Genomic DNA, 230,686 nt, shown 5'->3' on the forward strand with positions numbered 1-230,686 from the left:
TTATAGGTATCACGCAGGGTGTCGCAGACGGTCTTAGCAAATTTTTTGAAGCGTAATACGTTCAGGAACGCCGTATAGATAGCGACGGAATCCGGGTCCTGGGGCAGATCGAAACGCGGCAGGCGTATATCAGGCAGTTTTAGCCTGGCCGCTCGTGCTTTTTCGATCTCAGCATTGATGCTTTCGATAACTGCTTTGCTTACGAGCAGGCGCCGAAGGACGGTCCTGACCTCAGTCCCTCTATCATCACAACTATTCAAGCTGCAATTACGCCGTTCCTCATTTTTCATCTCGTAAAACAGCAGAAGTATTTTATCTTGCAGTAAATCTCCCTTTAACGACGAAGTGTCTGGCACACTCTCAGGAAAAAGCTCATAAATCTGTTCGTTTAATTTTTTAGCTTTTTCAAAAAGTGAATAATCCTCCTCACCAGGTTGCAGCTCATAAGGACGGCGAGATACCAGACTCACATCATCCGGTTCCATGATGAGGTATCCTTCCGACGTGATGCCGATACCTCTGGAAAGATGTATTATCCCTTCCCCATTCTCTATTTCACAGCTAATCTCCAGCCCACAGACGATGCCGATACCGATGAGATTCGCGCGTGTCAGGCGCCCCTGCTCATCAAGGTATGAAAAGAGCTGATTCAAATGCTTATTCGAAAGCACCTGATTGGGCTTGAAAATCGGATAATTGACCTGTTCAGGTTTCACAAGGCACCCCCTCAGCTTCCTAAATTGGTTTTTCCCAGGCGCACCGGGTTCCTGTCATTCCCTTCATCAAAATCGTGGAGCGTAGCTGCAGGATAGATACTTCTCAATCTGCTCAGCAGGTCCGTAACCACCCAAAGACGGAAAGAAACCACCTTGTAGGCACTGTAGCGGTCATTGAGCAGCGCTTTAATTAATTCTGCAGTACCGGTCTTGAAGTCCAGATCAGGGCACAGGGTTACCGCAGCGGGCGCAAAATCGGTAAATTCTTCCAAAGCCTTGCCGGCCCTGATATTTTCTTCCATCCAACTATAGAAAGCCCCTCCATAGCCTTGTAAAATAGCGGCTGCGCACCTGCAAACTGCATCCTTTTGAGCGGGCCCATTCTCATGAGGAGCAAGTAGGTTGCTTTTGAGGACTGCCTCGACGCGTTCCTGCAGATTTTCTTCAATCCAGTCGATTTTGGCGTTGGCTTCGAGCCATTTCATCCATGCATCCTCAAACCGCTCATATAGACATCCGTGCAACGAGATATGCCGGAAATGCCTGACCATTTTTTCAAGGACCCCGGGCCAGATGGTATCTGAAAATGCACTGCATGGCATATCGGCAAAGCACAATTTCGCGCTAAATTCCGCCTCAAGCGCTTTATAAAGAGCATCGGCGTGAAAATAATCGAGGGTTTTGCCGTGATACCATTCTCTGAAGACCGAGCTGAATGCTGAATATACATAAGCGGCACAGTCGCAAGCCGCTGCTGTATCGGACGGCATCGCGCCGCCTGTCCTCTTAGCATACTTGCTCAGGAATTCTGCCAACTCCTCGATGACCGGGTCGCATGGGTTTTCGATAAATCCGTCGTTGCCGATCCAGCATATCCTGGAGAGAAGGTGCGACGGCGTCTCCTGCCGTATTGTGCGATCGGCAAAATTCCGCATTTCAAGATTTGCGCCGTACGGCTCTGTCCAGCCGGCCATCACGAAAGTCAGCCGGAATGAATAAGGGTCATCGTCGCGGCATGCGTCGGAAGGGTCCTCCGTTCGCGAAATCAACAGAGCATCTCCGGGGAATTTAGGCCGGAGCAAAAGGTGCTCCACGACGATGAATTTCAGGTCCGGACAACCCAGGAGCCGGCTGATACGCCTCTGGATACCAGGGACGATTTCCCGTGATATAGGACCTGTATAGTTAAACGATTTTCCGCGATCGCGGCTGATTTCCGGACACTCCTTGAGAAACGAGATTTTATGCTGAATCAACTGATCGGGCGCCATCCGCCGACCCTGCAAATCGTTCAACAAAAAAATGTTCTCGCAGAACTGCTCGCCGAATCGGGCGATGATGTGGTCGAGAAACCGGTTCCGGCGCTCCTGGAATTCTCGCGGTGTTTCGGCCATAGCCTCTAGCGCGGGCCTATCAAGCCTATCGGCTATCTCGTCATAATCCCTGATTATCCCGTTCAGCTCGCATATGAAATAAGTTCGGCTTACGTTCTGATTAAGCGAAAACAGGTCCGTTGCATTAGCAAGTTGCGAGAAGGCGTTTGCCAGGAACTGTTCGAATGGCATGAGATACGCCCTCAACTGCCTGGCCTGCGCCCGGCGTTTATCGGAAGCACTCGAGGGGAGCCCCTCAGGGCCGATACCGTAGGCCGAGGGCAGGCTGTACTGCAGCGGATAATACTCTTCGACGCAGCGGCATTTGCCTTCAGGGAGAGGCAGGTCTTGTGGGGCGTTTTTTATTTTGGGGCGTTCGGCCTCACCGCGTAGCTGCGTTAATGTATCGCACGCCTCATCCATTCTGGGCAGGAATGGGAGTCCGTTTTTGTAAAACAGGAACCTCGATGCGTTAAGATTAAACCTGGGCTGATGCACTTCACTTATATAGAGAAGCCAAGATGCATTCGCCTTTCCGGCTTCAAAAAAAGGCTTGCCGTCCTCCGTCCAGGCCGGATCGGCTGCACCGCACATGACATTGCCTTCATGGTCGAACTTGACTAGCTGCATATTATTTACCGCTAACACGCCGTCGATGTCCATCAAACGATTGATTATATCGGAAACGCGAAGCACGGTTCTCAGCGATGCCGATTCAAGGTCGGCCGCCCTGATAAATCCGTTTTTAAGCGGCGGCCCGTTGAATATCTCCTCGACCGCCTCGCCAGCCTCCATCAGTTCGCCTAAAGAATAGAACGGCACTGTCGGGCTGAAATACCGTTCGAGTTCGAACCAGATATGGGCCTGCACCTTTTCGATGTCGGCATCCGGCTTTAGTTCAATATCCGCACAAACGCCGACTTCCTCGATGCCTACGACCTTGATCCGGCAATAATCCTCCCCGAGGTTCCGGTGCTCGTGAAGGCATTTACAGGCTTCTTTTATGGCGCCGGCGGCTGCGTCTTGTTTACTTTTGTAACGGCGGATTACCCCTGCAGGGGTCTTGTCTGCCAGGAAATCAATCAGGCCGGAAACGGTAGTCTTGCTTCTGATGAAGTCGTCACCGAAAAGACGCAGTGTCGCATTCCAGGCTACGACTTTTTCGTAGCCGGGCTGCTTCTCGATCAGCTCAAAATCCAGATAAAAGACGCTACGCCAGTGCTCGCGAAGGTATTTGTCCCGGTCATTTTCCTCCAGCTGCGAATCAGCGAGCAGGTTATATGTTTTAGCAGCTCCAAGACTTGACACCTTCAGTTCAAACGAATCTTCTTTCTCAACCTGCCATTTGGCAAGTCCTTCCATGCCCCATTCGGGAAACCGAACCTCCATCATAAAAGAGTGCCGGATACCATCATCGTCCCAAATGAAAAATCCGAGTTCTATCTTTCTGTCATTCAGGTTCCCGAATTCCGGATCTATTTCGAGCTCCAGCAGTATATCGTACAGGCCTTGAGGTTGCGCCCTCTCGGGCCAGCAAGTGTTGCGCGCGCATTCATCGCAGAGGACCCATGCATTGCGCACTGAGTCAAGGTCGATGAGCAAACGACGGAAGTCGTCCGGGCTCCAGGGGTTTACAGTCAATATTTCCCCTGCCGTAAAAAACGGCTGGTCCGGAAAAGGCTGGTCCGTGCCGCCAGAATGCGTGCGGCTTGCCAAGATGTCTTTGATGTCCCAGCCAGTTCGATAAGCAAGCTCTGTAATCGCGTAACAAAGTGATTCGAGAATGGTTATGCCGGGGTCATGCGCGTTGTAATCCGTCCAAAAGCTACTCCCCATTTCCTCTATGAAGCGTATGCCTTCCCGCCGGAGAAAGTAATAATCCTCGGCGGGCTTCAAAAGGGAGTGTTTGGATATTGATACAGGCGTCTGGCTCATGCTTCACACTGGCATTTCTCGACTGAAGCTCCCGCCTCAGCTGATTTTATGGCCTTGATATCATGTTTACCTGCCGAGACCAGTATCGACACTCCCTTGGAGGCCCTGATTTCATCCTTTGCTTCCATTTTATCGTTTGAAATGTGGAATAGCCGGAAATCGGTCAAATAGTCCACGTATTTCAAACTTTCAATAAAATCTATCAGCGCAGATTTACGGATGCTCCTGCCGAACAAAAGATCGCTGCCGTCGCGATAGGCCCACGGTGACAGGTATCGAATGACGTCATCCTGTATTTTGCTAAGATGGAAGCCTTCATCGAGGCCCTCGCGAAATTTGACCTTACAACTGACTTCAAGCTCCTCGAACTCCGGGTTTCTTACATGTATTCGATGGGGCTTTATAAAACAGGAAAGCCGTTTTTTCAAAAAGAAAGCAATCTCGTCCAGCAGTTTCAGACTTGTAAATGGGCGTAACGGATCACGGAGGTATTGAAATCTCTGGTCGGGGACAGTGATGATAGTGACATGCCCGGGCGCAAGCTCATTGTATATGCCCGCGCCGCTTTCGTCCGGCTCATACCTTGTGTGGTTAAGGCATTTGACCCTGTGGATCTGAGGAAAGGCCTCCAATATCAGACGCTCGTAATCCCACATGGTTATGGCCCGCTCTTTATGGCGGAGTCTCTCGCTCACTCTTGTATAGAATGCCGCCTGCGTTTCCTTGCCCCTCCCTCCGAACGAGTCGAAAGGCTGCATGATATTTCTAACAGAGGCGTCGGTCTGGTCGAGCCCGGTGATTGTGCCAGCCTTCAATAGTTTGGCCGTGAAATCCGGGGCATTACCCTTATCAATGAAAGTGGCCTCCAACGCCTGCGCGGCCACCAGGCGCAGTCGGCACACGGAATCTGTTTTAGACGCAACGGCCGCCTTAATCCAATGCATTCCGGCGGGCAAAAAAGTGTTCTGATCCGAAGCATCGCGCGGCACGGCAAAAGTGATGACGCCGGAATTGAGAAGCTCTGAAGTCCTGTCATCTATTTCACTTTTATCAAAACCGGCCCACTCGTTATTGCGCAGATAACTCCAGCGTATGTGCGGCCTGGGCTTTACAGATAATGGATCGGCGGTCCCGTCAACCACCTGAAAAAGGAGAGCGAGATTCTGGGGAGGCTTGAGGCCGGTTATGCCTATGTAAAATTCGGCCGCGTCATTTTCGTTGCCTATAGCATCCGGTTGAAAATCGAATTGAGGAAGGAGATAGACTTTTCCGGCCGAATGAGGAGACGGGTGCTGCTCGGCATGGCCGAATGGGGCAAGGTGAAAAAAACTGGCACTTCGTTTCGCAAAATCTTCAGCCGAACTTGAATCTATCATATGCGAAGCTTCATAATCAATCCAGAGCCCGCTCACAATCGGACCGGCCGGCGGAGGTCCTGGATGTATTATCGGGTTGCCTTGCTTGTCTTCTTCTCTCCGCAGATGTCTGATCAATTCACTTTGATATTCATTTTGGCCAAAATCGGAACTTAACTCGAAACGGAGAAAACCATGCCTTGAAGCTGTGCTATAGTATTCATTAGGAGAAAAATCCGGCTCTAGAAGAACGGGAATATCCTGTTTTTTCAATAAATTGAATACTTCCGACATATCGGTCGATTTGCCCAATTTAATTTCGTCTGAAATGGACTCCCACTCGCCATTTTTTAAAAACTTAATTTTCAGACCGGTGTCTTTAGAAAATGGCTTGGGGGCGGCTAACCAGGACACACCAACGGAGGCGCTCGTTATTTTTTTTTGGAAGACCTCTTTTGAGCCGATAATGAAAGCATTACCGGCCATAGGAGACGGGCCGAAGGGCTGAAATGGCTTCGAGGCATCGACAGGGCCAAAGTCGTTGGAAATAGCAACCGATTTAAGACCATTTACATTTACTTCGAGTTTGATCTCGGTTACGCTAATGTCCTTGAGTTGCTGGTATATATATACCTCCCGATGTCGTAATTTAATCAGTACCATCGGAAGGGTGGTCGGGAAATCGTACCCATGCGTTTTTGCAGTATAAGGGACCACAGGCGGGGTTTCGCCTGATAATATGATTTCAAAACTTAGGGTCTTTTGCTCCAAAGCAAATACCTTTACCGACCCTTTGACCCATTCCTTTTCAGCTGTAAACAGGCAATCAATATCGATACCATCCTCGGTGTCCCCAGTGATATTAAAATTTTTGTCAGTATCTGGTTCTATTTTGAAATTGAGAGTAATTTTTCGCATCCCTTCCGCCATAAGCAAATAATGCGAGGCAACGGCGAAACCGATTTCAGCTTCCGGCATCCTGACATCCGAAATCGCACCGCCCTGATATGGCTTATTGTGAAACGGATGCCAGGAGAGGTCCGGCGATGACAGTTCCGCGCCTTTCCCGTCATCTGAATTTGCTAAAGGCGCGGCGTAAATCCTTCCGTCACTGTGACGGTAAACAGTTTTCAGGGCCGCGACCGCCGCCTTATTCACGACTAAGTCGCGGTCATTGGCGAAAAAAGCCTCTATGCCAAGGTCGTCCTTCCCTGCCTTGAAGAGTTCGCCCGCCTTGACCAGGTGCGCCGGCGCGTGCCGCGCCAATTCGACAAGCAGATGCACTCTGGCGGGTTCGGCCGGTTTCTCCTTGAGCCGGAGGACTTCGCGATAATAAAAATCCAGGTGCCGGCCGGTCAGGGTATTCATCTCCTCGCGCGCGTATTCGAGCAACCGCAGAAAGGCGAGAAATAACGTATAATGCGGCTCATGGTTGTTGCTTCCCGTGATCGTTTTTTCCAGCTCCTGTCCTGCTTCCTTCACAACACGGGCATATGCCTTTAGGAACCGATTGAAAATCGACGTGAAAAAATTATGCATCGAGACATGGTTTGCCCGCTTCAGAATATTATTTTCCGGACCGTATACTGAATCGGCAGGCGAAATGTTGTTTACATAGTCGCTCCAGCTCGAACGACCAGCCTGCATCCAATCCTTTGACAAGCCCTGCCGATATATTTCGCTAAAGACAGATGTAACTTCGCCCAAAATAAGAACCCCGGGATGGACGTCCGCTATCAGGCGGTCAGGCTTTTCAAGGTCCGCCTTGTAGTAGGAAATAAGCCTCTCAAAAGAGGGGGCCAATTGACTTTTAATGAGATTTTGAAGGACGCCTTTGAGACGGGTCTCGTCTGGCAATCCATCCTTCAAGGAATCCAGCTGTTTTGCAAGAGTACTCACGCAGCTGAACAGGTTTCCAAGGCATTCTTTTGCCTTCTCCGAGTCCGATTTGTCGTCGAGATCTTTCAAAAAATCGAAATACCCTTTTATGCAGGACCTGTAATACTCCACATCCTGCACCGCGGCAACTGCAAGCTGGACGGACATATCCTTGCTGAAAAAAGGCTGCCAATCGCCTTCATGGCTATTGCCTGTATTGTAAAATCTCAAAAAGGCCGAGTATGCCTTTGCAAACAAAATCCTGTGCGCGATCGTACGCTCGTCCGGCCGTGCGTAAGCGGGATCCAGGGCCGGAGAATGCCGCTCTTCCTGGCTCGTACCTTCGCGAGCCGGTTTCAGTTCGTCGATAATCTGCTTGAGTCCACCGTTACCACTCATTTGCGGCCTTTATCTGGCAGAAGGTTAATTGTCGCAGCAAGGTCGATATCGGTACCCTCCAGCCTGTAATATGGGTAAACGAAATTGAATCGGGAATTGGTGGTTTTCACACGATACATGACCTCTATAAGGACCACCCCCTGCATTTCACGGCTAGCATCAAGCCGAACGCGCTCGAGCCGGATACGCGGCTCGTGATAAAGTATTGCGGATTCAATATTATCGGCCATCATGGTCTTCATTCTGGTATCCAGGTTTTCAAAGACCAACTCTTCCAGATTGCAGCCGTATTGCGGCAGCATTACCCGTTCCCCGGCAATAGTACTGAGCAGGACCTCAAGGCTGGATGCGATATCCGCCTCCTCCTCAAGCATTTCCACACGTGCGAGGCTGCGGTCGAAGGTGGGAGGGAAAGACCACCCTCGGCCCAGGAATCCACTGCTCATCTCCACTACCCTCCAATCAGAACAGTAGGCGCGCCGGGTGGGATTATCCCGCCGCCTGCAGCGGTCAAATCCCCGACCCTGGCGGCGGGCAGCCCGCCTATCATCACCGTCATTGAGCCTTTGACAATGGTATCCGCTCCGCAAGTGTCCCCGAGGCGAGCTGCAGGAAGACAGCCTATCAATACGGTTGGAGCGCCAGGGGGTATAATCGGCGTCGGCACACCGGATGTCGCCGTGCTTACTATCATGTCCGTTACGCGCGCAGCTGGTAACATGTCCGATCCTCCTGGTCAGTTGATCTGCACTATGCCGCCCTGTATGACTGTATTAGCGCTGCCTTTGACGGACGTGCTAGCCCCGGAAACTTCTGCGCTGGCGCTACCGGCGGCCTTGAACGCGATTTGAGCCTTAAGGTCCATGTTCACGCCCTCTATTTTGACGTCTTTAGCGGCCTTCAAGGTCAGGTCTTTGCAGCTTTCTATTTTGACCCCGCTGCTGTCGAGCGTAATCTTGTTCCCGTTCTGGTCTTCTATGAAGATACCTTTTCCATCCTCGGAAAGCGTCAACCTGTTACCGGCGGGTGTTTCCAGCAGAACGGCCTTTTTCTCATCGTCGAATATGAATTGCATTTTTTCCCGGCTTACGTAGCCTTTCCGGTGGTTGCCGTCTTTTGCCGGTTCTGGAGACGGTTTGGCGCCGCTGTGGCACATCCCAAGAACCACAGGGTGACGCGGGTCGTCATTGAGGAAACCCACCACGACCTCATCTCCGATATCAGGGCGGAAAAAAGTGCCGCGTTCATTTCCGGCGTCCAGGGTGGCTATCCGTGACCAGATGCCCTCAGCCGTATCACTAATCACCGGGAGGCGGACCTTGATGCGGTCCTGACCCTCCGAGTCATTTTCCAGCGCCGTTACTATTCCTATTTGCAAGCCGCTCACACCCGGAAGCAGGCCCGCGGCAGGGAGCGGGCGCAGGTTATGGGAATTCGCGAAAAGTTCGGTGCTCAACCCGAACTGTACATCCGTTTCCCAGCTGCCGTTTGCGAGTGTATGACGGACACCGGAGACGTAAAGCTTCCCTTGAAATCGTTCACCGATGCCGACGACTTCAATGATTCTACCGGGCAAAACACCCCCAAAGCCTTGAAATCTCACCCTGCCCCGAACTCTGGACAGACGCTCCCTCATCAGCATGCCATCTGCCCATGCCTGCAGCTCTGGTCCGCTGAGTTTGCCACCGTGCCTTACCGTGTGTGTATCCGCATCGAGAACGTCGGCCAGGTCGGCAGGCGAGAGATTGCCACTTCGCGGCGTAGCAGGCTCATTCGCATCCACCTGTACAAGTTCCTGTCCTGCAGGGTCCCAGCTGCTAGCTTCTATGCCCCTGCTTTGAAGCCTGGCGTCTATCTCAGCATCCAGCTCCAATACCGTTGCGCCGTAGCGGACATTAACGGCCGGCTCGTCTTTAAGTGAGGGGCGGGCAACGGTTACCTTTCCGTCGTTTACGAGCACCACTTGCCCGTTGGCTTCCGCGCGGCACAAAAGGAAATCCCAATCCGTGGAATCATATTGTGTGACTTCCTTCAAGGCCGGGAGCGTCGTCTCAACGTCTTTTTGCAAGCGGTATGAGCCTATTATCTCGTCAAGGATGTCACTGTCCTTCTTGTCGATAAAATAACGGTTTTTTGCGCTGACCGTCATCTTCACGGCTTTATCCCGGCATTCAACTGTAAGGGAGCTGCCGTTTTTGCGTATTTTGATGCTGTTTTTAACGACGATCCCCTTGAAAACCGGCTCGTTCTGGGAGCAATAGCCGAGTTGGATCTCGATTTTCCTGCCTGGTATGAAAAAATCGCTATCGCTCGCCTTGAAAGTGGATTTTGCTGCTTCACCATCAAGCAGCTGGATGACGGCAGCAGGAACGCGGTTGACCTCCTTCGTCACTGAAATCGCCAGAATATGGAATTCGCCCGGAATTTCCATTCCATCGACCAGGATAGTATACGTGCATACATCAGGCGTCGCTGGTGATGGGATTATCGATTCATTTGTTGCCATTATCTGCCGTCTTAGCGATGGGCGGAAAAGCAATTTCCATTCCCGGTGGCAGCAAACGGAAATTTTCAATGCCGTTTGCCTTCGCGACATCCATATAGTATTTCGGATCACCGTATATCCGGTAACACATGAGCGGGAGCGTATCTCCTGCACTGACCCGGCGAAGATGGGTCAGGTCAGGAGATTTCCTGTCCTCCCATAAGGCGCGCTTCTTTTCTTCGATGCTTCCCTTGAATCTTGCCTTCGCAACCGCGCGGATAGGCTGCCCGTCAGGATTGAAGAGCTTGTACGTGATTCCGAGTTCTACAGCCCTTCCCTTGAATACCAGGTTCCCCCATATCAGTTTGAGATGATACGGCTCATGTGAATCGCCCTGGTACTCGGTGAGAATCTTCCTGAAATGGTTTACATTATCGAATATTCCAGCCTTATTCGGTCTTCCGTCTATCAGGCCCGTGTTGTCGAACAGGAACTCAAATGTAAGTTCCTGAGGCGACGTAGATATGAATTTTGATTGTGATCCGCTTGTCCCCTGCCCCTGTTCCTCAGAGGTCTCCACCTTGTATTCCATCGTATAGGTCTCAGGGTTAACCAGCGCCTCGAAACTGTCCCGCGCATCCATTTTGGAGCCTGTCTCGGCTTTTTTAGAATCTGTAAAAGCCAAAATCAGCACCTTCTCCAATTTTCCAGTAGCAGCCCTCTCTGCTTTTTCCATTTTGTCGCTTGCAATCATCACCGTTCCTTTTTGGCCAGAAGTATCGACAAAACCTGCTCTACGCATTCGGAGACTATGGCGTCTCTGGTCTCGTAAATACTTGAGCCGATTCCACCGGAAAAAGTGCGGTTTTCGACTTGATTTTTTCTTCTGGACGCATCGACCGTAACACGTATATGAAGTTCTTTAATTTCAATGGGCATACAAGACCTCTTTTGTTGCGGCCCGGACGAAAAGTATGAGAGGAGATACTTCCTCTACTGGACCGCGAAACATCGATATGAAAACTCCAGGGTTTCGACTACGATCGAATTTTCATTCGCGTTAAAATCGCTTACAACCCATTTTTTAGGGACGGCATGTGCGATTTTCCAGGTGCGAAGGGGCTCGCTCTTTTCGTTCATAAGGATGATAGTTACATCTGAAGGCTCAAAATCCCGGTCGCGAAATGCCCTGAGGCACCACTCTATTACAGAGGAGTCCGTCAGCATCCCGCGCTTCAGCATCAGATCAGGGTATTTAGTGCGCACGGGGAGCTTGTGGACAAAGCGGTTCTCTCCACCTTCCTTGTATTCCTCGATCTCGTATTCCATGGACAGCCCTGAAACGGACTGAAAGCGCACATCATTCCTGTTCTTGCTTATGCTGAATTCCACTTTATAGTAGAACCCCCATGGCGGATAATGCTCGTTCATCACGGCGCCCTTAGACCTTCATCAATTTAAGGCCTTCATGGGCTATTTCGATGCTCTCTATCGCGGCCTCATTGGCATCTGATTTGAAATCAGGGGCGGTGACTTTTACCGGGAAGCACCTTACGGCCGACCATGCCGCCACAGGCTCGTGTCTTTCGTTCAGCAGCCTTATTGTCACATCGCGCCGCTCATTGACCCGTTCGTTGGCGATTTCATCCAGCCACGCATTGAAGTCGAAATCGCGCTCGAATTTCCCGCGTTTCATGGTTATATTATTATTTTTGACCAATCCGGGCATGGCGATCTTGTTGAAATCCTTGCTGTCGCTGTGCCGGTATTCGATTTTCTCCCTCTCCATGACAAGCCCGGTCACCTCAGTGAAACTGAGCTTTGCGCCGCCCCAATCAACCTGAAAATGGAATCTGGGTAATGGATACTCCTGCGTCATGGCCATCTCCCTTTCTTAATAGGATTCGATCAGTTCATCCGATTGTATTTTAAGTACCATCACGACTCCGCCATTTTATGGGAAAACCTGAGGACGATGAATTCAGCGGGGCGGACGACGGCCATTCCGATTTCCACTATCATGCGTCCTTCGAGAATATCCAGGGTTGTCATCGTCTTCCCTAGCCCCACGGCGACATAGAATGCATGTTCCGGTTTTACGCCCTGCAGGGCGCCCTGCCGCCAGAGCACGGTCAGAAAGTTCTCTATCATAGCCTGCACACGCACCCAGGTATTGGCATCGTTCGGCTCGAACACGAACTGCTCGGTTGCCTTTTTTGTCGACTCTTCTACGAAATTGAAGAACCGCCTGACGTTGACATAGCGCCACTCATTGTCGTTCCCGGCGAGGGTACGCGCGCCCCAGACGAGAGTCCCCTTGCCTGTAAAGGCGCGGATGGCGTTTATGGATTTTCCGCCGTTTGGATCTATATTGAGAGAATCCAGTTCCGAAGCGGTAAACATGTCTTTAGGACCGACGATTCCGCTGATGCTGACGTTCGCGGGCGCTTTCCAGACACCCCTGGTGCGGTCCACGTAGGCATAGACACCGGCAACAGCACCTGAAGGAGGAATAATCGAAGCCTTGTTCTGGATTCCGGTGATAATCGTCTTGTATAGAGGAAAATTGGAAATCAGGCCATCGTGCTTGTCCTTTTCCAATTTTCTGGCAGCGTCCACCAGGCCAAGCCAGGCCTTGCTGATCTTATCGAAAAGTGGCCGGAGCAGTCCAAGCACTTCGTCCATATTAGCCTGGTCGCTTTCTGTATCCTCCAGGATTGCCGAGGGGGGCGTAGCGTTAAGTCCATCCCATTCATTTGCTGAAAGCATAGTTGCATTATATTGTGGTTCATACCCATCTATATTGACGAGTTCTTTATCGTAACTGATTAATTCACTGAAGGGTTGCGCCAGAGATTCTATAAGACCACCTAATGATCCTCTCAAAGGTTCGTTCTTAAGGGCGCTACTGCTGGTCCCAATCAGTTCGTCAGCTTTCCTTGCGATGCCGAATAAAAAATCAATTAGTTTCATAAAATTTGCAACTGTTTTACCTGAAAGATAAACACTTTCGAGATCGGTAAATTTCTCCCTTAATGTTCGAGTACCTGCGAGTAAGCTTGAGACAGCACCGATCTTCTGATTATCGGATATGACGTCTTCATATTCCGAAATCAACCCCTTAATTTTTGTATCGTCGGTCACGCCCGATAAATCGATCCGTGTTTCCCCGATTTTGATTACGTCCTTGAAATCGCGATAGGTAACGTCTTTTGGGAAGCTGGCTTTCAACCACGGGGAATAAGCCATTCCGTATTTCAGATCCTTAATGCCGATACCAGGCCGGAAATTAGCGCCTTTAGAATCATCCTCTTTTACATGGAACAGGCAAACCCTGTCCATCAGCCTGCCGCACTGGTCCAGGGCCTTCATGTAAATTTCATAAAAATCCGCATCGAGTAGCGAGTTATCGGGAAAAACGAGTATCGTGGGTTCATCTACCGCTTCGAGGGCATCAATTCCTTTTCCTGTGCCGATGAAGTCATTTTTTGTCTTGGAGGATGGATTATCATAGCTGCCCGTGGAAACGATGTAACAGTCGCCTCCGCCATTTGCGTAGAACAAGCGGAGACTGTCATACATGTAAAACATATTTCCGACTGATGCCGATTTGAAATTACGGCTGTCATCCAAAATAACTTCAGTAACGGATGGGGCGGAGCCCACCCCAAAATAGGCCTCATACTCGGCAATGGAACCTATCTTCGTGGGCACGTTAATAAGGTCTCCGGGCGCGACCTTTTCGGCCTTTTGCGTATATCCTATAAACGCAGGTATCGCCGTCTCGACCGGCGCGATGGAGGGTGGGAACTTCGGTATCTCTTCGATGTAAACACCCGGCATTTTGTACGTTGTAGGCATCCTTTTACCTCCGTTTTAAAAATTTGGAAAATTCATACAAAGATCTCCGAGACGAGCCTAGTAACCTTCCCCGCGATATCCATTCCCTCAGCCTTGATCTGGCACAATGATGGCTTTTGCCTTGTGCCTGCATTTCCGAAACGGGTTAAAGGTAGCGGTTCGGGTGTTTCAAAAACGACATGGCCGGTTCTCTTGTTAATATACTTCCAGACGGTCGAACGGTTTTTGAAGCGGACCTGGAAAACAGGATAGCTCGCCTTGGGAAACCCATCAGGTCCGATCAAGCTGAAATCATCGTCATCTTCACGCATTGCCGCCAAACGGATGAGAGCAAACACATTCTCAGGTATGTCTTTAGACAGCATTATTCCTCGAGCAGGTGCCCCGACGAGCCCGGCGGGCGGTACAATGCGAGGCACATCGCCCTGATTGACAAATACAGGCATATTGCCGACTGTGGGTTTAATTCCCGGGAGAGGGCGTCGGGCTGGTCGCCGGTCAACTGATGCAAAGCATTATCCGACAGGAACAAGGATTCCGCCTGGTCATCTGCGGCGAGCGATGGAATCTCTCTGGAGAGAAAAAGGGCTTTTTGGGCACCTTCGCCCCTTTTAACACCGGTCATATTTGATAAGACGGGCACATGTTCTTTGAACCTGTTGGTCTCATTTTCTCCTCGGTGATACAATTCATGGACCCTTTGAGGTCGAAGCGTCAAAGCCGTATAGTTAAAAAACTCGACATCCTGCACCGTCACGACGCATTCGAATTCTGCATGGCAAGGAATTTTGGCTCTATCTGGCGCTAATACTATGCAGCCCAACTGCGTCTCCTTATAGACGCACCCCAGGCCGCTTAGAGCCCTTGAGGTGGAATCGGTAGGCGTGACTGCGAGAAAGGAGCGCATATCATAGGACAACAGGCGCCTCTCTCTTTGCTCCTTTTCCAAAAGATCATATATGGCGCTGCCTTCATCCAACCAAAAATGATGAAGCAGGCGTATTTCGAATAATCGACTGTATCCGGTAGTAATCCGTTCCGGCATATCAAACTTTACCGATCCTTATGATAGAAATCCCTGACAACTTGCGTTATCAGGCCTTTTTCGCCCTGCACGGCCTCGAATTTCAAGTCCAACATCCTCATCATGTACAAGGCGAAAGGATACTGCTTTCCTCCCAGCGTACCCCATAGATGGTTGACTTCCTCCATGGTCGGGGAATACAGGTCAAAAATGAATTTGAAGGTTTCCAATCTATCGAGCTGATTAAGCGGGTGGGTCGTTGTGGCTATTGATTGAGGAGCCACATCGTCCTGGGTAAATACATTTCTGAACTGAAAATAACGAATGGCCCTCGATAATACGAGCAGCGCATTGGTGTAATTCGAATGAGTAGCTGCCACTAAAATCAGGAAATTAAGGAAAACAGGCGGATTTTCATAAGTGGCTTTAAGTGCAGCTTCATTTCGTGTATAGTTCGGTAGATTCTTCAGGGTTCTTTCTTCTCTGATATTAACGATCGATAAATATAGCTTCTCTCTTGATAAGCCGCTATTGCTCGCGCCTGAAGTAAACCCTTCAGCTAAATTTCCGAGCGCCACCTGGTGGGAGCCAGCCCCGTAATTTTCAGCAAGATGCGCATTCAACTCGTTCACAACGATATTCAATGCATGTGAAATCATAATGGCATGAATAAGGCCCTTATCAAAGTCTATAAAGGCTGCACCGCCCCCGTTAAAATTCAATCGTTTAAAAAAAAGTATTTAGTTATAGCCAATTTATTATATTTTTTATTTATTTTGTCAAGAAAAGTTTTTAATTGTTTCACGATTCAGGAATTCAGAATTGAAAACTTAAAAAAAAAGATCATGTTTATAAATTTAACGAATTCACTTATGAACCAGTTTATTTACTGTGTATGTATTAAATTGCAAAAGCTTTAAAATACTCTGAATAATAGAATCGTGTCGACGGCTTCACAATATCGACTAAATAAAAAACATAGAGCCTTCTTGCCTCTGGATCCGCCACAATTCTGCCGCAATCCGGTCTTGATTTGTGTTTGTTTTAAGGCCAATTAAGGTTGCTTCGGCCCGATTCAGGTTAATTCGCTAGAATGCTTATGGAATTGAGTTTGACGAAGCCGGGTATTTTTCGATTCGGGATTCCAGGAATCTTCCCGAACGCGGTGCTCCCAGTCTGTCACCAAATTGTAACCGAATCTACCTTAAGAGGCATAAAAGGACAGAAAGGGCGGAATATACGGAATGGGTCTAAGGGCCTGAAAAGGCACAGAAATTCAAAAATGTGCAGGTATAAGGCCTAGTTACATTTTATTATCAAAACGAACTCTCAAGGCTAAAACCGGGGTTCGAATCCCCGTAGGACCGCCAGAAAAATCAAGGGGTTACGCGCCTGCGTAACCCCTTTCTCTTTTCCAGTGCCACCAAATTTCGTAACCAGTTTGGCATTGCAACTAAAATAACCTTTTAAAATCAGCGTCCACGCACAAAAACAGGAAGTTCATTAAGCACTTCCTCCAGCTAACTCCATTTAGCCCACGTATACTTGCCGAAAAAAGGTGCTGGGAGCGCGATGTGATATCGCGCCATTCGGCCCTCGAAGGCTCAAATTCCCGTGAATGGATCCTCAGACTTACGTTATCTGCCCCCAGTTAATGTACCGCTTCCAAAGTTAGATTAGTGCAAAAAGGCGTTAGCGTCGCCTTTAGTGCTTAGTTGGTTCCGGCCAAGTATGGAATTCCGATGCTCCGTTACGCCAGGCAAGGCACCAGGGGAAAATAAAATCGGCTCTGTATCGAGAAAGGGAGCCAAGAGTATCACTCCTTGAACATCGCATCGAGCCTCTGAAGCCTTTCAGGCACCATCTGCATGGGCGTGCCTGTAAGTATTCCGCTTACTGTCCTGAAAGGCTTGCCTATGTGCATGCCCTTGCCGTCGATTAAAAACTCGCGGATGTCCTTGTCGTGCATCGACCCGCGCATCTTGAGGACCGTGAGCCCACGGAGCATTTCGCCGTACATCTCGACGTAGCGTAACAGTATTATGGAATCGGTTATGGTCGATATGTGCGCCTCGGTTATAGAGGTGCCGCCGATAAGGTTCGATGTCGTTGCGGTAAAAAGGCCCGCCACCTCCTGGTGCTTTATGAACGAGGTCAGGCTTATGACGAACTCGCGGAAGCCCTTTGTGGTCGATACCCGCTCCAGGGCCGAAAGGCTGTCCACCGCGACCCTGTGAGGCTTGAACTCCTCCATTATGTTTTTTATGCGGATCAGGAGGTCTTCGAGGCTCGTTGCCTCCGGGTACTCGCAGGCTATCTTGAGCTTGCCCTCTGCTTCCATCCTGTTGAAGTCTATGCCCCAGCCTATGGCGTTCCTCATGAGCTGCTCGCGGCTCTCCTCGAAGCCCAAAAGCAGGCACCGCTCGCCGCTCGTGAACCCGCCCTTCATGAACTGCGTTACGATAAGGGTCTTGCCCGCGCCGGTCGCCCCTGACACGAGGACGATGGAGTCGCGGAAAAATCCGCCACCGCACATCCTGTCAAGCTCGCTCGAACCTGAGGTGATGCGCTTGTAGGAAGACTTCTGCTTGAGCTCCAGGGCCGAAAGGGGTATTACCATTATGCCCTGGTGTGGGAATATGGTGAAGGGGAACTCCCCTTTCTGGTGGTATGTGCCGCGGAACTTGAGTATCTCGACCGTCCTCCGACGTTTTTCGTCCTCAAGGACGTTCCTCAAAATGACGACGCTGTCGGCAACGAACTCCTCTATACCGAAGCGCGTGATGCCGCCGTATTCCTGGTTTCTCTCGGCGGTCAGTACGGCGGTGACCTTCATCTTTTTAAGCGCCACCGAAATCCTGAAGAGCTCCTTTCGCACAAGCGAGGAGTCGGCAAACTGGTTGAATACCGCCCCGAGCGAGTCCATCGAGACCCTGGAAGCGCCGATATTCCTCACCGCGTGCTCGATCCTCGCCAGTAGCGCTCCGAAATCGTAAGACCCGCTTTCTATCTGGTCACTTGAGGGCTGGGGAGAGGCGTCGACGAACGCCCATTTCCCCTCCTTTTCCAGCCTGCCGATGTCCCAGCCGAAACTCATCATGTTCTTCCGGATGTCCTCCGGGGACTCCTCGAAGGTCACGAATACGCCGTGCTCGCCTTTCTTGTATATGCCTGCGGAAAGGAACTGCGTGGCAAAAATGGTTTTGGCGCTCCCGGCGGTCCCTGCGACCAGGCATGCGCGCCCCCTGGGGATGCCGCCGTCGGCTATGAGGTCGAATCCCTCGATGCCGGTTTCGATCTTTTCAATGGCTTTCTTCGATTTCCTGCTCGTATTTTTGGCCGCCATTATGCGCACCTCCCGGATTTATCTACTTTACATGCTGGAGATCCAGGCCTAGCAGCACTTTTTCGCTATTCGAAAGGTCGCCTATAATTCTACGCAAAGGAGGCGGGAGCTCTTTTATAAGGGTGGGTGTCGCCAGGATCTTCTCGTCCTCGGCCAGCTGCGGCTGCTCGAGAACGTCGATTATCTGCAATACGTAATTGTCCTTAAGCTCCTCGGAACAGATATGCTGCAGGTTGGATATCGCCTTTTGAGACCTCGATGTCTTCCCTGTGATGTAGAGCTTGAGTTTTATCTTCATTCCGCTATCCTCTGGTCTGGATTGAAAAAGCGTGATTTTGATAATACATCGTCATGAAACCCATGAGTTCCAGGACAGTCATTTGCGCCTCTTCCACGTAAGTCCCGGACTTAAGCTGGTTTGACGACTTGAACTTCTCATACAGGGCTTCGCGGTGCATGTCAAGAATGTCTTTCGGCCCGGCCCTCAGGAAGCCCAGCCTCTCGGACATGGAGCGGAGCTTTCCGGAGATGTCGTATTCGACCTTATATGCGCGCTGCTCAAGGGCCATGTCCAGGATGTCGCTGTATTCCCTTACCAGCCCCTTGTAGATAGAGGGTTGATTTTCCTTGACGGATGCAAGGCCGAAGGCGCTTGCCGTTACCGGCGTAGAATTCGAAGAGGCAAGGCGGTCGAACCCGTCCATCGCCCTCGTGCGGTTCTCAAAAGCCCTGTGCCGCTCCACCTCGGCCATGAGCCTCTGCCTTTCTATCGCGTAGCGGAGCGACCTCACGAGCAGGGCGCTCGGGAGCCGGTTTTTCACGAGGTAATCCTGAGCGCCTTTCTTCAGGGCTTCCATCCCGGTCTTTTCGCTCATTTTGTCGGTAAGTACTACTATCGGTGTGTTGCCTGCTTTTTCGATGCACGCCATCAGCGCTTCAATGCCTGAAGAGCCAGGCAACGCCAAATCCAGCAATATCACATCCGCTTTCTTTCGGGAAAGGTGCCTGAGCCCGGCTGAGATCGAGCCCGCCGCGTGGACCGAGAACTTGACATTCTCGGCCCTGGAAAGCAGTTCCTTGATGTGCGCTGCATATAAGGGAGAGCTCTCAATCAGCAATGCCGAGATCTTCTCAAATTTCATTATCCACCAGCCCTGCGGGGCCGCGGCTTCGCGGCCCGCTTACAAAGACACGTACTAATTCAGCACCTTGTGCAGAACGGAGCTGAAGCTTTTGATGGTATAGGGCTTCAGGATCACATCGGAGAAACCGTACTCCTTGAAATTCGCTATTATAGTGTCGCTGGAATAGCCGCTCGATACTATCGCTTTCGCGTTGGGGTCTATTTCGAGGAGCTTTTTTACCGCCTCCTTGCCTCCCATGCCGCCCGGCACGGTCAGATCCATTATCACCGCATCGAAAGGCGCTCCGGCCTCAAAGGCCTGGCTGTATTTCTCCAGCGCCTCGAGGCCGTCGCCGGCCGTGGCAACCTCGCACCCCATGCATTCGAGCAGCTCTCCTGCCACTTCCCTGATGATATCCTCGTCGTCCATCACGAGGACCCTTCCCCTGGCCTTAAAGATGCTAGCCGATTCATCGGTCTCCCGCTCTGTTGACGCAGAAGTCGAAATCGATGCAGGGATGTAGACATTGAAGGTGGTCCCTTCGCCGGGACTTGAGCTGAAATCTATGTGCCCGCCGTGCTTCTTTATTATTGAATAGGTTATCGCCAGCCCCAGGCCGTTCCCCTTGTGCTTGGTAGTGAAATACGGGTCGAATATCTTCTGGAAGTACTCCTCCGGAATGCCCGCGCCCTGGTCTTTAATGGATATTTTCACATAAGCGTCTCCATTGAGGCCGGAAGCTTCGGGTAAAATGTTCTCACAGCAGACGCTTATGATGCCTCCATTCGGCATGGCCTGCGAGGCATTCAAGACGAGGTTGTGTATCACCTGACCTATCTGGCCAGGGTCCGCGTCCACGGGCCACAGTGTGGCGGGGATGACGAACTCGGAGAGCGCCTTCGAACCGCTGAGCGCGAATGTGGCGGCTTCGGTTACGACCTCCTTGATGACTATGGTCTTTTTTACGGGCTCTCCGCCTTTTGCGAACACAAGAAGCTGGTTCGTGAGGTCAGCGGCCCTTTTTGCGGCCCTTTCGCTGTCCGAGAGTATCTTGTAAGCCCTGTCGCCAGGGCTCAATAGTACCTTCGCCAGTGAAATGCTCCCGGTGATGCCAGTAAGCAGGTTGTTGAAGTCGTGGGCTATGCCGCCTGCGAGGACTCCAAGAGAGTCGAGCTTCTGGTTTTTAATGATCTCTTCCTCTATCCTCTTCCTCTCAGTGAGGTCGAGTATCGTCCCTATGATGCTTACGACCTTGCCGGACCTGTCCAGCTTCGGCTGGGCGTGACAATGCACGAACCTCTCCTTGTTGTTCGGCTGGACAATCCTGAAATCAAGGCTGCAGGTCCCGGCATGGGTGGCCTTTACCATCATGCGCCGTACCGCCTCCCTGTCCTCGGGGTGGACGGTCTGAAGGAAAGCATCGAGAGTTTCTGAAAACCCCTCGCTCATGATCCCGAGGATGTTGAATATCTCTTCAGAGCACTTTAAGGACGAGCCTGCAAGGTCCCATTCCCAGCTGCCGATATGGGCAATGTGCTGCGCCTCTGCAAGGCTTTCTTCGCTTATGTGCAGGGCGTCTTCGGCTTTTTTCCGGTCGGTTATATCATTGAGGTATGCTATGTAGGAAGGAACGCCGAGGCATGTCGACCTCTCGGCATACAGCTCGGCCACACCGTAATCCCCATCATTCCGGACGAAATCTATCTCTATTTTTGAACCGTCGAGAGGGATCCCGAATTCCTTGCCGAGAAGGTCCTCCGCGTTCCGTCCCAAGAGGGCTTCACCGGCAGGATTTACGTACCTTACGGCGCCATCCGAATCGAGGACTATTACCCCTTCGGAAGTCTTTTCAACGATTTCTTTGAAAAAAAGAGCATCCACGCTGAGTCTCTCGAAAAGCGGAATATTACCCTTGGGGTATTCTGAAAAGGCTCGGGCTTTGTTTTAAAAGCCCGGGACAAAATATTTCTGTGCTATTAAATTTACCATCATCACAAAATCCGCTCAAGGATTTTTTGCTACGTAAGGGCTTGAATTAAATAGTATTACCTTACTCTTTTAATCAGTTTTTTTGATAGTGTGCGATGGTTTTCCATTCCGAATTCCACCTATATTGGAATACGCGGGATGCCACAAATTTTCCGATCAAAACGGACTCTCAAGGCTAAAACCGGGGTTCGTCAAATTTGCAGGACAGCAAATTTGGACTTCGAGCGAAGCGAGAAGCCCAAAGGGCCGAGCCCATGGATGGGCGAGGTCAATCCCCGTAGGACCGCCAGAAAAAAGGGGTTACGCTATGCGTAGCCTTTTTTTACCTGCTGTCACGAAATCTTTTCGAGCAAAATCGAGTGCACATCTTATTCCGGCCATCTTTCGCTGCATATTTTTTTGCAATGAGATGGCCGGGTTCGCTTATAAGTACTCCGATGAAGGTACTCTTCAGGACGGAATCGATATCCGGCTGCAAGGGCCGGAGTACGTGCATAAAAATGAAATAAGGGGCCGGCCCACAAGGCCGGCCCCTTATTCCGTTCTTTCACTCTATGCTAAGCGTTGGCGCCTCCGGCGTTGTCGTAACGCTTGTCTTCCCTCCGAACTGGAACGCGCCCCTGTCCCAGATGCCGTTGCTCCCGCGTGCGATACCGAACATGTCTACATCGAAAGGCGATGAGAGCTTGAGTCCCGACGTCGTGGACGCCTTCAGCCTGTAGTCCTTCCCGGCATAGTTCACGAACGGGTTGATGGAGGATACCTGCGCATTGGACTCGCCGTGACTGTTGCTATCAAACCAGTTGTAGTTATGGCTTCCCCTTATTGAGCGCGGGTTGGTGTTGTAGAACAGGTTATTCTGGACGACAACATCCGAGAGGTTGCCTATCGGGAATATGGAAGCCGCATCCGACGGGTTCGAGTCGTTGATGTTTACGAAGGTGTTATTGAATATGCGGGCGTTCTTTATAAGCATCCACGAATGGCTCCAGCTGCCTACGGCGCCGTTGTTCGCGGTATTGCCCCAGTTCTTCGTCCACTCGAATACGTTGCCGTAAATATAGAGGTTGCTCGAGACGCTCTGGGCGGCTGAGGACACGACGCCGCCGAATATGAGCCCGCCGGTACTCTTCCAGTCAAGCATGTGATTATAGCGGACCGTGACATTACTGACCTGCCTTGCTGAAAACAGCTCGGAGTGGTTGGACGAGCTCCAGTTTATGCCATTCCTCTCCATCCTGTTATACTCGAAGAGGATGTTGGACCACTTGATCGGATAGAAGATGGTCCTCGCGGAGTCATGGAGCCAGCAGTACTGGATTATAAGGTCATTGCCGCCGCTGATGGCATATATCAGGTCTCCAGTGGCGCTTGTTGTAGATGCGCCGACCAGGTTATTGAAGTAAATTTCGGCATGGCGTATCCTTATGCCTGTGACGTTGCCGATGGTTATGAGCTTGCCGGTGCCTGAGGCCGCAGCCGTTATCTTAAAGCCATGACCAGAGGTCCAGGACCCGGGCCCTCCGCCAACCCTGCCGTCAAGGTCGTAGTAGCCCGTCGTGAACTTGAGATTGCCGAAGGTGGCCGTCCCTGCATACGCGGAGTTCCAGCCGGTGTTTGTCCCGTGGTCGGCCGCGGTCGCCTTCCTAATGTAGATATAAGTAGACCCGGCCTGAGCGTCATCAAAAGTATAGCCGCCGTAAGAGCCCGCGGCTATATAGTAGATATCGCCACGGACTAGTGTGGCTGGAAGCTTCGGCAACGCGTTGGCCCAGTCTGAGCCGTTCCCTGTGGCGCCCGCCCTTACATAATGGACGGCGGCGTCAGCCAGGGTCGGCACGGCGCTCAGGACAAAAAGCGCCAGGACGATAAAGCATTTCTTCATAGTGACAGCCTCCTTGCTGATGAATCGAAAAAAAATCTTTTTATGCAGGAAAGGATACAATAGAGTAGTCCTGGAAAATGTGATTTAAATCACCATATTACGCGTTTAACTTGAGGAATATTATTAACGGGACCCCATATACTTACAATTCAATTCAGTCTTCTTCAATGCGGCAAGGGACCGGACATTAAAGCATCCATGAAAATCATATCAGGCTCTGCTTCGGGCATCGGTGCCATCTAATGAGCACAGTAGGGACAATTTCCCTTTTAATTTATACAAAATACCGTGGCCGGAAAATATACTCCCCCTGACAAACGTGTCGAATTTTCATACACGATTTCACAGGATTTCACTCTTTTTATCCTTATGGAGAGAAGGGACATAACAATTTGGAAGAAGGAACTCGAATGGATTGCCGCCCGTGGGGGAATGGCACTGCTTAACACGCATCCCGATTACATGAACTTTAACGGAAGTAAGCTCGGTATTGAAGAATACCCTTCTGACTATTACAGAGAATTTCTAAGTTACGTAAAATCTCGCAATGATGGCGAATACTGGCTGGCCCTACCCGTGGAGGTTGCGCATTATATGAAAAATATGCCCTAATTCGAATCCTCGTAACAGTTTCAGGCCATATACCCCGGAATTTCCCCCTACGCCTGGTTCAGTATCTTCCTTATGGCGTCCATGTGCTCCCGTATCCTCTCGGCCGGAACATAGGCCTTTTTCGTGACGAACGCCGCGTCTATCTCCGCTATGAAGCGCGAAGGCAGCTGCGAAGAGGTCTCCTTGCCGCTCGTGCGGTGCTTGGCCGAGGTGAGGAAGAGGAGCCTCCTTGCGCGGGTCATTCCCACGTAGCAGAGCCTCCGTTCCTCCTCTTCGGTCTCCTCGTCGATGCTCCTCTTGTGCGGGAAAAGACCCTCCTCCATGCCCACCATGAAGACGACCGGGAACTCGAGCCCCTTGGCCGAGTGGATGGTCATCAAAGTCACCCTGTTGTGCTTGTCCTCGACCTGGTCCGCGTCGCTCATGAGGGACACGAGATTAAGGTAGTCGGCAAGGCTCGCCTTCGGGTGCGCCTCGACGTATTTCTTGACCGACGCAACGAGGCCCTGCAGGTTCTTTACGCGCACGTCAGCCTCCTCAGTCCGTTTCCTCGCCCAGAAGTCCTCGTAGCCGGTTAAGTCGAGCACCCTTCCGACAAAATCATGGAGAGGCATACCCGGCATCTCCTCGCGGAGCATCTCGAAGGTGCCTATGAAGTCGCTTGCGTCCTGGTTCAACGCGCCCTCTTTTCTGGCCTTTCGGAAGGCCTCGTAAAGGGAGGCGTCGTGGGCGTCGCTTATCCTGTGCACCTTTTCAAGCGTGGCCTTTCCGATGCCCCTTGGCGGCACGTTCACTATCCGGAGGAAGTTTAGCGAATCGTCGGGGTTCTGTATGGCCTTCAAGTAGGCAAGGCTGTCCTTTATCTCGCGCCTGTCGAAAAACCTGAAGCCGCCGATTATCGTATAGGGTATGCCCTCCTCGAAAAAAAGCTCCTCAAAAGGCCTCGACTGCGTGTTGGTCCTGTAAAGGATGGTACAGTCCTTGAACTTCATGGCGGGGTCTGAAGCCTTGAGCCTCTTTATCTCCTTCACGACAAAACGGGCCTCTTCGTCCTCGTTCAGGCATTCCTCATACGTTACGGGCTCACCTTGCCCGTTCCCTGTCCAGAGGTTCTTTTCAATCCTGTCCTCGTTATTCATTATGACCGAGTTGGCGGCCCCGAGGATGTTGCTTGTAGAGCGGTAGTTCTGCTCGAGCTTGATTACGACGGCGTCCTTATAGTCTTCCTGGAACTTGAGGATGTTTTCGATTGACGCCCCCCTCCAGCCGTATATGGACTGGTCGGGGTCGCCGACCGCGCAGAGGTCCGCCTGCCCGGAAGCAAGAAGCCTCGTCATCGTGTACTGAGACCTGTTGGTGTCCTGGTACTCGTCAATGAGTATGGAAGAGAACCTGTCCCGGTATTTTCTGAGGGCCGCCTCGTTTGTATTCAAAAGCTCGATGGGCTTCATGATGAGGTCGCCGAAGTCGACCGCGTTCATGGCCCGTAGCTTCCTCTGATAGGCGCGGTATATCGGAGCGATTGCGTCCCTCAGGTCCGATTCCCCTCTCCTCGCGTACTCGTCGGGCGAGAGGCAGTTGTTCTTGGCAAGGTTTATCTCCCAGAGGACGGTCTTGTACGGCAGGTCCTTGTTGTTCATCGAGAGCTCGGACATGACGTAATTCACGAGAAGGAGCTGCTCCTCCTCGTCGTAGATAGTCAGGCTGGATTTCAGCCCGAAATGCCTCGCCTCCTCCCTTATAATCCGGAGGCCGATGGTGTGGAACGTCCCCGCCCAGATCCTTTCGGCCCTCTCTCCTATGAGTTTCTCAAGCCGTTCCTTTATCTCCTGGGCCGCCTTGTTCGTAAAGGTGACCGCCAGGATGCTCTCGGGCCTGACCTTCTTATCCAGTACGAGATGGGCAATCCGCGAGGTGAGGACTTTCGTCTTCCCGCTCCCGGCTCCGGCCAGAACAAGGAGAGGGCCTTTTCCGTATCTAGCCGCCCTGAGCTGCAGGGGGTTAAGGGATTTCAGGTAACTCATTTCAGCCTTTCCAGTAAAAATGATGAATGCGTCTTATTGAGGCATCGAATGCGCCTAAACCTGGCCTCTGCCCGAGGCCGCATCATTTCGCGACTCAAGCTCTTCCCATCTCGAATAAAGGGCCTTTAGCTCCGCTTCTATCTCCCCGGCCCTCGTCTGTGCCTCGGCGGTCTTCTGTCCTCCCTGCTTGTAGAAGCCGGGGTCCGCCATTGCGGCGTATAAGGAATTCTGCTCGGCTTCGAGCGCCTCTATTCTGCCGGGCAGGTCCTTAAGCTCCCTATCCTCCTTGAAACTGAGCTTTAATGGCTTCTCCTTTTTCGGCCTCTCCTGCCTTTCCTTCCTCCCGCCCTTTTCCGGAATGGCGGGAGGCCTCTGGCTCAACCAGTCGTCGTATCCGCCTACGTACTCGTTCAAGCCGCCGTTCTCGAATACGATAGTGCTCGTGACGGTGTTATTGAGGAATGCCCTGTCGTGGCTTACTATGAGGACCGTCCCGGCGTACTCGACGATTATATTTTCAAGCAGGTCGAGAGTTTCGATGTCGAGGTCGTTAGTCGGTTCGTCCATGACAAGGAGGTTCGAAGGTTTCGAGAATAGCTTCGCGAGCAAAAGCCTGTTCCTCTCGCCGCCCGAGAGCGCCTTTACCGGGGTCCTCGACCTCTCCGGCGAGAAAAGGAAGTCCTGGAGATAGCCGATCACATGCCGGGGCTTCCCGTATATCGTTATTGTGTCGTTCCCTTCGCCGACGTTCTCCTGGACCGTCTTTTCCCCATCGAGCGCGGCCCTGTGCTGGTCGAAATAGGAGACCTCGAGGCGGCTCCCCAGCCGTACCGTGCCCGAAGCGGGCTTGAGCTTTCCGAGAAGAAGGTTGATGAGAGTGGTTTTCCCGGAGCCGTTAGGGCCGATTATGCCGACCTTGTCTCCCCTCATTATGACGGTCGAGAAGCCTTCTATGGCCGGGCCCTTTCCGTTCCCGTACGAGAAGCTTACGTCCTTTGCCTCTATTACGAGCCTTCCTGAAAGCTCGGCGTCCTGCGATCTTATCCTGGCGCTCCCTTCGAGCTCGCGCCGCTCCCTGCGGCGCTTTCTCATCTCGATCAATGCCCTTACCCTGCCCTCGTTCCTGGTCCTCCGGGCCTTTATGCCCTGGCGCACCCAGGCCTCTTCCTCCGAGAGCTTCTTGTCGAAGAGGGCGTTCTCCCGGGCCTCGGCGTAAAGGAGGGATTCCTTGCGTTCGATGTACTCCCCGTAGCCGCATTGCCAGTTGATGAGCCGTCCCCTGTCGAGCTCGATTATCCTCGTCGCCGCCTTCTGCATGAGCATCCTGTCATGGGTGACGAAGAGCAGGGTCCCCCTGTAGCCGAGGATGAAATCCTCGAGCCAGCTTATGGACTCCATGTCGAGGTGGTTTGTCGGCTCATCGAGGAGAAGGATATCCGGCTCGGCCACGAGGGCCCTGCCGAGAAGCACCCTTCTCTTGTATCCTCCTGAAAGCTCCGAGAACTCCGCCTTGTCCGGGAGCCTGAGCCTGGAGACGACAGCCTCTACCCTCTGGGCGGCCTGCCAGGAGCCCTTTGCCTCCAGCTCATGGTGGACCCTCTCAAGCTCGGCCATGGCCTTTTCCCCTCCGCCATCGAGGGCGGAAAGGGCGGCGTGATACTCCGCCAGAAGCCCGTGTATGTCGCCGAGGCCGCCTGTGATAATGTCGAAGACGGTCCCTTGCAGGTCTTTCGGGACCTCCTGGGACAGGATAGCCGCCTTAAGCCCGGGAGCGCGCGTTATCTCGCCCCCGTCCGGTTTGAGCTCGCCGCTCAAAAGGCGCATGAGGGTTGTCTTCCCCGCCCCGTTACGCCCGACCAGGCAGAGGCGCTCGCCTCTCTCAATCTGCAGGTCGACCCCGTCGAGGAGCATGGGGTTTCCGAACCCCAGCTTCAAATTTCTAAGGTTTATCAGTGCCATCATCCTCTCTGCAATATAGCGACCATGCCGGACCCTTAATACTAAACTCAGCTAGAATCAAAGACAAGCCCAACCTGCAGGATATGCAAAAAATTTTGAGGGTTAGCGCTTAAGGCATTCCGCTCTGAAACAGGTGAAAAGGCATGCTAGAAAAACGGGGGCATGGATTCCGCAAGTAGCTGATTTTTAAAATGTTTTTTGCCGAGGACGGCATATGGTAAAATTTAGATAGTTGAAAGATACTTTCAGAACTCCAATATCATGGGCCTGCAAAAAGGAAATAACGAAAAAGAGCTCCAGGAAGCCATCGGCAGGCTCGGCCTGCACGATCACCTGTGCCTCATCTACGAGACCAGAGAGGAGCAGTTCTCCTCCGTAATCCCGTTCATCCGCATCGGGCTCGAAAGGGGCGAAAGGTGCGTCTACATAATAGGCGAAAACACCGTTGAATCCGTTCTCGATGCAATGGAACGGGACGGGATAGATACTGCCGGCGCCCTTGAATCCGGCGCCCTGGTGATTGCCGCTGAACGCGAGGCTTATCTCCCTCATGGCTATTTCGACCCTGACCTGGCGATCCGGTTCCTCAAGGAAAATACCGACACGGCGATAAAGGCGGGCTACTCCGCCCTGAGGGTGACCGGCGAGATGACCTGGGCACTCGGTGACTACCCCGGCGCGGACCGACTTATCGAGTACGAGGCCAGGCTCAACTATTTCCTGACGGATGAGCGGGCGCTTGCGATCTGCCAGTATAACCGGAACCGCTTCAAGCCCGAGATCATCCTGGATGTCATAAAGACCCACCCTGATGTGATTTACGGCAACATCGTATGCGATAACCAATTTTACGTGCCGCCTGATGAATTCCTTAGGCCGGGTCAGCAAGGGCTGGAGGTCGACAGGCTGCTTGGAGCTATTTCGTCCAGGGCAAAGCGCACTGCTGAGCTTAAAAGGACCAATGCGCTTTTGCAGCGCGAAATAAACGAGCGCAGGCGCGTAGAGGAAATGGCCAGGGAATCCGAGGAAAAGTTCAGGATAATAGCGGACAACACCTATGACTGGGAATTCTGGCTTGGCACGGACGGCAATTACATCTATGTGTCTCCCTCTTGCGAGCGGATATCAGGCCATTCCCCGGGCGAATTCCTGGCCGACCCAGGACTGCGGATGCGCCTTATTCATCCTGAGGACAAGCCCGCCTTCATGGAACACCTGCATAATGTCGAAAAAAAGGAGCCCGGAGAGGTCGAGTACAGGATCTTCCGTCCGGACGGGAGCATACGCTGGGTCGGACACGCGTGCCAGCCGATTCATGGCAGGAACGGGGAATTTCTCGGCACTCGCGGCAGCAACCGCGACATTACCGAAAGCAAGCTTTCCAGCGATGCCCTTGAAGCCAGCGAACGGAAATACAAGGCCCTTTTCGATTCCATGCTGAACGGGTTCTCGCTCCATGAGATCATACTCGACGAGGACGGCAGGCCTTGCGACTATCGCTTTCTTGACGTAAACCGCGCCTTCGAAGAGCTTACCGGGCTTAGGAAAGAGGATATCGTGGGTAAGAGGGTGCTTGAGGTGCTCCCCGAAACCGAGCGTTACTGGATCGACATTTTCGGCGAAGTCGCCATAAACGGCAAGGCCGCCCATTTCGAAAATTACTCCAAGGAATTCGGCAAATACTTTGAAGTGGTCGCCTACAGTCCTTTTAAAGGCGTTTTCGCAACCGTCTTCGCGGACATAACTGCCCGCAAGACTGCCGAGGAAGCCCTGAGGCGGCACAAGGAGGAGCTGGAATCTCTTGTAAAGGACAGGACTGCCGAGCTGGTTTCGGCAAACGCGTCGCTTAGGAAGGAGGTCGCTGTAAGGATGGGGGCAGAAGATGAACTCCGAAAAGCTGTAGACGCCCTGGCTCGCTCCAACAAGGATCTCGAGCAGTTCGCCTACATAGCATCGCACGATCTGCAGGAGCCCCTCCGGATGGTATCTGGCTTTTTACAGCTCCTCGAATCAAGGTACAGGGGCAGGCTCGACGAGAGCGCGGACATGTATATCCATTATGCCGTGGACGGCGCCAAAAGGATGCATTCGCTAATTGAAGACCTTCTGCATTATTCGCGCGTGGCCACGAGGGGAAAATCATTTGAGCCGTTAGACTGCAATCTCGTTTTCCAGAAAGTCCTTCAGAGCCTCGCTTTCATGATAGAAGAGAGCGGGGCGGTAATCGAGAACACCCCACTGCCCGTACTCGCCGCGGACGAATCGCAGATTTTCCAGCTTTTCCAGAACCTGCTCAGCAATGCAATAAAATTCAGGAAACCCGGCGAGCCTCCGCTGATACGAGTTTCCGCCGAGCTTAGAGACGGTGAATGGATATTCTCAGTCCGCGACGAGGGAATCGGGATTGACCCTGAATACAAAGAGCGCATATTCACGCTCTTCCAGCGCCTGCATGGAAAAGAGTACCCCGGCTCTGGGATTGGACTCGCGGTCTGCAAAAGGATCATCGAGCGCCATAACGGCAGGATATGGGTGGAATCGGCGCCGGGCAAAGGGGCCGAATTCCTCTTTACCATCCCGGAGGAGATAAAGGACGAGAAGCGCAAGGCGGCTTGAATCAGCCGGCCTTTTTTTCCCTCTCCCTCAGCCTCTGTATTTCCCTTCTCAGGTCCTCCACTTCCATGTCCCTCTCGAAGTGCAGCATCCTGTTAAGCCTCTCGATCTCTTCCACCCTCTTCTTGAGCTCCAGCTCAAGCCTGGACCTCTCGATCGCGTACATGATGGAGCGGTAGAGGAGGCGGCCGTCTATCTGCCCCTTTACCAGATAGTCCTGGGCCCCTTGCTTCACGGCCCTCATCCCGAGCGCCTCGTCGGCAAGGCCGGTCAGCACTATTATAGGCGTCCCGGCTGCATGGGTCCGCATCGACCTGAACGTAGCGATGCCGTCGCTGTCCGGGAGGCCCAGGTCGAGTATGATCAGGTCGAACGAATTCCCGGCGACTTCGATAATGGCCCTGTTCAGGGTACCGGCCGTGGAAAATGAGGACTGCGGATCGAGTCCCCCGGTCTCCAGCATCTCGTGGAGGAGGCGCAGGTCTCCGGGGTTGTCCTCGACTACGAGTATATTCAGGCCGCTCTTCCCTTCTTTTCCACTCCCCATTGCTTTCCCTCGATGGCAGCTTTTATCGAAATGGATTATTTATTAATTTTAGCACAACATGCCTGGACTTAAAGGCCCCGCCGGTTTCAAAAAAAAGCCCCGGAATCAATCCGGGGCTTTTTTTAGCTCAGGATGCAAGCGTGCCGACTCAGCCCACGGTCGGGACCGGGCGCTTGCCGTGCTTTTTGAAGGACTTCTTGAGATGGTGCTTCTTGTACTTGTTATACGAGGCATTGCCCTTCTTGTGCTTCTTGGACTTGCTGAACTTCTTCTTGCTGTCATGCTTGGACGGCTTGCAGATGGCATTTTTCTTGTTGCTCTTCTTGTGCTTTTTATGCAAAGAGATCTTTTTCTTGCTCTTCTTGCTGAAATGCTTTCCGTCAGGCTTGCAGCAGCCGTTATAGTTGCCGTTCAAGTAACCGTTGCCCACGCCCTTTCCATATATCCAGCCCTTGCCCTTGCTTATGCCGTTATTCTTCTTGTGCTTCTTCTTGCCATAGGAATTGCCGCTCATGTTGATTTTCTTCTTGGATTTTTTGCCGTGCTTGAGGAATGACTTCTTGTGCTTGAAATCCTTGCCCTTGCTATAAGAGCCGTTGGTGTTCTTGCCATACGAGCTGCCCCACGTGGCGCCGCCGGCGCTTGCGGGCGCCACGTAAGCAAAGAGAGACCCGATTGAGAACAGGAGTGCTGTAGATACGGCAATAAGAAACTTGCCCATAGTATTCCCTCCTCTTTTTGTTTTCAGCGTCTTCTGTGCTTATGTTTCAAAGCCTAATCACAAAGGAACTCTGGTGCAAGTAGATTGAGGGAAAATGCTCCGCGCTGTACGTGAGAGGGCCTTGGGACATGTTGTAAAACGCTTGCCGTTGGCGAGGATACGGCCTGCCAGGATGGATGGGAAATAAAAAAAAGGGCGGGCTTAAAGCCCACCCCTATGATGCGGTAAATTGCGTGCTATTGCGGAACCGGTCTGGCTCAGCCGAAGAAAATCTGGGCGGTCCGGAGCATCTCGAGGTCCACGGTCTTGAGCTCGGCGGTAGCCTCCTTCAACGAGACGTCCACGACCTTATTCCCCTGTAACGCTACCATCCTCCCGTACTTGCCGTCGTGAACCATCTCGACTGCCTTCACGCCGAAGCGGGTAGCGAGCACCCTGTCGTAGGCGGTCGGCGTGCCGCCCCTCTGGAGATGGCCGAGGACCACATACCTGGACTCCACGCCGAGCCTCTTCTCAATTTCGTTTGCGAGGAACTCCCCGACCCCGCCCAGTCTTGCGTGGCCGAATGCATCGAGCGCCTTGTCCTTGGTTATCATTCCGCCGGCCCCCTTGGGGTAGGCGCCCTCTGCGGCCACTATGAGGCTGAAGTATTTGCCTGCCTCCCTGCGCTTTTTGACGTATCCGCAGACCTCGTCTATGTCGAAGGGCTGCTCTGGGATGAGTATCACGTCCGCGCCGCCGGCCATGCCGCCGTACACGGCTATCCACCCGGCGTGCCTCCCCATCACCTCTACGACCATCACCCTCTGGTGCGCCTCGGTCGTCGAATGGAGCCGGTCGAGGGCCCATGTCACTATGCTCACGGCCGTATCGAAGCCGAAGGTGAAGTCGGTTCCCGAGAGGTCGTTGTCTATGGTCTTCGGCACGCCGACCGTATTGACGCCCTTCTCATGGAGCTTCGAGGCAACGCTCAGGGTATCGTCGCCCCCTATGCAAACGAGGGCGTCGAGCCTCAGCTCCTTCAGGTTCCTGAAGAGCTTCTCCGCGTCCTTCGGGTCCTTGAGTGGGTTCGTCCGCGATGTGCCGAGGATGGTCCCGCCGAGCGGCAGCAGGCCCGAGACCGATTCCCTGGTGAGCTTCACCGTCTTCGGCTCGACGAGCCCCCTCCAGCCCTCGCGTATCCCCGTGAACTCGTGCCCGAGCTGAAGCCCCCTCTTTACCACCGACCTGATGACCGCATTAAGCCCGGGGCAGTCGCCGCCCCCGGTAAGTATGCCGATATTCATCCGTCCCCCTCCGTTCTGCATGATTCGATTTGCGCGCCTTTCGAACTACCCGCCACCTCTAAGCACTTTATGCTCATGATGCGGCATGCTGGACCTGTCACGCGGACCCTGCAAGCGGGAGGCTCACGATGAAGGTGGAGCCCTTTCCGGGCTCGCTCTCCACGTCGATAGAGCCGCCGTGGGCAAGCGCTATCTCTTTACAGATGCTCAAGCCCAGCCCGGCCCCGTGCACGTCTCGCGTCCGGACCTTGTCCACGCGGTAGAACCTGTCGAAGATGTAAGGGAGGTCCTCCCTGGCGATGCCTATTCCGGTGTCACTGACCCTGAAGACGGCATTGCCGCCCTCCTCCCTCAAGGAGAGATCTACGTTTCCGCCTCGGGGCGTGTACTTTATAGCGTTGTCGATGAGGTTAAAGACGAGCTGGCTTACCCTCACAAGGTCGCCTTTAACGGCGAGCGGCTTATTCTCAATAATATCCAACTGTATCCCGCTGTCAAGGGCGCGCCTTTTAAGCTGGTCATGCCGTTCGGCGACGACCCTGTCGAGGCTCACTCTCTCCTCAGCAGTGGCCCCCTTTTCAACGTCCATCTTCGCGAGGTCGAGGAGGTTTCTGACGATATAGCTCATCCTGTCTATCTCCTCGAGACTCGATTCCAGGACCTCCCTCATATAGGCGGTGTCGCCCTTCGAGCGTAGCGCTATCTCCATCTCGCCCTTTAATATCGTAAGCGGGGTCTTGAGCTCATGGGAAGCGTCGGCCGTGAACTGCTTTATCTGCTTGAAGGAATTCTCAAGCCTTTCTATCATCTCGTTCATGGTGGCCGTGAGCCTGCCTATCTCGTCCTGGGGCCCGGCCGCGGGTATGCGCTCATTGAGGTTCTCGGCCTTTATCCTCCTTGCGGCCTCGGTTATGGTCGCAACCGGCTTAAGCGCCTTCTTCGCGAGGAACGAACCCACTGCCGCCGCAACGATGACCGAGGCGAATATGGCGGAGATGAGGATGTACGCCATGGAATGGAATATCTCGTCCATTCCCTCGAGGGAGGACCCCACCTGCACAATCATCACGAGCCCCTTGTCCCCGGCCATGACCGGCTTCGTCACGACCCGGACAGGATACCTGCCGACATTCCTTACGACCTCGTAGGTCGTGGCCCCGCCCATTGCGGCGTGGTAGGTGCCCTTCGTAAGCGGGAGCTTGAAATTATCGAGGTTTGAGGACTTTGCGACCAGCTCGCCGTGAGGGTCGAGCACCTGTATGAAGTTGCCGGTCGTCCTTACGCCGAAGAACCTGCCGAGGATTATGTCGAAATCCCTTGGCAGGAATATCTCGCCGGACGGCCTTATGATGGTGTGCGTCATCATGTTGGCGACCGAGCTTATCTGGTCGTCCATGCGGTAGATGAATATCTTGAGGAGCGAGTACGAGAAGACCGCGCCGAAGGCTATGAGGCTCACGAAAAGGAGCGAGGTGTACCAGAGCGTGAGTTTTGTGCGGATAGAGAGGTTCATCAAAATGCTTTCCCCGCCCCGGCAAGGGCGGGACGTCCAGAGCCCCTATTCACCGAGCTCCTTGAGCCTTGAGAGCGAGTTTATGACAATTTCCTTCCGCCTTATGTCGATTATGCCCTCTTCCTTGAAGCTCTTCAGGAGCCTTATCGACGTCTCCTGCGTTATGCCGAGGAGCTCCGCTATCTCGAGCCTGGAGAGCGTGAGGTTCAGCTTGACGGCCCCGTCCTCCTTGACCCCGTAGTCGGTTGCGAGGGTGTAGAGGAGGTGCGCGAGCTTTTCCCTGGCGTTGAGGAGCCCGAGGCGGCTTATCCTCTCGTAGGCGCTGTTGAGCTCCTTGCCTAGCGCTATGATGAGCTTCCGGGCGATGGCCGGCTCGGTCTCCAGGATCTTAAAGAGCGCGTGCCGGTCGATGTAGCAGAGGTCGCAGTCCTCCATCGAGACCGCGGTGTTCTTGTAGGTGCGCGCGTTATAGAAGACCTCGAAGCCGAGGAGGTCTCCGGGGTTCAGTATCTTGATTATATGTTCCTTCCCCGTGGAGGACGACCTTACGAGCTTGACCCTGCCGGCCCTGAGGATGTAGATGCCGGTGCAGTCGTCGCCTTCCATGAAGACTATGCCGCGCTTCTTGTAATTGTTTACGACTACGGCTTCCTTGAAGGCCTCGAGCTGCCTTTCGTTCAAGCCGGTGAAAAGGGTGTTCTCCCTTATATGGCACCTGCAGAGCGCGCAGACCGATTCCTTGTCCAGCGTGGTTTTCATTGCACCGACCCCGTCCCGAAATAATCGCCTTCCAGCGCCGCGACCCTCCCTGAAGAAAGCTCCCTGAATGGGAAATCCCCCCTGTACGGCACGACCGCAAGGCTCACGTCCTTGCCTTTCATGTCCCTTATAAGCTCCACGACCTCGCTGTCCGATATCGGGCCGCCGGTCTTCCAGTCGACCGTCTGGAGTTTCATGAGGACCCTCGCGGGGTCGCCCACCGTTTTGATCGCGTCCTCGGCCATCTTCGCTATCATCTCCCGTATCTCGCCCTCTGTCTTTTCGAGCTCCTCGCCCATCTGCCTGTGGTATGCCATTATCGAGAAATAATCGAAGTCCGCCCTGAGCGCGGCGCTTAAGTCCTGTGAGAGCCAGGCAAGAGCGTAAGGCGGGTTCGTGACGCTCTCGTACATCAGGTTTATCGCGAATGCTGTACCCGGCCTCCTTTTCCTTACCGCCTCCTTCAAGCGCCCCGCGACGTCGAGAAGACGCCTGTTCTTCCACGTGGCCCATTTCCAGAAGAGCGGGGTGTAATGCACGGCCTCGGAGCCCGGCACGCGCGCATAGAGCTCCTCAGGGACGAGCTCTGCGCCGAAGTCCTTTCTGAATAAAGCCGCAGCGTGCGGCCCGAGCCCCTCGTTGTGCTTGAAGACCATGTCGTCCTGAAAGAGCACTCCGTCTATGTCGTTAAGCGCAAGGTCCGAATAAATCCTTTCGAGCCTCTCGACGGCCGCCTCGTTAAAGAGGTCCAGCCCCTTGCACCTCGCGTAGGCCCTCGCCGGGAGGTCGTATGACACGCACGCGAGCCCCTCGTCGTCCTCTATCCCGTAGTCCGCGTACCGGGTGGTCATCCATGCGAAGACCTTGAGCCCGTTGGCGCGCGCAAGCTCCGTAAGCCTGGGGAGTATGTCATCCACTACCGGCGCGTGCTCCGTTTCGAAGTACACGCCCTGCTTCCCCGAGGGGCTGGCTGCGGGGTAGTACCTGTCGCCGCTATTATGGAATACGCGGAGGATGACGGTATCGATGCCTGAGGCCTTCAGGGCCGCCATCTCCTTATCGACCTCGGCGAAGGTCATGCCCTCGAAACGCATGACCTGGACCGCCCTCAACCCGGGCCTTTTCTCCCTGAGGACGGGTCCCGGCCGGGCCGGAGGAGAAGGACGCTTAAGCTTCTCGACGGCTTCCGTCATCTTTATTTCAGCTACTATCGCGAAAGGGCTTTCCGGGAAATTCGAGATGTAAAGCTTCCACTGGGATTCGGCTTCATTGTACCTGCCAGCCCGCATGTAGGCCTCGGCCATGCTGAACTGCGCCTCTGGAATGAGGGGGCTTCCGGGGAAATTCTCTATGAACCTTCCGAGCTCCCTCAGGGCGCCGTCGTAATCTCCCTCGTCCATCAGGAACCTGGAGTAGTTGAACTGCCCGACGTCCGTAAAGTATTTATTTGAGCCCGCACGGGCATCCTCCGGCACTCCGGGGAAAAGGGAGGCCAGGAAAAAGACCAACGCCGCTATCGCGGCCGCCCCGCTCGAACACTTCTTCAATCGCCGCTCCCGCCCCGCAAATGTGGGTTTTATTATATCAAATCGGGCCCTTCCGGGCCACAGGTAAAGAGAAGAGCCCCTCCAGGGCCTCTTTCACCGTTGAAACGCCGTCGAGGACGATATCCCCGTGCCCCTTGAGGCCCTTCAGGCTGTCCCTGGGCATTATGCACCTTTTAAACCCGAGCTTGGCGGCTTCCCGTATCCTGGGTTCGACCTGGCTTATGGCCCTCACCTCTCCGGCGAGGCCGACTTCCCCGAATATGACCGTGCTCGGCTCGATTGGCGTATCCATGTAGTTGGAGGCTATTGCGGCAAGGACGCCCAGATCGACCGCAGGCTCCTCCAGCTTAAGCCCGCCCGCAACCTTGATGAATATGTCGTGGTTAGCGAGCTGCACCCCGGCCTTCTTTTCAAGGACCGCCGCAAGGAGCATGACCTTGTTGTAATCCACTCCCACGACCGTCCGCCTCGGCATCCCGAAAAGCGTCGGGCAGACGAGCGACTGCACCTCCACGAGTATCGTCCGCGTGCCTTCGAGGCTCGAGACCACGGCCGAGCCTGACGCCCCCTCGGGCCTTTCGGCCAGAAAGACTTCCGAGGGGTTCGACACCTCCCGGAGCCCCTCCTCCTTCATCTCGAATACGCCTATCTCCATCACGGAGCCGAACCTGTTCTTTACCGCCCTCAATATCCTGAAGGCATGCCCCCGCTCGCCCTCGAAATAAAGGACGGTGTCGACCATGTGCTCGAGGACCTTGGGGCCCGCTATGGCCCCCTCCTTGGTGACGTGCCCGACAAGAAAGACCGGGACTTCCATTGATTTCGCGGCGGAGGTCAACCGGGCCGATATCTCCCGCACCTGGCTTACGCTGCCGGGAGAGGACTCGAGCGCCTCGGAGTAGATGGTCTGCACGGAGTCCACCACAACGGCGGCGGGCCTTACCTCCCTAAGCGCCTCGATTATCCTTTCTAGGGATGTCTCGGGATAGACCAAGAGGTCCCCGCTTACGGCCCCGAGGCGCTCGCCCCTTAGCCTTATCTGCCTGGAGGATTCCTCGCCCGTAACATAGAGGACCTTGAGCCCCTTCCCGGCAAGCGCGCTCATCGCCTGAAGGAGTATGGTCGATTTGCCTATGCCCGGGTCGCCGCCGATGAGTATCGCCGAGCCCGGCACGATGCCGCCCCCGAGCACCCTGTCGAACTCGGCTATGCCGGTCTGGACCCTGTCCTCTTCGGTTATGCGGAGCTCGGAAATCGGCTCCGGGCGGCCGGATGACTCAGGACGCCTCGGGCCGGACTTCCTCTGAGGCGCGGCCTTTTCCTCCAGGAATGTGTTCCAGCCTCCGCAATCAGGGCACTTGCCGAGCCATTTGTGTGACGTGTTCCCGCATCCCTGGCAGGAGTATATAGTCTTCTCTTTGGCCATCTCTTCCTCTGGAAACGGGCTTTCGGCAAATTACTAAACGGCAGGCTTACAGATTGACAAAGACTGCAGTTTTGCTATCATATCCGGGTCAAAATATGGAAGCCAGGGAAATGCCTGCAGAAACCGACAACTACGCCACCATACTAATTGAACTCATAAAGGCTGTCAAGATGCACAATTTCTATCCGCAGGGGCATCCTCAGCTCGAGTCCGTAATCGAAAAATCCTTCCTGCACCTTAAAAAAAGCATAGACAAGACAGGCGAGCTCAAGTGGCGCGTTGACCAGCGCGGCTTTTATTTCGGCAAGGTCCCCTTCGGCGCCGGGAACCCCGAGATAGGCGCAATGGCCAAGAAGCTCTTCTTCAGGAAAGTAAAGGAGATAGCCTTCACGCCTGGGCTCAGGCCGTCGGACTTGAAGGTGTTCATATCCGCGGTGAACACTGAGCCCGAGGAGATACAGGCCGGTGGAGGCGTCGAAGCTTTCTTCGCTCGTCACGGCATAGAAGGCATCCTCCTAAACGAGCAGCACTACGAAGACATAAAAAAGCTCAAGGCCGAGCTTAAGGATAAGGAAGAGGAAAAGGCCGTCACCGACGACCATGCGAAGAAGGCCGGAGCCTCCGAACAAAGCAAGAAGGAAGAAGAAGAAAAGAAGCAGGAAGAGGTCCGGGATGAGCCGCTTCACGAGCTCGTTACCCGGCTTAAGGCCGAGGACGACCCGATAAGGTATAACGACCTCGCCGTTAGGATAAGGGAAAAGCTGGAACTCCTCCTCATCGACGGGAAGACGGACGAGGCTTTTCCGGTCCTCATCGTCTTCCACGAGCATTCGGAAAAGCATTCCGGGAAGAGCGACGCGATAGTGGAGGCCGCCCTTGAAAAACTCAAGGGGCTTCTGACTCCGGAGACCCGCAAGTATCTCGCTGCCAAAGCCGGCTCTAACGACGAGGCAAACCGGTGGGCGGTGCAAGGAATGCTCCTCGCGGCGGGCTCGGACGGCGCCAATGCGCTCCTGGACGAAATAATAACCGCCCCGGAGGCGGCGGCAAGGAGAAACCTCTTTAACGCCCTCGTGCTCTTCGGGCCGGAGCTCCGCCCGCTTGCCGAGGCCAGGCTGGAGCACCCGGAATGGTACGTCACAAGGCAGATGGCCGCGCTCCTGGGCGAGATAGGCGGCGAGGAGGCCCTGCCAGCGCTTGAGGCCGCGTACAACAACCCCGAGCCGCGCGTGAAAAAAGAGGTACTTAAGAGCATGGTCAAGATAGGCGGCGGCCGCGTAACCGATTTCATGGTCAAGGTGCTTAGCGAAGACGACCAGTCCATAGTCGCTCAGGCCATAATCTCGCTCGGGGCGTTGAAAGACGCCTCGGCAGTTGACGCGCTCAAGGACATAGCTTTCAAGCGGGAAGGTTTTGCCGAGCCCTCCGATGCCGCGAAGGAGGCTGTAAAGGCCCTCGGCATGATAGGCGACCCGAAAGCGGTCCCGCACTTGAGGAAGATACTCTCCAGGAAGGTCTGGTTCGGCAGGAAAGCGAACGAGGAGATGCGCTCCATGGCCGCCCTGTCCCTCGGCATGATAGGCACCCCCGAGGCGATAGAGGCGGTGGAAGACGTTTTCGCCCACTCGGCAGGCGAGCTCTTCATGGCTTGCAAGCGGGTCCTTGACGGAAGAGGTAAAGAGAGATGAACGGAGATAACAGGGAAAACATTCTCAAAAACATCAACGCGGCGCTCAAGAGCAGGAAGCTTTACCCGGCAGGCCACCCGGCGACCACCGCTCCGGTGGCGAAGACCTACGCCCTGCTCGTAGACGAGCTGCAATCCAGGAACAATCTGGTTATCGCCCTGGTGAACGAGGCGCTCCTCTACGAGGAGGACTTCATCCAGGACGCCGAGAAGCTCTACGCCGACCTAATCCAGCACATGGGAGCGAAGAACATCGACGCCCTCATCTTCGAGAAAGGGCTTTCGGAGAAGGAGATGGGCTCGCTCTTCGAGATAATGGCCGGCGCCGACATAAAGGGCGCGGAGCTCCAGAATGAGATGTACAACAAGGGCGTTACCCACATAACGCTCAAGTCCATGCCCATTGGCAAGCGGAACATTCTCGAGATATACAACGGAGCGGTCGAGGTCGTAAAGAACGTCATGGGCGAGGTCCGGATGGGGAAGATCCCCAAATCCGAGCCCGTCGAGAGCATCATAGGCGAGATGACGGACTCGGTCCTATCGGACCCGAACGCCATGATCGGGCTTACGATGATAAAGAACTACGACAACTACCTTTACAACCATTCGGTGAACGTCTCCATCCTGTCCCTTTCGCTCGCGAAGTTCATGGGTCTTTCGGACCAGGAAGTACACGACGCGGGGGTCGGCGCGCTACTCCATGACATCGGCAAGACCGGCGTCTCCGAGCAGATAATAAGGAAGCCCGGTGGGCTCAGTTCCGAGGAATGGGAGAAGATAAAAGAGCACCCTCTGCTCGGCTCGAACATCATAAAGAGGATGGCGGGGATGAACGAGGCGGTCGGCAGGATCATATACGAGCACCATATAAAGTACGACCACTCGGGCTACCCGCAGACCACCTCGAGCCTCCATCCCCTGAGCCAGATAATCTGCATATGCGACGCCTATGACGCGCTCACGACCTTAAGGGTCTACCAGAAGCCGCACGACCCGTCCGAGGCCATACGGATACTCACGAACTTCTCGGGCAAGCACTTCAACCCCGAGACGTTGAGCGCGTTCGTCCGCATGATGGGCGTCTACCCCGTGGGCACAATGGTAAGGCTTTCGTCGAACGAGGTCGGCGTGGTAAAGAAGCTCAACCAGGACGCCCCGGAAAGGCCGGTAGTGAAGGTGCTCTACGGGAGCGACGGCGTGGAGGCTGCATCTCCTTACGAGCTCGATCTCCTCTCGAACAGCTCCCTTGATATAGTCACGAACGTGAACCCTTCCTTTACGGCTACCGACCTCGAATCCTTTTTCGAGAGGGAGGCGACGGAGGGCTGATTCCGTATCGCGGCATAAATAAAAAAAGGCAAGCCGGGCGGCTTGCCTTTTTTTTACATTTATACGATGGCCTTATCTGTCCATCACCCCGAGCCCCCTGAGGGCAATCGACTTCATCTTCAGGTTGCCGTTCTTCGCAAAGTGCAGTAGCGCGTCTTCGGCTCTCTTGTCACCTATCATCGAGACCGCTTCGAGAGCGCGCTCCACCACACCCGGGTCCTTGTGCTTGAGCGCGTGCACCAGCGGGCCGAGGAGCCTCTGGTCCCTGAACCCGGAGAGCGATTCGATAGCGGCCCTGACCACTACTTCGTTCTCGTCCTTAAGGGCCTCTACAAGGGCCTGAAGGGTCGAGTGGTCGCCGAGAGAGCCCAGCGCCCTCGCCGCAGCGGCCCTGACGTCCTCTGAAGCGTCCTTCAGGGCTCCCGTAAGCGCCCCGGCTATTTGCGGGCCCCTCAAGTCGGAGAGCGCGTAGATGACTCGTATCTTCTCGAGCATGGCCCCCGCGGAGAGCTTTCTAAGGAGCTCTTCGAGCCTGTCTCTCGCCTGGAGCTTCTCAAGCGCCCACGCGGCCGATTTCCTGACCTCCTCGTCGGCCTCCTTTAGCGCGCCGATGAGTACCTCTTTACGCCTGTCCATGCGCTAATCTATATCAGAACGGAAATCAAGTTGCAAGGGTTACGTCAGCCCACCTTGAGAAGTCCTCTATCGCCCTAGCGGCCTGCATCTCCCTCCTAGTCTTGCCCTCTATATATGGAAGGAGGCCCATATTGGCGTTCATGGGGGAGAACTCCCCTTCCTTTCCGGAGATGTAACGCATGAGCGCGCCCGAAATGGTAGTTTCTGGCGGGCAGACTAGCGGAAGCCCCCTTGCGGATCTCAGCGCGTTTATCCCCGCCAGGGCCCCTGACATGGCGGATTCCACGTAGCCTTCAACGCCGGTAATCTGCCCCGCGAAGAAGAGCCCCGGGGATTTCTTGAGCTCCTCGCCGCATGAGAGGAGCCTCGGGGAGTCCAGATAGCTATTTCTGTGGAGCTTCCCCAGCCTCGCGAACTCCGCCTTTTCGAGCGCTGGTATCATCCTGAATATTCTTTTCTGCTCCGGGTACGCGAGCCTCGTCTGGAAGCCGACCATATTATAGAGCGTGCCGTCCCTGTTCTCGCGCCTTAGCTGCACGACCGCAAAGGGCCTCTTTCCTGTCCTGGGGTCTATAAGGCCGACCGGCCGCATGGGGCCGAAGAGGAGGGTCCTGGGGCCCCTCTCGGCCATGGCCTCGATGGGCATGCAGGCCTCGAAGCTTTCCATCTTCTCGAACTCGCGCGCCCTGGCCCTGTCCGCCTTTACAAGCTCTGCATAGAAGGCCTCGTACTCGCCCTCGCTAAGGGGGCAGTTGATGTAATCGCCCCCGCCCTTCCCGTAGCGTGAGGCGAGAAAGGCGCGTTCCATGTCAATCGATTCCGCATACATTATCGGCGCGACCGCGTCATAGAAATTGAGCCCTTTGCCTACGAGCCCCTCAAGCGCCGTTGCAAATGCGTCAGAGGTGAGCGGGCCTGTCGCCACGACCAGCGGACGGTCTTCCGGCAGTTCCTTTACCTCTCCCCTTTCCACTTGCACACCGGCCCGCTGAAGCTCGGAAGTTACGAATTCCGAAAAAGCGCTCCTGTCGACCGCCAGGGTCTTCCCCGCAGGCACACTCGTCGCCTCGGCGGCCCTTATTATGAGAGAGTCGATTGCGCGCAGCTCGGACTTCAGCACCCCCGAGGCGTTATCAAGGCTGTCGGATTTAAGGGAGTTGCTGCAGACAAGCTCGGCCAGGGTGGGCAGGTTGTGCGCGGGAGAGAACCTATCCGGCTTCATCTCGCGGATGACGGCCTTCCCGCCGAGCCTCGATACCTGCCACGCGGCCTCGCACCCGGCAAGCCCGCCGCCTATTATGGTGATATTCCCGCTCACATGCCCTCCCCTGCCATTCAATTATAGTAACCCCCTGCCCTCTCCTCTTCAAGCCCATTTATGAGAGCACGCCCCCCACGGGCACTTGCGGCCCGCGTTTTTTTGTGATAGCTTCTCAAAATGGACAGGATGGTAAGGGCCCGCGTAGTCATAGAAGGCCGCGTGCAGGGAGTAGCCTTCCGCGCGAGCATGGTCGAGGAAGCAAGACTCCACGGCGTAGCCGGATGGGTAAAGAACAACCCTGACGGCACGGTCGAGGCCGTGGTCGAGGGCAAGGAAGGGCCGGTAGGCAAAGTGCTCGAATGGTGCCGCCAGGGACCGCCGCTTGCGCGAGTCGACGATGTGCGCCTGAATTGGGAACCGTTCAAGAACGAATTCGACGATTTTACAGCCCTTACTAGATACAGCACATATTGAGGACGGAAAGACGAGGCTCGCCATGATAAAAGACAGAGAGGGGAAAATAAAAACGGCAGGGTTCCGGATGATGGCGTTCCTGCTTGTCCTCCTGGCCGTCGCCTATGGATGCCATCCAAGGCCCAGAGCAGCCATGTACCTTGCGCCGGACGAAAAGGGGCCCATGGATTACAAAGCCGTGGCAGGGGCCGGAATAATCGAGAACGGCTATATGAAAGTCGCCGCACGCCAGGTGCGGAAAGGCGAGGAAGGCTCGGCCCTCCTTGCGAGGCTACTGGAGGAAAACTTCATAATAATAGACCTCGTTATCCAGAACACATCCGAAAAGACGATAATCTACAAACCGAACCTCACTTCGCTTACGAACGACGCGATGGACTTCCTGAGGCCGCTCGATTATACCGACCTCTATGATTTCGGAGAATTCGACGCGCTCGATGAGATACGCGGGAGGTTCTACGACCTCGACGTTACGCTAAAGCCCGGCCAGAGGTCCTCGCGACTCCTCATATTCAGGCCCGTATCCAAGAACGCAAAAAAGGCCGCCCTCAATATAGACGACTTTTACCTCGGGACCGACACGCTGAGGCTCACCTTCCCATTCTCGTTCAAGGCGCGTACTCTTTGACCTTATCCGCGCTTTTATCCACGGCCTGCTTTGTCTTCTCTATCGTCTTCTGGACGGCCCCCTTGGCGTTTTCGGCCTTTTCCTTGACCGTTTCGGCCGTATCTGTTATGGCCTCCCTTGCCTCCCTTGCCGTGTGCTTAAGCCCCTCCTCGTACTTCTCAAGCCTTGCCCCCGCCTCTTCGGTCTTGCTGCCTGCGAGCCTCAAATACCCAGGGCCGCCGAAATAGAGGAACGCGGCGATTGCGATTATTCCGAGCAGGAAACCGAACAGCACTTTTTTCATTCTTTGTCCTCCCTTGATTCCGCCCTGATCGCGAGGGCCGCCTTATAGACCTCGGCCCTTGGAAGGCCGAAGTCTTTTGCCACGGCCTTTACGGCTTCGTTGAGCTTCGCCCCGGATGAAAGGAGTGTTTCGAGGGCCGGAATGAAATCACCTTTGGCCTTTTCACGGGTCCGGACGGCTATGGTCACCTCACCTTTTACCTCCCTTTCCCCGAGTTCGTCCATGACCCTGCTCACATTTCCCCTTATTATCTCCTCGTGCACCTTCGTAAGCTCGCGTCCTATTGCTATTTCCACCTCCCCGAGCGCCTCCATCATTATCGCGAGCGTCTTTTTAAGCCTCCGGGGGGATTCGTAAAAAATGTAGGTGTGAGAGCCGGAAAGGCCCGAAAGGAGATCCTTAAGTGCGCCCTCCTTTTCCGGGAGAAAGCCCTTGAAGGTGAATTCATCGGTTGGAAGCCCCGATACGCTCACGAGTGAGATTATGGCCGAAGGGCCCGGCACTGGCACCACTTCGATAGCGTTCTCCAGCGCGAGCCTCACGACCCTGAAGCCAGGGTCGGATATTCCGGGCGTGCCCGCGTCAGAGACGAGCGCGACATCCGTTCCTTCCTTTAGCTTATCGAGGAGAAGACCCGCCTTCTCCCGTTCATTATGCTCGTGGTAGCTCGTAAGCGGGGTGTCTATCCCGTAATGAGTGAGGAGCTTTCTGGTGTGCCTTGTGTCCTCGGCCGCTATCAGGCCCGCTTCCTTCAAGACCCTTACTGCCCTGAAGGTCATATCCTCGAGGTTCCCTATCGGGGTAGCGACCACGAAAAGCCTTCCCTTCCTCATTTCCTCCTCTCGAAGACAAAGGCCGAAGCGAAGGTAAAGGCGATTGCGAAGACCGAGACGAAGACGATATCAACGAGCATGGGGAACTCCGGCGCAAGCCGCCCGGTTCCGGGCAGCAGCACGTGCTTGAAGGAATCAACGCCGTAGCAGAGCGGGTTTACATATGCGAACACCTTTATATACGGCGGTAGCGACCCTACTGGATATAACGCGCCGCTCAGGAAAAACATCGGAAGCACTATGAAATTCATGATCACGTTAAAGCCTTCGAGCGAGGCAAGGAACGAGGCGACGAAAAGGCCTAGGGCCGTTATGGCGAGCGCGACGAGGGCCATCAAAATGAGCATGGCGAGAAAATCCAGGACTCCCACCCCGAGCCCGAGGAATGGAGCTATTAATAGCAGGGCAGCACCCTGAAATAACGATAGTGTTGTGCCTGAAAGGAGCTTCCCGAATACTATGGTGACCCTTGAGACCGGGGACACCAGCATCTCCCTCAAGAACCCGAACTCCCTGTCCCAGACGACGGATATGGTCGAGAATATGGAACTGAAGAGTATGGTCATCCCGACTATGCCGGGGAGTATGAACTGTATGTACTCGACCTCCTCGGTATCTATGAGCATGGTAAAGCCCGAGCCAACGATGAAAAGCCAGATAAGCGGTCTCGCGGCTGTGACGACGAGCCTTCCCTTCTGGCGGAAGAACCTCTTGAATTCCCTTAAGGTTATGACGTAAATGGCTTTATATGCTAGCATTTCCTGACTCGCTACCCCCGGAGTCTCTGTTGTCCGCCGTTCTCCCTTATTTCCCTGCCGGTAAGGTTTATGAAGACGTCCTCCAGGCTCGGCCTCTTCAGGTTCACGGAGACGACGCCCACGGAAAGGGCCTCGAATAGCCTAGGTATGAACTTCTCGCCGGTCTCTACCGTAAATGCGAGCCCGCCTTCGAGCCGCCTGGGGCTGAGGCCAAATTTGTCGCCTATCTCGGAGGCGGCGGTCCCGTCGTCGGTCGTCCGGAGGTATATCGTATCGCCCCTCAGCGCCCTCTTGAGCTCATCGGGGCTTCCGCAGGCGATTATCCGGCCCCTGTCTATTATGGCGATCCTGTCGCAGACCTCGGCCTCTTCCATGTAATGGGTGGTCATGAATACGGTATTGCCCTCGGCCCTTTTAAGGTCCATTATGAACTCCCAGACATGGCTCCTGGTTTGAGGGTCGAGCCCCAGAGTGGGCTCGTCGAGAAAGAGGACCTTGGGCCTGTGGAGGAGTCCCCGCGCTATCTCAAGCCGCCTCTTCATGCCGCCCGAGAATTTCCTTACGAGGTCGCCGCTGCGCTCGCTTAAGCCGACCACATCCAATATCTCCCTTATCCGGGCCTCCGCGAGCCTCTTCTCCATGTTGTACATGTAGCAATGGAACTTGAGGTTCTCGTATGCCGTAAGGTCGTTATCGAGGGTTATCTCCTGGAAAACAAGGCCAATGGATGAGCGGACGCGGTGGGCTTCATTCCTGCAGTCGTGCCCGTTCACGAGGGCTGTCCCGGAATCGTAGCCGAGGAGGGTGCAGAGGATGTTTATGGTCGTCGTCTTTCCCGCGCCGTTAGGTCCGAGAAAGCCGAAGGTCTCGCCCTCCTCCACCTCGAAGGAGACGCCGCTTACGGCCTCGATCCCGTTATACCTCTTTACGAGGTCCTTTACCTGGATTATTGACATTGATTGAACGCACCCGCCGAATATCCGGCGGATTATAACATAAATCCCGGGGTAAGGTCGGATTTATTAGCTTTATTGAGGGATAGGGGATCCGGGCTTGCATGCTTTAAGCGAAAAGCTGAAGGTGGAGCCTGCACCAGGGGCGCTCTCCACGTGGAGCCTGCCGTTATGCCCCTGGATTATGTGCTTCACGATGGCGAGGCCGAGGCCGGTCCCGCCGAGCTCCCTGCTCCTGGCCTTGTCCACCCGGTAGAAGCGCTCGAATATCCTCGGTATGTCGGCGGCCGGTATGCCGATACCGGTGTCCTTTACCTCTACCCTCACGCTCTGGCCGTCCGAGCCCGCCGTCACGGTCACCAGCCCGCCCGAGGGGGTGTACTTTATGGCGTTATCGAGGAGGTTCACCAGCACCTGTTCGAGCCTGTCGTGGTCGCCGAGTGCCTTTGGGAGCCCCTCGGGTATGCCGGTCGATACAGTTATGGACTTGTCCCTGGCCTGCTTCTCGAACGCCGGTATCATCGAGAGCACGAGGTCTTTAATATCCACCGGGGCGGAGACTATGGTCATCTGGTGGGATTCGAGCCTGGAAAGGGTAAGCAGGTCGTCTATGAGCCTCGACATCCTTGTCGCGTGCCTGTCGATAACGCGGAGGAATTCCTTAAGCGTCTCTCCGTCATCCATGCCGCCGTCAAGGAGGGTCTCTGAGTAGCCCTTTATGGAGGCAAGCGGGGTCCTTAGCTCGTGCGAGACGTTCGCGACGAAGTCCCTTTTTATCGTCTCTACCCTCTTCTCCTCGGTTATGTCCTGGAGGAAGAGGATGAGCGAGAAATCCGCCTTCTCCTTTATCGGGACGAGCCTTGCGCTGTAGAAGACAGGGCCCTCGCCTATCTCCATGCTCTCGGGGATTGCGCGCCGCTTCTCAAGGAAGCCGGTCACGGCCTTAAGGAGGGCCGCGTTGGTCATGAACCCGGAAACGTGCTTCCCCTCAACACCGCCCTCGACCGGGAAGAATTGAAGGAATGACGGGTTTGCGTAGAGCGCCGAGCCGTTCCGGTCCAGGACAAGGACGCCTATCCTCATCTCGCGGGCGATGGTCTCTAATATAAGGTATTTGCCCATGCGGCGACCCTACTCCTCCCTGAACCTGTATCCCACGCCTCGCACCGTCTCGATAAAGTCGCCTGCCCTGCCGAGCTTCGACCGGAGCCTTCTCACATGGGTATCGACGGTCCTCGGTATGACGAAACAGTCCCTGCCCCAGGCCCTGTCGAGGATGGCGTCCCTGCTCAAGACCCTGCCCCCGGCCTGCATGAGCGCGGAAAGGAGACGGAATTCGGTAGTCGAAAGTTCTACAAATCTACCCTCGACAGAGACTTTGTGCTTCGAGAGGTCGACCGTCAGGCATTTGAATGCTATGACCCGGCCCTCTTCCCCGTCTCCGGGCCGCTCGGACGTCCTCTTGAGGACCGCCTTGACCCTGAGTATCAGTTCCCTGGGGCTGAAGGGCTTTGTTATGTAGTCCTCGGCCCCCAGCTCGAACCCGATTACCTTGTCTATCTCCTCGCCTTTTGCCGTGAGCATTATGACCGGTATGCTTTTGGTGGAATCAATGGACTTAAGCCGCCGGAGCACCTCGGTGCCTTCCATATTGGGGAGCATTATGTCGAGTATCACGAGGTCGGGCCTGTTGGTCCTGGCGGACTCTATCGCCTCGGGGCCGTCCTTTGCCAGGAGTATGCGGAACCCGGCCTTCCTGAGGTTGTACTCAAGCAGGTTCAGTATGTCGGATTCGTCGTCAACGACAAGAATCCTGGACCCGTTCGCATTCTGCAATGATAAGCTCCCTGACCCTTTTCTCTATATCATTTCTGACCCGCTGCATGACATCCCAGGGCCTTCCGAGCGGGTCCTCTATCATCCAGTCGTATTTCCTGCCCTTGAACCAGTCCGGGCATATCTCGTCGGCAGGGGCCGAGCCCATTGTGACCACCACGTCAGCCCACCTTATGTGCTCGTCCGCAAGCTGATCAGACGACTGGCCGGAGATGTCTATCCCGGCCTCCTTCATGGCCTCTACTGTGCTCCTGTTAAGGTAGCCCGACGCGCTCGTGCCGGCGCTACGCACCTCCACCTTTTCACCGCCGTGCCGCTTTGCGAAGCCCTCGGCCATCTGGCTCCTGCAGGTGTTCCCCACGCAGACGAATAAGATCTTGAGAGCCATATCGTTGAGTCCTTTTTCACTGGGTTTATCAAACCATTTTACACGCGGAGAAACCCGGAGGCAATAACAAAACCGAATAAAAAAAGCGGGCCGCCTTCGGGCGGCCCGCTCGGACTGACACAGAGTCAGGGGAAAAGATCGATTTTTAGGGGATTGCCTTCTACCAAACTCCGGTCGTAAGATACTCTTGCATGGACGCTGCAGCCTTCCTGCCGTCTCCCATGGCGAGGATGACGGTAGCGCCTCCCCTCACGATGTCGCCGCCCGAGAAGACCCCTTTCTTGCTGGTCCTGCCGGTATCTGGATCTACTGTGATATTCCCCCACTTGTTCACCTTTATATCAGGCGAGGTCTGGGGTATGAGGGGGTTGGCCCCGTTCCCTATTGCCACGATAGCCACGTCCACCTCCATGGTAAACTCGGAGCCGGGGACCTCCACGGGCCTCCTCCTCCCAGAATCGTCGGGAGGGCCCAATTCCATCTTGAGGCACTCCATCGCCTTGAGCCTTCCGTCGTCGTCGCCTATGAACCTCTTTGGCGCGGTCAGGAGCTTGAAGATGAGCCCTTCCTCCTCGCCGTGGTGTATCTCCTCTATCCTCGCTGGCATTTCCTCCCTCGAACGCCTGTAGACTATCGAGACCTCCTCGGGGCAGAGCCTTAGCGCGGTCCTGGCCGCGTCCATGGCCGTATTGCCGCCGCCGATGACCACGACTTTCTTGCCGCGTATTATGGGGGTGTCGTACTCCGGGAACATGTAGGCCTTCATGAGATTCACTCTCGTAAGGTACTCGTTCGCCGAATATACGCCAGCGAGGTTCTCGCCGGGTATGTTCATGAAATTCGGAAGCCCAGCTCCCGAGCCTATGAAGACGGCGTCAAAACCGTTCGAAAGGAGCTCGTCGACAGTCTCTATCTTCCCTACTACGGCATTCAATACTATCTCGACGCCCATGCGCTTAAGATACTCGACCTCCGACTGGACTATCTTCTTGGGAAGCCTGAACTCGGGTATGCCGTAGACCAAGACACCGCCCGCGACGTGGAGCGCCTCGAATACCGTGACCTTATGCCCCTTCTTTATCATGTCTCCGGCTACTGCAAGCCCAGCCGGGCCCGCGCCGACGACCGCGACCTTCTTGCCGCTCCAGGAGGGTATCTGGGGGATGGTTATCTCTCCGTGCTCCCTCTCGTAATCGGCGGCGAACCTCTCGAGCCTCCCTATGGAGACCGGCTCGTTCTTCTTCCCGATGACGCAGACCTTCTCGCACTGGTCCTCCTGCGGGCAGACCCTGCCGCAGACCGCCGGAAGCCCGTTCGTCTCCTTTATCTTCCTCGCCGCCTCGACGAACTTGCCCTCGGCTATAAGCCTCAGGAACCAGGGTATGTCTATATTGACCGGGCAGCCGCCAACGCAAAGGGGCTTCTTGCACTGAATGCACCGCCTGGCCTCTTCCATCGCCTGCTCAGGGGTGTACCCGTAAGGGACCTCATAGAAGTTCCCCACCCTCTCCTTGGGGTCCTGCTCAGCCATGGGCTGCTTGGGTATTTTCATCCGTTCCTTAATTTCCTTCGGGTCCATATCCATCTCGGGACTCGCTCCTTATGTCATCGTAGAAAGAAGTTAGCTTGAGAGTGCGTCAGAGTTTTCCGGGGGAAACTTTCTGTAGAAAGGTTTGCCCCAGACCCCCTTCAAAGACTTTTAGTTCCTGAGCGGACCCCCTTTTAAGGGGTCCGCTCAGGAAGAACTGAAAGTTTTTGGAGAGAGTTTGAGAGAAACTTTTTACAAAAAGGTTCTCTCAAGAAAAACTCCCACAAGCCTCCCGAGCTACTTCCTCTCGTAGCACTTCACGCCTTCGTGGTAGGTGAGCTCCTCCATTGCGAGCTTTTCTTCTTTCATATAGCTCCTGTTCCTTAGTATGAGCTCGGCGAAGTCCACCTGGTGGCCGTCGAACTCCGGGCCGTCCACGCATACGAACTTGGTCTTTCCGCCGATTGTAACCCTGCAGGCCCCGCACATGCCGGTGCCGTCGACCATTATGGGATTGAGGCTTACGACTGTGGGGATTCCATAGGGCTTGGTGACGTTACTTACGGCCCTCATCATGGGCACGGGGCCTATCCCCACGACACAGCCTATCTTCATGCCTTCGTCGATGAGGTTCTGGAGCACCTGTGTTACGAAGCCGTGGTGGCCGTAGCTCCCGTCGTCGGTCGTCACATGAAGCTCGTCGCTTACCTCCCTCATTTCCCTTTCGAGTATGAGGAGGGACTTGCTCCTTGCGCCTATTATGGAGACGACCTTATTGCCGGCCTCCTTCATGGCCTTGGCGATCGGATACACGGGCGCGGTGCCGATGCCTCCGCCCACGCACACGGCTATCCCGAAGTCCTCGATGTGGGTGGGTTTGCCGAGCGGGCCGACGACGTCGAGGATGTTATCGCCGACTCCCATGTTCCCGAGCATGGCGGTCGATTTCCCGACCTCCTGGACGATTATGGTGATGGTCCCCTCGCGGGCGTCGGAATCGACTATGGTGAGCGGTATCCGCTCGCCTGCCTCATTGAGCCTCAGGACCACAAACTGTCCGGCCTTCCTTTTCGCGGCTATTTTAGGGGCCTTGACCTTGAACTGGTATACGGTATGGGCCAGCTCTTTTTTGTCCGTTATCTCGAACATCGATGGACTCCTTGTGAAGTTATCCGGGCGCCAAAAGCCGGAGAATGATACCAGAAGAGGTGCCGGGTTTCAATAGAATCAGCTTTCGATCTTTTCTAAAAAAATCCAGAATTCCCTGTTCCCCTTCGCCCCGGTTATCGGGGACTCGCCCCTTGAGACGACCCGGTAGCCGACCCCTTCCGAGAACCTCGCTATCCTCTCGACCACTTCGGCGTGCATGCGGGGGTCCCTCACGACCCCGCCCTTCCCGACCTGCCCCTTCCCGACCTCGAACTGGGGTTTGATAAGGGCCAGGACCGCTCCTTTTTCCTTCAGGAATTCCCTGACCTTGGGCAGTACCTTTTCAAGGGATATGAACGAGACGTCTATGACAGCGAGGTCGACCGGTCCGCCGACCTCGGAGGGATCCAGATACCTTATGTTCCTTTCCTCAAGGACGACCACCCTTGGGTCGGACCGGAGGCTCTGGTCTATGAGCCCTTTTCCAACGTCAACGGCATATACCTTTGCAGCGCCCCTTTTAAGGAGGCAGTCGGTGAAGCCGCCTGTCGAGGCGCCTATGTCAAGGGCCGTCATCCCGGCCACATCCAGGCCCGTCTGGTCGAGAAACGAGGCGAGTTTCACGCCGCCCCGACCTACGAACGGGAGGCCTTCCTTCAGCGATATTTCGGACTCGGGGTCTATCTCCCTGCCCGGCTTATCCACCAGCGCGCCCTCCACGAAGACCTTGCCCGCCATTATGAGGGCCTGGGCCTTTTGGCGGCTCTGAACAAGCCCCTTTTCGACGAGGAGGCTGTCTATCCGCTCCTTTTTCCTTTTCTGCCCGCCTCCCACCTTAGAAGGCCATCTTGAGACTGCCGGAGCCCGCGACAAGCGCCTTCGTGGCGGCCTCGATGCCCTCGGCGGTAAGGCCGAGCCTTGCCCGTAGCTCCTCCTGGCTCCCGTGCTCGATAAACTCGTCGGGCACTCCGAGCCTCTTTACCGGGACCTGCACACCGCGCTCTTCAAGGAGCTCAAGCACCGCGCTCCCGAAACCGCCCTGCAGAGAGCTCTCCTCGACAGTGAGGAGCGCGCCTGCCGATGAGGCGGCCTTCAGGATGCACTCGGAATCCAGCGGCTTAGCGAACCTCGCGTTTATGACCCCGGCCTTTACGCCCGCCTTTTCAAGGCGCCCGGCTGCTTCGAGGGCCGGATGGACCATGTTCCCTATCGCGAGTATCGCGGCGTCCTTGCCTTCTTTAAGCACCTCGGCCTTGCCAAGAGGAATCTGCCTCATCGGCCCTGATGTGTCGACGCCCGTGCAGGCGCCCCTCGGGTACCTGAGCGCAACCGGCCTGCCGTACTGCACGGCCGAATAAAGGAGATGCCTCAGCTCGTCCTCGTCCTTGGGCGCGGCGACTATCATGTTCGGCAGGTGCCGGAGGTATGCGATATCGAAGAGGCCGTGGTGGGTGGGGCCGTCCTGCCCCACTATTCCGGCCCTGTCCATGGCTATCACTACCGGCAGGTCCTGGAGGCAGACGTCGTGGAAGACCTCGTCATAGGCCCTCTGCAGGAAGGTCGAATAGATGGCTGTGACCGGGACAAAACCCTCCCTCGCAAGCCCGGCCGCAAAGGTAAGGGCGTGCTGCTCCGCTATGCCTACATCAAAGAACCTGTCCGGGTATTTTTCTGCGAATTTAGAAAGGCCGGTCCCCTCGGGCATTGCGGCGGTTATGGCGACGACTCGCCTGTCCGAGGCGGCGATATCAAGGAGCGAGGAGCTGAATACGTTGGTATATGATTCCTTTGAGGGCTTTCTCGGCTTTCCGGTCTCCCTTATGAAGGGCCCCACGCCGTGGAAGGCGGCCGGGTCGGATTCCGCCGGGAGGTAGCCCTTGCCTTTCTTTGTAAGCACGTGGAGCAATACCGGGCCTTCGCTTGACGATACGTCCCTTAGCGAGGCAACCAGTGCCTCGATATCATGGCCGTCAAGAGGGCCGACATAGTGGAACCCGAGCCCCTCGAAAAGCATACCTGGAGTGAGGAGAGTGATTATCGAGTCCTCCGCCCTCTTGGCGATATCAAGGAGTCTCGTCCCGAACCTGGGTATTGTCTTTATGAACCTCTCGAGCTCCTTCTTGAGGTTCATGGCGAAGCGGCCTGTCAACTTCCTGCTAAGGAACTGGGAGAGGGCCCCTACGTTTTTCGAGATGGACATCTCGTTGTCGTTGAGGATGACTATCAGGTCCTTCTTGAGGTGCCCCGCCTGGTTGAGCCCTTCGAAGGCGAGTCCGGCCGTAAGCGAGCCGTCGCCAATGACAGCAACCACCTTCCTCTTGCTGCCCGCGAGGTCGCGGGCAGAGGCCATGCCGAGGGCAGCGGAAATGGATGTCGACGAGTGCCCGGCTACGAAAGCGTCGTAAGGGCTCTCCGAAGGCTTCGGGAAACCGCTAATGCCGCCGTACTGCCTGAGCGTCCTGAACTCGTCCTTCCTTCCGGTCAGTATCTTATGCGCGTAGGCCTGGTGGCCGACGTCCCAGACGATCCTGTCATAGGGGGTGTCGAGCACATGGTGGAGGGCTATCGCTATCTCGACCGCTCCGAGGCTCGAGGCGAGGTGACCGCCCTTATCGGAGACGGTCTCGATTATGAGCTCCCTCACCTCTCCGGCAAGGGTCCTGAGCTCATCCGGGCCGAGGGCCTTCAAGTCCGCCGGGGACTTGATTCTCTCAAGGACGCTCTTCAACGCGGCCTACCTTTTCCTCTCGACTATGTACCTTGCGATCTCCCGGAGCGGGTCGGCCCTTTCGTCCAGGCCGGATATGGAATGGAGCGCTATCTCAAGGAGTTCCGAGGCCCTTTTCTTCGACTCGTCGAGGCCGATTGCGGCAGGGTACGTCGCCTTGCCCTTCTTCTCGTCAGACCCGGCGTTCTTGCCCATCTCCAGGGGCGATCCCTCGACGTCCAGTATGTCATCGGCTATCTGGAAAGCAAGGCCGATGGATTTCCCGAACTTCGTAAGCGCGTCGAGCTCCTTCTTTCTGGCGCCCCCGAGGATGGCCCCGCACTTTACGGCCGCGAGTATGAGCTCCCCTGTCTTGTGTATATGTATGTACTCCAAGACCGGGAAGAGTATGTCCTTCCCTTCGGATTCGATATCTATCATCTGCCCGCCTATCATCCCGGTCGAGCCCGCGGCCTTCGCCATCTCGAGAATGCATTTAGTTACCGCCGACCTTCCTCCGCCGCTCCTTGCGGCCATGTCGAACGCGGCTGTGAGGAGCGCGTCCCCCGCGAGTATGGCCGCGGCCTCGCCGAAGGCCTTATGGCAGGTGGGCCTCCCCCTACGGAGGTCGTCGTTGTCTATCGCGGGCAGGTCGTCATGGATGAGCGAGTAGGTATGGATGCACTCGAAGGCGCATGCTATGTTGAGCGCTCCCGAAGCCTCGCCCCCAGCGGCCTCGGCAGAGGCAAGCACAAGTATCGGCCTTATCCTCTTTCCGCCGGCAAAGAGGCTGTAGTGCATGGCCCTGTGGAGGGTCTGCGGGTACTCCTCCTCGCCCGGAAGCAGCTCCTTGAGCGTCCTGTTTACAAGATCAGTCTTATCGGAAAAATATTTATTAAGGTCCACGGTCCCTCGCAACCGGTTCTTACGTATCCGGCCTGCCCAAGCGCTTAAACCGTAAATAATGCCTTGAGCGGCTAATATATTATATTATCAGAACAAAAATTCAATTACAAGGGCATGGAAAGAGGTGCGGGCAATGACGCAAGCTATAAAGGTCGTTTACGGATTTTGTAAGATGAGAACGCCGGAAGGGAATAGCCGTCGTCTCCGGGGCGAAATTAAAAACCCCCTCCTGCCTGGGCAGGAGGGGGAGTGCGGTTCAGATACAAAGCCGTCCGCGGTTCAGACTGACAGGGCCAGTCTTACGCCACTTTCATTACATTCGACGCTTGAGGGCCCTTGGGTCCCTGGGTTATCTCGAATTCAACCTCTTCGCCTTCCTTAAGGGTCTTGAAACCCTCGCCGGTGATGGCCGTATAGTGCACGAATACGTCCTCGCCGGACTCCTGCTGGATGAATCCGAAACCCTTGGTGTCGTTGAACCACTTCACTCTGCCTCTTGCCATTACAGTGCCTCCTTGTTTTTCTGGTACCCTCTTGCAGCATAAAAAAGCCGCGGAGTTACTGAGTCCCTCCACGGCCTGACTGGCAATAACCCCATCCCATACTGCAAAGAATCCCATGTGAAATTTGACGCAATACTACCAATATAAATTTTTGGTGTCAAGGACTTTTTTATTAAAACTAAACTTTTAATTTTGCTGCCTTTTTCTGAGTATACCACGAAAAAGGCGCATAGCCCGGCTTCACTCCGCTATTTCGGAGAGGCGCACCACCTCGACGCCTTCGAGCCCTGGAATGGCCTCCTTGAGCGCCCTTATCGTCTCAGGATAGGGGTGTCCTATAGCGACGGCCTTGCCGCTCTTCCTCGCAATGCGGGCAGCTTCCATTAGCTGGCCCTTTATGTAGTCCACGTCCCTCCTGTTGTCCAGGAAGACGTTCCTTTCCGCACTCCTGACCTTGAGCTTCCGCGCGATAGAGACTCCGACGGTCTCGGCCGAGGTGCGGCTGTCGAGGAAGAGGAGCCCCCTCTCCTTGACGTTCTTCAAGACGATCCTCATCTTGTCAGGGTCCTCGGTGAACCTCGAGCCCATGTGGTTATTGATGCCTATTGCCCCGGGCACGGATTTGAAGCCCTCGTCCAGCAGATAGGCTATCTCCTCGTCGGTCATCGCGACCAGGAGGGCGCCGTTTCCGGGATTGTGCCCTTCCGTGTTCTTGGGCTCCATGGGCATGTGCACTATTACGTCAAGGCCGCCCGAGGCCGCCTCCGTGGACACCTCTTTCGAGAAACGCATCTTCGGCATCACGGCAATGGTGACGGGCTTATCCAGCTTAAGGAGCTCGCGGAGCTTATTGAGGTCGGGGCCCATGTCGTCTATGACGACGGCAAGCTTGGGTAGAGGCGGCGGGGTTATTGCCTTCCCCGGCGGCATGGGCTCTTCTTCAATGGGTGGAGGCGCTTCACGCGGCACGGGTTCCCTCTCGGGCTCGACCCTTACAGGCGGAGGGACGCTCACCCTGGGCCTTTCCGGAGGGGTCCTCTCAAAGCCCATGTACTTGAGCCCCAGGACGGCGATTGCGGCCCCGGCGATGAACCCGAGCACTACCAGCACCCAGGCATAGCCTCCGGTCTTTTTCCTTCTCTTTCCCATTCAGGCCGCCTCCATAAGGCAAAGGCCCCTTTCGGGGCCTTTGCTGCCATGCCTTCTATTTCGGATTTCAGCTCGCCTTCGCAGTGGCCTTCTGCTGCAGCTGCTTCTTAAGGTACTCGACGGCTTCCTTGAGCTGTATGTCCTCGGGCTCTTCGCCCGGCTTGGACGGCTCGGCCGGGGTCGCCTTTATCTGCTCTATCTCCGGCTTCTCGCTCTTTTTCTCTACAGCCGGCCCCTCGGGCGCGAGATGGCCTTCGAGGTCAGCCTCTTTTATATGCCCTTTCGGGGCCTCGCCCACCACTATGTCGGGCTCGATGCCCTTGGCCTGGATCGACCTGCCGGAAGGCGTGTAATATTTGGATGTCGTAAGCCGGACGGCCGAGCCGTCCGAGAGCGGGATTATGGTCTGGACGGAGCCCTTGCCGAAGGTGGGCACGCCCATGACGATCGCCCTCTTGTGGTCCTGGAGAGCTCCGGCGACTATCTCGGAGGCCGAGGCGCTCCCGTTATTGACGAGCACTATCATCGGATAGTCCGGCTGGCTCCGGGCCTTGTCCGCGCTGAAGCTCATGTTCTGCCCGGGCGCCCTGCCTTTCGTGTAGACGATAAGGCCGGAGTCGAGGAACTCGTTCGATACCGAGACCGCCTCCTGGAGGAGTCCTCCGGGGTTGTTCCTCAAATCCAGCACCAGTCCGGTAAGCATTCCGCCGTTGGTCTTGGAAGCGAGGTCCTTAAGGGCCTTGTCGAGGTCCTCGGAGGTGCGCTCCTGGAACTGGTTCAGCTTGACGTAGCCGATGCCTTCCTCGAGCATCTTATATTTGACGCTCTTGACCTTTATGATGGCCCTGACGATCGTGAACGGCTTGGGCTCGTCGAACCCTTCCCTCATGATGTGGATGGTCACCGGGGTGCCCTTGGGCCCCCTCATGAGCCCTATCGCGTCCTGGATGCTGATGTCCTTGGTGTGCTTGTCACCTATCTTCACGATCTTGTCGCCCGCGAGGAGGCCTGCCTTGAATGCCGGCGTGTCCTCGATGGGGGCCACTACGGTCAGGGTGTTGTCGCGCATGCCTATCTCGATGCCGAGGCCGCCGAAGCTACCCCTGGTGTCGACCTGCATCTCCTTGTACTCTTCGGGGGTCATGAAGCTCGAATGAGGGTCGAGCCCCTTGACCATGCCCTTTATGGAGTTGTAGATGACGTCCTTCGAGTCGATGTCCTCGGCATAGCTATCCTGCACGATGCCCAGAACGTCGGTATAGAGCTTGAGGTTCTCGTAGGTGCCTTCCGGCACCGACGCGGACTTCTGCACCCCCCAGGATGAAAACGAGAAGACCGCTATTATGGCCAAGGCCCCGGCGAGGAGCCTGGGGTCGAATATCTTCCTCATCAAAATATGTTCCTCCTTTTCTGCGCTATGAAAGCCGAAACTGGCCGCAGTTCCAACATTATATCAAATGAGGAGCCGGGCTTGAAACATAAAAAATCACAAAATCACCGTGCGGACAACCACGCCATGGGGTCCCTTGGGATTCCCTTCTGCCGTATCTCGAAATAAAGGCCGGGCCTGCCGTCCGGGCCGGAGTCGCCTATAAGGCCGACCTCAGCGCCGGATTCGACCTCCTCCCCCGTCTCCTTCAGGACCTTGCCGAGATGCGCGTAAAGGGTATAGAAGCCGCCCTTGTGGTCTATTATCATCACCTGCCCGTAGCCCTTGAGCCACCCGACATAAATCACCTTCCCGGCATAGACGCTATTTACAGGCTGCCCCAGCGGGGACTCTATCGTGATGCCGTTATTGAAGGTAACGGTCTGGAACTTCGGGTGCCTTACCTTGCCGTAGAAGGAGATGACCTTGCCGTTCACCGGCATGGGCAGCCTCCCCTTCATCGACGGAAAACCGGTGCCCGAAGGGGGCGCTTCGCTCTCAGCGGCCCTGAGCCTGTCTATGAGCTTTGATAGCTCCGTAGCGGCCTCCTCGAGTTCCTTCTGAACGCGCTCGCGCCTAGCCTTCTCCTGCTTGACGCCGGAAAGGAGCGCGAGCTTCTTTCTCTGGAGCGCCTCCGCCTCCTTCTGCCGTAAGAGGGCCTCTGCCCTGGCCGTGCCGAGCTCCGTAAGGAGGAGGGCGTTTTTCTCCTTCTCGGCTTCGAGGGTTCCGAGGGTAGCCGAGAAGTCCTCCATGAGCTCGGCGTCCATGTCCATCAGCATTGTTAGGTACTTGTGGCGCCTTCCGAGGTTTCCGGCATCGGATGAGAAGAGGACCTCCATTGTCTCGCCCCTCTTCATCTTGTACATGGCCTTGAGCCTTGCCTTGAGCCTGTCCGCGAGCTCCCTTTTCCTGGCCTCGAGCCTCTCTATCTCGGCGCCGACCCTCCCTGACTCCTTCCTTATCTTCTGTATCGAAGCCCTTACGGCCCTTAGCTCCTCCCTCTTGGCCGCGAGGTCCTTGCTAATGACCTCGAGCTCGCCGAGTATGTCCATTTCTTTCTCGGCAGCCTCGATTATCCCCTTTTTATTCTCCCGTATCTGCCGCTTTACGTCCTCGAGGCTCTTCTCCTTTTTTATGAGCTCCTGCCTTGCGCTCTTTTCGGCGGCAAGGGCCGGGCTCCAGCACACCGCGACCAGGAGCGGGAGGAGAGCAAGTACCCGCCACTTCATACCTTGAGGAACCTGTTCATGGAGATGAGGCTTCCGGCAACACCCATTACGATGCCCGATGCGGCGAGCACGGCGATAAAGAGCGGCACAGGATAAGGCATCTCAAGGGCGAACCGGAGGTACGGGGGCACCTGCCCCATTATGGCGACCCTGCCGGCTGCCAATATGCCCATTGCGAGGAGCCCGCCGAGTACTCCCTGGATAACGCCCTCTATTATGAAGGGCGCCTTTACGTACATGTCGGAGGCGCCAACGAGCTTCATTATCTCGATCTCGTCCCTGCGCGCATAGACCGCGAGCCTAATCGTATTAGAGATTATGAAAAGGGTAGCGGCCGCGAGGAAAAGGCCGATGGTCGCGGCGGCAAGCTTTATGAACCTCAGTAAGGACGCGAGCTTCTCCGCCCATTCCTTGCTGTACTGCACCTCCTCGACCCAGGCCTCAGCCTTGAGCCCCGAAACGATCGATGCAAGCCTCGCGGGCTCTATATGCTCATCCCGGACCTTTATCTCGAAGGACGCCGGGAGCGGGTTCGAATCGACCCCTTCGAGGATTCCCTCGTGCCCCTTCAGCTCAAGCCTCAATTCCCCGAGGGCCTTCTCCTTCGAGATGAACTCCGCTCCCCTGACCCCCTCCATCCTGAGTATCTTCTCCTTCAGGGCCTCGGGGGACGAGCCGGGGTCGTCTTTCAGGTAAGCTATCACCTGGGTCCTGTCGCCCCAGCTCTTTACGACCGTATTGAGGTTCGTTATCACGAACGCGAATAGCGAGAATATCGCGAGCGAAAAGCCGAGCGTGAAGGAGGTAAGGACGGTCGTGCCCTTGTTCTCCTTAAGCGAGCCCAGGGCGTCGGAGACGATGTAGAAGATATTCGCGGATCCTGTCCCGGCCATCTACGCAAGCCTCCCCGCCTCGAGGGCTATGGTGCGCTTCGCGTATCTTTCAAGGAGGCCCTTGTCATGGGTCGCGACGACCACGGTAGTGCCGCGGCTGCTCACTTCCCTGAAAAGCTCTATTATCTGGACCGATAGTTCGGGGTCGAGGTTTCCCGTAGGCTCGTCCGCGAGTATTATGGCCGGGTCCTTCACAAGCGCCCTTGCGATGGCCACCCTCTGCTGCTCTCCGCCGGAGAGCTGAAGCGGCTTGAAATTCGCGCGGTGCTGGAGTCTCACATAGGAAAGCATCTTCGTGACCCGCCTTTTTATCTCCGAAGGGGGCGTGCCCATGACCTTGAGCGAAAGCGCTATGTTGTCGAATACGCTCTTTTTCGGAAGGAGCTTGAAATCCTGGAATACGAACCCGATACGCCTCCTTAAGGGCGGGAGCTCCTCAGGGGGTATCCTCACGTAGTTCCTCCCGTCGAGTATTATCTGCCCCTCGGTAGGGGCCTCGGAGCCGCACATGATCTTAAGCAGGGTGGACTTCCCAGCTCCGCTCGGCCCGGTTATGAAGACGAACTCGCCTTTTTGCACCTTGAGCGTTATATCCGTAAGGGCAGGCGTGCCGCCCTCATAGCTCTTGGAGACATGGAACATCTGTATCATCAGTATGGCCCTCCGGGAGAAAATCTCCGGAAAAGATTTGTTTTTCAAGCACTTGAGGCGAAACGCAAATCCCGGATATTATCCCAGCAGAGCCCTTTCCTGTCAAGCGGTATCGGGACTTGGAAGAGGAGGAATGATGTGAAGAAGCGTATCCGGCAGGTTTTTCATTCTGCTAAAGAGGAGACTTGACGTAGTTGCCTATGGTTTGTATGTTATAATCCTCCCCCATACATCTTTTGTGCCCCATATGCCAGAGCGAAGGCTTTCGAGGAGCGCTATCTGGCTGTGGTCCACGAAGAGGTTCACCTCCGGGCCGTAGTTTTTTACGTACCATGTGAAGACCTCGGGGTCTGCAGCCTCGAACATGACCCGGTCGAGCCCCAGCTCCCCAATGAACTCGCTTATCACGTCCGTCCGCCAACTCGACACGCCTTCGGTTATGCCTTCCGACTCGACCATTATCATGGACGCGCCGGCGTCAAGGTGTCTCTTCGCCTGTTGGATGGCCCAGCCGGGGTCCTGGACGCCTTCGGACTCGAGCTCCCGGGCGGGGCTCGCCCCTCCGGCCCCAAACTGTATCCCGACCTCGGCCTTGACCCTCAAGCCGGCGGCGACTATCTTTGAGGTCAGCCTCACCATGTCGTCCGCCGGGATGGAGATGAAGCCCTTTGAGACCTCTATTATGTCGAACTCAAAATCCTTGCACTCTTCTATATATTTACCGACCGCGTCCGCGTCCCTCGCGAGCACATGCTCGATGAAGCCGCCTGTATCGACCTCCACGCCATAGGCGTGCGCAAGGTCGATAATGTCCCTGAGCGCCTCGGCCGGCATAAGGGAGAAAGAGCCTCCCGCGAACTTCAATATATCCACGTATTCGCCGAAGGTCTCGAATATGTCCTCGAGCTGCCTCTTGCCGATGGGCGTATAATAGGGACCGCGTATTTCGGTTATCCCCCTCTGCCTGGGCTTGGCATCCCGCCTGTTAAGGCCCAGGAATGAAAAGGCGCGTCCCTCTTTTCTGGAAATCTCCTCCATGAAAGCCTCCCTGGTCGAGATTTATACGGATGAAACGGCCCTCACGAAAAACCTGAAAAACTGAAAATGACAGGACGGGCGCGAAATCAGGACCCGTGCCTTCCATGCCAAACCCCGGTCGTCCTCTGGCTGTTCCTGTCGATCAGGAATTTCTCAATTTCCACGAGGACGAAGACGGTAAACGCGACCGCCACTATCCTCAGCCAGTCCGACACCCCAATATCAGCCGTGCCGAAGAGCGATTGCAGGAAAGGCACGTACGTGAAAAGGAGCTGGAAGAAGACGACCAGCGCTATCGCGATAAGGGCGTACCTGTTGCCGAAGAGCCCTTCGAAAGATACTACAGACCTCCTCAGATACCTCGTGTTCAGGAGATAGAAGACCTCGAACATGACGAGCGTATTCACGGCCACTGTCCTGGCCTCCTCTATCGGGGTCCCGTTCGTCCTCTCCAGGACGAAGAGGCCGAACGTTCCGATGATGATGATACCTGAGACGAAAAGTACCCTCCAGATGAGAAAGGCCGAGAGTATCGGCTCCTTGGGGTCCCTAGGAGGCCGCCTCATAACGTCCGCCTCGGGCGGCTCGAAAGCGAGAGAAAGGGCCAGGGTCACGGCGGTTATCATGTTCACCCAGAGTATCTGGACCGGGGTTATCGGCAGCATCATCCCGGAGAATATGGCGGCGAGTATGATGCCCGCCTCGCCCCCGTTTGTCGGGAGTATGAATGTTATCGACTTTATTATGTTGTCGTAAACGGTCCTACCCTCCTCGACAGCGTTCGATATCGAGGCGAAGTTGTCGTCGGCAAGGACCATCTCCGAGGACTCCTTCGCGACCTCGGTCCCCTTTATGCCCATGGCCACGCCCACATCGGCCCTCTTGAGGGCCGGGGCGTCGTTTACGCCGTCGCCGGTCATGGCCACTACCTCGCCGTTATCCTGAAGGGCCTCCACGAGCTTCAGTTTGTGCTCCGGGCTTACGCGTGCGAAGACGTCGCAATCAACCACTGCTTCTTTCAGGCTGGCAAAGTCCATGGACTCGACCTCCTCGCCTGTTACGGACTGTCTGTTCTCGCCGATGCCGATAGCGGAGCCTATTGACCGGGCGGTGAGGGCATGGTCGCCGGTTATCATCTTTACGCGTATCCCGGCCGATTTGCAGAGCGCCACGGCGCTTATCGCCTCGGCCCTGGGCGGGTCGATTATGCCGAACATGCCGAGGAGAGTAAGGCCGCCTTCCACGTCTGAAAAGGAAAGCTCGTGCACCTCTATCGATACCGGCTTGCAAGCTACCGCGATAAGCCTCTGCCCCCGGCTTGCGGTTTCAGCCACCCGCCCCTGCCAGTATGATAGATCAAGCGGCTCTTCGTCTCCTCCCGAAGTCCTCTGGCTGCCGCACATTTTTAAGACCCGTTCAGGCGCGCCCTTCAGAAATATGAAGGCGTGCCCTTCGTGGTCGTGGTTGAGGGTCGCCATGAAGCGGTGCTCGGATTCGAAGGGTATGGCGTCCTCCCTCGGGAACATCTCGTTAATGAACGCGTGCTCCAGCCCGGCCTTGAGCGCAACGGTTACGAGCGCGCCCTCTGTAGGGTCGCCGTGCACCCGCCACTCCTCCTCGTCCTTGCTGAGGGTCGCGTCATTGCAGAGGAGGCCCGCCTTCGCAATCTCCATGAGACCGGGGTGCTCCTCGGGAACGATGTCCTTGCCGCCGAGGAGGAACCCGCCGTGGGGGTCGTAGCCCACGCCGCTCACGGTGAAGGTCTTGCCCGGGGTTATCACCGACTGGACGGTCATCTCGTTACGGGTGAGGGTGCCGGTCTTATCCGAGCATACGACCGTCACGGAGCCGAGGGTCTCGACCGCCGGGAGGCGTCTTATTATCGCATTACGCCTCGCCATCCTCTGGACGCCTATGGCGAGCGTTATGGTTATTATCGCGGGCAGCCCCTCGGGTATGGCCGCGACAGCGAGACCTATGCCGGCGAGGAACATCTCCCCCGCCGAATAATCCCTTACGAGCATGCCGAAGAAGAACGTAGCGGCGGCAAGGGCGATTATCGCGGCCGAGAGCCATCTTCCGAACTGGGACATGCTGAGGAGGAGGCGCGTCGTAAGGGGCTCTACCTCCGAAAGAAGAGAGCTTATCCGGCCTATTTCGGTGGAGTCGCCGGTCGCAACGACGACCCCGCTCGCCTGTCCGTATGTGACAAGCGTGCCGGAGAAGGCGAGCGAGTTCCTGTCCCCGATGGTGGCGTGCTCCGGCGCTGGCTCGGCTGCCTTCTCGACAGGCACCGATTCACCGGTGAGCGCCGCCTCGTCTATCCGGAGGCTCTTTACGGATACGAGCCTCAAGTCGGCCGGCACCTTGTCCCCGGACTGCAGGAATACTATGTCGCCGGGAACGAGCTCCTCGGCAGGGACTGTCGTTTTCACGTTGTCCCGGAGGACGAGGGCGTTTAGCGAGAGCATCTTCTTTATCGCGTCGAGGGCCTTCTCGGCCTTGCCCTCCTGTATGAACCCGATGAGCGCGTTAACGATAACGACGCCCAGGATGACTCCCGAGTCCACCCAATGATCGAGGAGGGCTGTGATGACCGCCGCTATGAGTAGTACGTATATGAGGACATTATGGAACTGCGATAAGAACCGGGCGAGAGGCCCCCGCTTCCTCTGCGGAGTGAGGCGGTTGGGGCCGAACTCCTTGAGCCTCCGGGCCGCCTCGGACGCGGTAAGCCCCTTTGGACCCGAATCAAGCGCCTCCATGGCCTCCTTTACGCCGAGCGAGTGCCACTTCACTTCAGCCAACCTCTCCTTCATCAAAACCCCCTCAAAAAATCCGAGCCAGCGGCCCGGAGGAATATTCATGGCTGCGCTCATTTATGGCCTGTTTACAAAGGAAACCTATCAAAGTCTATCAGATTACAAAATAACATCAAATATGTACCCCCAAGAAGCAAAATAGGTTTACAAGGCAGAGCGCGTGCTTGAATTGGTTTGGGCTTGAGTTGTTTTTATGTTAAAAAATCATATGCTTAAAGACCTTTCCAATCTAGTCAGGGACACGGGCCTGCCGGTGAACGAGATCCTACCGGAACTCCTTCTCGCTCTCAAGGGAGGGCGGAACGCGGTCCTCGAGGCCTCTCCGGGCGCGGGAAAGACCACGATAGTCCCGTTGGCCCTTCTCGGGGAGAGCCGGCTTGGTCAAAAACGCATCCTGATGCTCGAGCCGAGGAGGCTCGCGGCAAGGGCCGCCGCATCGAGGATGGCCGAGCTCCTCGGCGAAAGGACCGGTGAGACGGTCGGCTACAGGACAAGGCTCGACAGCTCCGTCGGCCCCCGGACTAGGATAGAGGTCGTTACCGAAGGGATACTCACGCGCCTCATTCAGGACGACCCCTCGCTCGAAGGGACCGGGATAGTCATCTTTGACGAATTCCATGAAAGGAGCGTGCACGCGGACCTCGGCCTCGCCCTCACCTTAGAATGCCAGTCGGCATTAAGGGAGGACCTCCAGATACTCGTCATGTCGGCGACACTCGACGGCAGGGAAATAGCTTCCCTCCTCGGAGGTGCGCCGGTCATAAGAAGCTTCGGGGCCTCTTATCCTGTGGCTACAAGGTATTTACCCGGCACATTGAGGCCCGAGAGGGCCGATACTGAGACCGGGCCGGATTTCGTGAAGAAGGTAGCCTCCGCGGTCCTTTCGGCCTTGAGGGAAGAAACCGGGAGCGTCCTGGTATTTCTTCCGGGTAGCGGCGAGATAAAGCGGGTGGAAGGCGCGCTCATGGAGAAAAAACCCACGCCGGACGTGGATATCGTCCCTCTCTATGGAGACCTCTCCAGGGAGGCGCAGGACCAGGCGATAAGGCCCCCGCCTCCGGGGAGGAGAAAGGTCGTGCTCGCCACCTCCATAGCGGAGACGAGCCTTACGATAGACGGGATACGGGTGGTCATAGATTCGGGGCTTAAGCGCGTGCCGCGCTTTTCTCCCGCTACAGGCTTGAGCAGGCTTGAGACGGTCAGGGTCACAAAGGACTCCGCGGCCCAGAGATGCGGCAGGGCCGGGAGGCTCGCCCCCGGAGTTTGCCTGAGATTATGGCCCGAGCACATGAACGCGGCCCTAAAGGAACGGGCCACGCCCGAGATACTGGAAGCCGATCTCCTGCCCCTTGCCCTTGAGCTTTCGGTCTGGGGGGCCGCCGACCCGGAGAAACTCAGGTGGCTCGACCCGCCCCCGAAAGGGGGGCTCTCCCAGGCAAGGGAGCTTCTCTTCCGACTCGGGGCCGTAGGGCACGACAGCAGCGCAACCGCCCACGGAAGGGAGATGGCGAGGCTGCCGCTCCACCCGCGCCTTGCGCACATGGTAATAAGGGGAAACTCCATAGGGCTCGGCGCGCTCGCCTGCCATATCGCCGCCTTCCTTACGGAGCGGGACTTCCTCAAGGACGAAAGGGACCCGGACCTGCGCCACAGGCTTGAGCTACTCTCTGGCGGCGCCCGCGGCGGGACCCATACCATCGACAGGGGCGCCTTTGAAAGGGTGAAAGCAGCCGCCCGGCAGCTCGAAAGAGCGCTCGGGATAAAGGGCAAGCCAGGAGACCCGGACAAGGCCGGGCTACTCCTTGCGTTCGCGTATCCGGACAGGATTGGGAAAAGAAGGGGCGGCGGAGGGGCCGACCGCTATCTCCTCGCGAACGGAAGGGGCGCGCTCCTTCCGCCCTCGACCGCGAGCGAAGAATACATTGTCGCCGCGAGCCTAGAAGGCGGAGAGAGGGAATCCCGCGTCTTCCTCGCGGCCCCTTTCCCCGGACCCTGGCTTGAGGAGTATTTCACTGACCAGATAGAGGCGATAGACATCATCGATTGGGACCAGCAGGAGAAATGCGTTATCGCCAGGGCCGAAAAGAGGCTATCGGCACTGGTCCTCTCCGAGAGGCAGATTAAGAACCCGGACAGGGAGATGGTGCTTACTGCGCTCATTAAAGGGATCAGGCAGAACGGCATCGGGGCGCTCCCCTGGGACAGGCACTCTGAGGGCCTGCGGTCGCGCATAAACTTTCTAAACCGCGTAGCCGACCTTACAGGGGCCGTCTTTCCGGACCTTTCGGACGAAAAGCTCCTTGGTTCGCTTGAGGAATGGCTCGGGCCGTTCGCATCCGGCATGACCAGGCTTGAGCACCTTAAGGGCATTGATATGAAGGCTGCGATCCTCGGCATGCTCTCATGGGATGAGCGCGAATCGCTCGACAGGCTCGCCCCGGCACACATCGTGGTCCCGAGCGGCTCGAAGATAACCATCAACTATTCGGGCGAGCGTCCTGTGCTCGCCGTGAGGCTTCAGGAGATGTTCGGGCTCGCCTCGACCCCGACGATAGCGGGAGGAAAAATAAAACTCCTCCTTCACCTCCTTTCACCCGCGGGCCGCCCGATGCAGGTAACCGACGACCTTGCCGGGTTCTGGACGTCAAGCTACCAGCTCGTTAAAAAGGAGCTCCGGGGAAGGTACCCGAAGCACCACTGGCCGGACGACCCGATGATTGCAGAGCCCTCAAGGGGCGCGAAAAGGAAAAAATAGCAGGGTGTTTAAACACCCTGCTAAGCAATCCACGGATGGTTGCCAAATTGCGAAGACTATCCAAGTCGAGCAATTCGTGAGGCTTGGACGGATTCATTCCTGCCAAGACGTGGTTGAAAAAGCCCAGGAGGACTTTTTCAACATCCTGATAGAAAGCCGGAGGAATACAGGCGTGAAATATGACTTCGACAGGATAATCTCCAGGACCGGGACCGACTCGGTCAAATGGGACCACCACCAGATGAAGGGCGAGGTGGAGGATGTGATCCCCATGTCCATAGCCGACATGGATTTTGAGGCCCCGGACTTCGTTATCGACGCGGTGGTCGAAAGGGCCAGGCACGGCGTCTTCGGATATACGGTTGTGCCAGAGGGCTATTTTTCTTCACTCTCCAAATGGCTCTTGAAGAGGTCCGGCTGGGAGGTCAGGAAGGAATGGATAAGGCCCACACCCGGGGTCATCCCGGCACTCGCCTTCGCGGTGCAGACCTTTACCGAGCCCGGGGACAGGATCGTGATACAGCCGCCCGTCTATCACCCGTTCAGGGCCGTCATTGCCGATAACGGCAGGGTCGTCGTGAATAACCCGCTTAAATGCGAAGGCAACACGTACTCCATGGACATCGAGGGCTTTAAGCGCGTAATCGACGGCAGGACGAAAATGGTCATCATCTCAAGCCCGCATAACCCTGTGGGCAGGGTCTGGCTGAGGGACGAGCTCAAAGATCTGACGGAAGTCTGCCTCGAGAACGGCATAATCATCATATCAGATGAAATACACGCGGACCTCGTAATGCCGGGCTGCACGCACACGCCCACGGCAATGCTTTCTGACGAGGTCTCGAGTATTACCGTCACATGCACCTCGCCGAGCAAGACCTTCAACCTCGCCGAGCTGCACGTGGCAAATGTCATAATACCGGACAAGTGGCTCTATGAGAGGTTCGACCTGGCGCTCTCCAAGGCAGGGCTCAAGAGGCCGAACGTGCTCGGCATGGCCGCCCTGGAGGCCGCGTACGCAAAAGGCGGCGAATGGGTCAACGAGCTTATAACCTATCTCAACGGGAACTATCTTTTTATGAGGGATTTTTTCCGGGAAAAACTCCCGGAGGTAAAGGTCTCGGCCATGGAAGGGACGTATCTCGGGTGGCTCGATTTCAGGGGCCTCGGCCTCCCGGAGGCCTCGGTAGATGAAGGGCTCCTTTTGAAAGCACGAGTCGATATGACGCCCGGACGCATATTCGGCCCCGGCGGGGAAGGCTTTTACAGGATGAACCTCGCCTGCCCTAGAGCGGTGCTCGAAAAAGCGCTCAGCCGGATATATGGGGCTTTCAGAAAATAGCATCGCGCTTTTCTGCTATACTCCGATTAAGGGCGCCTGAAATCATACAGAGATATGGTCTGCGAGTATAGGGGGGTCGGATGAGGCATTTCCTTATTACCGTTCTCATGATTGCGCTTGGAGCAGTACCGGCGCTCTCACAGCCGGAAGGCGATGCATACGAGGCGCGAATCGGGCCGGACTGGGTCCAAAGGGCGGAAGTGGCCGCCGGGAGCTATTATTTCAGACCCGGCCATATAATCGTCAAGGCCGGGGTGCCTGTCGAGCTTGAATTGAAGTCCGAAGCATTGATTATCCCGCACGACTTTATCATAAACGCCCCGGAAGCCGGGATCGAGGTTTCGGAGGAGCTTACGAGGAAACCGGTCTTCATAAGGTTCACGCCGACAAAAGCAGGCAAATACCCGTTCCACTGCGGGAAGGACTTCCCTTTTCAAAAGAGCCACAGGGAAAAAGGAATGGAAGGCGTGCTCGAAGTGGTACCCTGAAATTCCTTTTTCGCGCTGCAGGGAAACGGGATAGCGCCGTTCCCAAAGGGAACGGCGCTATCGATAAAACGCGTCCTGTTCTTTTATTCTTTCCCGCTTACTTCCAATCCCTGTCTTCCATCACCTTCCTGACGACGGGTTTCCCCCCGATAAGGTGCTCCTTTGTGATGGCCGCCGCGTCTGCCGGGGCCAGGTCCCTGTAGAAGACGTTGTCCGGGAATACGGCGGCAATGGGCCCCTCGAAACACGGCCCCATGCAGCCGGTCTGCACGAGCGCGAACCTGCCGAAGAGGTCCTGCTGCTCGAATTCCTTTGCGAAAGCCATGAGCACCTCGCGGCCTCCCCTCAGCGTGCACGAGCCCTTCGGGTGCCCTTCGGGCCTCTCGTTCACGCACACGTAGACGAACTTTTCCGGTTTTGCCATGTCCCCTCCTGTAGAAAATCCAATTTACGGCCCCACGGGGCCTGGCCAATGGATTATATCAGGAAATCGGGATTCGCGGCAGGTTGCCCTAATAAAAAGAGCCCTGAAACCCGGTTTTCCGGGTTTCAGGGCTCTTCGTGTCTGGCGGGGCCGACGGGACTCGAACCCGCGCCCTCTGGCTTGACAGGCCAGCGTTATAACCGACTTAACTACGGCCCCGTGTTTTTTACGCTTAAAAAAGCCTGCCCTCTTATTATAGCAGGGTGCGGCTGTAATTCATGGTAGGCGGAACAGGGTTCGAACCTGTGACCCCAGCCTTGTAAGGGCTGTGCTCTACCGACTGAGCTATCCGCCCTCTGAAACCGGCGCGGCTTAGTGCTTCTTAGCCGCCCAAAATCAAACTGCCCGGCCTCTCAAGTTGAATCCCCCGCCTTTCGGTGGGGGATTCAGTTTTTTATCAGTTTTGGCCTCCCCTGTCAAGGAGATTCGAAGCCTTAGTGCCTTACGAGGTCTCCTGCAACAGGCGCGGGCGCCTCGGCAGGAGCATCAGGTACGACCGCCTTCTCGACGGCCTTGACCTTGAATATCTCTTCCCTGGTCTTCGCGTCCAGCGCCTTTATGAGCACCTCGTCCATGTGCTCGACGAGCTCGGTTTTGACCTTCTTAAGGATCTGCTGCGGTATCTCCTTAAGGTCCTTCTCGTTCTCGGCCGGTATGAGCACCTTGGGTATGCCGGCCCTGTGCGCCGCCAGGAGCTTCTCCTTCAGGCCGCCTATGGGAAGGACTTTCCCGCGTAGCGTTATCTCGCCGGTCATGGCCACGTCCTTGCGGACGGCTATCTTCGTCAATGCCGATACGAGCGCCGTTGCCATGGTGATACCGGCGGACGGCCCGTCCTTCGGGATTGCGCCCTCGGGCACGTGGATGTGTATGTCGAGCTTCTGGTAGAAGTCCCTCTCGAGGCCGAGCTCGGTTGCGCGGCTCCGGACGTAGGTCATCGCGGCCTGCGCGGACTCCTGCATCACCTCTCCGAGTTTTCCGGTTATCGTGAGCTTCCCCTTTCCGGGGACCAGCGCCACCTCTATTACCAGGAGCTCGCCTCCGACCTCTGTCCAGGCAAGGCCGGTGGCCATGCCCACCTCGTTCGTCTTGTCCACAGTGCCGTAGCGATAGGGCGGCACTCCAAGGTACTTGGCGAGCGACCTGGCCGTTACCGTCACCTTCGCGTTCAGGCCCTTCTTCAGTATCTCCTTTGCCGCCTTCCTGCATATGGCAGCGACCTGGCGCTCGAGGTTCCTGACTCCGGCCTCTTTCGTGTATCTCCTTATGAGCATGAGGATGGTGGATTTCCCCATGTCCAGGTTCGCCTTTGTAAGGCCGTGCATCTTGAGCTGCTTCGGGAGCAGGAACCGCTCCACGATGTGGAGCTTCTCAAGCTCGGTGTACCCGGGTATCCTTATAAGCTCCATCCTGTCGAGGAGCGGGTAAGGGATGCCCTGCACCGAGTTGGCGGTCGTTATGAACATTATCTTCGAGAGGTCGTAGTCGCAGTCCAGGTAATGGTCGCTGAACGTATGGTTCTGCTCCGGGTCCAGTACCTCGAGCAATGCGCTTGCCGGGTCCCCCCTGAAATCGTGGCTCATCTTGTCCACCTCGTCCAGGAGGAAGACAGGGTTGTTGGAGCCCGCCTTCTTGAGCGACTGAACTATCTTACCGGGCATGGAGCCTATGTAGGTCCTCCTGTGGCCCCGTATCTCGGCCTCGTCCTTCACTCCGCCGAGGGAGAGCCTTACGAAGTTCCTGCCGGTGGCCCTTGCGATGGACTTCGCAAGCGAGGTCTTCCCGACGCCCGGAGGGCCGACAAGGCAGAGTATCGGGCCCTTCATCTCGTCTACGAGGCCCCTTACCGCCAGGTACTCGATTATCCGTTCCTTCACGGCCTTGAGCCCGTAGTGGTCTTCGTCCAGGACCTTCTCGGCCTCGGTTATGTCCTTCTTCTCGTCGGTGACCGTGTCCCAGGGTAGCGAGAGGAGCCAGTCTATGTAGTTCCTCGATACCGTGGCCTCGGCCGACATGGGCGACATGAGGCGAAGCTTCTTCAATTCCTGCTTGGCCTTCCTGTTCGCCTCCTTGGACATCTTCTTGGTCTTGAGCTTTTCCTCGAACTCCTGTATCTCGCCCTTAAGGTCGTCCTTCTCGCCGAGCTCCTTCTGGATGGCCTTCATCTGCTCGGAGAGGTAGTATTCCTTCTGGGTCTTCTCCATCTGGCGCTTGACCCTCTGGCGGATCTTCTGCTCCACCTCGAGTATCTCGATCTCGTTCTCCATGATGGAGTAGAGCCTCTCGAGCCTCTTGGTGGGGCTCGGGAGCGCCAGCAGCGCCTGCTTGTCCTCTATCTTGATGGTCAGGTGCGAGCAGATGGTGTCCGCGAGCCTGCCCGGGTCCTCTATCGAGGATACGCTCATGAGCATCTCGGGCGGGACCCTCTTGTTGAACTTCACGTAGGACTCGAAGGACTTAACGACCGACCTCGTAAGGGCTTCGGTCTCGACGGTCTCGTCTATGACCTCCTCGACCTCCTCGACCGCGACCATGAAGCAGTCGTCCTCGGAGACGTACTCCTTTATCTTCGCCCTCTTCTTGCCCTCGACAAGCACCTTTACGGTGCCGTCCGGGAGCCTGAGGAGCTGGAGAATAGTGCCGAGCGTGCCTACGTCGTAGATGTCGTCCTGGCCGGGCTCCTCGGTCTTGGCCTTCTTCTGGGCGGCGAGCAGTATGGACTTGTCCGAGCCCATCGCGAGCTCGAGGGCCTTTATGGACTTCTCCCTTCCCACGAAGAGGGGCACTACCATGTATGGAAATATTATTATGTCCCTTAACGGTATGAGCGGGACTATCATCCTGTCTCTCTTCAAATCCCTTCCTCCCTTTATGAAGGACAGCATCTCTAAAACCCTCCGGGCCGGGCTGATGGCCGGCCCTGGCGCTTACTGCCCAAAACCCGGGCGCCGCCACTTTCGGCGGCCCGTTATACGAAAACTTGAAATACGCCGATTCGGGCGGGGTTTCAGGCCGTCTCAGCCCTGTTGCCGTACACGATTATGGGCTTGGCCTTGTCGAAGATAACGTCCTCGTTGATTATGCACTCCTTGATGTTGGTCTGCGAGGGAAGCTCGTACATCGTATCGAGCATCACGTTCTCGAGGATGGCGCGGAGGCCCCTTGCCCCCGCCTTCCTCCTCATAGACTCCTTCGCGACCGCAGCAAGCGCGCTGTCCGTGAATTTGAGCTTCACGTTCTCGAACTCGAAGAGCTTCTGGTACTGCTTTATGAGTGCGTTCCTGGGCTCCGTGAGTATCCTCACCAGGTCCTTCTCATTGAGCTCGTCGAGGACGGCCGTCACCGGGAGCCTGCCCATGAACTCGGGTATGAGCCCGTATTTGAGGAAGTCGCCGGGCTCGACCTGGTGCATGAGCTTCGTGTAGCTCGTGTCCACGTCCTTCTGCTTCGATTCGTCCGTGCTGAAGCCCACGGCCCTCTTCCCTACTCTCTGCGCCACAATAGAATCCAGGCCCGAGAATGCCCCGCCGCAGATGAAGAGTATGTTGGTGGTGTCCACCTGCAGGAACTCCTGCTGCGGGTGCTTGCGGCCGCCCTTGGGCGGCACGTTGGCCACGGTCCCCTCGATTATCTTAAGGAGCGCCTGTTGTACGCCCTCGCCTGAGACGTCCCTGGTTATGGAGGGGCTGTCGCTCTTCCTCGATATCTTGTCGATCTCGTCTATATAGACTATGCCCTTCTGGCACCTCTCGATGTCGTACTCGGAGTTCTGCAGAAGGGAGAGTATTATGTTCTCAACGTCCTCGCCCACGTACCCGGCCTCGGTGAGGGTGGTGGCGTCGGCTATGGTGAAGGGAACGTTCAGAATCTTCGCGAGGGTCTGCGCAAGAAGGGTCTTCCCGGAGCCGGTCGGGCCGACCAGGAGTATGTTGGACTTCTGGAGCTCCACGTTCCCGAGGGACACCTTGGACTCGATCCGCTTGTAGTGGTTGTGGACCGCGACCGAGAGAACCCTTTTTGCGTGCTCCTGTCCGATGACGTACTCGTCGAGGATGTTCTTTATCTCCGCGGGCTTCGGGATGGCATGCTCCCTCTTCTTGAACTCCTCTTTCTCGTACTCCTCGGCAATGATGTCATTGCAGAGCTCGATGCACTCGTCGCAGATGTACACCATCGGCCCGGCTACGAGCTTCCTCACCTCATCCTGCCCCTTGCTGCAAAAAGAGCAGGTCAGGTAGCTGCCGCTTTTCTTGTTGATCGACATCTTCTCCTCCGACCATTCCTTTGGCCGAAACCCGCGTTATTAATCCCTATTTCGGCTTGGCTTCAGTTGTGACTCTCTTCTCTATGACCTTGTCAATTATACCATACTCGACCGCCTGCTGCCCAGTCATAAAAAAGTCGCGCTCGGTGTCCCTGTGTATCCTGTCGAGCGGCTGGCCGGTATGCCGGGCCAGTATGGTGGTCAGCTCTTCCCTTACCCGCAGTATCTCCTTGGCCTGTATGTCTATGTCCGTCGCCTGGCCCTGCGCTCCGCCCAGGGGCTGGTGAATGAGTATCCTCGAATGCGGAAGCGCATAGCGCTTGCCCGGCGCGCCACCCGCGAGGAGGAGCGCCCCCATAGAAGCCGCCTGCCCGATGCAGATGGTCGAGACGTCAGGCTTAACGTACTGCATTGTGTCGTAGATCGCGAGGCCGGCGGTTACGAGCCCACCGGGGGAGTTCACGTAGATGTGGATGTCCTTCTCAGGGTCTTCGGATTCGAGGAAAAGGAGCTGGGCGACAATCAGGTTCGCGATATTGTCGTCCACGCCGCTCCCCAGGAAGATTATCCTGTCCTTGAGGAGCCTGGAATAGATGTCGTACGACCGCTCTCCCCTGCCAGTCTGCTCGACTACAATAGGGACAAGATTCATATCCCCTCCCGTTTATGGCAACCCCTAAAAATTGATCTTTTCCCCGGACTCTTTGTCAGGCCGTGAATAAAAATGCTCACATATTCACATATATGCTCCGCTTTTTATTCCCGGCCCTCACTTGATGCGGGAAAAATGTCTAATTTTTAGAGGCCGCCTGTTTTTATTGCCGGGCCGACTACGGGGCCGGCTTGCTCGCCTCTATGATGATATCGAATACCTTCTCGTGCCTGAGCCCGTCCTTTATGACCTCGAGGGCTCCTTCCCTTTCTATCCTGGCCATGAGGGACTCGTAGGAAACGCCCCTCTGGGCCGCTATGTTCCTTACCGCGTCCTCTACCTCGAGGGCGCTCGCGTCCACCTGCTCCTTCGCGGATATATGGTCGAGGATGATATCTTCCTTGACCGACCGTACGGCCGCGGGCGTATACTTCTCCTTGAGCTTCTCTATGTCGAGCCCCTTGTCCTCCGGGGCTATCACCCCGGCCTTCATGTTCTCGATCACCCTGCCGAGTATTATGCCCAGGTACCTGTTGACGAGCGCCTGAGGCACATCGAACGCGTGCTTCTCTATGAGCTTCGTGAGTATCTCGGTCTTCAGGCGCTCCTTGGAGTCGGCTTTCTTGTGCTTCTCTATTTCCTCCCTGACCTTTGCGCGAAGCGCCTCGACGCTCTCAAGGCCAAGCTCCTTGGCGAACTCGTCATTCACCTCGGGGGTCCCCTTCTCCTTCACGGACTTGACGACCACCTTAAAGAGCCCTGTCTTGCCGGCAAGGCCGGTTTCGCTGTAGTTCTCGGGGAACTTGATTTCAAATTCTTTTTTTTCACCCTTTTTTACGCCCTTGAGCGCCTCGTCGAAGCCTGGAAGAAGCGTCTTCTCACCTATTATACACCCGTAATCCGAACTTTTTCCGTTCTTTATCGGCTCACCGTCAAGGAACGCCTCGAAATCCACGACGACCATGTCGCCGTTCTCCGAGCTCCTGTCGGCCTCAACCCATTCGCCGGCAGCCTTGCAGAGGTTATTCAGGCCCCTTTCCATGTCTTCCTCGGTGATCGTAACCTCCTCTTTTTTGAGTTCCATGCCCTTGTAGCCGTCGATCTCGACGCTCGGCTGGACCTCGACGGTCACCGAATACGAGAAGTCGCTGTCCTCGCTTATCTTCTCGGTCTTGAGCTCGAAGCTCGGGGCCTCGACCGGCATGAGCTTTTTCTCCCCCAATGCATGGGGGTAGGTCGACTCTATCAGCTTCCTCGTCACGTCCTCCTGGACATGGCTCGCGAACCTGGCCTTCAAAATATTCAGCGGGACCGAGCCCTTTCTGAACCCGGCGACGTTCGCCGTGGACTTCATAGAGCGGTACGCCGCGTCTATTTCCTTCCTTACCGTCTCGGCGGGCACCGAGATATCGAGCTTCTTCTTTACCGGGGTCAAATCCTCGACTTCGACTCTGATGTTCTGCATCTTACCCTTCCCTCTATTCTATATGAGTTTTCTTCAGACCCTGGGAAACTGGTGCGAGAGGGGGGAGTTGAACCCCCACGGTTGCCCACCAGATCCTAAGTCTGGCGCGTCTGCCGATTCCGCCACTCTCGCAAGGGACTTTCCTTCCGGGCCCGGAGGTTGCGCCCATTCCCATTTTCAGGAGCAATGCCGCCAGCTGAGAAGCTTTCAAAAATTGAGGCAGGTTTGCTTAGGCCGGAGCCCTTTAAGGGGGCTTTGCAACGCAAAAAGGCGTCTTTTATAGCAAACTTAGGTATTATAAGGTATCAAATCCCCCCTTGCAAGCCCTTTTACTGCCCGAAAGCCCCGGTTTCAGGCCGGTTGAACCCCGGATCGGTCTATTTTAGCTTGAACCTCTTCACCCGCTCGGTCATCTCGCGGTCGAGCCTGGCAAGCTCCTCGACCGCCCTGTCCGCGGTAACCGCCCTCTCTATGTTTTCAAACGAGACCTTCCGTACGGCGTCCAGGGCCTCCAGCACCTTCGTCGTATTCCTGCTCTGCTCCTTTATGACGTCATTTATATAAGCGACCATCCTGTTTACGTCGCCTATTGTGGATGTTACCTGGCGAGTGGACTCGGCCTGCGACTTGGTAGTGGCCTTGACCCTGTAGGTTATCTCGGACATGCGCTCGGTAGCCTTGTTTATGAGCTCGCTCCCCCTGGCGTGCTCGTGTGTGGCGTTCACTATCCTCCTCGTCATCTCCGCGAGCTTTTCGGTCGTCTCGGCAACCATCCTGCTCTCCCTGGCCTGGAGCTCGGATGCGGCGGCTATCTGCCTTACGCTCGTGGTGGACCGCTTTGCGCTCCCAAGTATCTTCTCGAGCCCCTCCCCGGCTTTCATCGAGAGCCTTACGCCCTCCTCGACGCTCAGGTAGCCGCGCTCCATGGACTTCACCGCCCTGTCGGACTCGAGCTCTACGGCGTGGATTATCTCGGAGACCTCCTTTGCTGAGGTAGAGGCCCTTTCGGCCAGGTCCTTTATCTCGTTTGCCACGACGGAAAAGCTCTTTCCGTGGTCGCCGGTCTGGGCCGCTATTATGGCCGCGTTGAGGGCAAGGAGGTTCGTCTCCTCCGCCACCTCCTGTATCACATCGAGTATTTTCCCGATTTCTTTAATCCTTTCAGAGAGGCTGTTTATTATGTGCGTTGACTCCCTCGTTATCTCTTTGGTCTTCAATATCCCGTCTATGGTAGACTCGACCGTTTCCATGCCGGCCTTGGCGTCCCTTATGACCTCTTCCGCGAACATGGAGGCCTCTGCCGCGTTGGCCTCCACCTCCCTTATGCTCGCGCTTATGTGCGTTATCGACGACGAGACCTGCGTAACGGCCGAAGAGAGGCTCTCTATGCTCTCGGAGACGTCTTTTATCGAGAAGGACATGTCCCTGGTGGACGCCGAGGTCTCGTCCACGCTCATCGAGAGCGCCTCCATGCTGTCCACGACCTCGTTTATGCTCGCGCCGAGCTCGAGGACCGAGATGGAGCCCTTTTCGAGCGACTTGGCAAGGACCTCGGTGTAATTGGCTATGCCGGATATGGAGGCGTTTATCCCGCCCATGTTGGACCCTATGGAGTCGAGGGCCGCGCCCTGGGCGTTCGAGCCCTCGAGAACGGAGCTGCTCATCTCGGCGACCCTCTTGGAGATTCCCGTCGCCTCGTCCGAAGTCCGCCTCATGTCCTCTATCATCCTGTGAAGGTTCCTTACGACCTCGTTCATCTGCCCGCCGAGATCGCCTATCTCGTCGTTCGAGTCCACCTCGGCCTTGCCAGTAAGGTCCCCGGAGGCGAGATGCCTGGTCGTCTCCACCAGCGACAGTATGGGAGAGGTGACGACCTTCCTTATGAAGGCGAGGCCTACAAGGCCCATAGCCAGGACCACCACGAAACCGAAGCCTATCGAGCGCCATATGTCGTTCATGGCCGCCGCAAGCTCGTTTTCTATGGGTATTATGACCTCGAGACCTCCTGTGACGTCCCCTATCCTGTAGTCCTTCTTCGGGCTTGCCGCATGCCCGTTATGGCAGTCAACGCAGGTCTGGGAAGTGGCTATGTCCGGAAGCATGTATCTGATGGACCTCTTCCCCTTATAGTCCTCGAACCTGTAGAACTCAGCGACCGCACCCTTGTCGAACCTGCTCAGGGCCTCTTTCTGGAAGTCGTCCTTGGGAAGGTTGGCAGGGTTTACGGGGCGGAGGCTTACGAGCTCCATGTGGAAGAAGCCCTCTGAGCCAAGGCCCTGGGATGCCTCCTTGAGGAATGTGAGGTGGAGCGGTATGGCCCGTTCCTCGTTCAAATAGGAGCTCGATACGGAAAGGCCGGAATCAAGCGCCTTCCTGACGACCGTCGAGGTGTAGTACTGGCTTCCGGCAGCGAGCTCCCTAGTAAGATAGCTCGCGGTCATGTGGGCCATCCTCTGGGTCTGGGCGATCCTCTCCTTATATATGTATACGCTATAAATGCCGAAGATGACGGCCCAGACAAGGGCGGCAAAGATGAGGAGCTTGACCCTGATACCGATTCTCATGAAACCCCTCTTAAAAAGGCTGGCATTCATGCGCAGGAAAGCACCGGATGCGCACGATTACAGAGCTGGCGTAACCACCCCGTATTATAACCTAAAATGCCATTTTACAAAGGAATTTCTGCAAGGCGGGATGGAAAGGGGGCTGGGCGATACGGCTGGAAGGCAATGGGGGGGGAACTTCCTATGGAAAGTTCCCCCCTATTAATTTTCTTCTTCCTTATTATTCCAGGCAACTAGAGGTTGCCTGTACCAGTTAATCCAGCGCCAGGTTACCTGCCTTGTCGCTGAACCAGATGACCTTTACATCTCCGGGGGCGACATCGATGGTCTTTTCGACGGCATAGGCGGATTTTTCCTTTGTCCCGGCGTTGTACATAAGCGCCTTTATCTTCCGCTCGCCGGGCTTGATGCTTAACTCGCCGTAGATGTAGGAGGCCATGTCCTTTTTAAGGCCCGTTGGCGCGTAGGCCTTATCGAGCGCCTTTTCGCCGTCTATGTATACTTCGACCATAACGGGGTGTCTCTCCCGCGAGCACTTGGCGAGCCTGGCTATGTCCATCTGCACCCGCCGCGCGTCCTTTAGCTCTCCCCTGTATCTCTCGCCCTCCTGCCTTATAAGGCCGCCCTCGTCGCAGTCCTCGACCTTCTTCCCGGACTGCTTGAAAGCTACCTTGAGTAGCGAATCCTCCGGGCCGTAATGGGCGTACGGAGGGTCGGAGATGAAATAAACGGGGGCAAGGAGTATAAGAAGCGCGAAGGTCGATCTTATGACCCCGGAGATGGGCACCGGCTCCTTTTTCCTCGCGGCGATGCCTTCCCTGGCCTCCCTTTCCTTTCCCTTCTTCCATTCCCTCCACAGCACGAACGCTACCGGGATGAGAAATGCGAAGAGAGTGACTAATATAATGACCATGTTTCCTTATTTCCTCCTGTCAGCGAGGGAAGAGCGGAACTCGTCCAGGCCCTTCAAAAACCCGGTTTCCTCTGCCGACGACAGATAAACGGTCCGTATCCTGGACCTGTCGATTGACTTCCTCACGAGCGGCGGCCTGTACCCGTGGAGCCTGCCGGTGAACCACTCGTCCCCTTTCCTGTACTGGCAGTCGCCCTTGCGGCAGCTCGAAACGAAGACGCCGTCGAGGCCTATGGACTTCTCGAACGGTATCGAGAGCATCGATGGCTGGAGCATGCCTATGCATGGGAGTGATACCACCCTGGCCCATTCGCGGCCCTTTAGACTCCCGTCCGGGCCCGTGATGGAATCCAGCCTTGCGCTTTTGGCGCACGCGAAGACGAGCACGCCGGGGCCTCCCCCGGCCTCCTTAAGCTCCTTCGAAAGGCTCCGTATCCTGGCCTTGACGTCGGCCTCTGTCATGTCCGGGAGGTCGAGCGCATTGTAGTCGCAGGAGCCCATGCATATGCCGCAGCTTGCGCACCGCTTTGGTATTATGACCGCCTCAAGCGGGTACGGCATCCCGTCCGTCCTCTTCCTCATGTATATGGCCTGGTACGGGCAGTCCTCCATGCAGAGCTCGCACCCCGTGCAGTTTTCGAGCTTGAGCCGGACGGCGGGCCCGCGGCGGGAACGCGTCAGCCACGGCACCGCGGCTGCGATGAGGGTGGCCGCGACTATGAAGCCCCAGAGCTGGTGAGCGCTCATATAAGCGAGGAGCGGGTATATGAACATGTAGAACCAGTCGAACGGGACCGCCTCGACGAGCCTCCCGAGCTCGGCCGGTGGCGCGCTCGTAGCGGGCTTGATGAAGGAGACGGCGAAGAGGACGGCCATGACCGCGTAGGCCAGGACCCTCGGCGGGTTTATTATCGCCCTGGTTATCCTGGCTATGTGGACGAGTATGAGTATGAATAGGAAGAAGATGGAGGAGAAGTGTATGAAGAGCAGTATGTAGAAGAATTGATCGGTAAGGTGCTCGGCCCTCGCGAAATTCAGGCTCAAGGGTATGCCGAATATCGGGATATTCTCGAGCATGTGCGCCGAGAGCGTGGCTATGAGCTGCGCCCTCTGGTCCCAAACCATCCAGTAGCCGAAAATGCCCGCCGTTACTATGACCCATGCTATGCCTATGCCCGTGACCCACGCGACCCACCTCCAGTGGGCGTACCTGTCGAGCATGTAGCACCTGAGTGCGTGAAGGACCATGACGAGCACGAGCCCGTCGGACGCGTATCTGTGGAGGCTCCTCATGACCCCGCCAAGATACCACTGGTTGACGGTCAGGTCCTGGACGGAAAGCCACGCGCCCTTTACGCTTATGCTGTAGAAGAGGAAGAGGTATACGCCGGAGACGAGTATGACCCAGAGGAAGAATATGCCGAGCGCGCCGAGGTAGTGGAAGGGATTGTAGGCCGGGGTGGTCAGGCGGCTCACCTGGGCTTCCATCCGGAGCCATAATCTCTGGACCGCGCCGCCGGAGAACTCCCGCTTAGCCCCCGGAGCGCCCTTTGTCATTTCCTTTTCATCCATTTGCCTATCCTTCTCCCCCATACCGCGTATATTATCACCCCTATTATGAGCGCCTGGAGGGCTATGCTCACGAAGACGGGGTAATCGAGCACGTATTTTCCGGACTGCGGGTCGTACCTGTAGCAGAAGAACTTGATCCTGTCCACAAAGGTGAGCGAGCCCGAAACGGCGGCCTTGCCAGCTATGAGCTCGTCAAGGCGCATGGCCAGGTTCTGCGGCTGGGAACGGAGGCTGAAGACCTGCTTGTAAATGGTGCCGTCCGGCTTTATTGTCGTCACCATGTCCATGTGGTCGAAGCTGCCGTCGTCCTGCCTGAAATGGAAGAAGCCGGCGTCGGCGAGCAGATTCTCTATGGTCTCCGCGTCGCCTCCCGCGAACCTGAAGCCCTCGAAGGCATCGGTATAGCTCGCTCCGTATCTCTTAAGGCGCTCCGGCGTGTCGTTCGCCGCGTCAAATCCAATGGTCAGGACCTCGAACCTGTCCCCGAACTTTTCCCTTGCCCCGTCGACCGCCCTCTTAAGCTCCATCGTTATCGTGGGGCAGACCTCCGGACAGCTAGTGTAGATGTAGCTCAGTACCAGGGGCTTTCCCTTGTCGAAATACTCGCTCAGCATGAAACTCTTCCCGTCCTGGTCGAAAAGTGCGTAATCGCCGAGCTTCCGGCCTTCGGCTTTGAGCGAATTATCGACAGCGGCCTTTAGGACAACGGGGTCGAGCTGCTGGAGAGCGAACGAAGGCGCGGCAGTGAGGTGCAGGAAGAGGAGCAGCAGGGCCAGGTAAGCGGGCATTTTCAAAGAATCCTCCGGGGGCGTAATCTTTTGACAATGGTAACAGCCGGGGGCCGCTCTTCATATGACCTTTGTCAAAAGCATAACGCATTGAAAAGTATATCATTTCACGGCAGGGAAATACAGCGGCCGAGAGCTTGCGATATAAAAAAAGCGGGGCCGCAAAAAAACGGCCCCGCTTTCCTGATGCGTTTAAGTCGAGCGCAGTCCTCGCGCTCCCATTCCGGGTCAGCCCTCTATCCTCTTCCCCCAGATTATGGAGCCGAACGAGAGCGCTATGTAGAGCGCCCCGCCCGTCACCGCAAGCAAGCCCCCCACTCCCATCATGGAAAGAAAGAGGTCTATCGACGGGTCGAACGAGAATGAGAAGGGCGCGCCCGAGAAGGTTATGTCGTAATGCCTCCTGGGCACGCCGAAGGATCCGGCCGACATCATGCCAATGGAAAGGAGCGCCACGCCGACCCCGTAGATATAGGGCTGGATGCTCGCGAAGCCCTTCCAGATGAGCTCCCTCCTGAAGACGTAAGGCACGAGGAGGTAGGTGAAGCCCATGAAGGCTACCGTTGTGCCCGCGACGACCGTGCCGTGGAAATGGCCGGTGATGGCGATTGTGTTGTGGCGGATGATATTGAACTGCTCGGTCCCGAAGATTACGCCGGTTATGCCGCCGAGGAAACCAAAGAGGAGTATCGATATGGCAATCGCCGAGAAGGCCGGGTTGCCCCAAGGCGCTTTCTTGAGCCATTCGAAAAGCCCCCTGGTGTAACCCTGGTTCCTGAGGGCGACCTCCATCGACGCAGGGACCGCGAAGGCGTGTATCATGCTCGCGAGCACCGCGAGGTGCATCATGTAGCTCGTGTTCACGACCTTGTGCCAGTTGGAAAGGGCCGGGTCCACTAGCAGGTGGTGCTCGGAGGCGACGTTGATAAAGAGGATATAGAGGACGAAGGCCGTCCTCGAGAGCTTCTCGTTAAGGGGCTTTCCCCCTATGACGAAGTACGAGGTCATGTACCAAACGGCGACCATGGCGCTCACGTTTATCTGCTGCGAGGGGTGTCCGAGGCCCCAGAAGACGAGCCTGTAGGCCGCCGGGTCGATGTAGCTCATGAGGTCCATGGACCAGAGGAGCGTGGGAATCATAATGGCCGCGCCGTGCGCGAGCGTGAGTATTCCTATGATGCTCGCGGCCAGCATGCCGAAGGAGCCGAGCGGCAGGGTCCGCTTGTACCCTCCGTCCCTCTTCGAGAGCGCTACGTTGATGAAGAAGATGATGAAGCCGAGAAGCGCGCCCACCGCGAAGAGGATGACCCCGAGGTAATAGAGCGGGTCGCCCTTAAGCGGCACGTAAGAGGTGAACATCACGTCGGCCCCGCCCATGAGGACGATTATGTTGATTATCGCCCCGCCAATGAGCATGAGCGCGAAGGCGACCCACCCGAGCCACGGCACGTATGAGCGCGTGCCCAGGAGCGCGGCCGAGGTGAAGTGCACGAGCGCGACCTCGAAGAAGATTATCCACGCCAGCAGCGCGTCTATGCCGTGGAGGGTAAGGAACCTGTAATAGTAATCGAGCGGCAGGAGATGCACGCTCGGCCACCTGGTGAGGACGACGAGGAGCCCCAGAAGGCCGCCTACCGCGAAGGTCGCGAGGGCGGCGATCACGTTCCACCTTACCAGGTGCTCGGTCTGCGAATCTATCTTGAGGCCTGAGAGCGGGTCCGTCCTGAAAATAGCCATATTATGTCAAGCACCTCCCGTTCTGAATTTAACAGGCTGCTGAAAAAGCCCAATCTGCTGCGTCGTCTTCAAAATTCGTCACTGCGTCGTACAAAAAAGTACGCCTCATTCCTCATTTTTCGACTCCTTGCATCTTGAGCTTTTTGAGCAGCCTGAACGTGCTTTGAGTTTTTAACACCTGTTAGAACCCTGCGTCCGGGCAGCGCCCGGATGCTACTGAACTCCCCAGACGTCGGTGAGCCATTTGAGGTGGACGAACCATATGACGATGAAAACAACGAGGAATATGAGGGCGAGTACGAAAACGCCCGGCGCCTCGATTATGTCCCTGTGGTCCTGTTTCGGCATTTCAGACCTCCTTTCGGTTTGGCCTTAACAGCTTTAAAAATGTATCGCTCCGAGCCCTTCGTTTGTCATTCCGAGGCGAAGCCGAAGAATCTGCTTTCGGCCCATGATTTGGCGGTCACAGCCCGCCCTACAACCGAAATTCTGAATGTCCCCCTTTTCTAAAGGGGGACAAAGGGGGAATATAATCCGCTAAAGATAATCTCCCCTGCCCCCTCTTTATAAAAGAGGGGCTACCTAATCAGGCCTCAGGCTCCCTCACGTACATCTTCCCCACCATCAGGTGATGGCCCAGGCCGCAGTATTCGTTGCAGACTATGTGGAACTCGCCGGACGTGGTCGGCGTAAGCGTAAGCACGTAGTCGAAGTCCGGGAGCACCATGAAGTTCATGTTTATGGGCAGTATCGAGAACCCGTGCTGGATGTCAACTGACGAGAGGTGGAGCTTGTAGGTCCTGCCCTTCTCAAGCTCGACTATCGGGTACCACTGCCACATGGAGGCCCTTATGTAGACCGGCTCGTCGGGGTTGGGACGGACGACCGGAAAGCCCGCCTCCTCGCCGACCTGGTATTTCTGCACCATGCCGTCGACGAGCTTGTCGAAGTCCTCGGCCGAGACCCTGTACGTCTCGGAGGGCGGGTTCTGCGCGCCCACGAAGTGGTAGACCGGCATGAAGACGAACGAGACGAGCATCCAGATAAGGGCCAGCGCGACCCATATCCTCTCGTCCTTGCTAAGCGGGTTCCACCATACTCTTTCGGGTTCGTGTATCGCCATTTCCTACCTCCTTAAGGGGCCACGGGGAGCTGCGGCACCATTGCTATCTCGATGAGCCCCCATACCGTGTAGACAACCGTCGGCAGAACGACGCCGAGTATCAGAAGAAGCCAGATGTTGTCGTAAAAGACCTGCCAGGCCGGTATCGGCCCATCCGCTTTTTCAGCCATTTACTCCTCCTTTTTTGGCGTCTGCCGCCACGAAGGTACACTTGTGCCGTTTTTCAGGCAAGTTCCGGGACACTATATAAGGATGCCCGTCGGGAAAAAAATGACATTTGTCATATTTCCTGAACTTACTCTCTTCTCGGAACTGAGGGAAATCCAACGGCCGGTACGCGCCCTGTTACACACTCTTACTGGCCCGGGGGCCCCTGCTTCGTACGGCCGCTTAGTGCGGAAATGGAAAGACTCGATGAATCGACGGGCGGACCCGTCCGCGGACAGCAACAACTTACCTCGCAAGAATTTATATCAATTCCGGGTATTTGTCAATAATTGAACCTGACAGCCTCCCCTCCCCATTGTTTAATCAGGCGGGAGGGGATAAAGGGGGAGGGTGAAATTTCTTCACCCCCACCCTTCCCTCCCCCATCAAAGGGGGAGGGGTCAAAAACATACGCGCCGCAGGCAGCGGGGGATTCAACCCTTGTAGATTACATTCCCCCTTTCCAAAGGGGGATGTAGGGGGGATTATATTAATGTACGCACATATGCTATTCGCAGGCATCAGTCTCCCAGGTCTGGGGCCCGGAATCGTATTCGTACAGGCCGTTCCCGTCCGTGTCGGCTTCGATGCGGTATTGCGTATCCGACAGGACCGTTAGCCGCGCCCTTGTAGGCCCTCCTCCTGCATCAGCCCCGGTAAGCACGAGGACGCCGTTCGAGGGCCAATCGCTTCCGTTGTAAAACCTGAGCGGGATCTGAGTTGAATATGTAATATAGCCGTAGTCGGGATGATAGAAACGCCCTCCCGTTATGGACTCTTCGATATAAGTATCGTAGTCCCTGAAGGTCATGCTCAGGTCTTCCAGCCGGTATACGGTCGAGCTGCCGTTTTCCTTGATAAGGAGGGTCATCTCCACAAGGGCCGGGACCACGGAGAAATCATAGAATATATCGCCTGCGACGGTCTGCGAATCGCCGCAGGGGGTGGTAAGGACGACATTGTTCAGGGAGAAACTGAGATTTTGTAGAGAAGCCGTATAAAAGTCCAGCTGTCCGGAAAAGCTTGCGTTCCCCGAATATGTATATCCGTCAAAGCAGAAACTGACGAAGGAGATGGTCCCGTAGTAGCTTCCGTCAAGCGTGTTGATATTTTCGTAAAAAACAGCGTATCCGGGGCTCCCGGGGCAATTGCCAGGGATGTACGACGTATTGGAGTATATGGCCCTCGCGTCCCCGGCTGAAGAAGAGGCCTCATTGTTACGCACCATCTCCTCAAGGAGCCTGGAGACAACCAGATAGAGCTGGTGGCCGGATTGTTTATTTGACGCGCCCGAGCTTAATGACGCGACCCCGCCGAGCGTTCCGGGGCCGCTCCCCTGCAAGGAGGTGGAGGATATCTCGTCGGCATTAGAATCAGTGATGCTCGCCTCGGTGGTAAGCCCGGCGTATGTAATGGCAGGCGCAGAGGCGCTGTCGCCGTCGCCGCCGCACGAGGCAAGGACGAAAATACCTAGTATAAGGAAGAATACAGATGCGCTTGTCCCTCTTGCGGCTCCCCTCATGTCTCCCCCCGGTGAAAAGCATCTGGCTGCGCTGGCTAAAATCAGCTTACAGATATATCAGTTGAGGTCCGTTGTCAACAGATATTGGGGCCTGATACTCGGGCCTGATTAATTTTCGGGCAACAATTTCCCTACCTTTCTAAAGCGGGATGTAGGGGGAATATCAATGAATGCGTTATGACACTGCCGTCATTGCGAGGGACGCAAGTCCCGAAGCAATCTCATGCACTTCTGAATTAATATGAGATTGCCACGGCGCTAAAGAGCCTCGCAATGACTGCAATCGGTTAATCTCTCCCCTGTCCCTTCCTTAGGAAAGAGGGGAGGAACAAAAAAAACGGGGCAGGCTTTTAAGCCTGCCCCGTTCGGTTGTGCTTATTCAGACGACCGGATTAGAACTTTGCGGTTATCTGGAGGTACGCCCAGTCCTGGTCATCGTCAGAGGTCCCAGCCGGGGTTATACCATCGCCGGGCATGAAGCGGGCTGCGCCAGCCTCGATGGTCAGGTTGTTATTGTACTTGTAGGTGGCCACGAGGTCGATTTCGCTGCCGAGCTCGTCGTCAGCGCCAGCGCCGGTGGTGCTGCCGTGGTCGACGCCGGTGGCCTCGTTCTCAGTGTAGTTCCAATACGCCACATACACCCTGAGCTTCTCGCTGATATCGGCCGAGGCATTGAGGCTCCAGGCCTGGATATCAGACCAGGTGTTCACGACATCGCCGATGCCAAAGTGGCCGTGGTTGGTCGGGAAGAGCTGGTTGAATGTCTCGTTATCGTTGTCATTCGGGTTGTCATCGCCGGTGGCGTAGTCATACTCCGCGCCTATCCTGAGGTTCATGGGAGCGCCGGGGATGGTGTAGCCTACTTTCGCGGCAAGGGCCCAAGCCTTTATGTCCACCGTGTTCGATACCTCACCGAACTGGTAAGGGAACTCGACGGTGTAGTCCAGGCCTGCTGCGGAGCCCGCGAGCCTGGCGCCTATTGTGTAGCGCTCGTCACCAATTGTTCCGCCACCTACACCTGTGTGAACATTAAGGAGGTACACATCAAGGGTGTTGTTCGGGATCAGCTGGCCGAGGGTGGCATAGACGCCAGTCAGGGTGGTGTCATCGTTGCTGCCGGCAGTGGCTGACGTGGTTTCAGTGAGTGTCATCCTGAAGAGGTCTACATTTATGCCATCCTGCACGTAGTTGAACTTGAGGCCCTCAAAAGCCCTGGCGTTATTCGACCAGCCGAAGGAACCGATGAGCCTCTGGTCGCCGTAGTTGAGCTCCTGGCGGCCTATCCTGAAGTTGACAGGAGTGTCGAAGATGTTGGTTACATTGAGGTATGCTTCGTGAATATCAACCTGCTGATTGGTCTGCTGAGTGTCCGTGAGGAGTCCGTTAGTACCGTCCGCGCCAAAAAGCCTCGTGTCCTGAAGTGTGATCTTTACCGAGACATCGTCGCTGGCCTGGGCGTTTGCCGTGAGCCTGATCCTCTGGCCTATGAACGCCCTGTTATCATCGTCTGCAACAGTATCAGTGTCGTTGAAGTCCTGGTTGTTCCTGTACTCACCCCTTGCCCTGTACTCCCCGTTAAATGTTACGTCAGCACTCGCGGGGGCCGTCCAAGCCACGGTCACCGCAGCCGCAAAAACAGACAACAAGATTCTCTTCATTCGTCTCTTCCTCCTTCTTCTGTGTGAGTTAGTACTGCACTTCTGCGATATAAGCGCATGACTTACATGCGCCTGGGGCTCAGCGTCAACGGTGCGCGAAGATATTAAAGAGACTCTTGCCGGTTCTTTCTGGTGCGCGCGGCGCACCCTGCCTGCGGTATTAAATCCATCCGTGGGTGCGCGCGGCGGCACCAACGGCTCTTGTTTTGAGTTTTCTTTTTTTCGGGAGCCGCTTGCAGTTTCATCATTAGTTCGATACCAACTTCTGCTCGCTACGGTACGGCTTAATGGACTTGACTGAGACTGGACTTCAAGAACTCCTCGCCTAAATCGGCAAGGCCTGGTCGGGATTTTGGCTTATTTTTGACGACTTTATACAACACCCCGAATATGCTGTCAAGCTTTTTAGTTAAAAAATCTTGAAAAAAACATTAAATCGTAAAAATGAGAACCGAAGCCGCGTTTATTATCATTGCGGGGGACGCATGTCCCGAAGCAATCTACTTTTAAAACGGGATTGCTTCGTCGTTTCACTCCTCGCAATGACAGGGAAAAAGAGAATTAATCAGAGCTCCCCAAGCAAATGACAAACATGCGCGCTACACCACCCCGGCCTTCAATAAGTCGTGCATGTGGACGACGCCGATAGTGGCGCCGTCCTCGCCCGTGACGAAAAGCGAGGTTATCGAATGCTCCTCCATCATGCGGAGCGCAACCTCCGCGAGCGAGTCGCCCTGTATGGTCTTGGGGTTCCTGTGCATCACCTCTCCGGCTGAAAGGCCCATTATGTCCGAGCCCTTCTCAAGCGCCCTCCTTAAGTCGCCGTCGGTTATGACGCCCGCGAGCCTCTCGCCCTCGAAAACGCCCGTAAGGCCCATGCGCTTTGCGGTCATCTCGAATATGGCGTCCTTCATTGAGGCGCCGGGGCCGACTCCAGGCATGGCCGCGCCGCTGTGCATAAGCTCCGATACTTTCTGGAGCTTCCTCCCGAGGCTTCCCGCAGGATGGAGCCCGGCGAAGTCCTCGACCTTGAATCCCTTCTTCTCTATGAGGGCCACGGCGAGCGCGTCGCCCATGGCGAGCGTGGCCGTGGTCGAGGCCGTGGGCGCGAGCCCGAGCGGGCAGGCCTCCTCGGCCACACCCACGTCGAGGACGGCGTCGCCGTGCCGGGCAAGGGTCGAGTCCTTCCGCCCGGTCATGGCTATCATCTTAAGCCCCATCCTCTTTACGATGGGTATTATCTTTGTAAGCTCCTCGGTTTCGCCGGAATTCGAGATGGCTATGAGGACGTCGGTCTTCATGAGCATCCCGAGGTCCCCGTGGACGCCCTCGGCCGGGTGGAGGAAAAAGGACGGCGTGCCGGTGGAGGCGAGAGTGGAGGCTATCTTCTGCCCGATGATGCCGGATTTGCCCATGCCTGAGACCACGACCTTGCCGGTTACGGCGCAGATGATGTCAACGGCCCTGGTGAAGTCGTCGTCAAGCCTCCCGATAAGCGCCCTCACGGCCTCGGCCTCGATGGCGAGCACCCTTTTCGCGGTCTCTATGGCGTCCTTGGTCAGCATATGGCTCGTTACAAACTCCCTCTGATGGGGACCGGTGGATCAGGCATTCTCATTTTAATCAAGCGAGCGGATTTTAAAATGATAAAAAGCAGGTTTTCAGACTATACTTGTGCCAGCGCCTCTTTATTAATAGCCCTGTCAATCTCGACGACTTCCTTGAGAAGGCCGGAGACGTCCTTCAAGGCTATGGAGTTCGGGCCGTCGCAAAGGGCCTTGTCCGGCTCGGGGTGCACCTCGAAGAAGAAACCGTCCACGCCGACAGCGGCGGCGGCCCTGGCAAGGTGGATGGCCATTGCCCTGTCTCCCCCGGAAGACGCGCCCATGCCTCCGGGCGACTGCACGCTGTGCGTCGCGTCGAATACCACCGGGTATCCGAAGCCCCTCATTATGGGTATGGACCTGAAATCCACGACGAGGTTGTTGTATCCGAAGCTCGTGCCGCGCTCGGTAAGGAATATATTGCCGTTCCCGGCCGAGAGGGCCTTTTTAACGGGGTTCAGCATGTCCTTGGGGGACATGAACTGCCCCTTCTTTATATTGATGACGCGCCCGGTTCGCGCGGCCGCGACTATGAGGTCGGTCTGCCTGCAGAGGAAGGCGGGTATCTGGAGTATGTCCGCGACCTGGGCTGCCTCTTCCGCCTCCTCGGGGGAATGGACGTCCGTGAGTATGGGGAGATTAAACTCTTCCCCCACCTTCTTTAATATGCGAAGCCCCTCTTTTATGCCGGGTCCCCGGAAGGAAGAGACGGAAGTCCTGTTTGCCTTGTCGTAGGACGATTTGAATACGAAGGGGACCTTGATCTCGGCGGTTATGCGCTTAAGCGCCTCGGCTGTCCGGAGGGTAGTTGCCTCGTTCTCTATTACGCAGGGGCCGAGGATGAAGAAAAGCCCCTCGCCTATGGCGAAGTCCTTAAGACCTATCCGCTTCATTCAGGTGGACCTGTCTTTTCGAATTCGCCTTGCGGGGCGCCGGTTTCTTCCGTGGGGCCTTGCCGCCTTTGGCGGCATGGAGCTTTTCAGCCAAAACCGCCTTTACGAAGCCCTTGAATAGCGGGTGCGGGTCCATCGGCCTGCTCTTGAACTCCGGATGGAACTGGCAGGCCACGAACCAGGGGTGGTTTTTGTATTCCATTATCTCGACGAGCTGGCCGTCCGGCGAAAGGCCGCTGAACTCGACCCCGGCCTTCTCAAGCTCGTCCCTGTAAGAATTATTCACCTCGAAGCGGTGCCTGTGGCGCTCGCTAATTTCCGTAGAGCCGTAGGCCGCGTGCGCCCTGGTGCCCCTCTTTATGACGCAGGGATAGGCCCCGAGCCTCATGGTGCCGCCCTTTGCGTTCACGGCCCGCTGGGCCTCCATTATGTGGACTACCGGATAAGGCGTTTCCGGGTCGAACTCCGAGGAGTTAGCGAACTTCATCGAAGCCAGCCCGCGCGCTATCTCGATTATCGCCACCTGCATGCCGAGGCATATGCCGAAGAAGGGCATTCTGGATTCGCGGGCGTATTTGATCGAGGCGATCTTCCCCTCGACCCCCCTTCCGCCGAAGCCGCCGGGGATGAGTATGCCGTCAACACCCTTCAAGAGCGCCTGCGGGCCCTTCTTCTCTATCTCCTCGGAGTCTATGTAGCGCATGCTGACCTTGCAGTTCGCGGCTATGCCGCCGTGTATAAGCGCCTCGTGGAGGCTCTTGTACGAGTCCTGCAGGTTCACGTATTTGCCGACTATGCCTATCGTTACTTCGTGCTTCGGGCTTGCGACCCTCTTTACGAGAGCCTCCCAGTCCTCCAGCTTCGGGGAGCGGGTCCAGATATTGAGGAGCTTTACTATCTTTTCGTCAAGCGACTGGCTGTGGAAGACGAGAGGCACCTCGTAGATGCATTTAACGTCCTCGGCGGAGATGACCGCGTCCTTGTCGACGTTGCAGAAAAGCGCGATCTTGCCCTTCAATTCCGGCGTAAGGGCCCTGTCAGAGCGGCAAAGGAGTATGTCGGGCTGGATGCCTATCTCACGGAGTTTGTTCACGCTGTGCTGGGTGGGCTTGGTCTTTACCTCGTGGGCCGTGGCTATATAAGGAAGGAGCGTGAGGTGAACGTAAAGGACGTTCTCTTTCCCGAGGTCGAACCGGAGCTGCCTTATCGCCTCAAGGAAGGGTAGCGACTCTATGTCGCCGACGGTGCCGCCGATCTCGATAATCGCGATATCGACGCCGTTCCCGATTGCGAGTATCTTCCCCTTTATCTCGTCCGTCACATGCGGAACTACCTGGACGGTGCAGCCGAGGTAGTCGCCCCGCCTCTCCTTCTGTATGATGGAGTCGTAGACCTGGCCCGTGGTGAAGTTGTTCCTACGGGAGAGCCGCGCGTTCGTGAACCTCTCGTAATGCCCGAGGTCGAGGTCCGTCTCGGCGCCGTCGTCGGTCACGAAAACCTCGCCGTGCTGGAAGGGGCTCATGGTGCCGGGGTCTACATTTATATATGGGTCGAGCTTCTGTAGCGTAATTGTGAGGCCGCGCGATTCGAGGAGCGCGCCGATGGACGCGCTCGCAAGGCCCTTCCCCAGGGAGGAGACGACACCCCCGGTAACGAAAATGTACTTTGTCTTGGATTGTTTTTTATGCTCGCTCATTGGCAACAGAAGGGACTGTATTGGATTAAAGCGATACTATAACCTGAAACCACTGTCGATTTGAACTACTTTTTACGGCTTCAGCCATTTATTTTTATCAACCCGCGCACTTTTTCCAGGTCTTCGGGGGTATCCACGGAGACGGGATTATAATCGACCTCCACGACCTTTATCCTGAGCCCGTTCTCAAGGGCGCGGAGCTGCTCGAGCATCTCGGTATTCTCAAGCGGAGAGGATTCAAGCCGCGTGAACTCGAATAGCGCGTCCCGCCTGTAAACATAAAGCCCTATGTGCTTATAGGGCGGGGAATGAAGTTCTTTGAACGGAGTGCGTCCGCAGGGGATGGGGCTCCGGGAAAAATAGAGGGCGTTTCCGTCCCTGTCCGTCACCACCTTGACCGCGTTCGGGTTCCGGTACTCTTCTTCGATTGTTATCCTCGTCTTGAGAGTGCAGATACGGACTTCCGGGTCGTCGAGCATGGGGCGGATCGCGGCGTCTATGCAGCGGGGGTCCATAAGGGGCTCGTCCCCCTGGAGGTTTACGATTATTTCGGCGTCGGTTGAAAGGGCGGCCTCGGCCACCCTGTCCGTGCCCGATGAGTGCGAGGCCGAGGTCATGACAGCCCTCCCGCCGAGGGAATGGACCGCGTCCAGGATCCTCCTGTCGTCGGTAGCAACGGAAATCTCACTCGGGAGGCCCGCCGCCATCGCCCTTTCGTATACCCGCCAGACCATCGGCTTTCCGTTTATGTCAGCAAGGGGCTTTCCTTCCAGGCGGGTGGAGGCGTACCTGGCCGGGATTATGACGGCGATTTTCATTCACGCCAATATATCAAAACGGGTTTTGAAGTCAATAGGGGAGGACTGTGGTTTTTTGGGGGGATTTGCCCCTCCCCTCGACGGGGGAGGCCGGGCGGGGGTTAAGGACAGTCCCCCTTTCCCTAAAGGGTGGCCGGGGGAATTAAATTGCCCCCTTCTGACCTAGCCCGTTATTTTACCGGACTCCGGGCCGCATCATTATATATAGGGGACGCACCGGGGCCCGGCCGCCCTGCCCCGGACATTCGCGTTGACACTAAACAGGCGCTATGATATTTTTCCCGGTGAATTTCCTTTCAGTCCATCTCATGCCGGAGTGGTGAAACTGGCAGACGCGCGGGACTCAAAATCCCGTGGGGTATCCCCCCGTGCGGGTTCGACCCCCGCCTCCGGCACCAAATACCCAATTGATTTGATAACGGTGGGCACAGTCAACCGTACATTACTGTCTTGAACTGCGCGAGCATATGCCTTATTAAATGACACCGTGCACGTTCCCTCAGCTTCAGTCCTTGATGCTTTAGCCTATCTTCTGGAGTAAACGTGAGCAAGCTAAAGGGGAATTAGCGCATAATGCAACCAGCCTCGTAGGTCGGGTTAGCAAAGCGTAACCCGACAACTTAAATTTCTCCGCGCAAAAAAAGGGGCAGCCAATTGGCTGCCCCTTTTTGTTAAACTCCTCAAAAAAAATAACGCCCTATCCTCTCGGCGGGGGCGGTGTTTGCAGGTTGTTCTGCACCGAGACGACGCCCGGGACCTCCCTGGCTATCTCGGCCGCCCTTCTGGCGTCTTCACTGGTGTTCACAAACCCGTTCAGCTGGACGACGCCCCTGTAGGTGTCCACGTCTATCTGGAGCGCCCGCAACGCCTCGTCCTGCAGGAGGTTGGCCTTTACACGCGAAGTTATCGTCGAGTCGTCTACGGTCTCTCCCGCGGTCCTTGTCGTTTCGGTCGCGGCGCAGGCGCTCAGAATGGCTACGAGAATGAAAGCTGCAACGAACCTTGATACGGTATGATATCTGGCCATGATCGCGCTCCTTTTCTGTTTAAAATGCCCCTACAGAAAAGGATATACCATACTGAACGCGTGTCAAATTCAGCACTGATTTCGAAGGCGTCCTGGCAAACGCTTTAACCGATAGACTCCATTGCCTTTTGCACCTTACCGATATAGGCGTCCCCGCTCACGGGAAGGCTCCCGCGGTAATACCGGGCTATCCCCTCCTCGAACCCGTAGCGGTTGATATATTGAGCAAGGATATGAGCGCCGGCCCCTATGTTCGTGTCGATATCGAAAAGCGTGCCCTCGATGCCCAGTTCTTTTTTCCAGAACGGCATCACCTGCATGAGCCCCTTCGCCCCCTTGGGGCTCACGGCAGATACCCTGCCGCTCGATTCTACCATGATGACGGCCACGATGAGCCTTGGCGAAAGCCCGTACTCGCCGCTGTATTTCAGGACGGCCCTGCCTATCTCGTCCGCCTCGGAGCTAGTGAGGGACGGGTTCATCGCCGCGACCAGGCCTCCCCAGTAACGCATCTCCTCATCAAGCCTGCTCTGTGCTTCTATGTCTTCACCTGATGTCTTTTTCGATAAAGTCTCTTTTATCATCGGAACGGCCGCAGACCCTGACAAAGCATAAACGAATACTGAAACGATCAGGACACTGAGCAGAACGGCTATCCGCCGTCCCCGGTAAATGTGCAGTGAGCGCCCAAGCGCGGCAGCTTTGAAAATAAATTTTTTCATCGTGATTTTCACCTCCGCACATTCTCGGCCCCACTGTCTACGCAAACACCTTGCCAAACCTTTCCGGTCCGTTCCTAAGTGTCTGTTTTTATAAAAGTTCGCAAATTGCGCGTGAACCAGCATGCATAAAATGTAAAGAATATGGACACCATAAATTCCCTGTCGAAAAGGGCTATTCGACATTGAACGGCCTTATAAATCGAAGAGTTATAGAGTTAATCCTGTCGGCATAAACAAGCTTTGAGGCGAAATGAAAAAAGGCCTGGGCATGTCCCAAGCCTAATTCCCCATTTAATATAGAGATTTATTCCTTGTATCGCTTCAGAGGCCTACGCTACTGTCGGATTACTTTACACTCGCCCCCTCCCCTGATCCGGTTTCATTGCCGTGGATTCAAGTTCATTCATGGTGCGGCGGCTTAAGATATATGATTATCTTTAATTGGAAAAGCACAGCCACGCAGGTCGGGTTAATGAATTATTTTGTTTCCGCACAAAATGGAACGGGGCAGCAAATTAGCTGCCCCGTTCCATTTGAATCTATAAATTTGAATCTATAAAAGAGAAAAAACCTACATGCTCCCCGGCCAAACGGCCTTTATCCACCTCCACGCCGTTGATAGTCCAGGCTGCGCCAAGAACATGGCCGAGCGGACCTTCCTCAACTCCCGGCCCCTGACGCGAGTAGAGAGCCCCTCCATAAGGCCCATCGCCTCGACGGGGTCTGTCTTCCTTAAGAGCTTCGACAGCTCCATCGTGACCTCGAAATTCCAGGGGTCGAGCTCAAAGGCCTTCCTCAGCATGCTTACGGCCTTTCCCCTTTCAGGCCCGTTCCTGAAGAAGCGGTGCCCGCTGAAAAGGGTGTGCATCGCCTCGGCCCTTTTGCCCTGCCTTTCATATACATAAGCCATCGTCTCCCACACCTCGGCGTTCCTCGGCATGAACCTGGCAGCCTGCGAATACATGCTAATCGCCTTCTGGCTGAAACCGGCGGCGAGGTATCTTGAACCGGCTATCTTGAAACTCATCCAGGCCTCCTCGAAATTCTTCATGCGCGCAAGCAGCGGGGCCACCTTGGCATGAACAAGGTAATCGTCCGGGTCCGCCTCAAGGACCCTCTTATAATGGCCGACAGCCCTTTTAAGCCTTCCCCCAGCCTGCGCCTTTGCGGCAGCCGCGAGGCACCTCTCCCTGTTATAAGACTTTTCGCGCCAAAAAAGCATGTGTGCCCCGGCCCTGCGGTCTTTAAGACCAGCTCCCGGTTTATTCTTCTATAATCCTTCCTCTTTTTATGTGACTTTGGGCACCTTGTAGCCTCCCTGCGTCCCCTCGGTTTGACAAAAAAAAACCGCGGTTTATATTCATTAATATAGAGGGATATTCCAAAAAGGAGGGACACAAATGGCAAAGCCGATAAAATCATGCACCGATATGCCGAAAGTAAAGGCCTGCGAGGTTACCGAGTGCGCTTACAACATCGACAGGAACTGCCATGCAATAGCAATAACCGTCGGCAACTCTGAGGCGGCAAGGTGCGATACCTTTCACAGGCATCAGAAGGGCGGCATAAAAAGCCTGACCGGCGGCGTAGGGGCCTGCAAGATGGACGATTGCAAGTTCAACACCGACCTTGAGTGTTACGCGGATGGAATAAATGTAGCGACAAACGGCGGCGAGGCTATCTGTAAGACCTTCACCAGAAGATAGAATAATTCAAAATAAATGCAGGTACGGGTGTCTTTCGTTCAGGGCACCCGGACGCTGTCGTTTGCCCGGAGGACCCGGTATCAGAGCTTGTGGATTATTCTCGCGTAGAGCTCCGGTAGCTTCTTTGCGAGCATGTCCACACCGGGAAGGACCGCGTAATTCCCCCGCCCGAAGACCCTCGGCAGGTAGTCGGATGCGCCAGTGTCCACTGTAAGGCAAAAAGGCGTGATACCCTCTTTCTCTGCCTCCTTTATCGCCATCCTCGTATCCTCGAGGCCGTACCTCCCCTCGTATACGTCCACGTCGTTGGGCTTGCCGTCCGAGAGAATAAAGAGGAGCTTTGTCCGAGCCTTCTCGCCGCCGAGTATTCCTTTCGCGTGCCTTACGGCCGGCCCCATCCGGGTATAGGAATAGGGTATGAGCCCGCCTATCCTCTTTTTTACCGCCTCGCCGTAGCTCTCCTTAAAGCTTTTTACGCGAAAGAAGCGGCAGCCCTTCCGGGACTTGCCCGAGAAGCCGTATATCGCGTACCTGTCCCGAAGTTTCTTCATTGCCTCGCAGAGTATGACGAGCGATTCCTTTTCGTGGTCAATTATTTTTGATCCTCCAGCCCATCCGTCGGTGGACATGCTCAAGTCCACCAGGAACAGAGCCGAGATGTCGCGCTCGGTCCTTACGTAGGCGGAATAGAGCCTGTCGTCCGGCGTGCGCCCGGCTTCGAGGTCGGCAATAGCGTCAACGGCCGCATTGAGGTCGATGGAAGTACCCTCGGCCTGGCGGCCCATTAGCCTTACGGAAGGGGATACCATCTCGAAGCTCCTCGTCACCTCCCGTATGAGCCCGCGCTTTTCGCTCAGCACCCTATCCGAAAAGCCCGCGTCCTCTCCTTGGGCAGGGGCCTCCACGAGGCGGGAGTAATCGGGCCTGTAGATGCGCCTCTTGTAGTCCCATTCAGGGTAGTAAAAAGACTCCTCGACCGGGTCAGCCTCCTGCTCCTCGGCCCCGGAGTACCCGTCAGCTTTTTCAAGCTCGGCGTTAAAGGTGTTCGCCGTCGTCCTTTCAAGGGAGGCAGTCGTCAGCTCCTCGCACTCGTCCGCCTTTTTCCCGGGGTCTTCCTCTGGGTCGTCGTCAAAGGGCCTCTTCACGTTCACGAATTCGGCCCAGGTGATTATCTTGTCGTAGATGTTGAGCGTGAGGCCGTTCTCGTTCTCCTTCTCGTCGACCTTTTCGGTCCGCGCCGCGTATCTGGAGCCCTTCCGGGGCCCTTCTTTCTCAGGGGCCCTTTCATCCCCTGCCGGGGTCGGGGCGGCGCTCGCGTCATTACCGGCCTTGAAAGAAGATGAGCCGCCGTCTTTGATCCTCTCCGGGATGAGCTTCCCCCAGGGGAAAAACGGGACGATAGCCCTGTATTGCCCTGTCTTTATCCCTTCGGCCTTCCACTTCTTTTTCATTTCGATAGCGAGCCGGAGGCTCTCCCCGGCGCTCCGGGAACCGAAACGGGCGTCTGCGGTTGAAACCGAAAAAGTCGATTCGAGCACCTCTTTAAGGAACTCCTCTGCCTTTTCCTCGGCCTTGTTAAGGTACTTGGCGGACGGCCTTTTTTCAAGGAGATAGCCCGCGAGCCCGGCCCATTCCCTCAATACGCCCGGATACTCCGCGAGTATCTCATTGTGAAGCCTCGCGTTCTCGATTATCCAGAAAAGGTCGGCAGTGAGGCGGTCGGATGATAGCAAGGAACGGTTTTTGAAGGCAATATCGAGCGTGCCCCGGCTCACCTGAAAGGAGAGGAAGAAGAGGAGCGCCCTTGCCATCCCCTCCCTCGCGGCCTCGTCGGGCATCTCCACCACAGAGACCGGAAAAAAAAGCGTCTCCCCGTCTGACCAGCCGAACCCGTGCTCAGGGAGAAGTGCCGGGTGCGCAATCTTATAGAGGACCGGCCAGTAGGGCCGCGGAGGCGTATCTCCCCTTATGTCCGCGGCCTCGAGCTCGCGCCCGGCTATCATCGAAGCGACCGCCGCAAACCTCCTCCGGTTGCCTTCCATGACAAAAGGCGCGCCCTCGCCCTTCCAGGCCTCCATGCGCCTCCGGTGGATGAGCTGGATGGCCTTGTCCACGCCTTTTCCGATGAGATGTTCCATTGAGTGGCCTGCCGCGTGCGTCAATTAAGGGCAATTCTAAAATTAGAGATTTTTCCGCTTTTCCCGGAAAACCGGGAATAAAAAGCGGAGCACATATTTGAATATGTGAGCATTTTTATTTCCGGCTTGACGCAGAGTCCGGGGAAAAGGTCAATTTTAAAACGATGCCTTAAGTATATCCATCATCGCCTTATGGAGCTCCAGATCATCTGTGACCGGCCTTACAATCGCCGCCTCGGAAGCCTCCTCAGGCGAAAGCCCCTGATTTATAAGGGCGGCCGCGTGCACCAGGAGCCTTGTGCCCGGAGGCGACTCAAGCCCGGAGTCCACGAGCTTCCTCATCCTCCGCCCGGCGCGGACGAGCTTGCCCGCAAGCTCCGCGTCGAGCCCGCTCTCCATCGCGACTATCTCTGATTCGACCTCCTCGGGCGGGTAATCGAACTCGAGCGAGATGAATCTCTGGCGCGTCGACGGCTTCAAGTCCTTCAATATGTGCTGGTAGCCAGGGTTATATGATATGACCAGCATGAAATTATCCGGGGCATGGATCTCCTCGCCCGTCTTCTCAACCGAAAGGACGCGCCTGTCGTCCGAAAGGGGATGGAGTATTACGGTAGTGTCTTTTCGCGCCTCCACCACCTCGTCAAGGTAGCAGATGCCGCCGCCCCGGACGGCGGTGGTAAGCGGGCCGTCCATCCATACGGTCTCGCGCCCCTTTATGAGGTATCGCCCGACGAGGTCCGAGCTCGTGAGGTCGTCATGGCAGGCGACCGTATGGACCGGAAGCCCGAGCCTCCATGCCATGTGCGAAACGAAGCGGGTCTTGCCGCACCCGGTCGGCCCCTTTAGAAGCACTGCCATCTTCGACTTGTAAGCGGCCTCGAATATCTCTATTTCACGGCCAAGGGGTCTGTAGTACGGCTCTTTAGAGGAGGCGCAGGCTTTCGCCTGCGCCTCCCTTATATCAGAATTGCCCATTTCCTTGCTCCCGTTCATGCCACGTTAAGGGACTTGGACCTACCCGGGAAAAAGAAGTCGTAGAGGTAAACGACGAGCCCTATGGCAAAGGTCACTCCGAAGAAGAGCCTAATGCCGTAGAATACGCCCATGTACGCCTGCGTTTCCATATAGGAGATGCCGAGCACCCTCTGGAGATACACCTGGACTATCCCCGCCCCGGTAAGCGCGAGCGCTATGAAGACCATCGAGATTGCCATGGTCCAGAAGGCGAAAACTTCCTGCTTCTGGTGGGTTATTATGCCGGTCGCTTTCCTCAAGTTCGGGACCGCGTAGCTCGCCATCGCAAGGACGATGACGGCGTATGCGCCGTAGAACGCGAGGTGGCCGTGGCTCGCCGTTATCTGCGTGCCGTGCGTGTAGAAGTTGACCTGCGGAAGAGTGTGCATGAAGCCCCATACCCCGGCGCCAAGGAAGCTCAGCACGGCCGCGCCTACGGTCCAGAGCACGGCAGCGCGGTTCGGGTGCTGGCGGGCGCGCTTGCTGACCATCTTGAAGCTGAAGGCCACCATCGCAGCGAAGGGCAGAACCTCTATGGCCGAAAACCACGCGCCCCAGGTCTGCCAGAAAGCCGGGGTGCCTATCCAGTAGTAGTGGTGGCCCGTGCCTATGATGCCCGTAAGGAACGTGAGGCCGATTATGACATAGAGCCACTTCTCCGCGACCTCGCGGTCTATGCCCGTGAGCTTTATCAGGAGGAACGACAGGAAAGCGGCCATTATGAGCTCCCATACGCCCTCGACCCAGAGATGGACCACCCACCACCAGTAATACTTATCTACTGTCATGTTCGCCGGCTTGTAAAAGGCGAAGAGATAGAAGACCGCGAGCCCTAGAAAGCCGATGAGGAGGACTATTGAGATGCTCGTCCTCCGCCTCCCCTTGATCATGGTCATTATCATATTATAGATGAACATCAGGACCACTATGACTATGCCTATCTTTATGAGGGTAGGCTGCTCCAAAAACTCCCTCCCGTCATGCCACCTGAAGAGGTAGCCCACTATGGCGGCAGCACCCCCAGCGAGGAAGAGCCAGAACTGGACCATTGCCAGTTTGGTGCTGTATATCTCGCCTTCGACCTCCTCGGGCAAAAGATAATAGGCCGCGCCCATGAAGCCGAATATGAGCCACACTACGAGCAGGTTTATGTGTATCATCCTGCCGATATTGAAGGGGATTGCCGGAAAAAGAAGGTCCGGCCAGAGATACTGGGCGCCGATAAGGAGCCCGAAGATTATCTGCGCTCCGAAGAGCAGCATGGCAGCCACGAAGTAAGGGTAGCTGACCCGTTGTGACTCGAACTGGTATTTCATCGACTCGTCTCCTGTTTATCTTTTTTCTACACGATCTGCCGAATCCGCCAGGTGTTAGCCTTCCTTGTTCGGGGGCCAGTTGTTCGTGTCCACCCGGTTCATCCACTTGAAGAACTCGACGAGGCTGTCTATGTCCTCCGCGGAAAGGTCGAAACGAGGCATCCTCCTGGTCCCGCCCCAGCCCTCAACTGCCGTGGTCTCAAGGACGGTCCGGAGAAAAGGCTCGCCGCGCCTCTCGATCACATTTCCGAGCTCAGGCGCGTAATATGCCCCCTCCCCCAGGAGCGTGTGGCAATTGATGCACGCGTGCTTCTCCCAGACCTCCTTGCCGTGCGCCACCTGGGGGGTGATATCCTCAGGGTTCGTCATTGCGGTGAAGGCCGCGTGGGACAGGTAGGTGAGGTAGAGGAAAACAGCCGTCACTACGACAGTCGCCACGATGAACATGTTTCTTGCCGACATCTTGGTCATTATCGTTCCCTTCTCCTTATCTTAATGGCCTTTAAGGAAGTTATGCGGGCCATGGCGTCCCATGGGCCCGAAAACCACTCTCCTGGCCCCTTTTCAGGCGCAAATCAAGCCTGGCAGGCGCGAAACTCCGTCGCCCTATAAAAATTTCCTTACCCGGTTTTTTCTATACTGAGATGCAGGGAGGCCTGTCCTGTGGGACTGGTGCAATACTCGCGAAAGACTGGTCTACCACCTTTAGAGGCGCGGCTTGGCCAGGCTGCCCTGGCTCTGAAGCGGTACGCCCGAGGTTGAAGTCGCAATGGACGGTCTGGTGGTCGCAATCGGCGTACGCGCTTTGGACAAGCGGAGCGGAGTAATTTCTATTGCCCCTATTCGAAGATCCCTCATGGGGGTCCGCCCTATGCGGGCCATGCGAGCCTATCTCGACCTTCCCATGGACCTCTTGCGAGGCCGCCCCCGGGTGGTCCGCAAGACCGGTATTCTTGCAGAGCGTGCCCAGGTTGATTGCGAGCGCGCCGACTATGATGAGCATGAATGCCGTGCTTTTTCCCAAGGCCTTTCTCTCCCGCAAAGTCGAGCCAAAGACAGCTCCGATTTTAGCAGGCCGCTCATAAAACAAAATGATTTATGTCAACACATCCAAAACAACCGGACTCGGAGTCTTATGTGGGCATGTATTATACTTGAAGCACCCTGCCCGGATGAGGCGGCAACTTACCTCTTGACATAATTTCGATATTTCGCAATAATGCAAATATGAAAAAGGAAGTCTTCAAGCTCCAGGCAGAGATATGCAAGACGCTGGCGAACCCGAAGCGGCTCGAGATAATCAACGCCCTGAGGGACGGCGAGCTCCCGGTCGCCGAGATAGTCGAAAGGCTCGCCGCGACCAGTGCGAACGTATCGCAGCACCTTGCAGTGCTCCGCCAGAGGAGGGTCGTCACCGCCAGGAGGGAAGGCGCGAACATCTACTACCGCATAAACAATCCCAAGATAATTGAGGCATGTTCGCTCATGAAGGCGGTCCTCCTCGATCAGCTTGAGGAAAACGAAAAGCTCGCCGTGAGCATTAAAAAAGAGAAACACCGCTAAAGGAGGCTCTTATGACGGTTGAAAGATACCTGAGACTCATAGCCGGAGTATTCATCCTGCTTTCCCTGTTTTTGTCAGTGCTCCACTCCGAGTACTGGCTTCTTTTCACTGCCTTCGTGGGGCTTAACCTCGCCCAGTCATCTTTTACCAACTGGTGCCCAATGATGAGTTTTCTTAAGATGCTCGGGGTAAAAGACTGCTGCCAGGCCTGATTTTTTTTAAGGGGCACCTCCCTGCCCCGCGTCTCAGTCCAACTTAAATCCGCGGGTCTGCCTATGCCGAAGACCATGCTTTCAGTTGCATTCTTCATAATCCTTTCTTCTGCGGGCGCGCTCGCATCAGAGGGTGCAATCACCCTTAAGCAGGCCATTGAGCTGGGCTTGAGGGAAAACCCCGGCCTCAAGGCCGCGGCAAGCTCAACCGAGGCCGCAAGGGAGGATATCGGCATCGCAAGGAGCGCGCTCCTGCCGAAGATAGCGCTCGAAGAGCGCTTCATGAGGACCACTAACCCGACCTTCGCCTTCTCCTCCAAGCTTAACCAAGAGCGGTTCGCCCAGGACGACTTCGCGATAACATCGCTCAACAGCCCCGATGCGATAAACGATTTCCAGACGTCAATATCTTTCGAACAGCCGCTTTATTTAAGGGGCGCTGGAATAGGGCTACGGATGGCGAAAGAGGAGTATTCTGCCAGAAAGGATGAGCTTGAGGGGAAGAGGGAGGCGGCCGCATTCGAGATAGGGTCTACATACCTTCTCGTAAATACAGCAAGGGAGTTCGCGCGCGTTGCCGATCAGGGGCTGGAGGACGCAAGGGAGCACCTGAGGCTTGCCGAGGCCCGATACGGCTCGGGGCTTGGCCTTCTCTCGGACGTACTGAGGGCAAGGACAGGCGTTGTCGAGGCAGAGCAGAGGCTCGTCACGGCGGGAAAGGAGCTAAGGGTCGCGAGGAGGGCCCTCGGGCTGCTCCTCGGCCTTGAAGGGGAGATCGTCACCGCAGACGAAGTAGAGGCCCCGGCACTGAAGGAGCTCGATTATTACCTTACGGCCTCAGCCAGGAGGAGCGACTTGAGCTCCATGTCCCGGAGGCGCGATAACGCCGGGAACGCCGTAGAGCTTGCCCGGTCCGGCTATTACCCGATGATAGGAGTAGGCGGCGCTTATTTCCTCAACGACCACAGGGCACCATTCGGCGCCGAAGGAGAAAGCTGGCAGGTCTCCGCGTTCCTCAGATGGAACATCTTCGACGGAGGACTCAGGAGCCATGAATCCAAAAAAGCCAGCCACCTGGCGAACGAGGCGGCCCACCGGCTCGAGGGGCTCAGGAAAACGGCGGTCTTCAGCGTGCACGAGGCGTGGCTGAGTGTCGAGGAGGCAAAAAAAAATCTCGAGCTATCGGAGGCGGCGCTCCGGAGCGCGGAGGAAGGCGAGCGTCTCGTGAGGCTACGGTATGAAAACTCGCTCTCGCCAATTATAGACCTGCTGGATGCCAGGCTGAGCCTTGAAGGCGCGCGGGCCGACCGGGTGATGAGAAAAAACGCGCTCTCGACGGCGCTCCTTAACCTCAGCTTCCAGGCCGGGACGCTGCTTGAAGACCTTAGAGAGGAGTAGGCTGAAATGAAAATGGCTCTTGTCGTTCCCATCCTCGCCCTTGCCCTCGCGGGCTGCGGGGAAAAGACCGCCTCGGAGAATGGCGGCGTTCAAAGGGGCGAGATCGCCGGCATTACGGTCCTCGAAGTATCGCGCGAGCCGGTTACGGATATATACGAGGCGCCGGGCACGATAAAGGCCGCGACAGTAAGCGAGGTCTCCTCCAGGGCCATGGGAAAAGTCGCTTCGATAAATGTGCGCGAAGGGGATACGGTCAGGAAGGGCCAGGTCCTCCTCACCATAGAGGACAGCGACACCTCGCAAAGAGAGGCGGCTGCCAGGGCCGGCCTCGGCGAGGCGGAAAAGGGCCTTCAAGCCGCGCGCGAAAGGATGAAGCTTGCGGATGCCGCGTACCGGAGGTACGGCGCGCTCCACGAAGCGAAGGCCGTATCCCTCCACGAGTTCGAGACCGTTTCGATGCAGAGGGAGACCGCAAAACTGGAATACGAGCGCATGGAAGAGGCCGTAAATAGGGCGCGGGCGCTCTCGCGTGAAGCCGAAATAACGAGGGGCTTCGCGAAGGTCGCATCCCCTCTCGACGGCGTCGTCTCGAAAAAGATGATAGACGAGGGCAGCATGGCCTTGCCCGGCGTTCCACTGCTGGTGGTCGAGGATACTTCCGCTTTCGTTATAGAGGCTCCCATAATAGAAAGGCTTGCCGGAAAGATACGGCCCGGAGATGCGGCCAGGGCCAAGGTGGATTCGCTTGAAGGAGAATACGATGCGGTTATAACCGAGGTGATGCCGTCCCTGGACCCGCTAACGAGGACTTTCAATGTAAAGGCTTCGGTCAAGGGAGATGGGCTCCGTACAGGGCTCTTCGCCCGCCTCCTTGTCGCTACGGGCGAAAGGGAGGCCCTGGCCGTGCCTAAGGGCGCCATCGTCTCAAAGGGGCAGCTGACTGGCGTTTATGTGGTGGGCGAGGACGGGACCGCGCTCTACCGGCTCGTACGGCTCGGTAGGCCCGTAGGAGGCGGCAGTGTCGAGGCCGTCTCCGGTCTCTGGCCGGGTGAAAGAGTCATCACCGGCGGCACGGAACGCGCGTTTGACGGCGGCATCGTAAAGGAAAACAAATGAGTCGATATAAGCCGCACAAGGAAGGGCTCAGTCTGTGACAGGCATCTCCGGAAAGATAGCGCGCGCGTTCATTCATTCGCGACTTACGCCGCTTATCGTGGCGGCATCCCTGCTCCTCGGCCTCTTCGCAATCGCCGTGACACCAAGGGAGGAAGAGCCCCAGATAAAGGTGCCGATGGTTGACGTCTTCGTCTCCTACCCGGGGGCGTCGGCGCGCGAGGTTGAGGAGCGCGTGACCACTCCCATGGAGAACATCCTCTGGGAGATAAATGGAGTCGAGTACGTCTACTCCATTGCCGGGCCGGGACAAAACCTCACCATAGTACGCTTTTACGTCGGCACCGACATGGAGGACGCGATTGTGCGCCTCTATAATAAGCTCATGTCCAATTACGACCGGATCCCTCCGGGCATATCTCAGCCCCTCGTAAAGCCCAGGTCCATAGACGACGTCCCTGTGCTTGCGCTTACGCTCTGGAGCGAGAGGTACACGGGATATGAGTTACGGAGTGTCGCCACGGCCCTTGCCGATGAGATAAAGAAAGACGAAGACGTCTCGGAGGTCGTCGTAATCGGCGGGCAAAGGCGGCAGGTCAGGGTCGACCTCGACAGCGCCCGCCTCAGGGCCTATGCGCTTTCGCCATCGGAGATAATAAGGGCGCTCGGCTCCGCCAACCTGAGCCTTTCTTCCGGGTCGGTCCAGTCGCCTGAAGGCGAGCTCCTTATCGAGGGCGGAGGGTTTCTAAATGACATCCGCGAGGTGCAAAGGGTCGTTGTGAGCGCGCGGGAAGGAAGGCCCGTTTACCTGGGCGATGTCGCAGGAGTTACCGACGGGCCTGAGGAGCCTTCGGACTACGTCTTCATGGGATTCGGCCCGGCGTCAGGGAAAAAGGGCCTCAGCGCCGCGAACCCGGCCGGAGACCACGAGGCGGTCACAATAGCCGTTGCCAAGAAAGCGGGCGCTAACGCGAGCGTTGTCGCGCATACGGCCATCAGTAAGGCCGAGGCGCTAAAGGGCAGCCTCATCCCCTCGGGCGTGAACACGACCGTAACTCGCGACTACGGCGAGACCGCCAAGGAGAAATCAGACGAGCTACTTAAGCACATGCTCATCGCGACCATCGCGGTCACGGTGCTCGTCGCGTTCGCGCTAGGACTCCGCGCATCAGTCGTCGTCGCGGTAGCTGTTCCGGTTACGCTCGCCCTTACGCTCCTCGTGAACTATCTTTACGGCTACACCCTCAACAGGGTCACGCTCTTCGCCCTCATATTCTCCATAGGGATACTCGTTGATGACGCGATCGTCGTGATCGAGAACATCCACAGGCATTTCAGGCTGAAGGGCGCCGGGACCGATGCCGCCGTGGGTGCCGTGGACGAGGTCGGGAACCCCACGATACTCGCAACCTTCACGGTGATAGCGGCCCTCCTCCCGATGGCTTTCGTCTCGGGCCTCATGGGGCCGTACATGAGGCCGATTCCGGTCGGCGCATCCGCGGCCATGCTCTTCTCGCTCCTCGTCGCTTTTATAGTAAGCCCCTGGCTGGGCTACAGGGTCTTGAAGGGCGCAAGGCACGCCGGAGAGGATAAAGGGTCTCAGGGGCTGTACGCGGCCTATTCGAAAATCCTGAGGCCATTTCTTGAGAAGAGGCGCAGGAGATACGGCGCGCTCGGGGCCGTGGTATTCCTTCTCCTCCTCGCTGCGCTCCTCGTGCCATTAAAGGCCGTGACCGTAAAGATGCTCCCCTTCGACAACAAGAGCGAGCTCCAGATAGTGATAGACATGCCCGAGGACGCAACCCTTGAGGAGACCGCAAGGGCCGCAAGGGCCCTGGGCGAATACCTTCGGACCGTGCCAGAGGTGACGGATTTCCAGACCTATGTAGGCACGGCGTCGCCTTACAACTTCAACGGCCTCGTCCGCCACTATTTCCTCCGCTCGGGCGCGAACGTCGCGGACATACAGGCTAACTTCCTCCCGAGGCATCAGAGGAGCGAGCAGAGCCACGACATAGCCAAGCGGATAAGGCCGGGCCTGCAGGAGATAGCGGCGCGCCACCGGGCTAACATCAAGATAGCCGAGATACCGCCCGGCCCGCCGGTCCTGAGCACGCTCGTGGCCGAGGTCTACGGCCCGACCGAGCGCGGCAGGGTCGAGGCCGCCCGTCAGATAAAGGAAGTCTTCGAGACGACGCCGGGCGTCGTTGACGTCGACTGGTATGTCGAGGACGACCGGAAGAAGCTCGTATTCGAGGTAGACAGGACCAAGGCCGCCCTGAGCGGTATCGACGCAAGCGCCGTAGCGGAAAGCCTCCGCATAGCTGTATCCGGCGCTTCTGCCGGGCTCATGCACCTTAACGAGGCAAAGGAACCGGTCGAGATATTCCTCCGCATGCCGTATGACGAGAGGAACGACATATCAGCCCTGAAATCCATCGGGGTGCCCTCAGCCTCGGGCGCGCTCGTGCCGCTCTCGGAGCTGGTCCGCGTAAGAGACGAGACAGCCGACAGGACCATCTACCACAAGAACCTCAAGCGTGTCACCTATGTTACGGCCGATGTAGCGGGCGAGGCCGAAAGCCCGGTCTACGCCATACTCGACATGCGCTCGCGGATAAGCGGCATAAAGTCGCCGGAAGGATATTCCATAGAGCAGTTCTCCGCGCGACAGCCCTGGCTCGAGGAAGGCTACTCCATGAAATGGGACGGGGAATGGCACATAACCTACGAGGTCTTCCGCGACCTGGGAATAGCGTTCGCCGCGGTGCTCGTCCTAATTTACGTGCTCGTGGTCGCGTGGTTCAGAAGTTTCATAACGCCCCTTGTAATAATGGCCCCAATACCTCTCACGCTCGTGGGCATACTGCCGGGCCACTGGGCCTTCAACGCGTTCTTTACCGCGACATCCATGATAGGCTTCATCGCCCTTGCCGGCATAATAGTGCGGAACTCCATCCTCCTTGTGGATTTCATCCAGGCCGAGGAGGCAAACGGGGCCGACATCAAGGAGGCTGTAGTCCGCGCCGGGGCGGTAAGGACCAGGCCCATCCTCCTTACCGCGGCAGCGGTCGTGGCGGGCTCGTTCGTCATGCTCTTCGACCCGATATTCCAGGGTCTCGCCATCTCGATGATGTTCGGCGCAATCGCGGCTACCTTCCTTACGCTCGCGGCCGTGCCGCTCCTCTACTACGAGATTTTCAGGAAACGCTGACCGAAATCATTTTAAGCCCGCAGGATGATTGCTATGATGAAAGCCGTATCGAGAAAGGAAGGCCTAAATCCATGAAATGCATGATAAATAAGGAGACCTGGATAGTAGCGCTCGTCTCGGCCCTGCTCCTTACGGCTGTGACTCTGGCAACTTGGCCGTAAAAGCCTCTGTATTAGCCGGAATGACGCGGGGCTGGAGCGCCTTTTTGAAAAAAAAGGCGTTTCGGTATGGTTATTTACCGTCTGCGCATTATCAGTCTAGCTCCCCGCTATGACCAGCATAGGCATGACCAGCGGCCCTTTGCAACCGGCCATAGTCGCTTACCTCTGGACAGGCAGCCTTATCATTGCCTCCTCGCCTGTCTCACTGTCTTTCAGGGTTATAAAGCCTCCCGAGACTTCTTCCACGTTGAACCTGGACCTTATTGAATCTCCTTTTTTAATGATATAGACGTCTGCACCTCTCATGATGAAGGCTGACTTGCTGGAGCTACTGTCGAGAAAGCCGATGAATCTCGCCTCTGAAGCAAAGACCTGTATCTCCGACGGAGGCGGCGGGGCCGGCACCTCGGGCATGGGAGGCGGCAACTCCTGCGGCTTTGGCGCCGGTGCGGCCTTCCTGGCAGGGCTCTCTGGAGGGCTGAACAGGTCCCTTTTCACTCCCTTGTAAGGCGCTTTCCCGGTTGACAGCAGACCGAGCCTCAAAGGAGGCAGCTGCCGGTCCTCCCTGCCGGATTTGGCCTGCGGCGGATCTCCCTTCTTGCCGAGAATAGCAAAATTATAGAGGACCACCCCGCCAAGGCAGAGAAACAGCAATATCAGAACGGCTTTTTTTCCATCCACGGCATCTACCTGTAATAAACGGACATCCTTATCCTCAATGCGGTCTTCCCCTCACCCGCTTTGCCGCTTGCCAGGCTCAACTCCTCTATCACCAGGGGACGCCTGCTGGACTCGACATCATACAGGAACCTTTTTACGTCCCTGTAGCTGCCTTCGACCGGGAAGGTGAATGCGTACCTGGAAATCGAGCTGTCCTTGAAAGTCTCGGAATTATACTCGGCGGTTGCGACCGAAAGCCCGCTCCTTTTCGCGGACTTGAACACCTCTTCCAATACCGAAGCCAGTTCACCTGATTCCGGAAGCCCTTTTATGAAGCTGACGGCCAGGGCAGTATCATTCGTCCCTGAGCCTTTGCCCGAAAGGGCACCCCTCAATGCCAAAGCCCTGTCCTTTAGCTCCCTTGCCCTCTCATCCTGGTCCTTGATGAACGTAAAGCTTAAGACAAGGTTCAGGAATACGGCAAAAACGGCCGCGGCCAGGACGATATAGGCCGGCCTGGTCCTCCCATGGGCTGCCGAGAATACCGATGCCATCATCTTCCAGCCCCGTATTGCGCCGACATGTTGAAGATAACAAGCCTCTCCTTGTCCTCTGAATGCCTGGTGAGGACCACCTTCTCGAACCCGCGGGCTTCCATCCTGCTTACAGTCGAGAACACATCTTCCATGCTCCGCGCAGTCCCGGCAATGCTCACTGCGGATTTGCCGAAATCGGGGCTGACCTGAAGGAGATAGACGCCTGAAGGCAGGGCTTCCTCGAGCTCGGAAAGAAAGCCGGTCCAGGAAAAGATCCTTTTTTCAACGTAGCTGTTGATTATCTCGATATCGCGCGTTAGCGCCCTGGGCTCCTTTTCTCCTTTCGGACCATCTAATTCACGCGGGAGCTTCTCCTCAAGGGCTCGTACGCGCTCGGCCATTTCCTGGATATCGGAGCTGTTCATCGAATATTCGTGTATATTGTAGAAAGAGAATATGAGAGCAATCGCCGAAGCGAAAGTCGCCAGAGCGGATATTATGAAATGACGGCCTTTGGCGGTAGCCAGGTTTATGTCTATTTTACGCATTTCACAAAGTGGACCCGGCGGCGGCAAGGAGGCTTAAGTCCCTGCACGTAAGTTCCGATTCAAGGCGGAACTCAGTCCGGCCAGGCTCCTCTATTCTCGCTGGAAGCAAACCGCTCATCATTCCGGCAATCTTGCCTGTCTCGTCAAGAAGCGCTATCCTCGAAATGCGGTGCCCCGGGTTTTTTCCGCAGTAAAAGGCAAAGGAGGACAGGGCCTCCCTCATCGCCTCGGATTCATTGCTTATGCCCTTGCACCTGTAGTAAACCGGCGAACCGGACATGAAGACGAGTACGGCCATGAAATCCGACGCCACGGTCAATACCGCTGAATCCGGATCTCCGGCTGAAAGCAGGTTGGCGACATTCAGTGTATGCACGCTTATCCTCGATACCCGGCGTCCGGATGAGGAAAACCCGTCCTCAATGGCGTTGATCCAGCTCCTTTCAGCCGCAACGCAGAGCACCTTATTCCCCTTTTCAAATGAAAACGCCTGATATGAGAGCGCATACTTATCCGGGTCGGCTTCCAGTTCCATCAACGCCCTGCACCTGATTATCCCTTGGGCGTCCTTTTTAGACCCGGGGAGTTCCTCGAAATCCAGCACCGTGGCCCTGGCGAGCGTGTCAGGGATGGAGACAGAGACCCTCCGGACGCCGATGCCTGATTCTGAGAGGGCCTTCGTTATGCCGTCTTTAAGCCCCGCAGGCCCCCCCATGTCAGGCCGCGAAGCCTCTTTCCAGGTCCTTACGGCCGAAAGCCGGCCGTTCCCTTTGACCTCTATAGCGCTTATGCCGTTTTTGCCGATACTGAAACCGGCCGTCTTCCTCTGCAGCATGGCTATTCCATGAAAGTGACCCTGTTTATTTCGCGCAAAGTAGTCTCGCCTGAAAGCACCTTCTCGACGGCGGACTGCCTGAGGGTCTTCATGCCCCCGTCGATTGCCTTTTTCCTGATCTGGGAAATGGGCTCCTTGCCTGCTATCATGTCCCTTATCTCGTCTGTGAGGTCCAGGATTTCGACTATGGCCTTCCTGCCCCTGTACCCGGTATTGTGGCACTCCTGGCAACCTGCGCCCTCATACATCGTGCGGACGCTACACCTCTCGGGATCGATACCCGATTCCAGTAGTACGGAAAGGTCCGCGTCCGCCTTCACCCTGCAGTCAGGACAGATTATCCTTACGAGCCGTTGGGCTATTATGCAGTTCAGGGCGGAGACGAAATTATAAGGCTCTATGCCCATATGTATGAACCTTCCGATTACGTCAAAGACGTTGTTCGCATGGACCGAGGTAAAGACGAGATGGCCGGTGAGGGCCGCCTGAATGGCTATCTGGGCAGTTTCGGGGTCCCTTATCTCGCCGACGAGGACCTTGTCCGGGTCGTGCCTGAGTATGGAGCGGAGGCCCCTTGCGAAGGTCAGCCCCTTCTTCTCGTTCACCTGTATCTGCACGACCCCGGGGAGCTCGTACTCGACCGGGTCCTCTATAGTTATGATCTTATTCTCCCCGGTGTTTATCTCCGAAAGGGCCGCATAGAGAGTGGTCGTCTTGCCGCTCCCCGTGGGGCCAGTGGCCAGGAACATGCCGTAGGGCTCCCGGATCATTTTCCTCATCCGGGCAAGCTCAACGCCATTGAACCCGAGGCTTTCGAGCCTCAGCTCCTCGAACTCGTTCGCAATGTGCTCCTTATCGAGGATCCTTATTACCGCATCCTCCCCGAACACGCTCGGCATTATGGAGAGCCTGAAGTCTATCGCCTTCGCCCTGAGCCTCACCTTGAACCTGCCGTCCTGCGGTATCCTCCTCTCTGATATGTCGAGAGAGGCCATCACCTTGAGCCTCGAGACGACGCTTGGGCTGAGGGATTTTTCTATCGGATCCATGACCCTGTGGAGCACTCCGTCTATCCTGTACCTGACTACCAGCCCCTCATGCCCGGTCTCAAGGTGTATGTCGCTCGCCCTTTTCTGTATCGCATCGTACAGGACTGTATCTACGAGCCTTACAGCGGGACTCGATTCGGACGACCTTTCGATGCTCAGGACCTCGTCACCCTCATCCCGGAGGTCTTTAACGGTGACACCGGCCTGTCCCGCAGCCTCGCTGAGCATCTTTTGGGAGCCAAGGCCCTTGAGGAGCTTTTCGATCCGGCTCGGCGCCGCTATCGCGATGCCCACGGGCTTGCCTCCACCATCTTTTATCCTGCGGTCTATCCTGTCCAGCATCGCAAGGTCGGTAGGATCAGATACCGCCAAAACCGATGCAAATCCTTTCCTTATCGGGATGAGCCGCGCCTTATGGAGCATCTCGGCAGGCACCTTTTCCAGGATCTCATCGTCTACTTCAGCTCCTTCGATTTCCATGAACTCCAGGCCGTACTGTTCAGCGAGAGCGGCGGCAAGCTCGCTCTCGCCTATGATACCGAGTCTCAGGCAGGCGTCCCCGAACCGAACCCCTTGCTCTTTCGAGTACGCGAGCGCCTTCTCGATGTCGTCGTTCGAGACGCTCCAGTTAAGGACGAGTATTTCCCCCAGCCGCTTCATTGTCACATCCTCGCCCCGAGCTGGAATACAGGCATGTACATAAGGACGACTATCGCGCCGATAACGAGACCCATGATAATCATAAGCGCAGGCTCTATGAGTTTGGTAAGGACGTCCACCCTGTGCTCGACTTCCTGCTCATGGAAATCGGCTATTTCCTCGCACATGGCCTGAAGGCTTGCCGACCTCTCGCCGGCCGTGAACATGCGTAGAGTTATCTCCGGCATGAGCGCCGCCCCGGCCATGGCCTCTGAGGCCGAGCCCCCCTCCCTCACTTTCCTGACCGCAAGCTCAAGCTTCCTTTCGAGGACGGAGTTGTCGAGCACGCTTTTTGACATGCCCATGGCCTCTGGGAGCGTTATCCCCGACCTCAAAAGCATCCCCAGGGTACGGCTGAACTTCGCGACTGAATACCCCCTGTATATGTCCCCTATTCCGGGAGCCTGCAGCTTGAGCCTGTCCAGGAAACCCCTGCCCGAGCCGGTCTTGAGATAATATCTCAGAAGGAAAATGGCGATGAAAACGGCTGGCGGGAAGAAGAGCGCGTTGGCCCTCATGAAATCCGAAACGGCCATGAGGGCCCGCGTACCAAAAGATAGCTCCGATTCGGAGCTCATGTAAACGCCTGCAAAAGACGGCACCACGTAGGTGATCAGAAAGGCCACCACAAGGAGGCTCGCCCCGGCGAGTATCATGGGATACGATGCCGCTGACACCACCTTTTTCCTGACCGCTTCCATCCTCTTCTGAAAATCTATGTAACCTTTAATAGAGGGTATCAGGTCCCCCGTCCTTTCCCCGGCCGCTATCGTCGAGATATAGAGGGACGGGAAAACTGAAGGATGCGCCTTCAGAGCTTCTGAAAACGGGTGCCCTGATTTTATGTCCTTGACCACCCTTTCGAGAATTGCCGAGAGTGCCTGGCTGGTCGCGCTCTTCTGTAACGTCTCAAGTATCTCGACCAGCTGGAGGCCCGCCTTGAGCAGGGTCAGAAAGCCCTGATTGAAGACAAGGAAGTCGCTGCCCGAGACCCGGCTCCTGAAGCCAGACATGGAGAAGCCCCCTGAGCGCACCTCCAAAGGGATGAGGCCTTCCTCTTCGAGCCTGCTCCTGGCCTCCTCAATATTAGCGGCCTCGACCTCCTTAAGAAAGACCCTGCCGTCCATAGTGCCTGTCTTCACCTTGAACCTTGCCATCCGGGATACCGCTTATGGTCTCTTATTTTTAGGTTCCTGCGGCACAAAAACAAATTGCCATTCGTTATAGAAATACCTGTTTTCGAAGCCTTTAAGCTCGGGCGGGAATCCTTGCTTCTTTATGGGTTCCGCTTGGCTCGAGCTCCTTACCCCCATGATGCCGCCGTCAGGGGCCCTTATGACCTCCCAGTCCGCCTCGCCCGTCATTGGGTCATGGTAGATTTTCCTAAGATGGCGCTTTGTTACGGGGTATCTCGGGTCGTTGGCGAGGTCGTCGATGCTCCTGGGATACGTCTTCGCCCCGGGACTCTCGGAATAATACTTCCCTATCGCCCTCCTTATCTCCATCCCCCTGAAGATAAGCTCCTCTTCCTTTTCCCGCCGGACTTCGAAACTCCAGTATTTTCCGGCGGTCCCGGCCGCAAGCCCCATTAAAGTTACCAAAAAAAGAAGGGACAGGTACGTAAACCCGCCGTTTCCGCCGCCCGTCCTACCATTCATTGTAGGGGACCCCGTTTGTCCCTATGGCATTGCTCCCGCTTCTTACGTCATAGACACCCGGCTCTCCTTCTGCGTTCACTTCTATCCAGGTCCCGTCCGAGCCGGTAAAAGGGTCAACCGGAACGGCGCGTATATATTTCTTTTCGGGAAGGACGGTAAGCGCATCGGGGTACGCGGCGTTGTCCGCGTAGTATTTGTCTATGGCGTCCCGCATCTTATAGAGGTTCTCCAAAAGAGCGGCCTCCCTGGCCTTAACCACAGAGTTCCTATATAGCGGCACGGCAATGCCTGCCAGGATGCCCACAAGCGTCAGGACTATCAGGACCTCGACGAGGGTAAATCCGCGCTTACCAGTCACGGTAGTAAGTGCCGTCGATTGCCTGTCCTTCGCTCTTGGAATACACATCGAAAACGTCATCGCCCTCTTCAGGTTCATCCGGCGGGCTCTGGTAGCTCCTGAGACCCCAGGTCTCTTCCGGCCCGATATCCTTGTCCTCGGCCATTGGGTCACGCGGGACCCGCCGCAGGAACCGTATCATCTTTCCGGACTGGGGCGAGGCGGCGTCCTCAATTCCCTCTACGAGCGTCATGAGGTCTGGCGGATAGCCGGACTCGCCTATGCTTTTTTTTATCCTGCCCTCGTCCCAGGCCCGTTTATAATCGTCGATAGCCGTCCTTATGACGCGCAGGTTCTGCCTGAGCTCGGCCTCCTTCGCCCGCTTTGATGAGAGCTGGGAAAGGGGCATTATTACCGCCGCAAGTATGGCGATTATCGAGACCGTTATTACAAGCTCGATGTAGGTGAAGCCGTTTTTGTCCATATTGCGGCCTTATTGCTGCAGAGGCGGAGGGCTGAAAGGCTGCTGCGGCTGAGTGAACTCCGGCATGGGCACAGGGACGGGACGGGAAGGCTCCTCTGGCGCGCTCTGCTCAGCTGAAAAACCTTCCAGGGCGGGCCTGGCCGAAGGGAACTCGTCCCTGCCCGACATGAATCCCCTGCCCGGCTCATCCGGCACTTCCAGCCTGCGTACCACATGGGGCGTGATGGAGAGGAGCACCTCCGTCTTCACCGAGCTGTCATCCACATTGGAGAAGAGCCTCCCCAGGAGTGGGACGTCGCCTATGAGCGGCAGCTTTGCAGTACTCTTCCTTTCCTCGTCGTTGATGAGGCCCCCGAATATCTGGGTCTCGCCGTCACGGAGGCGGAGCATCGTCTCGGTGTTCCTTGTGCCGATCTGGTACGCGACGGTCCCTGCGGACGTTACCGTTTTCGTGCCGAGGGAGCTTACTTCAAGGCCGAGCTTCAGGTCTACTTCGTCGCTCTGCCTTACGGTTGGCTCTACCGTGAGCTTAAGACCCACGTCCTGGTACTGGATGTTCTCGGAAGTAACGCCCTGGTTGACGGTCGTCGTAATTATCGGCACCCTGTCGCCTATGTGTATCCTGGCCTTTCCGTTGTTCTTGACCCTTATACGGGGATTAGCCAGTATGTTCGCGTCGAGGTCCTCTTTTTTTATGTTCAGGATGGCGCTTGGCAGGGTCACGAGGAGGTCGCCGCTTGAAAGCTTACCGAGCTCTCGGAGCGTAATGGAGCCCGCCGTGGTCGGGATGCTGGCGGTCAGGGCGTCAGGCGAGAGGTCGATCCCGAGATTCGAGGCCTTGGTCCTGTTTATCTCGAGGATACTTACCTCCAGCACAACCTCGGAATCCGCAAGGTCTATTGAGTCGAGCACCTTCTGCGCGAGGTCGATGACATCGGGCCTCGCCCTCACCATTATTGCGTTAAGCTCCTCATGCACCGCGATGTCCCGGGCCCTGAGCATCGTCTTAAGGAGGTTCACGGTCTTCTTCGCGTCGCTGTTCGAGAGATAGAAGACCTTTATCATGAGTTCCTCGTATTGGGCGATCTTCTGAGCGTTTGCCGGATAGATTATGATCGTGTTTTCGTTCACGACCTTCTTTCCGAGCTTGCTTGTCATGAGAAGCAGGTCCAGCGCCTGCTGGAAGGTGGCGTCCTTCAGGAAGACCGTAATCCGCTCATCCCTGACCTCGGAGTCGAACATGAAATTTATCCCCGAGAGCTTAGATACGACCTCAAAAGCCTTCTTTACGCCAGCCTCCCTGAACTCGAGGGTTATTGGAGCGGTCGACCTGATGCTGAGCTCAAAACCGTCCAGGACGAGCTTCTGCTGGCTCTTTAGCTTCTCAAGCTCCATGGCCGCGGCATGGTTTTCAGGGTTGAGGTCGATAGCCCGCTTGAATGCGGCCTTCGCGTCGCGCTCCTTTCCATTCGTAAGCGCCTCTAGCCCCTTCCCATAATAATAGAGGGAATCCATGACGCGGCGGGTCCGGTTCATGGAGGCGCGTGACTTCTCAAGCGACGGCTCAAGGAGAAGGGCGGCCTGGAACTCAAGTAGCGCGGCCTCATGATTGCCCTTCTCAAGGTGTTCCTCGCCTCTATGATGGTGTATCTGGGCGGCCTCGAACTTCGCCTTGTGATACTTGAGCCTGAAGCTTAGATCGGCTGGGTCCTTCTGATAGAGGTCGCGGTAGATAAGGACTGCCTCGTCCCACTGGCCTAAAGATGCCAGTTTATCAGCATCCCTCGCCATCAGCGCGGATGAACATCCGGTTGTCAAAACAAGGCTGATTATCAGCAGAGTCGCTTTGAACATCAAGTTTAACCAACTACAAAAAATTAGGTCCTCAAAAAAACTCAGTTTCATTCTATTTACCACATATTATAGTTCAAGTCTCTAATCCATATTTTCCCGTACGCCGCTCCTGTTGAAAAGGGCGTTTTGAGCTTAAGCCGCGCTATTGCACCGTTATGAAGTAGAGGGGGACCTTGCCATAAGACTCTACGATGCGGCCCTTTTGGCTCTCGTCAGGGGCTGCCTGAAGGCTGCTCAGCTCAAACGCGAGGGGGTCGCCTTTTGGATTTTGCGCCGTTTCCGCCCATGAATTCCCGGCGATAAAAACCAGGATGAAAATCCCCCAGAAAAGTCCGATACGCCAGCGTGCCATCGAATCCCCCATAAAACGAAAGAATTTGAGAAACAAAAAAGCCTTCACGGCAGGAATTGGATTCCCACCAGGAAGGCGCCATTGCCCTTAAATCCAGAAAGCCGCCATGACTTCTCGGTTTTTTTATTTTGAATACCTAGGGTTATTTGGAAAAAGCCGTTCTCGAAAAGCTGAGCTTATCGGCATATTGATCATACAAGATGCTGCGAATGGCATTCCGCCAAAATGACGGAAGGGTCCGCTTTTTTTTGGGGCAAGCCGGAATAAAGGCGTACCGTCTTATACATAATGCATCAAAATTTGTCAATACCGTTTTGCGCTCTTTTCACCTGCTTTCATAAAACACAAGCCGAACGTGAATACAATACAGAAGAGTTGAATAGATTTAATTCACCTATAAAAACAGCGTGATAGCATTGCATTGGAATGCCGGACATAACATGTTTGCTTCAAACTCTCCTGTCAGGCGACCTCATCGTGCCTTAAACGCAGCGATTAATCTGTGTTTACAGGTTTATCGCTTAATTATTACAGCACGCAGGGCTTTTTACGCGCTTTTAGCATCTGCCCCCGTCAGCTTTAATCCTGAAAACTCCGGAAAAGCCGGCCTTCTTGACGCTGCCATCGGCCCTGTGATACTTGAAATAGGACGAATTTGGTTCAAATTTTCTTTTTGCATGGTTTGCGCGAAAAATCCGCTACGCCATGCCCAAGGAGGTGCGACATGGAAGCCCGCAAGTTCAATATCGAGGACATAGAAGAGGAGAATCTTTCGAAGTTCGACGACCTGGACTACAACGTCTTTTCCGGCCAGAAATGGGACCAGTTCCGGAGGAGCCACCACAAGGACATTGTCGTGCACTGGCCCGACGGCCGCGAGACCAGGGGCCTCGACGTGCACATAAAGGACCTTAAGGAGATGTTCGTCTACGCGCCTGATACGCACATAAAGGAGCACCCCATAAGGATCGCCCAGGGCGAATTGACGGCCGTGATGGGCATAATGGAGGGCACCTTCTCAAAGCCGATGCCGGTCGGGAACGGCCAGACAATACAGCCGACCGGAAAGTCTTTCAGGCTTTCAATGGCGACCATCGGGCGCTGGAAGGACGGCGTGATGGTCGAGGAGTGGCTCTTCTGGGACAATAAGGCGTTCATGAAGCAGATAGGTCTTCTGGAGTAGGCCGAAAAACCAGCTTCTGGATGAACCACAGGCAGCAAGCCGCGGGGTATCGCACCCAAATCCCCTCCCCATTGACAGGGGAGGGTTTTATATCCTTCCTGTAGCAAACTACGGGAATTCTCAAGTTAAGCGCGGAATATCGATGCCGCTATTGCTACCAGGGCGGAAGGTCAGACAGCCATTTTCCTGCGGTGCACATGGAAGCGTTTCCATAAGAAAACCGGCATGGATACCGAGACCACGAGAGCGGCCTCGATCGCCCAGCGGATGAGCGCCTTCCAGGCTGTAACCCAGTCTCCCGCGACTACTCCCATGCTCACGAGCGCGGCCGTGGGGATAAGCGCAAGCCCGATCATCACGCCGGCAGTAAGTATCGAGCGGTGCGAGGCTATGAGGATCGCGCCGGCCGCGCTTGCCGCCGCGGAAATGATCAGCGACGAAAAAGACGGCGTAGTCCAGTACGAGACAAGCCTCCCGGCCCCGATGTAATATTCGCCTCCTGAAAGAAGCGTCGCGCCCTTTACGCCGATCGTTATCGCGCCCAGGAACGCGCCCGCAAGGAGGGCCGCGTATCCGAGCGCCACGCTCCTTAGCCCCCGCCTCCATGCGCCGGACCTTGCGACGATCCCGAGAGTTATGCGGATAAAAGGCTCGAACCCCGGCGCAATGACCATTGCCGCAAGGACGAGGTGGAGCGTGCCGGTCGAGATCCCCGCGGCGGTAATGAAACCCGCTATGGCCATGAGGCCCAGCACATTCGGCGTGGGGCTGGACTCGCTTACGAGCGTTGCTTCCATCTCCTCCCATGCGGCCTCGCTCGAATCGCGCACCACCTCGTGATTGAAATCCCTTGAAATGACGCTTACGGGCACGCTCGATGAAATGTGAGCGTCCGGGCCGCCCGTCAGGCCGTGCTCGTCAAGAAGGCGCATCAGGTCGGGCAGATTCCGGTTCAAAACCTCTATGGATAGCGCGTCTCCCGGCGGTTTTATGCTCGAGGCGCGGCTCGCCTGGACGCTCATCACCCCCTTGGCCGCGAGCAGGGCCTTTAGAAGGGCATTAGTTTTATCCGGAGAGAGGATTATGTTGATTCGTCGGGCCATTTCATCCTGCCTTGTTCAGGTGCTTTTATGATTATACCCGAGCAAAGCCGCCCATCTGGGCATCGCTTCCTATTCTCTTCAAAAAGCCTTCATTCCATGTTACATTGTGCCCCATGCCGCTATCCTTAAATGAGATAAAAGACCGCGCGCTCGCCTTTTCTCGCGAATGGACTGGGGAACGCTCGGAAAAGGCCGAGGCGCAGACCTTCTGGAACGAGTTCTTCAATGTCTTCGGCGTCTCGAGGAGGCGTATCGCCAGCTTCGAGGAGCCGGTGCGCCGCGCGCGCACAAAATTCGAGGCCAAAGGGGGCCGGGGCGGGTTCATAGACCTCTTCTGGCGCGGGATGCTCATCGCCGAGCACAAGTCCCTGGGCCGCGACCTCGACTCTGCCTACAAGCAGGCGCTCGAGTATTTCGACGGGCTCGCCGAGCGCGACCTCCCGCGCTATATCATCGTCTCGGACTTCGCGCGCATACGTCTTTACGACCTCGATTCCGGGACGCAGGACGAGTTCCCCCTTAAAGACCTCTACCGGAACGTCAGGCTTTTCGGGTTTATCGCCGGGTATACCACGCAGCGGATAACGGCGCAGGACCCGGTCAACATAAAGGCCGCGGAGCGCATGGGCAAGCTCCACGACCGCCTCCGCTCCGCCGGGTACACCGGGCACGCCCTTGAGGTGCTCCTTGTCCGCCTCCTCTTCTGCCTTTTCGCGGAGGACACGTCCCTTTTCGAGCCGCGCGGCTCGTTCCGCGACTTCCTTGAGAACAGCACGCGCGAGGACGGCTCAGACCTCGGGCCCCGGCTCATGCATCTTTTCCAGGTGCTCAACACCCCTGAAAACAGCCGCCAGTCGAACCTCGACGAGGCCCTCGCGGCCTTCCCGTACGTGAACGGCAAATTATTCGAGGAGGCTCTGCCCATCCCGGCCTGCGACAGCGCCATGCGGGACCTCCTTCTCGACTGCTGCGCGCTCGACTGGGGGAAGATTTCCCCCGCCATCTTCGGCGCTCTCTTCCAGTGCGTAATGGACGAGGAGGGCTCGGCCCGCCGCCGGAACCTCGGCGCGCACTATACGAGCGAGGAGAACATCCTTAAGCTCATAAACCCGCTCTTCCTCGACGGCCTCCGGGCCGAGTTCGACTCCGCGAAGCGGAGCGCGAACAAGCTGTTCACGCTCCTTAAAAAGATATCGGGGCTCAAGCTCCTCGACCCGGCCTGCGGGTGCGGCAACTTCCTCGTCATAGCTTACAGGGAACTAAGGGAGCTTGAGCTTGAGATACTCAGGGCCGCGCGCGCTACCGGCCAGAGGCACCTCGACATATTCCAGCTCGTTCAGGTGAACGTAAACCAGTTCCACGGCATCGAGATAGAGGAGTTCCCGGCCCAGATTGCGCAGGTGGCGCTCTGGCTCACCGACCACCAGATGAACATGAAAGTCTCGGAGGAGTTCGGGCAGTATTTCCGGAGGCTCCCTCTAATCGACTCTGCCGAGATACGCTGCGGCAACGCCCTCCGCATGGACTGGAACGAGGTCATATCAGCGGAACAGGTGGATTACATTCTCGGCAACCCGCCGTTTGTGGGGAAAAAGGAACAAAGTAATGAACAAAAATCGGACATGTCTCTTGTCTTTTCAGGGATTAAGGGAACTGGCGTCCTCGATTATGTTTCGGCATGGTATCTAAAGGCGGTGAAGTATATCCGGGGAGACGAAAAAACAAACGATACACTTGAATCCATAGCAGGAGCGCACAAACCGCCGAGGGACAGGGTAAAGGCCGCGTTTGTCTCTACCAACTCCATCACGCAGGGCGAGCAGGTCGGCGTGCTGTGGACTGAGCTCCTCAGGCTCGGGGTCAAGATCCATTTCGCCCACCGCACCTTTCAATGGAGCAACGAGGCGCGCGGCAAGGCCGCCGTGCATTGCGTGATAATCGGCTTTGCCCTGCACGATACTTACCATAAAGTCATTTACGATTATGAAAGCATCAGGGGCGATGCGCATGCGCTGGAGGCGAAAAATATAAACCCCTATATTGTAGATGCGCCGGACATGGTCCTGCCTTCCAGACGCAGCCCGATCTGTAATGTACCGGAAATAATGGAAGGAAGCGCCCTAATCGACGATGGCCACTTTTTATTGTCCGAAAAAGACCGCGATTCCTTGCTGAAGCAATATCCTTTCATTTCCCAATGGATAAGGCCCTTTGTATGGGGTGACGGGTTCATCAACAACGAGAAACGTTTTTGTTTCTGGCTAAATGACGCCGATGTAACATTGCTTCGCTCGGTAAAGCCCGTTATAGAACGCATAGAAGCTGTCAAAGAGTTTCGCACCGCGAGTAACAGGCCGGCAACAAAGGCGTTAGCCTTGACACCTACATTGTTTGGAGAAATCAGGCAACCGACAAAAAAATACATATTTCTCCCGAAGACCTCATCTGAGCGACGCGCCTATATACCCATCGGGTTTCTTTCCCCAAGTAACGTGTTGAATAATACGAGCCTGGCAATCGAAGGAGGCACCCTCTTCCACTTCGGCGTGCTGTCTTCAGTGATGCACATGGCCTGGATGCGTTATGTGGCAGGTCGCCTGAAAAACGATTATCGCTATTCCGGCCAGATCGTCTATAACAACTTCCCCTGGCCGGACGCGCCCGCTGAGAAGCAGAAGGCGGCAATAGAGGCCGCCGCTCAGGGGGTGTTGGACGCGCGCGCGGCCCACCCCGAGGCCTCGCTCGCGGACCTCTACGACCCCATAGCCATGCCGCCGGACCTGAGGCGCGCCCACCAGGCCCTTGACAGGGCCGTTGACGCGGCCTACGGCAAAAAGGGCTTCTCATCAGACGCCGAGCGGGTCGCCTTCCTCTTCGAGCTTTATCACAAGTACACGAGCCTCTTCCCTGCCCCGGCCAAGCCTAAAAAACGGAAGAAACTTACACCGTCCTTCGCCTGAGCAAGCCTGAAAATAAAAGAAGGGCCTATCCGTTCGGATCGGCCCTTCTTTATTCTGGTCGGGGCGAGAGGATTCGAACCTCCGACCACTAGCACCCCATGCTAGTGCGCTACCAGGCTGCGCTACGCCCCGAAAATCGTTTCAATTTTTAAGGGGGCCTGCGGCCCCCGTACGATTCAGACAGATAATCTTAGCACACAGTTTCAAGCCTTTCCAGAAAAAACCCCGGGGAATTTCCTCAGGCCAGCATCTTTCTTATGGACGCAAGCTCCTTCTGGATGGCCTTCAACGCGCCGTGGACCTTCTTTTCCGAAAATACCAGGTCGAGCTGCTTGGCGCGCTCGGCCTGTATCTCCTTGATCTTCTTCTTCGCCCCTTCGAGCGTGAAGCCTTCCTTGTAAAGAAGCCGCTTTATGTCGAGGATCAGCTCGATGTCCCGCCTGCTATAGACCCTCTGCTTGGTGAGGGACTTCTTCGGGCTTATTATCCTGAACTCGCTCTCCCAGTACCTGAGGACGTAGGGCTTTACTTTAGTAATGCTTGCGACTTCGCCGATCTTGAAATAGAGCTTTTCCGGTATCTGCGTCATCAGGGCCTACGGGGGTTCTCTTCAACTGGGTATCGCGAAAGCTTTCGTGCGCTCACGTTCACGCGGCCTTCGGGCCGCGGCTCAAAAACCGCTTGGAAACGAGCTCTACGGCTATACTGCCGCTGTCGGCGTCTGTGCCGGGGCGCCCTGGTTTATGGCCTTCTTAAGGAGCTGGCTCGCCTTGAAGGTCATGACCCTGCGCTCTTCTATGGTGATTTCGCTGCCGGTCTGGGGGTTTCTGCCCCTCCTGGCCCTCTTCTGGCGGATGGTAAAATTGCCGAAGCCGGAGATCTTGACCTTCTCGCCACTCTCAAGCGTGGTCTTGATGGTCTCGAAAATCTCCTCGATTACGGTGGATACGTCCTTCTTTGAAAAGCCTACCTTCTCGAAGACAATCTCTACGATATCCGCCTTGGTCATGGTAAAACCTCCTCTTAAAAGCGGGACTGAATGGTGAGCATCATCATGAAACCCGGATTTCCGCCTTGAACCTCTCGGAAAGCATCTTTAGTACCTTGCCGTGCGTGTCTTCGACTTCCTGGTCGGTAAGGGTCCTCTCCCTTGACCTGTAGGTAACGCGGACCGCGAGACTCCTTGTACCGGAAGGTATGTTCCGGCCATAGTATACATCAAACAATTCAACCGTTTCAATAGTTTTCAGGTCAATTTTTCTGATAGCTTCGTAGATGTCCCCGAACGGCACGTCTTCGGAGAGGATGAAGGCTATGTCCCTTGCCGACTCCGGAAACCTGGGGAGTTCCCTGTATTTTTTCCCCTTGCCGGACGATTTCTCGATGGGCTCGATCTCCAGCTCGAAAACGTAAGCCGGCTTCCGGAGGCCGTAGCGGCCCCAGAGGTCCGGGTGCAGCTCGCCTAAAATTCCGGCGTGCTTGCCGCTGATTTTAAGGGCGGCGGTCTTACCCGGATGGAGGAGCGGGTGCCCTGCGGCTTCGAAACGTGCCCCTTCGACCCCCAGCCCTTCGAGCATGCGCTCAATAACCCCTTTTACATCAAAGAAATCGACCGTGTCCTTCGGATAGCTCCATCCCGGCTCGTAGCGGTTTCCGTAGAGGAGCCCCGCTATCTTCCATGTTTCACCGGGCAGGCCGTCGCCGGGAACGAACGCCGGGGCTATCTCGAATATCCTCAAGTCCTCGCGCTTCCACGCGAGGTTCCGGGCCATGTTCTCAAGAAGCGACGGAATGAGGCCCGTCCTCATGACCGTCTGCTCCTCGGTGAGCGGGTTAAGAAGCTCGACACCCTTCACCGCTTCCCCCCCGGCCATGGCGAATAGATCCCTTGAGATGAAGCTATAGTTCATGACCTCGGTGAACCCGGAGCCGGAGAGGAGGCTTCTTATGCTTCGCCTTAGGGCCGTAGGCTCCCCGGTCTCGCCAGGGGAAACGGCCGCTATCGGCAGTGTCGTCGGTATATTATTATATCCGAAAATCCTGGCGACCTCCTCCATGAGGTCTATCTCGGTCGTCAGGTCCATCCTGTAGGACGGCGGGGCCGCGCTTATTACTCCCGGCGATGTTTCGCGGGCCGATATGCCGAGCCTGCCCAGGATATTCAGCGCCTCTTCAGTCCTGACGCCAACGCCGAGTATCCTGGAGGCCCTTTCGGTCCTGAAGGTTATCCCGGCCGGTGCATACTTTCCCGGATATATGTCTATGGAGCCTTTGGCGGCCTGTCCTCCGGCGAGCTTGAGGACAAGGCTCGCGGCCATGTCCAGCGCCCTCGTGACCCCTTCGATATCGACCCCCCTCTCGAACCTGTAGGAGGATTCGGTCGAGAGGGCGTGTTTCCTTGAAGCCCTCCTTACGCTCGAAGGCTCGAACCACGCGCTCTCGATGAGGATGCGCTTCGTGGAGCCGGTCACTTCGCTTCCGCTCCCGCCCATTACGCCGGCAAGGGCGACCGGGCCTTTGGAGTCGGCTATGACGAGCATCGAGGCGTCGAGGTTACGGGTCTTGCCGTCTATAGTCTCGATAGTCTCGCCTTCCCTGGCGGGCCTTACATTTATTACGGCCCCGTTCAATTTATCAAGGTCGAATGCGTGGAGGGGCTGGCCTGTCTCAAGGAGGACGAGGTTCGTAACATCCACGACATTATTTATCGACCTTACGCCGTGGGCTTCGAGCCTTGCCTTTATATCATCGGGCGAGGGGCCTATCTGAACGCCCTCGACCACCCTTGCCGCGTACCTCCTGCAGGGCGCGTCTTTTTCGATGGAGACGGAGGCGCACTCCCCTATGGGCCTACCGGCCTCGTCTACCTTGAACTCCTTGTCCTTGAAGGCGGCTCCGGTGACTGCGGCCGCCTCCCTCGCCATGCCCCTTATGGAGAGGAGGTCCGCCCTGTTCGGGGTTATCCCGGCCTCCATCATGAAATCAGCGCCCAATATCGTCCGGAAGTCCACGCCGAGAGGCGCGTCCTCCGGAAGGATCATTATACCCTCTGAGGTGTCCTTTAGCCCGAGCTCCACCTCGGAGCACATCATGCCCTGCGATTCCACACCCCGTATCTTGGACTTCTTTATCTTGAAGCCGCCCGGAAGCTCCGCGCCGGGTAGCGCCAGGGCGACCTTGTCGCCGGGCTTCATGTTCTTCGCGCCGCAAACGATGGAAAGCTCTTCCTTATCGGTCCTCACCTTGCAGAGCGAGAGCTTATCGGCGTTCGGGTGCTTCTCGCACTCCAGGACCTGGGCCGTCACGACGTTAGTGAACCCGGCTCCGATTTCCGTGACCGACTCTATCTCAGTGCCGGTCATGGTGAGCCTTTCCGCCAGCTCGCGAGCAGGGGGCGCGCCTTCGAGATACTCCTTAAGCCAGTTATAGCTGAAAAGCATTCTCTTACCTTTTAGGCTGCTGAAAAACCCTTGAATGCGTCGTGAGCTTTTTCCGCAGCCTGAATGATATTTTGAGTCAACTTATCTATGTAAGATATTGATTCGGAAAGGAAATACCCGGACTAAAACTGCTCCAGGAACCTCATGTCGTTCTCGAAGAGGAGCCTCAAATCGCCGATTCCGAATTTCAGCATAGCGACCCTCTCCACGCCCAAACCGAAGGCAAAGCCGGTGTATTCCTCCGGGTCGTAGCCCACGGCCCTGAAGACGTTCGGGTGTATCATCCCCGCGCCCAGTATCTCGAGCCAGCCCGTACCCTTGCAGACCCTGCAGCCGTTGCCGCCGCAGATGACGCACCTTATGTCCACCTCCGCGCCGGGCTCGACGAACGGGAAGAAGCTCGGGCGGAACCTTACGGCTGTCTGGCCGAAGAGCCTTTCGAGGAAGAGCGTAAGCACTGCTTTCAAATTTGCGAATGATATGTCCCTGTCCACCATAAAACCCTCTATCTGGTGGAACATCGGGGAATGTGTAAGGTCGGAGTCCCTGCGGTATACCGTGCCGGGGGCGATCACCCTCAATGGCGGACGGCACTTCTCCATGACCCGTATCTGGACCGGGGACGTATGTGTGCGGAGCACCACCTCGTCCGAGACGAAGAAGGTGTCCTGCATATCCCTTGCGGGATGGTCCTTGGGGAAGTTCAGGGCCTCGAAGTTGTAGTAATCGAGCTCGACCTCAGGGCCCTCGGCTATGTCGAAGCCCAGGCCCGTGAAGATGTCCTCGATCTCGTCGGTTATCTGGGTTACGGGATGGAGCTTTCCGGGGCGGATGAACCTGCCGGGAAGGGTTATGTCGACCCGTTCCTTTTCGAGCCTTTCCCTCTTCTCGCTTTCATCGAGGGACGAAAGCGCCTTGTCGAAGGCCTCCTCGAGCCGGGTCTTCAAATTGTTGATGGCTTCCCCGGCCTTTTTCCTCTCTTCAGGCGGAAGGGAGCCGAGGCCCTTCAGAAGCTCCGCTACCTCTCCCTTCCTCCCGAGATACCTGTTCCTGGCCTCCCGGAGGGCCTCCCTTTCGGAGGAGGCCCTTGAAAGCTCATCGAGGGCCTCCCTTTCGAGGTCTTCGACTCTCCGGCTCATGCAGCTAGGCTGGTCTTGGCAATCTCGACGACCTTGGTGAAGCCGGCCGGGTCTTTTACGGCCATGTCGGCCAGGGTCTTCCTGTCGATCTCGACGTTTGCCCGGAGAAGCCCGTTCATCAAGCGGCTGTAGGTGATGTCGTTCATCCTGGCCGCCGCGTTTATCCTGGCTATCCAGAGGCTCCTTATCTCCCTCTTCTTGGTCCTCCTGTGCGCGTACGCGTACACGAGGGCCCTGTCCACGGCCTCCGTCGCTATGCGGTAGAGCTTTCCGCGGCCGGCCCTGTAGCCCTTGGCGGCCTTTAGTACCTTCTTCCTCTTCTTCTTGGCGTTGACGCCTCTTTTGACCCTCGGCATAACTGCTCCTTGACTGGTAATTTCATGCGGCGGTGCGATTGCATACCGACCTACGGCCCTGCGCCCGCCTTTATTCGTTATCGGCCCTGCCGCTTTCAAGCAGGGCGAAGCCCCTTAGCCGTAAGGCAGGAGCTTCTTTATCGAGTCCTCGTGCGTGCCGGAGATGAGGTCGGATTTCCTGAGCACCCTCTTGGCCTTGCTGGCCTTGCTCGTGAGGATGTGCCTCATGCCGGATTTCATCCTCTTGACCTTGCCTGTGCCGGTTATCTTGAACCTCTTCGCGGCACCCTTGTTCGTCTTAAGCTTGGGCATTGCCTTCTATTCCTCCTGTGTCCTGGCCCCTGCGTCCTGGGCCGTTTCCGTCTTTACCGGCTTCTCGGCCTTCTGCGGGGCCGGCGCCAATATCATGCTCATGTTCCGGCCCTCGAGCCTGGGCGACGACTCGATGACCGCCAGGTCCTTGACCTCTTCGGCCACCCTCTTGAGCATCCCCATGCCGAGCTCCGTATGCGTTATCTCGCGGCCCCTGAAGATGATGGTGACCTTTACCTTGTCGCCCTCGCTCAGGAACCTCTTTATGTTCCGGAGCTTGAACTGGAAATCGTGCTCCCCGGTCTTGCCCCGGAGCTTCATCTCCTTGATGCTGATGACGGTCTGCTTCTTCTTGGCTTCCTTGGCCTTCTTGCTCGTCTGGTACTTGAACTTGCCGTAGTCCATTATGCGGCAGACCGGCGGGACCGCGGTCGGGGCCACCTCTACGAGGTCGAGCCCGACGCTCTCGGCTGCCGCGAGCGCGTCCCTCGTGGCCATGACCCCGAGCTGGTTGCCCTCGGCGTCAATTACCCTGACCTGCGGGACCCTTATCATCCTGTTTATTCTCGTGGTATCCTTTGCTATGAAAAATCACCCCCTAACTATTTCGGGCCTGTGCTGCTTTAACGCATTGAAAAATCAGTAAGCCGGGAAGCTTCCCTCCCGGTCAGCCCGCCTGAACCGCGGGCCTGTTCTCGGCCTTTATGACAGTAAGGAACTCCTCTATTGTCATCGGCGGAAGAGTTGCCCCTCCCCGGAGTCTCGGGGATACCTGCCTCGACTCGGTCTCCTTGTCGCCTATGACGAGCTGGTAGGGGACCTTCCGTAGCTGCGCCTCTCTCACCTTGAAGCCGAGCTTCTCGTTTCTTATGTCGAGCTCCGCCCTTATGCCCTCGGCCTTGAGCCTCTTATGGACCTCGCCGGCGAAGTCGTCGTTCCTTTCGGTCACGGTCAGGACTATCGCCTGGACCGGCGCGAGCCAGACCGGGAAAGCGCCGGCATAGTGCTCTACAAGGCAGCCGAAGAAACGTTCAAGCGACCCCATGAGCGCCCTGTGTATCATTATGGGCCTGCTCTCGCCGCCATTCTCGTCCCTGTACGTGACGTCGAACCTCTCGGGAAGGTTGAAGTCGACCTGTATGGTCGAGCACTGCCATGCCCTTCCGAGGACATCCTTTATCTTTATGTCTATCTTCGGGCCGTAGAAGACCCCCTCGCCCGGGTCTATGCTGTATTTCAATCCCTGGGATTCGAGCGCGCCCTTAAGGGCGGACTCGGCCTTCGCCCAGTTCTCGAGGCTCCCGACGTACTTCTCGGGCCTGGTGCTCAAGTATATATCAAATTCGCTGAATCCAAAAGAATTTAATACAAAAAGGGTAAATTTCAGGACCCCCTTTATCTCGTCCTCGAGCTGATTCGGGGTCATGAATATGTGCGCGTCGTCCTGGGTGAAGCCCCTGACCCTCAAAAGCCCGTGCAGAGCGCCGGAGCGCTCGTATCTGTATACCGTGCCGAGCTCCGCGTAGCGTATGGGCAGGTCCCTGTAGCTACGGAGCTGGCTCTTGTATATGCTTATGTGGAACGGGCAGTTCATGGGCTTGACTATATAGTCCTGCCCCTCGACGTCCATGGGAGAAAAGAGGCTCTCCCTGTAGAAATCCCAGTGCCCGCTCGTCTTCCAGAGGCCCACCTGCGCTATATGCGGGGTGTATATTATCGAGTAATCGGCCTTTACGTGCTCGGCCTTCCAGAAGTCCTCGATGAGCCTTCTGACTGTAGCGCCGTTCGGGTGCCAGAGGACCAGGCCCGAGCCTATGTCCTCCCCGGTCGAGAAAAGGTCCAGCTCTTTCCCGAGCTTCCTGTGGTCCCTCCTCTTCGCCTCCTCGAGCCTCTCAAGATGCGCCTTAAGGTCCTCTTTCCTGGCGAAGGCCGTGCCGTAGACCCTCTGGAGCATCTTCCTTTTCTCGTCGCCCCTCCAATAGGCCCCGGCGGCGCCGGTGAGCTTAAAGGCCTTTATCCAGCCCGTGGAGGGGAGGTGCGGCCCCCTGCAGAGGTCCACGAAACCCGAGTGCCTGTAAAGGCTCACCTCGCCCTCGGGAAGCTCCCGTATTATCTCTTCCTTGTATATCTCGCCCATTCCGGAGAAGAGCTTCAAGGCCTCTTCCCTGGAAACCGCCTCCCTCGTGAACGGGTGGTCGCCCTTAATTATCTCCCCCATCCTCTTTTCGATCTTCTCGATGTCCTCGGGGGTGAAGGGCCGGTCGACTTCGAAATCGTAGTAGAAGCCGTCCTCGATGGCCGGGCCTATCGCTATCCTGGCCTCTTTATAAAGCGACTTCACGGCCTCTGCCATGACGTGCGCGGCGGAGTGGCGTAGCACCTCAAGACCATCGGGAGAATCGAGAGTCACGGGCTCGACCTTCAGGGCCCCGTTCCCGGATCCGAGAGGGGACTTAAGGTCCTTTGCCGCGCCGTCCACCCTGGCTGCCACGGTCTTTTTCAGAAGGTCCCTGTCATGGGCCTTCAGGACCTCGAAGAGGCTCGCCTCTGGGGCGAATTCCAACTCGTCACCGGTCGGGAAAATCACTTTTGCCATCAAAAACCTATGCCCGGCTCCGTTTCTGTGAAATCAACAAAAGGCACCACCCGCCACAAACGGCAATGTAATAGCGTCTGCCGCCGTGGTGCATGATACCTTGGATAGCAAATGGTAGGCACGGGCGGTTTCGAACCGCCGACCTCTACCGTGTCAAGGTAGCGCTCTACCCCTGAGCTACGCGCCTATGGAATTCCCAGCTTTCAACAGTCCTGAATGAAGCCTGCAAGGCGTCCCTGAAGCCGGCCTATCCAGGACAGAACCTCCCCGGGCCTCGGAGCGAATCCGGGGGGGAAATGAACATAGAACCTGAATATATAAACATTTTTAAAGATTTTGTCAAGACAGATTATGGCCGCAAGGCCCTTCCATAATCCGTCCTTGAGATTCGCCTTATATATTAACAAAAACGGTACATCCGATAAACCATTTTATTCCGGCCCGCGGACCTGGATTCAGATTATATTCAAGGTATTTTGCCGCAGGCTGCCATTTTCAAAGGGCGCTGCCCCCCTCGCCCTCGCCAGGAAAAGCGGCCTTCGGGATGGTGAAATGGAAACTTGAGCCCGCTCCAGGCTCAGACTCCACCCATATGCGTCCTTCGTGCCTCTCGACCACTTTCTTTGATATCGCAAGCCCAAGGCCGGTCCCAGGGTACTCCGGCCCGTGGAGCCGCTGGAAGAGGTCGAATACCTTGTCCAGATGCGCCGGATCTATCCCTATCCCGTTATCGGCCACGGTGAAGACCCATTCATTTTCCCCCTCCACGGCAAAGACCCGTATCTCCGGCCTCCGGGTCTTGTCACGGAACTTCATCGCGTTCGCCAGAAGGTTCTGGAAGACCTGCGAGAGCTGGACCGGGTCTGCCATTACCCTCGGTAGCTCGCCCTTATCAATAACCGCCCGCGACTCCCTTATCGCGACCGTGAGGTTTTCGAGGACTTCCTCAAGCACCTTTCCGGTGTCGACCGGCTCGAAAGGCCGCGCCTGGGTCGTCACGCGCGAATATTCGAGGAGGTCGTCTATTATCCTCTGCATCCTGACCGCCCCGGAAGAGGCGAACGCTATCCGTTTCCTGGCTTCCTCGTCGAGGCTTCCCGCGTACTTCCTCTCGATAAGCCTCAGGTACCCGTCTATCATCCTGAGCGGCTCTTTCAGGTCATGTGAAACGATATACGCGAAATTCTGAAGCTCGGCGTTGCTCCTTTCAAGCTCCTTTGCGTAGGACCTCGTCTCCCTGAAGAGGCGGGCGATGGATATGGCGAGCGCGGCCCTGTCCGCGAGGTCCTGGAGAAGGAGCATCTCCGTCGGGGTGAACGATTCGCCCTTCTTCGGCCTGAAGCATGCGATGAGCCCGATGACCCTCCCCTCGGAGCGGAGCGGCGTTACGAGCGCGCTAGTTATCCCGAGGCGCTCCATCACCGTGCGGTATTCGGGCCGGATGGTCTTCCATATCTCCTCTGGCGACCCGAAAGAGAGTTGCCGGCCCTCGCTCACCACCCTGCCGCCGACCCCCTTGTCGGAACGCTGCGGGTTGGCGGCTATGAACTCCTTAAGCTCCTCCCGGAGCCCCTTTTCCACGTGATAGACCGCGACCGGCTCGAGCCATTTCCCGTCCGCTGAAAGGAGCCTTATGATGCAGGGCACCCTCATGAGGTCTCCTATGTACTTCGCTATCGTGTCCAGCACGCCCTGATAGTCGGTCACCACATTGGCCATCGCGTCCGAGAGCTCGGAGAGCGCCCTGGACCCCTCGGCCTCCCTCCTCACTTCTTCCGCCCTCTTAAGCTCGGTAATATCCAGCATGGTCCCTGAGATGACATCCCTCAGGACGGTCGCGCTCATGAGAATTGTCTTCGCCTCCCCTGTCCTCGTAAGCATCTCGACCTCAAGGGCCTCGACGCTCCCCGTTTCACTGAGCATCTTTAGGAACTCCTCCCTTGCAGCCGGGTCCCTGTATCTCTGGAGCGACCCCTCCCGCATCATCTCCTCGGCCGAGTCGAAATCGAATATCCGGGCGAGGGCAGCGTTCGCGAAGAGCAGGTCGCCTTCGAAGTTCGACCTGAATATTCCGGCTAGCGAGGTGTCGACCAGGTTCCTGTACTTGGTCTCGGAGAGCCTCAGGGCCTCTATCGCCCGTATCCTTTCAGCCGTTTCCCTGGCGAGTTCGTCCCTTGAGGCGGTAACTTTCTTCAGGTCCCCGGCCATCTTGTCGAAGGACCTTGAGAGCGCGGCCAGCTCGTCTCGACCGGCAATCCCGACCCTGTAGTCGAGGTTGCCGGTCGCGAACTCCTCCGCGCCTTTCCTGAGCTCGTCTATCGGCCTCGTGATCGCGAGCGCGGTGGAATAGGATATGAATATCGCAACCACGGCCACGCTCAAGCCGACCAGCAGGATTATGTAGTTCACGTATTTAAGCGGTGCTACGGCATAGGACTCATCCTGCTCGACGACGAGCGCCCACCTGGGCCCGTCCTGGATATTCATGCACTCGGACGCGCCCCAGACGTTTTTCCCGATCTTGTCGACCCACATGCCGAATGCGTCATTCGACCTGGCCAGGCATTCCTCGACCGGGAAGGACGAGACCCTTTCCGAAAGCGGCGCGATCTCCGGCGCCTTCCTCGAGCTCGTGAGAAGGAGCCCCTCCTGGTTCACAATGAAGATATCGACCCCGGCCCGACTTTCTATTTCTGACGGCTCGTCGCCGAGCCGTTCGAGCCTTTCGCCGGTCACAAGCTCGTCCGCAAGGGTTATGCTGTACCCGTTCATCAGCACCCCCACCACCTCTCCGCCGCTCCTTACGGGCGCGGATACCGGTATGTAATAATGGGGCCGTCCGGCATGGTAATGGAGGCTCGCGTCCTGTATGTTGCTCTTTTGAAGTCCGGTCCTGAAATAGGGTTCCTCGCTCTCGTCCCTGCCGATGAACCCGGGGTCCGTGCTAGCGACGACCCTCCCTGAAAGGTCAAACAGGTGTATCTCTATTATCTCCTCATCCAGGGGGCGTTTCTCCGCGTTGAGATACTCTCCGAGAGACCTCCCTTCTCTCGATATTTCAGCCGTTCCCATCCCGCGCATACTCGCGAGCGTCCCGGCGATAATGCTGTCCGATGCGAAGATCTCAACCCTTTCCTTTTTGGTCTGCAGAAACTCCAGGAGTTGTGCTTTTTTCACTACGGCAATTGAGCCCAGGGTTGAGAGGGTGTTCCTTTCTATGTACCTTCTGCCGTTCTCGAGAAGCAAAAGCCCTATGAAAACGGCCGGTATGAGCGAAAAGGCGAGGAATATGATTATCAGCCGGGCCTTTATGCTCATCTCCGCGCCCCCGGTATGATGAAAAGGCAAATCCCGATCAAGACAAATAATATTGAGGTCGGGATTGCCATCGCGCCGCTTAAGCCAGGGAAGAAAAAATAGAGACGCGGCATATCGAGAAGATAGCCCATGAGAGCGGAAAGGCCCGTAAGCGCGATAAATGCGCCGAAGGACCTGAACCACCAGGGGAGGACCCTTTGCCTGAAGAGCACGGCTATGGCAAGGGCCGAAATCAGTATGAAATCCAGCATGGTCGCTATGGAAGGCACGCCAGGCACCTCGGTCATGACCGCGGACGGGTCCTCCATTACGAACAGGGCCTCTACCCCGGCCTCAAGGCCGAATAACGCTGAAGCGAGGAGCGTGGACATGAGAAGAAGTATTACGAGGGTCGAAATCGGGAGCGCCACCTGCGCCCCGGACATCTCGCCTCTGGCAGCTTCGGAAAAATAGTAAAGGACCACTCCGCTAAGGAGGAACGAGAGGGCGGTAGAGAACTTCATTGTCACGTAGCCGGGGGCCAGCGTCTTCAAAAATTCCACTCCCAGCCACCAGGCTGACATCTCGATGAGGCCGCCCGCCGCGACCACGATTGATATGGCCTTTGCCGCCCTGAGCCTGTCGATGCCCATCACCTCTCCTTATACAGTCTCCGTGTCTCCAGGTTCGGCCGCCTCCAATATAAAAAGACTGTATGCAGACCGTTTTGTCAATGGCCGCAAACAAAAAAGCCCGCCTGATGGCGGGCCTTTACCGTTCCGGATTTTACGGCTCAGCTCCTATTCCCCTTCCCTCAGCTGTTTCTTAAGGGCCGGGAGCTTGTCCCTGAACTCGCGCGTTGCCAAGTCCGCGTCCCCCGGCCCGGTCACAACAGTGGGCTTTATAAGTATCACTAGCTCTGTCTTGCTCTTGGAGTTGCTGCTGAATTTGAACAGATTGCCGATTATGGGGACCCTGCTCAAGACCGGTATCCCGTTCGAGGAGGAATCGAACCTCTCCTGTATAAGCCCCCCGATTACGAGCGTTTCCTTGTCTGATGCCACGACCGAGGTCTCGGCCTCCCTCTTCGTGAAGGAAGGGTAGGTGGCGTTCCCTATCACCCTGTCCGTGGACCTGTCGCTCACCTCCTGCCTGATGGTCATGGCGACCTTGCCGGCCTCGGTTATGTAAGGCACGACCGTGAGTATCACGCCTGTCTTCCTGTACTCGATATTCTGGATTATCCCCGCGGTGCCGGTTACGGCGTTCTGGGTCGACTGGGTAGAGACCGGCTCGTCGCTCCCTACGTTTATGGACGCCTTCTCGTAGTTCTTTACCATGATATGGGGGTTGCTCAGTATGTCCACCTTGCCCTCGGAGGCAAGGGCCTGTATGGCGGCGAAGAACCTGCTCGCGTCGGTTGCGAGGACAGAGAGCCCGGAAGGAGCCGCCGCGCCTATGGGAGGGATTATCGAGGCCCTGGGGTCGGCAAGCGTAGCGCCGGGGACAATCCCGGTATTCTGCTGAATGTTTGCCTCGCCGGAAAGGAGCGACCACTGGATGCCGAACCGTGTGCTCTCATCGAGCTTTATCTCCGCGATGAGCGCCTCTATAAGCACCTGCTTAGGAATTTTATCCAGCTCATTCAGAGTGCCGAGTATCTTGAGGTACTCTCCCTGGGGTGCGTGTATGATTAGCGCGTTGGCGGGCTCATATAAGAATATCCGGGCCCGTTCGCCCGCATTTACGGAGTCGCGGGCCTGCGCTGGCTGGGCCGCGGCTACAGGGGCTGAGACAGGGGAAGCCGTGCCGAAGGCTCCGGGCCGGGACGAAGCGCCGCCTCCGTAGACCTCCTCGAGTATGGCCATCAGGCTCAAGGCCCTGTCGTTCCTGGCGTAATAGATGTGAATCGAAGACGACCCGGCCGGGGCCGCGGTATCGAGCCGGCTTATCCACCCGGTCACGGAATCCATGAGCTCCTTGCCGGAAGAAAGGACGATGAGGCTGTTAAGCCGTTCAAGCGGCACGACCGCAAGCTGCGCATCCTCCCTCCCGATGCCGATGGCCGAGAGGATCTCAATGAGCTCGCCGTGCAGCATTCTTACGTCCGCGTTCCTGACAGGGACCATCGCTATCTCCACCCGCTCGAATGCGTCCACGTCGAGGTTCTTTATGAGCTCTATCATCCCCCTGCCCCTAGCCGCCCCCTCGGTTATCACTAGGGTATTGGACCTGGGGAGCGACGTTATGCTCCCGGCGCTCGAGAGCATGGGCTTAAGGACGGCAAGCATGTCGTTGGCAGATATGAAATCAAGCGGCACGATGAGGGTCGTAAGACCGCTTACAAGGTTTATTTCCCCTGGGTCCTTGCCGCTCAGGATGCTCCCTGGGTGCTGCCGTCCGCCCGAGGCGGGGATTATCTTGTAGTATTCCCCGGATTTCACGGCCGAGAGGCCGTTCACCTCCAGTATCGATTCGAGTATGGCGAGCATGTCTTCGCGCCGTACCGGCCTCACGGTCTCGACCGATACCCTGGCGTTTATCCCCGGAGCGATGATGAAGTTCTCGCCAGTTAGCTCGCCTATGGTACGGAGCACCTCCCTAAGGCCCGCGTCGTTGAAGTTAAGCATTGCGGTGCCGGTTACCGGCCGCAATGCCCTGGCCGACCGGAGCTCACGGACCGGGCCCGACTGGCCAAGGGGACGAAGCCCTTGATGAATTTCGGGGCTCTCGATTGAATTATCTAAAGAACTCTCGGATGACGGTACCCTTCCATCGGAAGCCTCCTCCGGATTAAGCTCTTGGAAATGGACCTGGTCCGCCGAAGTCTCCTTTCCGGGGGCCTCGTTCGGAAGGATGCCGCGCTCTTCCCGTATGGGCGCTATTGTGACCTCGTCCGATATAAACGAGGGGCTTGTGGGCCTTTCCTCCCCATGCGAGAGGCCCGGGAAAAGGAGCGCTCCTAAGAGCGCGAGCGAACAAGCGAGGCCACAGGGGAACGGCCCTGTGCCAGAATCCCTGTTTTCCCTCATTTGCCGGTCCATTCGTTCACGCCGTTCTCTTCCATTTCATTTTCTCTTTCTCCTTTTCCGGCGGCTGGCATATCAGATGGAACGCCTGCTCTGGGTACGGCAGGCGAAACATTTTTTACCGGCCCTGTGCGGACCTGCCAAGGCCTCCAGTCTGCCGCGGGGTTTCGCCCGGTTGACATTCTTGCTGAAAGCACATCGTTCCCACGCCTAAGGATGACCGTGTCCCTCGTTATGTCCACTATGACGAAGTCCTCTATTTGGTCGCCCACCCTGTAAGTCCCTGAGCCGGAAGAGACGCCCTGCCAGCTGAGCATCGCTACTCCCCCGGTATCGAGTAACACGGTCCCGGTGAGAGTTATCTCGGGAGCGGGCCTTTTGGCCGGCGCAAGGGACCCCGGCTTCGGATTGGGCCCTGGTTTTGGCGGCTCGGGTTTTTTCCTGGACGGCCTGAAAAGGTCCTTCTCCACTATTACGCCCAAATTCCCGCCCCCGCCTTTGCGGATTGCCGCCTCGGCCCCGGCACTCGACGGCTCCCGGGCGAAAACGAACGCAGTGAGCGCCGCAAGGGCTAAAACGGCGCTTGAGTACGGCCGCGCCCGCATTCAGCCCGCAAGCTCCACTTTCCTTATGACGCCCTCGACCACGAGCGAGACGTCGAGCCTGCCAGGCTCGCGCTCTCCCCTTGACCTGATCCTTACCGACCTTACTCCCATTGCCAGACGGGAGCCCTTCATATCCGAAAGGAGCTCCTTCAATTCCGAAATACCAGCCCTGAACCGGAACTCAACCGGCACGCCCACGTACCTCCCCCTGTCAACGTACTTCAGGGCGCGCTCGGAAATTATCCGTATCCCGCTCCTTGCGGAATAGTCCCTGAACGCGCTCTGGAGGTGCGCGGCCCCGAGCGAAGTCGTTCCGGGAAGAAGCCCCTCTTCGAGCCTTTGAAGCTCCCCCCTCTTTTTCTCCACAAGCTCCTCCAGCTCGTCGGCGCGGTCGACAAGGTCGGCCCAGATGACAAGCTCCCCGCTCCTCAACCGGGCCTCCTCTTTCATGCCGGAGTAATACTTGTAAACCGAGCCCGCGGCCAGGAACGCGATAAGCGACGCGGCCAAAAGGTATATCGCCGAAGGCACTTTTCCGGCCCCGGACCGGAGCCTGTCACCTCCGCGCATTGGCCTCTGCCCCGGTCGGGTTATTGATCTTGAACCGTATCCTGAAACGCTCTTTTCCGTCCGGCCCCGCTGTGACCGGGCCTTCGAACTCGAGCTCGCTACCGAGCCCGGAGCGCTCGAGCGCCATGAAAAGCCCTGAGGCCTTTCCGGAAGCCCCCTCGACCGCTATCGTCTTCCTGTCGTATTCCATTCCGGTCAGATAGGTGTCGGACGGAGTGGCCTCGGTAAGCCTCTTTAATATTTCCAGGAACCCGGGGTCGCCCTCTCCCCTGACCTCCCGGAAGACCCTTATGTCCGCCTCTATGGCGGAAAGAGCGGCGGTAAGCGCCTGGGCCCTGCCCCTCTCAGGCCCGAGCTCGGCCAGCGCCCTGTTGAGCTTCCTTAATGTGAGCGCTTCGTTCACGAGAAAGAACGCGGGAAGGAGAAGCGCGAGCCCCAGCGCCCCGCCTGCCGCCGTCAGGGCCGCGCCCCTGACCTTAAGCGCGCCATTTCCTTTCGGCGCAAGGTCGGCGGACCTGGCTTTTCCATCGAAAAGGAGGAGTGCGGCGCCGAACGAAACGGACACCGCAGGCGCTTCATTGTATTCAGTAACCTCAAGCCCCATGCGCCGGGCCGCCTCCCGCGCCTGCGGCATATCCTCGCCTGCCTCGCATACGATTAAACAGCGGATCAGCTTGCCTTCCATAGCTGTCGAGGCGAACCTCAACTCCCTCTCGTATGCGTCCGGCCCAGCGGCTTTGAAGGAGCGGGAATAGCACGGCCTTCCGGGCCTGGCCCATGCGATTATCTGAACCCCGTCCTCCTTTATCGCAAGCAAAGCGGCTCCATCAGGAGGAGAAATGCCTGAATGGGAGAGCGCCTTCACGACGGCCCTCTCCGCGGTAGTCACAAACGGCAGGTTCAGCCCGGCGCTTTCAAGCGCCTTAATCGTCATCTCGACCGTCTCCGAAGGCGCTGCGGAAAAAAGCACCAGCTGCCCCTCAGGCCGGGACTCGAGTATTTCGCATGTGTATGCCCATCCGGACGGGTCGGAAGGCAGGTGCTTCTCAAGCTCAAAGGCCAGCACCCCACGGACCGAATCCTTCTCGGCTGGAGGCAGTTCTATCGTCCTTGAGACATAACTGCCAGTCGTAAGCGCAACAGAGACCCTAAGGCCCAGAAGGCGTTTACTCTCCGCATACTCCTTTAACCCGGCCGCCCTCTCCTCAATGCTACCATCCAGCGTAAAGGCCCTTTCAGCCCTTAACCCCGAGGCCCCCCTCTTTACATGAAATGCCTTCCAGTGACGCTTCCCCGCCTCTATGCCTATGGCGTTCAGTATCAACGGTATCCGACCCCGTGCTCGCGCCAGGAGATGAAGACGGCATCCTTTCCGCCGGGCTTCTTCGCTATGGCGGCCTCTATCGTGTATCGGATGCCGCCCTTTTCGCCGGTCGAGGTCACAAGGAAGAATTCAGAGGTGACGAGCCCGCCGTGCAACCTGATAATAATGGGGCCTTCGGTCTTTCTCTTCAGAAGGATTTCGTTCGCCACCCCTTCGCCGTAAACGGCCGAAAGCACCGTTTCGCCCGCGGTATTGAGGTTGAGCTTCCCGTCCCCGTGCACGGTCACGAGCCTTCCGATGCCGCTTTCGCCGCCCGCACCATAGAAAATCTCCCTGCTTACGCCCTTCACGAGCAGCAGCTCTTCAATGAAATCGAACGGGCCGTCTTTTGAGCCGTAGGGGAAAGGCAAGGAGCCGTAATAATCGTCCTCGGCGCCGTTCAGGTGAAAGTCGCTGTTTTCGTCCCGCCAGTCGATTATGGAATCGCTTATCGCGTCCCTCGCGGGCTTGTCAGCTCCGGAGAGGCGCAGAAGCTCGTCTATTACGCCCATAGGGGCCGTGTTCAGGTTTACCTTGGCCCGCTCGTCTTCTATCCTGTATGAGACCGTCCCTTCTCCGAGCTGGAAATCCCTTTTCGAAGGAAGCGGAAGGAAGCCGTCGGCCGTCTTCTCAAGGAACACGAGCCCGGCCTCGTTCGATGCCACTATTTCGTAATCAGCCGAGACCTCGGTAGCCGCCATGTACACCCCTGCCACTGCGAGCGCCCAGGCCGAGGCCTCGTCCTCGAAACTCGATGTCGCCGCGCTTTCAATCCTCATCGTGTACACGAACCCAGGCGCTATGAGGAACATGAGCGCAAGGAGCCAGAGCACCAGCACGAGGGACAGGCCGCTTTCGCCTGAAACGCGGGCGGCCTTCAATCACCTGCCCCGCTGCCTTTCCCGGCCATGAGCGCCGTCTCGAATGAGACCGGATCGCCGGTATTTCCTGAAAGCGTCACTCTCACCATTTCAGGGAGCTTCTTCATGAGGGCCGCGTCCCAGTCGTTACGCCACGCGCCGTCCCCGAAATAGGCGAACTCCAGGGCCGCGGCAGCGCCGGCCACGACAGAGCGCTTTCCCGCCCCGTCCGCAAGCGGAAGCGTTGTTTCTTCCAGCAGGAGCCCCTCCCCTGAGACCGAATACCGTAAAAGCATTGCGCCGCCCCAGGACACGTCAGGAGAAGCGGTCCTTCCCGAGGTGACGAAGGCGAGGCTTTCCGGTGCGCCCAGGAAAAGGATGTTCCCGTCCTCGTCCCTGTAGGGGTAAGCGGACGCGAGCGCCTTCCTCATCTCGCCCGAGAGATACCTTTTCATGAACGCCTCTTCTGCCGCCCTGTCACCGCTCTCCCATACCCCGAGTCCGAACCTGAGGGCTGCAAGGGCGGTAAGGGCGATTACCGCGACGACCGAGATCGAAATGAGGACCTCCAAAAGGGTGAATCCCCTCTTACTCACCCGAGAGGCCCTTTAACGAAATGAGCCTGAACTCGGCCCCTGATGCGAGGTCCCTCGTGGTAACGACCACCTTGAGCACCCTGGGAGCGCCCTCTCCCGCCGAATCGTAAGGATAGGCCTCCATCTTCCATGTGAACCCGGCGCCTGTGACCCCTTCAGAAACGCCTTCTTCGATAATCCCGTCGAACATGGACCCGAACCTCTCACTGGCTGCGAGAACAAGCCCTGTCCGGCCGTTTGTCTCCTTTGCGAGCCTGAGCCCGCCGGAGACGAGCTCAAGGAGCACGCCAAGGGCCGCCCCCATGATGGCCGCAGATGCCATCACCTCTATCAGGGTGAAACCGCCGTTCCCTTTCACTCGCCTGCGTCCTCGACCCTGGGGCGGCCCGAGCCGTCGAGTACGAGCCTGTAGGCCGCCTCTCCGTACAGCACGTCGAACTCCGCGGCGCTCGAAGTCCCTGCAGGATAGAACGCGGCCTCGGATTCCCGGACCTTTCCATTTCCCGGAGGGAGCGCGACCTCCCTTACGATCCCTTTTCCGTCCCGTATGGCGAGGACCCCGCCGGTATAGATCGCGTAATGGACGGCCCTGTCCCTTATGGCCCTTATCCGTGCGTCATTCAGCCCGGCCTTTAGCGTCCGCACGGCCGACTTGGCCCTGAGCCCTTCGAGTCCCGCGACAATGGACGGAGCCACTAGCGCCGCCGCCACCCCGATGATGACGAGCACGAAGAGGAGCTCAAGGAGAGTAAAGCCTTCCGTCCTTTTACAGGATGCGGTCATCGAGGCCTCTCCAGCTTACGATGTCCGCTGCGTCGCCCTCGCCGCCGGGTGTGCCGTCGGAGCCGAGCGAGACTATCTCGTACTCCTCGCGTTCGCCGGGCGACATGTATGAAAACTCCCGTCCCCATGGGTCTCTGGGTATCTCCTTTTTGAGATAGGGCCCCCTCCACCGCTCGATGCCGGTAAGGTTCTCCCGCAGCGTAGGCAGGCCTTCAGCGGTGGTCGGGTATCTCCCTGTGTCCAGACGGAACTGGTCCAGGGCCGCCCCGAATAGCTCTATCTGGACCTGCGCGGCCTTCATCCTCGACTGCTCGACCTTTCCGAGGAACCTGGGTGCAACGAGAGCCGCGAGGAGGCCGATTATAACGACCACGACTATGAGCTCGACGAGCGTGAAGCCGCGCTCTGACGAAAGGACCTCGTTTTCCCCGGCGTGCCGCATCGTGCTCCTTTTATTTAGTAAATGCTGACAGGAAACTTTCTAAAGAGGGATGTCGTTAAGGCTAAAGACCGCAAGGAGCATCGATATGACTATGGACCCGACGACAAGGGCCATGACGAGTATTATGGCAGGCTCGAGTGTAGAGACGGCCCGCTTGACCGAAGTCCTTATCTCGTGCTCGAAGTCCGAGGCGAGCTTAAGGAGCATCTCATCCAGCCTCCCTGTCTCCTCGCCAACGGCGAGCATGTGGGAGGCGAGCCTCGGGAAGGAGCCGGTTTCCGCGACCGGGGCCGCAACACCCCTCCCTTTACTTACCCCTTCAAGCACCGGGGCGAGGTCTTTTTCAAGCGCAAGGTTCCCCGTAGACCTTATGGAGAGGCCGAGGGCCTCCATTATAGGCACGCCGGACTTAAGCAGCGTCCCGAGCGTCCTTGAAAACCTCGCGGCAGCCGCCTTCCTCAGTATCGGACCGAGTACCGGCAAAGAGAGCTTGAGGCTGTCGAGCCTCAATCTCCCCTCCGCCCTGGCGCGAAACCTTTCAAACCCGAGCCATGCAAGCACAATCGCGAGCGGCAGGATCCAGAACCATGACGAAAAGAACCTTCCCGCCGCAATGAGAGCGAGTGCCGGGAGCGGCGCGGCCCCGCCGAGGTCCTCGAAAAGCAAGGCGAACCTCGGCACGACGAAGATGAGCATGAAGACCACGGCCCCGCCCCCGAACGTCGTAAGCAGCAAGGGATATACCAGCGCCGACCTTATCTCGTCCTTTAGCTTTTCAGTCTCCTCAAGATACGCGCCGAGCCGCTTAAGGCAATCCTCGAGCGTGCCCCCGGCCTCCCCTGCCCTGACGGTATTTACATAAAAGGCCGGGAACTCCTCTTTGCGCTCAAGGCAGTCCGCGAGGGGCCTCCCGCCCCGGACCCCCTTGAGGACGTCGCTTATGACCGACTTGAAAGGAGAGTCCTCCTCAAGCTCGGCAAGTAGCGCGAGCGACTTATCGAGCGGGATCCCGGCTTCGAGCATGCTCGCGAGCTGGTGAGTAAAGGACGCTACGCGGCGACTGCCGCCCGCCCTTCTCCTTAAGAAAGACCGCCCTTTCGACTCTTTTTCCGTCCGGGCGGCCCTGGACGCGGACGAAGGATAATAGCCCATGGAGCGGAGCCTCGCGGCAAGGTCCCGCTCGTCCCTGGCCTTAAGCGTCCCCTTTATCTCCTTTCCAGACCGGTCTATTGCCTTATAACTGAATATCTCCATCTACTGAAGGGTCACCCTCTCGACCTCTTCCACCGTGGTTATCCCTGAAATAACCTTGTCCCAGCCGTCGGACCTCAATTGCGCCATGCCCTCGGAAATGGCTGCGCCCTTTATAGCCGCGGCCCCCTGCCGCTCTACCGTAAGCTCCCGGATCCTGTCAGTCACTGTCATTAGCTCGAATATCCCGGTACGGCCCCTGTAGCCGGTTCCGCCGCACTCCTCGCACCCCCTCCCCCTGGCAAGGCCGGCAATGCCTTCAGGAGAAACCGTTCCTTCCATGAGGAGCTTAATTTCCCTTTCTGAAGGGGCGTAGCTCTCCTTGCAGGCCGGGCAGATGACCCGGACGAGCCTCTGGGCTAGCACGCCCAGGAGGCATGACGAGATGAGATACCCTTCAATGCCCATGTCCAGGAGCCTCGCGACCGCACCGGCGGCGTCGTTCGTGTGCATGGTCGAGAGTATGAGGTGCCCGGTAAGGGCCGAATGGACGGCTATCTCGGCCGTCTCGGCGTCCCTTATCTCCCCCACCATTATGATGTCAGGGTCCTGCCTCACGATGGAACGGAGGCCGCTCGCGAAGGTGAGGCCTATGGCCGGCTTGACCTGTATCTGGTTCACTCCCTCGAGCTTGTACTCTATCGGGTCCTCGATAGTAATGACCTTTCTGCTGCCGGTATCCATCCTGGAGAGGGCCGCATAGAGCGTAGTCGACTTTCCGCTGCCGGTCGGGCCGGTGACCAGTATCATCCCGTGCGGCTGGGCGGCGAGCAGAGAGAAGGCCTCCTTTATTCGCGCGGAGAAACCGAGGTCTTCGAGCGCGAGCGCGGAACTCGGGTCAAGAAGCCTCATAACGATGCTCTCGCCGTAAAGGGTCGGCACTGTCGAGACCCTTATGTCGACCTCCTTGCCTGAGATCGTGTGCTTTACCCTGCCGTCCTGCGGAAGCCTCCTTTCGGCTATATTCAGCCTGGCCATTATCTTGACCCTCGAGGAGACGACCGGATGGAGCCTTCCGGGAAGGTTCTCCGAGACGTGAAGGACGCCGTCCACCCTGTACCTGACATTCAGGCCGCCCTCGAACGGTTCGATATGGATATCGCTTGCGCGCCTCTCTACCGCCCTCGCTATTATGAGGTTCACCAGCTCTATTACCGGGGCCTCGAGCGCGGCCTCCTTGAGCCCCTCTATGTCGTCACGCTCCCAGCGGGCCTGGCCCGTCTCCTTTTCATCGAGGTCGCCTATGAGCTCGTCAAGTGCCCTGCCCCGGCTGCCGTAATGCCTCTCTATGAAATCGAGTATCTGCCCCGGCACCCCTAATGCCTGCTCAACCTCCATGCCCGTAAACGCCTTCAGGGCTTCGGCTGGAAACGGGTCCTGCGGGCGAGCCGAGGCGACTAAAAGCGTTTCGCCGTCAAGGGCCACGGGGGCCACACGGTTCTCTTTCAGAAAGATGTAGGCAGGCTGCCGCCCTATGGGGACAGGCCCTTCCGGGAAATCCCCTTCCAGCACCGCCTGCACCCCCAGTGAGCCCGCCACCTGAAGCGCGAAATCCCCGGCGGAGATGAAACCCAGCCGCGTAAGCGCCTCTCCGGTCATGCATCCTGTCCGCGATCTTTCATCCAGCGCGGCCAGGAGCATCTCCTCTGTGATGAGCGAGAGCCTTAGAAGTCTCTCGCCGATTCTCTCGCGGCTCATTGACAGGAGTACGCCCGATTCCCTTGCGGTCTTGGCCGGGACACTCTGCCGCTCGCGTTCCGGAGGTGCCACTTGACCTTCAGGACGGACAAAGGCGACGGAGCACCGGTTAAAGTTTTCCAGGCCAGAATTGCCTCGTTTTGCCTGAAACGGCAATAGATAACGGAGAAAAAGACGCCTGGCGCCTCCGCCCTGCGCTTTGCCGGCCTGCGGGCCGGTCTCGGCATGGAGTCGGAGCCCGCTCTCAGCTTTGGTGTGGGTGGAGGCCGTCAAGCGTATTCAGGCCAGGCCGGAGCGAGGCGCATAAGGAAAATACGCGCCTGGATAAGGTCAAGGCCGGTGAATGGACGGCTATTTTCAATATGTTTTATGGAGTTCGCGCCCGCCGCGGCGGGGCGCATGGGAAGAATCACGGCATAGACAAAATAACTGTATACCATCTTTTCCGGTTGTCAACAGAGGAGAGTAAAATCGTTTCACCCGCGGACGATCGCGGCGGAAGAAAATTTTCCTATTACCACGAGGACGCTGTCTCCGGACTTGAGTATGTTCCCGTGGTTAGGGACCGAGACGCTGGTATCTCCGCTCTCGTATTTCATGGGGCAGCTTAACCATACGCCGGTCCCGTGATGGACTATCGTTACCACTTCTATTCCAGAGAAGGCGCGGACGAGCCCGCCAGGCGCTGTCTCCTTGAGACTTATGACGGCCGTGCCGTCGTCTTTAATCTCGATGCTCTTCAGCTCGGCCCAGCTTGCGCCTGAGCGGGCCTCGCAGGAAGCCAGGAGCAGAAGGCCGAAAAGGGCGGCAAGACGAATGAAAAGGGGCGCTTTGATCAGGGCCTCACGCAAACGCCCCTGTAGCGCCCTGATTTGAGGGCAGCGACCAGGCCCTCCTCCGTTACCATGTCGAGGAATTCCGTATAGCACCTGCCCACGTCCTCCTTGCCATGAGAGTCGCTACCGCCCGTCGTGGGTAAGCCGAGGGAGGCGGCCGCGCGGAGAGCCATTTCGTTCTCCCCGGGGGTGTTGTGGCCGTTGTACGCCTCCACGGCTGTTATGCCTTTCACCAGGGAGAGGTCCGTCTTGAAGCGGCCCGCCCCCCTGAATGGGTGAGCTATTATCGCTACCGCACCCCTCGGCTCAAGGTACCTCAAGACCTCGGAGGCCGGGGCGAACATCCCGAGGTCCATGAAGCCGTTGTCGGTTATGCCGAAAAGGATGAGGTGCCCTTCGGCCGCGTCGTATTCAGCCCCCCTGAATATCGTTATCCTCCCCGAATACTCGCGTTTGAGCTCCTCTGCCATCCCGCTCGCCGTATATGAGTTGTGCTCGGTGAAGGCGATGCCGTCCAGGCCGGAGGCTATGGCCGCCTCTATTACCTCCTCCGGCCCGGAGGCGCTTTCATATGTGAACGCATGGTTATGGATGTCTATCTTCAGGCAACCCCCCAAAAAAAATAGAGATTTTTTCCGCTTTTCCCGGCAGGCCGGGAATAAAAGCGGTTGCCTTTTCAATCTCTCAATCCGAGAGCCAGAGTAGCTCCCTTTTAAGCCTTGAGGCGTAGCGGTGCGCGAGCGACCTGAACCTAGGCCCTTCGGGTGTAGCGGCGAGCTCCTCCGAGGCGAAAGACGAGTACCCGAGCCTGAAAGCCAAGTAGGCTATGAGATGGAGACGGAAACGCTCGTTATCGACGGTATCGCCGGAGGCGGCCGCGTACCTTGAAAGCATGTAATTGAGCTCCATGGGGTTCATCTCGAACTCCACGGCGGCCATCGCCAGGTCCCATGCTATGTCCTGGCAGGCCGGAAAGAACTGGTCGAGATGGTGGTCCAGGCAGTCAGTTTTCCTGTACCCCTTTGCCGTGATGATCCACTCGAAAGGGAACATCCTGCCGTCCAGCTTCACCGGCTCGAAGCCCTCGTAGACTCCGCACATGCGTTCGAGCGGGGCCGCTTTCCTCGCCCAGTCCTCACCTAGCCCGAGGGCGATATTGCGGGCGGCCATGCAGTGGAACTCCTCGAAGCTCATCCGCTCGCCTGCCGGGAAGTTCCTTTTAAGGAAGGCGCTGTACCTGGCCATCTCGTCAATAAGGAGCTGGTTAAGCTCCCTTTCCGTGACCGGCCTTCCGGAGATGAACTCATGGATCACAAACCCGTTCGTAAAGCCGGAGACCGGGGGCGTAAAGCCTTCCCCGGCAAGGAGAGCGGCCCTCCCTAGCTTGGAGGCGCCGTACCTGCCGTGCCCCGCGAATTTGAGCATGAGCGTCTTCCCGCCAGCTCCCCTGCCCAGATACTTCCTCCGCTCATGCCGGGGATGCGCGGCCGGGTAGTCAGCCTCGTCCTGCCCGTCCTTATAGAATAGCCCCCTCCACATCCCGGCGGAGATGTCCATTGGCGCGGACTCAAGGCGCGCCTCCTTTTCGAGCCTCCCGCTTTCGAGCCAGACATTTTCGAAAAACGAGGCGTACTTGGGGTGGTTGCCCCATCCCTCCCGGGCCGCTTTCGAGAGAAATGAGCTCCCGTCCGGAATCCAGCTCGGGAAAAAGACTACGTTATTGTCGGGCACGCCGAGGCTTTTGAGTTTCTGGGCAACGGACGAGAACGACGAGCCGGATAGGCCGGGTCCCTCGTCCGCTATTATAAAGACGCTCCCCCTCAGGCAGCTTACGATTTCCTCGAGCTCCGGCGTTAAGACGGCCTTTCTCTTGAAGGGGTGTCCCCTGGGACGGAGAGTGAAGGAGACTGTCTGGCAGCCGAGCGATTCAAGAGCCGCAGAGACGATCGAAGAGAGGCTCGCGCCTATGCTCCTCAGTCCGATGCACACCACGTGGCAGCGCCCGCGGTCCATGAAGAAATCGCGCGCTGACGCGAGGTAAACCTCCGGGAATAGGCCGTAGTGCGCATAGCCCTCCGGGATTCGCGTCTCCATCCTCTCAGGCAGCCCGGTCCGGAGGGCCTCGGAAAGCATCTCGTTAAAAAGCGCGGCCCACTTCCCGGCCTCGTCCCTCCTCCCTTCCCATGAGGCGCAAAAAAGGCGTCCTGCTGCCAGAGAGGCGCTCCGGAGGGCACTGCTCTCCTCGCATATGCCGTCCCGTTCGGGGAAAAAAGCGTCGGCCAGGCCGGACTCGAACCTCCCGGCTTCCATGAGAAGCTCTGTTGCGTGCTCGTGGCTCAATCCCTTTCCCGCAAGGTCCGCGAGGGCGAACAGCTCATCCGCGAACGGCATTGTTTCCCTTATCTCCCGGGTCTTCCTGTACACTATCAAACAGGCCCCACCTCCCTCTTTTTAGCACTTATGAACACCCTTCCCTTGCCCTCGTCCGCGGGCATATCGAAATCAATGCCTGCCCGATGGACCTCGATACTGCTAAAGCCGCACGATTCAAGCGAAGAGACCACTTCGTCAAGGGGGTGGAACCTCTCCGTGACCGTCACGTCGCTCCTTTTCCAGCCGCCGTCGTTTCTGAAAAGCGTAAGCTTCACGCTTGCAACGCGCCTGGAGCAATCGTACGTCCCGCGTATGAGGCACGCGTTATCGTCTTCAAGGAAAAAACCGGACTTTTTCCACATCACCTCATACGCCTCCTCAAGGAGGAGGTCGAACGCGAAGACCCCGCCATCGCAAAGCGACGCTTTTACATTCCTGAATACGCGCTCCAGGTCCCGCGGCTCCATTATGTGATTCATGCTGTCGAAGGTCGAGACGACGGCGTCGAACCTGGCCGGTAAAAAAAACGACCTCGCGTCAGTCGCGAAGAAGCCTGCCGCGGGCGTATTCCTTTTCGCGAACCTGAGCATCTCAATCGAGCAGTCTGCCCCGACCACTTTGAACCCCCGCTCAAAGAGCATTTTCGTAAGGTGCCCCGTGCCGCAGCATAGGTCCAGTATCCGGGCCCCGGGCGGAAGCTTTAGTAAAAGCACCTTATCGAGCGCGCCCATTACGAAGCTGTGGAAGTTGTAGCCGCTCCCGCCCCAGTACCTGTCGTAAAACCACGCAAGGCCGTCGTAAGGGGAATTCTCTCTCGTTTCACCCATGCTCTATCACCAGCGTCGAGTTGCTCCGCTCTTCCGGCCCCCACGCGTATTTGTAGTTCTCGCCGCCCCTCAGGAAATCCAGTTCCCTTACGCCCCCGGTTATCGCGTCCTCCACGGCGCGCCTCAAGATATGCGAGCCGGGGCTGAATTTAAGGAAAGCGGGGTCGAACCCGTTAAGATACGCGTACATGCGCCCGCGGTGGATGAACGCGTACAGGGCCGCGAAATCAGCGCCCCTGTATCTCATCCTGTAGAGCCGGAGGATGCCTTTCTCAAGCAGGCCTGAAGCGGCCTCTCCGTGAAAAGATTTTATCTCCGGCCCGTTCAGGACGCCTGTCCCGCCGAGGGCCCGCCATCTAATCTCATGGAGACGGAAGAACGAATCGAGGAACTCGGAAAGGCTGCTCCCGGTAGCGGTCTCGACCGTTAGCTCCCCGCTCTCCTCGATCATCCTTCTCGTGCGCTTCGAGCCGTTCTTTCCGCTCCTCGGCCCTCTTCTCCCGAGCTTATCCGCGCTGTCAGGAAGGCTCACAATTAGGCAGGGCTCGCCTGCGCTCCTTGAGACCTTGAGGCCTGAAGGCGGGGCCGTAGCAAGAAACGGAGATTCGGCCCGAAGCTCGTAAAGGGCGCACTTCCTCCAGCTCTCTTTTCTCCTGAGGAGATATTCGAGGACCATCGAAGCAGCTTCGGCCCCTGCCTCCGGAAGCGCCAGCATGTCCAGGTAATCCGAAACGCCTGTCCCAATGAAGGCCGCCTCCTCGCCCCGTAGCATGAGAGGCAAGAGGGCCGAGAGCACCCCATTTTTCCTCAAGGCCAAGGCAAAGGGCCTGCCGTTTCCGAGGCGCCTCATCCAGGGCAGCAGCCACTGAGGCGACTGGAACGGGGTGGCCGAAGGGCATGAACCGAAAAGCGCGTCCCACTCAGGGCCAAGCTCTTCCAGCCTCTTTTGATCCTGGACCTCCTCTATCTCAAGCCCCTCCCCCATGCCCTCTTCCACCGTTCCTTTTTATGCTTATTATCTTTCGGTAGAGATCAATATAACCACTGGCCATAAGCGAAGAGGAGAACCTGCGGGCGGCCCTCATGCATTCGTCCGAAGAGATCGAACCCGCCCTCCTTATGGCCCTTGCCATCCCCTCCACCCCTTCCACAAGGAATCCGGTCCTGCCGTGCTCGACCACCTCCGCGAGAGCGCCCGCCGGGAAAGCTATTACCGGAGCGCCTGCCGCAAGCGCCTCCATGGCAACGAGCGAGCTCGTCTCAGGCACAAGCGAAGGTATGAGGACGCACCGCGCTCCTGCAAGGAGCCGCCTTTTCCTGTCGAACCCGGCAGGACCCGCAAACCAGATGCGCTTGTCCCCGATATTCGGAGCGATGGCCTCCTTGAAATAATCCTCGTGCTCGCTGTAAGGGAAGACCGACCCGGCCAGGACAAAAGGCACCCCGGCCCTTTTTGCGGCCTTCATCGCGATGTGGAAGCCCTTCTCCGGGCATATCCTCCCGAGCGAGAGCGCGTATTCCCTCCGCCTCACCGAGGGCCTCAGCCTTTCAACAGGCACCCCGTTCCGGACCGTGCCGATGATATCGAGCCATTCCGGCGCCCCATCCATTTGAGTAGCCGAGACGCAGTTAAAGAAAGTCAGGGCGCGCCCGGTGCGGAGTGCCTGCTCTGGATACCACTTGAGCGGCAGGTGGAGGGTCACGAGTAGAGGCACGCCCTCGTCCGGCATGTACTCGTGGGAATCAAGGCCGTGCATGTGGACTATGTCTATTTTCCAGTGCCGGAGTGCGAAGCCTATGGCCTTCCTGTAGAGCCCGTGGATATAGGAGCGGACCTGCCCGTCTATCCTGCCTTTTACGAACGGGGTCGGTATGAGGGTCCCTTCGACCCTGGAGCCCTCGGGTGCTATGACGACAGAGCCCCATCCTTCGGAGACGAGCGCGCTATCGAGCGAGAGGAGCACCTGCTCGGCCCCGCCCGGCGTATCAGGCCTGACCTGCGCGAAGGGGAAGGAGACCCCGAGCACCACAGGGTTCACATCGGGCTCCCTGTCCCAAGCTCCTTCATGGCCCCGGAGGCAAGCTCTCTCCACTTCTTACCGTCAATGCCCCAGTCGAACTGCTCGTAATGCAGCCTCCCCTCATGCGGGGACGCTGTAAAAACATAAGGCGGGGCCGGCCTGAACCTCTCGAACTGGAGCGGGAACATGCTGAGTACCGGGGCCTGTGTCGCGAAACAGTCCATCATCCGGCCCTTTATCCGCCTCTCCTCCTCGGAGAGCATGAAGGTTATCTCGTCGAAGCCCTCCCTCGGTATGAACTCGAGCGATGACAACCTGCCGTCCATGGCGTTGTAAAGCGCATACTCTATAAGAGGCGGCGGGTCGCCGCCCGCTTTCCGGATAAGGCCGGCAGCCGCGTGCGCGGCAAAGCACAGAGAATCGTGGTCCGGATGCCCGCCTTCGTAAGCGAGCGTAAGCACGGATTCCGCGCCTGTCTCCATAATAGCGTCCCTGAGCTTAAGCGCTATCTCCACGAGATGATACCCGGCCTCCCTGTCAGGAACCCAGGGCGGGAAGCAGTCCTCCGGCCTTATGCCGGAGATGGAAAGGGCGGCGAAGAGCTCCTTTCTCCTCGCCTCCGCATACTCTTCGGCGGAGCTGAAGCCGTGCGAGACGGCATCGGCAAGGTCCCTTGGCGCGCCGTCGGTTACGTGGACGAAAAAGGCGCGTTCCAGGTACCTCAAAAGCGCCCCGGCTCCCGCGACCTCGTCATCGGGGTGCGCCGCGACCACTAGCGTCTTTTCGCCGAAGATATCCTTCACGAACTCCCTCACATAGCCCATGAAGGAGGTCCTTATGAACCTAAGCTCCCGCGAGCGCATATCTCCTCACCATGGCCGAGCAGAATTCCGCGAATTCCTCCGGCCGCGAAGGCGGGCTCGTGTGGTCGGGCCGGAGGCCCTTCGAGTCCGGGGTGAAGCAGAAAGTCAGGGTCAGGTCGAAATCCTCAAGCGCCCTCATCTGCCTGTCGAACCACGCGTAAGCGTCCGGGCGGAAGCTGTCGGCCCAGCTGAGCCCGGTCCTGAGCTTCCTTACCCCGAGCCTATTGAGCCACTTGACCGCGCAGTCGAGCCTGTGGTCCTCGAAGTGGAACCATTGGCAGATGCCGAGGCTCGGCGTGTACTCGGAAAAGAGCCTCAAGGCCCTCTTGGGCGTCCCGTCCTCCCGCAGTAGCCCCATGTAAAAATGCCTGTAATATGCCGAGCCCTCGGCCTCGCGGTGCCTTGTCGTTGCGGGCCACGTCCTCGGGAGGTCGTAGAGACTGTACCAGTGAATCCGCTCGACCCTTCCTATAAGGAGCTCGGCCGAGCGCCTGAGACCGAACTCCTGGACCTCCTCTGCCCCGAAGGTCGAGACCCCGACCTCCGAGACCCAGACGGGCAGGTCCGTGACGGCCTGTATCTCGGAAAGCTTCTCCGGCCACTCGTGTATGGTCCAGTGATTCCAGTCCAGCGGAAAACCGTGCACGGCCACGACATCGACCGCGTCTAGGGCCCCCTTGCCCTTGAGGTTCCTTATAAAGCCCGAGTCTATGGGCGAGATGCCGCCCAGTACCTTCCGGACCTTCCCGTCCTCAGCGGCCACGGCCCCTGACGCGAGCCTTACCATCTCGGAGTATATGGCCCAGTCCGGGTCAAGCTGGAAGTCCCAGTGCGAAAGGTTATTCGGCTCGTTCCAGAACATCACCGCTTCGATCACAGGCCCCCGGACCCCCTTTCCGCCCTGCCGCAGATGTAGACCTCCTCCTCCGGGCGGCTCCTGATGGTGAAGCCGGAACTCCGGAGCATCGCCTCCACGCACGACCTGTTCGGAAGCCACCAGTTGGTGGGGTCGCCGGAGTAGCTCTTTTCCATGAAATGCATCCTGGGAAAACAGGGCTTGTCGAAAACGCCCGTCTCGGAGAAGGGATAATCGTCCTCTGTCTCTTCAACGTCTCCGCAGCCGCGTAGCATCGACTGGAATACCAGAAGGTCCGAGACCGCGTACTCATGAAGAAGGTCGAGCGCGAGGAGCGGGTGCCTCAAGTGGTACAGCACCCCCATGAAAAGCACTATGTCGAACCTTTCCTTCAGGCCGGCCACCTCGTAGACCGACTTCTTCATGAACTCGATATCTACACCCCTCGTGCGGGCCGCGAAGCGGGCCTGCTCGAGATAGAGCTCGTCGATATCTATCCCCAGGACCCTTGACGCGCCCCTCTCCTTCAGTGCGATGGAATAAAAACCGGCGTTGCAGCCCACGTCCAGCACGGTCGCGCCTTCGAGGCTGTCTGGTATGGCGTGGGAAAACTTCCTCCATTTGATCATGGGGTAGTCGCCCAGGAAATGCCCCGGCGCGGTAAAGACCCCCTTGAGTTCGATATTCTGGAACCAGGGACCGAGCTCCCTGACCCTCTTCTCTATTTCCTCCGGCGTTAAATCATCGCTTTCCATCCATCTTTTCTCCAGGCGAGCCAAGGAGCCTCATGGCCTCCCTATAGCCGTTGATTGTGCCCACGTCCACGTACGAACTGCCGCCCCTTACGCCGACGGCCTTGCCCCCTGACTTCAGATATGCGTTCACGAGGGTGCCGATGTACTCGTCTTCCTTTCCCCTCCTGAGCCACAGTTTATAAAGCTCTGCAAGAACAGACCCGCTTAGCTTGAAGGAGCCCCATACCCAGTTGGTCGAAGCCCCTTTCTGCTTGACCTGGACCTCGAGGACGCCGCCGGTCTCATCCAGGACGACCGCGTCGAAGCATTCAGGAGAGTCGACCGGGAAGAGGAGGAAGGAAAGCCCGTCCTCGCCGAGCGAGCTGAAGCCGTCCTCAGGAAACCATATGGTGTCCGGGAGGCCCACAAGGACATGCTCGCCAGGGCCCACGAGCGGGAGCGCCCTGAATATCGAATCGCAGAGGCCGAGCGGCTCCGGCTGGACGACATAGCATATGCTCGCCTGCCCTATATGGCCGCCGTAATATTCGAGTATGTCCGACTTGCCGGGCGAGATTACGAAGCATATCTTGGTGGCCCCGGCCCCGAGCATCCGCTCAAGCAGGTATTCGCTTACGGCCCTGGGCCTCTCGTACGAGCCCTCTCTCCGGCTCCCGACCGGGAGGAGCTCCTTTGAGAATGCCAAAGGCTGTATCCTCGACCCGGCGCCTGCCGCCGGGATTATCCCCCACATGCCTCTCCCTTTCCGCGGAGCGTATCTTCCATTATCCTTTCGAATTCGGCGGCCCTCTCATGAGACGTATGCTCCGCAAGGACCCTCTCCCTGGCCCTTCCCGAAAGCCTCTTCCTCTCCTTTTCAGGCATCCGGAGCGCCTCTCTCACATCTTCCGAAGAGCGCACGATGACTATCTCGGAGCCGGGCGCAAAGAACCCGTCGATACCCTCCCACCAGTCGCTAAGGACAGGGCTGCCGCATGCCGCTGCCTCGAATAGCCTTCCTGAAGGGCACCAGCCGAGCCCGGCCATCGCGCCTCTTGTGACATTCAGCGTCCATGCGGCCGACGAATAAAAGGCCGGGTGCATGGGCGGGGGCACGTGCCTTACGAAATATATGTTTTCAGTCCAGGGGAAACTTTCCGGATAAAGCGAGCCGCCGAGCACGAACCTTTTCCCGGGGGCCGTCCTGGCCGGCTTTATGAAAAGCTCAATAAGCGCTTCCTGCCTGTCCTCGGAAAAGGTGCCGAGATACGAAAGATCCGCCCTGTACTTCTCCACGCCTGCGGCAGGGAAATGGGAGGCCGGGTCGACGCTCCCGTAAAGGGGCTCCGCCCTTCTTGCGCCCAAAAGCGACTTAAGCTCCCCGATGGCCCTTCCGCCCGTGTAGCTCAGGACGATATCGAAGCCGCCGAGCCCGTCCCCGGGCAGATAACCGGCCCTTTTACCTTCCTTCAGGCCTTTTAGCGTTACCGGCGTATCCAGGTCGTAGAAGCACTTTATCCGTGCGCCTGAAGAGAGGACGAGATCCGAGGCTTCGATCCCGTCCGGGCAGTAGGAGGTCGCAATTCCCACATCCGCGTCCCTCAGCTCCTCCGATGCCCTATTTCTAATGCCATTCCATTCGCCGTAGACGACGAGAGAGGCCCACGGCGGGTCTGCAAGGTCCCTGTGGGACGCGTAGTACGGCGCGTCCTTTTCGAAGAATACGACCCTGTGCCCCCGTTCGTTGAGCGCCCTTGCGAGGCCCCGCCAGATGGTGGCGTGCCCGTTACCCCATGACGAGCTCATCGTAAGCCCGAAGACCACGAGCTTCATCTTGACTCCTTAAAGGGTTCTTCAGAAGCTACGTCCACCGCGGCTCAGGGCCTCAGGACCACCTTTACGCAGCCGTCCTCCTTGTGCTTGAACACCTCGTAGGCAATGGGGCCTTCCTCAAGGCCGAAGCTATGGGTTATGACATCCGAAGGGTCGGACTTGCCGTCCTCGATAAGGCCGAGGAGGCGGGGCATGTATTTCTGCACATGGGTCTGCCCGCCTTTAATTGTAATGCCCTTATTGAAAGCCGCTCCGACCGGGACCTTGTCGATATAACCGGCGTAGGCCCCCGCAATCGAGACCGTCCCGCCCTTCCGGCAGGCAAGGATGGCCTGCCGGAGCGCGGTCGGCCTGTCGGTCTCGGCCCGGAGCTTTTGCTTGACCGCGTCATAGACCCGGCCGTGCCCCTTGCCGTGCGCTTCCATGCCCACTGCGTCTATGCAGGCGTCGGGCCCCATTCCGCCGGTTATGTCCCGAAGCGCCTCGTCTACGTCCACATCCTCGTAATTGAGGGTCATTGCGTCAGCGAACCTGGAGGCGAGGCTGAGCCTTTCAGGGAACCTGTCTATCGCGATAACCCTTTCCGCCCCCAAAAGGGACGCGCTTTTCATGGCGAGGAGCCCCACCGGGCCCGCCCCCCATACCGCGACCGTGTCCCCCTCCTGTATGGAGCAGTTCTCCGCGGCCATGTAGCCGGTCGGGAAGACGTCGCAAAGGAGGACCGCCTTCTCGTCGGATACGCTCTCCGGGAGCTTAATGAGACCCGAGTCCGCGAAAGGGACCCTTACGTACTCGGCCTGTCCCCCGGCGTAGCCGCCGAAAAGATGCGAGTAGCCGTAGATGCCCGCGGGCGAGTAGCCGTAGAGGGCCTCGGCCGCGTAAGCGTTCGGGTTCGAGTTGTCGCAGAGCGACCATAGCTCCCTTTCGCAGAAGAAGCACCTGCCGCACGAGATAGTGAACGGGACGGCGACCCTGTCTCCGGGACGGAAGCCTTCGACCCTGGCGCCCACGTCCACGACCGTGCCCACGAACTCGTGCCCGAGAATGTCGCCCCTTTCCATTGCGGGAACATGGCCGTTATAGAGATGTAGGTCCGAGCCGCAGACGGCGGAAAGCGACACTTGCACTATCGCGTCCCTCGGCCCGAGTATTTCCGGCTCCGGCACATCCATGACCCTCAAGTCCCGCTTCCCGTACCAGCATAGTGCTTTCATCGGTTCTCCTATTCCCCGATCGCGCGGCCCCGGACCTGGCCTTCGGTCGTGGGGACTTCTCCGGTCTCCATGATCTGCTTGAATCTCCGGAGCTCTTCGCGTATCTGCCTGAAGGATATGGCGGCGAGAAGGCGCTGGACCGGAGCCGCTGCGCCGTCGCCGGGAAGGTTGTATATCATGTGCACCCGGAGTTCCGTGCCCCTGTGGCCTGGTGCGGTCCTGAACTCTACCATGCCCTCGCTCTCGACATCCGAGAAGGGGAGCGACTTCCAGGCTATGTACTCGTTCTCCCTTTCTCCCGTTATCTCCGCGTCCCACTCTACCTTTATGCCTCCGGGCGTGCTCGCTACCCAATGGGAGCGCTTGTCGTCTATGACCTTTACCTCCTCGATGTGCCTCATGAACTCGGGCAGGTTCTCAAGGTTCCTCCAATAGGAATAGAGCTCGTGGACCGGCCTGTTTATGATAACGCTCTCGTCTATCTCTATGGCGCGCCTGGCCGTGCTTACGCCGATTCTCTCGTAAAGGTTGCAGTGGCCCGTCGAGCCCCTGTACATGAGATATCCCCCGGTGAGCGCGGTCGCGAGGCCGCCGAGCCTGCCTTTCCTGACGCCTTTAGCCGCCATATAGCCTCCGAGGAGGACTGAGAGAAGCCGCTCTGTCGGGCCCACGTTGACGTCTTTCCCTGTCTTCGGGTATCTGGGTTCGTAGCGTGTCATTTCACTACCTCCTGTTTTTTTAAGACGCGGGCCATGCAGCCCTCGAGCTCGTCCACTCTGTGGACGGCCGTGTGGCCCTCGAGCACCCTCTTCCTGCCCCTTTGGCCTATCTTCCATATCTCCTCCTCCGGGGTCTCTCTCAAGTGCCTTATGGTGTCTTCCGGAGACCTGGAGATGAGTATCTCGGTCCCGGGGCTGAAAAACCTGTCGAGCCCGACCCACCAATCGGATATGACAGCTGTACCGCAGGCTGCGGCCTCGAAGAGCCTTACGCTCGGCGAATAGCCGGCCCGCACCATATCCGCCCGCGTTATGTTCATCGTGAACTTCATCGAGTTGTAGAATGAGCGGTGTCTGCTAGGCGGCAGGTGCTCTATCCTCTCGACGTTCGCGGGCCAGTCGATGCAGTCCGGGTAAAGCGGCCCGGCTACGATGAAGCTCCCGTCGAGCCTCCTTGCCGGTTCGAGGAGAAGCGAGTCGAGCGCTTCCTGCCTGTCCGCGCTGTATGTGCCTATGTAGCCGATGTCCCAGACGCTGGGGGCCCTCGACGGCTTGTAAAACTCGGTATCTACCGAACAGTAGAGGGGCCTCGCCATCGGAGAGCCGTATTCGCTCTCTATCCTTTCGAGTATCGGCCCGCCCGTGAACGAGAGGTAAAGGTCGAACCTCGATATGAGCTCCGGCGTAAGGTATTCGCAGTCCCCTTTCTTGAGCCTCGAAAGCGTCACGGGAGTATCTATGTCATAGAATGCCGCCGCCCCCCGGACGGTGCCGAGCACCCAGTCCGCTACGCGGGCGCCCTCCGGCACATACGAGCCCACCATCACGAAATCAGCTTCCCTTATCACCCGGCTGAAGCGGTCCTTAAGCTCCTCCATCGACGAGTAGAGCTCGGTCCTTCCCCACGGCGGCTTTTCGAGGTCCCGGTTATCGCGGTACCATGGCACGTCCCGCTCAAGGAAGAGCACATCATGGCCCCTGGCGGAAAGCTCCCTTACGAGGCTCCTGTAAGTGGTTGCGTGCCCGTTCCCCCAGGACGAGGTGATCGAGAGCCCGAGTATTACAATCCTGATCGGCTGAAGCGCCATTATTCGCTCCTGAAAGGGACTGTATTCAGTTCCCGACAAGTCCGCAGAGTATGGAATCCACTTCCCGCGCCCTCGCCTCGTAGGTATGCTCGGAGGTCACGCGCCTGAAGGCGTTCCTCCCTATGCGGGCGGCCCTTTCGGGCGTAAGTCCCTTTAATATCTCCGCCACCTCGCTCCCGTCCGACGCGACCAGCACCTCGCTTCCGGGCTCGAGGAAGCGCTCTATGCCCTCCCACCTGTCCGTTATTATGCACGCGCCGGCGCCAGCGGCCTCGAAGACGCGCGTGGGGGGAGAATACCCGTACCTGGCCATCGATTCCCTGTTTATATTGAGTACCGCGAGACAAGTGGAGTTGAAGGCGTTGTGCTCGGAGGTGTAGACGTGCCCCAGCCGCCTTACGTTCCGCACCGCGACGTCGTCCCAGCCGCTTCCGCCGAGAATGAACCGTTTCTCAGGAAGCTCGGAGGCCGCCCTGAAGAAGAACTCCCAGACCCTGGACTCGCGGTCTGGCATGCGGTTCCCGAGGAACCCGAGGTCTGCGGTGAACTTCTCGATCGGCTGGACCGGGTAGTGCGTCTCCGGGTCGAGCGCGTTATAGACCGGCCTGCATTCCCTTGCGCCGAGCGCAAGGTAGTCCTCCACCACCCTGGGCCCGCCGCCGTATGTGAAGACAAGGTCGTACTCTCCTACAAGGGGCCTGAAGTAGTCGGCCTTCCTTTTTTTCATCCTCTCCAGCGTCGCCGGGGCGTCCACGTCCCAGAAGGCCGCGAGCGCACCGGGCCTCCTGGCCGCGGGCACCGCCTTTTCGAGGTACTCGTCGAAGACGCCTACGCCGCTCGCCTTTATGAGGAGGTCGGCGTTCCTTCCCTCTTCGAGCGCCGCATCCACACCCTCCACGGTCGGCTTGTATACTACGACCCTCGCCCATTCAGGATCGGGAATGTCCCTGTGCGACTGCCTGTTATACGCGTCCGGCTCGTAGAAGGTCACATCGTACCCGAGCTCGTCAAGACCCTTTATTATCCCCCTGTAGTACGTCGCGGCCCCGTTCCAGTATGCCGAGACGAGGCTCGACCCGAAAAACGAAATACTTATGCCCTTTCTCATTCTGAACGCCCCCTCTTTCTATCCGCGCTAAACGCGAAGCTTCTTTCGTTATGGAATAAAGAATTGTGCGCTTTACGCGCCGGCAGTCATATTGATCTCCGAGCAAATAGCCAAGAGCTCATCTACCCGGTTTCCGCACGTGTGGCGGCCAAGGACCGTTTCCATTCCGTTCCTTGAAAGCTCTTCCCTCATTCCAGCGTCGTTTAGAAGCTCCCTAAGGAGCCTTGCCATTTCCATACCGTTCCTCGCGACGAGAAAGTCTTTTCCGGGCCTGAAGAGCCCCTCGGAATCTTCCCACGGGGCGGAAACGAGGGGGATGCCGCACGACAAGGCCTCAAAGACCCTTATAGTCGGTATGCCGGGTAGCATTTCGGCATACGGCCTCCTCGGCACGTGCACCGTACAATTGAAAGACGCGAAGACTGCCGGCGCCTCAAAATTCGGGAGCCAGCCCCCGTACTCGATTCCGGCCTCTCCGAGGAGCTGTAACGCGCTCTCCGGGTATCTGACGCCGTGCGCCCTGGCCTTGAGCCCCAGAGTTTTCACCGGGCCTAAAAGGAATTCCCCGAGCTCGGCCGTCCTCTCGTCGTCCCCCCAGTTTCCTATCCAGACGAGGTCCCCTTTTTTTTCTCGAAGGGGCCTGGGGCGGAATACCCGGACATCGGCAGCCTCGTGCCAGGTCCATACCCGCCTGGCCCAGCCGCGCCCCAGGTAGACCTCTTTTACCGCATTGCCGAAGGCGAGCACCCCGTCATAGCCGGAAAGGTCGTATGAGGCCATGTTCCAGGGCTCGGTCACCGAGCGGTGGTGCGTGTCGTGGAAAAAGAGCATGTACGGGGCGCGGCCGGCCCTGTGCCGCCCTATTCTCTTTACGAGCTCATGGTCGTTCCACTCGTGGACTATCACTATATCCGCGCCTTCGAGCGCCTCGTCGAGGTCTAAAGCGCCGAGGTCATAGCGCGTGCTCCCCAGGTGAGGATATGCGGAATGGAAGAGCCCTGAAGCCTCTCCGCACGCCTCAAAGAGGTTCCTTACGCACCATGAATCCCTCGGCTCGTATACCGAGACCTCGTGCCCCCTTGAAAGGAGCTCTGTTGCAACGCCCCGAAGGAAATGCGCGTTCCCGTGGTTCCAGTCGGAGACGAGGGATTGATAGAACATCACGAAACGCACGCATTACCCTCCCTTTCCGCGGCGCCCGAAAGGCGGCTGTAGAGCGCATGATACGCCCCGGCCATCCTTTCCGGCGTGTACTCCATCGCCCTCTCCCTTGCCAGAATGCCAAGCCTTGCCCGGAGCACCCTGTCGGAAGCGAGCATCTCTAGCGCGAGCGCAAGCCGCCCTGCGTCTCCGGGCTCGACGAAAACAGCCGCCCCGTCCCAGAGCTCCCTCAAGCTCGGTATATCGCCGAGGACGAGCGCGCACTCCGAAAGGGCCGCTTCCAGGACGGTAAGGCCGAATGGCTCGTATCTCGCCGGGAGAGCGAATATGGACGCCCTGGACATCCACTCCGCGATTTCCGGCTTCGAAAGCCGCCCTAGCATCTTGATAGTGCCGTCAGAGGAAAAATTCCCTGAATCGTGCTCATACGCGCCTGCCGCGTACACGGGCCAGCTAATCGAGCGCGACGCGGCCTGCAGGGCCTCGATGTTCTTGGCTTCATCCCAGAGCCTGCCCGCCGTAAATATGAGTTCCTCCTTTACGCCGGGCCTGAAGCTCTCCTTGCTTCTGCCGTTATGTATGATAAATGCCGGGGCGCTGAACTCGTAAATCCTTTTAAGGCACTCCATCATCGCGCCGGTCGGCGCGATGACGGCTTCCGCGCACCCTAGCCCCTTTTCCACTTCCATCCCGTATCTCATCCACTCGGGCCCGACCGGGCCCTCCCTCACCGCCTCCCACCAGGAGATGACGCACGAGTGGGCGACGATTATCCTCGGCGACCTCCAATGAAGCGCGCCGTGGCAGTAGCCGTTAAGATGCACGATGTCCGGCCCTATCGTTTCTTCAAGACCAAGGAGCCATTCCCCCGCAGCCGAAGTGCTTTCCCAGGGGTCTTCCATCCACTCCAGCTTGAAGCAGCCCTCGAAGAGATCGAGCCCCTTTACCTCGCGAGCCTCCTCCGCCTGCTCCTTAGTGGCCGCCGGGCCCATAGTCGCGAGGAACACCTTTACGCCCCGTGCCGAGAGGGCCGAGGCAAGCTCCAGTGAATATGCCCAGACCCCGCCGACCGTGTCGGCGGTCATAAGGACCTTGAGGGGTTTCCCTCCGTCATTCTTCATACGGCCTCGAGCTCGGCCAGAGGGAGGGGGTCGCTCTCCTGGATATCGCTGAAAGACCCGTTCTCCGCGAGGTAATGCTCGTGCGCGCGCTCCCATGCCCTGGAATCAGGCTCGCCCCACCTCCTCGAATATTCCTCCGAGCCGGGATATGGGAAGAGCGGCACCGGACTGTTCACCCATATGCCGGCGTTTATGAGAAGCGACCTCCACGCCTCCACGACCTCGGGGTCGTCCATGCTCGACTCGAGCAGGGTCGCCTGCACGAAATTCACTCCCCTTTTCGCGGTCATGAGGAGGAAGGCCAGCTCGTCGGTCGTTATCGCGCACCTTTTCCCGAGGTGCGCCCTTCCGGCCTCCGATACGCTCTCGACGCCTGCCTCGATCGATACGCACCCCGCCTCCCCCAGGAGCTCGAGCATTGCCGGCTTCCAGAGATCTATCCTCGTCTGTATCCCGAATTTGACCTTCCGGGCTGAAAGCGACTCCAGGAGCTTCCTGTCGGGCATGAATATCTCGTCGATGAAGTATATGTATTCAACGCCCCCGGCAATGAGACAGTCGATCTCGTCCAGCACGGCCGGGAGCGGCCTTTTCCGGTAATTGTTACGGAACTCCCTCTTGGCGCAGAAGGTGCACGAATACGGGCACCCCCTCGAGGCCTCCACCTCGGCCCCAAGGCCGGACATATCCGAGCAGAACCTGTGGTGGTGGTGGGCTCGCCTTGAGACGTACTCAGAAGGCCACCTTAGCGCCGGTAGGACGGTTACGTCGGAGGCGCGCGGCCCGCCCTGCGTCCTTATGTCCGGCCCCGACCGGTAGCATATCGACTTGACCTTATCGAGGTTCCCGCCCGCAAGCTCGGGCAATACCATCTCCGGCTCGCCCATTACCACGACGTCGGCCCCGAGCTTCATAAGCGCCGCGGAAGGGGTTACTGATGCGTGCGGGCCTATTGCCACCTTGACGGCAGGATAATCGGCAAGCTCCGCGAGGAGCCGCTTCGGCACCCTGAGCTCCGGCTGAGGGCATCTCCAGAAGAGGTATCCGGGAGCGGTCGTTACTACGATGAAGTCGGGCTTAAGTTCCCCGACCCTCTTTTTCGTCTCTTCCAGGGAGAGGCCTTCGAGGTGCGCGTCGACTATCCGGGCGCTGTGCCCGGACCTTTCGATGAGCGCCTTCGAATAACCGAGCTCGAGCGGGAAATGGGGTTCCCTGCATCCAAAGTATATGCTTCCGGAGAAGTCCCAGTTAGGGTTGACCAGCGCGAATATCATCGGTCCGATCCTGTTGTTTTTAGGCCTGTTGTTTAAGGCAGCCTCTAAAAATTTGGGATCTTCCACGCAATCAAGGAAAGCCGGGAATGAAAAGCGAGCATATATGCCGATATGTGAGCATTTTTATTCCCGTAACCAACCAGAGTCCGGGGAAAAGACAATTTTCAGAGCTGCCTTTTATTTATATCGTGAGTCCGCGCCCCGCCAGTTCCTCGCTCGCCTCTGCCACCCGGTCCGGGGCGTTCTTCCCTTCGAGCCAGGCCGCAAGCTCGACCAGGCCGTCCTCGAGGCTCACCCTCGGCTCATAGCCCAGCACGGCCTTCGCGAGGCCTATGTCCGCGAAGCAATGTCTTATGTCGCCCATCCTGTATTTGCCCGTTATCTCCGGGCTTATTTCCTTGCCGAACATGCGCGACATCCTCTCGGCTATTTCCACGACAGCATGGCTCCTGCCGCTTCCGACATTAAAGGACTTATAAGCCGCCCCCTCCGATTCCAGGGCGAGCCTGCAGGCATAGGCCACGTCCCGCACGTTCACGAAGTCCCTTTGCTGGAGCCCGTCCTCGTATATGAGCGGCGGCTTTCCGTTGAGGAGCCTTGCAGAAAATATAGCGAGGACCCCGGTATAGGGGTTTGAGAACGCCTGCCTCGGCCCGAATGCGTTGAAGAACCTGAGCGCCACAGTCGGTATGCCGTATGCGCTCCCGGTGACCAGGCACATCTTCTCCTGGTCGAACTTGGTGAGCGCGTATATGGAGGCTATCGAGGGGGGCTTCGTCTCGGACGTCGGCACCGGCACGAGCTTCCGCCCGGCCTGGTCGACCAGCTCCCATTCCCCGTTCCTCAGCCGCTCGATCGTCCTTTGCGCGGTCTCGGCAGCGGCCCCGTCGACCGTACGGTAAAGTCCCTCGCCGTATATGCTCATGCTGGAGGCGACCACCAGTTTTTGGACCGGCCTTTTGACGAGCGACTCAAGGAGGACCGCCGTGCCCCTGCAATTGACGTCCACATAGTCTTCTATCCGGTACATCGACTGCCCGACGCCCACGGCCGCGGCGAAGTGAAAGACCGCGTCGACCCCCTTGAGCGCCTTCTCGACCGCCTCCGGGTCCCTTATGTCGCCGCGGACGAGATCCACGTCCCTCGCAAGGTACTCCGGCCTCTTTCCGTCCGGCCCGTGCACCTGCTCCACTAGCGAATCAAGGGCCCTTACCTTGTAGCCGCCGTTAAGCAGCTCATCCGCGAGGTGCGAGCCTATGAACCCGGCCCCTCCGGTAACCAGTATCTTCTCCATTCTTGACCTCCCTGCTCTCCCTGCGGGCGTTATCGAGCGGCACGTCCGGGCAATAGTCGGCTGATGCCAAATTTCAGAGAAACCAGCACGGTGCAGGGCGTTCGATTTTCGGCTAATCACTTTCAGACGGACCGCTGGAAAGGTGAAAGATGCAACCGGCTATGGGCTCGCGGGCAGAGGCATAAGCGCTCCTTTAGTATGATGAAGCTTTCTTTCTAAACTTATATCAGGAATCGGCTTTGTCAAGGGAGGAGCGGCTCACGGCGCAGGCGCTTCAGGTTGAAAATCGTCTCCGGGCACAAATCCTTTCCAATCGCGGGCATGGCGTGTTATAATCCTGCCACAAATTCCGCAAGGGCAGGATCAGCGCTCCGGCCTTTCCCCTCTCGCAACCCCGTTCCAGTCGCCTCCGGTTGAGATTCTGCCGCCATCACCTATAATAGAAATAGGCAGCAGATGCCGTATCCGCAAAAGCCGCTCCGGGTAATGACATACAACGTCCACAGCTGCGTTGGCTCGGACGGGAAGATATCGACGTACAGGATAGCCGACGTCATCGCCCGCTACGAGCCCGACATCGTGGCCCTGCAGGAGCTCGACTCGGGACTTGCCAGGACGAACCACGCGCACCAGGCCGAGGAGATCGCCGGGCACCTTGACATGGATTTCCATTTCCATCCGTCGCTGGAGATCCGGAACGGCAAGTACGGCAACGCGGTCTTGAGCAGGTATCCGCTCCGCCTCGTACAGGCCGGCGCCCTGCCGTCGCCCTGGTGGTTCCGGCCCTTCGAGAGGAGAGGGGCTCTCTGGACGGCCGTGAGTTTCAGGGGGAGGGAGGTTCAGATTATAAACACGCACTTCGGGCACAACTGGAGGGAACGGGTGCTCCAGGCCGAGGCGCTCCTGGGCGCCCAGTGGGCCGCGCACTCTTCCTGCGCGCCGCCTCTCCTTCTATGCGGCGACTTCAACACCCTTCCGGTCTCGTCCGTTTACAAGAGGTTCAGGAAATTCCTCTCGGACGCGCAGCTCTCGATTTCGGGCAAGAAGCCCAGGAGGACATATCCGAGCCGCTATCCGATAGCCCGTATCGACCATATCTTCTCGAGCCGCGAGGTCATGGTCCTTAATACCGACGTCCCGAGGACCATTCTCACCCAGGCCGCCTCGGACCACCTCCCCCTGATAGCCGACATGGATATACGCTGACCCGGAAAGCACACCCGGAGGTACAAAATGTGGAGCCGGATAATCGAGCCGGGCCGCAACTGCTTCGAGAATATCGCAATCGAGGAATCGGGGGTCTACGTCGACGGCGCGGAATACTATGGCGCCTTCTACCGCGCGGCCCTCAAGGCGCGGAGATACATAATAATCTCCGGCTGGCAGTTCGACAGCGAAGTATCCCTCATACGCGGCCCCGACGCCTTGAGGGCAAGGCGGGATGTGACGCTCCTTAAGTTCCTCGACTCGCTCTGCAGGAGAAACCCGGAACTCCGCGTCTACATACTCGCCTGGGACTTCAGCCTCATATTCCTGCACGAGCGCGAGTGGATGCAGGAGATCGTCTTCAACTGGTCCACGAGCGAGCGCCTCCTCTTCCGCTTCGATAACAAGCACGCCATTGGCGCGAGCCAGCACCAGAAATACACTGTTATTGACGGCTCCATAGCCTTCCTCGGCGGCATGGATTTCGCGGCAGGCAGGTGGGACGACAGGCGCCACCTGGCCCGCAACCCCGAGAGGACCAACCCGGACGGAAAGCCTTACGCCCCATACCATGACATGCAGGCCTACTTCACAGGCCCGCTCGTTTCCACCCTCTCCAGGATGTTCGAGGAGCGCTGGAGGCTGTCAGTAGGTACTGATATCCGTCTTCCCGCCCCTCTCGAAGGCGACTACCTGCCGCCCGGCATAGGGACTCCCATACAGGCCAGGAGCGCTTCACTCAGCAGGACGCAGGGCAAGACCTTTTTCAGGCCCGACGGACCGGTGAAGGAGATTCGGGCCCTCTTCATCGACGCCATAAGGGCCGCCCGGAAGCTCGTCTATATCGAAAGCCAGTACTTCAGCTCGCATGCCATATACAGGGCGCTCACGGAAAGGATGGAGGACGGGTCGGCCCCCAGGCTCGATATAGTCATCGTGCTTCCGAAAAAGCCGAACGCGTTCGTAGAGGAGCTCTCTGTGGGCCTCCTGCAGACGCGGATACTGAGCCTCTTGAGGCAGACGGCCAAACGCCATGGCCATTCGCTCGGCATTTATTATACAACTGCACCCGGAGAGGGCGTGGACGAGGTCCCGGTGTACATACACTCCAAGCTCCTGATAGTCGATGACAGGTTCCTTACCGTGGGCTCGGCGAACGCCACGAACAGGAGCATGGGCCTGGATTCAGAGCTAAACATCTCCTGGGAGGCCTGTTCACTAAGGGACTTAAGCCTCATCCGTTCGATAAGGGAGTTCAGGGCCGGCCTGCTGATCGAATACATCGGGACCGATTCCGGGATAGACTTAAGGAGGCTTAAAAGGCCGAGGGGGCTTGTCGAGTACCTCGACTACCTGGCCGAGACCAGGCTCTACCGGCTCCAGAGGCACAGTGTAAGCAGCTATCTCGCAGGGAACGAGATACTTAAGGCGCTCGATGAGCTCCTCATGGACCCCGAGAAGGCTTTCATAGAAGAGAACGTCTTCGAGATATTTTCTCCCGACGTGGCGTCGGTCTTTTCCGAAGGGATAACCTTATTCAAGAAATATCTCTTCAGGAAACGGGCGGGCTGAAATGCAAAAGCCCGGCAGAGCCGGGCTTTATTTCGGTGGTTTCCGGAGGGGGCGTATCCGATTATTTCCTGCTGAGCGCCCTGGGCTTTGCCGGGGCCACCGCCACCTTTCTCCCCGAGATTATCGAGCGGTGCATGAACTCGATGATCTTTTCGGCGGAGTCCCTCGGTACCTCGACGAAGGTGAACGACTCGAATATGCTGACCTTCTTTATCTGCTGCCTGGGGAGGTCGGCCTTCTTCGATATCGCGTCCACTATGTCCATGGCGCTTACGCCCTGCTCCCTGCCGATGGTCATGAAGAGCCTCGCCATGCCGGGGGCCGCCCCGGTGTCGTCGAGCGAGCCTCTCTCTTCCTCTTCGGGGGCCCTGTCAAAGCCTTCGAGCTGAAACTTAAGTAGCGCCGCAAGCGCATCGACCGGCTTCAACCTCTCCGAGAGCTTCTCGGCCATACCGAGGAACCTGTCGAACCTCTTGTCGTCGATGAACTCGTTCATCTTCTCCTCCAAAGAGGCGAGACGCACACCGAGCACCTCTTCCCTGCTGGGGAGCTTGCCTTTCTTTATCTCCGCCTTGGACACGGCCTTTATGAGCCGGAACTGCCTGTCCTCCCTCGGGGTGACGAAGGTTATGGCCACCCCTTCCCTTCCGGCCCTGCCGGTCCTCCCGATCCTGTGCACGTAGGACTCGGGGTTCTGCGGTATCGAATAGTTCACGACGTGGGAGATGCTGCTTATGTCGAGGCCGCGCGCGGCCACGTCGGTTGCGACCAGCACGTCCACCTTGCCGCCCTTGAATTTCTTGAGGACGGCCTCCCTCTGCGCCTGCGTGTAGTCGCCGTGCATGGCGTCCGCATCGTAGCCGCGGAGCTTAAGATTCGAGGTGACCTCGTCCACTTCCTTCTTGGTATGGCAGAAGACGAGAAACGTGCCCTCGGCGTCGAAGTCTATAAGCCTTGAGAGCGCGTCCATCTTGTCCGAGTTCCTGAGCTCATAGACTATCTGCCGTATCTTCGCCGCCGTGAGCGTGTCCGCGGCTATACGGACCCTCTCCGGGGCCTTCATGTACCGCTTGGAAATCCTCAAGACCTCTTCGGGCATGGTCGCGGAGAAAAGGAGCGTCTGCCTGGCCTCCGGCGTGTCCTTGAGTATCTTCGTGATGTCGTCGATGAAGCCCATGTCGAGCATCTCGTCGGCCTCGTCGAGGACCACGATCCTTACGTCCTTCAGAGAAAGCGTCCGTCTCTCTATGTGGTCCAATACCCTGCCGGGCGTGCCTACGACGATCTGGACACCCTTGGCTATGGCCTTTATCTGACGGTCTATGGAGGTCCCGCCGTAGACCGGAAGGGCGTGCACCTTCTTGTAGGCCCCGAGCTTGTTTATCTCCTCGGCCGCCTGGATCGCGAGCTCCCTCGTCGGCGCGAGGATTACGGCCTGGACCGGGCCCCTGCCCTTGTCGACCTTCTCTATCACGGGTATGCCGAATGCGGCGGTCTTCCCGGTGCCTGTCTGCGCCTGGCCTATCACGTCCTTTCCGGACAAAAGAAGCGGTATCGTCTTCTCCTGTATGGGGGTCGGCTCCTCGAACCCCATTGCCGCCACTGCCTTCATGACCTCGGGCGAGAGTCCGAAGTCATTGAAACTCTTCTTTTCCCTGCTTTCCAATTGCGTTCCGTCTCCTTTTTACAATCTGTGGTGATTTAATCTCCAAATATATCATGGAAGCGGTTATTTTGGTAACGAAATCGGCCACTGCCCGCCGATTCCAACAGGGCTGGGGAATTGGTTCCTCAGGTGGCCAGGGCGCAAAAAAAAGCCGGGAGTGGGCGCTCCCGGCAAGAGGGGGGGTAAACAGGGCTCCCACGGAAACAGGAACCTTGCTGGAAAAAACTTTAGCAGGGTTTCACGGATTGTCAATGCGGTTTACAAAATTTTTTCCTGCAGAAATATTTTTTTACAGCTGCCCCGGAGCTTGCATTTTTATCACCTTACATCGACCCTCTTCACCCCCTCGGGCCTCCACGCCGGGGATATTACGCCCGTTGGGTCCTCCCAGGGGTCCTTCTCAAAGAGCGCGGCCCATGTAACGGTCGACGAGCCGAAGGCCCTGTTAAGGCCGTCCATTGCCCCGAGGAGCCTCTCACGCCTCCTGTCATCCTCGAAAAGGGGCATCTGTTGCGCGCCCTTGGCAAGGTCCGAGAGCGTAACCCCAAGGAGCCGCACCGCGGTCTTAAGGCGCAACCCCTCAAGTATCCCCACTGCCGCCGAGTATATGGCGCGGGTGTCGTTCGTGGGGGCCGGAAGGGTTTTCTGTTTCGAGAAGGTAAAAAAATCAGGATACCTTATGGTAAGGGCCACTTTGCGCCCATAGAGGCCGTGTTCCCTTGCCCTTGCGCCGACCTTCTCCGAGAGCTTGAGTATATGTCTTTTTATTACCGGCTTATCCGAGGCGTCTACCTGAAGGGTCATGGAGTGCCCGACGCTTTTTGCCTCTTCCTCCTGTCCTATGGGCACGACCCCGCTCTCGTATATGCCCTGCCCCATAAGTTTAAGCCTCTCGCCTATTATGCCGAAGCGCTCCCTCAGGATGCTCGCCGGGAACCTTCCGAGTTCGCCGCATGTAACGACCCCCAGTGCGCCGAGGTGGGCCGTGAGCCTCGGGCCTATGCCCCAGAGCTCATTAACCGGCAGGTCCTCAAGGAGGGCCGGGACCTCTTCCGGCGCCAGGACGACCAGGCCGTCAGGCTTTTTCATGTCGGATGCGAGCTTTGCGATCAGCTTATTCGGGGCTATGCCTATGGAGCATGTAAGACGGCTCCCGATCTCGTCCCGTATCCTCTTCTTTACTGCCGTTGCAAGGGCCGAGGGAGAGCCGAAACCCGAGATGCAGCCCGTTATGTCCACGAACGCCTCGTCAATGGAGTACGCCTCGACCATCGGCGAGAAGTCCTTAAGTATCCCCATTATCCGGACCGAGGCGTCCGTGTATTTGCGGTTGTTCCCCGTGACGAATATGAGGCCGGGGCAGGCCCTTCTGGCCTCGACCTTGTTCATGCCGGTCTTTACGCCGAACGCCCTTGCCTCGTAGGAGGCGGTCGTCACTACAGTCCTCTGGGCCGAGCCCACGACCGCTATGGGTTTTCCCCTCAGGGAAGGGTTCGACTGCTGCTCGACCGAGGCGAAAAAGGCGTTCATGTCGATATGCATGATAAGCCTCAAGAGCCGACCTCCTCGATCGACCAGCCGAGGCTTGAAGAGTTATAGGCGAGCTCGAAGAGTGTAGCGCCGTCCGATACCGAGAAGTGCAGAATGCGCGCGCTCCCCTCCCTTGACGCCCAGGTATAGGTTATCTCCTTTACGCCGTATACCCTTCCCCGCCATTTGAACTTCACCGGCCTTACCCCCCTGTCGAAGACAGCCACGACCTTTATCGCGTCCCTTATCTTTGTTGCCATATGGTTCCCTGCTTCGCTTACTTTTCAAGCAGCCTTATCACTGATATCACCTTGCCTATAACGGCGAAATCGCTACCCTCTTTGACTACGATGGGTTCCATTGCGGGGTTCTCCGGCTTCAAGACGACCGTGCCGCCGGTTTTTACGAGCCTCTTTACAGTTGCCTCGCCGTCTACGAGGGCCACGATTATATCTCCGTCCGAGGCATCGGGCTGGGGCCTTACGACCACGAGGTCGCCCTCGGAGATGCCCGCTTCAATCATGCTCTCGCCTTCGACCCTTAAAAGGAACGCGTCCCTGCACTTGAAGAAATGCTCATCGTGCACCACATGGCCCAGTATGTCCTCGACCGCCTCTTCCGGGGCGCCTGCCCTCACCCTTCCGGCTATGGGCAGGGAGATGCCGCCGCGCCGCGTCCGATCGGGGCCGAGAAGGGAGATCGCGCGGGAGGCCGAGGCCTCCCTTTTCAGGAACCCCTTCCTCTCAAGGGCCGCAAGGTGTTTTGCGGCGTTCTTCGGCCCCCTTATCCCGAACCTGGCGCATATGTCCCTCAGGGAAGGCGGGTAGCCCGCCTCCCCTATGAACTCGCTGAGGAAATCGAGTATCTCTTTCTGCCGTGATGTGAGTTGGCTGCCCATAGGTTAGGGTTACATTTGTTACCCTAAGAATAATCCGGGAGCCTTGGAATGTCAAGGGAAGAATATGGAAAGAATGACCATGAACAAAAAGCCCTAAGCACCTGAAAACATGGGCTTTTTACGGAAAGTCAGCGGCAATTGGAGCTTGCGGCAAGACACTCCTCTCCAAGTATTGAGTCAAGCACGTCCTTTGCGGAATACGAGGGCTTGCCGACCTTTTCAAGGACCTCCTTTACGAGGGAGAAGTCCTTGCCGGCCGTCACAAGCGGTTTCTCGACATACCCTGAGGCCCTCCTCTGCGGGAGGCCGATATTGGCCATAAGCCCGTTACAGAGGCACTTACAGCCTTCGGTATCCTCTATTCTCCCGCCCTTACGGACGTACTCATGGACCGGCTCAGCCGGGCAGCGATAGCCCAGGGAGCCGTCGTCCTTCTTATAGACGTGCCTGAGGTATCCGAGGTCGCAGACCCTTTCCCTTGCCTCGAAGACGTCCTCCTCGGAGTGCGAGCCTGAAAGGGCTGCCACCTTGAACGGAAAGCCGGTCGGAGATGCCTTGGGGTCGGTAAAGACGCGGACCTTGCCCGTGGATACGGCCGAGAGCACTTCACCACGGATCTCGTCGGTGAGGCCGGACTCCGCCGAGAATGCGAACGGGGTTCCGGCCTGGATGCCGCTTGCGCCGAGCGAGAGGGCCTCCTTGAGCCTCAGTGAGCCGCCGTACGCGCCAGCGAGCCAGAAAGGCACACCGAGGGCTTTTATGCTGTCGAGGTCGACATCGTCCTTGGGGCCGTAGACCGGCTCTCCGCTCTCGTCAAGCCTCAATGCGCCCCTGGGAAGCGCGTTGTGTCCGCCTGCCGAGGCCCCCTCGATAACGAGCCCGTCCACCCGGCCCGTGCCCTTCTTAACGAGGGTCTGGGCCAGCACTGTAGAGGCGATTATCGCGAAGAAAGCGGGACGCTTCAATGCGGGGAGCCCGGCCCCTTCGGCGAACTCCCGCGGACTGAACGTTATCCTGAAGTCATCGTCCTTGTCAGCGCCGAGCACGTTGAGCTTAAGGGAGGCGTCCCTGTTCGCCGCGAAGCTGTCGAGGATGCCGGGTATCTCCCTGGGGATGCCCGCGCCTACCATGACATAATCCACCCCGGCAAGCATGGCCCCGTATATAGAGGCGAGCTGCGGAAGCTGTATCTTCTCGAGGTAATTTATCCCGACCCTGCCGGCGTGCCCCTCCTTCGCAAGATAGACCTCGACGAAGTTGGCGATAACTATAAGCTCCTGGTGGGCCCTGGAGAGTTCCGCCGAGCACATGGGCACGGGCTTGAAGGGCTCGTCATCCTTCTTGCCGCCGGGTACGAAATACCTTTCAAGGACGCGAGCCGCCATGGCCGGGAAAGGGAATTGCCTGAGGGCGCGGAGCATATGGCCGCCAGGGTCTCCTGTCTGCAGCCTCCTGGCGAGTATCATGTCAAGGGCTGTGCCGGAGACTACCCCGAGCTGGCCCGCTTTTGAGACCGCCTTGGCAAGGGTCCAGGAGGATACTCCGGCGCCCATGCCTCCCTGTATTACGAGCGGACTGAAAAGGGCAGCTCCCTCTTTTAATTCGTGTATCTTCATAGTGTATTGTCCTAATTTGCTTGTGAAATGTGGCCTGCTTGGTTTACAACCTTTGCCGGGGTATTTCAGGGGAAATGGAGTCAGAGGGGATAAAGAGGGCGATTCCGCAAGCTGAGTCCAGACCTGAACCTTTTACCGCGCACATTCTAACCTATTTGCCTTATCATTTGCAAACAAACTATTTCAGGCGCCAGATGACTTTAAGAAAGCCCTTTTTTCACTCAATTACCTGAATGCCGTCGGGCCTGTCGATTGTCTGCTGCTCCGGCCCTGGTTCGGGTCCCGGCGCGGCCGGGGCAGTTGCTTCATTTTCAAACTCCGCATCAGGCGGCATTCCTGCAGATCCTTCCTCTACAGGAACGGTATCCGGCTCGACCGCCTCTTCCGCTGGCCCGGGAACAAGCTCCTCGAATTCCGGTACCACGAAGCCCCTTTTCACCATGATGTTGTATATGACATTGGCCCTTCTCTCCACGTAGCGCTGCGAACCGGAGGCGTTCAGCTTCCTCGGGTTCGGCAGCACGACCGCAAGACGGGCCGCCTCCATGGGGGTAAGCTCGGCGGCTGACTTTCCGAAGTGATGGCGGGAAGCGGCCTCCACCCCGAATATGCCCTCGCCCCACTCTGCCACGTTCAGATAGAGCTCGAGTATGCGCCGCTTCTTGAGCGCCCTTTCGAGCCTCCAGGTGATTATCGCCTCCCTAATCTTCCGTATTGGGGATTTCGTGGGCTTCAAAAAGAGGTTCTTCGCGAGCTGCTGGCTTATGGTCGAGCCCCCGGCCCTGAATCTGCGGGCCTTCAAGTCTTTTTCGAGCGCCTTCTGCATGGCCTCGAAATCAAAGCCCTCATGGCTCCAGAACTTGTCGTCTTCCGCTATTATTACCGCCTTCACCATGTGAGGGGATATTCGCGAATAAGACACCCATTTGTGGCGGACCCTTATCTTCTTGCCCCTGGCCTTCCACTCGGCCTCCCTGTGCTCCATCATTGCGGTCTTCTTCGGGTTCTCCTTCTCAAGGCGGGAAACATCCGGGAAGAAGGCCAGGTAGAGCATGGAGAGCATGGGTATCGATATCAGGACGGCGTAGAGCGCCTTTTTCACCGGATGCCCTCTTTCAGCGGATTATAAAAAAAGGCCCGCGCTCGCGCGGGCCTTTTTTTCTCGTATGCCTTTATTTCAGGAGAGCGCCTTTTTCTCGGCCCTTCCGTAAAAGTCCTGGGCGAGCGCGCCGCAGTCCTCTATTACGAGGCCCGTTGCCGCCGCGTTCTTTTCCGAGAACTTAACGGGGCTCCCCTCGTCGCCGTCCCTGAAAAGGACAAAGGGGACCGGGTCCGAGGTGTGGGTCTTAAGAGCTATCGGCGTCGGGTGGTCCGGAAGGACCATGACCGCGAAAGGGCCTAAGCGGCGCGCGCCCTCCATCACCGGGCCGACTATCTTCGAGTCGAAGTCCTCTATGGCCTGGAGCTTGTGCCCGAGGTTCCCGTTATGGCCTGCCTCGTCCGGCGCCTCGATATGCACGCAGATGAAATCCCTCGTCTCAAGCGCCTTCAAGGCCGCATCGGCCTTGCCTTTGTAATTCGTGTCGATATATCCGGTAGCGCCCTCAACCTTTATCACTTCGAGCCCGGCGTATATGCCTATGCCCTTCATGAGGTCAACTGCGGATATTATCGCGCCGTTCACGCCGAACCTCTCCTTTAACGTGGGCATGGCAGGCGCGCTCCCCTGCCCCCAGAGCCAGATCGATGTCGCGGGCTTCTTGCCTTCCGCGACCCTTTTGGCGTTTACCGGATGATTCTTAAGCACATCCTGCGATAGATTCATGAGATTAATGAGCTTCTCGGCCCCCTCGCCTTTCGGGAGATGGGGCCCTATGGCCTTGTCGGAGATGTCGTGGGGGGGCACGGTCTTAAGGTCCTTCGAACCGCCGCTCCAGACCATTAGGTGCCTGTAGCCGGTGCCCGGATAGAACCTCACGCCCTCGCGCGAAAGGGCGCTATCGAGGTCGAGCACCATATCCCTCGCCTCTTCGGTCGAGATGTGCCCGGCGCTGTAGTCGCCCATCACGGTCGAGCCGTCCTTTTCGATGAGGGTCACGAGGTTGCACCTGAACGCAATGTCCGAGGGGCCGAGCTTCACGCCAATGGAAGCGGCCTCAAGCGGCGCCCTGCCGGAGTAGTACTTCGCCGGGCTGTAGCCCAGGACGCTCAGGTTCGCGACGTCGCTCCCCGGCGAGAAGCCGCCGGGCACTGTCCTGAAGAGGCCGAACCTCCCCGCGCCTGCGAGCCTGTCCATGTTCGGGGTGTCAGCTGACTCGAGCGGGGTCTTTCCGCCGAGGCTTTCAATCGGGGCGTCGGCCATGCCGTCGCCTATGAGTATTATGTATTTCATTCAGTCAACCTCTTAAATTAGCTGCTTGCTGAAAAACTCCGTTTTATTCAGGCTGCTCAAAAAGCTCCAGATGCGAGGCCCCCGTTGGAATAGGGGGGCGAGGAATAGGCGTACTTTTCGTGTACGCCGGAGTGTCAAGCGACGAAGACAACGACGCAGATGGACTTTTTCAGCAGCCTGTTAGTCCTCTTTTCAGAAGCCCATCGCCTTAAGTATCTTCGCGGTCTCGGCAGCCACCTTAAGCGGCTTCTCCGAGGACTTGAGCGCGATGTCCGGGTCTTTCAAGCCGTGCCCGGTGAGCGTGCAGACGACAGTGTCGCCGTCATTCAGGACGCCTTCCTTCTTGAGCTTCAGCGCCCCCGCGAGGCTCGCCGCGGACGCGGGTTCGCAGAATATGCCTTCGCGCGAGGCGAGGAGCTTGTAGGCATCGAGTATCTCGGCATCGCTTACGGCCTCTATCACGCCGCCGCTCTCGTCCCTGGCCTTAACGGCCGAGTCCCAGCTTGCCGGGTTCCCTATCTTTATCGCCGTCGCGATGGTCTCGGGCTTCTCGACGGGGCGGCCCAGCACTATCGGGGACGCGCCCTCGGCCTGGAAGCCCATCATCTTCGGAAGGTTCGATATTATGCCTTCGTTATAGTACTGCTTGTAGCCCTTCCAGTAGGCCGTTATGTTCCCGGCGTTCCCGACCGGGAGAAAGTGATATGTAGGCGCGTACCCCAGATGCTCGCATACCTCGAAGGCGCCGGTCTTCTGCCCCTCTATCCTGAAGGGGTTTATTGAGTTTACCATCTTTACCGGGTAGCCCCCGGTTATCTCCTTCACTATCTCCAGCGCGTCATCGAAGCTCCCCTTTATCTGGAGCACGAGCGCCCCGTGCATGATGGCCTGCGAGAGTTTCCCCATGGCTATCGACCCGTCCGGCACGAGGACGAACGCCTTCATCCCGGCCTTCGAGGCATACGCGGCTGCCGAAGCCGAGGTGTTCCCGGTCGAGGCGCAGATTATGGCCTCGGCCCCCTCCTCCCTGGCCTTGGATACCGCCATTGTCATGCCGCGGTCCTTGAATGAGCCAGTGGGGTTGAGGCCCTCGTACTTAAGTAGTAGCCTCAGGTCCCCGAATATGTCCTTCAGGTTCACGCTCTCGACAAGAGGCGTATTTCCTTCAAGAAGCGTCGTTATCGAGCTGTCGCCGACCTCCGGAAGGAAGTCCCTGAACTCCCTTATTATGCCGCCCCAAAGGCCTTTCCTAGTTAGCTGCACCCAGGTTCTCCTCTATCCTTATGTAGACTATCTTGTCGTGTATTATGTCCATCTTGGATATTTCCGCGACCGCGGCGCGTAGCTCCCTCTCAAGGGCGTTATGCGTAAGCACAACGAGCGGGACCGCGCCGCCCACCTTCCTGTCCCTCTGTATGACAGAAGATATGCTTATATTGTGGCTTCCGAGGACGCCGGATATCTTTGAGAGGACTCCCGGTTTGTCCATTGCCAGAAAGCGTATGTAATAGGGCATCTCGACCGACTCGGTCTCGCGTATTGCAACGGGCCTCGCCTCCTCATCCGGGCACGAAAGCGGAGGGACGCGCCGGACGGCGCCGGTAGAGATGTTCCTCGCGATGTCCATGAGGTCCGCCACGACCGCGCTCGCGGTCGGCATCATGCCAGCGCCCATGCCGTATAGGAGGACCGACCCCACGGCGTTACCCTTGAGGTATATGCCGTTATAGGCGCCGTCGATTGTCGCGAGCGGGTGCTGGGCGGGTATCATCGTGGGATGCACCCTGGCTTCCACCTTGCCTTCCGCGGATTTCGTTATGGCCAGGAGCTTTATCCTGTAGCCGAACTCCTTTGCGAACTTTATATCGAGCTGGCTTATGCTCGTAATTCCCTCGGTATAGATGTCCTCGAGCCTTATATGCGTGCCGTAGGCTAAGTTAATGAGTATCGCGAGCTTGTGGGCGGTATCTATACCCTCGACGTCATAGGTGGGGTCCGCTTCGGCATAGCCCTTCTCCTGGGCCCTTCTCAAGACGTCCTCGAATTTCCCGCCCTCGTTCGTCATCTTGGAGAGGATGTAGTTCGCGGTGCCGTTTATTATGCCGTAGATGGACTCTACCCTGTTGGCGGCGAGCCCTTCGCGGAGCGCCTTTATGACCGGGATGCCGCCCCCGACACTCGCCTCGAAGCCGATGTCGACGCCCTTCTCGGCGGCCTTCCCGAATATCTCTTCCCCGTGGGTCGAAAGGAGGGCCTTATTGGCGGTCACGACGTGCTTGCCCCGCTCGAAGGCCTCGAGTATGAAATCCTTTGCTATCCCGGTGCCGCCGACAAGCTCTATGACGATTGAAATATCAGGGTCGTTTATTATATCCCTCGCGTCGGCTGTGAGGACCCCATCGGCGAGCCTGACTCCCCTGTCCCTCGTTAAGTCCCTGTCGGCCACCCTCTTAAGCACGAGCTCGCAGCCGAGCTTCGCGGCTATTATATCGGCGTTCTCCTTTAATACCCTGACGACGCCCGTGCCCACAGTGCCGAAACCTATGAGCCCGACGTTTATGCTTTTGGCCCTCGCCACGGAGGCTCCGGAAAGATTCTCTCTCGACGCGGTCTTCGTCATACGGCCTCTTTTGCCGAGCCCTCCAGGGCCTTCTTTATGCACTTGGCCGCCTGGCGTATCCTGTGCTCGTTCTCGACGAGCGCGAGCCTTACGTAATCGTCGCCGTACTCGCCGAAGCCAACACCAGGCGATACGGCCACCTTGGCCTTTTTCAGGAGGAACTTCGAGAACTCGAGGGACTTCATTGAGCTGAACGGCTCTGGTATCTTCGCCCAAACGAACATGCTGGCCTTGGGCTTCTCTATCTCCCAGCCGGCCTTCCCGAAGCTCTCTATAAGCGCGTTCCTCCTTGATTCGTAAGTGCTGCACATCTCGGTCACGCAGTCCTGCGGGCCGTTAAGGGCTATTATTCCGGCTATCTGTATGGGCTGGAACATCCCGTAATCGAGGTAGCTCTTTATTCTCGTGAGCGCCCCGACGAGCTTCCTGTTGCCGACCGCAAAACCCACCCTCCATCCTGGCATGTTGTAGCTCTTGGAGAGGGTGAAGAACTCCACTCCCACGTCCTTGGCGCCAGGCACCTCCAAAAAGCTCGGTGCCTTGTAGCCGTCGAAGACTATATCGGCGTAGGCCAGGTCGTGCACGACCAGGAGGTCGTTCTCCTTTGCGAAGTCCACGACCTTGACGAAGAACTCCCTTTCGACCACAAGGGTAGTGGGGTTGTGAGGGTAGTTTATTATGAGCATCTTCGGCTTGGGCCAGGTCTGCTTCACGGCCTTCTGGAGCTCGTCAAAGAAGTCCACTCCAGGGAGGAGCGGTATGCTCCTTAAGTCCCCGCCTGCGATGACGACCGAATAGGCGTGTATGGGGTATGTCGGGTTAGGGACGAAAACGACGTCTCCCGGGCCTATGACCGCGAGCGCAAGGTGGGCGATGCCCTCCTTGGAGCCGATGGTGGCGACCGCCTCGGTCTCGGGGTCGATCTCGACGTTATAGCGCCTCTTGTACCAGTCGGCTATGGCGAGCCTCAATTTGTATATGCCCCTCGAAGCCGAGTACCTGTGGTTTCTCGGGTTGTGGGCCGCCTCTATGAGCTTGTCGACTATGTGCCTGGGCGTGGGCTGGTCCGGGTTGCCCATCCCGAAGTCGATTATGTCCTCGCCTCTCTTACGGGCCTCTACCTTGAGCTCCGTCACGATGTTGAATACATATGGCGGAAGCCTTTTTATCCTGTGGAACTCTTCCATCTCCGGCGCACCTTTCGAACTTCTATCTGACAGGCTGATTATGGTTCTGCTTTTTTCTGCAATTGTTCAAAGCCTATTTCTCCCAGTAGCCTCTCCGCATTATAGGAGCTTCTCACGAACGGCCCGGAATAGACGTGTCTTATCCCTATGCTCTTTCCGAAATCCTCGTATTCCTTGAATTTTTCAGGCTCGATGTATTCCTCTACCTCGAGGCTATTCCTGGTCGGGCGGAGGTACTGCCCTATGGTGACCGCGTCGCACCCGGCGGATTTTAAATCCTTTAATAAGGCCCTTACTTCTTCCGGGGTCTCGCCCAGGCCGACCATGATGCCGGATTTCACCACTATTCCCGGGCGTTTCGCTTCCCGGAGCACCTTAAGGGAACGCTCGTACCCGGCCTCTGGCCTTACCTTCGGGTAAAGCGAGGGGACGGTCTCGAGGTTGTGATTGAAGATATCCGGGCGGGCTTCGAGGACCGTCTCAAGCGCCTCCATGTCCCCCTTGAAATCAGGGGTCAGGACCTCCACTAAAATGCCGGAAATGTTATCCTTAACAGCCTTGATTGTCAAGGCAAATTGCCCCGCTCCGCCGTCTTCGAGGTCGTCCCTGGTGACAGACGTTATCACCACGTGCTTAAGGCCGAGTTCCCTCGCGGTAAGGGCGATATTGGCCGGCTCATCCGGGTCCACCTGAACGGGCCTTGCGCCCTTATCGACCGAGCAGAATCCGCAGTGCCTGGTGCAGACGTCCCCCAGGATCATGAACGTTGCCGTCGGTTTTGTGAAGCATTCCCCGATATTAGGACACCTTGCCGACTCGCAGACCGTGTGGAGGTTCCTCTTCCGGAGTATGGATTTTACCTCGTGAAGCCTTGTGAGCGGGCCAATTGGCTTCTTTGTCCAGGGCGGAAGGCGTTTCATGCCTGTAGAATAACATGACGGCCCTTGTTCCGCAATGAGGAACGCCTGAGGCATGTCCTATGCCCTGATGAGGATCATCGTTTTTTGAATGGATTTGGCCGTATTTCCATGCTATTGCAAAAAGGGGTTCCAGCAATGCTGGAACCCCTTTTCAAAGAGGAAGCTCAGGCCTTTACGCCTAAATCATTCTATTTCAGACCGAAGCTTCCGTTGTACCGGCTGCCATCCGGCATTTCAACCGTGATGATATAACTACCAGTATTCAATGCCTTAGTGCTCAGATTGTATACCCATTCATAGTCTGAGTACCTGAAATTAGTGCCGTCGTCATTGGCCTGGCCGGAGTCAAGGTCGATGACCTCAGGGTCCGAAACGTCGCTTCCCCTTGAAAGGCTGACTATTCTCGGAGAAACGACCTCATTGGACGTTAGCGCATTCCCGTTGCAAGAGAGCTGTATTTTAAGCGGCAATGTGCTGCCCTTCTTAAACGCCTTATCCGGCGGCTGTATCGGCGTCCCTTCATTTGAAAGCGCCCCTAAGGGGGATGAGAAGCCCTGGATTTCGAGCAATATGGCGATATTGACGGCATCGGAGGCGGAATCGGCTTTTCCGTCGTTAACGACAAGGCTGACTGCCGATCTGCCTGCCGGAAGCGTGACAATCGGGCTAATGCCGGTTACAATTCCGCCGCCCTCCTGGAACGGGCCTGACCATGTATATGTCAGACCATCGCCGTCCGGATCATTGGAGCCGGACCCGTCAAGGGTCACTGTTGTCCCGCCTATCGAGCCGCAAGACATGTGTAGGTCAGCCCCTGCCTGGGCTATCGGAGCCCTGTTCCGGTCGAGCACCGTGATCCTGACGGTTTCGGAGGCAATTCCGCCCTTGCCGTCGTCGGCTTCAAAAAAGACGTCAAAATAGGCGTTTGCCGACTGGCTGCAAACATCATGCCCCGGTGTATAGCTTATCGCTCCGGATGACGCGTCGAGAACGGCCCCGGAAGGCAGTCCGGTAGCCCTGAACGTGACGACGTCACCGTCTGCATCCGATGCCGAGACTACGAAGTACAAGTGCTCTCCCTCATAAACTGTCCTGTCGCCCCCGGCATCCATCTGCGGCGGCCTGTTCAGCATGTAGGTTTCACTCATCACGCCGCTCTCGTTCCCTGCCAAATCAGCGGCAAAAAACTTGAGCACGGCGGAAGACGAGACGGTTATGGGCCCGGAGTAGGCTGCGGACCCTGTCGTGGGGATTGAGCCGTCGGTCGTGTAGTATATGGTTGAAGGCTCGTCCGCCGTAAGGGTTACGCTCTGGGCCGACGCATAAGACCCGCCCGTCGGGGAAGCTGAGACCGCCGGAGCCGTGGCGTCGAGAATTATCGTATCCGAGCCTTGGGCCGAGTTCCCCGCCCCGTCCATGTATTCCGCATATACCGTCTTCACCCCGTCTCCCGGGTCCAGAGTCCATGACCTTACTGTAGCGAAAGATTCCCAGGCCGACCAGGAAGAGCCGTCATTGCTGAAGCGCATCTGCGAGCAGCCGGAACCAGTGTCCACGCAAGAGAGCGCAAGTGTCGCTACCGTGCTATTGGTTGACGCCGCGCCGCCGTTTATCGAGACCGAGCCGGTCGGAGGCGTGGTGTCGCCGGGGTTTATGGTTATTGAGAGGGTCCTGGAAGATACAAAGGAGGTCGAGTCGGTCACGGCGACGGTGAAGCCATATATGCCGTCGACTGCTGGAATGCCCGAGACCGTGCCGCCGGATGAGAGCGTAAGTCCTGGGGGCAGGCCTCCGGAAGTGCTCCAGGCATACGGGGCAGTACCGCCAACCGCGGCGAGGGTCTCTCCGTACGCAACGCCTACGGTGCCGTCCGGCAGGGCCGATGTGGTTACGGCGAGGTCGCTGACCGCAGGACCGTTCAAGACGCCCGTGGAGGGAAGCCTTGCGGTATCGATCCCGTCGGAAGCCTCAAAAAAATAGTTGTGCAAACCAGCCGGAAGGGTCGTCGAATAGACGAACTGCTCGCCGTTAGTGTAGTCGCCGTCCTGGAGCGCCGCGGCAGCGCCGGCGTCAAGGGACATGGGATTGCAGGCCCCGTCAATGCATGCTCTTATGTATGTGGGCGCGTTATTATCGGCATCCGTGTAGACCGTTTTGTATTCGAAAACCGGGGAAGGCGCGCCGGTATCGGGTGCGATGCCGTCGCCATAGCCTGACTCCGAAGGATGTGAAAGGACAGGGCCCGTAAAGCTTATCTTCGCAACGAACGCATCCCAATACCCTGCGTTAGCCCCCGCCATGGCTGAAGACGTTGGAAAATCCGTAGATCCGGTAAACCCGGTGACATATGCATTCCCGTCCGAGTCAGTTTCAATGCCTCTAACGTAATCATTGGCGCTTCCACCAAGGACGCTCGACGACATGAGATTGCCCTCAGAATTGACCTTCGCAATGAATGCATCGGTAGCGCCTGCTATAATCACGCTAGGGCCCCCAAAGTACAAAGGAAATGTATCCATATCATCCATGTGAGTATCCATAGCAATATATGCATTTCCGTTTGAATCTACCGCGATACCGCGGCCGCCATCATTATAAGCCGTACCGAGCAATCTCGAATAGACAAGCGCGCCGGTGGAGCTTATTTTCGTAATGAACGCATCAGAACCTCCCGCAGTACCTGCCGCTGGCAACTCCTGCATGGCCGACGCGATTGGGAAATCAAAAGACCTTGTCTCTCCTGTAACATAAGCATTTCCATCAGAGTCGACTTTGATATCATAACCCTTATCGTAGCTATTCCCACCGAGATAGGTCGAATAAAGCAGGAGAGTGCCGGAGGGGTTGATTTTAGTGATAAACGCGTCCCACTGACCTCCGTGAGTCTCCTGTAAGGCGGAAGAAACAGGGAAGCCGGGTGAACCTGTAAATCCAGTAATATAGGCGCTCCCGGTTGAATCTACCGCAATACTGTGACCCAAACTTGAACCAGTACCTGATGTACCATACCCTGCGCCTATGGCGGTTGAATAAACAAGGGAGCCTGCAGAGCTTATTTTGGTAACAAAAAGATTGCAAGAATTTGACCAAGACCCTATTATCGAAAAAAAGAACGGGAAATCCGAACGAGAAGAGCATACAGTCCCGGTCACATAAGCATTGTCGGCCGAATCGACTGTTATGCCGTAACCCTCATCATCATCCGAGCCGCCAAGGTAAGTCGAATAAATAAGCGTTTCTCCGTTAGGGCTTATCTTCGTAACGAAAAAGTCAACGGCACCCTTTAGAGAGGACTGTATGGGCGAAACGACAGGGAAACCCAGAGAATTTGTATACCCGGTCACATAGGCGTTACCTGTTGAATCGACTGCAATGCCTCTACCTGCGTCATAGCTGCCTCCACCCAGATATGTCGAATAGACAAGCGCGCCGGAGGAGCTTAACTTTGTAACGAACGCATCACGATTAATGCCATAACCCCAAGGCGTAGCAGAGGAATCCGGAAAATTCGTGGAAATTGTATCTCCGGTAATATATACGCTTCCCTCTGAGTCGACGGCGATGTCGTAACCCCTGTCGTGACTACTTCCACCGAGATATGTCGAATAGACTATATAAGGGTCTATTACAAGTTCGCGCGACTTATCGTATGCGGCGACCTCGAAGCCGTAGGCACACCCGTCCTTGGCCGGGAGGACCTTGAAGCTGCCCTCTACCTCCACCCTGTTGCCGTCTATATCCTGATATATATAGGGCCTCTTCTGGTGGATAGCACCTCCCTGTAAAGCTATTTCGAGGTCACCGTCTTCTGTGACACTTAACCCTTTTACGCCCTCATACCTGAACCTGACCTGCTTTGGGTCTGCCCCGGGCTTTACTATTACATCGTATTCGAGTTTCGAGTTGTTCCCGTAATACCTGACGTCCACGCCCTTATATACTTCGCTGTAAAGGATACTCCCGTAAGTAGCTATCCCCGTCTTCCATTTGCTTTTATCATTCCCGACCAAGTAGTTGATCTTCCCAGTCTGCTCATCCTCGGCCGTGATTTTAGGGGCTCTATGGGCCCCAAGAAGGCTCAGCTTTATGGATTCGGTTTCGAACTCCTTCGAAATTATTTCAGGGCTGTTTTCATGTCTCCTTACATCGGGTCTTCTTTCCTCTTTTGCCCTCGTGAGGCTCAGATACACACCGTCGTTTGCGAAAAAGGTCGCGTGCCCGCTCCCCTTCTCGTAGAATTTTATCTTTTTAGGGACCTGGCCGTCGTTCTTTATGAAATAGAGGGGTATCTTTCCGTATGATTCCTGTACCCTTGCTATCTCCTCTGCCGGGGCTTCATTCCGGATTTGAGAGAAGCTCTTTGAGGCGCTCCGGCTTTCAATCCCGAGGAGGTCTGTTTTTCCATCAGCGGCCGGTGCCTCAGCAGCCGATGTCCAACCGCCTAAACTGATAAAGACCAGAAGCAGGGAAAATATCAGGCTCGACCTACCAATCATCTCTTTTCTCCTTGAGAATTATTTCACCTGTACTTGTTTCAGCAATTCATATCAGATTCCAGGTAACAGATTGGTAACGGATTATAAAAAAAATGAACTACCCTGGGCTGAAGCCCAAGATTTTTGTAAAATGCAAACAATAGCTCCTCCGTTTTGCAATGAAAGCGGCTCCGGTCCGGAACGGAAGCTCATCCCTGGCCTTAGAAAGGCCAGGATTTCTGGCTATGTTGATTAGAACCAGAAGCTGATCGGCTTTATTTGAAAACCGTGGAACTTTTTTGATGTGGATTCTTATTGATGGAGAGGGGGTAAAAGAATGGGAACGCAACTACGGGTATGGAAAGCCAACGTTTTACAGGTGCTTATGCGCTAGCTTACCAGCCGGGTGCAAGACTCTTTATGCGGACGCAAGACCCTGGTTAGCTCCGCCGGATTCTTATTGACATTATAGAGCCGAATCCAATGGCTTTTTCTTAAAGGGGTACTTCCTACTTCCCGGCCTTTAGCCTTGCCTGGCGCTCCTGCTCCTTTTTAAGGGAGCAATCCTGGCAGGCATACCTCTTCTCGTGCTTGACCGTAAGCCTGTCATAGCCCTGGTCGAGCGCCACCCTGGTGATGTTATCCGATTCCCTGCCGCAGAAATCACACCTTAACATACTCTTCACCTTCTTTCCTGTACACGTTCCTGGGCAAAAGCCCTCCTTTTTGAAGGGCCTGAAAAGCCTCGTCGAACAAACCTTCATCGACAGAGATGACAAGCCCGCAAGCCGAATCAAGGGCCTTTGGCACCGGGAGCAGCCTGAAAGTGAGGGACGCGTTCTTCAAGAGTTCCTCGGCTTTCAAGGCCCTGTGGGTCGAGCCGAAGCCCAGTATATACTCCATTTGCCGGAAATTATCAAATTTCATGGTGCGACGCAAGAGCCGGGTTTAAACGTCAAAAAAAAGACCGCCCGGCCAGACATTCATAAATAGGCGGGCGGTCAGTTTAGAAATCTATGCCGGCTTTTAGGCCAAAGCTCTTTCCATCCTGCCCTTGTAAAGCGGGAACCTCGAGCAGAGTTCCTTCACTTCCGCCTTTATGCCTTCGAGCGCGGCATCATCGCTCCTCTTCTCAAGGGCCCTCTGTATGAAGCCCGCTATGACCTTCATCTCAGGCTCCTTCATGCCCTTGGTGGTGGCCGCCGGAACGCCTATCCTTATGCCGCTCGTTACGAACGGGCTCCTGGTCTCGAACGGGATGGTATTCTTGTTTACGGTTATTCCGGCTTTTACGAGCGCTTCCTCGGCCTCCTTGCCGGTTATGTCCTGCTTCGTGAGGTCCATGAGCATGAGATGGTTATCAGTCCCGCCGGATACGAGCGTAAAGCCCCTTGCCATAAGCTCGCCCGAGAGGACCTTCGCATTCGCGAGCACCTGCTTCTGGTAGGCCGTAAAGGAAGGCTCAAGCGCCTCCTTGAAGGCGACCGCCTTTGCCGCGATTATGTGCATGAGCGGGCCGCCCTGTATGCCGGGGAATATCTGCTTATCGACCGCCTTGGCGAACTCCTCCCTGCACATGATGACGCCGCTGCGGGGGCCGCGAAGCGTCTTGTGCGTGGTGGTCGTGACGAACTCGGCGTGAGGCACGGGGCTCGGGTGAAGGCCTGTAGCCACGAGCCCTGCTATATGGGCTATGTCCACCATTATCTTGGCGCCGACCTCGTCGGCCACTTCCCTGAAGGCCTTGAAATCTATAATCCGGGGATAGGCGCTCGCGCCGACTACAATTAGCTTGGGGTTATTCTTTTTCGCGAGGTCCCGCACCTGGTCCATGTCGATCCTCTGGTCGTCCTGGCGGACCCCGTAGAAGACTATATTATAGAGCTGGCCCGAGAAGTTAACGGGGCTTCCGTGCGTAAGGTGGCCGCCATGGGAAAGGTTCATGCCCATTACGGTGTCGCCGGGCTTAACTGTCGCCAGGTAGACCGCCATGTTGGCCTGCGAGCCTGAATGGGGCTGCACGTTCACGTGGTCGGCTCCGAAGAGCTTCTTCGCCCTCTCTATCGCGAGCCTCTCGACTATGTCCACGAACTCGCAGCCGCCGTAATAGCGTTTTCCGGGGTAGCCTTCGGCGTACTTGTTGGTCATTACGCTCCCGGCCGCCTCCATCACCGCCTCGCTTACGAAATTCTCGGACGCGATTAGCTCAAGCTTCCATTCCTGCCTTTCGGTCTCAAGCCGTATGGCGTCGTATACTTCGGGGTCAAATTCCTTGAGGGCCATCTTCTTTACTGCCTCCCGTTTTAAAATAACATGGGCCGCGCTACGCCGCGGCCTCTCCCTACCTGCCGTTCTTCTTCTCGACTTCCCGTATCTTATCGAGCCGCTTCTGGTGCCTGCCGCCCTCGAAGGCGGTCTCGAGCCAGGTCTTCAGCATCTCCCGGGCAAGCCCTTTTCCGGCGATCCTCCCGCCTATTACGAGGATATTGGCGTCGTTATGCTCCTTGGCCATCCGGGCGGTGTAGACGTCGTTCACGAGCGCGGCCCGGACGTTGCTGAACTTGTTCGCGAGTATGCTCATACCTATGCCGGTCCCGCAGACAAGGACGCCCTTGGGAACCTCGCCTTTCGAAACCCGCTCGGCCAACGGGATGCCGTAATCCGGGTAATCAACCGATTTATCGTCGTTAACGCCCATGTCGTCGACCTCCACCCCGAGGGAGGCCATGAACTCCTTAAGGTCCTCCTTGAGCTCCCTTCCGGCATGGTCGCTTGCTATGGCTATCCTTTCCATCTGCCGCCTCTTTTTTCCCTTAATACTCTTCTTTTATTATGCGACTTTTGAGGCCGCGAGGCAAGGCCTTACTCGAACCTCTTGAAGGCGAGCACCCCGTTGGTCCCTCCGAAGCCGAACGAGTTCGAGAGGGCCGCCTTGACCTTGGCCTCCCTCGGGGCGTTAGGCACGTAGTCGAGGTCGCATTCCGGGTCGGGCGTGGTGTAGTTTATGGTCGGGGGCAGCACCCCGTGATGGAGCGAAAGGGCGGTAAATACGGCCTCTATGCCGCCGGCGGCCCCGAGGAGGTGGCCGGTCATGCCCTTTGTCGAGCTTACGGCAAGCTTCCTTGCGTGCTCGCCGAAGACGGTCTTTACGGCCATTGTCTCATAGAGGTCGTTATAGTAGGTCGAGGTGCCGTGGGCGTTGACGTAGCCGATGTCCTCGGGGTTCAGCCCCGCTGTCCTTAATGCCATCTTCATGCACCTGGCCGCGCCCTCGCCGTTGGGCGCAGGCGTGGTCATGTGGTTCGCGTCGGCGTTGAGGCCGTATCCGGCTATCTCCGCGTATATCCTGGCGCCTCTTTTCCTTGCCGATTCCAGCTCTTCAAGGAAAACCACCCCCGCGCCTTCGCCGATTACGAAGCCGTCCCGGTCCTTGTCAAAGGGCCTGCTCGCGCCCTTCGGGTCGCCATTCCTGGTCGAGAGGGCCTTCATGGCGTTGAAACCCGCCACACAGAGCGGGGTTATGGTGGACTCGGCCCCGCCGGCGACCATCACATCGGCCATGCCGGTCTGTATGAGCCTGGCCGCGTCCCCTATGGAATGGGTGCCTGTCGCGCAGGCCGTGACCGCGCAGCTATTGGGGCCCTTTGCCCCGAGCTTTATCGAGACCTGCCCGGAGGCGAGGTTTATTATGACCATCGGGATGAAGAAGGGGGTAATCCTGTCCGGCCCCTTTTCCTTCAGGACGTCGAACCAGTGCTCGATGGCCGGAAGGCCGCCTATCCCGGCCCCGATATAGACCCCCGCCATCTCGGCGTTCTCGTCGGTTATCCTGTAGCCCGAGTCCTCATAGGCCATCTGGCTCGCGGCGACCGCGTACTGGATGAAGAGGTCCATCTTCTTGACCTCTTTCTTCTCTATGTACGGGAGCGGGTCGAAATCAGGGACCTCCCCAGCTATCTTCACGGGGAAGTTTGAAGCGTCGAAACGGGTTATCTCCCTGACCCCGGAGCGGCCCTGGATAACGGCCTCCCAGTTCTTTTCGACTCCTGTCCCGAGCGGGCTCGTTATACCGATGCCGGTTACTACTACCCTTCTCATTTTTTATTCCTCTGAATTCCCGGATTTAAATGGACCAAGGACTTAAGAGCAGGCTCCCGTTTATCCCCTTGCCGCCTGCCTTAAAAAACCGCCGGGGAGGGTCGAAAGCCCCTCCCGGCGGGCATGTAGGAATGCGGTCATGAAAACAGATTTCTTTCCCGGGGCCGCAGGGGGAAGTAAAAAAACGATATTGGCGTTTTTACCTGTCCCTGCGGAAGAATCGGGGAAAAAGCGGCAGGGCGCGGATTATTTCCCGGCCTTTTTATTGATGTACTCTACAGCGTCCTGGACGGTCTTTATCTTCTCGGCGTCCTCGTCGGGTATCTCTATCCCGAACTCCTCCTCGAAAGCCATTACCATCTCGACGGTGTCGAGGGAGTCGGCCCCGAGGTCGTCCACGAAAGAGGCCTGCGGGGTAACCTCGTCCTCGGTCACGTCCAGCTGGTCGATTATTATCTTCTTAACCTTATTCTCAACAGACATTATCTTCCCTCCTGGAATATTGTACGAAAATACCGCCTTTTGCGCCAGACCCCAGTGTATAACACCTACCGGGGAGGTTGTCAATTTTAAACATGCGCCCTACTGCATGGCCATGCCGCCGTTTATGTTGAGGACGTGGCCGGTTATGTAGCCCGAGGCGTTCGAGGAGAGGAAGAGCACTCCGTTGGCGACGTCGGCAGGGCCGCCGAGCCTGCCGAGGGGGATCCTGTCCATGAGTTCCTTTTTGACGTTCTCGGAAAGGGCGTCGGTCATTGCGGTCTCGATGAAGCCAGGGGCCACTGCGTTACAGGTTATGTTCCTGCTCGCGAACTCCCTGGCTATGGTCTTTGTCAATCCTATGAGGCCGGCCTTGCTCGCGGCGTAATTCGCCTGCCCGGCGTTGCCCATGACTCCCACCACAGAGGCTATGTTGACGATCCTCCCCCAGCGCGCCTTGGTCATGTACTTCAAGACGGCCTTGGTGCAGTTGAACGCGCCCTTAAGGTTCACGTTCATTACCGCGTCCCAGTCCTCCTCGGTCATCCTGAGGACGAGGCCGTCTCTGGTAATCCCGGCGTTATTCACGAGTATGTGGATGGCCTCGAACTCCTTGAATATCTTTTCCGCCGCCTCCTCGCACTCCTTTAGGTTCGTCACATCGAGCTTAAGCGCCATCGAGCGCCTGCCCATGGCCTTTATGGAGTTGGCAACCTCGGTCGCCTTCTCGAGGTTTACATCCGCCACGGCCACGTCGGCCCCGTAAGAGCCGAGCTTCTCGGCTATGGACCTGCCGATGCCCTGCGCGCCGCCGGTAACGAGAGCTATCCTTCCGGTTACGTTCATTGTACCCTCCGATTGAAGATGTTATGCCCCGAGCGCCGGCAGCGCCTTCTCGATATCCTGGGCCTCGGAGACGCTCAGGGCGTTTATGTCCTTCTCTATCCTCTTTACGAGGCCCGTAAGCACCTTGCCCGGGCCGACCTCGACTATGGTATCGACCCCGTCGGCCTTCATCTGCCGCACTATATCCACCCACCTCACGGGACTCGTGAGCTGGAGGCAAAGCAGCTCCCTAACCCTTGAGCCGTCCTTTACAGGCGCGGCCTCGACATTCGTATATACGGGCACCTTTAGTCCGTTCACGCTTATCTTTTCAAGCTCCTCGCCGAGGCGCTCGCTTGCCTTCTCCATTAGCGGCGAATGCGAAGGGGCGCTCACCTGAAGCGGCACTACCCTCTTCGCGCCCCTCTCCTTCGCGAGGTTCGCGGCTATCTCGACGGCTGCGGCGCTTCCGGATATGACTATCTGCTCCGGGGTGTTTATGTTCGCCGGTACGACCCTGGCAGTGTCTATCGACGCTGAATCGCATATTACCTGGACCGTTTCGAGGTCAAGCCCCAGTATGGCGCACATCTTTCCTGCGCCCTGCGGCACGCTCTCCTGCATGAATTTTCCCCGGAGATGGACGAGCCTGACGGCATCCCTGAAATCGAGCGCTCCGCTAGCGACAAGGGCCGTGTACTCGCCAAGGCTGTGGCCCGCCATGCAGGCCGGAATGAAATCAGTCTTTTCGGCGAGAGCCCGAAGCGCCGCAATCGAAGCGGCGAGGAGCGCGGGTTGCGTGTACTCGGTCTTGTCGAGGAGGTCCGAAGGCCCTTCAAAGGCGAGCTTCGTAAGCCCGAAGCCCATTACCTCGTCAGCCTCGGCAAAGGTCCTTCTGGCAGCCTCGGAGGAATCGAAAAAGCTCTTCCCCATGCCGATTGACTGCGAACCCTGCCCCGGAAATACGAAAGCTACCTTGCCCATCAGACCCGTTCTCCTAAGTAATAATACGAATGGTCACCACTTGACCGCGGCTGACGCCCACGTGAGCCCGCCGCCGAAGGCCACGAACATTATTATGTCGTTGTCTTTAATTTTTCCGTCCCTCACGGCCTCGTCAAGTGCGATGGGGATGGACGCGGCCGAGGTGTTCCCGTACCTTTCGAGGTTCGTGTAGACCCTTTCCTCAGGGAGTTTGAGCCTCTCCCTTGCGGCGTTTATTATCCTCATGTTGGCTTGGTGGGGGATGAGGAGCGATATGTCCTCGGGCTTGAGCCCCGTCTCCTCCAGCACCTCTTTTATGGCCTGGCCCATCGTGCGGACGGCTATCTTGAAGGTCTCATTCCCGTTCATTACGAGGTAGGACTGCTCATTGCTCTTCTCGAACGGGTTTTCCGGGCGGTTGGTCCTGCAGTAGAGGGTATCCCAGTGCCTTCCATCGGAATGCACGCGGCACGAGAGGACGCCCCTTTGCCCCTTTTCGGCGGAGAGGACTGCCGCCCCGGCTCCGTCCCCGAAGAGGACGCAGGTGGACCTGTCCTTCCAGTCTATAAGGTTCGAGAACTTGTCTACCCCGATGACCAGGGCCTTACCCGCCCCGCCGGATCTCAGGTACCTGTCCGCTATGTCCAGCGCGTAAAGAAACCCCGAGCAGGCGGCAGATACGTCGAAAGCCGCTGCCCCGGCCTTTATCCCGAGCTCCGCCTGTATAAGGCAGGCTACCGACGGAAACGCCATCTCGGCGGTCACCGTACCGACGACCACGAGGTCTATGTCCTTGGCCGCTAAACCCGCGGCCTTAAGCGCCGCCTTGGCGGCCTTGGCCGCCATCTCCGAGGCGGTCTCCCCGGCGGCAATCCTCCGTTCCCTTATGCCGGTGCGGGTGGATATCCATTCGTCCGAGGTCTCGACCATGCCCTCCAGCTCGCGGTTGGTGAGAACCTTTTCCGGCACATAAGAGCCGGTCCCCATTATCCTCGACCGGAGCATCTTCAACTTCCCGAGACGGCTTCATTACGGCCGTTCTTCATGAGGTCGTGGTTTTTCTCCATCTCTTCCATCAGGTGGGAATTAACGTTCCCCTGGGCGTACTCGTGCGCGCGGAGCACAGCGTTCCTCATGGCCTTGGCGTTCGACCTGCCGTGGCTTATGATGCAGACGCCCTCAATTCCGAGGAGCGGCGCGCCGCCGTACTCCGAGTAGTCTATCTTTTTCTTGAGCCTCTTGAAAGCGCCCTTTGAAAGGAGATAGCCGAGCCTCGAAGGGAGGCTCGACATTATTTCGTTCTTGAGCATGGTGGTTACGGCCTCGACAAGTCCCTCGCTGAGCTTAAGGACGACGTTCCCGACGAAGCCGTCGGTTACGACCACGTCCACCCCGCCCTGGTATATGTCCCTGCCCTCGACGTATCCTATGTAGTTTATGGAGGCCTTCTTTAAAAGAGCGTGCGTCTCCCTAGTAAGCTCGTTCCCCTTGCCGTCCTCCTCGCCGTTCGAGAGAAGGCCGACCCTGGGCCTCTTTTCCTTCAGGACGTACCTTGCGTAGACCTCGCCCATGAGGGCGAACTGGAAAAGGTGCACCGGCTTGCAGTCGACATTCCCGCCCACGTCGAGCACTATTGCCGGGTCTTTTATGGTGGGGACTGATACGGCTATGGCGGGCCTGTCTATGCCCTTTACCTTCTTAAGGATGAGTATGCCTGCGGCCATTGCCGCGCCCGAGTTCCCGGCGCTCACCACGGCCCCCGCCTCTCCGCTCCTTACGAGCTCGAAGCAGACCCGTAGCGACGAGTCCTTCTTTTTCCTGACGGCCTGTGTGGGGGATTCGTCCATGCCCACGACCTCGGAGGCGTGGACGATGGAGACGTTGGACGGAACGCCCTGCTGCTTGGCAAGCTCGTCCTCGACCCTGGACTTATCTCCGACGAGGACGATGGGGATATTGAGCTCGCTCGCGGCCCGGACGGCCCCTTCTACAACCATGGCGGGGGCAAAGTCCCCGCCCATCGCGTCAACGGCAATCTTCATCTCTTATTCGGCTGAGAACGCAAAAAAGGGTGCGGCTCCCTGCAAGGCCGGTTTCAAGGCCTTTTCGGAAGCCGTAGCGGTTGATGAAAGGAGCACGGCCTTAGACGGCCTCTTTCTTCTTGATTACAGTCCTGCCCTTGTATGTGCCGCAGCTCGGGCAGACGTGGTGCGGGCGCTTGGGCTCGCCGCACTGGGGGCAGGTGGAGACCGCCGGAGCGGACAGCGCGTCATGGCTCCTTCTCTGGCCCCTCTTGCAGCTCGAATGTCTTTTCTTGGGGTTCGGCATCTCTAAAACCTCTCTTTTCGGTTTGGATTCGTTATAAGTACATGGCCTGTGCGGATTCAGCTATCTTTAAATGGGCCAGCGCCCGGCGAATTCCCGGACCACACCTTTATATAGGATTTGGCCGCGCTCTTCAATAATAAAAATCACTGCAAAATTCGCGGCGCCCTATCAGCGCTTGAATTCCTTGAGCTTGGCGAGCCTCGGGTCTGTCTTATCCTCGCCCCCGCAGCCGCAGTCGCCGAGGTTCAGGTCAGCACCGCACTTCGGGCAGAGGCCCTTGCAGTCCGGCCTGCAAAGCGGCTGCATGGGAATCTCAAGGGCTATCTGGCCCAAAAGCACCTCGGAGGTGTCGAGGGAATCGCCGGCTATGAAGTTGACGTCCATGTCCTCGGGCTTGAGCTCCTTTTCCTTCTCAGGCTCCCTGCCAAGTTCGTAATAGGAGGCGAAGTCGGACTCGTAAGGGTACTCGAACTCCTTCAAGCACCTGCTGCACTCGACACGTATTCCGGCCTTTATGTCTCCGGAGACGAAGATGCTCTGCCCCCTCTTCGAGACCTCGAGGTGTGCTTTAACGGGAGTGGAGAAGTCCAGGTCGAGCTTCCCCCCGGCGTATTCCTTTAATGCCGCTCCGCTCTCTTCGAGGTCGAGCGATAGCCCTGAAGGCGGTATGTCCTCTATTCGTATCTTCATATATTGCCCCGCATAAAGACTTATAAGTATACAAGAATCCGTCCGGCAGTGTCAACAGATTTTGCTTGACTTGGACGGGCAGGATTATTATATTGGAATATCTTTGTTCGAGATTGGGGGATCGTCTAACGGCAGGACAACGGGCTCTGAACTCGTTTATCCAGGTTCGAATCCTGGTCCCCCAGCCAGAAATATCAGGTAAATCAACAACTTACCTTTAAAATATCGGTTCTAAAGTAACCAGGCCCTAAAAAAGGGCCTTTTTATTTTCGAGACTTAAAAAATTGAACACAATCAGCACAAAAGAGCTTAAGACCAAATTACGCGGTTATCTCGATAAGGTGTCGCGTGGGGAAAAGTTCATAATAACCGACCACATGAAGGAAGTTGCTCTGTTGATGCCTGTTCCGAACGAACGCCGTGTCATTCATTCGCTTATTGAAGCCAAAAAGGCAAAATGGAATGGTGGGAAACCGGCGGGCATAAGAGGTATCCGCACAAAAGTCAAACTACTTGCCGAGACTATCCTTAAGGAAAGATGGTGAGCTTAAGCAACATAATAAGATGGTCGAATCCGCCATGGACATGCCCTGGAGACAGGGGTCGAACTGACTTAAACCCAGGCGAGTGCTACTTGAGATAGGGTATCCAGATAACTATTCCGCCCTCCACCTAAAACCTCCTTTCCTGTAAACCTCGAGCGGTTCAAAGCAAAGCAGGTTTTCTTTTTTTCCAGCAAAAGTCAACCCTTGTTTGTATAGGCCACGACAACTCGACGAGGTGCGCCGAGAGAACATAAGGATCAAGGCCGAGCTCAAGAAAATTGACGAGGAACGGGATATCATAAAAAAAATCGCCGCGTACTTTGCCAAGGTGTCCGGGTAAGCCCACCGGTAATATATACGGCCTCGCCACAGAGTTTGCAGGGAGCATAAGCCCTAGGGCAACTGCTACGACAATACAGTGGCAGAGTCTTTCTTCAGCAGCTTGAAAAAGAACGCGTCAGGCGTAGAATCTATCCGACCAGGAAAGCCAAGGCCGACCTCTTTGACTATTGGGCGGCTCTCGGTTTAATGCTCTCGTCGCCCGGTCCTCCACGCCTTTATGATTAAAAGTGCAAAAAAGACCGTTCCCAGAAACGTTATAAAGAGCGGAGCAGTGGGAAGGTCCATTTTAAATGACGCCATCAGCCCGAAAGCGCTGGCTATTATTCCAACGCCCCATCCTATGAGCAGTATCTTGAGGGGTCCTCTAGTGAAAAGACCCCCTATGAGGGCGGGTATGACAAGGAACGAAAACACCTGCAAGACCCCGGCGGTTGAAACCGAACTGACCAGCACCAACGCAAAACTTACGAAAAAGATCAATTCCCAGATGTAGCTCCCCCTTCTCTCAAATGAAAGGGACAGGAATTTCTTTCTGAACACAAGGTGCACCAGCCCTATTGAGGAATAAAGGGCCGACATCTTCAGGAGGTCTCCCGGAGTGACCCAGAGTATATTGCCGTTGAGGATGGCCTTAAGCTCATCCAGGCCGTGAGGCGTACTGTCGAGCACAAGCATGCTTGCCGCCAGCGAGCAGACATAAAAGACACCGATGAACGCCTCTATGTTCACGTACCTTGCGACCAGGCTGGAAAGAGACAGGATAGAGGCCCCAATTATCGCGAAGACGACCGCGTAGACATACCTGCCAGAACCATCCTCGTGGCCCATGTAAAAGGCCACGGAGATCCCAAGCCCTATGAACTGCGCCAGGGCAAGGTCAAGGAAGATTACCCCCCTTTCAAGTATGTGTATGCCGAAGTACGCGTGTATCAGGATTAAAAGCACACAGCCAAGAAAAGGGTACGCGAGAAAACTCAGGGCCTCCATCCCGGCCTCCTTACTCGAGTGATTTCAATACCTGGTCCATGAACGAGAACCAGTCCTTCGCTTCGGATGTGGCGCCTACGTCCTGCGGCACCACCGCCACCTTGAGCCCGGTCCTCGCCCCCAATGCCCTGGACTGGTCAATGCCGTTATTGGCCGTGCAGATTATCGCGTCTGGCCTGGAAATCTTTGTCGACTCGATAAGCCCTTCTATGTGGCGTGCAGAAGGCGGAATGCCGGGCTTCGGCTCCAGGTACCCGACTATCTGGAAGCCGAACTCGCTTGCGAGATACTCGAAATATTTGTGGTAGGCTATGAACTTCTTGCCGCTGAGTTTTTTTGCGTTCCACTCGGCCTGTTTCCTGTCGAACTTCTCCTTGAAAGCGGCGAAGTTGCTCCTGTAGTACCCCGCGTTCGCCGGATCGACCGTGGAGAGCTCTTCGGTGATACTCTCGGTCACGCGAATGACGTTTTTCGGCGAGTAAAGGTAGTGCGGGTTGCCGAGCGGGTGCACATCTCCCATGCTCCTGTCGACGAAAGCGGGTTTTTCTATTACCGAGACATACCTCGAACAATCGAAGTTGCCCGGCTTGCCGGGCTGTATTTTAGGGTTCCTTGAAGATTCCATGAGAAGGGGCAGGTACCCTATCTCAAGGTCAAGGCCGTTATACATGAGGACGTCGGCCTTCCTTGCGGCCAGTATCATGGACGGCTTGGCGTCAACGAAATGCGGGTCCTGGGTGGGCTTTACAAGCGTCGTCACATCGACTTTATCGCCCCCTATCTCCTTGGCAATGCTCCCGATGAAAGGGAGCGTTGCGACCACGTTAACCTTGGCATAAGCACTGGCCGCGAACGAGAACAGCAGCATTAAAAACGTCAAAACAACCGTCTTCTTCATCTCTTGCCTCCTTAAAACGGATGGGCCGCGTGGGCGCCGATGCCGAATGTCAACTGGACGATGACTTCGTTGTTGGTCTTTCCGTCGCGTCCGGACCTGTCGTAATTGTACTGCAGCCTTATTCTGGAGAACTCGGTCGGGTTGAACTCCGCGTCCGCCGTGGCCCTCCAGGGCCTGCGCCCGAATGCCTGCTCAACGCCGCCGAGTCTGTATTCATCCCGTACGAGGTCAAGGACGTCGTATCTTGCGCCCAGCCTGCATCTCCCTATCTGATAGACGCCCTGGATGTAAGCGCCGTCCTGAGACCTCTTCAAGGTGTCCGTGGTATCGAGCGAGGTGTCTGTCAGGTCGCCTTTCTGGTCTCTTAAGAAGTATTCGCTTTGCAGTATGAACGACCTTGTTTTCGAGGGCTTCCATTTGTAGGTGACCTCGAACCCGTAAAGGGTCGAGTCTCCGGTGAACTCTGTATCATCGGCTATCGTCGAGGTCTTTGTCTTCCCTGTCATGACGGAAGGGCCGAGGAGGACGGTCGAGAAGTCGCCCACATCGAAAGATGCCTTTGCAAAGGCGGTATAGGCGTGCGGGCCTGACCTGGCGTCGGCGCCGAAAAGCAATTCGTTCTCGCCCTGGAGGACTTCAATGCCCAGCTGCATGTAAAACGGCAGCTGGGGCAGATAGGTCAACTGCACGCCTTTTTCAGTGACGCCCTCATCTCCGATAAAAGCCCTATAAATGAGGGGAGAATCGGCGAAATCCCAGGCATGCGGGTGTTGGCCGTTTATCCTTCCGAAGCCGCTTTTGAACTTGCCGCCCTTGACCTGTATGCCGGCCGGCAGCGACGTTGTCAGGAAATACGCCTCCTCAAGCTCTATGCCCTCGTCCGTTACAGGCATCGTCGCGTAGACGTTGAAGTACGGGTCCACCGGGGCGTAGATGAACAACTCGGCCGATTCAAGGTTGAAGCCCTTGGTTTTTTCGATGCCGGCATTGATATATCCGGGTATCGTCCGCCCCTCAAGCCCTGACGAGGAAAGGTTTGAATTGTAGAAGAATGTATCGAGCACAAGCGAGATGTTTGGGTTTGCGAGCGCGGAGCCGCCGAAAAGGCCGCCCGACCCGCCGCTGTTTTTTCCGGCCTGGCCCTGGGCCTTCTCAGCCTTCAGTTCCTCTATTACGCGTTGCTGCTCTGAGATGGCCTTTTCCTGGGACTTGAGTGTGTCCTCAAGGTTTTTTATCCTTGAGTCAACATCTTCTCCATATGCGGAGAAAGCAAAAAGAAATACGAAAAGAATAGAAAGCAAGTAATTCAACGTGAGCCTCCTTGGCAATAGAAGTCCTATGCATGGAAATGCGGAAAAAAAACCCGAGCTTTTGACGCACGGGCCCTTATCCGACAAGGGCTGCGCAAAAAACAACTCTAAATGTCCGGGTTGCTTAAAAAGGAGGCGCTCTGACTTTTTTGCCGGTCTGAAAGTCTGCTGGTATAAATATGGGAGCGGAGACGAATAAAACGTATATCAGGAAGGATATGACAGGGACCCATGCATCGGCATCGGTCTTGATTGACTGATGGTGCGACGCGATAACGCATACCGGGCAATCATCTTGGACTTGTCCGTCTTCATGGTGATGAAAGCTCAGCCCAATGCATATAAAAAGGAACAGGGCCGCGAACAATATCGCAAGATGCTTTTTCATAGAGAGCGTTCATTGTAGTTTTATCGACTTGCCAAGTCAAGCTTTTAGGCGAACCAGGCAGCATGCAGTTTGTCGGCGATACGCCATTCCTGCTTGTCTCACCTCTTGTGTTTCCACGAAAGCCGAAGTTCCGATAAACCTTTGCATGGAACAATGCCCGTCTTAATCTATAGGTCTTGACGGCTTGCGAAGATAGAATTGCTCACCCCTGTATTCCGTCTTAACAAGCTTCCCCTGCTCCATCATCCTCTCAACGACAGACCACCCGGAGCCCGCCTTTGCAAGAAGGTTCCTTACCGCGTCCTCCCTCATCGGATGGACGGCGGTAATGCCCAGTATATCTGCCTCTACATTTCCGCTATAAGCAAAGGAGTCTCCCTCATAACCTATAAGATATTCGACACTTTGAAGTTTCTCATTGAAGATCTGAAAGCACCTGTTGAGTTCCTGTTCATCAGGAGGCAGCACCCACTTTTCAGAAGGCGGTCTCGTGGGAACGGAAATATATGTCCTGGAAGGAGTAAGCCTGGAGATGAAATCAGCAGTCTCCGTCATCATCACGCTATTGTCATTGACGCCTTTCATGAGCATCGTCTCGGTAGTCAATTCGCCTTCGAAGGCTTTTGAAAACGCAAGCATCCCGTCCATTATCGACCGCAGGCGCAGGGTTTTATCCGGGCGGTTGATTTTTTGCCAAACGTCCTCTCTTACGGAATCTACTTTCAAAGACACCCAATCGGCATTCATAAGATTATTTCTTACGTCTTCCCGCCAGATGAGAGACGAGTTCGTGATGACTGCTATTTTTATCCCCAAAGGCTTGAGAAGGTCTATCTCCTGGCCAAGGTTGATATCGAGCGTGGGCTCACCATCCGGTACAAAGGTTATGAAATCGACCGGCGCCTCCCCGGTTTTTCTGATGTCCGAAAGCCTTTGTTCCACATCTTCGCAGACCTTTTCGGGGTCAAAGAACTTCCGGGGCTCGACATCTGTTGCGGGAGTGCGCCCAAGCTGGCAGTAAACGCAGGAATAATTGCATGACTTGAACGGGACGTTGTTGACGCCGAGGCTCCTGCCAAGACGCCTTGAAGGGACGGGTCCAAAAGTTACCATCTTAGTACCTCAATTCTTGTACAGGATTCTTTAGCTCTATACCAGTCTCTTCCTGAAAGGCGCTTATCTTTTCAAGAAGAGTGAGACCAGAAAGATTGCCGTGCTTACAAGAATAATCAGGGGGCCGGCAGAAAATCCCGTTAGTCTGAAAAGCAATATGCCAGCGAAAGCGGAAAGGGAGCCAATGACCATTGCTCCAAAAGAATACTGCAGTAAGTTCACGGACAGATTGCGCGCGGTGGCGGCCGGGATAGCCACCAGGGCGGCGGTTAAAAGGCCCCCGACCATTTTTACCCCTAAGGCCACGACAATGGCGATCGAGAGCAGATAAATAAAATTGTATCTCTCGACGCTTAGGCCGCCGGACCTGGCCAGGTCATCCGAGACGTTTATCAAGACCATCTCCGGATAAATTTTTCTTATCACAAAAAAAAGGACAATGGAGATAAAAACAGAGGTGGCCGTAACAAAAAAACCTACATTGGAGATATCGCCCACGAGAGCTGTTTCCGCCTGTTCCACTGACAAAAACAAGAAGGCGACGGCTACACCCGAAGCGAAGATGACCGCGGTCAGGGCTTCCATGGGCAATTTTGTCCTGATTTCGAACAGCCAGATAAGAAAGATCCCCAGAATCACAAAGGGAAAAGCCCCGAGTGAAACGTCAAATCCGTATATTATCGCAAGGGCTATTCCCGGCAGGGTCAAATGGCCTAAAGGACCCGCGACGAGGAGCATTCTCTTGCTCAACATCAGAGACCCCAGGTATCCGGCTACTCCCCCGATGAAGACGCCCGCCGTCAGGCTTAACAATAATTGATTTTCCATGGACTACAATGGTTTGTGCTTATAGTATTTCACCTTGCCGCCATAAAGGCTCTGGAGGCTCTCCGTCGTGAGCACCTCTTGAGGGGGGCCGCAGCATACCACCGGCCTGCTCAGGCAAATAACGTATGTCGAGAACTCGTAAACCACGTTCAGGTCATGCGTAACCAGCAATATTGATAATTGCCGCTCTTTCCTGAGTTTTGCCAGGAGATTATAGATGGTCTCCTCGCCGCCGATATCAATCCCCGTGGTCGGCTCATCGAAGAGCAATACATGAGGGCCTCCAATCAGACCCCAGGCAATCAGTATTCTCTGGAACTGTCCGGACGACAGGTCGCCTATCCTCCGCTCAAAGATCTCATCGCCAAACCCCACTGCGTGCACGATGTCCCTCACCTCTTGTTCAGAACCCCGTTTCAGGCCGAAAAAATCCATTACACTCATGGGGATATCTTTAATAAATGGCAGTCTCTGGGGAACATAGCCGATCTTAATGCCTTCTTCCCATTGTATTTTTCCGGTGTAAGGCAAAAGTCCGAGCAGGCACCTGAGCAAGACGGTTTTCCCAGCCCCGTTGGGTCCCAGAATGGTGACTATGTCCCCTTTTTTCACGCTAAAGGAGAGGTGATCAATGATAACCCGGTGGTCCAAAGCCACCTTCAGGTCTTCTACGTTTAATATCAGATTATCTTCCATATTTTCTATAGATTATCCGACAGCCTTGAAAAGGCTATTATTCACCAAAAGGCCATTATCAGCCAACATCCTCTTTAAAAAGCTCCTCGATATTTTTTGAGGCCGTCATCCGCACTTCAATATCGGCATCAGAGAAGACGTGCTCGGGGCCTTTGCCCTTGAACTCCTCCTTTGTATAAAGCACGTCTACGCCCTTTTCCACAAGGAGCTCGGCCAATTTTATCCCCTTTCCCTTTTCCAGTCTTGAGTATGGATTTTTGATGACCTCCCTTGATATCACCTTGCCGTCTTTGTCCTTGTCCCAGAGAAGGATAAGCGGGGCGCTCCCGAAGTGGGGAGAGATGGCCCCTTCGCTTTCGGAAAGCGTTGCGGCGAACCGTACGAACTCTTTTTCAACGGGCTCATAATGTATGCTGATCCTCTCTATGAAGGGGACCGCCTCCCTTATGGCATTCTCGATGATATCCGCCGACCGGTGAGCTTCGTTGAGCCTTTTCACGGAAAGCTTCAGGTCCATGTGGACGAATATGAAACTCCCGGAGTTCCTTGCATTCAATGAGCCGACCTCCCGGACCTCCGGGAAGCGCTCCACGATGTCCCTTATCTTTCCCAGGGTCGCCGCATCTACCGACGCGTCCAGGAGGCTTTTCATCGAGTCCTTTGTTATCCTGTACCCTACCCTGAGCACCATAATGATTACGATGATCGCCGCGACCCTGTCCGCATAGGGAGTATATCTGGAAGCGACAAGGCCGGCAATAACGACACCGATGGAGAGGATATCAGCGACCCAGTGCTCTGAATCTGCCAGAAGAGATGGTGAGTTCAACTCCCTTGCCTTCTTTTTTTCATACCTGGTAAAAAGGCCTACCGGCATTGCCATTAAAAAAAGGGCGGTAATCGCGAGACCTACGTTAGAAAGGGCCCTGTGCCCACCGAGGATGACCTCCCTGGCTATTTCGTACGCCATCAGGAAAATAAAGAAGGCGGTGATGACTGCGGCGATATTCTCAGCCTTGTACAGGCCCCACGGGAAGGAAGGGGATTTGACCCTTGAGAGCTTTATGCCTATCCATACAGACAGGCTCGCGATTACATCAGTGAGGCTGTGTACCGCTTCCGATAGCACGGCGGCACTGCCGGAATTAAAAGCGATAGCGGCCTTTGCGGCCACGAGAGCGATATTGATGAGCGTTGAATAAGCGGCGACCTTTCCACCGTCATCCGTCGTGTATGTTTTGTTTGCGCCTCTACTGTCCACCTAACAGCCCTTTTTCTTTTTCGAGTCTCAGGAAGATAAACCCGGCCCCTTCCACATATGAATTACGCGGCTCCTCTACACTTGATGAGCAAGAGGGCGGCTGCAAAAGAGTGCTCACTATGGATGTGGTACAGAGGCCGGCCGCCTTTGCGAAGCCCTTGATATCAGGGAGATCGTAAAATTTAGCGTGTCTGTAGAAGGTGCTGCCCTCTTTTTTCTTTTTTTCATAGAGCGCGCCCCATGACGAGCTTCTGGAGATAAATCCTACTATAATGTCTCCGTCCGGGGAAAGTATCCTGGAAGCCTCCTGAAGAAGGGACTGGGGTCTTTTGACAAAACATAGCGTTGCGATTATGAGGACCGTTTTGAAAGCGCCGTCCCTGAAAGGAAGTTGCTCTCCGACCCCGTTTACACATCTTATGCCTCTTTTTTGGGCGAGCTTAAGCGCGCCCAAGGCCGGGTCCGCGCCATAAGCCCCCGGGAAATACATGGCGAACCTTCCCGTGCCGACCCCTATTTCAAGCAGCGGGGTTTCGTTTTCCGGCATGAGACTTCTAAGACACTTAAGCTCGCTCTCAAAAACAGGCCTGCCCTGGGCTGAATCATACCAGGAGTCGTATTCAGTTGCGCTCAAGTCGAAGGCGCTCGCGGATTCGGCTCTCATTCCCCTTTCTCAAGCTCCTTGAGGTCTTCCTCGGCGACCTTCAGGTCCTCCCTGAGATGCTCTATATGCTCCTTCAAGTCCTCGATCTCTTCTTTTCTGGACTCTCTGTCCATTTCAGCGGGCCAACGATGTATGCCACACCATGGGCAGTGGGTACCGGAGAGGAGTCTGCGTCTCATTATCCTGTGCATGTAACCGTGCATAACACCCTCCTTTTTTATGGCAAACCTGCCTTTTTTATGGCAAACCTGCCGTCATCGCGCGCAGGAGCCGATTTGCCCACCTTGTCTTCAAGCCAGCCGATCCTTTTTGCCTCCGGCGAGTCAAATTCCGGTACATACGGTTTTATGTCAAGGAGCGGCGTTCCGTCCACTATGTCCACATTCCTGACAAGGAGAGTCGCACCATCTATGCCGTCGAGGTCTACAACCGATACGCCTATGGAGTTCGGCCGCGCCGGGGCTCTTGTTGAAAACAGGCCTCGCGGAGTATCGTCGAGAAAAGGTCTTACCAGGAGTGAAAAATCCGCTGACATATGAAAATGATAGATCAACATAACGTGCGAAAAGCCATCCAGGTCTTTGAGACCCTCGGCATATCCACTAAAGAGCTCAACCGTCCCCCTTACGCCTGACGCGGCCACTGGCTGTATCGGGGTGCCCTTGGGTTCCTTGAAGGGTGAATGGATGACGCCTATAGGCCTGTACACGATAGTATCCATTAAATGATTATAACAAAAGGCGAACATTCCGGGGCCAGTTCAGGATTTTTATGTTATCAAATCAATTGACCGGCCGGGTCCGGTGTAAAAAATAATCCTGAACGGTTTTTGAATCCTGCCCGACAGGAGCAGGCATATCGGTGAACATATTCAAGGGATCAATACTTTTGGCGTTTGCCTTTATTTTTATGCTCGCACCTTCGGCGTGGTCCCACCCTCACATGTCCATTGACAACTCCGTAACTGCGGTCTTTGACGCCAATGGACTGGCCGGGTTCAGGCTTGAGTGGACATTCGACGAGATGTCCAGCAGCATTTTCATTCTCGATTTTGACGTGAACAAGAACGGGCGTCTCGAAAAATCCGAGATAGCCGCCCTTGAAAAGGGGGCTTTCTCAAACCTGAAGAACTTCGAATATTTCACCAATATCCTGACAGGTCTATCCTGATGAGATCGTGCTGAGATTCAGGTTGAAGAATGCTTAAGGCCCTGACAGCTTTTCTGTTCGTCTTCTCCCTTTTGTGGCTCCCCTTGCAGGCTCAGGCAAACCCTTTTGTCTCCGGCGGCGGGGCAGGGCAATCCGGTTTTGCCGCATCTCCGGAAGCCTCGACTTTCTCAAGGTTCGTGGAATGGCAGCGCAACTCAACCGGAAAATACCGGCTCTGATACGGCAGGCCCCTTCATGCCGCAGGCCCGGGGCACGGCAAGGCCATAGCCATGTCGTATATACTTTCACGGAAGACAAGCGTCCAAAATGGCATGTTGTTCGGGGCACTTATTGCCTTTTTCCACGGACTCTCAGGCGCGCTATTGATCCTCGGGCTGCACTACTTTCTTAACAAGAGCGTCACCGACTCCTCGAGTCCGTATCCAGGGTGACCCAAGTCTTAAGCTTCAGCCTGATCACACTCATGGGCCTTGCAATAGCATCCAAAAACAGCATAGAATTACTCGGCAAAAGGAAGCCGGCTGCGGACGCGTGCCGTAAACCCGCAACGCGGCCCATGGGCATCGTCCCCTGGGCCGCTTCGGTCGGCCTGGTGCCGTGTCCGGGGGTCGTGATGGTAATGTTCTATTGCCTGTCAATGGACCAGTTGGCGTTCGGGCTGCTTCTGGCAGTCTTCATATCCCTCGGCATGGCTTTCACAATATCCATTGTCGTCATCTCGGCCATCCTGGGCAGAAGAGTGCCGGAAAAGTCGCTTTCAGGAGTACGGTTCGAATCCATCGACAAGGCCATAGGGGTCGCGTCAGGCGTTATAATTACATTATTAGGGGCTTTTTTCCTCATGACATTATCGGCATGACACCGGACACGGTTGTCCATGTTATAAAAATGAACAAGGGAGGGATAGACAATGGGAACAAAGGGACGCGAAATTGTCGGCACGCAGGCGGACAGGACCATCGAGCTCCTCAGCAAGGCGTTTGCTGACGAGTGGCTTGCTTACTACCAGTACTGGATAGGGTCAAAGATCGTCGCTGGGCCGATGAAGGACGCTGTAATAGCGGAGCTTATGCAGCACGCGGCCGACGAATTGCGCCACGCCGACCTGCTCAGCAACCGAATAATCCAGCTCGGAGGCACCCCGGCCACCACGCCCCGCAAATGGCTCGAGATTTCGAACTGCGGCTATGAAGAGCCGACGGACCCTTTCGTAAAAAGGATACTCGAGCAGAACATCTCCGGAGAGCGATGCGCAATCGGCTATTATCACGCCGTTATAGAGGAGATAGGGCTCAAGGACCCGGTGACGTACAACGTGGTATCACAGATACTGCAGGACGAAGTGGAGCACGAGGAGGACCTTCAGGCGCTGCAGGAAGATATCGCTTTCATGCTTAAAGGGCAGAGCTGAAGAGTGTCTTCGATAAGACCTCCGCAGAACAATGAATCTCCTCCGCGAGGTAGCAATATCCGTTGAGCTTGTGTGTTTTTCCTTCTCCCCTCAAGGGAGAAGGCCGGCATGAGGGGGGTTGCAAAAAAGCCCCCCTCATCTTACCCTCTCCCCTAAAGAGATCTTCTACTTCAGGAACTTTGAGACGAACGGAGATGTATCGCCCCTTCTCATAAAGTGGCCCGAAGGCCCTTCGCCCAGGAACTCCGAGAACCAGGACTCATGCTCTATCTCTTCGTTAAGAATGGAGAGCGCGAGATCGTATGTACGGTGGTCCTTCCCGGCGGTCAGGTTACAAATGTTCGTATAACCTCTGACAGCGCACCTTTCGGCCTCTACCAGCACCTTAAGTATCGCCTTGACATCCTTCGGGTCTGCAGGCAGTCTGGCCGGCTTGCAGGCTGAAATGTCATGGAAGTCATTCATGCTGTCCGGCAACTTCCCGCCAAGCTCGTAGATGCGCGGGACCAGGGCTTCGAAATGGTTTCTGTCCTCTATGCGGGCCGTCTCCGCTATCTCCTTGACCCCCTCCCCGTCCATGCCGACAAGGTTCACCCTGAGGATCGTATAGTAATAGTAGGTCGTCAGTTCCGCGGAGGCGTTTTTTATCAGCAGGTCCAGCAACTGACCGATGTCGATCCCTGCCTTTTCTACCATCTCCCTAGCGACATTTGCCATGGCGAGCCTCCATTTTTTCAGTAGACCGGATATTATTTATTATAGCAGATTAACCACGGGGGCCGGTATCCGGAAAAAAAATCCCCCAGACCGTACCGCTTGGGGGATTTTGCATAGAGCTTACACCGCTGACAAAAAAAGCAGCCCTATAATGAGAAGAGTAGCCAGGCTCCGCCTGCCGCTATCAGGCCGCCGGCGTAGCGCATCAGATGGATCCTGTTGAGGACTTTAAAGGCGATTCCGATACCGATGCCGCAAAGATGCAGAAGAGCGGTCGAGATAACAAAACCGGCGCTGTAAGCGAGTCCTGACGCGCTGCCTGGTATCTCTGCACCATGCGCGTGTCCATGAAAGATGGCAAAGACCCCGACTATCACAACGCTTAGAGCGACAGGGAACCTGGCGGCAACTGTTACAAAGAGCCCAAGAACCAGTACAGAAGTTGCAATGCCCTCCTCGATTAGTGGCACGGTAATGCCATTCAGGCCCAGAAAGCCCCCGAAAGCCATGAGGCTGACGAACCCTGCCGGAATTGCCCAAACAGTCCTACCGCCAGCCTGTGCGGCCCATATACCGACTGCCACCATCGCGAGGACATGATCCAGGCCCCCCACCGGATGTCCGAATCCATGCATGAATCCATGGGCATTCCCTAGGCCAGTATGGGCATACGCCGCAGCGGGCATCAACAAACACACAACGGCAAGCAGCAGAGTTTTGCTTTTTAAATCCATCTTGCTTCTACCTCCCAATTTTTTCAGGAAAGCTGTCCGCGCTTTCCATATTTATCATCGTTTCCGCCGGACAAGCGGTAAAATGATATCACCATTTAAAAATTCGTGCCACCTGAATGCCAAAAAACTACTTAAGCCCCTCTCCGGTTGTGGTGGCGATAGCGAATCCTATACAGCTTGATTAGAATCATTCTAAATGATATATTTTATCTGCCCGATCAAAAATCGCAAGCGGGCCATGCATCTAAAAACATGGAGGTGTTCATGAAGGCTTTTTCTTTCAGGAGATGGAAGTCGTTGGCAGCAATTGGCTGCGCCGGCGCAGCCCTTACCGGGCCTGCAATCGCTGAAGTTAGCGTCCCTGCGGGCTATCTGGATAACTTCAAACCTATTACGGAGCAGGTCGTCCAGAGCAAGGAAAATGCGGTCACGCCGGACAAGGTAAAGCTTGGCAAGATGCTCTACTACGACCCGCGGCTTTCCAAGAGCGGCCTTCTCAGCTGTAATACTTGTCACAACATAGCCATGTACGGAGTGAGCGCCCTGCCGACGGATATAGGCCATAAATGGGCTATCGGGCCAATAAACGGTCCAACTGTGATGAACTCCGCTTACAATTTATCCCAGTTCTGGGATGGAAGGGCGAAGGACCTGGAAGAGCAGGCAAAAGGGCCCATCCTTAACCCTGCTGAGATGGGGATGCCCAGCGAGGCCGCTGTAGTGGAAAGGATAGGCTCGATCACGGAATACCGGGATATGTTCACAAAGTCCTTCCCTGGAGAGAAGCTGACATATAATAATATAGCCAAGGCAATTGCGGCCTTCGAAAGGACCCTCCAGACTCCTTCCAGGTTTGACAGGTTTCTGACCGGCGACGCAAACGCCTTGACTGACCAGGAAAAAAACGGCCTCAAGCTCTTTGTTGAGAACGGCTGCGCTGCGTGCCATAACGGGGTTGCCATAGGCGGCAACTCGTTCCAGAAGATGGGTGTAGTGAAACCATACAAGACCGATAACAAGGCCAGAGGCAAATTCGATCTGACCAAGAAAAAAGAAGACATGAATGTCTTCAAGGTCCCGACCCTCAGAAATGTTGAAAGGACCTACCCGTACTTTCATGACGGGATGGTATGGGAACTCGAAAATGCTGTAAAGATCATGGGTGACGTGCAGACAGGAAAGAAACTCAATGACACGGAGGCCAGCGATATTGCCGCATTCCTTAGGTCACTGACCGGCACGATACCGGCGGAGGCTCTTCAGGTGCCCGTGCTGCCTGCGTCGGAAAAAGGGACGCCCAGGCCTTCTGCCGATTAAAAAAACATAAGCATATGCCTATAGTAGATAACTAGAGACCTGCTCAGGAAGCGGACTTCCTTTAGAGGCCCCAGGAAACAGGCCGTAAGCCTTCAAGTTTACGGCCTGTTTCTTCTCTTAAGCAGTCTAAATCGCCACCTCCACTGTGGATAAGTAACCGACAAATCCACATCCCGGCACCATCTAATCTCGTGAATTTGCATTCAGACCATAGCTCCTTCCGAAAAATAAGTTCTAAAGCATCCATTAAAAACAAGTTAAATGGGCTTGCAAATCAATCACTTAGCATCATTTTAGGACATGAGTTCTAAAGTAAACTCCCAAACTTAAAAAACCAGACTTTCTTTGACTAAAATACCCAACAAAATCAATATGATATATCACCTTGAAGGCTGAAATTACCAAAATACTCAAAATCGCACAGATCCCTGAATCAAGCAGTCAAATATGAATTCATAGCTGGAAAAAGTCTAAATATTTCACCTACATACGGAACCACATTTTTTTCTAAATAGTCCAGATCAGGCAGCCAGAAAATCAGAGGGGTTACAGCGGATGCTGTAACCCCTTGTTCCATTTCGGGGCGCGGGTCGGATTAAGTAATTGGAACGAAGCTGACCTGATTTGGTGGGCACAGCCCACCCTACAAAACTGAAAGTCTTCCCTGTTCATGAGGCCGGGAAGATGCAGGTTTTATTTATTTTACAAAATACCGCTTAGGTGGGAAATACAGCATGCGGACGTATAGGGACGAATACGGACTAGATAATTACTGCCAACATTAGGAGTCAAGCGGCATAATATTGCTGAAGGGAACTGTATTCCCGCAGAATGAGGGTTTTGAACGTTCATTTGTCGATAAATAAAATTGTCCGACAGCTTATTCTTTCGCAAAATATGAGTGCGATATAAAAAATAAGTTGGGCTGTGACCGAATCTATTCACACCCATAAGGAGATTTCCCGAAATGGACATCCCACGGATCTTCAACATCACCGAAAGTGCTCACCGCATCCATAACCCGTTCACACCCGAAAAACTCGCCACTCTCGGCGCGGCGCTGCGTCTGGAAACGGGGACCCGAGTGCTCGACCTCGGCAGCGGTTCGGGGGAGATGCTGTGCACCTGGGCGCGTGACCACGGATTCATCGGCACCGGCATCGACATGAGTCAGTTGTTCACCGAGCAAGCGAAACGCCGTGCTGAAGAACTCGGCGTCGCCGATCAAGTCAAGTTCATCCATGGCGATGCTACCGGCTACGTCTCGGACGACAAGGCCGGTGTGGCAGCCTGTCTCGGTGCTACATGGATCGGCGGGGGAGTTGCCGGCACTATCGAGCTTCTGGCGCGGAGTCTCCGCACCGGAGGGCTCATCCTCATCGGCGAGCCCTACTGGCGGCAGTTACCGCCGACGGAAGATGTTGCCAAGGGGTGTTTTGCCAACTCGATCTCCGACTTTCTCATGCTCCCAGAACTTCTCGCGTCTTTCGGCCACCTTGGCTACGATGTCGTTGAAATGGTTCTGGCTGACCAAGACGGCTGGGACAGATACGAGGCGGCCAAATGGCTCACCATGCGCCAATGGCTTGAAGCCAATCCCGGCGACGAGTTCGCGAAAGATGTTCGAGCCAAACTGACCTCGGAACCCAAGCGCTACGCCGCTTACACACGTGAATACCTAGGTTGGGGTGTGTTCGCGCTGATGACGCGGTGACGAGTCTTGTAGGCTGGCCCGCCCGCCAATCTTCTTTCAAACCTCCGCTCTGGCTTTTCCTGAGACATTCACATATAATGACCCGGCATGTTGTTCTAAATCCCTGCCGTACCCACAGGAGAAAACCTTTGAAACTCGCAAATCTCTTTATCACAACTATAACGGCTGTTCTGTTATTGACCGCCGCGCATGCGGTCGCCGGGCCGAAACACACCGGGGTCGTGCTTGAGGCCGCCTCCGGCGGCGGATACACATATCTCAAGGTCGATGAAAACGGGAATACATTCTGGATCGCGGGCCCGGAAGCTCCGGTAAGCGCGGGGGCCACGGTCAGCTTCTCCGAACAGATCTGGATGCCCAACTTTACGAGCAAGGCCTTGAACCGCACATTCGAGAAGATATTGTTCGTGGACGGAATCAACGTCGCATCATCCAAAACAAGCCCGTCCGCGAAGACGCAGGCTGAACCCGCTAAACCGGCCCAGGCGGCCTCGGCATATACCATCAAGGAGATATACTCCAAGAGGTATGAATTAAGCGGGCAGCCCGTTAAAGTGCGCGGGAATGTCGTGAAGGTTTCGGAAAACATAATGGGAAAGACATGGGTGCACATCAAGGACGGCACGGGAAGCGATGGCAAGGATACGCTCATTTTCCTTTCGAAGGGTGCTTCGGCGGCCGTCGGGTCTGTCGTAACAGCCGAGGGCGTGCTTGAAACGGACAAGAACTTCGGGTTCGGATATTTTTATTCCGTTATCGTCGAAGGGTCGACTTTTTCAGAATAACAACACTCCGAAATATAGTCCGGCCAGGCGGGTCGGGTTATTAGCGTAACCCGACCCGTTATTTTATGCTCTGCCCAAAATCGCATAATCACACATCCTGTCGCTTTTCTCCCGCGCATCTTCTGAACGTCAACAAAACTCCCCACAATCCTGCCCCATGCGGCAAAATGCACTGACCTCGAAAATCTGATTCAACAACAACGGTTTCCTGCAGACGCTTCCTTTCCCTCCATCCCATTCTGCCGCAATCCCCTCTCGAAGCAATCACTCAGTCGCCCGATTCACAAGTGCTTTCGAGGCACAGGCGGCGGCACCCTATTTGCAATTCAATCGATCATCCACAATCAAGGAGGCGTGAGTCGAGGCCCCGGTGCGTCGCCCGGGCGGCAAGCCGGGAATGGCTTTTCATCCCACCTTTGCCGGAGGTATCCTGATGTTGAGAAAGCCGTTTTCGTTAATCACACCATTTATTGCGATACTCTTATTTACTGTTCTATCTGCAAGCTCGGTAAGCGCGGCGGAACTTCTAAACCAGGTGTTTTTCAGGTTCGGGAAAGCGAGGCTCAGCGACGACAGGGGCGGAGAGGTCTTCACCGACACACTGAACGTCTTCGGGGAGGGCAGGAACGACGGCACGAGCGGCACGAGCATAAGCGCGGGGCTTGATCTGGCCCTGGCAAGGGACTTCGGGCCGGGCACGCTACTCGGGGAGATAATGCTCGACTACTCGAGATTTTCGGAAAAGAGGGTCACGCAGACCACGACGACGCTGCTGGAGTTGGACGGCGTGGGCACGCACAACACGAAAGAGGTGACTGTCTCGGAGCTTATCGTGGCAATCGCGCCGAAGTACAGGTTCGACCGCATCGGCTCCGGAAAGGTCAGGCCCTGGATAATACCGGCTGGAATCGCGTTCATGGTCAACTCGCCGCCGTCGGACGACACAACCTATCTGGACATAGGCTATCACCTCGGGGCCGGGATCGAGTATGTCATCAACGGATTGCTGAGCGTCGGGGCCGACTTCCGTCACACAATCGCAAGCGGCGACCCGGGCATCAAGGCGAGCTACTCTACGGCGGCGGTCTATTTGGGCATAAACTTCTAAAGAGCACGCTGTCTTCAAATTAAAACCACGGCTGGCCGTCCATACCCTGGCCAAGGCAGGTCCCTTTCAGCCACCTCCTTCCGCAAAAGCGAAATAGAGCTGAAAGGGGCCTGCCCCTCCTAATTGCATTCGGAGGGGGCTCTACCCCCAACCCTCCTCAAAATTCTTTCACAGCATCCCCGGCCTGAAGAGCTGCTTTCTATTGATGGTCTTGCCAGGGACCATGAAGACGCCGTCGCCGGTGTAGTGGAGCGTCTCGGGATATTTCGGCGATACGGCGGCATGGGCTTTCACCACCTCAAAGATGAAGAAATTGTACTTGTCCACAAGCGCGCCGTCGTAAAGCCTGCATTCGAAGTTGGCGTGGCACTCGCGTATCAATGGCGCCGCGACCACATCTCCATCCTCGGGCGTAAGGCCGAATTCCCTGAACTTGTCTATCTCGGCGCCCGACGTATTTCCTATCCTGACGACAGTATCCGTAAGCGCAGTTGTCGGGAGGTTTATGACGCATTCGCCGCTTTCCCTTATCATCCGGAAGCTGTGGTTTCCGCTTGATATCACGCAACCGACGAGCGATGGCGTGAACTCCATGACCGTATGCCAGCCCATCGTCATTATATTCGTTTTCCCTTTCCACTTGGACGAGACGAGCACGATAGGGCCGGGCTCCAGATACCTCCGCACCTGGCTTACGGGAAAGTCCTTTTTTTTTGGAAACTTATTCATAAGGTCGTCCTGTTACGATAGAAGGTTCGGGCGAGAGGTGAATGATGAGATTTATTCTCCCGGTTTTTCCTTGCCTTTATCCTCGCCGCCGTAAAGCCTTTCAGCGCAGTCCGGGCATATGCCTGGCTGAAGACCGCCTCCGAGCGCTGCTCGATGTACTTCTCAAGGGACTGCCAGTTGCCCCTGTCGTCCTGAATTCGCTTGCATACTGCGCATACGTTCAGCATTCCGCTCAGGACCTTAACCCTCCTTAATGCCTCGTTGAGCTCGAGATTCAAATTCCTTATCCTTTCTTCGGTCGCTTTGTGCTCGCTGATGTCTATCCACGAAAGCGCGACTTCGGAGACATCGCCATTTCCGTCCAAAATCGGGCATGAATTCATCAAGACTGTCACTCTGGCCCCGTTCGGCTTCATGAAGACCCATTCCTCATTCTCGAAACACGCTTTTTGATCTATTGTCCTGAAAATGATGAACTCCTCGTTTTCGGGCTTGCTTACGCCGTCGCTTTTGAAGAGATGCCATCGCTCGACCACCTCGTCCAAGGGTATGCCTTCAAGCTCTGTTCTTGAGCGCCCCGCATACAATGCAGCATATCTGCTGACAGATCTGATGATACGGCTTTCCGCATCCACCAAAGCAAGCCCCTCAGGAACGTTATCAATGATCGCATCAAAGTATCTCGCTTTGCTTTGAAGCTCGTACCCCTCCCTTTCAGGATATATCCTGAGCGCGTTTTCTCCCATTTCCCCACCCTCCTTTATCTCAATTATAACGGAATCCAGCTAACACGAAGGCAGGCGGGGGAGCGCACCCGAACGGCGCAATCCTGTACCGCCACATGTTCAACATGCCTATAAAAAAATCAACTTTCCAGGCATCTCACTTCTAAAAAGAGTTGAATTTCACAACTTAAAATGATATTTACCTCACCTTTCCAAATCAAAATGAGAGGCCATGAAATGAAAAACAGTCTATTTATTCTAATTCTTCTTGCAATAATTTACCCTGCTACTGCGAATGCCGACTACCTGTTCAATAACAGGAACAACCTGATAGGAGACCGCGCGGCCCTCATGGGAGGCGCGTACACGGCCCTTTCAGAAGACGTCTCGGGGGCGTTCTATAACCCGGCCGGGATAGCCTATGTGAGGCCGCTTACCTCCAACTTCGCTAACAACTATGCATATCAGCGGTTCGAGAGGGAGAACCTGACCACCGGCGAACCTATAATGAACGACCTCCACAGGTTCAACAACATACCGACCATGATAGGGATAACATACAAATTCGGAGAGCTCCATACCGCTCTCTCCCTCTTCCAGACAGACATGGTCCGGTTCTACAGCATAGGACACAGCGCCGACCAGTCCACATCATTGACTCTTGACATTACGGAGGACACCTGGCTTATCGGGCCGAGCTTCGCGGGGAAAATAACGGACGACTTTGCAATCGGCCTCTCGGCCTTCGCCTATTACACACAGATGAAATTCATAGGGAGGATAGACTCGGCGGCCCTCACGTCGAGCAGGGAAAACGACCTCTACAGTCTCGGTTTCTCCCCTGTTTTCGGGGCCAAGTGGAAGGCAAGCGAAAGCCTGGACCTCGGGTTATCGTACGGTATGGAGACCATCCACATATCCGGGACTAACAGCATAATATTCAGGCCGCCCGGCTCCCCCTCTGTTATAACCAAGACCGTGGACGGAGACATGCGTCTCCCGCATAGGGTCACGACCGGCGTTGCGTGGCATAATGACGGGCTTACTCTTGCCTTCGACGCAACTTACTATTTCGCGATGGAATACCCGGCCCCGAACGAGCCGATCAGGACGGCGGAAAATGAAAATATCCATAAGGAGCGGGCCCACTTCGACCTGTCGCTAGGCACGGAATACATACTGAGCGAGAAATGGAACGTCCGGGGCGGCCTTTTCACTAATACATCCTCGGCGACCGGCCAGTACGGCGCGGAGAAGATCAACATGTACGGAGGGTCGTTCGGGGTGGGATATGTAAACGGCTCGGCCACTACCAATTTCGGCATTATCGTGCAAAGAGGCGACTCGGACGCCAGCGCGAGCGATTTCAGCCCAGCCCTTATGGTATCTGAAAAGGCTGCCTGGACCAGGACGATAATAAGCTTCCTCATAGGGGGGAGCTATGAGTTTTAAATTACCAGTCCGCCGGCTCTCAGGCGGCGGCCTTTGCGAGCTTCTCAATTCCTAATGGCAGGGAGCCGAGCCGAACCTGTCTTGACAGCTAAGGCTCGACGTATTAAAGTACAACCCACATATATCAGGTAATCTCCTTCGGGAGATCAAGAGGGAATCCCGTGGCCGGCCTTATAAGCCGGGAATCGGGAGTGGTCCCGCCGCTGTGACCGGGGACGAAAGCCGACAATACCACTGGGAACCATCCTGGGAAGGTCGGGCGAGTAGGCGGATCCGGAAGCCAGAAGACCTGCCTGATGTGATTGCCGAAGACCTTCTCGCGGACTGGAAGGGCTCGCCGAAAACACATACTGCTGAGGGTGAAGTACAGGGTGCAATCCTCAGAGCGAAAGCTCTGGGGATTTTTTTTTATTTCCAAGGAGGGGATATGACGCAGATAGAAGCCGCAAGGAACGGATCGATAACGAAGGAGATGGCGGAGGCCGCGGAAAACGAGGGCAGGACGGCGGAATACGTAAGGCGGATGATAGCCGAAGGCAAGGCCGTCATCCCGAACAACACCGGGAGGAAGGCGCGGCTCGTGGCGATCGGCGCTGGGCTACGGACAAAGGTCAACGCGAGCATAGGGACGTCTTCGGACATAATCGACATGAAGGCCGAGGTGGAAAAGGCCCTTGCCGCCGAGAAGGCCGGTGCGGACACCCTGATGGAGCTTTCGGTCGGCGGCGACTTAGACGCCATAAGGAAAGAGGTGCTTGCGGCCACTTCCCTTTCGGTCGGGAGCGTCCCGCTCTACCAGGCCTTCAAGGAAGCTATCGAAAGATACCATGACCCCAACAAGCTCACTGAAGAGCTCCTTTTCGACGTGCTTGAGAGGCAGTGCGCCGATGGAATTTCCTTCATGGCCGTGCACTGCGGCATTAACAGGCTCACGATAGAGCGCCTTAACAGGCAGGGATACCGCTACGGCGGGCTCGTTTCCCGGGGCGGCTCCTACATGGTCGGCTGGATGCTCAGGAACAATCGCGAAAACCCGCTCTATGAGAAGTTCGACAGGGTCGTCGGGATACTGAAGAAATATGACTGCGTCCTTAGCCTCGGGAACGGGCTACGCGCAGGCGCGGTGCATGACAGCCTCGACAGGGCCCAGGTGCAGGAGCTTCTCATAAACTGCGAGCTTGCGGAGCTCGGGCAGGAGATGGGCTGCCAGATGATGTGCGAGGGGCCGGGGCACCTGCCGCTAGACGACATAGAGGCGAACGTTAAGCTCCAGAAGAGGATGAGCAATGACGCGCCCTTCTATGTGCTCGGCCCGCTGACGACCGACGTCGCCGCGGGATACGACCACATAACCGCTGCCATCGGCGCTGCCGAGGCCGCGCGATACGGGGCGGACCTCATTTGCTACGTGACCCCGGCGGAGCACCTTGCATTGCCTAACAGGGACGACGTCGTCGAGGGCGTGAGGGCCGCGAGAATAGCCGCGCACGCAGGCGACATGGTGAAGCTAAAAAGCGCATCGAGGGACATGGCTATGGCAAAGGCCAGGAGGGACTTGAAGTGGGACGAGCAGCAGAGGCTCGGCCTATTCGGCGAGAAGGCCGCGGAGATAAGGACGAGCCGCGCGCCTGAGGTGCCTGACACATGCACCATGTGCGGGAGCTTCTGCGCGCTCGATAACGTGAACGCGTATTTCAAGGAAAGCCTCAAGAGCGGCAGGAAATACTGATTTTTGCTTCATTTCAAGGAATGCGGCACAGGGCGGGCGGGCATGGATGGCCATCTCCCGCCAGTTCCAAAGTACTCATCCTCACTCCTGCATTCCCGGAAATATTCCGATCTCCCGGCCCCGCTTTTTTCCTTGACCTGAAGGCCGCGCCGGGATACTATTTAAGCAGTTTATTAAATAATTGATTATCACGAGGATTGGCAATGAGCAAAAAGGATTCGATACAGAAAGAGGTCTTCGAGATACAGGCGGGCGTATGCCAGTGCCTAGCCAACCCGAAGCGCCTGGAGATACTCCATATCCTCCGCGATACGGAGCTTTCGGCGACCGAGATAGCCGCAAGGGTCGGCATCTCCAACGCGAACGCCTCCCAGCACCTTTCCATCATGCGGACAAAGGGGCTACTTAAGAGCAGGCGAGAGGGGGTGAGCATCAGATATTCGCTCGCGAACCCTAAGGTCATGACGGCCTGCGACATCATGAGGGAGGTCCTTTTCGAGCACCTTAACGAAAAGCGGCACCTTACCGGAAAGGTGAACGTAATATGATAGTGAAAGAGGAGAAAACGATGCCACACGATTTTTCAAAGGAGTTTTTCGCCGCGTATCATGCGGCCGTTTTCGAGGCACTCGGCGAGGACGCCCCCAAATATAACGCCCGGATAGGGGCGCTCCTTGCGAACGCCTGGCAGAAGACATTCAAGGAGCTTCCAGCCGACAGGGCGGGGTTCAAGGAAGCGATAGAAGCCTACATGAGCGGGCCGTTCAGGTTCTCGGACGTGGCCAGGTTCGAGTTCAATGACGACTGCACCGCTTACCTCTATGTAAAAGGCTGCGATATCTGCAACGGCAACGAGATCCTGAGGAACGGCGGCAAGAAGGGCGTATGCCCGATAAGCCAGATGGTCAAGTCGGCGATGGGGAAAGCCCTTAAGACAGGGATAGAGCTTACAGGAAGCGAGAAGCCCGGCCCTGTCGGGGAATGCTATCTCAGGTACAAGCTCGGCAAATGACCCGTCGCGCGGATTCCGAGTGAAACCGGCTTAATCTATTGGGCTTTCTTTCACTCGAATCCATCCCGGCGCGCCTGCTCTGCCCGCCCGCAAACCGGCGAATTTCCGCCTATCTTCCCTTATTCCCATTAAAAAACGCGACGATAGCTCCCCTCGCCCTCCCTTCGGCCTATTTTGTCTGTTGATAATTGTTCCGATTTTTAATACAATTCCGGCACGCAATTGAAAAAAGGATTTGCCGAGGCAAGCCGGACGCATGCGATACAAACAGGCCTCAGGCTCGGCCCGGCTTGAAGCGAACTTGCCTTGCACATCAGCCACAGCGAAAGGATAAGCGTGTCGGGAATATGAGAAGGAAGGGGGTCGCCGTACTGCTTCTGACCGTGTTCGCGGTCAACTTCATCTCCCTCGTCTACCAGGTCCTCTGGACCCGCAACATAATGGCGATATTAGGCTCGACCGCCCTCTCAATATCGACCACCCTCACCGTGTTCCTCTCGGGTATAGCCCTGGGCGGCTATCTTGGCGGCGTCTGGATAAGGAGGGCGCGAAACAAGTACATGACAATGGGTGCGCTCCTTCTGCTGCTCGGCGCCTATTGCTTCTTCATAGGGTACCTCTTCGGCCTGGTGGATATCATATATATAAGCCTCTCAAGCAATATAGAATCCGCCCTGGCCTCCAATCTCCTGAAGCTCGTCCTCATATTCGCTATACTCATTTTCCCCACGACCATAATAGGGTCCATGTTCCCGATATGCACCTACCTTTATTCAGTCGAATTCGGGAAGCTCGGGAAGGACGTTGCCTTCATCTACTTCCTCGACACACTCGGGGCGGCGCTCGGGGCAATCGTGAGCGGGTTCGTCCTTGTGCCGCATCTGGGCCTCAGGGAGTCCTCTTTTATAGCGGCCCTCGCTTATGTGATCCTCGGCGCGCTCGTACTGGTCACAAAACGTAGCGCGCCGGAAGAGGCGGCCGGTGCTGAAACGGCAGCCGCTAGCGCAAAGGCCGGGCTAAAGCTCGATCCGGCAAGGGCCTTCATACTCGCCGCGCTCTTTTTCGGCGGTTTCTCCGCCCTCATGCTCGAAGTCGTCTGGTCCCGGTATTTCCACCTCATCTTCGGGACCAGCATATACGCGTTTTCGATTGTCATAGCCGCGTTCCTCCTGGGGATCTCCATCGGTAGTTTCGCGGTAAAGCGCCGCCTGGAAAGCCTCAAAAACCCGCTCCTCCTCTTCGCCTATATCGAGATACTGATAGGCGGGTTCGCGCTCCTGGTGATACGCTCCTCCACCTGGCTTGAGACCATATATTTCAAGCTGTTCCAGAGAATCGATGATTTTTACCTGTTCCAGGGAATGCTCTTCCTGATAGCCTTTCTCATAATGCTCGTGCCGGCCGCCCTCATGGGCGCGAATTTCCCGCTTGCCGTAAGGATTTTCGGAAGGCAAAAGGAGACCAGGGGCGAGGACGCAGGCATCACCTTCGCCTTCAACACCGCCGGCGGGATCGCCGGGGCCTTTGCCGCCGGCTTCTTCATAATACCCTCCCTCGGCCTCGAAAAGGCCAACTTCCTGGCTTTCGCGGCATATTTTCTAATAGGTTTCGCAGCCCTCGTCTTGGCCGGAGGCCGCGCCAAACTCCATTACGCGCTGGGAGCCGCATTGGCCGGTATCTTCATCGCCGGAGGCTATTTCTTCGGAAACCCGCCCTCGCTCAACTGGGGCGTATACTACGGGGGCATAAGGAAGTCGTCGCTGGAGGAATTCAAGTACAACAAGTACTACATGGAAAGGAATATCGTCTACTCCAGGCACGGGCACTACGGTCTGGTTTCCGTCCGGCACGACAAGATGAAAAACGAGCTGCAGCTCATAAATAACGGCAAGGTGGACGCGTCGAACAACGAGGTCGATACGCGCACGCAGCTCCTTATAGGCCACCTGCCGCTCTTCCTCCACAAGAACCCTGAAAGGGTCCTGAATATCGGACTGGGCGGCGGTTTTACAGTGGGGGCCATAAAGGCCCACCCGCTCGTAAAACATATCGATGTGGTGGAAATAGACCCCCTGGTGGTAGAGGCGACCGGCACGTATTTCAGGGGCGTCAACAATGACGCCCTGAACGACCCTCGGATAAGCGTACATATCCATGACGGGCGCCATTTCGTAAAGACGACCCCTCATAAATACGACGTCATCGTATCCGAGCCGCCGAACATCTGGGTCTCGGGCGTCTCCATGCTCTTCACCCGGGAATTCTACAAGACGGCCGACGAAAAGCTAAAGAAAGGCGGGCTGCTATTCCAGTGGGCTCCGGGATATGAAATGAGCACCGATGATATGAAGCTCATCATCAAGACCTTAAGGGAGAGGTTCGAATACGTCTCCTACTGGGTGGAGGGGCTCGATGTGGCCATCATCGCCTCACACGAATATCCTGCCGTGGACCCGGCCTACATAGAAAGCCTTCTAGCAGTACCGAGAGTCAAGTACGACGCGGAGAACCTTTTCGCAAGGGCCACCACGGATTTTATCGTATCCTACATCCAGACCCCGGTAGTCCCTTTCGATATGGTCGACTATCATCTGAGGGATTTCAATCTCGTAAATACCGACAACCTGCCCCATCTCGAGTTCAACACCGCTCGGAACATGTTTAATTTCAAGAAGACCCAGAAAGAAAGCCCGTAAAAGCGCGAGGACTCATCAGCGGAACTTAGCGGATGCACGGAACAAAGGCCCTGTGAAATCCGTTATCATACTTGCAGAGCGGGTCGGATAAGGAGCTTTCGTTCATTCCTGGGATCATGCACAACACGGGTATCGGCACGCCGTAGGGCCCGCGGCGCGGCGCTCATCGGATTATAGGGAAAACCCGGTATCCCTGACCCGGCAAGCCAATCAGGAGCGCCACCCCTTTCTTGAGCTTCCGCCTGAAAAGGGAGTCCAGCGCTATCCAGGACAAGATGGGTAACTCATTCCGGAAAAATTCCGTTGGTTACACCCTCGGGGCCATAGTCCTCCACTGGGCGAGCGCGGTCCTCATAGCCGCGGCTTTCGCCATAGGGGCCTACATGGTAACGCTCGCGTTCTCTCCGTCGAAGCTCAAGCTTTTCTCATACCACAAATGGGCCGGGATCACGATATTTCTCCTGGCCGTCATAAGGCTCGGCTGGCGGTCGTTCAACCCGCCGCCGCCCCTTCCGGACGGGATGCCCCATTGGGAGCGGAACGCGGCCAGGGCATCGCACTTGATCCTCTACGCGCTCATGCTCGCGGTCCCGCTCACGGGCTGGCTCATGAGCTCGGCCCACGGTTTCCAGACGGTCTTTCTGGGAATCCTTCCGCTACCAGACCTGGTAACCAGGGACAAGGCCCTTGCGGAATGGCTTGAGCTCGTCCACTTCGTCATGAACAAGGCCCTTCTGGCCGCGGTTGCCGTCCACATAATGGCCGCCCTCAAGCACCACTTCATAGACAGGGACGACGTCCTCCGGCGCATACTCGGGCTCCGCACGCTCGCGGGCGCCCTGCTCCTTATCGCCATGCTGCCGGACATTGCCGCTTCGGTCCCGATAGTCAAGGAAGACAGCCGCATCGATTTTATCTCCAGGCAGATGGGGGTCCCCATAAAGGGGGGCTTCGGCAAATTCGACGCCGATGTGGTTTTTGATCCCGCGGACGCCGCCAAGAGCAAAGCGATGATAACCATATATCTCGACAGCATTGACGCGGGCTCCGATGAGGCCACTGTCGAGATAAAGCGGAAGTCCTGGTTCGATACGGCAAACCACCCCAGGGCCGAGTTCAGATCGACCTCGGTCAAGGAGACCGGGCCGGGCCGATACGTCGTAAGCGGAGTCATGGCCATCAAAGGCCGGGAAAAACAGGTGAGCGCGCCTTTTACGGCCAAGAAGGCCGGAGATTCGTGGGTCTTTGAAGGCAAGTTCATTATAAAGCGCCTCGATTTCGGGATAGGCGAAGGCGCCTGGTCCGACACCGGGACCGTTGCGGATGAGGTCGAGATACTCTTCAGGTTCAGGGCGCCGGCCGGAAAAAAATGATGACCCGGGCAAGGCGGCAAAATAAAACGCGCAATCAACCATCAAAAGGAGGGCTTGACGGGCATGAAAAGACTGATGGCGGCTGTTTCGGTTCTATTCTTCGCGCTCCCCGCTTATGCGGAGGTGGAGAGCTACGTTATCGACCAGCGGCACACTTACCCGAGCTTCGAGGTGAGCCACATGGGGCTTTCGACCCAGCGCGGACGCTTCAATACCACGAGCGGCCGCATAACCCTCGACCGCGCGGCAAGGACGGGGACCGTGGAAATAATGATAGACGCTAAAACGATAAACACCGGCCTCGAGGAGCTGGAGAAGCACTTGAGGAACGAGGACTTCTTCAACGTCGACAAATACCCGACCATAACCTTCAAATCAAGCGCGGTCGAGTTCGAGAATGATGTGCCGAAGAGCATTGCAGGCGAGCTCACGCTACTGGGCGTAACCAGGCCCGTCACCCTCGCCGTATCTTCGTTCAACTGCAGGGTGCACCCGATAAACAAGAAATACGTCTGCGGGGCTGACGCGGCGACCACGATAAAACGCTCGGATTTCGGCATGACCTACGCCATACCTGGGGTGAGCGACGAGGTGAAGCTCCTTTTGCAGGTGGAGGCGTTCAAGGAAGGGCAGTAAACGCAACCTTAGCACAGAGAAAGTCAAAAGGGGCGCTCTCGGAGGGACGCCCTTTTTTATTCTCCTCGCTTCGGCCTCTGGCATACCGGGCAGAAATAGGCAGTCCTTTTCTGTATCGAGAGCGCCTCGATCTCTGCCCCGCACCTCGGACAGCGCGCGCCTTTGTACCTTCTTGGGATTATGAACCCCTTCGGGAACCGGGACGCTTGAGCCTCAAGGCTCACGGCCTTCTGCAGCGATTTTCCAATGGCCCTGAAAAGCCTCTGCGCGTCATCGTCCGTCAGGCTCCCTGCGTCCGCAAGCGGGTGTATGCCCGACTGGAAAAGCGCCTCGTCGGCGTAGACGTTACCGAGACCGGCCAGGACCGACTGGTCCATGAGGGCCTGCTTGATGCCCCGTCTCGTTTTTCTTAGGGCCGCCCTGAAAGGTCCGAATTTAATTGAGAGCGCGTCCGGGCCGAGCTTTTTCCGCTCGATGAACGCGTCAACATCGTCCGTTATCCCGGCCCTGCCGAACATCCTCATATCGAAGAAATAGAGTCGGGAGCCGTCCGCAAAGCCGAAGGCCACCCGCGTGTGCGGAGGCGGCGGCCCGCCCGCGGCCTTGAACTCAAGCCCGCCCGTCATGCCGAAGTGCAGAACGAGCCACGGGCCTTCCGCCGAAGCGAAAAGGTACTTCCCATGCCTCCTTGTGGAGATGAAGAGCCTCCCCATCAGTGCGGCCTGGAATTCTTCCGGGCTTCCATCGAGCACCCTCGGCGTGATTATCCCGACCTCAACCACTCGTTTCCGGAGCGAAGTCTTTTCGAAATAGCGCCTCATGGTTTCCACATCAGGAAGCTCGGGCATGCTAATCCGCCTCAGGCCAGGTATAGAGGCGCATCCCGGTCTTCACCAGTTTCCTGAAAAGGTTAGCAAACCCTGAATCCTGCTCGGAAGCGCTGTTTTTCCCGTCCGTGGGCTTCGGTATCGGCCTGATCGAGGACCCGTCCTCATACCCTGCCTTGTCGGCGCTCCTTATGTCCCTGCAATGGACTGGCGCTTTTCCCGGAGCGCCCGCGCAGTCGCCTGCCGCAAATCCCTCCTTTGCGACGGTACCCGCAGCCATTGCCCTCGTCTCCTTTTTGGATTCTATGACGATTACGTCATCTATCAAAGCGCACCCGGACACCAGGAAAAACAGTACGGGGATAGAGCATGATAGGAGACCCATGTGCCCACTCCGGTCCTGAATAATTTCAATCTTCTCTTTGGGGGAAGCCTTGCCCAGGCAGAAAGGTCGTGCCGGATAAGACAATTCGCTCGGAAACTTATCTAAAGTATAATCCCGGAAAAGGGCGAGTCAAACGAGGAAGCCCTTCGAAGCCCTTTGACCGTATTCCCTCCCGACTTGACACCTCCCGATTTTGGGATACCATCAAATTAAGGCTTCGGCATAAAGAGTTCGGGCATCTTGACAAAGACAGGTTATGGATTACGATTTAATCATAAGCCTGTCTCCCCATGAAACAAGAAAGGGGTAAGGGAAATGCAGCTAAAGCAGATAATGCAGAAGAAGGTCATAACGGCCGGCCCTGACGCGAGCATACGCGAAGTGGCGAAGAAGATGAAGGACTACAGGATAGGCTATCTCCTCCTCACGAACGGAGAGACGATCAAGGGTTGCGTGACCGACCGCGACATAGTCGTATGGCTCGCAGGCGGGAAGGACCCGGACGCGACGAAAATAAATTCAATAATGCGGACGAACGTCATAACCTCGCCTCCGGACACCGACGTCTTTGACGCCTCAAGGCTGATGGCAAGGAAGAAGATACGGAGGCTGCCGGTGGTCGAGGGCAACAAGCTCCTGGGCCTAGTCTCGGTCTCCGACCTTGCGTCGGTCATCGAGGAGGAAGTCGACAACTTCTTCCACGTCGAAGAGGCGTACCAGATTTGACGGCCGGATTATCGGGATTGAAGGTTGCTTTCCCGGACCGGGATATCCGGCTGGTAAGAGGAGAGATAAGAGAGCCGTCTTCGGACGGTTGTCGAAACCTCCTCTAACCGGCTGGAAATAACCGGTCCGGGAAAGCAAGCGGCTGCCTCCGCGGGCAGGAAACCCGATCGGTAAGAGAAGGATGTGGGGGCCGTCTTCGGATGGCTTACCTATCCATCTCTTACCGACCGGAGATAACTGTCCGCGGAGGCAAAAAGGCGGCAGGTAAGACCTGCCGCCTTTATTTTTTTCCCTGCTCCGCCCCGGTTTCATTCCGTCCCTTGCGCCTCCCGGTCCGGCGGTTCCGCACCCGGCCCCGCCTTTTTCATGCGTGCCCTCAAGCGGTCTATCCTCTTACCCGCTCCGAAGACCTCGCCCAGCGGCTTGGCAAGCCTCTTTCGCTCGTCCGGGTTTGCGTACCTTACGTAGGCCATACCGAGCGCCGCGACTACGGCGCCCCCGATGAGGTCGTTTATAAGGTCCCACATCGTGTCGCCGAGCCCCTTCTGGGTGTTTTTGCCGAAAAGGCTGTCTACCGTGAACTCCCCGATCTCCCACATGCCGCCCATGGCCATCGCGAATGTAACGGTGAAGACGCCGATAAAAGGCAACGAGAGCCGCACTTTTCCTGTATAATTCAAAGTATAGACGACGATGAATGCCAGAAGGCCGACGACGCCGCTGCTGTACATGTGGAGGAGCTTGTCATAGAGCCATATTTTTTCGTAGAAATCGAGCCATTCGCCCATGAACGTGTTCGCGAATATGGAGAGGGTTATAAGAAGGTCCATCTCGAAAGGGAGCGTCACCCGATAGCTCCTCTCAAGGAGGCTCGGTATCAGGGACACCGCTATCGAGAAGATTATGAGGACGATAAAGAGGTATTCTCCCTTCACAGCCGCAACGGGGAGAAGGATCATCATAAGGAGCTTCATAAGCCACGAAAGCCCGGCCGTTATAGTCAGTGTGCGCCAGTTTTTGAGCATGCTTGCTCTGTCCGGCATAAAGCGCGTCTTCCTTTGAGATTTTCTGAATCCGGATGAATCAATTATATATACGTTGGCTGTGCTGGCAACCGTTAACGGGAAACAAATGCCCTTGTTATTTTTATACGGTATGCTCGTGGCCGTCCTCCCTTTGGATCCGCCAGCCCTCTCCGCTAACCTTACGGGCGCATGGTGGAGCGATCCGCCCCTACAGGGCGATGCGGAAGGCCCGGGAGCGCCTCAGGATTCCTTAAGCTCCATACTCGACCCGGGTTTCCCGTCGACCCTGTACGGGCTCATGGAAGACAATTACACGAGAAACAGCGCACGGCTCTTGAGCATACCTGGCGCAGGCGTCTCGGACCTTCTTTCCGACGAAAGCCGGATGGTCGGCACCGGGCTGGGGCTTAACCTCGGCCCCGGCCTCAAATTCCAGGGCTTCGGCATCTATGACATGGAGGAGGGGAGCACGTTTGCAGGCCCGGCGCTCAAGTACGACCTGCCCGGCGACCTGTATTTCACTACCGGGGTCCAGATACCTCTGAACGACAGAAGGGAGATAGTTTCCGGAAGCTCGGATTTCTATTTCGCCGAGTTCAGGCTGCTTTTTTGATGCGTTTCGAACGCGAGCTGAAACGGCTGTATAATCTAAAATGAAACCGGCCGGTAGGCCCGAGGGGATTCTAAATGGAATTGAGCGAGGGAAAAAAAGACAAAAAGATGAACGTGCCTGGGGAGGAGGTCTGTCCGGTTTGCACCTATCCTGCGGAGGACTGCGTCTGCTGCGCCGAGTGCGGACACGACTGCCCGCTCGATGCCGGGCTCCCGTATTGCCCGGTCTGCAGCCCGAAAACCGGCGGCGGGCAATGACCGGGCTATGACCCGAGCTTCTTTTTAACGGACTTTAGCGAATCCTTGAGCTCGGCCACGCTCTCCTTGAGCCTCTTCTGCCTCCTCAAGAGGTATGACGGATGATAGACGGGCATGACCGCCCTGCCGTCGAACTCGGCCCATTCGCCCGGCCTGAAAGGCTTCCCTGGGAAAAGCGCCGAAAAAGCCGTCTTCCCGGCGGTTATGATGACAGCCGGGTCCACTATGCTTATTTCTTCCAGAAGGAAAGGGATGAAGAACCCGGCCTCGTCGCTCTCCGGGGGCCTGGTCCGGCGCCTCCTGGTCTCGACGTTGGGCCAGATATTGAGGACGTTCGTTATATATATCTCGTCCCTCTTTAGCCCCAGCGCTTCCTCGAGGACGCCGACGAAAAAGGACCCGCCCTTGCCAACAAAAGGTTTTCCAAGCCTCGTCTCGTCGCGCCCGGGGGCCTCGCCTATGACCATGAGCCTGCACGGGAGCGGACCCTCTCCGAATACCGGGACAGAGCCGTTGAAGCGAACCGCGCACGCATGGGCGATCCTTTTCCGGAGCGCCTCTTTTTTCTTTACGGGGTCCATAGAGATGGTGGGGCTCACTTGAAGAGGTTCAGGTTTCCCTTGCCGTCCTCGCCGTTATCATCCGTCCTATCAGCTTTATCCGCGGCCTGCTCGTCTTCAGGTGCAACCGGGGCAACGCCCTTGTAGATGTACCGCTCAAAGAGCCTCTGATAAGAGGTCCAGTTGGAGCCGTCGCCCTTGTCCTGGATTAGCCCCCTTACGGTGCTGACCTTAGCGTCGAGGTCGTCGAGGTAGGAGAGGATTATCGCCTCTATCGTCTTGGGCCGCTTCGGCGAGCCGAACTCGAGCTGGCCGTGATGTGAAAGGACGAGGTGCTTAAGGAGCATGGAAAGCTCCCTCGGGAAGCCCGGGATGGCGCATGCCTTCCTCTCTATGAGGTCCGTCCCTATCGTGATGTGCCCGATGAGCCTTCCCTCGTCCGTGTAGTCGAAGGACCTCTGGTATGAGAGCTCCCAGATTTTCCCTATGTCATGGAGCAGGGCGCCTGCCGTGAGGAGGTCTTTGTTCACGGACTCGCCGTAGTGCGCCGCGACCTTCCCGACCAGGCCGCATATCGAAAGCACGTGTTCCGCGAGTCCGCCCAGGTACGGATGGTGCATGGATTTCGCAGCAGGGGCCATGAGGAACGCCTCCCTTATATCCGGGTCCGAGAATATGGACTCGATGAGGGCCTTTATGTGCCTGTCCCTTATGCCTGCTATTACCGAATCGAGGCCGGCTGAAAGCTCTGCCGGGTCCTTTCCTGAAGACGGCAGGAAGTCCCGAAGCGAGTACTTCTCCTCAGGGGCGGCCTTTACAGAGGAGACATTTAGCTGAATGCCGCCCTGGTAAGCGACAGCGAAGCCCTTGATTATTACTATGTCGTCCTTCTTGAACCCCTTTGAAAGCTCCTCGGCATCGTCCCATACCCTTGCCTCCATCTCCCCTGTGGAGTCCATGAGCTTGAGGTTAAGGTAGGGTTTTCCGGACTTGCTTATGCCGGTCTCTTTTTTCGTAACGAGGAAGGCGTCCTGGACGCTGTCCCGTTCCTTTATGGATTTTATGAAAGACTTTTTCAACTCAGCGCTCCTGGACGGGTTTCAGAGAGCCTCCGCTCCCTCTCTACGAACCATTTTACGTACCTCTCAACGCCTTCCTCTATCCGGACCAAAGGGCTGAAACCCAGAAGCCTTTTCGCCTTGGATACATCAGCGTGCGTTATGGGCACGTCCCCTGGCGCAGGCGGCAGATGCCTTACCTTCGCCTTTATGCCGAGGGCCGCCTCTATGAGGGCGATAAGCCCCCTCACCTCGATTGTATTGGCGCCTCCGAGGTTTATTATCTCGTACCTTGAAGGCGAGTATATCGATTTGAGTATGCCGGAGACTATGTCGCCGATATAGGTGAAGTCCCTCCTGGCCGTGCCGTCGCCGTAGACGTCTATTTCCCTGCCGGCGCTTATGAGGCGCGTGAATTTGGCGACGGCCATATCAGGCCTTCCCCTTTCGCCGTACACCGTAAAAAAACGGAGGCAGGTTACCGGGAGGTCCCAGAGATGCGAGTAGGTGAAAGACATGAGCTCGCCGGACCTTTTCGTGGCCGCGTACGGGGATATCGGGCAGGTTATCGGGTCCTCTTCTGAAAAGGGGGTCTTGCTGTTTATGCCGTATACGGACGAGGAGGAGGCGAAAACGAAATTGCCTATCCCGTTGTTCCTCGAAAGCTCGAGGAGGGTCAGCGTGCCGAGGCAGTTCACTTCCTCGTAGAGAAGAGGGTCTTCTATCGAGGGCCTCACCCCGGCCCTGGCGGCCAGATGGCAGACCGCGTGAGGCTTGAACGCGGCAAAAACCTCTTCGACGGCCTTACGGTCCCTTATGTCGGCTTCGAAAAGGCTGAAAGACGGGTTTTTCAGGAGCGCTTCCGCGTTCTCTCTCTTGAGCCGCGGGTCGTAGAAGTCGTTAAAGTCGTCTATTGCGGCAACTTTTTCCCCGCGCTCGAGGAGCGCGGCCGCGAGGTGCGAGCCAATGAAGCCGGCACCGCCGGTCACGATGATGTTCATGCGGATAAAGCTACCATAGTTCTTCTCAAGGGGTCAAGGGAAAGGGCCGGAAACGGAGGCCTGGCGCGCAATCGACTCGCCCGGCCTCCGCGCCATTCTCAGCCTATTCCTTCGAGGCCGGCTGCAAAGGCTGTCTGCATCCCTTCAACCGTCGGGGCGCCTTCCGGGTGCCATGCTACCTCGATCCTTTCCCATCTCCCCAGTTCCTCTTCGGGGACGACGGCGCTGAAGACCCCGTTTCCATCGGAGTCGGTCCTGAAGCCGTGCTCCATCGGGCTTACCATCTCCGCCTCGCGCCTCTCTTCGCTCACGAGCCAGACGGTGTACATTGAGTCCGGCATGAGGTCTTCGGCGCGTATCGTTATCTCCTTTGCGCCTTCGGCCGTATCCGTAATCTCGACCTCGGCCCTTGAGTCCTCCCAGAGGAAGCTCTCCATCTCCATCCTGTCCGTATGGGCGAAAGCCTGCGGGAGCACGAATGCCACGACCGCAGCCAGTGCCAATCCCAAAACCATTCCAAGCGCGTTCATTTGCGCCTCCTTAACCCCAGAAGCTCCCCAGGAGCGCGAGCTCGGCGCCTTCCAGGTCCTCGGTGTCGTTATTCGGATGATGCAGTATCTCTATCTTGTCCCAGTCTTTAAACTGCCGGGACGGTATCCTGACGGTGTAGGAGCCGTTCCCTTCGGCATCGGTCTCGAACGTCAGGTCGCCGGAGCCTATCCCGAGGTCTCCGAGCATCGGCGTTTCGTCTATGAGCCATATGGAATAGAGGGAGTTGGGTTGAAGGCCGCTGGCTTCCACCCTTATCTCCTTCTCCTCGTTCTCGACATCGGTTATCACGGCTTCGCCCGTAGCGCTGTCCCATGCCTCGCCCGTCAGCTCGACCTTGGAGGATGAGCCCCATACTG

211 protein-coding genes, 7 tRNA genes and 1 riboswitch (2 of these 219 only partly in view) are annotated in these 230,686 nt (G+C 56.6%); of the genes, 40 read left to right on the top strand and 178 right to left on the bottom strand.

The features are described 5' to 3' along the window. The 19 genes from K8I01_04715 to K8I01_04805 form a co-directional block, all read right to left on the bottom strand. Positions 1 to 716: the start of a hypothetical protein gene (locus tag K8I01_04715; protein ID MBZ0219716.1), read on the bottom strand. 1,837 nt of this gene lie to the left of the window's left edge; 716 of the gene's 2,553 nt are visible here — the first part of the coding sequence; it begins with the start codon at positions 714 to 716; its stop codon lies beyond the left edge, outside the window. An 11-nt stretch (positions 717 to 727) separates the two neighbouring features. Then, a complete protein-coding gene (locus tag K8I01_04720; protein ID MBZ0219717.1) occupies positions 728 to 4,024 on the bottom strand; it encodes a hypothetical protein in 3,297 nt (1,098 codons plus the stop codon). Then, positions 4,021 to 7,656, bottom strand: a complete 3,636-nt coding sequence (locus K8I01_04725; protein MBZ0219718.1) for a baseplate J/gp47 family protein — start codon at positions 7,654 to 7,656, stop codon at positions 4,021 to 4,023. The genes K8I01_04720 and K8I01_04725 overlap by 4 nt, the downstream gene beginning before the upstream one ends. Beyond that, positions 7,653 to 8,102, bottom strand: a complete 450-nt coding sequence (locus K8I01_04730; GenBank protein ID MBZ0219719.1) for a GPW/gp25 family protein — start codon at positions 8,100 to 8,102, stop codon at positions 7,653 to 7,655. Before K8I01_04730 ends, K8I01_04725 begins: the two co-directional genes overlap by 4 nt. 5 nt (positions 8,103 to 8,107) lie before the next feature. Next, the gene (locus K8I01_04735; GenBank protein MBZ0219720.1) at positions 8,108 to 8,377 is read right to left on the bottom strand and encodes a PAAR domain-containing protein; all 270 of its coding nucleotides are present in this window, start codon (positions 8,375 to 8,377) and stop codon (positions 8,108 to 8,110) included. Between the two features lie 15 nt (positions 8,378 to 8,392). After that, the gene (gene vgrG, locus K8I01_04740) at positions 8,393 to 10,162 is read right to left on the bottom strand and encodes a type VI secretion system tip protein VgrG (GenBank protein MBZ0219721.1); all 1,770 of its coding nucleotides are present in this window, start codon (positions 10,160 to 10,162) and stop codon (positions 8,393 to 8,395) included. Beyond that, positions 10,149 to 10,877, bottom strand: coding sequence for a LysM peptidoglycan-binding domain-containing protein (locus K8I01_04745; protein ID MBZ0219722.1), 729 nt, complete (start codon positions 10,875 to 10,877; stop codon positions 10,149 to 10,151). The genes vgrG and K8I01_04745 overlap by 14 nt, the downstream gene beginning before the upstream one ends. Before the next feature lie 17 nt (positions 10,878 to 10,894). Continuing rightward, positions 10,895 to 11,080 (bottom strand): DUF5908 family protein, encoded by a 186-nt coding sequence (locus K8I01_04750; protein MBZ0219723.1) that lies wholly within the window; start codon positions 11,078 to 11,080, stop codon positions 10,895 to 10,897. A 54-nt stretch (positions 11,081 to 11,134) separates the two neighbouring features. Further along, complete coding sequence (locus K8I01_04755) at positions 11,135 to 11,572, bottom strand: phage tail protein (GenBank protein ID MBZ0219724.1); 438 nt, start codon at positions 11,570 to 11,572, stop codon at positions 11,135 to 11,137. A gap of 10 nt (positions 11,573 to 11,582) precedes the next feature. Next, entirely contained in the window at positions 11,583 to 12,020 is a 438-nt protein-coding gene (locus K8I01_04760) for a phage tail protein (protein MBZ0219725.1), read from the bottom strand. A gap of 59 nt (positions 12,021 to 12,079) precedes the next feature. Continuing rightward, positions 12,080 to 14,002, bottom strand: a complete 1,923-nt coding sequence (locus K8I01_04765) for a phage tail sheath subtilisin-like domain-containing protein (protein MBZ0219726.1) — start codon at positions 14,000 to 14,002, stop codon at positions 12,080 to 12,082. A gap of 32 nt (positions 14,003 to 14,034) precedes the next feature. Further along, positions 14,035 to 14,367: a hypothetical protein gene (locus K8I01_04770; GenBank protein MBZ0219727.1), complete on the bottom strand. Its 333-nt coding sequence runs from the start codon at positions 14,365 to 14,367 to the stop codon at positions 14,035 to 14,037. Next, positions 14,367 to 14,825: a hypothetical protein gene (locus K8I01_04775; protein ID MBZ0219728.1), complete on the bottom strand. Its 459-nt coding sequence runs from the start codon at positions 14,823 to 14,825 to the stop codon at positions 14,367 to 14,369. Before K8I01_04775 ends, K8I01_04770 begins: the two co-directional genes overlap by 1 nt. Before the next feature lie 230 nt (positions 14,826 to 15,055). After that, positions 15,056 to 15,685: a DUF4255 domain-containing protein gene (locus K8I01_04780; GenBank protein ID MBZ0219729.1), complete on the bottom strand. Its 630-nt coding sequence runs from the start codon at positions 15,683 to 15,685 to the stop codon at positions 15,056 to 15,058. 1,157 nt (positions 15,686 to 16,842) lie between these two features. Further along, a complete protein-coding gene (gene kaiC, locus K8I01_04785) occupies positions 16,843 to 18,372 on the bottom strand; it encodes a circadian clock protein KaiC (protein ID MBZ0219730.1) in 1,530 nt (509 codons plus the stop codon). A 22-nt stretch (positions 18,373 to 18,394) separates the two neighbouring features. Next, positions 18,395 to 18,670 carry a circadian clock protein KaiB gene (gene kaiB, locus K8I01_04790; protein ID MBZ0219731.1) on the bottom strand — a complete coding sequence of 92 codons (276 nt, stop codon included), beginning with the start codon at positions 18,668 to 18,670 and terminating at the stop codon, positions 18,395 to 18,397. Between the two features lie 4 nt (positions 18,671 to 18,674). Beyond that, positions 18,675 to 19,514 carry a response regulator gene (locus K8I01_04795; GenBank protein ID MBZ0219732.1) on the bottom strand — a complete coding sequence of 280 codons (840 nt, stop codon included), beginning with the start codon at positions 19,512 to 19,514 and terminating at the stop codon, positions 18,675 to 18,677. Positions 19,515 to 19,568: 54 nt separating this feature from the next. Continuing rightward, on the bottom strand, positions 19,569 to 21,377 hold the full coding sequence (locus tag K8I01_04800; GenBank protein MBZ0219733.1) for a PAS domain S-box protein: 1,809 nt from the start codon (positions 21,375 to 21,377) through the stop codon (positions 19,569 to 19,571). 655 nt (positions 21,378 to 22,032) lie between these two features. Then, a complete protein-coding gene (locus tag K8I01_04805) occupies positions 22,033 to 23,370 on the bottom strand; it encodes a hypothetical protein (GenBank protein ID MBZ0219734.1) in 1,338 nt (445 codons plus the stop codon). Positions 23,371 to 23,658: 288 nt separating this feature from the next. Here K8I01_04805 and K8I01_04810 point away from each other — a divergent pair, with 288 nt between their 5' ends. After that, positions 23,659 to 23,982, top strand: a complete 324-nt coding sequence (locus tag K8I01_04810; GenBank protein ID MBZ0219735.1) for a hypothetical protein — start codon at positions 23,659 to 23,661, stop codon at positions 23,980 to 23,982. A gap of 47 nt (positions 23,983 to 24,029) precedes the next feature. Here K8I01_04810 and K8I01_04815 read toward each other — a convergent pair whose 3' ends face one another. Together K8I01_04815 and K8I01_04820 are read right to left on the bottom strand one after the other, a co-directional pair. Beyond that, positions 24,030 to 26,006: a UvrD-helicase domain-containing protein gene (locus K8I01_04815; protein MBZ0219736.1), complete on the bottom strand. Its 1,977-nt coding sequence runs from the start codon at positions 26,004 to 26,006 to the stop codon at positions 24,030 to 24,032. A gap of 54 nt (positions 26,007 to 26,060) precedes the next feature. Then, entirely contained in the window at positions 26,061 to 27,965 is a 1,905-nt protein-coding gene (locus K8I01_04820) for an ATP-binding cassette domain-containing protein (protein MBZ0219737.1), read from the bottom strand. Positions 27,966 to 28,226: 261 nt separating this feature from the next. Between K8I01_04820 and K8I01_04825 the strand changes: the two genes are divergently transcribed. Next, positions 28,227 to 30,581, top strand: a complete 2,355-nt coding sequence (locus tag K8I01_04825) for an MEDS domain-containing protein (protein MBZ0219738.1) — start codon at positions 28,227 to 28,229, stop codon at positions 30,579 to 30,581. 1 nt (position 30,582) lies between these two features. On the opposite strand, the gene K8I01_04830 is transcribed toward K8I01_04825, so the two are convergent. The 7 genes from K8I01_04830 to radA form a co-directional block, all read right to left on the bottom strand. Beyond that, entirely contained in the window at positions 30,583 to 31,125 is a 543-nt protein-coding gene (locus K8I01_04830; GenBank protein ID MBZ0219739.1) for a response regulator, read from the bottom strand. Positions 31,126 to 31,273: 148 nt separating this feature from the next. Continuing rightward, positions 31,274 to 31,846 carry a hypothetical protein gene (locus tag K8I01_04835; GenBank protein MBZ0219740.1) on the bottom strand — a complete coding sequence of 191 codons (573 nt, stop codon included), beginning with the start codon at positions 31,844 to 31,846 and terminating at the stop codon, positions 31,274 to 31,276. 257 nt (positions 31,847 to 32,103) lie between these two features. Then, positions 32,104 to 33,132 carry a 6-phosphofructokinase gene (locus tag K8I01_04840; GenBank protein ID MBZ0219741.1) on the bottom strand — a complete coding sequence of 343 codons (1,029 nt, stop codon included), beginning with the start codon at positions 33,130 to 33,132 and terminating at the stop codon, positions 32,104 to 32,106. 97 nt (positions 33,133 to 33,229) lie between these two features. After that, positions 33,230 to 34,645, bottom strand: coding sequence for a HAMP domain-containing protein (locus K8I01_04845; protein MBZ0219742.1), 1,416 nt, complete (start codon positions 34,643 to 34,645; stop codon positions 33,230 to 33,232). A gap of 45 nt (positions 34,646 to 34,690) precedes the next feature. Further along, on the bottom strand, positions 34,691 to 35,404 hold the full coding sequence (locus tag K8I01_04850; GenBank protein MBZ0219743.1) for a Crp/Fnr family transcriptional regulator: 714 nt from the start codon (positions 35,402 to 35,404) through the stop codon (positions 34,691 to 34,693). Then, positions 35,401 to 36,951, bottom strand: a complete 1,551-nt coding sequence (locus tag K8I01_04855) for a tetratricopeptide repeat protein (GenBank protein ID MBZ0219744.1) — start codon at positions 36,949 to 36,951, stop codon at positions 35,401 to 35,403. The genes K8I01_04850 and K8I01_04855 overlap by 4 nt, the downstream gene beginning before the upstream one ends. A gap of 37 nt (positions 36,952 to 36,988) precedes the next feature. Beyond that, complete coding sequence (gene radA, locus K8I01_04860; GenBank protein ID MBZ0219745.1) at positions 36,989 to 38,377, bottom strand: DNA repair protein RadA; 1,389 nt, start codon at positions 38,375 to 38,377, stop codon at positions 36,989 to 36,991. Between the two features lie 110 nt (positions 38,378 to 38,487). Between radA and K8I01_04865 the strand changes: the two genes are divergently transcribed. Together K8I01_04865 and K8I01_04870 are read left to right on the top strand one after the other, a co-directional pair. Further along, positions 38,488 to 40,065 (top strand): HEAT repeat domain-containing protein, encoded by a 1,578-nt coding sequence (locus K8I01_04865; GenBank protein ID MBZ0219746.1) that lies wholly within the window; start codon positions 38,488 to 38,490, stop codon positions 40,063 to 40,065. After that, a complete protein-coding gene (locus K8I01_04870; GenBank protein MBZ0219747.1) occupies positions 40,062 to 41,396 on the top strand; it encodes an HD-GYP domain-containing protein in 1,335 nt (444 codons plus the stop codon). The genes K8I01_04865 and K8I01_04870 overlap by 4 nt, the downstream gene beginning before the upstream one ends. Before the next feature lie 72 nt (positions 41,397 to 41,468). Here K8I01_04870 and K8I01_04875 read toward each other — a convergent pair whose 3' ends face one another. Together K8I01_04875 and trmFO are read right to left on the bottom strand one after the other, a co-directional pair. Then, on the bottom strand, positions 41,469 to 42,032 hold the full coding sequence (locus tag K8I01_04875) for a HEAT repeat domain-containing protein (protein MBZ0219748.1): 564 nt from the start codon (positions 42,030 to 42,032) through the stop codon (positions 41,469 to 41,471). Positions 42,033 to 42,057: 25 nt separating this feature from the next. After that, a complete protein-coding gene (gene trmFO, locus K8I01_04880) occupies positions 42,058 to 43,350 on the bottom strand; it encodes a methylenetetrahydrofolate--tRNA-(uracil(54)-C(5))-methyltransferase (FADH(2)-oxidizing) TrmFO (protein ID MBZ0219749.1) in 1,293 nt (430 codons plus the stop codon). A gap of 120 nt (positions 43,351 to 43,470) precedes the next feature. On the opposite strand from trmFO, the gene K8I01_04885 reads away from it, so the two are divergent. Next, the gene (locus K8I01_04885) at positions 43,471 to 43,767 is read left to right on the top strand and encodes an acylphosphatase (GenBank protein MBZ0219750.1); all 297 of its coding nucleotides are present in this window, start codon (positions 43,471 to 43,473) and stop codon (positions 43,765 to 43,767) included. Positions 43,768 to 43,789: 22 nt separating this feature from the next. Continuing rightward, on the top strand, positions 43,790 to 44,395 hold the full coding sequence (locus K8I01_04890) for a hypothetical protein (GenBank protein MBZ0219751.1): 606 nt from the start codon (positions 43,790 to 43,792) through the stop codon (positions 44,393 to 44,395). On the opposite strand, the gene K8I01_04895 is transcribed toward K8I01_04890, so the two are convergent. The 20 genes from K8I01_04895 to K8I01_04990 form a co-directional block, all read right to left on the bottom strand. Continuing rightward, positions 44,376 to 44,678 (bottom strand): hypothetical protein, encoded by a 303-nt coding sequence (locus K8I01_04895; GenBank protein MBZ0219752.1) that lies wholly within the window; start codon positions 44,676 to 44,678, stop codon positions 44,376 to 44,378. The two genes, K8I01_04890 and K8I01_04895, sit on opposite strands and share 20 nt — an antisense overlap. Further along, positions 44,675 to 45,511, bottom strand: coding sequence for a 16S rRNA (cytidine(1402)-2'-O)-methyltransferase (gene rsmI / locus K8I01_04900; GenBank protein MBZ0219753.1), 837 nt, complete (start codon positions 45,509 to 45,511; stop codon positions 44,675 to 44,677). The genes K8I01_04895 and rsmI overlap by 4 nt, the downstream gene beginning before the upstream one ends. Further along, positions 45,508 to 46,269, bottom strand: coding sequence for an ABC transporter permease (locus K8I01_04905; protein ID MBZ0219754.1), 762 nt, complete (start codon positions 46,267 to 46,269; stop codon positions 45,508 to 45,510). The genes rsmI and K8I01_04905 overlap by 4 nt, the downstream gene beginning before the upstream one ends. 11 nt (positions 46,270 to 46,280) lie before the next feature. Continuing rightward, entirely contained in the window at positions 46,281 to 47,225 is a 945-nt protein-coding gene (locus K8I01_04910; protein MBZ0219755.1) for an ATP-binding cassette domain-containing protein, read from the bottom strand. A gap of 72 nt (positions 47,226 to 47,297) precedes the next feature. Then, entirely contained in the window at positions 47,298 to 48,344 is a 1,047-nt protein-coding gene (locus K8I01_04915; GenBank protein ID MBZ0219756.1) for a PAS domain-containing sensor histidine kinase, read from the bottom strand. A gap of 9 nt (positions 48,345 to 48,353) precedes the next feature. Continuing rightward, on the bottom strand, positions 48,354 to 49,058 hold the full coding sequence (locus K8I01_04920; GenBank protein MBZ0219757.1) for a response regulator transcription factor: 705 nt from the start codon (positions 49,056 to 49,058) through the stop codon (positions 48,354 to 48,356). Further along, positions 49,021 to 49,446, bottom strand: coding sequence for an arsenate reductase ArsC (locus tag K8I01_04925; GenBank protein ID MBZ0219758.1), 426 nt, complete (start codon positions 49,444 to 49,446; stop codon positions 49,021 to 49,023). The genes K8I01_04920 and K8I01_04925 overlap by 38 nt, the downstream gene beginning before the upstream one ends. A gap of 160 nt (positions 49,447 to 49,606) precedes the next feature. Beyond that, a complete protein-coding gene (gltA, locus tag K8I01_04930) occupies positions 49,607 to 51,025 on the bottom strand; it encodes an NADPH-dependent glutamate synthase (protein MBZ0219759.1) in 1,419 nt (472 codons plus the stop codon). A gap of 246 nt (positions 51,026 to 51,271) precedes the next feature. Continuing rightward, a complete protein-coding gene (locus tag K8I01_04935; GenBank protein ID MBZ0219760.1) occupies positions 51,272 to 52,123 on the bottom strand; it encodes a sulfide/dihydroorotate dehydrogenase-like FAD/NAD-binding protein in 852 nt (283 codons plus the stop codon). 78 nt (positions 52,124 to 52,201) lie between these two features. Then, positions 52,202 to 52,957 carry a TlyA family RNA methyltransferase gene (locus tag K8I01_04940; GenBank protein MBZ0219761.1) on the bottom strand — a complete coding sequence of 252 codons (756 nt, stop codon included), beginning with the start codon at positions 52,955 to 52,957 and terminating at the stop codon, positions 52,202 to 52,204. Between the two features lies 1 nt (position 52,958). Continuing rightward, positions 52,959 to 54,851 carry a 1-deoxy-D-xylulose-5-phosphate synthase gene (gene dxs / locus K8I01_04945; GenBank protein MBZ0219762.1) on the bottom strand — a complete coding sequence of 631 codons (1,893 nt, stop codon included), beginning with the start codon at positions 54,849 to 54,851 and terminating at the stop codon, positions 52,959 to 52,961. A gap of 6 nt (positions 54,852 to 54,857) precedes the next feature. Beyond that, positions 54,858 to 55,736: a polyprenyl synthetase family protein gene (locus tag K8I01_04950; protein ID MBZ0219763.1), complete on the bottom strand. Its 879-nt coding sequence runs from the start codon at positions 55,734 to 55,736 to the stop codon at positions 54,858 to 54,860. A 299-nt stretch (positions 55,737 to 56,035) separates the two neighbouring features. Further along, positions 56,036 to 56,239, bottom strand: coding sequence for a cold-shock protein (locus K8I01_04955; protein ID MBZ0219764.1), 204 nt, complete (start codon positions 56,237 to 56,239; stop codon positions 56,036 to 56,038). A 240-nt stretch (positions 56,240 to 56,479) separates the two neighbouring features. Next, positions 56,480 to 57,388, bottom strand: a complete 909-nt coding sequence (locus K8I01_04960; GenBank protein ID MBZ0219765.1) for a divergent polysaccharide deacetylase family protein — start codon at positions 57,386 to 57,388, stop codon at positions 56,480 to 56,482. A 67-nt stretch (positions 57,389 to 57,455) separates the two neighbouring features. After that, complete coding sequence (locus K8I01_04965) at positions 57,456 to 58,778, bottom strand: S41 family peptidase (GenBank protein MBZ0219766.1); 1,323 nt, start codon at positions 58,776 to 58,778, stop codon at positions 57,456 to 57,458. A 104-nt stretch (positions 58,779 to 58,882) separates the two neighbouring features. Then, positions 58,883 to 60,046, bottom strand: a complete 1,164-nt coding sequence (locus K8I01_04970) for a peptidoglycan DD-metalloendopeptidase family protein (GenBank protein MBZ0219767.1) — start codon at positions 60,044 to 60,046, stop codon at positions 58,883 to 58,885. Then, the gene (locus K8I01_04975) at positions 60,043 to 60,939 is read right to left on the bottom strand and encodes an ABC transporter permease (protein ID MBZ0219768.1); all 897 of its coding nucleotides are present in this window, start codon (positions 60,937 to 60,939) and stop codon (positions 60,043 to 60,045) included. Before K8I01_04975 ends, K8I01_04970 begins: the two co-directional genes overlap by 4 nt. After that, positions 60,940 to 61,590 (bottom strand): cell division ATP-binding protein FtsE, encoded by a 651-nt coding sequence (gene ftsE, locus K8I01_04980; protein ID MBZ0219769.1) that lies wholly within the window; start codon positions 61,588 to 61,590, stop codon positions 60,940 to 60,942. It lies immediately after the preceding gene. A 198-nt stretch (positions 61,591 to 61,788) separates the two neighbouring features. After that, positions 61,789 to 62,628 carry a phosphosulfolactate synthase gene (locus tag K8I01_04985; protein MBZ0219770.1) on the bottom strand — a complete coding sequence of 280 codons (840 nt, stop codon included), beginning with the start codon at positions 62,626 to 62,628 and terminating at the stop codon, positions 61,789 to 61,791. Positions 62,629 to 62,714: 86 nt separating this feature from the next. Continuing rightward, a complete protein-coding gene (locus K8I01_04990; GenBank protein ID MBZ0219771.1) occupies positions 62,715 to 65,447 on the bottom strand; it encodes a cation-transporting P-type ATPase in 2,733 nt (910 codons plus the stop codon). Positions 65,448 to 65,658: 211 nt separating this feature from the next. Between K8I01_04990 and hrpB the strand changes: the two genes are divergently transcribed. The 3 genes from hrpB to K8I01_05005 all read left to right on the top strand — a co-directional run bounded on the left by hrpB (position 65,659) and on the right by K8I01_05005 (position 70,035). After that, on the top strand, positions 65,659 to 68,205 hold the full coding sequence (hrpB, locus tag K8I01_04995; protein ID MBZ0219772.1) for an ATP-dependent helicase HrpB: 2,547 nt from the start codon (positions 65,659 to 65,661) through the stop codon (positions 68,203 to 68,205). Positions 68,206 to 68,377: 172 nt separating this feature from the next. After that, complete coding sequence (locus tag K8I01_05000; protein ID MBZ0219773.1) at positions 68,378 to 69,547, top strand: pyridoxal phosphate-dependent aminotransferase; 1,170 nt, start codon at positions 68,378 to 68,380, stop codon at positions 69,545 to 69,547. Between the two features lie 80 nt (positions 69,548 to 69,627). After that, the gene (locus K8I01_05005; protein MBZ0219774.1) at positions 69,628 to 70,035 is read left to right on the top strand and encodes a cupredoxin domain-containing protein; all 408 of its coding nucleotides are present in this window, start codon (positions 69,628 to 69,630) and stop codon (positions 70,033 to 70,035) included. Positions 70,036 to 70,132: 97 nt separating this feature from the next. Here K8I01_05005 and K8I01_05010 read toward each other — a convergent pair whose 3' ends face one another. From K8I01_05010 to kdsB, 21 genes are all read right to left on the bottom strand, one after another. Then, on the bottom strand, positions 70,133 to 70,459 hold the full coding sequence (locus tag K8I01_05010; GenBank protein ID MBZ0219775.1) for a (2Fe-2S) ferredoxin domain-containing protein: 327 nt from the start codon (positions 70,457 to 70,459) through the stop codon (positions 70,133 to 70,135). Positions 70,460 to 70,601: 142 nt separating this feature from the next. Continuing rightward, positions 70,602 to 70,678, bottom strand: a tRNA-Asp gene (locus tag K8I01_05015). 60 nt (positions 70,679 to 70,738) lie between these two features. After that, positions 70,739 to 70,814 (bottom strand) — tRNA-Val (locus K8I01_05020). 139 nt (positions 70,815 to 70,953) lie between these two features. Next, positions 70,954 to 73,392, bottom strand: a complete 2,439-nt coding sequence (gene lon / locus K8I01_05025; GenBank protein MBZ0219776.1) for an endopeptidase La — start codon at positions 73,390 to 73,392, stop codon at positions 70,954 to 70,956. A 134-nt stretch (positions 73,393 to 73,526) separates the two neighbouring features. Next, positions 73,527 to 74,783: an ATP-dependent Clp protease ATP-binding subunit ClpX gene (clpX, locus tag K8I01_05030; GenBank protein ID MBZ0219777.1), complete on the bottom strand. Its 1,257-nt coding sequence runs from the start codon at positions 74,781 to 74,783 to the stop codon at positions 73,527 to 73,529. A gap of 46 nt (positions 74,784 to 74,829) precedes the next feature. After that, positions 74,830 to 75,435 carry an ATP-dependent Clp endopeptidase proteolytic subunit ClpP gene (clpP, locus tag K8I01_05035; protein ID MBZ0219778.1) on the bottom strand — a complete coding sequence of 202 codons (606 nt, stop codon included), beginning with the start codon at positions 75,433 to 75,435 and terminating at the stop codon, positions 74,830 to 74,832. A gap of 178 nt (positions 75,436 to 75,613) precedes the next feature. Further along, positions 75,614 to 76,900, bottom strand: coding sequence for a trigger factor (tig, locus tag K8I01_05040; protein ID MBZ0219779.1), 1,287 nt, complete (start codon positions 76,898 to 76,900; stop codon positions 75,614 to 75,616). Between the two features lie 49 nt (positions 76,901 to 76,949). Continuing rightward, positions 76,950 to 77,032 (bottom strand) — tRNA-Leu (locus K8I01_05045). A 245-nt stretch (positions 77,033 to 77,277) separates the two neighbouring features. After that, positions 77,278 to 79,464 carry a DUF3365 domain-containing protein gene (locus K8I01_05050; protein MBZ0219780.1) on the bottom strand — a complete coding sequence of 729 codons (2,187 nt, stop codon included), beginning with the start codon at positions 79,462 to 79,464 and terminating at the stop codon, positions 77,278 to 77,280. A gap of 253 nt (positions 79,465 to 79,717) precedes the next feature. Further along, positions 79,718 to 80,377 (bottom strand): hypothetical protein, encoded by a 660-nt coding sequence (locus K8I01_05055; protein MBZ0219781.1) that lies wholly within the window; start codon positions 80,375 to 80,377, stop codon positions 79,718 to 79,720. A gap of 6 nt (positions 80,378 to 80,383) precedes the next feature. Then, positions 80,384 to 81,949 carry a hydrogenase iron-sulfur subunit gene (locus tag K8I01_05060; protein MBZ0219782.1) on the bottom strand — a complete coding sequence of 522 codons (1,566 nt, stop codon included), beginning with the start codon at positions 81,947 to 81,949 and terminating at the stop codon, positions 80,384 to 80,386. Next, positions 81,931 to 82,737 carry an SCO family protein gene (locus tag K8I01_05065; GenBank protein MBZ0219783.1) on the bottom strand — a complete coding sequence of 269 codons (807 nt, stop codon included), beginning with the start codon at positions 82,735 to 82,737 and terminating at the stop codon, positions 81,931 to 81,933. The genes K8I01_05060 and K8I01_05065 overlap by 19 nt, the downstream gene beginning before the upstream one ends. 228 nt (positions 82,738 to 82,965) lie before the next feature. Further along, entirely contained in the window at positions 82,966 to 84,474 is a 1,509-nt protein-coding gene (locus K8I01_05070; GenBank protein ID MBZ0219784.1) for a cbb3-type cytochrome c oxidase subunit I, read from the bottom strand. Positions 84,475 to 85,060: 586 nt separating this feature from the next. Continuing rightward, positions 85,061 to 85,597, bottom strand: coding sequence for a cytochrome C oxidase subunit II (locus tag K8I01_05075; protein ID MBZ0219785.1), 537 nt, complete (start codon positions 85,595 to 85,597; stop codon positions 85,061 to 85,063). Positions 85,598 to 85,608: 11 nt separating this feature from the next. Continuing rightward, entirely contained in the window at positions 85,609 to 85,767 is a 159-nt protein-coding gene (locus tag K8I01_05080; GenBank protein MBZ0219786.1) for a hypothetical protein, read from the bottom strand. A gap of 545 nt (positions 85,768 to 86,312) precedes the next feature. Then, entirely contained in the window at positions 86,313 to 87,326 is a 1,014-nt protein-coding gene (locus K8I01_05085) for a hypothetical protein (protein ID MBZ0219787.1), read from the bottom strand. A gap of 392 nt (positions 87,327 to 87,718) precedes the next feature. After that, on the bottom strand, positions 87,719 to 88,984 hold the full coding sequence (locus K8I01_05090; GenBank protein MBZ0219788.1) for an alginate export family protein: 1,266 nt from the start codon (positions 88,982 to 88,984) through the stop codon (positions 87,719 to 87,721). Positions 88,985 to 89,583: 599 nt separating this feature from the next. Beyond that, the gene (locus tag K8I01_05095; GenBank protein MBZ0219789.1) at positions 89,584 to 90,549 is read right to left on the bottom strand and encodes a KpsF/GutQ family sugar-phosphate isomerase; all 966 of its coding nucleotides are present in this window, start codon (positions 90,547 to 90,549) and stop codon (positions 89,584 to 89,586) included. A gap of 101 nt (positions 90,550 to 90,650) precedes the next feature. Beyond that, entirely contained in the window at positions 90,651 to 91,481 is an 831-nt protein-coding gene (kdsA, locus tag K8I01_05100) for a 3-deoxy-8-phosphooctulonate synthase (GenBank protein ID MBZ0219790.1), read from the bottom strand. Beyond that, entirely contained in the window at positions 91,462 to 93,177 is a 1,716-nt protein-coding gene (locus K8I01_05105; GenBank protein MBZ0219791.1) for a CTP synthase, read from the bottom strand. Before K8I01_05105 ends, kdsA begins: the two co-directional genes overlap by 20 nt. Before the next feature lie 80 nt (positions 93,178 to 93,257). Beyond that, positions 93,258 to 93,995 (bottom strand): 3-deoxy-manno-octulosonate cytidylyltransferase, encoded by a 738-nt coding sequence (kdsB, locus tag K8I01_05110; protein MBZ0219792.1) that lies wholly within the window; start codon positions 93,993 to 93,995, stop codon positions 93,258 to 93,260. A 310-nt stretch (positions 93,996 to 94,305) separates the two neighbouring features. On the opposite strand from kdsB, the gene K8I01_05115 reads away from it, so the two are divergent. Further along, a tRNA-Leu gene (locus tag K8I01_05115) sits at positions 94,306 to 94,393 on the top strand. Between the two features lie 299 nt (positions 94,394 to 94,692). On the opposite strand, the gene K8I01_05120 is transcribed toward K8I01_05115, so the two are convergent. From K8I01_05120 to K8I01_05130, 3 genes are all read right to left on the bottom strand, one after another. Continuing rightward, a complete protein-coding gene (locus tag K8I01_05120; protein MBZ0219793.1) occupies positions 94,693 to 95,022 on the bottom strand; it encodes a BON domain-containing protein in 330 nt (109 codons plus the stop codon). Between the two features lie 104 nt (positions 95,023 to 95,126). Then, positions 95,127 to 95,606 (bottom strand): transglycosylase SLT domain-containing protein, encoded by a 480-nt coding sequence (locus tag K8I01_05125; GenBank protein MBZ0219794.1) that lies wholly within the window; start codon positions 95,604 to 95,606, stop codon positions 95,127 to 95,129. A 709-nt stretch (positions 95,607 to 96,315) separates the two neighbouring features. Next, positions 96,316 to 96,966: a hypothetical protein gene (locus K8I01_05130; protein MBZ0219795.1), complete on the bottom strand. Its 651-nt coding sequence runs from the start codon at positions 96,964 to 96,966 to the stop codon at positions 96,316 to 96,318. Positions 96,967 to 97,174: 208 nt separating this feature from the next. On the opposite strand from K8I01_05130, the gene K8I01_05135 reads away from it, so the two are divergent. After that, positions 97,175 to 97,450 carry a DUF1540 domain-containing protein gene (locus K8I01_05135; protein MBZ0219796.1) on the top strand — a complete coding sequence of 92 codons (276 nt, stop codon included), beginning with the start codon at positions 97,175 to 97,177 and terminating at the stop codon, positions 97,448 to 97,450. Between the two features lie 80 nt (positions 97,451 to 97,530). Here K8I01_05135 and K8I01_05140 read toward each other — a convergent pair whose 3' ends face one another. From K8I01_05140 to K8I01_05160, 5 genes are all read right to left on the bottom strand, one after another. Further along, positions 97,531 to 99,588, bottom strand: coding sequence for a hypothetical protein (locus tag K8I01_05140; GenBank protein MBZ0219797.1), 2,058 nt, complete (start codon positions 99,586 to 99,588; stop codon positions 97,531 to 97,533). A 156-nt stretch (positions 99,589 to 99,744) separates the two neighbouring features. Then, positions 99,745 to 100,566, bottom strand: a complete 822-nt coding sequence (locus K8I01_05145; GenBank protein MBZ0219798.1) for a CbbQ/NirQ/NorQ/GpvN family protein — start codon at positions 100,564 to 100,566, stop codon at positions 99,745 to 99,747. A 14-nt stretch (positions 100,567 to 100,580) separates the two neighbouring features. Then, positions 100,581 to 101,921: a cbb3-type cytochrome c oxidase subunit I gene (locus K8I01_05150; GenBank protein MBZ0219799.1), complete on the bottom strand. Its 1,341-nt coding sequence runs from the start codon at positions 101,919 to 101,921 to the stop codon at positions 100,581 to 100,583. 54 nt (positions 101,922 to 101,975) lie between these two features. After that, the gene (locus K8I01_05155; protein MBZ0219800.1) at positions 101,976 to 102,392 is read right to left on the bottom strand and encodes a cytochrome c; all 417 of its coding nucleotides are present in this window, start codon (positions 102,390 to 102,392) and stop codon (positions 101,976 to 101,978) included. Positions 102,393 to 102,555: 163 nt separating this feature from the next. After that, complete coding sequence (locus tag K8I01_05160) at positions 102,556 to 102,945, bottom strand: hypothetical protein (protein ID MBZ0219801.1); 390 nt, start codon at positions 102,943 to 102,945, stop codon at positions 102,556 to 102,558. 203 nt (positions 102,946 to 103,148) lie between these two features. Between K8I01_05160 and K8I01_05165 the strand changes: the two genes are divergently transcribed. The 5 genes from K8I01_05165 (at position 103,149) to K8I01_05185 (ending at position 109,421) form a co-directional block, all read left to right on the top strand. Beyond that, on the top strand, positions 103,149 to 103,484 hold the full coding sequence (locus tag K8I01_05165) for a metalloregulator ArsR/SmtB family transcription factor (GenBank protein ID MBZ0219802.1): 336 nt from the start codon (positions 103,149 to 103,151) through the stop codon (positions 103,482 to 103,484). 11 nt (positions 103,485 to 103,495) lie between these two features. Further along, the gene (locus tag K8I01_05170; protein ID MBZ0219803.1) at positions 103,496 to 103,696 is read left to right on the top strand and encodes a DUF2892 domain-containing protein; all 201 of its coding nucleotides are present in this window, start codon (positions 103,496 to 103,498) and stop codon (positions 103,694 to 103,696) included. A 63-nt stretch (positions 103,697 to 103,759) separates the two neighbouring features. Further along, positions 103,760 to 105,094 (top strand): TolC family protein, encoded by a 1,335-nt coding sequence (locus K8I01_05175; GenBank protein ID MBZ0219804.1) that lies wholly within the window; start codon positions 103,760 to 103,762, stop codon positions 105,092 to 105,094. A gap of 6 nt (positions 105,095 to 105,100) precedes the next feature. Then, positions 105,101 to 106,210 carry an efflux RND transporter periplasmic adaptor subunit gene (locus tag K8I01_05180; GenBank protein MBZ0219805.1) on the top strand — a complete coding sequence of 370 codons (1,110 nt, stop codon included), beginning with the start codon at positions 105,101 to 105,103 and terminating at the stop codon, positions 106,208 to 106,210. A gap of 34 nt (positions 106,211 to 106,244) precedes the next feature. Next, positions 106,245 to 109,421 carry an efflux RND transporter permease subunit gene (locus tag K8I01_05185; GenBank protein MBZ0219806.1) on the top strand — a complete coding sequence of 1,059 codons (3,177 nt, stop codon included), beginning with the start codon at positions 106,245 to 106,247 and terminating at the stop codon, positions 109,419 to 109,421. 320 nt (positions 109,422 to 109,741) lie between these two features. Here K8I01_05185 and K8I01_05190 read toward each other — a convergent pair whose 3' ends face one another. From K8I01_05190 to K8I01_05235, 10 genes are read right to left on the bottom strand one after another with little or no spacing between them, the layout of a single operon-like run. After that, positions 109,742 to 110,263: a hypothetical protein gene (locus K8I01_05190; protein ID MBZ0219807.1), complete on the bottom strand. Its 522-nt coding sequence runs from the start codon at positions 110,261 to 110,263 to the stop codon at positions 109,742 to 109,744. Positions 110,264 to 110,268: 5 nt separating this feature from the next. Continuing rightward, positions 110,269 to 110,799 carry a type II secretion system protein M gene (locus K8I01_05195; protein MBZ0219808.1) on the bottom strand — a complete coding sequence of 177 codons (531 nt, stop codon included), beginning with the start codon at positions 110,797 to 110,799 and terminating at the stop codon, positions 110,269 to 110,271. After that, positions 110,796 to 111,326: a PilN domain-containing protein gene (locus tag K8I01_05200; protein ID MBZ0219809.1), complete on the bottom strand. Its 531-nt coding sequence runs from the start codon at positions 111,324 to 111,326 to the stop codon at positions 110,796 to 110,798. The genes K8I01_05195 and K8I01_05200 overlap by 4 nt, the downstream gene beginning before the upstream one ends. Position 111,327: 1 nt before the next feature. Beyond that, complete coding sequence (locus tag K8I01_05205) at positions 111,328 to 112,161, bottom strand: hypothetical protein (GenBank protein MBZ0219810.1); 834 nt, start codon at positions 112,159 to 112,161, stop codon at positions 111,328 to 111,330. A 2-nt stretch (positions 112,162 to 112,163) separates the two neighbouring features. Next, complete coding sequence (locus K8I01_05210) at positions 112,164 to 113,870, bottom strand: GspE/PulE family protein (protein ID MBZ0219811.1); 1,707 nt, start codon at positions 113,868 to 113,870, stop codon at positions 112,164 to 112,166. A gap of 2 nt (positions 113,871 to 113,872) precedes the next feature. Then, positions 113,873 to 115,066 carry a type II secretion system F family protein gene (locus tag K8I01_05215; GenBank protein ID MBZ0219812.1) on the bottom strand — a complete coding sequence of 398 codons (1,194 nt, stop codon included), beginning with the start codon at positions 115,064 to 115,066 and terminating at the stop codon, positions 113,873 to 113,875. Between the two features lie 12 nt (positions 115,067 to 115,078). After that, complete coding sequence (locus tag K8I01_05220) at positions 115,079 to 115,567, bottom strand: type II secretion system protein (GenBank protein MBZ0219813.1); 489 nt, start codon at positions 115,565 to 115,567, stop codon at positions 115,079 to 115,081. Beyond that, a complete protein-coding gene (locus K8I01_05225; protein ID MBZ0219814.1) occupies positions 115,557 to 115,973 on the bottom strand; it encodes a prepilin-type N-terminal cleavage/methylation domain-containing protein in 417 nt (138 codons plus the stop codon). The genes K8I01_05220 and K8I01_05225 overlap by 11 nt, the downstream gene beginning before the upstream one ends. Next, positions 115,915 to 116,388 (bottom strand): type II secretion system GspH family protein, encoded by a 474-nt coding sequence (locus K8I01_05230; protein ID MBZ0219815.1) that lies wholly within the window; start codon positions 116,386 to 116,388, stop codon positions 115,915 to 115,917. Before K8I01_05230 ends, K8I01_05225 begins: the two co-directional genes overlap by 59 nt. A 9-nt stretch (positions 116,389 to 116,397) precedes the next feature. Continuing rightward, positions 116,398 to 118,179: a general secretion pathway protein GspD gene (locus K8I01_05235; protein MBZ0219816.1), complete on the bottom strand. Its 1,782-nt coding sequence runs from the start codon at positions 118,177 to 118,179 to the stop codon at positions 116,398 to 116,400. A 1,139-nt stretch (positions 118,180 to 119,318) separates the two neighbouring features. Here K8I01_05235 and K8I01_05240 point away from each other — a divergent pair. Beyond that, positions 119,319 to 119,777: an ester cyclase gene (locus K8I01_05240; protein ID MBZ0219817.1), complete on the top strand. Its 459-nt coding sequence runs from the start codon at positions 119,319 to 119,321 to the stop codon at positions 119,775 to 119,777. A 170-nt stretch (positions 119,778 to 119,947) separates the two neighbouring features. Here the strand turns inward: K8I01_05240 and K8I01_05245 are convergent, their stop codons facing one another. Then, positions 119,948 to 120,880, bottom strand: a complete 933-nt coding sequence (locus tag K8I01_05245) for a DUF389 domain-containing protein (protein MBZ0219818.1) — start codon at positions 120,878 to 120,880, stop codon at positions 119,948 to 119,950. A gap of 113 nt (positions 120,881 to 120,993) precedes the next feature. Here K8I01_05245 and K8I01_05250 point away from each other — a divergent pair, with 113 nt between their 5' ends. Beyond that, entirely contained in the window at positions 120,994 to 123,840 is a 2,847-nt protein-coding gene (locus K8I01_05250) for an N-6 DNA methylase (GenBank protein MBZ0219819.1), read from the top strand. A gap of 55 nt (positions 123,841 to 123,895) precedes the next feature. On the opposite strand, the gene K8I01_05255 is transcribed toward K8I01_05250, so the two are convergent. The 42 genes from K8I01_05255 to K8I01_05460 all read right to left on the bottom strand — a co-directional run bounded on the left by K8I01_05255 (position 123,896) and on the right by K8I01_05460 (position 165,499). Next, positions 123,896 to 123,972, bottom strand: a tRNA-Pro gene (locus tag K8I01_05255). Between the two features lie 106 nt (positions 123,973 to 124,078). Next, on the bottom strand, positions 124,079 to 124,432 hold the full coding sequence (locus tag K8I01_05260; GenBank protein ID MBZ0219820.1) for a MerR family transcriptional regulator: 354 nt from the start codon (positions 124,430 to 124,432) through the stop codon (positions 124,079 to 124,081). A gap of 108 nt (positions 124,433 to 124,540) precedes the next feature. Next, a complete protein-coding gene (locus K8I01_05265) occupies positions 124,541 to 124,849 on the bottom strand; it encodes an integration host factor subunit alpha (protein ID MBZ0219821.1) in 309 nt (102 codons plus the stop codon). A 43-nt stretch (positions 124,850 to 124,892) separates the two neighbouring features. Further along, positions 124,893 to 127,280, bottom strand: a complete 2,388-nt coding sequence (pheT, locus tag K8I01_05270; GenBank protein MBZ0219822.1) for a phenylalanine--tRNA ligase subunit beta — start codon at positions 127,278 to 127,280, stop codon at positions 124,893 to 124,895. Positions 127,281 to 127,402: 122 nt separating this feature from the next. Next, positions 127,403 to 128,419 (bottom strand): phenylalanine--tRNA ligase subunit alpha, encoded by a 1,017-nt coding sequence (gene pheS, locus K8I01_05275; protein MBZ0219823.1) that lies wholly within the window; start codon positions 128,417 to 128,419, stop codon positions 127,403 to 127,405. Further along, positions 128,416 to 128,775 (bottom strand): 50S ribosomal protein L20, encoded by a 360-nt coding sequence (gene rplT / locus K8I01_05280; protein MBZ0219824.1) that lies wholly within the window; start codon positions 128,773 to 128,775, stop codon positions 128,416 to 128,418. The genes pheS and rplT overlap by 4 nt, the downstream gene beginning before the upstream one ends. A gap of 114 nt (positions 128,776 to 128,889) precedes the next feature. Next, positions 128,890 to 129,087, bottom strand: a complete 198-nt coding sequence (gene rpmI, locus K8I01_05285; protein ID MBZ0219825.1) for a 50S ribosomal protein L35 — start codon at positions 129,085 to 129,087, stop codon at positions 128,890 to 128,892. A 6-nt stretch (positions 129,088 to 129,093) separates the two neighbouring features. Further along, positions 129,094 to 129,672, bottom strand: a complete 579-nt coding sequence (gene infC / locus K8I01_05290) for a translation initiation factor IF-3 (GenBank protein ID MBZ0219826.1) — start codon at positions 129,670 to 129,672, stop codon at positions 129,094 to 129,096. A gap of 82 nt (positions 129,673 to 129,754) precedes the next feature. Then, a complete protein-coding gene (gene thrS / locus K8I01_05295; protein ID MBZ0219827.1) occupies positions 129,755 to 131,683 on the bottom strand; it encodes a threonine--tRNA ligase in 1,929 nt (642 codons plus the stop codon). A 112-nt stretch (positions 131,684 to 131,795) separates the two neighbouring features. After that, positions 131,796 to 131,870 (bottom strand) — tRNA-Val (locus K8I01_05300). A 308-nt stretch (positions 131,871 to 132,178) separates the two neighbouring features. Beyond that, complete coding sequence (locus K8I01_05305; GenBank protein MBZ0219828.1) at positions 132,179 to 135,001, bottom strand: GAF domain-containing protein; 2,823 nt, start codon at positions 134,999 to 135,001, stop codon at positions 132,179 to 132,181. After that, complete coding sequence (locus K8I01_05310; protein MBZ0219829.1) at positions 134,998 to 135,633, bottom strand: hypothetical protein; 636 nt, start codon at positions 135,631 to 135,633, stop codon at positions 134,998 to 135,000. The genes K8I01_05305 and K8I01_05310 overlap by 4 nt, the downstream gene beginning before the upstream one ends. Before the next feature lie 147 nt (positions 135,634 to 135,780). Then, positions 135,781 to 138,024, bottom strand: coding sequence for a type II secretion system secretin GspD (gene gspD / locus K8I01_05315; GenBank protein ID MBZ0219830.1), 2,244 nt, complete (start codon positions 138,022 to 138,024; stop codon positions 135,781 to 135,783). Then, positions 138,009 to 138,614: a hypothetical protein gene (locus tag K8I01_05320; protein MBZ0219831.1), complete on the bottom strand. Its 606-nt coding sequence runs from the start codon at positions 138,612 to 138,614 to the stop codon at positions 138,009 to 138,011. Before K8I01_05320 ends, gspD begins: the two co-directional genes overlap by 16 nt. Beyond that, positions 138,615 to 139,184: a type II secretion system protein M gene (locus tag K8I01_05325; protein ID MBZ0219832.1), complete on the bottom strand. Its 570-nt coding sequence runs from the start codon at positions 139,182 to 139,184 to the stop codon at positions 138,615 to 138,617. Continuing rightward, the gene (locus K8I01_05330) at positions 139,171 to 140,508 is read right to left on the bottom strand and encodes a PilN domain-containing protein (protein ID MBZ0219833.1); all 1,338 of its coding nucleotides are present in this window, start codon (positions 140,506 to 140,508) and stop codon (positions 139,171 to 139,173) included. The genes K8I01_05325 and K8I01_05330 overlap by 14 nt, the downstream gene beginning before the upstream one ends. After that, positions 140,505 to 141,428 carry a general secretion pathway protein GspK gene (locus K8I01_05335; GenBank protein MBZ0219834.1) on the bottom strand — a complete coding sequence of 308 codons (924 nt, stop codon included), beginning with the start codon at positions 141,426 to 141,428 and terminating at the stop codon, positions 140,505 to 140,507. The genes K8I01_05330 and K8I01_05335 overlap by 4 nt, the downstream gene beginning before the upstream one ends. Further along, positions 141,425 to 141,979, bottom strand: coding sequence for a type II secretion system protein GspJ (locus K8I01_05340; GenBank protein ID MBZ0219835.1), 555 nt, complete (start codon positions 141,977 to 141,979; stop codon positions 141,425 to 141,427). Before K8I01_05340 ends, K8I01_05335 begins: the two co-directional genes overlap by 4 nt. Before the next feature lie 16 nt (positions 141,980 to 141,995). Next, entirely contained in the window at positions 141,996 to 142,361 is a 366-nt protein-coding gene (locus tag K8I01_05345) for a type II secretion system GspH family protein (protein MBZ0219836.1), read from the bottom strand. Further along, positions 142,358 to 142,786: a prepilin-type N-terminal cleavage/methylation domain-containing protein gene (locus K8I01_05350; protein MBZ0219837.1), complete on the bottom strand. Its 429-nt coding sequence runs from the start codon at positions 142,784 to 142,786 to the stop codon at positions 142,358 to 142,360. The genes K8I01_05345 and K8I01_05350 overlap by 4 nt, the downstream gene beginning before the upstream one ends. Next, the gene (gene gspG / locus K8I01_05355) at positions 142,770 to 143,228 is read right to left on the bottom strand and encodes a type II secretion system major pseudopilin GspG (GenBank protein MBZ0219838.1); all 459 of its coding nucleotides are present in this window, start codon (positions 143,226 to 143,228) and stop codon (positions 142,770 to 142,772) included. Before gspG ends, K8I01_05350 begins: the two co-directional genes overlap by 17 nt. Positions 143,229 to 143,267: 39 nt before the next feature. Then, positions 143,268 to 144,482, bottom strand: a complete 1,215-nt coding sequence (locus K8I01_05360) for a type II secretion system F family protein (GenBank protein ID MBZ0219839.1) — start codon at positions 144,480 to 144,482, stop codon at positions 143,268 to 143,270. After that, positions 144,483 to 146,177, bottom strand: coding sequence for a type II secretion system ATPase GspE (gene gspE / locus K8I01_05365; GenBank protein MBZ0219840.1), 1,695 nt, complete (start codon positions 146,175 to 146,177; stop codon positions 144,483 to 144,485). A 476-nt stretch (positions 146,178 to 146,653) separates the two neighbouring features. Further along, positions 146,654 to 147,028: a hypothetical protein gene (locus K8I01_05370; protein MBZ0219841.1), complete on the bottom strand. Its 375-nt coding sequence runs from the start codon at positions 147,026 to 147,028 to the stop codon at positions 146,654 to 146,656. Beyond that, a complete protein-coding gene (locus K8I01_05375) occupies positions 147,013 to 147,630 on the bottom strand; it encodes a PHP domain-containing protein (GenBank protein ID MBZ0219842.1) in 618 nt (205 codons plus the stop codon). Before K8I01_05375 ends, K8I01_05370 begins: the two co-directional genes overlap by 16 nt. Before the next feature lie 67 nt (positions 147,631 to 147,697). Further along, the gene (locus K8I01_05380; protein MBZ0219843.1) at positions 147,698 to 149,443 is read right to left on the bottom strand and encodes a hypothetical protein; all 1,746 of its coding nucleotides are present in this window, start codon (positions 149,441 to 149,443) and stop codon (positions 147,698 to 147,700) included. Beyond that, a complete protein-coding gene (locus tag K8I01_05385; protein MBZ0219844.1) occupies positions 149,440 to 150,213 on the bottom strand; it encodes a class I SAM-dependent methyltransferase in 774 nt (257 codons plus the stop codon). Before K8I01_05385 ends, K8I01_05380 begins: the two co-directional genes overlap by 4 nt. Further along, positions 150,206 to 151,210, bottom strand: coding sequence for a GNAT family N-acetyltransferase (locus K8I01_05390; GenBank protein MBZ0219845.1), 1,005 nt, complete (start codon positions 151,208 to 151,210; stop codon positions 150,206 to 150,208). Before K8I01_05390 ends, K8I01_05385 begins: the two co-directional genes overlap by 8 nt. After that, positions 151,182 to 152,252, bottom strand: a complete 1,071-nt coding sequence (locus K8I01_05395; protein ID MBZ0219846.1) for a glycosyltransferase — start codon at positions 152,250 to 152,252, stop codon at positions 151,182 to 151,184. The genes K8I01_05390 and K8I01_05395 overlap by 29 nt, the downstream gene beginning before the upstream one ends. Beyond that, the gene (locus K8I01_05400) at positions 152,249 to 153,097 is read right to left on the bottom strand and encodes a PIG-L family deacetylase (GenBank protein MBZ0219847.1); all 849 of its coding nucleotides are present in this window, start codon (positions 153,095 to 153,097) and stop codon (positions 152,249 to 152,251) included. Before K8I01_05400 ends, K8I01_05395 begins: the two co-directional genes overlap by 4 nt. Beyond that, positions 153,078 to 153,974 carry a beta-xylosidase gene (locus K8I01_05405; GenBank protein MBZ0219848.1) on the bottom strand — a complete coding sequence of 299 codons (897 nt, stop codon included), beginning with the start codon at positions 153,972 to 153,974 and terminating at the stop codon, positions 153,078 to 153,080. Before K8I01_05405 ends, K8I01_05400 begins: the two co-directional genes overlap by 20 nt. Then, positions 153,971 to 154,708 (bottom strand): TIGR04290 family methyltransferase, encoded by a 738-nt coding sequence (locus K8I01_05410; GenBank protein ID MBZ0219849.1) that lies wholly within the window; start codon positions 154,706 to 154,708, stop codon positions 153,971 to 153,973. The genes K8I01_05405 and K8I01_05410 overlap by 4 nt, the downstream gene beginning before the upstream one ends. After that, positions 154,695 to 155,441: a nucleotidyltransferase family protein gene (locus K8I01_05415; protein ID MBZ0219850.1), complete on the bottom strand. Its 747-nt coding sequence runs from the start codon at positions 155,439 to 155,441 to the stop codon at positions 154,695 to 154,697. The genes K8I01_05410 and K8I01_05415 overlap by 14 nt, the downstream gene beginning before the upstream one ends. Further along, complete coding sequence (locus K8I01_05420; protein MBZ0219851.1) at positions 155,429 to 156,520, bottom strand: glycosyltransferase; 1,092 nt, start codon at positions 156,518 to 156,520, stop codon at positions 155,429 to 155,431. The genes K8I01_05415 and K8I01_05420 overlap by 13 nt, the downstream gene beginning before the upstream one ends. 44 nt (positions 156,521 to 156,564) lie before the next feature. Then, complete coding sequence (locus tag K8I01_05425; protein MBZ0219852.1) at positions 156,565 to 157,734, bottom strand: glutathione-dependent formaldehyde dehydrogenase; 1,170 nt, start codon at positions 157,732 to 157,734, stop codon at positions 156,565 to 156,567. An 8-nt stretch (positions 157,735 to 157,742) separates the two neighbouring features. Beyond that, positions 157,743 to 158,453: a DUF2892 domain-containing protein gene (locus K8I01_05430; GenBank protein ID MBZ0219853.1), complete on the bottom strand. Its 711-nt coding sequence runs from the start codon at positions 158,451 to 158,453 to the stop codon at positions 157,743 to 157,745. Then, the gene (locus K8I01_05435) at positions 158,450 to 159,541 is read right to left on the bottom strand and encodes a glycosyltransferase (GenBank protein MBZ0219854.1); all 1,092 of its coding nucleotides are present in this window, start codon (positions 159,539 to 159,541) and stop codon (positions 158,450 to 158,452) included. Before K8I01_05435 ends, K8I01_05430 begins: the two co-directional genes overlap by 4 nt. A gap of 25 nt (positions 159,542 to 159,566) precedes the next feature. Next, positions 159,567 to 160,649: a glycosyltransferase gene (locus tag K8I01_05440; protein MBZ0219855.1), complete on the bottom strand. Its 1,083-nt coding sequence runs from the start codon at positions 160,647 to 160,649 to the stop codon at positions 159,567 to 159,569. A 72-nt stretch (positions 160,650 to 160,721) separates the two neighbouring features. Continuing rightward, positions 160,722 to 161,822 (bottom strand): glycosyltransferase, encoded by a 1,101-nt coding sequence (locus K8I01_05445; protein MBZ0219856.1) that lies wholly within the window; start codon positions 161,820 to 161,822, stop codon positions 160,722 to 160,724. Then, positions 161,810 to 162,895, bottom strand: coding sequence for a glycosyltransferase family 4 protein (locus K8I01_05450; GenBank protein ID MBZ0219857.1), 1,086 nt, complete (start codon positions 162,893 to 162,895; stop codon positions 161,810 to 161,812). The genes K8I01_05445 and K8I01_05450 overlap by 13 nt, the downstream gene beginning before the upstream one ends. 32 nt (positions 162,896 to 162,927) lie before the next feature. After that, positions 162,928 to 164,205, bottom strand: coding sequence for a TIGR04295 family B12-binding domain-containing radical SAM protein (locus tag K8I01_05455; protein ID MBZ0219858.1), 1,278 nt, complete (start codon positions 164,203 to 164,205; stop codon positions 162,928 to 162,930). 181 nt (positions 164,206 to 164,386) lie between these two features. Then, positions 164,387 to 165,499, bottom strand: a complete 1,113-nt coding sequence (locus K8I01_05460; GenBank protein ID MBZ0219859.1) for an SDR family NAD(P)-dependent oxidoreductase — start codon at positions 165,497 to 165,499, stop codon at positions 164,387 to 164,389. Positions 165,500 to 165,955: 456 nt separating this feature from the next. On the opposite strand from K8I01_05460, the gene K8I01_05465 reads away from it, so the two are divergent. Both K8I01_05465 and K8I01_05470 read left to right on the top strand, forming a co-directional pair. After that, positions 165,956 to 166,705 carry an endonuclease/exonuclease/phosphatase family protein gene (locus K8I01_05465; GenBank protein MBZ0219860.1) on the top strand — a complete coding sequence of 250 codons (750 nt, stop codon included), beginning with the start codon at positions 165,956 to 165,958 and terminating at the stop codon, positions 166,703 to 166,705. Positions 166,706 to 166,732: 27 nt separating this feature from the next. Further along, positions 166,733 to 168,277, top strand: a complete 1,545-nt coding sequence (locus K8I01_05470; GenBank protein MBZ0219861.1) for a phospholipase — start codon at positions 166,733 to 166,735, stop codon at positions 168,275 to 168,277. Between the two features lie 61 nt (positions 168,278 to 168,338). Here K8I01_05470 and K8I01_05475 read toward each other — a convergent pair whose 3' ends face one another. From K8I01_05475 to K8I01_05590, 24 genes are all read right to left on the bottom strand, one after another. Continuing rightward, positions 168,339 to 169,889: a DEAD/DEAH box helicase gene (locus K8I01_05475; GenBank protein ID MBZ0219862.1), complete on the bottom strand. Its 1,551-nt coding sequence runs from the start codon at positions 169,887 to 169,889 to the stop codon at positions 168,339 to 168,341. A 372-nt stretch (positions 169,890 to 170,261) separates the two neighbouring features. Continuing rightward, complete coding sequence (gene dinB, locus K8I01_05480) at positions 170,262 to 171,485, bottom strand: DNA polymerase IV (protein MBZ0219863.1); 1,224 nt, start codon at positions 171,483 to 171,485, stop codon at positions 170,262 to 170,264. 8 nt (positions 171,486 to 171,493) lie between these two features. Then, positions 171,494 to 171,733 (bottom strand): hypothetical protein, encoded by a 240-nt coding sequence (locus K8I01_05485; GenBank protein ID MBZ0219864.1) that lies wholly within the window; start codon positions 171,731 to 171,733, stop codon positions 171,494 to 171,496. A gap of 17 nt (positions 171,734 to 171,750) precedes the next feature. Continuing rightward, positions 171,751 to 172,371, bottom strand: a complete 621-nt coding sequence (lexA, locus tag K8I01_05490; GenBank protein ID MBZ0219865.1) for a transcriptional repressor LexA — start codon at positions 172,369 to 172,371, stop codon at positions 171,751 to 171,753. 128 nt (positions 172,372 to 172,499) lie between these two features. Then, positions 172,500 to 173,987, bottom strand: coding sequence for a nitronate monooxygenase (locus tag K8I01_05495; protein ID MBZ0219866.1), 1,488 nt, complete (start codon positions 173,985 to 173,987; stop codon positions 172,500 to 172,502). 217 nt (positions 173,988 to 174,204) lie between these two features. After that, positions 174,205 to 175,050, bottom strand: a complete 846-nt coding sequence (gene mtgA, locus K8I01_05500) for a monofunctional biosynthetic peptidoglycan transglycosylase (protein ID MBZ0219867.1) — start codon at positions 175,048 to 175,050, stop codon at positions 174,205 to 174,207. A gap of 114 nt (positions 175,051 to 175,164) precedes the next feature. Next, entirely contained in the window at positions 175,165 to 176,379 is a 1,215-nt protein-coding gene (locus K8I01_05505; protein MBZ0219868.1) for a cofactor-independent phosphoglycerate mutase, read from the bottom strand. Positions 176,380 to 176,571: 192 nt separating this feature from the next. Then, positions 176,572 to 177,642, bottom strand: coding sequence for a threonine synthase (gene thrC / locus K8I01_05510; GenBank protein MBZ0219869.1), 1,071 nt, complete (start codon positions 177,640 to 177,642; stop codon positions 176,572 to 176,574). Next, entirely contained in the window at positions 177,629 to 178,999 is a 1,371-nt protein-coding gene (locus K8I01_05515; GenBank protein MBZ0219870.1) for a homoserine dehydrogenase, read from the bottom strand. Before K8I01_05515 ends, thrC begins: the two co-directional genes overlap by 14 nt. Continuing rightward, positions 178,996 to 180,186 carry an alanine transaminase gene (gene alaC, locus K8I01_05520; GenBank protein MBZ0219871.1) on the bottom strand — a complete coding sequence of 397 codons (1,191 nt, stop codon included), beginning with the start codon at positions 180,184 to 180,186 and terminating at the stop codon, positions 178,996 to 178,998. Before alaC ends, K8I01_05515 begins: the two co-directional genes overlap by 4 nt. A 38-nt stretch (positions 180,187 to 180,224) precedes the next feature. After that, on the bottom strand, positions 180,225 to 181,106 hold the full coding sequence (gene lipA / locus K8I01_05525; protein MBZ0219872.1) for a lipoyl synthase: 882 nt from the start codon (positions 181,104 to 181,106) through the stop codon (positions 180,225 to 180,227). A 188-nt stretch (positions 181,107 to 181,294) separates the two neighbouring features. Continuing rightward, complete coding sequence (locus tag K8I01_05530) at positions 181,295 to 185,602, bottom strand: SBBP repeat-containing protein (protein ID MBZ0219873.1); 4,308 nt, start codon at positions 185,600 to 185,602, stop codon at positions 181,295 to 181,297. A 488-nt stretch (positions 185,603 to 186,090) separates the two neighbouring features. Continuing rightward, positions 186,091 to 186,258: a hypothetical protein gene (locus tag K8I01_05535; protein ID MBZ0219874.1), complete on the bottom strand. Its 168-nt coding sequence runs from the start codon at positions 186,256 to 186,258 to the stop codon at positions 186,091 to 186,093. Next, a complete protein-coding gene (locus tag K8I01_05540; protein ID MBZ0219875.1) occupies positions 186,245 to 186,484 on the bottom strand; it encodes a DUF3343 domain-containing protein in 240 nt (79 codons plus the stop codon). The genes K8I01_05535 and K8I01_05540 overlap by 14 nt, the downstream gene beginning before the upstream one ends. A 123-nt stretch (positions 186,485 to 186,607) precedes the next feature. Then, a complete protein-coding gene (locus K8I01_05545) occupies positions 186,608 to 187,864 on the bottom strand; it encodes a serine hydroxymethyltransferase (protein ID MBZ0219876.1) in 1,257 nt (418 codons plus the stop codon). Between the two features lie 58 nt (positions 187,865 to 187,922). After that, positions 187,923 to 188,375, bottom strand: a complete 453-nt coding sequence (rpiB, locus tag K8I01_05550) for a ribose 5-phosphate isomerase B (GenBank protein MBZ0219877.1) — start codon at positions 188,373 to 188,375, stop codon at positions 187,923 to 187,925. A 68-nt stretch (positions 188,376 to 188,443) separates the two neighbouring features. Next, positions 188,444 to 189,679 carry a beta-ketoacyl-ACP synthase II gene (gene fabF, locus K8I01_05555; GenBank protein ID MBZ0219878.1) on the bottom strand — a complete coding sequence of 412 codons (1,236 nt, stop codon included), beginning with the start codon at positions 189,677 to 189,679 and terminating at the stop codon, positions 188,444 to 188,446. A gap of 246 nt (positions 189,680 to 189,925) precedes the next feature. Continuing rightward, entirely contained in the window at positions 189,926 to 190,162 is a 237-nt protein-coding gene (acpP, locus tag K8I01_05560; GenBank protein MBZ0219879.1) for an acyl carrier protein, read from the bottom strand. 99 nt (positions 190,163 to 190,261) lie between these two features. Next, the gene (gene fabG / locus K8I01_05565; GenBank protein MBZ0219880.1) at positions 190,262 to 191,005 is read right to left on the bottom strand and encodes a 3-oxoacyl-[acyl-carrier-protein] reductase; all 744 of its coding nucleotides are present in this window, start codon (positions 191,003 to 191,005) and stop codon (positions 190,262 to 190,264) included. A 21-nt stretch (positions 191,006 to 191,026) separates the two neighbouring features. Then, positions 191,027 to 191,968 carry an ACP S-malonyltransferase gene (gene fabD, locus K8I01_05570; protein ID MBZ0219881.1) on the bottom strand — a complete coding sequence of 314 codons (942 nt, stop codon included), beginning with the start codon at positions 191,966 to 191,968 and terminating at the stop codon, positions 191,027 to 191,029. 33 nt (positions 191,969 to 192,001) lie between these two features. Next, a complete protein-coding gene (locus K8I01_05575; protein MBZ0219882.1) occupies positions 192,002 to 192,973 on the bottom strand; it encodes a ketoacyl-ACP synthase III in 972 nt (323 codons plus the stop codon). A gap of 2 nt (positions 192,974 to 192,975) precedes the next feature. Beyond that, complete coding sequence (gene plsX / locus K8I01_05580; GenBank protein MBZ0219883.1) at positions 192,976 to 194,010, bottom strand: phosphate acyltransferase PlsX; 1,035 nt, start codon at positions 194,008 to 194,010, stop codon at positions 192,976 to 192,978. A gap of 100 nt (positions 194,011 to 194,110) precedes the next feature. Then, complete coding sequence (gene rpmF, locus K8I01_05585; protein ID MBZ0219884.1) at positions 194,111 to 194,296, bottom strand: 50S ribosomal protein L32; 186 nt, start codon at positions 194,294 to 194,296, stop codon at positions 194,111 to 194,113. Between the two features lie 168 nt (positions 194,297 to 194,464). Beyond that, on the bottom strand, positions 194,465 to 194,986 hold the full coding sequence (locus K8I01_05590) for a DUF177 domain-containing protein (protein MBZ0219885.1): 522 nt from the start codon (positions 194,984 to 194,986) through the stop codon (positions 194,465 to 194,467). Positions 194,987 to 195,100: 114 nt separating this feature from the next. On the opposite strand from K8I01_05590, the gene K8I01_05595 reads away from it, so the two are divergent. Beyond that, positions 195,101 to 195,174, top strand: a tRNA-Gln gene (locus tag K8I01_05595). Between the two features lie 96 nt (positions 195,175 to 195,270). Continuing rightward, on the top strand, positions 195,271 to 195,531 hold the full coding sequence (locus tag K8I01_05600; GenBank protein ID MBZ0219886.1) for a type II toxin-antitoxin system prevent-host-death family antitoxin: 261 nt from the start codon (positions 195,271 to 195,273) through the stop codon (positions 195,529 to 195,531). Positions 195,532 to 196,056: 525 nt separating this feature from the next. Here the strand turns inward: K8I01_05600 and K8I01_05605 are convergent. From K8I01_05605 to tsaA, 10 genes are all read right to left on the bottom strand, one after another. Continuing rightward, entirely contained in the window at positions 196,057 to 196,860 is an 804-nt protein-coding gene (locus tag K8I01_05605; GenBank protein ID MBZ0219887.1) for a metal ABC transporter permease, read from the bottom strand. 10 nt (positions 196,861 to 196,870) lie between these two features. Then, entirely contained in the window at positions 196,871 to 197,758 is an 888-nt protein-coding gene (locus tag K8I01_05610) for a metal ABC transporter substrate-binding protein (GenBank protein MBZ0219888.1), read from the bottom strand. Positions 197,759 to 197,769: 11 nt separating this feature from the next. Further along, positions 197,770 to 199,068 (bottom strand): hypothetical protein, encoded by a 1,299-nt coding sequence (locus tag K8I01_05615; GenBank protein MBZ0219889.1) that lies wholly within the window; start codon positions 199,066 to 199,068, stop codon positions 197,770 to 197,772. 550 nt (positions 199,069 to 199,618) lie between these two features. After that, a complete protein-coding gene (locus tag K8I01_05620; protein MBZ0219890.1) occupies positions 199,619 to 200,569 on the bottom strand; it encodes a radical SAM protein in 951 nt (316 codons plus the stop codon). A 63-nt stretch (positions 200,570 to 200,632) separates the two neighbouring features. Next, positions 200,633 to 201,397, bottom strand: coding sequence for a metal ABC transporter permease (locus tag K8I01_05625; protein MBZ0219891.1), 765 nt, complete (start codon positions 201,395 to 201,397; stop codon positions 200,633 to 200,635). A gap of 3 nt (positions 201,398 to 201,400) precedes the next feature. Further along, on the bottom strand, positions 201,401 to 202,093 hold the full coding sequence (locus K8I01_05630) for a metal ABC transporter ATP-binding protein (protein MBZ0219892.1): 693 nt from the start codon (positions 202,091 to 202,093) through the stop codon (positions 201,401 to 201,403). Positions 202,094 to 202,151: 58 nt separating this feature from the next. Next, on the bottom strand, positions 202,152 to 203,354 hold the full coding sequence (locus K8I01_05635; protein ID MBZ0219893.1) for a cation diffusion facilitator family transporter: 1,203 nt from the start codon (positions 203,352 to 203,354) through the stop codon (positions 202,152 to 202,154). After that, on the bottom strand, positions 203,344 to 204,018 hold the full coding sequence (locus tag K8I01_05640) for a class I SAM-dependent methyltransferase (GenBank protein MBZ0219894.1): 675 nt from the start codon (positions 204,016 to 204,018) through the stop codon (positions 203,344 to 203,346). Before K8I01_05640 ends, K8I01_05635 begins: the two co-directional genes overlap by 11 nt. Beyond that, positions 204,015 to 204,221 carry a DUF5320 domain-containing protein gene (locus K8I01_05645; protein MBZ0219895.1) on the bottom strand — a complete coding sequence of 69 codons (207 nt, stop codon included), beginning with the start codon at positions 204,219 to 204,221 and terminating at the stop codon, positions 204,015 to 204,017. The genes K8I01_05640 and K8I01_05645 overlap by 4 nt, the downstream gene beginning before the upstream one ends. Positions 204,222 to 204,235: 14 nt before the next feature. After that, positions 204,236 to 204,739, bottom strand: coding sequence for a tRNA (N6-threonylcarbamoyladenosine(37)-N6)-methyltransferase TrmO (gene tsaA / locus K8I01_05650; protein MBZ0219896.1), 504 nt, complete (start codon positions 204,737 to 204,739; stop codon positions 204,236 to 204,238). A 140-nt stretch (positions 204,740 to 204,879) separates the two neighbouring features. On the opposite strand from tsaA, the gene K8I01_05655 reads away from it, so the two are divergent. The 4 genes from K8I01_05655 (at position 204,880) to K8I01_05670 (ending at position 206,599) form a co-directional block, all read left to right on the top strand. Beyond that, positions 204,880 to 205,188, top strand: coding sequence for a DUF1007 family protein (locus K8I01_05655; GenBank protein ID MBZ0219897.1), 309 nt, complete (start codon positions 204,880 to 204,882; stop codon positions 205,186 to 205,188). Positions 205,189 to 205,457: 269 nt separating this feature from the next. Further along, positions 205,458 to 205,619 (top strand): hypothetical protein, encoded by a 162-nt coding sequence (locus K8I01_05660; GenBank protein ID MBZ0219898.1) that lies wholly within the window; start codon positions 205,458 to 205,460, stop codon positions 205,617 to 205,619. Continuing rightward, positions 205,616 to 206,047, top strand: a complete 432-nt coding sequence (locus K8I01_05665; GenBank protein ID MBZ0219899.1) for a hypothetical protein — start codon at positions 205,616 to 205,618, stop codon at positions 206,045 to 206,047. The genes K8I01_05660 and K8I01_05665 overlap by 4 nt, the downstream gene beginning before the upstream one ends. Positions 206,048 to 206,098: 51 nt before the next feature. Beyond that, positions 206,099 to 206,599 carry a ferritin gene (locus tag K8I01_05670; GenBank protein MBZ0219900.1) on the top strand — a complete coding sequence of 167 codons (501 nt, stop codon included), beginning with the start codon at positions 206,099 to 206,101 and terminating at the stop codon, positions 206,597 to 206,599. A 165-nt stretch (positions 206,600 to 206,764) separates the two neighbouring features. Here K8I01_05670 and K8I01_05675 read toward each other — a convergent pair whose 3' ends face one another. Continuing rightward, a complete protein-coding gene (locus K8I01_05675) occupies positions 206,765 to 207,316 on the bottom strand; it encodes a DNA protection protein DPS (protein ID MBZ0219901.1) in 552 nt (183 codons plus the stop codon). Between the two features lie 146 nt (positions 207,317 to 207,462). Further along, complete coding sequence (locus tag K8I01_05680) at positions 207,463 to 208,050, bottom strand: HupE/UreJ family protein (protein MBZ0219902.1); 588 nt, start codon at positions 208,048 to 208,050, stop codon at positions 207,463 to 207,465. A 264-nt stretch (positions 208,051 to 208,314) separates the two neighbouring features. Here K8I01_05680 and K8I01_05685 point away from each other — a divergent pair, with 264 nt between their 5' ends. From K8I01_05685 to K8I01_05700, 4 genes are all read left to right on the top strand, one after another. Then, a complete protein-coding gene (locus K8I01_05685; protein ID MBZ0219903.1) occupies positions 208,315 to 209,367 on the top strand; it encodes a cytochrome-c peroxidase in 1,053 nt (350 codons plus the stop codon). 967 nt (positions 209,368 to 210,334) lie between these two features. Then, positions 210,335 to 211,081 carry a class I SAM-dependent methyltransferase gene (locus K8I01_05690; protein MBZ0219904.1) on the top strand — a complete coding sequence of 249 codons (747 nt, stop codon included), beginning with the start codon at positions 210,335 to 210,337 and terminating at the stop codon, positions 211,079 to 211,081. Between the two features lie 128 nt (positions 211,082 to 211,209). Further along, on the top strand, positions 211,210 to 211,866 hold the full coding sequence (locus K8I01_05695) for a hypothetical protein (GenBank protein ID MBZ0219905.1): 657 nt from the start codon (positions 211,210 to 211,212) through the stop codon (positions 211,864 to 211,866). A gap of 433 nt (positions 211,867 to 212,299) precedes the next feature. Further along, on the top strand, positions 212,300 to 212,974 hold the full coding sequence (locus K8I01_05700) for an outer membrane beta-barrel protein (protein ID MBZ0219906.1): 675 nt from the start codon (positions 212,300 to 212,302) through the stop codon (positions 212,972 to 212,974). A gap of 168 nt (positions 212,975 to 213,142) precedes the next feature. Here the strand turns inward: K8I01_05700 and K8I01_05705 are convergent, their stop codons facing one another. Beyond that, positions 213,143 to 213,703: a flavin reductase family protein gene (locus K8I01_05705; protein ID MBZ0219907.1), complete on the bottom strand. Its 561-nt coding sequence runs from the start codon at positions 213,701 to 213,703 to the stop codon at positions 213,143 to 213,145. Then, positions 213,700 to 214,449, bottom strand: a complete 750-nt coding sequence (locus K8I01_05710; protein ID MBZ0219908.1) for a PAS domain-containing protein — start codon at positions 214,447 to 214,449, stop codon at positions 213,700 to 213,702. The genes K8I01_05705 and K8I01_05710 overlap by 4 nt, the downstream gene beginning before the upstream one ends. Before the next feature lie 216 nt (positions 214,450 to 214,665). Here K8I01_05710 and K8I01_05715 point away from each other — a divergent pair, with 216 nt between their 5' ends. The 7 genes from K8I01_05715 (at position 214,666) to K8I01_05745 (ending at position 223,326) form a co-directional block, all read left to right on the top strand. Then, a complete protein-coding gene (locus K8I01_05715; protein ID MBZ0219909.1) occupies positions 214,666 to 215,880 on the top strand; it encodes an outer membrane protein transport protein in 1,215 nt (404 codons plus the stop codon). A 109-nt stretch (positions 215,881 to 215,989) separates the two neighbouring features. Further along, a riboswitch (cobalamin riboswitch) is annotated at positions 215,990 to 216,192 on the top strand. Between the two features lie 115 nt (positions 216,193 to 216,307). After that, a complete protein-coding gene (gene thiC, locus K8I01_05720; GenBank protein ID MBZ0219910.1) occupies positions 216,308 to 217,609 on the top strand; it encodes a phosphomethylpyrimidine synthase ThiC in 1,302 nt (433 codons plus the stop codon). Positions 217,610 to 217,830: 221 nt separating this feature from the next. After that, positions 217,831 to 218,157, top strand: coding sequence for a metalloregulator ArsR/SmtB family transcription factor (locus tag K8I01_05725; GenBank protein MBZ0219911.1), 327 nt, complete (start codon positions 217,831 to 217,833; stop codon positions 218,155 to 218,157). Between the two features lie 20 nt (positions 218,158 to 218,177). Then, a complete protein-coding gene (locus tag K8I01_05730) occupies positions 218,178 to 218,621 on the top strand; it encodes a hypothetical protein (protein ID MBZ0219912.1) in 444 nt (147 codons plus the stop codon). Positions 218,622 to 218,968: 347 nt separating this feature from the next. After that, the gene (locus tag K8I01_05735) at positions 218,969 to 221,317 is read left to right on the top strand and encodes a fused MFS/spermidine synthase (protein ID MBZ0219913.1); all 2,349 of its coding nucleotides are present in this window, start codon (positions 218,969 to 218,971) and stop codon (positions 221,315 to 221,317) included. Positions 221,318 to 221,547: 230 nt separating this feature from the next. Beyond that, a complete protein-coding gene (locus tag K8I01_05740) occupies positions 221,548 to 222,690 on the top strand; it encodes a cytochrome b/b6 domain-containing protein (protein ID MBZ0219914.1) in 1,143 nt (380 codons plus the stop codon). Between the two features lie 63 nt (positions 222,691 to 222,753). Then, a complete protein-coding gene (locus K8I01_05745) occupies positions 222,754 to 223,326 on the top strand; it encodes a YceI family protein (GenBank protein ID MBZ0219915.1) in 573 nt (190 codons plus the stop codon). 56 nt (positions 223,327 to 223,382) lie between these two features. On the opposite strand, the gene K8I01_05750 is transcribed toward K8I01_05745, so the two are convergent. Together K8I01_05750 and K8I01_05755 are read right to left on the bottom strand one after the other, a co-directional pair. Then, positions 223,383 to 224,174 (bottom strand): DNA-formamidopyrimidine glycosylase, encoded by a 792-nt coding sequence (locus K8I01_05750; GenBank protein ID MBZ0219916.1) that lies wholly within the window; start codon positions 224,172 to 224,174, stop codon positions 223,383 to 223,385. A 1-nt stretch (position 224,175) separates the two neighbouring features. Further along, positions 224,176 to 224,538, bottom strand: coding sequence for a hypothetical protein (locus K8I01_05755; protein ID MBZ0219917.1), 363 nt, complete (start codon positions 224,536 to 224,538; stop codon positions 224,176 to 224,178). A 315-nt stretch (positions 224,539 to 224,853) separates the two neighbouring features. On the opposite strand from K8I01_05755, the gene K8I01_05760 reads away from it, so the two are divergent. After that, positions 224,854 to 225,264 carry a CBS domain-containing protein gene (locus K8I01_05760; protein MBZ0219918.1) on the top strand — a complete coding sequence of 137 codons (411 nt, stop codon included), beginning with the start codon at positions 224,854 to 224,856 and terminating at the stop codon, positions 225,262 to 225,264. Positions 225,265 to 225,572: 308 nt separating this feature from the next. Here K8I01_05760 and K8I01_05765 read toward each other — a convergent pair whose 3' ends face one another. Beyond that, positions 225,573 to 226,307 (bottom strand): hypothetical protein, encoded by a 735-nt coding sequence (locus K8I01_05765; GenBank protein ID MBZ0219919.1) that lies wholly within the window; start codon positions 226,305 to 226,307, stop codon positions 225,573 to 225,575. A 94-nt stretch (positions 226,308 to 226,401) separates the two neighbouring features. Here K8I01_05765 and K8I01_05770 point away from each other — a divergent pair, with 94 nt between their 5' ends. Continuing rightward, positions 226,402 to 226,902, top strand: coding sequence for a hypothetical protein (locus K8I01_05770; protein ID MBZ0219920.1), 501 nt, complete (start codon positions 226,402 to 226,404; stop codon positions 226,900 to 226,902). A gap of 74 nt (positions 226,903 to 226,976) precedes the next feature. After that, positions 226,977 to 227,159 carry a hypothetical protein gene (locus K8I01_05775; protein MBZ0219921.1) on the top strand — a complete coding sequence of 61 codons (183 nt, stop codon included), beginning with the start codon at positions 226,977 to 226,979 and terminating at the stop codon, positions 227,157 to 227,159. A 5-nt stretch (positions 227,160 to 227,164) separates the two neighbouring features. Here K8I01_05775 and K8I01_05780 read toward each other — a convergent pair whose 3' ends face one another. The 5 genes from K8I01_05780 to K8I01_05800 all read right to left on the bottom strand — a co-directional run. Further along, complete coding sequence (locus K8I01_05780; protein ID MBZ0219922.1) at positions 227,165 to 227,740, bottom strand: uracil-DNA glycosylase; 576 nt, start codon at positions 227,738 to 227,740, stop codon at positions 227,165 to 227,167. A 14-nt stretch (positions 227,741 to 227,754) separates the two neighbouring features. Then, entirely contained in the window at positions 227,755 to 228,798 is a 1,044-nt protein-coding gene (locus tag K8I01_05785) for an HD domain-containing protein (protein ID MBZ0219923.1), read from the bottom strand. Further along, positions 228,795 to 229,778: a GDP-mannose 4,6-dehydratase gene (locus tag K8I01_05790; GenBank protein MBZ0219924.1), complete on the bottom strand. Its 984-nt coding sequence runs from the start codon at positions 229,776 to 229,778 to the stop codon at positions 228,795 to 228,797. The genes K8I01_05785 and K8I01_05790 overlap by 4 nt, the downstream gene beginning before the upstream one ends. Positions 229,779 to 229,876: 98 nt before the next feature. Next, positions 229,877 to 230,308, bottom strand: a complete 432-nt coding sequence (locus K8I01_05795) for a hypothetical protein (GenBank protein MBZ0219925.1) — start codon at positions 230,306 to 230,308, stop codon at positions 229,877 to 229,879. Positions 230,309 to 230,318: 10 nt separating this feature from the next. Continuing rightward, positions 230,319 to 230,686, bottom strand: partial view of a hypothetical protein gene (locus K8I01_05800; protein MBZ0219926.1) — the 3' portion only. It continues 55 nt past the right edge of the window; the window shows 368 of its 423 coding nt (coding positions 56-423); its start codon lies beyond the right edge, outside the window; it ends in the stop codon at positions 230,319 to 230,321.

This window comes from Deltaproteobacteria bacterium, from assembly GCA_019912665.1.
Classification (GTDB): domain Bacteria; phylum Desulfobacterota; class GWC2-55-46; order GWC2-55-46; family GWC2-55-46; genus UBA5799.

Bases quoted from the DNA above. Each gene is read 5' to 3' on its own strand.
- K8I01_05680 (MBZ0219902.1), bottom strand. From the start codon at position 208,050: ATGGATTTAAAAAGCAAAACTCTGCTGCTTGCCGTTGTGTGTTTGTTG.
- K8I01_04795 (MBZ0219732.1), bottom strand. From the start codon at position 19,514: ATGAAATTTGAGAAGATCTCGGCATTGCTGATTGAGAGCTCTCCCTTA.
- K8I01_05535 (MBZ0219874.1), bottom strand. From the start codon at position 186,258: ATGTTAAGGTGTGATTTCTGCGGCAGGGAATCGGATAACATCACCAGG.
- K8I01_05075 (MBZ0219785.1), bottom strand. From the start codon at position 85,597: ATGGCGATACACGAACCCGAAAGAGTATGGTGGAACCCGCTTAGCAAG.
- K8I01_04755 (MBZ0219724.1), bottom strand. From the start codon at position 11,572: ATGAACGAGCATTATCCGCCATGGGGGTTCTACTATAAAGTGGAATTC.
- K8I01_05140 (MBZ0219797.1), bottom strand. From the start codon at position 99,588: ATGGAACATCTCATCGGAAAAGGCGTGGACAAGGCCATCCAGCTCATC.
- K8I01_05755 (MBZ0219917.1), bottom strand. From the start codon at position 224,538: ATGGGTCTCCTATCATGCTCTATCCCCGTACTGTTTTTCCTGGTGTCC.
- K8I01_05050 (MBZ0219780.1), bottom strand. From the start codon at position 79,464: ATGAGAATCGGTATCAGGGTCAAGCTCCTCATCTTTGCCGCCCTTGTC.
- K8I01_05105 (MBZ0219791.1), bottom strand. From the start codon at position 93,177: ATGAGCGAGCATAAAAAACAATCCAAGACAAAGTACATTTTCGTTACC.
- K8I01_04820 (MBZ0219737.1), bottom strand. From the start codon at position 27,965: ATGGCACTGATAAACCTTAGAAATTTGAAGCTGGGGTTCGGAAACCCC.
- K8I01_05575 (MBZ0219882.1), bottom strand. From the start codon at position 192,973: ATGCTCCGGTCGAGGATAATGGGGACCGGCTCTTATGTGCCGGAAAAG.
- K8I01_04990 (MBZ0219771.1), bottom strand. From the start codon at position 65,447: ATGAAGGAGAGGTTGGCTGAAGTGAAGTGGCACTCGCTCGGCGTAAAG.
- kaiB (MBZ0219731.1), bottom strand. From the start codon at position 18,670: ATGAAGATAAAACTCAAGCTCTACATCACAGGGAAGACATCGAGGTCT.
- K8I01_05310 (MBZ0219829.1), bottom strand. From the start codon at position 135,633: ATGGGCATCGACAGGCTCAGGGCGGCAAAGGCCATATCAATCGTGGTC.
- K8I01_05435 (MBZ0219854.1), bottom strand. From the start codon at position 159,541: ATGGCGCTTCAGCCGATCAGGATTGTAATACTCGGGCTCTCGATCACC.
- K8I01_04865 (MBZ0219746.1), top strand. From the start codon at position 38,488: ATGCCTGCAGAAACCGACAACTACGCCACCATACTAATTGAACTCATA.
- K8I01_05320 (MBZ0219831.1), bottom strand. From the start codon at position 138,614: ATGCGGGCGCGGCCGTACTCAAGCGCCGTTTTAGCCCTTGCGGCGCTC.
- K8I01_05795 (MBZ0219925.1), bottom strand. From the start codon at position 230,308: ATGAACGCGCTTGGAATGGTTTTGGGATTGGCACTGGCTGCGGTCGTG.
- clpX (MBZ0219777.1), bottom strand. From the start codon at position 74,783: ATGTCGATCAACAAGAAAAGCGGCAGCTACCTGACCTGCTCTTTTTGC.
- K8I01_05230 (MBZ0219815.1), bottom strand. From the start codon at position 116,388: ATGGACAAAAACGGCTTCACCTACATCGAGCTTGTAATAACGGTCTCG.
- K8I01_05165 (MBZ0219802.1), top strand. From the start codon at position 103,149: ATGAAAAAGGAAGTCTTCAAGCTCCAGGCAGAGATATGCAAGACGCTG.
- K8I01_04960 (MBZ0219765.1), bottom strand. From the start codon at position 57,388: ATGGGAAAGAGAAGGAAAAAGACCGGAGGCTATGCCTGGGTGCTGGTA.
- K8I01_05455 (MBZ0219858.1), bottom strand. From the start codon at position 164,205: ATGATATTCGCGCTGGTCAACCCTAACTGGGACTTCTCCGGAAGCATA.
- K8I01_05180 (MBZ0219805.1), top strand. From the start codon at position 105,101: ATGAAAATGGCTCTTGTCGTTCCCATCCTCGCCCTTGCCCTCGCGGGC.
- K8I01_05170 (MBZ0219803.1), top strand. From the start codon at position 103,496: ATGACGGTTGAAAGATACCTGAGACTCATAGCCGGAGTATTCATCCTG.
- K8I01_05265 (MBZ0219821.1), bottom strand. From the start codon at position 124,849: ATGACCAAGGCGGATATCGTAGAGATTGTCTTCGAGAAGGTAGGCTTT.
- K8I01_05385 (MBZ0219844.1), bottom strand. From the start codon at position 150,213: ATGGGTGAAACGAGAGAGAATTCCCCTTACGACGGCCTTGCGTGGTTT.
- rsmI (MBZ0219753.1), bottom strand. From the start codon at position 45,511: ATGAGGAAGGGAAGGCTTTTCGTGGTCGCTACCCCGATAGGGAACCTC.
- K8I01_04895 (MBZ0219752.1), bottom strand. From the start codon at position 44,678: ATGAAAAAAGTGCTGTTCGGTTTCCTGCTCGGAATAATCGCAATCGCC.
- hrpB (MBZ0219772.1), top strand. From the start codon at position 65,659: ATGCTTAAAGACCTTTCCAATCTAGTCAGGGACACGGGCCTGCCGGTG.
- K8I01_05420 (MBZ0219851.1), bottom strand. From the start codon at position 156,520: ATGAAGCTCGTGGTCTTCGGGCTTACGATGAGCTCGTCATGGGGTAAC.
- K8I01_04955 (MBZ0219764.1), bottom strand. From the start codon at position 56,239: ATGGCAAGAGGCAGAGTGAAGTGGTTCAACGACACCAAGGGTTTCGGA.
- K8I01_04765 (MBZ0219726.1), bottom strand. From the start codon at position 14,002: ATGCCTACAACGTACAAAATGCCGGGTGTTTACATCGAAGAGATACCG.
- K8I01_05450 (MBZ0219857.1), bottom strand. From the start codon at position 162,895: ATGACCGCCGACACGGTCGGCGGGGTCTGGGCATATTCACTGGAGCTT.
- K8I01_05610 (MBZ0219888.1), bottom strand. From the start codon at position 197,758: ATGAAGAAGACGGTTGTTTTGACGTTTTTAATGCTGCTGTTCTCGTTC.
- K8I01_05765 (MBZ0219919.1), bottom strand. From the start codon at position 226,307: ATGCCGGACAGAGCAAGCATGCTCAAAAACTGGCGCACACTGACTATA.
- K8I01_05470 (MBZ0219861.1), top strand. From the start codon at position 166,733: ATGTGGAGCCGGATAATCGAGCCGGGCCGCAACTGCTTCGAGAATATC.
- K8I01_04760 (MBZ0219725.1), bottom strand. From the start codon at position 12,020: ATGACGCAGGAGTATCCATTACCCAGATTCCATTTTCAGGTTGATTGG.
- K8I01_05425 (MBZ0219852.1), bottom strand. From the start codon at position 157,734: ATGAAAGCACTATGCTGGTACGGGAAGCGGGACTTGAGGGTCATGGAT.
- K8I01_04885 (MBZ0219750.1), top strand. From the start codon at position 43,471: ATGGACAGGATGGTAAGGGCCCGCGTAGTCATAGAAGGCCGCGTGCAG.
- tig (MBZ0219779.1), bottom strand. From the start codon at position 76,900: ATGCAGAACATCAGAGTCGAAGTCGAGGATTTGACCCCGGTAAAGAAG.
- K8I01_05010 (MBZ0219775.1), bottom strand. From the start codon at position 70,459: ATGGCAAAACCGGAAAAGTTCGTCTACGTGTGCGTGAACGAGAGGCCC.
- K8I01_05780 (MBZ0219922.1), bottom strand. From the start codon at position 227,740: ATGGACCCCGTAAAGAAAAAAGAGGCGCTCCGGAAAAGGATCGCCCAT.
- K8I01_05485 (MBZ0219864.1), bottom strand. From the start codon at position 171,733: ATGGCAACAAAGATAAGGGACGCGATAAAGGTCGTGGCTGTCTTCGAC.
- K8I01_05710 (MBZ0219908.1), bottom strand. From the start codon at position 214,449: ATGGGAGAAAACGCGCTCAGGATATATCCTGAAAGGGAGGGGTACGAG.
- gspD (MBZ0219830.1), bottom strand. From the start codon at position 138,024: ATGGACCGGCAAATGAGGGAAAACAGGGATTCTGGCACAGGGCCGTTC.
- K8I01_04985 (MBZ0219770.1), bottom strand. From the start codon at position 62,628: ATGGAGGAGATTTCCAGAAAAGAGGGACGCGCCTTTTCATTCCTGGGC.
- K8I01_05760 (MBZ0219918.1), top strand. From the start codon at position 224,854: ATGCAGCTAAAGCAGATAATGCAGAAGAAGGTCATAACGGCCGGCCCT.
- radA (MBZ0219745.1), bottom strand. From the start codon at position 38,377: ATGGCCAAAGAGAAGACTATATACTCCTGCCAGGGATGCGGGAACACG.
- K8I01_05700 (MBZ0219906.1), top strand. From the start codon at position 212,300: ATGTTGAGAAAGCCGTTTTCGTTAATCACACCATTTATTGCGATACTC.
- lipA (MBZ0219872.1), bottom strand. From the start codon at position 181,106: ATGAAACGCCTTCCGCCCTGGACAAAGAAGCCAATTGGCCCGCTCACA.
- lexA (MBZ0219865.1), bottom strand. From the start codon at position 172,371: ATGGGCAGCCAACTCACATCACGGCAGAAAGAGATACTCGATTTCCTC.
- K8I01_05150 (MBZ0219799.1), bottom strand. From the start codon at position 101,921: ATGAAATACCAGTTCGAGTCACAACGGGTCAGCTACCCTTACTTCGTG.
- K8I01_05685 (MBZ0219903.1), top strand. From the start codon at position 208,315: ATGAAGGCTTTTTCTTTCAGGAGATGGAAGTCGTTGGCAGCAATTGGC.
- K8I01_05120 (MBZ0219793.1), bottom strand. From the start codon at position 95,022: ATGGCCAGATATCATACCGTATCAAGGTTCGTTGCAGCTTTCATTCTC.
- K8I01_04825 (MBZ0219738.1), top strand. From the start codon at position 28,227: ATGGGCCTGCAAAAAGGAAATAACGAAAAAGAGCTCCAGGAAGCCATC.
- K8I01_04890 (MBZ0219751.1), top strand. From the start codon at position 43,790: ATGATAAAAGACAGAGAGGGGAAAATAAAAACGGCAGGGTTCCGGATG.
- K8I01_05465 (MBZ0219860.1), top strand. From the start codon at position 165,956: ATGCCGTATCCGCAAAAGCCGCTCCGGGTAATGACATACAACGTCCAC.
- K8I01_05675 (MBZ0219901.1), bottom strand. From the start codon at position 207,316: ATGGCAAATGTCGCTAGGGAGATGGTAGAAAAGGCAGGGATCGACATC.
- K8I01_05195 (MBZ0219808.1), bottom strand. From the start codon at position 110,799: ATGATGGCATCGGTATTCTCGGCAGCCCATGGGAGGACCAGGCCGGCC.
- K8I01_05360 (MBZ0219839.1), bottom strand. From the start codon at position 144,482: ATGGAGATATTCAGTTATAAGGCAATAGACCGGTCTGGAAAGGAGATA.
- K8I01_05205 (MBZ0219810.1), bottom strand. From the start codon at position 112,161: ATGCTGCAGAGGAAGACGGCCGGTTTCAGTATCGGCAAAAACGGCATA.
- K8I01_04925 (MBZ0219758.1), bottom strand. From the start codon at position 49,446: ATGGCTCTCAAGATCTTATTCGTCTGCGTGGGGAACACCTGCAGGAGC.
- K8I01_05080 (MBZ0219786.1), bottom strand. From the start codon at position 85,767: ATGGCTGAAAAAGCGGATGGGCCGATACCGGCCTGGCAGGTCTTTTAC.
- rpmI (MBZ0219825.1), bottom strand. From the start codon at position 129,087: ATGCCCAAGCTTAAGACGAACAAGGGTGCCGCGAAGAGGTTCAAGATA.
- K8I01_04830 (MBZ0219739.1), bottom strand. From the start codon at position 31,125: ATGGGGAGTGGAAAAGAAGGGAAGAGCGGCCTGAATATACTCGTAGTC.
- K8I01_05515 (MBZ0219870.1), bottom strand. From the start codon at position 178,999: ATGACGAAGACCGCGTCGAGAGAGAATCTTTCCGGAGCCTCCGTGGCG.
- rpmF (MBZ0219884.1), bottom strand. From the start codon at position 194,296: ATGCCGAACCCCAAGAAAAGACATTCGAGCTGCAAGAGGGGCCAGAGA.
- K8I01_04745 (MBZ0219722.1), bottom strand. From the start codon at position 10,877: ATGGAAAAAGCAGAGAGGGCTGCTACTGGAAAATTGGAGAAGGTGCTG.
- K8I01_05005 (MBZ0219774.1), top strand. From the start codon at position 69,628: ATGAGGCATTTCCTTATTACCGTTCTCATGATTGCGCTTGGAGCAGTA.
- K8I01_05400 (MBZ0219847.1), bottom strand. From the start codon at position 153,097: ATGCGCTCGCGGGAGCTTAGGTTCATAAGGACCTCCTTCATGGGCTAT.
- K8I01_04770 (MBZ0219727.1), bottom strand. From the start codon at position 14,367: ATGCTGTCTAAAGACATACCTGAGAATGTGTTTGCTCTCATCCGTTTG.
- K8I01_05660 (MBZ0219898.1), top strand. From the start codon at position 205,458: ATGTCGTATATACTTTCACGGAAGACAAGCGTCCAAAATGGCATGTTG.
- K8I01_05235 (MBZ0219816.1), bottom strand. From the start codon at position 118,179: ATGGCGAGGGATGCTGATAAACTGGCATCTTTAGGCCAGTGGGACGAG.
- K8I01_04875 (MBZ0219748.1), bottom strand. From the start codon at position 42,032: ATGGACAGGCGTAAAGAGGTACTCATCGGCGCGCTAAAGGAGGCCGAC.
- K8I01_05715 (MBZ0219909.1), top strand. From the start codon at position 214,666: ATGAAAAACAGTCTATTTATTCTAATTCTTCTTGCAATAATTTACCCT.
- K8I01_05175 (MBZ0219804.1), top strand. From the start codon at position 103,760: ATGCCGAAGACCATGCTTTCAGTTGCATTCTTCATAATCCTTTCTTCT.
- K8I01_05130 (MBZ0219795.1), bottom strand. From the start codon at position 96,966: ATGCTTTTTTGGCGCGAAAAGTCTTATAACAGGGAGAGGTGCCTCGCG.
- K8I01_05630 (MBZ0219892.1), bottom strand. From the start codon at position 202,093: ATGGAAGATAATCTGATATTAAACGTAGAAGACCTGAAGGTGGCTTTG.
- K8I01_05350 (MBZ0219837.1), bottom strand. From the start codon at position 142,786: ATGACCGCATCCTGTAAAAGGACGGAAGGCTTTACTCTCCTTGAGCTC.
- gspG (MBZ0219838.1), bottom strand. From the start codon at position 143,228: ATGCGGCACGCCGGGGAAAACGAGGTCCTTTCGTCAGAGCGCGGCTTC.
- K8I01_05790 (MBZ0219924.1), bottom strand. From the start codon at position 229,778: ATGAACATCATCGTGACCGGCGGTGCCGGCTTCATTGGCTCGCACCTC.
- K8I01_04750 (MBZ0219723.1), bottom strand. From the start codon at position 11,080: ATGCCCATTGAAATTAAAGAACTTCATATACGTGTTACGGTCGATGCG.
- K8I01_05065 (MBZ0219783.1), bottom strand. From the start codon at position 82,737: ATGCCCGCTTACCTGGCCCTGCTGCTCCTCTTCCTGCACCTCACTGCC.
- K8I01_04730 (MBZ0219719.1), bottom strand. From the start codon at position 8,102: ATGAGCAGTGGATTCCTGGGCCGAGGGTGGTCTTTCCCTCCCACCTTC.
- K8I01_04965 (MBZ0219766.1), bottom strand. From the start codon at position 58,778: ATGAGGAAGATATTCGACCCCAGGCTCCTCGCCGGGGCCTTGGCCATA.
- K8I01_04905 (MBZ0219754.1), bottom strand. From the start codon at position 46,269: ATGCTAGCATATAAAGCCATTTACGTCATAACCTTAAGGGAATTCAAG.
- K8I01_04850 (MBZ0219743.1), bottom strand. From the start codon at position 35,404: ATGAAAACCACGCTGGACAAGGAATCGGTCTGCGCGCTCTGCAGGTGC.
- K8I01_05305 (MBZ0219828.1), bottom strand. From the start codon at position 135,001: ATGAGCATAAAGGCCCGGCTGATAATCATATTCCTCGCCTTTTCGCTC.
- K8I01_05210 (MBZ0219811.1), bottom strand. From the start codon at position 113,870: ATGAAGCGGCTGGGGGAAATACTCGTCCTTAACTGGAGCGTCTCGAAC.
- K8I01_05145 (MBZ0219798.1), bottom strand. From the start codon at position 100,566: ATGGGCAATTCTGATATAAGGGAGGCGCAGGCGAAAGCCTGCGCCTCC.
- plsX (MBZ0219883.1), bottom strand. From the start codon at position 194,010: ATGAAGATTGCCGTTGACGCGATGGGCGGGGACTTTGCCCCCGCCATG.
- K8I01_05605 (MBZ0219887.1), bottom strand. From the start codon at position 196,860: ATGGAGGCCCTGAGTTTTCTCGCGTACCCTTTTCTTGGCTGTGTGCTT.
- K8I01_05215 (MBZ0219812.1), bottom strand. From the start codon at position 115,066: ATGGCAAGGTTCAAGGTGAAGACAGGCACTATGGACGGCAGGGTCTTT.
- K8I01_05640 (MBZ0219894.1), bottom strand. From the start codon at position 204,018: ATGAGAGCCGAATCCGCGAGCGCCTTCGACTTGAGCGCAACTGAATAC.
- K8I01_05085 (MBZ0219787.1), bottom strand. From the start codon at position 87,326: ATGAGGGGAGCCGCAAGAGGGACAAGCGCATCTGTATTCTTCCTTATA.
- thrS (MBZ0219827.1), bottom strand. From the start codon at position 131,683: ATGGCAAAAGTGATTTTCCCGACCGGTGACGAGTTGGAATTCGCCCCA.
- K8I01_05090 (MBZ0219788.1), bottom strand. From the start codon at position 88,984: ATGAAGAGAATCTTGTTGTCTGTTTTTGCGGCTGCGGTGACCGTGGCT.
- mtgA (MBZ0219867.1), bottom strand. From the start codon at position 175,050: ATGCTCTCCATGCTCTACCTGGCCTTCTTCCCGGATGTTTCCCGCCTT.
- K8I01_05645 (MBZ0219895.1), bottom strand. From the start codon at position 204,221: ATGCACGGTTACATGCACAGGATAATGAGACGCAGACTCCTCTCCGGT.
- K8I01_05325 (MBZ0219832.1), bottom strand. From the start codon at position 139,184: ATGCGCGGAGGTGACAGGCTCCGGTCCGGGGCCGGAAAAGTGCCTTCG.
- gltA (MBZ0219759.1), bottom strand. From the start codon at position 51,025: ATGGACCCGAAGGAAATTAAGGAACGGATGAAAATACCCAAGCAGCCC.
- K8I01_05225 (MBZ0219814.1), bottom strand. From the start codon at position 115,973: ATGTGTATTCCAAGAGCGAAGGACAGGCAATCGACGGCACTTACTACC.
- dinB (MBZ0219863.1), bottom strand. From the start codon at position 171,485: ATGCATATCGACATGAACGCCTTTTTCGCCTCGGTCGAGCAGCAGTCG.
- K8I01_05475 (MBZ0219862.1), bottom strand. From the start codon at position 169,889: ATGAAGGCAGTGGCGGCAATGGGGTTCGAGGAGCCGACCCCCATACAG.
- vgrG (MBZ0219721.1), bottom strand. From the start codon at position 10,162: ATGGCAACAAATGAATCGATAATCCCATCACCAGCGACGCCTGATGTA.
- K8I01_05460 (MBZ0219859.1), bottom strand. From the start codon at position 165,499: ATGGAGAAGATACTGGTTACCGGAGGGGCCGGGTTCATAGGCTCGCAC.
- rplT (MBZ0219824.1), bottom strand. From the start codon at position 128,775: ATGCCGAGGGTCAAAAGAGGCGTCAACGCCAAGAAGAAGAGGAAGAAG.
- K8I01_04935 (MBZ0219760.1), bottom strand. From the start codon at position 52,123: ATGTTCGAGATAACGGACAAAAAAGAGCTGGCCCATACCGTATACCAG.
- K8I01_05735 (MBZ0219913.1), top strand. From the start codon at position 218,969: ATGAGAAGGAAGGGGGTCGCCGTACTGCTTCTGACCGTGTTCGCGGTC.
- K8I01_05200 (MBZ0219809.1), bottom strand. From the start codon at position 111,326: ATGCGTAAAATAGACATAAACCTGGCTACCGCCAAAGGCCGTCATTTC.
- K8I01_05540 (MBZ0219875.1), bottom strand. From the start codon at position 186,484: ATGGAGTATATACTGGGCTTCGGCTCGACCCACAGGGCCTTGAAAGCC.
- K8I01_05415 (MBZ0219850.1), bottom strand. From the start codon at position 155,441: ATGTGGGGGATAATCCCGGCGGCAGGCGCCGGGTCGAGGATACAGCCT.
- K8I01_05745 (MBZ0219915.1), top strand. From the start codon at position 222,754: ATGAAAAGACTGATGGCGGCTGTTTCGGTTCTATTCTTCGCGCTCCCC.
- K8I01_05410 (MBZ0219849.1), bottom strand. From the start codon at position 154,708: ATGGAAAGCGATGATTTAACGCCGGAGGAAATAGAGAAGAGGGTCAGG.
- K8I01_04735 (MBZ0219720.1), bottom strand. From the start codon at position 8,377: ATGTTACCAGCTGCGCGCGTAACGGACATGATAGTAAGCACGGCGACA.
- tsaA (MBZ0219896.1), bottom strand. From the start codon at position 204,739: ATGGATACTATCGTGTACAGGCCTATAGGCGTCATCCATTCACCCTTC.
- gspE (MBZ0219840.1), bottom strand. From the start codon at position 146,177: ATGAGCCGCGAGAGAATCGGCGAGAGACTTCTAAGGCTCTCGCTCATC.
- K8I01_05055 (MBZ0219781.1), bottom strand. From the start codon at position 80,377: ATGGTCATTATATTAGTCACTCTCTTCGCATTTCTCATCCCGGTAGCG.
- K8I01_04805 (MBZ0219734.1), bottom strand. From the start codon at position 23,370: ATGAAGAAATGCTTTATCGTCCTGGCGCTTTTTGTCCTGAGCGCCGTG.
- K8I01_05135 (MBZ0219796.1), top strand. From the start codon at position 97,175: ATGCCGAAAGTAAAGGCCTGCGAGGTTACCGAGTGCGCTTACAACATC.
- K8I01_04970 (MBZ0219767.1), bottom strand. From the start codon at position 60,046: ATGAAGTGGCGGGTACTTGCTCTCCTCCCGCTCCTGGTCGCGGTGTGC.
- K8I01_05750 (MBZ0219916.1), bottom strand. From the start codon at position 224,174: ATGCCCGAGCTTCCTGATGTGGAAACCATGAGGCGCTATTTCGAAAAG.
- K8I01_05095 (MBZ0219789.1), bottom strand. From the start codon at position 90,549: ATGCTGACCAAGGACGCCATAGAGACCGCGAAAAGGGTGCTCGCCATC.
- K8I01_04870 (MBZ0219747.1), top strand. From the start codon at position 40,062: ATGAACGGAGATAACAGGGAAAACATTCTCAAAAACATCAACGCGGCG.
- clpP (MBZ0219778.1), bottom strand. From the start codon at position 75,435: ATGAATCTTGTCCCTATTGTAGTCGAGCAGACTGGCAGGGGAGAGCGG.
- fabF (MBZ0219878.1), bottom strand. From the start codon at position 189,679: ATGAGAAGGGTAGTAGTAACCGGCATCGGTATAACGAGCCCGCTCGGG.
- K8I01_05625 (MBZ0219891.1), bottom strand. From the start codon at position 201,397: ATGGAAAATCAATTATTGTTAAGCCTGACGGCGGGCGTCTTCATCGGG.
- K8I01_05505 (MBZ0219868.1), bottom strand. From the start codon at position 176,379: ATGAAATACATAATACTCATAGGCGACGGCATGGCCGACGCCCCGATT.
- K8I01_05240 (MBZ0219817.1), top strand. From the start codon at position 119,319: ATGGAAGCCCGCAAGTTCAATATCGAGGACATAGAAGAGGAGAATCTT.
- K8I01_05705 (MBZ0219907.1), bottom strand. From the start codon at position 213,703: ATGAATAAGTTTCCAAAAAAAAAGGACTTTCCCGTAAGCCAGGTGCGG.
- kdsB (MBZ0219792.1), bottom strand. From the start codon at position 93,995: ATGAAAATCGCCGTCATAATCCCGGCCAGGTACGCCTCCACCCGCCTG.
- K8I01_05250 (MBZ0219819.1), top strand. From the start codon at position 120,994: ATGCCGCTATCCTTAAATGAGATAAAAGACCGCGCGCTCGCCTTTTCT.
- K8I01_04845 (MBZ0219742.1), bottom strand. From the start codon at position 34,645: ATGAACCTCTCTATCCGCACAAAACTCACGCTCTGGTACACCTCGCTC.
- K8I01_05590 (MBZ0219885.1), bottom strand. From the start codon at position 194,986: ATGAAGATACGAATAGAGGACATACCGCCTTCAGGGCTATCGCTCGAC.
- K8I01_04815 (MBZ0219736.1), bottom strand. From the start codon at position 26,006: ATGAGTTACCTGAAATCCCTTAACCCCCTGCAGCTCAGGGCGGCTAGA.
- K8I01_05125 (MBZ0219794.1), bottom strand. From the start codon at position 95,606: ATGATAAAAGAGACTTTATCGAAAAAGACATCAGGTGAAGACATAGAA.
- kdsA (MBZ0219790.1), bottom strand. From the start codon at position 91,481: ATGAAGCGGATAGGTCTTAAGGACTTCGCCATAGGCGAGGGGCTTTTC.
- K8I01_05775 (MBZ0219921.1), top strand. From the start codon at position 226,977: ATGGAATTGAGCGAGGGAAAAAAAGACAAAAAGATGAACGTGCCTGGG.
- acpP (MBZ0219879.1), bottom strand. From the start codon at position 190,162: ATGTCTGTTGAGAATAAGGTTAAGAAGATAATAATCGACCAGCTGGAC.
- K8I01_05670 (MBZ0219900.1), top strand. From the start codon at position 206,099: ATGGGAACAAAGGGACGCGAAATTGTCGGCACGCAGGCGGACAGGACC.
- K8I01_05530 (MBZ0219873.1), bottom strand. From the start codon at position 185,602: ATGATTGGTAGGTCGAGCCTGATATTTTCCCTGCTTCTGGTCTTTATC.
- rpiB (MBZ0219877.1), bottom strand. From the start codon at position 188,375: ATGGAAAGGATAGCCATAGCAAGCGACCATGCCGGAAGGGAGCTCAAG.
- alaC (MBZ0219871.1), bottom strand. From the start codon at position 180,186: ATGGAAGAGTTCCACAGGATAAAAAGGCTTCCGCCATATGTATTCAAC.
- kaiC (MBZ0219730.1), bottom strand. From the start codon at position 18,372: ATGGCGGCCAAAAATACGAGCAGGAAATCGAAGAAAGCCATTGAAAAG.
- K8I01_05545 (MBZ0219876.1), bottom strand. From the start codon at position 187,864: ATGGCCCTCAAGGAATTTGACCCCGAAGTATACGACGCCATACGGCTT.
- thiC (MBZ0219910.1), top strand. From the start codon at position 216,308: ATGACGCAGATAGAAGCCGCAAGGAACGGATCGATAACGAAGGAGATG.
- K8I01_04975 (MBZ0219768.1), bottom strand. From the start codon at position 60,939: ATGGCCGGGACAGGATCCGCGAATATCTTCTACATCGTCTCCGACGCC.
- K8I01_04780 (MBZ0219729.1), bottom strand. From the start codon at position 15,685: ATGATTTCACATGCATTGAATATCGTTGTGAACGAGTTGAATGCGCAT.
- pheT (MBZ0219822.1), bottom strand. From the start codon at position 127,280: ATGCTTTTCAGCTATAACTGGCTTAAGGAGTATCTCGAAGGCGCGCCC.
- K8I01_05430 (MBZ0219853.1), bottom strand. From the start codon at position 158,453: ATGACACGCTACGAACCCAGATACCCGAAGACAGGGAAAGACGTCAAC.
- K8I01_05730 (MBZ0219912.1), top strand. From the start codon at position 218,178: ATGCCACACGATTTTTCAAAGGAGTTTTTCGCCGCGTATCATGCGGCC.
- K8I01_05495 (MBZ0219866.1), bottom strand. From the start codon at position 173,987: ATGAAGATACACGAATTAAAAGAGGGAGCTGCCCTTTTCAGTCCGCTC.
- K8I01_05245 (MBZ0219818.1), bottom strand. From the start codon at position 120,880: ATGGCCCGACGAATCAACATAATCCTCTCTCCGGATAAAACTAATGCC.
- K8I01_05690 (MBZ0219904.1), top strand. From the start codon at position 210,335: ATGGACATCCCACGGATCTTCAACATCACCGAAAGTGCTCACCGCATC.
- K8I01_04725 (MBZ0219718.1), bottom strand. From the start codon at position 7,656: ATGAGTGGTAACGGTGGACTCAAGCAGATTATCGACGAACTGAAACCG.
- K8I01_05220 (MBZ0219813.1), bottom strand. From the start codon at position 115,567: ATGAATGGTAGGACGGGCGGCGGAAACGGCGGGTTTACGTACCTGTCC.
- K8I01_04915 (MBZ0219756.1), bottom strand. From the start codon at position 48,344: ATGGGCAAATACCTTATATTAGAGACCATCGCCCGCGAGATGAGGATA.
- K8I01_04910 (MBZ0219755.1), bottom strand. From the start codon at position 47,225: ATGTCAATAATCCAGGTAAAGGACCTCGTAAAGAGGTATAACGGGATC.
- K8I01_05060 (MBZ0219782.1), bottom strand. From the start codon at position 81,949: ATGGATGAAAAGGAAATGACAAAGGGCGCTCCGGGGGCTAAGCGGGAG.
- K8I01_04835 (MBZ0219740.1), bottom strand. From the start codon at position 31,846: ATGGGCAAGTTTCTTATTGCCGTATCTACAGCACTCCTGTTCTCAATC.
- pheS (MBZ0219823.1), bottom strand. From the start codon at position 128,419: ATGAGCCGGAGAGTCGAAGACCTCGAAAGGGAGGCCCTCGATGAGCTT.
- ftsE (MBZ0219769.1), bottom strand. From the start codon at position 61,590: ATGATACAGATGTTCCATGTCTCCAAGAGCTATGAGGGCGGCACGCCT.
- fabD (MBZ0219881.1), bottom strand. From the start codon at position 191,968: ATGGGCAAGGTAGCTTTCGTATTTCCGGGGCAGGGTTCGCAGTCAATC.
- K8I01_04840 (MBZ0219741.1), bottom strand. From the start codon at position 33,132: ATGAATATCGGCATACTTACCGGGGGCGGCGACTGCCCCGGGCTTAAT.
- K8I01_05620 (MBZ0219890.1), bottom strand. From the start codon at position 200,569: ATGGTAACTTTTGGACCCGTCCCTTCAAGGCGTCTTGGCAGGAGCCTC.
- K8I01_05070 (MBZ0219784.1), bottom strand. From the start codon at position 84,474: ATGGCTATTTTCAGGACGGACCCGCTCTCAGGCCTCAAGATAGATTCG.
- K8I01_05440 (MBZ0219855.1), bottom strand. From the start codon at position 160,649: ATGAGAAAGGGCATAAGTATTTCGTTTTTCGGGTCGAGCCTCGTCTCG.
- K8I01_05155 (MBZ0219800.1), bottom strand. From the start codon at position 102,392: ATGACCAAGATGTCGGCAAGAAACATGTTCATCGTGGCGACTGTCGTA.
- fabG (MBZ0219880.1), bottom strand. From the start codon at position 191,005: ATGAACGTAACCGGAAGGATAGCTCTCGTTACCGGCGGCGCGCAGGGC.
- K8I01_04720 (MBZ0219717.1), bottom strand. From the start codon at position 4,024: ATGAGCCAGACGCCTGTATCAATATCCAAACACTCCCTTTTGAAGCCC.